Annotated in this window: 162 protein-coding genes and 11 pseudogenes (1 of these 173 running past the window's edge); 74 read left to right on the forward strand and 99 right to left on the reverse strand. The window is 72.0% G+C overall.

What is annotated here, in order from left to right:
* Positions 1-245, reverse strand: the start of a protein-coding gene (locus AB0O01_RS00210; protein WP_365309309.1) for a cytochrome P450. Its footprint begins 925 nt before the window's first position; 245 of the gene's 1,170 nt are visible here — the first part of the coding sequence; the start codon lies at positions 243-245; its stop codon lies beyond the left edge, outside the window.
* Positions 246-613: 368 nt separating this feature from the next.
* Between AB0O01_RS00210 and AB0O01_RS00215 the strand changes: the two genes are divergently transcribed.
* Positions 614-1,933 carry a helix-turn-helix transcriptional regulator gene (locus tag AB0O01_RS00215; protein ID WP_365309311.1) on the forward strand — a complete coding sequence of 440 codons (1,320 nt, stop codon included), beginning with the start codon at positions 614-616 and terminating at the stop codon, positions 1,931-1,933.
* 160 nt (positions 1,934-2,093) lie between these two features.
* On the forward strand, positions 2,094-2,561 hold the full coding sequence (locus AB0O01_RS00220) for a hypothetical protein (protein WP_365309313.1): 468 nt from the start codon (positions 2,094-2,096) through the stop codon (positions 2,559-2,561).
* On the opposite strand, the gene AB0O01_RS00225 is transcribed toward AB0O01_RS00220, so the two are convergent.
* The 5 genes and pseudogenes from AB0O01_RS00225 to AB0O01_RS00245 all read right to left on the reverse strand — a co-directional run bounded on the left by AB0O01_RS00225 (position 2,562) and on the right by AB0O01_RS00245 (position 6,222).
* A complete protein-coding gene (locus tag AB0O01_RS00225) occupies positions 2,562-3,455 on the reverse strand; it encodes an IS982 family transposase (protein ID WP_365309315.1) in 894 nt (297 codons plus the stop codon).
* A gap of 864 nt (positions 3,456-4,319) precedes the next feature.
* Positions 4,320-4,562 carry a hypothetical protein gene (locus tag AB0O01_RS00230; RefSeq protein ID WP_365309317.1) on the reverse strand — a complete coding sequence of 81 codons (243 nt, stop codon included), beginning with the start codon at positions 4,560-4,562 and terminating at the stop codon, positions 4,320-4,322.
* 14 nt (positions 4,563-4,576) lie between these two features.
* Positions 4,577-4,975 carry a hypothetical protein gene (locus AB0O01_RS00235; protein ID WP_365309319.1) on the reverse strand — a complete coding sequence of 133 codons (399 nt, stop codon included), beginning with the start codon at positions 4,973-4,975 and terminating at the stop codon, positions 4,577-4,579.
* Positions 4,976-5,105: 130 nt separating this feature from the next.
* Positions 5,106-5,575: pseudogene (locus tag AB0O01_RS00240) on the reverse strand (NUDIX domain-containing protein).
* A gap of 2 nt (positions 5,576-5,577) precedes the next feature.
* On the reverse strand, positions 5,578-6,222 hold the full coding sequence (locus AB0O01_RS00245) for an XRE family transcriptional regulator (protein WP_365309322.1): 645 nt from the start codon (positions 6,220-6,222) through the stop codon (positions 5,578-5,580).
* Positions 6,223-6,245: 23 nt separating this feature from the next.
* On the opposite strand from AB0O01_RS00245, the pseudogene AB0O01_RS00250 reads away from it, so the two are divergent.
* Positions 6,246-7,005: pseudogene (locus AB0O01_RS00250) on the forward strand (site-specific integrase); the annotation flags it as partial.
* Positions 7,006-7,101: 96 nt separating this feature from the next.
* Here the strand turns inward: AB0O01_RS00250 and AB0O01_RS00255 are convergent.
* The 3 genes and pseudogenes from AB0O01_RS00255 to AB0O01_RS00265 all read right to left on the reverse strand — a co-directional run.
* Positions 7,102-7,470, reverse strand: coding sequence for a hypothetical protein (locus AB0O01_RS00255; RefSeq protein ID WP_365309324.1), 369 nt, complete (start codon positions 7,468-7,470; stop codon positions 7,102-7,104).
* A 123-nt stretch (positions 7,471-7,593) separates the two neighbouring features.
* Entirely contained in the window at positions 7,594-14,745 is a 7,152-nt protein-coding gene (locus AB0O01_RS00260; protein WP_365309326.1) for a polymorphic toxin-type HINT domain-containing protein, read from the reverse strand.
* Between the two features lie 398 nt (positions 14,746-15,143).
* Positions 15,144-15,224: pseudogene (locus tag AB0O01_RS00265) on the reverse strand (FxLD family lantipeptide); the annotation flags it as partial.
* Positions 15,225-15,548: 324 nt separating this feature from the next.
* On the opposite strand from AB0O01_RS00265, the gene AB0O01_RS00270 reads away from it, so the two are divergent.
* The 3 genes from AB0O01_RS00270 (at position 15,549) to AB0O01_RS00280 (ending at position 16,726) form a co-directional block, all read left to right on the forward strand.
* Positions 15,549-15,698: a hypothetical protein gene (locus AB0O01_RS00270; protein ID WP_365309328.1), complete on the forward strand. Its 150-nt coding sequence runs from the start codon at positions 15,549-15,551 to the stop codon at positions 15,696-15,698.
* Between the two features lie 97 nt (positions 15,699-15,795).
* Positions 15,796-15,951, forward strand: coding sequence for a hypothetical protein (locus AB0O01_RS00275; protein ID WP_365309330.1), 156 nt, complete (start codon positions 15,796-15,798; stop codon positions 15,949-15,951).
* 436 nt (positions 15,952-16,387) lie between these two features.
* Positions 16,388-16,726 (forward strand): hypothetical protein, encoded by a 339-nt coding sequence (locus AB0O01_RS00280; protein ID WP_365309332.1) that lies wholly within the window; start codon positions 16,388-16,390, stop codon positions 16,724-16,726.
* A 260-nt stretch (positions 16,727-16,986) separates the two neighbouring features.
* On the opposite strand, the gene AB0O01_RS00285 is transcribed toward AB0O01_RS00280, so the two are convergent.
* The 8 genes from AB0O01_RS00285 to AB0O01_RS00320 form a co-directional block, all read right to left on the reverse strand.
* Complete coding sequence (locus AB0O01_RS00285; protein WP_365309334.1) at positions 16,987-17,187, reverse strand: hypothetical protein; 201 nt, start codon at positions 17,185-17,187, stop codon at positions 16,987-16,989.
* A gap of 487 nt (positions 17,188-17,674) precedes the next feature.
* Complete coding sequence (locus tag AB0O01_RS00290) at positions 17,675-18,235, reverse strand: SUKH-4 family immunity protein (RefSeq protein WP_365309336.1); 561 nt, start codon at positions 18,233-18,235, stop codon at positions 17,675-17,677.
* 32 nt (positions 18,236-18,267) lie between these two features.
* Positions 18,268-19,833: a nucleic acid/nucleotide deaminase domain-containing protein gene (locus AB0O01_RS00295; RefSeq protein WP_365310451.1), complete on the reverse strand. Its 1,566-nt coding sequence runs from the start codon at positions 19,831-19,833 to the stop codon at positions 18,268-18,270.
* Between the two features lie 63 nt (positions 19,834-19,896).
* A complete protein-coding gene (locus tag AB0O01_RS00300; protein ID WP_365309338.1) occupies positions 19,897-21,603 on the reverse strand; it encodes a hypothetical protein in 1,707 nt (568 codons plus the stop codon).
* The gene (locus AB0O01_RS00305; RefSeq protein WP_365309340.1) at positions 21,600-22,478 is read right to left on the reverse strand and encodes a nucleic acid/nucleotide deaminase domain-containing protein; all 879 of its coding nucleotides are present in this window, start codon (positions 22,476-22,478) and stop codon (positions 21,600-21,602) included. The genes AB0O01_RS00300 and AB0O01_RS00305 overlap by 4 nt, the downstream gene beginning before the upstream one ends.
* Before the next feature lie 877 nt (positions 22,479-23,355).
* Positions 23,356-24,801 (reverse strand): UvrD-helicase domain-containing protein, encoded by a 1,446-nt coding sequence (locus AB0O01_RS00310; RefSeq protein ID WP_365309342.1) that lies wholly within the window; start codon positions 24,799-24,801, stop codon positions 23,356-23,358.
* A 743-nt stretch (positions 24,802-25,544) separates the two neighbouring features.
* Positions 25,545-26,084, reverse strand: coding sequence for a DUF6083 domain-containing protein (locus tag AB0O01_RS00315; RefSeq protein ID WP_365309343.1), 540 nt, complete (start codon positions 26,082-26,084; stop codon positions 25,545-25,547).
* A 148-nt stretch (positions 26,085-26,232) separates the two neighbouring features.
* On the reverse strand, positions 26,233-26,496 hold the full coding sequence (locus tag AB0O01_RS00320; protein WP_365309345.1) for a helix-turn-helix transcriptional regulator: 264 nt from the start codon (positions 26,494-26,496) through the stop codon (positions 26,233-26,235).
* Between the two features lie 175 nt (positions 26,497-26,671).
* On the opposite strand from AB0O01_RS00320, the gene AB0O01_RS00325 reads away from it, so the two are divergent.
* Positions 26,672-27,673 (forward strand): hypothetical protein, encoded by a 1,002-nt coding sequence (locus AB0O01_RS00325; RefSeq protein ID WP_365309347.1) that lies wholly within the window; start codon positions 26,672-26,674, stop codon positions 27,671-27,673.
* Between the two features lie 83 nt (positions 27,674-27,756).
* Here the strand turns inward: AB0O01_RS00325 and AB0O01_RS00330 are convergent, their stop codons facing one another.
* Positions 27,757-28,878 carry a hypothetical protein gene (locus AB0O01_RS00330; protein WP_365309349.1) on the reverse strand — a complete coding sequence of 374 codons (1,122 nt, stop codon included), beginning with the start codon at positions 28,876-28,878 and terminating at the stop codon, positions 27,757-27,759.
* 769 nt (positions 28,879-29,647) lie between these two features.
* On the opposite strand from AB0O01_RS00330, the gene AB0O01_RS00335 reads away from it, so the two are divergent.
* From AB0O01_RS00335 to AB0O01_RS00345, 3 genes are all read left to right on the forward strand, one after another.
* Positions 29,648-29,818, forward strand: a complete 171-nt coding sequence (locus AB0O01_RS00335) for a hypothetical protein (protein WP_365309351.1) — start codon at positions 29,648-29,650, stop codon at positions 29,816-29,818.
* A gap of 295 nt (positions 29,819-30,113) precedes the next feature.
* A complete protein-coding gene (locus tag AB0O01_RS00340) occupies positions 30,114-30,938 on the forward strand; it encodes a hypothetical protein (protein WP_365309353.1) in 825 nt (274 codons plus the stop codon).
* A 232-nt stretch (positions 30,939-31,170) separates the two neighbouring features.
* Positions 31,171-31,986 (forward strand): SAM-dependent methyltransferase, encoded by an 816-nt coding sequence (locus AB0O01_RS00345; protein ID WP_365309355.1) that lies wholly within the window; start codon positions 31,171-31,173, stop codon positions 31,984-31,986.
* Positions 31,987-32,206: 220 nt separating this feature from the next.
* On the opposite strand, the gene AB0O01_RS00350 is transcribed toward AB0O01_RS00345, so the two are convergent.
* Positions 32,207-33,145: a helix-turn-helix transcriptional regulator gene (locus AB0O01_RS00350; protein WP_365309357.1), complete on the reverse strand. Its 939-nt coding sequence runs from the start codon at positions 33,143-33,145 to the stop codon at positions 32,207-32,209.
* 84 nt (positions 33,146-33,229) lie between these two features.
* Positions 33,230-33,466, reverse strand: a complete 237-nt coding sequence (locus AB0O01_RS00355) for a DUF397 domain-containing protein (protein WP_365309359.1) — start codon at positions 33,464-33,466, stop codon at positions 33,230-33,232.
* 592 nt (positions 33,467-34,058) lie between these two features.
* Here AB0O01_RS00355 and AB0O01_RS00360 point away from each other — a divergent pair.
* The 4 genes from AB0O01_RS00360 to AB0O01_RS00375 all read left to right on the forward strand — a co-directional run bounded on the left by AB0O01_RS00360 (position 34,059) and on the right by AB0O01_RS00375 (position 36,229).
* Positions 34,059-34,373 (forward strand): hypothetical protein, encoded by a 315-nt coding sequence (locus AB0O01_RS00360; RefSeq protein ID WP_365310503.1) that lies wholly within the window; start codon positions 34,059-34,061, stop codon positions 34,371-34,373.
* Positions 34,354-34,635, forward strand: coding sequence for a hypothetical protein (locus AB0O01_RS00365; protein WP_365310453.1), 282 nt, complete (start codon positions 34,354-34,356; stop codon positions 34,633-34,635). Before AB0O01_RS00360 ends, AB0O01_RS00365 begins: the two co-directional genes overlap by 20 nt.
* On the forward strand, positions 34,595-34,867 hold the full coding sequence (locus AB0O01_RS00370) for a hypothetical protein (RefSeq protein WP_365310455.1): 273 nt from the start codon (positions 34,595-34,597) through the stop codon (positions 34,865-34,867). The genes AB0O01_RS00365 and AB0O01_RS00370 overlap by 41 nt, the downstream gene beginning before the upstream one ends.
* Positions 34,868-35,722: 855 nt before the next feature.
* Positions 35,723-36,229, forward strand: a complete 507-nt coding sequence (locus AB0O01_RS00375) for a hypothetical protein (RefSeq protein ID WP_365309361.1) — start codon at positions 35,723-35,725, stop codon at positions 36,227-36,229.
* A gap of 106 nt (positions 36,230-36,335) precedes the next feature.
* Here AB0O01_RS00375 and AB0O01_RS00380 read toward each other — a convergent pair whose 3' ends face one another.
* The 11 genes and pseudogenes from AB0O01_RS00380 to AB0O01_RS00430 form a co-directional block, all read right to left on the reverse strand.
* Positions 36,336-37,361 (reverse strand): hypothetical protein, encoded by a 1,026-nt coding sequence (locus AB0O01_RS00380; protein WP_365309363.1) that lies wholly within the window; start codon positions 37,359-37,361, stop codon positions 36,336-36,338.
* A 372-nt stretch (positions 37,362-37,733) separates the two neighbouring features.
* Positions 37,734-37,813: pseudogene (locus AB0O01_RS00385) on the reverse strand (transposase); the annotation flags it as partial.
* Positions 37,814-38,506: 693 nt separating this feature from the next.
* The gene (locus AB0O01_RS00390; protein ID WP_365309365.1) at positions 38,507-39,331 is read right to left on the reverse strand and encodes an ATP-binding protein; all 825 of its coding nucleotides are present in this window, start codon (positions 39,329-39,331) and stop codon (positions 38,507-38,509) included.
* On the reverse strand, positions 39,328-40,914 hold the full coding sequence (locus AB0O01_RS00395) for a Mu transposase C-terminal domain-containing protein (RefSeq protein ID WP_365309367.1): 1,587 nt from the start codon (positions 40,912-40,914) through the stop codon (positions 39,328-39,330). Before AB0O01_RS00395 ends, AB0O01_RS00390 begins: the two co-directional genes overlap by 4 nt.
* Positions 40,915-40,957: 43 nt before the next feature.
* Positions 40,958-41,602 carry a type I-E CRISPR-associated protein Cas6/Cse3/CasE gene (locus tag AB0O01_RS00400; protein WP_365309369.1) on the reverse strand — a complete coding sequence of 215 codons (645 nt, stop codon included), beginning with the start codon at positions 41,600-41,602 and terminating at the stop codon, positions 40,958-40,960.
* Positions 41,593-42,387 (reverse strand): type I-E CRISPR-associated protein Cas5/CasD, encoded by a 795-nt coding sequence (cas5e, locus tag AB0O01_RS00405; protein ID WP_365309371.1) that lies wholly within the window; start codon positions 42,385-42,387, stop codon positions 41,593-41,595. Before cas5e ends, AB0O01_RS00400 begins: the two co-directional genes overlap by 10 nt.
* The gene (gene cas7e / locus AB0O01_RS00410; protein WP_365309373.1) at positions 42,384-43,565 is read right to left on the reverse strand and encodes a type I-E CRISPR-associated protein Cas7/Cse4/CasC; all 1,182 of its coding nucleotides are present in this window, start codon (positions 43,563-43,565) and stop codon (positions 42,384-42,386) included. Before cas7e ends, cas5e begins: the two co-directional genes overlap by 4 nt.
* A complete protein-coding gene (gene casB, locus AB0O01_RS00415; protein ID WP_365309375.1) occupies positions 43,562-44,266 on the reverse strand; it encodes a type I-E CRISPR-associated protein Cse2/CasB in 705 nt (234 codons plus the stop codon). Before casB ends, cas7e begins: the two co-directional genes overlap by 4 nt.
* A complete protein-coding gene (casA, locus tag AB0O01_RS00420) occupies positions 44,266-45,831 on the reverse strand; it encodes a type I-E CRISPR-associated protein Cse1/CasA (protein ID WP_365309377.1) in 1,566 nt (521 codons plus the stop codon). The genes casB and casA overlap by 1 nt, the downstream gene beginning before the upstream one ends.
* Positions 45,832-46,331: 500 nt before the next feature.
* The gene (locus AB0O01_RS00425; protein WP_365309379.1) at positions 46,332-49,268 is read right to left on the reverse strand and encodes an HD domain-containing protein; all 2,937 of its coding nucleotides are present in this window, start codon (positions 49,266-49,268) and stop codon (positions 46,332-46,334) included.
* Positions 49,269-50,748: 1,480 nt separating this feature from the next.
* The gene (locus AB0O01_RS00430) at positions 50,749-51,252 is read right to left on the reverse strand and encodes a hypothetical protein (protein ID WP_365309382.1); all 504 of its coding nucleotides are present in this window, start codon (positions 51,250-51,252) and stop codon (positions 50,749-50,751) included.
* A 116-nt stretch (positions 51,253-51,368) separates the two neighbouring features.
* Here AB0O01_RS00430 and AB0O01_RS00435 point away from each other — a divergent pair, with 116 nt between their 5' ends.
* Entirely contained in the window at positions 51,369-52,355 is a 987-nt protein-coding gene (locus AB0O01_RS00435) for an ATP-binding protein (protein WP_365309384.1), read from the forward strand.
* A gap of 103 nt (positions 52,356-52,458) precedes the next feature.
* A complete protein-coding gene (locus AB0O01_RS00440; protein WP_365309386.1) occupies positions 52,459-53,307 on the forward strand; it encodes a TniQ family protein in 849 nt (282 codons plus the stop codon).
* An 852-nt stretch (positions 53,308-54,159) separates the two neighbouring features.
* Here the strand turns inward: AB0O01_RS00440 and AB0O01_RS00445 are convergent.
* The 6 genes from AB0O01_RS00445 to AB0O01_RS00470 form a co-directional block, all read right to left on the reverse strand.
* A complete protein-coding gene (locus AB0O01_RS00445; protein WP_365309388.1) occupies positions 54,160-55,512 on the reverse strand; it encodes a hypothetical protein in 1,353 nt (450 codons plus the stop codon).
* A 383-nt stretch (positions 55,513-55,895) separates the two neighbouring features.
* Complete coding sequence (locus tag AB0O01_RS00450; protein ID WP_365309390.1) at positions 55,896-59,846, reverse strand: hypothetical protein; 3,951 nt, start codon at positions 59,844-59,846, stop codon at positions 55,896-55,898.
* Positions 59,847-59,861: 15 nt separating this feature from the next.
* On the reverse strand, positions 59,862-60,272 hold the full coding sequence (locus tag AB0O01_RS00455; protein WP_365309392.1) for a DUF6375 family protein: 411 nt from the start codon (positions 60,270-60,272) through the stop codon (positions 59,862-59,864).
* Positions 60,269-61,189, reverse strand: coding sequence for a radical SAM protein (locus AB0O01_RS00460; RefSeq protein ID WP_365309394.1), 921 nt, complete (start codon positions 61,187-61,189; stop codon positions 60,269-60,271). Before AB0O01_RS00460 ends, AB0O01_RS00455 begins: the two co-directional genes overlap by 4 nt.
* A 346-nt stretch (positions 61,190-61,535) precedes the next feature.
* Positions 61,536-61,859: a hypothetical protein gene (locus tag AB0O01_RS00465; protein ID WP_365309396.1), complete on the reverse strand. Its 324-nt coding sequence runs from the start codon at positions 61,857-61,859 to the stop codon at positions 61,536-61,538.
* Positions 61,860-62,871: 1,012 nt separating this feature from the next.
* The gene (locus AB0O01_RS00470) at positions 62,872-63,021 is read right to left on the reverse strand and encodes a hypothetical protein (RefSeq protein WP_365309398.1); all 150 of its coding nucleotides are present in this window, start codon (positions 63,019-63,021) and stop codon (positions 62,872-62,874) included.
* 546 nt (positions 63,022-63,567) lie between these two features.
* On the opposite strand from AB0O01_RS00470, the gene AB0O01_RS00475 reads away from it, so the two are divergent.
* From AB0O01_RS00475 to AB0O01_RS00495, 5 genes are all read left to right on the forward strand, one after another.
* Positions 63,568-65,148 (forward strand): carboxylesterase family protein, encoded by a 1,581-nt coding sequence (locus AB0O01_RS00475; RefSeq protein ID WP_365309400.1) that lies wholly within the window; start codon positions 63,568-63,570, stop codon positions 65,146-65,148.
* A 319-nt stretch (positions 65,149-65,467) separates the two neighbouring features.
* Positions 65,468-65,926: a histidinol dehydrogenase gene (locus tag AB0O01_RS00480; protein ID WP_365309402.1), complete on the forward strand. Its 459-nt coding sequence runs from the start codon at positions 65,468-65,470 to the stop codon at positions 65,924-65,926.
* A gap of 332 nt (positions 65,927-66,258) precedes the next feature.
* Complete coding sequence (locus tag AB0O01_RS00485) at positions 66,259-66,507, forward strand: transposase (RefSeq protein WP_365309403.1); 249 nt, start codon at positions 66,259-66,261, stop codon at positions 66,505-66,507.
* Complete coding sequence (locus tag AB0O01_RS00490) at positions 66,431-67,012, forward strand: transposase (RefSeq protein WP_365309405.1); 582 nt, start codon at positions 66,431-66,433, stop codon at positions 67,010-67,012. The genes AB0O01_RS00485 and AB0O01_RS00490 overlap by 77 nt, the downstream gene beginning before the upstream one ends.
* Positions 67,013-67,923: 911 nt before the next feature.
* Entirely contained in the window at positions 67,924-68,508 is a 585-nt protein-coding gene (locus AB0O01_RS00495) for a TetR/AcrR family transcriptional regulator (protein ID WP_365309407.1), read from the forward strand.
* Between the two features lie 216 nt (positions 68,509-68,724).
* Here the strand turns inward: AB0O01_RS00495 and AB0O01_RS00500 are convergent.
* Both AB0O01_RS00500 and AB0O01_RS00505 read right to left on the reverse strand, forming a co-directional pair.
* Positions 68,725-69,598: pseudogene (locus tag AB0O01_RS00500) on the reverse strand (IS5 family transposase).
* Between the two features lie 339 nt (positions 69,599-69,937).
* A complete protein-coding gene (locus AB0O01_RS00505) occupies positions 69,938-70,417 on the reverse strand; it encodes a MarR family transcriptional regulator (protein ID WP_365309409.1) in 480 nt (159 codons plus the stop codon).
* Positions 70,418-70,528: 111 nt separating this feature from the next.
* Between AB0O01_RS00505 and AB0O01_RS00510 the strand changes: the two genes are divergently transcribed.
* Together AB0O01_RS00510 and AB0O01_RS00515 are read left to right on the forward strand one after the other, a co-directional pair.
* Positions 70,529-70,921, forward strand: coding sequence for a nuclear transport factor 2 family protein (locus tag AB0O01_RS00510; protein ID WP_365309411.1), 393 nt, complete (start codon positions 70,529-70,531; stop codon positions 70,919-70,921).
* A 359-nt stretch (positions 70,922-71,280) separates the two neighbouring features.
* On the forward strand, positions 71,281-71,928 hold the full coding sequence (locus AB0O01_RS00515) for a transposase (protein ID WP_365310457.1): 648 nt from the start codon (positions 71,281-71,283) through the stop codon (positions 71,926-71,928).
* Between the two features lie 326 nt (positions 71,929-72,254).
* On the opposite strand, the pseudogene AB0O01_RS00520 reads toward AB0O01_RS00515, so the two are convergent.
* Positions 72,255-72,736, reverse strand: a pseudogene (locus AB0O01_RS00520) (hypothetical protein).
* Between the two features lie 279 nt (positions 72,737-73,015).
* Positions 73,016-73,406, reverse strand: a pseudogene (locus tag AB0O01_RS00525) (GNAT family N-acetyltransferase); the annotation flags it as partial.
* 780 nt (positions 73,407-74,186) lie between these two features.
* Between AB0O01_RS00525 and AB0O01_RS00530 the strand changes: the two are divergent.
* The 4 genes from AB0O01_RS00530 (at position 74,187) to AB0O01_RS00545 (ending at position 77,635) form a co-directional block, all read left to right on the forward strand.
* Complete coding sequence (locus AB0O01_RS00530) at positions 74,187-75,119, forward strand: hypothetical protein (protein WP_365309414.1); 933 nt, start codon at positions 74,187-74,189, stop codon at positions 75,117-75,119.
* Between the two features lie 765 nt (positions 75,120-75,884).
* Positions 75,885-76,565: a hypothetical protein gene (locus AB0O01_RS00535; RefSeq protein WP_365309415.1), complete on the forward strand. Its 681-nt coding sequence runs from the start codon at positions 75,885-75,887 to the stop codon at positions 76,563-76,565.
* A 2-nt stretch (positions 76,566-76,567) separates the two neighbouring features.
* Positions 76,568-76,741, forward strand: coding sequence for a hypothetical protein (locus AB0O01_RS00540; RefSeq protein ID WP_365309417.1), 174 nt, complete (start codon positions 76,568-76,570; stop codon positions 76,739-76,741).
* Between the two features lie 162 nt (positions 76,742-76,903).
* Complete coding sequence (locus tag AB0O01_RS00545) at positions 76,904-77,635, forward strand: methyltransferase domain-containing protein (RefSeq protein WP_365309419.1); 732 nt, start codon at positions 76,904-76,906, stop codon at positions 77,633-77,635.
* Between the two features lie 63 nt (positions 77,636-77,698).
* Here AB0O01_RS00545 and AB0O01_RS00550 read toward each other — a convergent pair whose 3' ends face one another.
* A complete protein-coding gene (locus AB0O01_RS00550) occupies positions 77,699-78,616 on the reverse strand; it encodes a hypothetical protein (RefSeq protein ID WP_365309422.1) in 918 nt (305 codons plus the stop codon).
* 160 nt (positions 78,617-78,776) lie between these two features.
* Here AB0O01_RS00550 and AB0O01_RS00555 point away from each other — a divergent pair, with 160 nt between their 5' ends.
* Complete coding sequence (locus AB0O01_RS00555) at positions 78,777-79,118, forward strand: hypothetical protein (protein WP_365309424.1); 342 nt, start codon at positions 78,777-78,779, stop codon at positions 79,116-79,118.
* Between the two features lie 119 nt (positions 79,119-79,237).
* Here AB0O01_RS00555 and AB0O01_RS00560 read toward each other — a convergent pair whose 3' ends face one another.
* Positions 79,238-80,266, reverse strand: a complete 1,029-nt coding sequence (locus AB0O01_RS00560; protein WP_365309426.1) for a methyltransferase — start codon at positions 80,264-80,266, stop codon at positions 79,238-79,240.
* A 946-nt stretch (positions 80,267-81,212) separates the two neighbouring features.
* Entirely contained in the window at positions 81,213-82,139 is a 927-nt protein-coding gene (locus AB0O01_RS00565; protein WP_365309428.1) for a hypothetical protein, read from the reverse strand.
* A gap of 268 nt (positions 82,140-82,407) precedes the next feature.
* On the opposite strand from AB0O01_RS00565, the gene AB0O01_RS00570 reads away from it, so the two are divergent.
* The 3 genes and pseudogenes from AB0O01_RS00570 to AB0O01_RS00580 form a co-directional block, all read left to right on the forward strand.
* A complete protein-coding gene (locus AB0O01_RS00570) occupies positions 82,408-83,055 on the forward strand; it encodes a papain-like cysteine protease family protein (RefSeq protein ID WP_365309430.1) in 648 nt (215 codons plus the stop codon).
* 5 nt (positions 83,056-83,060) lie between these two features.
* Positions 83,061-83,969 (forward strand): hypothetical protein, encoded by a 909-nt coding sequence (locus tag AB0O01_RS00575; protein ID WP_365309433.1) that lies wholly within the window; start codon positions 83,061-83,063, stop codon positions 83,967-83,969.
* 396 nt (positions 83,970-84,365) lie between these two features.
* A pseudogene (locus AB0O01_RS00580) lies at positions 84,366-84,545 on the forward strand (LysR family transcriptional regulator); the annotation flags it as partial.
* A gap of 221 nt (positions 84,546-84,766) precedes the next feature.
* On the opposite strand, the gene AB0O01_RS00585 reads toward AB0O01_RS00580, so the two are convergent.
* Together AB0O01_RS00585 and AB0O01_RS00590 are read right to left on the reverse strand one after the other, a co-directional pair.
* The gene (locus tag AB0O01_RS00585; protein ID WP_365309435.1) at positions 84,767-85,129 is read right to left on the reverse strand and encodes a DUF952 domain-containing protein; all 363 of its coding nucleotides are present in this window, start codon (positions 85,127-85,129) and stop codon (positions 84,767-84,769) included.
* 155 nt (positions 85,130-85,284) lie between these two features.
* Positions 85,285-86,256: an Lrp/AsnC family transcriptional regulator gene (locus tag AB0O01_RS00590; protein WP_365309437.1), complete on the reverse strand. Its 972-nt coding sequence runs from the start codon at positions 86,254-86,256 to the stop codon at positions 85,285-85,287.
* Between the two features lie 141 nt (positions 86,257-86,397).
* On the opposite strand from AB0O01_RS00590, the gene AB0O01_RS00595 reads away from it, so the two are divergent.
* Complete coding sequence (locus AB0O01_RS00595; protein ID WP_365309439.1) at positions 86,398-88,020, forward strand: amidohydrolase; 1,623 nt, start codon at positions 86,398-86,400, stop codon at positions 88,018-88,020.
* Positions 88,021-88,129: 109 nt separating this feature from the next.
* Here the strand turns inward: AB0O01_RS00595 and hypE are convergent, their stop codons facing one another.
* The 13 genes from hypE to AB0O01_RS00660 all read right to left on the reverse strand — a co-directional run bounded on the left by hypE (position 88,130) and on the right by AB0O01_RS00660 (position 101,962).
* The gene (gene hypE, locus AB0O01_RS00600) at positions 88,130-89,197 is read right to left on the reverse strand and encodes a hydrogenase expression/formation protein HypE (protein WP_365309441.1); all 1,068 of its coding nucleotides are present in this window, start codon (positions 89,195-89,197) and stop codon (positions 88,130-88,132) included.
* Positions 89,190-90,314: a hydrogenase formation protein HypD gene (gene hypD / locus AB0O01_RS00605; RefSeq protein WP_365309443.1), complete on the reverse strand. Its 1,125-nt coding sequence runs from the start codon at positions 90,312-90,314 to the stop codon at positions 89,190-89,192. Before hypD ends, hypE begins: the two co-directional genes overlap by 8 nt.
* The gene (locus AB0O01_RS00610) at positions 90,311-90,616 is read right to left on the reverse strand and encodes a HypC/HybG/HupF family hydrogenase formation chaperone (protein WP_365309445.1); all 306 of its coding nucleotides are present in this window, start codon (positions 90,614-90,616) and stop codon (positions 90,311-90,313) included. Before AB0O01_RS00610 ends, hypD begins: the two co-directional genes overlap by 4 nt.
* A gap of 84 nt (positions 90,617-90,700) precedes the next feature.
* Positions 90,701-93,211 (reverse strand): carbamoyltransferase HypF, encoded by a 2,511-nt coding sequence (gene hypF / locus AB0O01_RS00615; RefSeq protein WP_365309447.1) that lies wholly within the window; start codon positions 93,209-93,211, stop codon positions 90,701-90,703.
* Positions 93,208-94,044: a hydrogenase nickel incorporation protein HypB gene (hypB, locus tag AB0O01_RS00620; protein WP_365309449.1), complete on the reverse strand. Its 837-nt coding sequence runs from the start codon at positions 94,042-94,044 to the stop codon at positions 93,208-93,210. The genes hypF and hypB overlap by 4 nt, the downstream gene beginning before the upstream one ends.
* Before the next feature lie 2 nt (positions 94,045-94,046).
* On the reverse strand, positions 94,047-94,445 hold the full coding sequence (locus AB0O01_RS00625) for a hydrogenase maturation nickel metallochaperone HypA (protein ID WP_365309451.1): 399 nt from the start codon (positions 94,443-94,445) through the stop codon (positions 94,047-94,049).
* A 353-nt stretch (positions 94,446-94,798) separates the two neighbouring features.
* Complete coding sequence (locus AB0O01_RS00630; protein ID WP_365309453.1) at positions 94,799-95,371, reverse strand: hydrogenase maturation protease; 573 nt, start codon at positions 95,369-95,371, stop codon at positions 94,799-94,801.
* Positions 95,368-96,987, reverse strand: a complete 1,620-nt coding sequence (locus AB0O01_RS00635) for a hypothetical protein (RefSeq protein WP_365309455.1) — start codon at positions 96,985-96,987, stop codon at positions 95,368-95,370. The genes AB0O01_RS00630 and AB0O01_RS00635 overlap by 4 nt, the downstream gene beginning before the upstream one ends.
* Positions 96,984-97,661 (reverse strand): DUF6084 family protein, encoded by a 678-nt coding sequence (locus AB0O01_RS00640; protein WP_365309456.1) that lies wholly within the window; start codon positions 97,659-97,661, stop codon positions 96,984-96,986. Before AB0O01_RS00640 ends, AB0O01_RS00635 begins: the two co-directional genes overlap by 4 nt.
* A complete protein-coding gene (locus tag AB0O01_RS00645) occupies positions 97,658-98,386 on the reverse strand; it encodes a DUF5947 family protein (RefSeq protein ID WP_365309458.1) in 729 nt (242 codons plus the stop codon). The genes AB0O01_RS00640 and AB0O01_RS00645 overlap by 4 nt, the downstream gene beginning before the upstream one ends.
* Positions 98,383-98,922 (reverse strand): hypothetical protein, encoded by a 540-nt coding sequence (locus AB0O01_RS00650; RefSeq protein ID WP_365309460.1) that lies wholly within the window; start codon positions 98,920-98,922, stop codon positions 98,383-98,385. Before AB0O01_RS00650 ends, AB0O01_RS00645 begins: the two co-directional genes overlap by 4 nt.
* Positions 98,919-100,703 (reverse strand): nickel-dependent hydrogenase large subunit, encoded by a 1,785-nt coding sequence (locus AB0O01_RS00655; protein ID WP_365309462.1) that lies wholly within the window; start codon positions 100,701-100,703, stop codon positions 98,919-98,921. The genes AB0O01_RS00650 and AB0O01_RS00655 overlap by 4 nt, the downstream gene beginning before the upstream one ends.
* A gap of 74 nt (positions 100,704-100,777) precedes the next feature.
* Entirely contained in the window at positions 100,778-101,962 is a 1,185-nt protein-coding gene (locus tag AB0O01_RS00660; protein ID WP_365309464.1) for a hydrogenase expression protein HypE, read from the reverse strand.
* A 206-nt stretch (positions 101,963-102,168) separates the two neighbouring features.
* Between AB0O01_RS00660 and AB0O01_RS00665 the strand changes: the two are divergent.
* Positions 102,169-102,492: pseudogene (locus AB0O01_RS00665) on the forward strand (alpha/beta hydrolase); the annotation flags it as partial.
* A 101-nt stretch (positions 102,493-102,593) separates the two neighbouring features.
* On the opposite strand, the gene AB0O01_RS00670 reads toward AB0O01_RS00665, so the two are convergent.
* The gene (locus AB0O01_RS00670; protein ID WP_365309466.1) at positions 102,594-102,827 is read right to left on the reverse strand and encodes a hypothetical protein; all 234 of its coding nucleotides are present in this window, start codon (positions 102,825-102,827) and stop codon (positions 102,594-102,596) included.
* A 96-nt stretch (positions 102,828-102,923) separates the two neighbouring features.
* On the reverse strand, positions 102,924-103,862 hold the full coding sequence (locus tag AB0O01_RS00675; RefSeq protein ID WP_365309468.1) for a VOC family protein: 939 nt from the start codon (positions 103,860-103,862) through the stop codon (positions 102,924-102,926).
* Positions 103,863-104,442: 580 nt separating this feature from the next.
* On the opposite strand from AB0O01_RS00675, the gene AB0O01_RS00680 reads away from it, so the two are divergent.
* The 6 genes from AB0O01_RS00680 to AB0O01_RS00705 all read left to right on the forward strand — a co-directional run bounded on the left by AB0O01_RS00680 (position 104,443) and on the right by AB0O01_RS00705 (position 115,911).
* Complete coding sequence (locus AB0O01_RS00680; protein WP_365309470.1) at positions 104,443-105,243, forward strand: phytanoyl-CoA dioxygenase family protein; 801 nt, start codon at positions 104,443-104,445, stop codon at positions 105,241-105,243.
* A gap of 82 nt (positions 105,244-105,325) precedes the next feature.
* Positions 105,326-112,102, forward strand: a complete 6,777-nt coding sequence (locus AB0O01_RS00685) for an amino acid adenylation domain-containing protein (protein WP_365309472.1) — start codon at positions 105,326-105,328, stop codon at positions 112,100-112,102.
* A complete protein-coding gene (locus tag AB0O01_RS00690; RefSeq protein WP_365309474.1) occupies positions 112,102-112,893 on the forward strand; it encodes a class I SAM-dependent methyltransferase in 792 nt (263 codons plus the stop codon). Before AB0O01_RS00685 ends, AB0O01_RS00690 begins: the two co-directional genes overlap by 1 nt.
* Before the next feature lie 78 nt (positions 112,894-112,971).
* Positions 112,972-113,844 carry a methyltransferase domain-containing protein gene (locus tag AB0O01_RS00695; protein WP_365309476.1) on the forward strand — a complete coding sequence of 291 codons (873 nt, stop codon included), beginning with the start codon at positions 112,972-112,974 and terminating at the stop codon, positions 113,842-113,844.
* 167 nt (positions 113,845-114,011) lie between these two features.
* Positions 114,012-115,211 (forward strand): cytochrome P450, encoded by a 1,200-nt coding sequence (locus AB0O01_RS00700; protein WP_365309478.1) that lies wholly within the window; start codon positions 114,012-114,014, stop codon positions 115,209-115,211.
* A 139-nt stretch (positions 115,212-115,350) separates the two neighbouring features.
* Entirely contained in the window at positions 115,351-115,911 is a 561-nt protein-coding gene (locus tag AB0O01_RS00705; protein WP_365309480.1) for a pyridoxamine 5'-phosphate oxidase family protein, read from the forward strand.
* A 185-nt stretch (positions 115,912-116,096) separates the two neighbouring features.
* On the opposite strand, the gene AB0O01_RS00710 is transcribed toward AB0O01_RS00705, so the two are convergent.
* The 3 genes from AB0O01_RS00710 to AB0O01_RS00720 all read right to left on the reverse strand — a co-directional run bounded on the left by AB0O01_RS00710 (position 116,097) and on the right by AB0O01_RS00720 (position 118,375).
* Complete coding sequence (locus AB0O01_RS00710; protein WP_365309482.1) at positions 116,097-116,489, reverse strand: SgcJ/EcaC family oxidoreductase; 393 nt, start codon at positions 116,487-116,489, stop codon at positions 116,097-116,099.
* 124 nt (positions 116,490-116,613) lie between these two features.
* A complete protein-coding gene (gcvH, locus tag AB0O01_RS00715; RefSeq protein WP_365309484.1) occupies positions 116,614-116,994 on the reverse strand; it encodes a glycine cleavage system protein GcvH in 381 nt (126 codons plus the stop codon).
* 139 nt (positions 116,995-117,133) lie between these two features.
* Positions 117,134-118,375 (reverse strand): cytochrome P450, encoded by a 1,242-nt coding sequence (locus AB0O01_RS00720; RefSeq protein ID WP_365309486.1) that lies wholly within the window; start codon positions 118,373-118,375, stop codon positions 117,134-117,136.
* A 255-nt stretch (positions 118,376-118,630) separates the two neighbouring features.
* Between AB0O01_RS00720 and AB0O01_RS00725 the strand changes: the two genes are divergently transcribed.
* The 5 genes from AB0O01_RS00725 to AB0O01_RS00745 all read left to right on the forward strand — a co-directional run bounded on the left by AB0O01_RS00725 (position 118,631) and on the right by AB0O01_RS00745 (position 125,071).
* Positions 118,631-118,831 carry a hypothetical protein gene (locus AB0O01_RS00725; RefSeq protein ID WP_365309488.1) on the forward strand — a complete coding sequence of 67 codons (201 nt, stop codon included), beginning with the start codon at positions 118,631-118,633 and terminating at the stop codon, positions 118,829-118,831.
* Positions 118,832-118,985: 154 nt separating this feature from the next.
* Positions 118,986-120,182 (forward strand): radical SAM protein, encoded by a 1,197-nt coding sequence (locus tag AB0O01_RS00730; RefSeq protein WP_365309490.1) that lies wholly within the window; start codon positions 118,986-118,988, stop codon positions 120,180-120,182.
* Positions 120,179-121,570 (forward strand): MFS transporter, encoded by a 1,392-nt coding sequence (locus AB0O01_RS00735; protein WP_365309492.1) that lies wholly within the window; start codon positions 120,179-120,181, stop codon positions 121,568-121,570. Before AB0O01_RS00730 ends, AB0O01_RS00735 begins: the two co-directional genes overlap by 4 nt.
* Positions 121,571-121,808: 238 nt before the next feature.
* A complete protein-coding gene (locus tag AB0O01_RS00740) occupies positions 121,809-123,950 on the forward strand; it encodes a prolyl oligopeptidase family serine peptidase (protein ID WP_365309494.1) in 2,142 nt (713 codons plus the stop codon).
* Positions 123,947-125,071: a glycosyltransferase gene (locus tag AB0O01_RS00745; protein ID WP_365309496.1), complete on the forward strand. Its 1,125-nt coding sequence runs from the start codon at positions 123,947-123,949 to the stop codon at positions 125,069-125,071. The genes AB0O01_RS00740 and AB0O01_RS00745 overlap by 4 nt, the downstream gene beginning before the upstream one ends.
* A 115-nt stretch (positions 125,072-125,186) precedes the next feature.
* On the opposite strand, the gene AB0O01_RS00750 is transcribed toward AB0O01_RS00745, so the two are convergent.
* The 6 genes from AB0O01_RS00750 to AB0O01_RS00775 are packed head-to-tail and all read right to left on the reverse strand — an operon-like array spanning position 125,187 to position 132,255.
* Positions 125,187-125,789: a GAF domain-containing protein gene (locus AB0O01_RS00750; protein WP_365309498.1), complete on the reverse strand. Its 603-nt coding sequence runs from the start codon at positions 125,787-125,789 to the stop codon at positions 125,187-125,189.
* Complete coding sequence (locus AB0O01_RS00755; RefSeq protein WP_365309500.1) at positions 125,786-126,643, reverse strand: S8 family serine peptidase; 858 nt, start codon at positions 126,641-126,643, stop codon at positions 125,786-125,788. Before AB0O01_RS00755 ends, AB0O01_RS00750 begins: the two co-directional genes overlap by 4 nt.
* On the reverse strand, positions 126,640-130,026 hold the full coding sequence (locus tag AB0O01_RS00760) for an adenylate/guanylate cyclase domain-containing protein (protein WP_365309502.1): 3,387 nt from the start codon (positions 130,024-130,026) through the stop codon (positions 126,640-126,642). Before AB0O01_RS00760 ends, AB0O01_RS00755 begins: the two co-directional genes overlap by 4 nt.
* Complete coding sequence (locus AB0O01_RS00765; RefSeq protein WP_365309504.1) at positions 130,026-130,235, reverse strand: aroma-sacti cluster domain-containing protein; 210 nt, start codon at positions 130,233-130,235, stop codon at positions 130,026-130,028. The genes AB0O01_RS00760 and AB0O01_RS00765 overlap by 1 nt, the downstream gene beginning before the upstream one ends.
* Entirely contained in the window at positions 130,232-130,933 is a 702-nt protein-coding gene (locus AB0O01_RS00770; protein WP_365309506.1) for an iron-containing redox enzyme family protein, read from the reverse strand. Before AB0O01_RS00770 ends, AB0O01_RS00765 begins: the two co-directional genes overlap by 4 nt.
* A complete protein-coding gene (locus tag AB0O01_RS00775) occupies positions 130,930-132,255 on the reverse strand; it encodes a radical SAM protein (RefSeq protein WP_365309508.1) in 1,326 nt (441 codons plus the stop codon). Before AB0O01_RS00775 ends, AB0O01_RS00770 begins: the two co-directional genes overlap by 4 nt.
* Before the next feature lie 1,138 nt (positions 132,256-133,393).
* Here AB0O01_RS00775 and AB0O01_RS00780 point away from each other — a divergent pair.
* Entirely contained in the window at positions 133,394-135,220 is a 1,827-nt protein-coding gene (locus AB0O01_RS00780; protein ID WP_365309510.1) for a BTAD domain-containing putative transcriptional regulator, read from the forward strand.
* A 182-nt stretch (positions 135,221-135,402) separates the two neighbouring features.
* Here AB0O01_RS00780 and AB0O01_RS00785 read toward each other — a convergent pair whose 3' ends face one another.
* The gene (locus tag AB0O01_RS00785) at positions 135,403-136,470 is read right to left on the reverse strand and encodes a LuxR C-terminal-related transcriptional regulator (RefSeq protein ID WP_365309512.1); all 1,068 of its coding nucleotides are present in this window, start codon (positions 136,468-136,470) and stop codon (positions 135,403-135,405) included.
* 345 nt (positions 136,471-136,815) lie between these two features.
* Between AB0O01_RS00785 and AB0O01_RS00790 the strand changes: the two genes are divergently transcribed.
* Both AB0O01_RS00790 and AB0O01_RS00795 read left to right on the forward strand, forming a co-directional pair.
* Positions 136,816-136,998: a hypothetical protein gene (locus AB0O01_RS00790; protein WP_365309514.1), complete on the forward strand. Its 183-nt coding sequence runs from the start codon at positions 136,816-136,818 to the stop codon at positions 136,996-136,998.
* 172 nt (positions 136,999-137,170) lie between these two features.
* A complete protein-coding gene (locus AB0O01_RS00795; protein ID WP_365309516.1) occupies positions 137,171-137,773 on the forward strand; it encodes a GNAT family protein in 603 nt (200 codons plus the stop codon).
* 11 nt (positions 137,774-137,784) lie between these two features.
* Here the strand turns inward: AB0O01_RS00795 and AB0O01_RS00800 are convergent, their stop codons facing one another.
* A complete protein-coding gene (locus tag AB0O01_RS00800) occupies positions 137,785-138,738 on the reverse strand; it encodes a TIGR03619 family F420-dependent LLM class oxidoreductase (protein ID WP_365309518.1) in 954 nt (317 codons plus the stop codon).
* A 1,102-nt stretch (positions 138,739-139,840) separates the two neighbouring features.
* Between AB0O01_RS00800 and AB0O01_RS00805 the strand changes: the two genes are divergently transcribed.
* Both AB0O01_RS00805 and AB0O01_RS00810 read left to right on the forward strand, forming a co-directional pair.
* The gene (locus tag AB0O01_RS00805; protein WP_365309520.1) at positions 139,841-141,163 is read left to right on the forward strand and encodes a tetratricopeptide repeat protein; all 1,323 of its coding nucleotides are present in this window, start codon (positions 139,841-139,843) and stop codon (positions 141,161-141,163) included.
* Positions 141,164-141,340: 177 nt separating this feature from the next.
* On the forward strand, positions 141,341-142,966 hold the full coding sequence (locus AB0O01_RS00810; RefSeq protein ID WP_365309522.1) for a nuclear transport factor 2 family protein: 1,626 nt from the start codon (positions 141,341-141,343) through the stop codon (positions 142,964-142,966).
* 195 nt (positions 142,967-143,161) lie between these two features.
* Here the strand turns inward: AB0O01_RS00810 and AB0O01_RS00815 are convergent, their stop codons facing one another.
* A complete protein-coding gene (locus AB0O01_RS00815) occupies positions 143,162-144,121 on the reverse strand; it encodes a helix-turn-helix domain-containing protein (RefSeq protein ID WP_365309524.1) in 960 nt (319 codons plus the stop codon).
* Positions 144,122-144,415: 294 nt separating this feature from the next.
* Positions 144,416-145,276, reverse strand: coding sequence for a serine protease (locus AB0O01_RS00820; protein WP_365309526.1), 861 nt, complete (start codon positions 145,274-145,276; stop codon positions 144,416-144,418).
* A gap of 193 nt (positions 145,277-145,469) precedes the next feature.
* Between AB0O01_RS00820 and AB0O01_RS00825 the strand changes: the two genes are divergently transcribed.
* Positions 145,470-146,612, forward strand: coding sequence for a helix-turn-helix domain-containing protein (locus AB0O01_RS00825; protein ID WP_365309528.1), 1,143 nt, complete (start codon positions 145,470-145,472; stop codon positions 146,610-146,612).
* 184 nt (positions 146,613-146,796) lie between these two features.
* On the opposite strand, the gene AB0O01_RS00830 is transcribed toward AB0O01_RS00825, so the two are convergent.
* Positions 146,797-146,931, reverse strand: a complete 135-nt coding sequence (locus AB0O01_RS00830) for a hypothetical protein (RefSeq protein WP_365309530.1) — start codon at positions 146,929-146,931, stop codon at positions 146,797-146,799.
* Positions 146,932-147,411: 480 nt separating this feature from the next.
* Positions 147,412-148,404 (reverse strand): PP2C family protein-serine/threonine phosphatase, encoded by a 993-nt coding sequence (locus AB0O01_RS00835; RefSeq protein WP_365309532.1) that lies wholly within the window; start codon positions 148,402-148,404, stop codon positions 147,412-147,414.
* Positions 148,405-148,913: 509 nt separating this feature from the next.
* Between AB0O01_RS00835 and AB0O01_RS00840 the strand changes: the two genes are divergently transcribed.
* Positions 148,914-149,444, forward strand: a complete 531-nt coding sequence (locus AB0O01_RS00840) for a ricin-type beta-trefoil lectin domain protein (protein WP_365309534.1) — start codon at positions 148,914-148,916, stop codon at positions 149,442-149,444.
* Between the two features lie 539 nt (positions 149,445-149,983).
* Entirely contained in the window at positions 149,984-150,268 is a 285-nt protein-coding gene (locus AB0O01_RS00845) for a hypothetical protein (RefSeq protein ID WP_365309536.1), read from the forward strand.
* 37 nt (positions 150,269-150,305) lie between these two features.
* On the opposite strand, the gene AB0O01_RS00850 is transcribed toward AB0O01_RS00845, so the two are convergent.
* The 7 genes from AB0O01_RS00850 to AB0O01_RS00880 all read right to left on the reverse strand — a co-directional run bounded on the left by AB0O01_RS00850 (position 150,306) and on the right by AB0O01_RS00880 (position 156,646).
* On the reverse strand, positions 150,306-150,809 hold the full coding sequence (locus tag AB0O01_RS00850) for a YcxB family protein (protein WP_365309538.1): 504 nt from the start codon (positions 150,807-150,809) through the stop codon (positions 150,306-150,308).
* A gap of 261 nt (positions 150,810-151,070) precedes the next feature.
* On the reverse strand, positions 151,071-151,844 hold the full coding sequence (locus AB0O01_RS00855; RefSeq protein ID WP_365309540.1) for a CE1759 family FMN reductase: 774 nt from the start codon (positions 151,842-151,844) through the stop codon (positions 151,071-151,073).
* Positions 151,841-152,326 carry a MarR family winged helix-turn-helix transcriptional regulator gene (locus AB0O01_RS00860; protein ID WP_365309542.1) on the reverse strand — a complete coding sequence of 162 codons (486 nt, stop codon included), beginning with the start codon at positions 152,324-152,326 and terminating at the stop codon, positions 151,841-151,843. The genes AB0O01_RS00855 and AB0O01_RS00860 overlap by 4 nt, the downstream gene beginning before the upstream one ends.
* Positions 152,326-153,513, reverse strand: coding sequence for a CE1758 family FMN-dependent luciferase-like monooxygenase (locus AB0O01_RS00865; protein ID WP_365309544.1), 1,188 nt, complete (start codon positions 153,511-153,513; stop codon positions 152,326-152,328). The genes AB0O01_RS00860 and AB0O01_RS00865 overlap by 1 nt, the downstream gene beginning before the upstream one ends.
* A 255-nt stretch (positions 153,514-153,768) precedes the next feature.
* The gene (locus AB0O01_RS00870; protein WP_365309547.1) at positions 153,769-155,094 is read right to left on the reverse strand and encodes an amidohydrolase family protein; all 1,326 of its coding nucleotides are present in this window, start codon (positions 155,092-155,094) and stop codon (positions 153,769-153,771) included.
* Positions 155,095-155,794: 700 nt separating this feature from the next.
* The gene (locus AB0O01_RS00875) at positions 155,795-156,289 is read right to left on the reverse strand and encodes a hypothetical protein (protein ID WP_365309549.1); all 495 of its coding nucleotides are present in this window, start codon (positions 156,287-156,289) and stop codon (positions 155,795-155,797) included.
* A 129-nt stretch (positions 156,290-156,418) separates the two neighbouring features.
* Positions 156,419-156,646 (reverse strand): hypothetical protein, encoded by a 228-nt coding sequence (locus tag AB0O01_RS00880; RefSeq protein WP_365309551.1) that lies wholly within the window; start codon positions 156,644-156,646, stop codon positions 156,419-156,421.
* 712 nt (positions 156,647-157,358) lie between these two features.
* Here AB0O01_RS00880 and AB0O01_RS00885 point away from each other — a divergent pair.
* From AB0O01_RS00885 to AB0O01_RS00920, 8 genes are all read left to right on the forward strand, one after another.
* Complete coding sequence (locus AB0O01_RS00885) at positions 157,359-161,984, forward strand: beta-ketoacyl synthase N-terminal-like domain-containing protein (RefSeq protein WP_365309553.1); 4,626 nt, start codon at positions 157,359-157,361, stop codon at positions 161,982-161,984.
* Positions 161,981-165,823 carry an amino acid adenylation domain-containing protein gene (locus AB0O01_RS00890; protein ID WP_365309555.1) on the forward strand — a complete coding sequence of 1,281 codons (3,843 nt, stop codon included), beginning with the start codon at positions 161,981-161,983 and terminating at the stop codon, positions 165,821-165,823. The genes AB0O01_RS00885 and AB0O01_RS00890 overlap by 4 nt, the downstream gene beginning before the upstream one ends.
* Positions 165,816-166,865: a thioesterase domain-containing protein gene (locus tag AB0O01_RS00895; protein WP_365309557.1), complete on the forward strand. Its 1,050-nt coding sequence runs from the start codon at positions 165,816-165,818 to the stop codon at positions 166,863-166,865. Before AB0O01_RS00890 ends, AB0O01_RS00895 begins: the two co-directional genes overlap by 8 nt.
* Positions 166,862-168,118, forward strand: a complete 1,257-nt coding sequence (locus tag AB0O01_RS00900) for a cytochrome P450 (protein WP_365309559.1) — start codon at positions 166,862-166,864, stop codon at positions 168,116-168,118. Before AB0O01_RS00895 ends, AB0O01_RS00900 begins: the two co-directional genes overlap by 4 nt.
* Positions 168,115-170,139 (forward strand): NADH:flavin oxidoreductase, encoded by a 2,025-nt coding sequence (locus AB0O01_RS00905; RefSeq protein ID WP_365309561.1) that lies wholly within the window; start codon positions 168,115-168,117, stop codon positions 170,137-170,139. Before AB0O01_RS00900 ends, AB0O01_RS00905 begins: the two co-directional genes overlap by 4 nt.
* Before the next feature lie 99 nt (positions 170,140-170,238).
* Positions 170,239-170,400, forward strand: coding sequence for a hypothetical protein (locus AB0O01_RS00910; RefSeq protein ID WP_365309563.1), 162 nt, complete (start codon positions 170,239-170,241; stop codon positions 170,398-170,400).
* A 419-nt stretch (positions 170,401-170,819) separates the two neighbouring features.
* A complete protein-coding gene (locus AB0O01_RS00915) occupies positions 170,820-171,455 on the forward strand; it encodes a DNA-3-methyladenine glycosylase I (RefSeq protein ID WP_365309565.1) in 636 nt (211 codons plus the stop codon).
* A gap of 203 nt (positions 171,456-171,658) precedes the next feature.
* On the forward strand, positions 171,659-172,108 hold the full coding sequence (locus tag AB0O01_RS00920; RefSeq protein WP_365309567.1) for an ester cyclase: 450 nt from the start codon (positions 171,659-171,661) through the stop codon (positions 172,106-172,108).
* 563 nt (positions 172,109-172,671) lie between these two features.
* On the opposite strand, the gene proS is transcribed toward AB0O01_RS00920, so the two are convergent.
* Positions 172,672-174,084: a proline--tRNA ligase gene (gene proS / locus AB0O01_RS00925; RefSeq protein ID WP_365309569.1), complete on the reverse strand. Its 1,413-nt coding sequence runs from the start codon at positions 174,082-174,084 to the stop codon at positions 172,672-172,674.
* 76 nt (positions 174,085-174,160) lie between these two features.
* Positions 174,161-174,919, reverse strand: a complete 759-nt coding sequence (locus AB0O01_RS00930; protein ID WP_365309571.1) for a glucose 1-dehydrogenase — start codon at positions 174,917-174,919, stop codon at positions 174,161-174,163.
* Positions 174,920-175,062: 143 nt separating this feature from the next.
* On the opposite strand from AB0O01_RS00930, the gene AB0O01_RS00935 reads away from it, so the two are divergent.
* Positions 175,063-175,740 (forward strand): TetR family transcriptional regulator, encoded by a 678-nt coding sequence (locus tag AB0O01_RS00935; RefSeq protein WP_365309573.1) that lies wholly within the window; start codon positions 175,063-175,065, stop codon positions 175,738-175,740.
* A 421-nt stretch (positions 175,741-176,161) separates the two neighbouring features.
* Here the strand turns inward: AB0O01_RS00935 and AB0O01_RS00940 are convergent, their stop codons facing one another.
* Entirely contained in the window at positions 176,162-190,591 is a 14,430-nt protein-coding gene (locus AB0O01_RS00940) for a toxin glutamine deamidase domain-containing protein (protein ID WP_365309574.1), read from the reverse strand.
* A gap of 367 nt (positions 190,592-190,958) precedes the next feature.
* On the opposite strand from AB0O01_RS00940, the gene AB0O01_RS00945 reads away from it, so the two are divergent.
* From AB0O01_RS00945 to AB0O01_RS00960, 4 genes are all read left to right on the forward strand, one after another.
* Entirely contained in the window at positions 190,959-191,114 is a 156-nt protein-coding gene (locus tag AB0O01_RS00945) for a hypothetical protein (protein ID WP_365309576.1), read from the forward strand.
* A gap of 143 nt (positions 191,115-191,257) precedes the next feature.
* Entirely contained in the window at positions 191,258-192,553 is a 1,296-nt protein-coding gene (locus tag AB0O01_RS00950) for a hypothetical protein (RefSeq protein ID WP_365309578.1), read from the forward strand.
* 93 nt (positions 192,554-192,646) lie between these two features.
* Complete coding sequence (locus AB0O01_RS00955) at positions 192,647-193,159, forward strand: hypothetical protein (protein ID WP_365309581.1); 513 nt, start codon at positions 192,647-192,649, stop codon at positions 193,157-193,159.
* Between the two features lie 52 nt (positions 193,160-193,211).
* The gene (locus AB0O01_RS00960; protein ID WP_365309583.1) at positions 193,212-194,546 is read left to right on the forward strand and encodes an MFS transporter; all 1,335 of its coding nucleotides are present in this window, start codon (positions 193,212-193,214) and stop codon (positions 194,544-194,546) included.
* 54 nt (positions 194,547-194,600) lie between these two features.
* Here the strand turns inward: AB0O01_RS00960 and AB0O01_RS00965 are convergent, their stop codons facing one another.
* The 4 genes and pseudogenes from AB0O01_RS00965 to AB0O01_RS00980 form a co-directional block, all read right to left on the reverse strand.
* Positions 194,601-195,773: an acyl-CoA dehydrogenase family protein gene (locus AB0O01_RS00965; protein ID WP_365309585.1), complete on the reverse strand. Its 1,173-nt coding sequence runs from the start codon at positions 195,771-195,773 to the stop codon at positions 194,601-194,603.
* Positions 195,774-195,798: 25 nt separating this feature from the next.
* Complete coding sequence (locus AB0O01_RS00970; protein ID WP_365310459.1) at positions 195,799-199,650, reverse strand: SDR family NAD(P)-dependent oxidoreductase; 3,852 nt, start codon at positions 199,648-199,650, stop codon at positions 195,799-195,801.
* Positions 199,624-202,550 (reverse strand): annotated as a pseudogene (locus AB0O01_RS00975) (beta-ketoacyl synthase N-terminal-like domain-containing protein); the annotation flags it as partial. The pseudogene AB0O01_RS00975 and the gene AB0O01_RS00970, both read right to left, overlap by 27 nt.
* 50 nt (positions 202,551-202,600) lie before the next feature.
* Positions 202,601-204,616: a fatty acyl-AMP ligase gene (locus AB0O01_RS00980; protein ID WP_365309587.1), complete on the reverse strand. Its 2,016-nt coding sequence runs from the start codon at positions 204,614-204,616 to the stop codon at positions 202,601-202,603.
* A gap of 475 nt (positions 204,617-205,091) precedes the next feature.
* Between AB0O01_RS00980 and AB0O01_RS00985 the strand changes: the two genes are divergently transcribed.
* The 5 genes from AB0O01_RS00985 (at position 205,092) to AB0O01_RS01005 (ending at position 210,438) form a co-directional block, all read left to right on the forward strand.
* Entirely contained in the window at positions 205,092-206,324 is a 1,233-nt protein-coding gene (locus AB0O01_RS00985) for a cytochrome P450 (protein ID WP_365309590.1), read from the forward strand.
* Between the two features lie 264 nt (positions 206,325-206,588).
* Entirely contained in the window at positions 206,589-207,317 is a 729-nt protein-coding gene (locus AB0O01_RS00990) for a methyltransferase domain-containing protein (protein WP_365309592.1), read from the forward strand.
* Between the two features lie 143 nt (positions 207,318-207,460).
* On the forward strand, positions 207,461-207,601 hold the full coding sequence (locus tag AB0O01_RS00995; RefSeq protein WP_365309594.1) for a hypothetical protein: 141 nt from the start codon (positions 207,461-207,463) through the stop codon (positions 207,599-207,601).
* A gap of 162 nt (positions 207,602-207,763) precedes the next feature.
* The gene (locus AB0O01_RS01000; RefSeq protein WP_365309596.1) at positions 207,764-208,972 is read left to right on the forward strand and encodes a YcaO-like family protein; all 1,209 of its coding nucleotides are present in this window, start codon (positions 207,764-207,766) and stop codon (positions 208,970-208,972) included.
* Between the two features lie 65 nt (positions 208,973-209,037).
* Positions 209,038-210,438 (forward strand): TfuA-like protein, encoded by a 1,401-nt coding sequence (locus tag AB0O01_RS01005; protein ID WP_365309598.1) that lies wholly within the window; start codon positions 209,038-209,040, stop codon positions 210,436-210,438.
* A gap of 159 nt (positions 210,439-210,597) precedes the next feature.
* On the opposite strand, the gene AB0O01_RS01010 is transcribed toward AB0O01_RS01005, so the two are convergent.
* The 4 genes and pseudogenes from AB0O01_RS01010 to AB0O01_RS01025 all read right to left on the reverse strand — a co-directional run bounded on the left by AB0O01_RS01010 (position 210,598) and on the right by AB0O01_RS01025 (position 214,822).
* Entirely contained in the window at positions 210,598-211,653 is a 1,056-nt protein-coding gene (locus AB0O01_RS01010) for an iron-siderophore ABC transporter substrate-binding protein (protein WP_365309600.1), read from the reverse strand.
* Between the two features lie 130 nt (positions 211,654-211,783).
* Positions 211,784-212,599, reverse strand: coding sequence for an ABC transporter ATP-binding protein (locus tag AB0O01_RS01015; RefSeq protein ID WP_365309602.1), 816 nt, complete (start codon positions 212,597-212,599; stop codon positions 211,784-211,786).
* Positions 212,600-212,670: 71 nt separating this feature from the next.
* Positions 212,671-213,834, reverse strand: coding sequence for an iron chelate uptake ABC transporter family permease subunit (locus AB0O01_RS01020; RefSeq protein WP_365309604.1), 1,164 nt, complete (start codon positions 213,832-213,834; stop codon positions 212,671-212,673).
* Positions 213,831-214,822 (reverse strand): annotated as a pseudogene (locus AB0O01_RS01025) (iron chelate uptake ABC transporter family permease subunit). The gene AB0O01_RS01020 and the pseudogene AB0O01_RS01025 overlap by 4 nt, the downstream one beginning before the upstream one ends.
* Before the next feature lie 386 nt (positions 214,823-215,208).
* Between AB0O01_RS01025 and AB0O01_RS01030 the strand changes: the two are divergent.
* Together AB0O01_RS01030 and AB0O01_RS01035 are read left to right on the forward strand one after the other, a co-directional pair.
* Positions 215,209-215,730 carry an MSMEG_1061 family FMN-dependent PPOX-type flavoprotein gene (locus AB0O01_RS01030; RefSeq protein ID WP_365310461.1) on the forward strand — a complete coding sequence of 174 codons (522 nt, stop codon included), beginning with the start codon at positions 215,209-215,211 and terminating at the stop codon, positions 215,728-215,730.
* Between the two features lie 138 nt (positions 215,731-215,868).
* Positions 215,869-216,798: a hypothetical protein gene (locus AB0O01_RS01035; RefSeq protein WP_365309606.1), complete on the forward strand. Its 930-nt coding sequence runs from the start codon at positions 215,869-215,871 to the stop codon at positions 216,796-216,798.
* 29 nt (positions 216,799-216,827) lie between these two features.
* On the opposite strand, the gene AB0O01_RS01040 is transcribed toward AB0O01_RS01035, so the two are convergent.
* Positions 216,828-218,216 carry an ATP-binding protein gene (locus AB0O01_RS01040; protein WP_365309608.1) on the reverse strand — a complete coding sequence of 463 codons (1,389 nt, stop codon included), beginning with the start codon at positions 218,214-218,216 and terminating at the stop codon, positions 216,828-216,830.
* A 4-nt stretch (positions 218,217-218,220) separates the two neighbouring features.
* On the reverse strand, positions 218,221-218,898 hold the full coding sequence (locus tag AB0O01_RS01045; RefSeq protein ID WP_365309610.1) for a response regulator transcription factor: 678 nt from the start codon (positions 218,896-218,898) through the stop codon (positions 218,221-218,223).
* Positions 218,899-219,333: 435 nt separating this feature from the next.
* Between AB0O01_RS01045 and AB0O01_RS01050 the strand changes: the two genes are divergently transcribed.
* Both AB0O01_RS01050 and AB0O01_RS01055 read left to right on the forward strand, forming a co-directional pair.
* Complete coding sequence (locus AB0O01_RS01050) at positions 219,334-220,221, forward strand: hypothetical protein (RefSeq protein ID WP_365309612.1); 888 nt, start codon at positions 219,334-219,336, stop codon at positions 220,219-220,221.
* Between the two features lie 196 nt (positions 220,222-220,417).
* The gene (locus AB0O01_RS01055) at positions 220,418-228,649 is read left to right on the forward strand and encodes a protein-glutamine glutaminase family protein (protein WP_365309614.1); all 8,232 of its coding nucleotides are present in this window, start codon (positions 220,418-220,420) and stop codon (positions 228,647-228,649) included.
* Between the two features lie 102 nt (positions 228,650-228,751).
* Here the strand turns inward: AB0O01_RS01055 and AB0O01_RS01060 are convergent, their stop codons facing one another.
* The 3 genes from AB0O01_RS01060 to AB0O01_RS01070 form a co-directional block, all read right to left on the reverse strand.
* Entirely contained in the window at positions 228,752-229,180 is a 429-nt protein-coding gene (locus AB0O01_RS01060) for a cytochrome P450 (RefSeq protein WP_365309616.1), read from the reverse strand.
* A gap of 48 nt (positions 229,181-229,228) precedes the next feature.
* Positions 229,229-229,780 carry an AAA family ATPase gene (locus tag AB0O01_RS01065; RefSeq protein ID WP_365310463.1) on the reverse strand — a complete coding sequence of 184 codons (552 nt, stop codon included), beginning with the start codon at positions 229,778-229,780 and terminating at the stop codon, positions 229,229-229,231.
* A 100-nt stretch (positions 229,781-229,880) separates the two neighbouring features.
* A complete protein-coding gene (locus AB0O01_RS01070; RefSeq protein WP_365309618.1) occupies positions 229,881-230,501 on the reverse strand; it encodes a disulfide bond formation protein DsbA in 621 nt (206 codons plus the stop codon).
* Positions 230,502-230,686 lie beyond the last annotated feature (185 nt).

Consider the following 230,686-nt stretch of genomic DNA (forward strand, 5'->3'; position numbering starts at 1 on the left):
GGGTCGAGCGTCTGCACGCTCAAGGACGGCTCCGGCACCGTGCCCCCGGTACGCCGCGGATCGCGGGCGAACGTCTCGTGGTCGCGCAGCACCCGAACGCTGTCCGCGTACCGGGTCAGCGCCCACGAGTCCATGCCCGCGTGCCAGAACACCGGTGCGTGCTCACGCAGTTCGGCCAGCACCGGGTAGGGGTCGCGCAGAATCTCCGCGTCCAAGGGGTCGTAGCGGTCGGTCACAGACGGCATCGCGAGTCCTTCCGGGAGGGAAGGGCGGGCCCACCTCATCGGACGGGCCCGCCCCGGACTTCTCGGGCTCAGTGGTCGTACGACATGGCAGCACCTCCCTGTGCGTCGGTGACGGCGGGCGTACGGCGGCGGCGAAGGCTCCCGCCTGCCCTCGCCCAACGGACGGGACAGACGCAGCCCGTCGGGCGGGACAAGGCCATAGGGAACGGTCGTCGCCGCGCTCCGCCCGGTCACGCGGGGTGCCGGGCGGAACACGACGAGTACAGCGGGCACCGGCTGCGGTGCCCAGAGGAAATCCCTGTCCCCGCCCTATCCCCGGTCTCCCCGAACAGCTCTCCCGGGCGCGGAGCGGGTGGTGCAATGGGCGGGTGGACGACGAAATCCGCCACCCCCTCGCGCACGCCAGGAACGAGCGGGGGTGGTCGCAGGAGGAGCTGGCCCGCCGTATCCGGCAGGCCGCCGCGCGTCGTGGCCTGCGCTCGGGAACCAGAGGGTCACGGGTCTCCAAATGGGAGACCGGCCGCGCCGAGCCCGACGAGGACGAGTCCCAGCCGCTCATCGCCGAGGTCCTCGGCATCGACTACGCGGCCGTCGCCCATCTCGGCTGGCCCCACTGGCTCCCGGGCCAGGACAGACCGCTGCCGCTGGGCCCGCTCAAGGCCGTCCCCTCACTCCGAGAGGCCCTGATGTCCTCCCTGGACCGCCGGTCGTTCATCGCGTACACCAGCGGCTCACTGGCCGTTCTCGCCCACCAGTGGGCAGTCACCGAGCCCGGCCGGTTCGCACGCATCGCCGCACCTGGCGAAGTCGACGGCGAGATGCTCGACTGGCTGGAGGCCACCGGGACGGAGCTGATCCGCCTCGCCACCGAACGCAGGCGCCGCACCCGCCATCTGCTCGACGCGCACCTCACCACCGTCACCGAGTTCATCGGCGAGTCCCGCTACACCCCCGCCGCCGGGCAGCGGCTGCACACCCTGGCCGCTTCTCTCTCGCAGGCCATCGCCTGGCAGCACTTCGACGAACGCCGCCATGCCTCCGCCGGCCGCTTCTGGCACGCCGCCCTCCACAACGCTCACACCGCCCACCAGCGCGACCTCGGCGCGGGCATCCTCTCCGACCTCGCGTACCAACTGCTGTGGCTGGGGGACGCCCGCGCCGCGGCCGACATTCTCGAACACGCCATCCCCCGCACCCAGCACCCCACCGCGCGGTCCCTCCTCCACCTGCGCGAGGCCCGCGCCCTCGCCGCCCTCGACGAGGGCGGCCTGTGCCGCCGGGCCCTCACCGCCGCGGAGAAGGCGCTCGACATCCCGTCGTACGATCCGGCCCCCGCCTGGTGCTCGTGGATGTCCACCGCGGACCTCGCAGCAGACGGCGGCCGTTGTCTTGCGGATCTCGGCCAGCGCCGTCAGGCCCACCGGCTGATGGACGAGGGCATCGATCTGCTGACCGCCACCCGTTCCAAGACCAAATCCGTGTTCCTGACCTACCAGGCCGAGACCTACCTCCGGGACGGCGAACCGGAGATTGCCGCGGCGACCGCGACCCGTTCCCTCGACCTAGCCAGCCGGATCGACGCGCCCAGGTGCGTGACGATGGTGCGCGACCTCGAACCAGAGCTGTCGCGATACGCGCACACGGCCGGTGTCGGCGAAATCCTCGAACGGCTCCGAGCCGTCGGTTGAAGCCCTGCCACCGGCCGCCTCTGCTTGCGCACCTCGAACAGGTGGGCCACCAACGCGCCCGCCGCACACTGAGGATCTTCACCACGTGAACCTCACCGGACCCATGCCAGGGCGGATCCGCGCCCAGCTGCGCTCGGACCACGACCACGACACTCATCCCGTGCCCTACGACCCAGACCACCTCTTCGCCTGCGGCGTGACCAGCAACGGCGAGTACCTGTTCTGGACCACCGAGCCGGGGAACAAACCCACTCGATGGCAGATCGCGGTCAACGAAGCGCGGGGTCCGGTCTGGTTCACCCACGACGGAACCACCACCAACTTCCTCGCATCCGTCCTCACCGGCTGGATCCAGGTACCGCAGTTCTCCGCCGACCTGCTCCAGACTCCCCCGGCATTCACGCCGTCGAACCCCGTCCTGGTGAGGCCCGCACCCCTCGGCGACCTCGCTCCGGGCCCGGTCGACGCACTCGGGAAGACAAGCCGTCTCAGGTTGACACCCGCGGGCTGCTCGGCCCGGAACTACCGGGCGAGCAGAGCGCCGTTCGGGCTGGAGGAAGTCCGGTCCGGGTCCGCTCCGAGTCGCCTGGCCTTCGCAGATCGTCCTAGACGAGTCATTCCGATGTGATCAGTGGTCATAAGCGATCAAGGACCGGATGACGGGCTGGCGGGTCTTGTGGTTGTGCCAGATCGCGGCGGCCATCGCGAGGATGCGCTGGGCGACGCGGACGGCGACGCCTTCGAAGGTCCGGCCACCGTGCTGTTCCAGGTCGAGCTGGCCCTTGAGGGTGTCGTTGACCGACTCGATCAGCTGCCGCACCGACTTCAGGAGGCTCTCACCACTGCGCTTCTTCTCGCGCTTGAAGGAAGGACGCAGCAGCTCCGCACCCCGGAAGGCCAGATGGGCCTCGAGCTCCTTGGAGGCGAAGCCCTTGTCCACGATCACCAGCAGGCCCGGACGGTCCGTGGCCAGGTACGGTTCGCGGTCCAGCATCGCCGACAGCACCTCCCGCTCGTCCAGCTTCGGGTTCGCCAGCGCCCACAGGACGGGCATCCCCGTCGGGGTGCACACCAGGAACAGGCGCAGGCCCCAGAAGAACCGGGAGTGCGAGGCGCAGTACCCGTATCCGGCCCAGCCGGCCATGTCCGAACGCTTCACCGTCGGACGCGAGCGGCCGCACTCCACCGGTGTGGAGTCGATGATCCAGTGGTTGTCGAACCAGAAGTCCGTATCGACGGCGAGTAGCCGTATCGCCTTCTTGACCAGTGGCAACGCTGCCCGCAGTCGCTTGTTCCAGCCCGGCTGCCTGGGCACGTACGGGAACATCGCTCCCAGCCGGGAGTCCACGAACCGCAGCCAGCGCGACTCCGAGGTGAAGCCCAGCAGCGCCTGCGCGACGGCAAGGGTGACCAGTTCGGAATCCGTCAGCCGCGGCGGCCGGCCAAGCCATCGGGTACCTCCGATCTCGTCGTCGATCTTCACGTACAGTGCGGTCAGCAGGGCGTCCAGGTTGTTCGTCACACAACGATCTTGGACGCCCTGTCTGCGTTCCCGGACACACCGTCAGCATTCGGAATGACTCGTCTAGTACTGCAACCAGGAGGGTCAGGGCGGGCTATCGAGCGCTCCGCAAGGGCGGGGCACGGTCACACGAGCCCCCGGTGAGCATGCAGTCGGCGCCCTGCTGGGGCGGGGTGACGGCTTCGTCCAGGAGAACTTCGGCTTGCACCAGCGGGAGCCCTGATATCCAGGTGCGGCGTGCCAGTAGCCGGCGAGTAGGCAGAGGGTGTTCCACTCTTCACGGAGGCGCTCCAGCCGCTCCTCCCCACGTACCCGCCGTTCCTCCTCGGGGAGTGGCGGAGGCAGTGGAATCCCGACCGGGACGCGGGCACGGCCGGGCGTTCCGCCGCTGATGGCCCACTCCAAAGTGAGGACCAATGTGACTACCGCTTCGGCGAGTGCCGAGGCGGTGATGCCCTCCTCGCTGTCCACCGGGTGGGTACTTGCCGCTCGCTCCAGCCGGGGGAGCAGGAAGTCGCCGATCTCCCACACCATGTCGGTCGTCAGCTCATCGGCATACCGCAGACCGCTACGCAGGGTTGACACTGCTCGTCAAACTTCCCCCTCCAGTTTGGGCTTGGGCCGCAGAGAAAACCCTCGCCGGTGAGTCTCTCGCCCCGTCCCTTCTCAGGCAAGCCGCGTGAGCAGCACGGACGCGACGGAGACGAGACCGTCATCCTGCGAAGCCAATGCTCAAGATCGGCGTTCTTCAGCATCCTGTATCAGCGGGCGCAGTTCCTCGGGCAGATCGGGCGAGTCTCGCCACACAACCGCGATCGCGAGAATCACTTCCCACGCCGCCTCAGGAGGGCCTCGCTTCAACGGCTACGAGATTTCTGCCAGCCATTCCCAGTTGCCGGGCCGGGAACGCAACCGAGTGAACCCCTGCTCGAAGCAGTCGCTCAGGCTGGAGGATTCAGTGCGAATGAATCCCTCGGGCCCCAGCCCCGGACCCGACATCACCAAAGTCCAGGGCTCGGCACCTTCCGTCATCCTCTCATCGTCCACCTTAAGGATCACGGTGACGCCTGAGCGTCCCAACTTCTCCATGAGCTGCTCCATATTCATTTCTTGCGCTCCTATCAATAGCCCCTCAAGGCCGCTGAGATGTCACTGACATCGTGTAGCTGACCTTTACCTACCATGTCGATAACATTTCGGAGATCGTCAGAAGTGGGGCCACTTGTAACATTGTTTCGTTGCATCAACTTCTCTACAACAGATTGAGCGGTGCGCTTGTTTCCGTTGTTGAACATGTGACCACCAGCGATATCACGAATCACGACGGCAGACTTATCCCAGAAGCTGTTATAGCGACTGGCGTTGGCCATGGTATTCGCGGGTGAGCCACTCAGCAGGGTTTCACCGCCAAAGCTGCGATTGATATCGGCGATCTCGTCAGGAGTCACACCCACCTTGAAGCCGCCGGTCAGCGGGCAGTCCGAGTTGTGAACCAGTACCGGCGTCTCTCCGGCGAGCACATAGTACGTGTGCTACGCGGCTGCCTCTACCTGCTTTTTCGCAGGTCAAGCGCAGTTTGCTGGTCCGGTGAGGTGCGTGGGTGTCCGTGGTTGTGCGGGGTTGTTGCCGTCGCTACTGCCGTCAGGCGGTTCAGCCCAGGTACGGCTTCTCGCGCTGTTCCAGGAAGTGCTGGAGCCTGAGCCGTTGGGTGTGGTGCATCGGCAACTGCTCGATCTCTTCCGGCGGTACAAACCGGAGTTCGGTGGACTCGTCGGAGATAGCCAGCTGGCCGCCGGTGATGCGGGCGGTGAAGCAGGCGTTGAACTGGCGGCGGACCTCGCCATCGGTGTAGGCGATGATGTGTTTCGGATCGGTGTAGGTGCCGACCAGGCCGGTGATCTCGACGTCCAGGCCGTTTCTTCCTTGACTTCGCGGACGGCCGTGCCGGGCAGGGAGTCGGTGAGGTCCATGCCGCCGCCGAGCAGCGCCCACAGGTCGTTGTCGCGGCGGCGCTGGAGGAGGATGCGCCCGTGGACGTCGGTGACGACGGCGGAGGCGGCGACGACCATGCTGTTCGGCTTGGGCGCGTTCGGGTCGTCGTAGTACTCGGTGCGGGCCACGGTCAGCCTTCCTCTCTTACGGGGGTCGCCGTCGTCCACACGGCGTCGAAGCTCTCGGCATAGGTGTCGAACATGCCGCCTGTCTCGTGTCGGCGAAGATGCCATACGGGGGCGGCGTACGCGTTGACGCCCCAGACGTGGGCGTTGACGAGTTGCTGGTCGTCGGCGCGGTAGAGGGAGTTGTAGAGCGTGGTGCCGTGGGTGCGGACTTCGATGCCGGGGGTGGCGGCGAGCGGCTTGTAGTGCATGAGGGCGAGGCGGCAGCGGGATTCGATGCCGTGGCCGAACCGCTCTTCCTGGCCGCGGGCTTGGACGGTGTCGCTGTCGGGGTCCCCGATCGCGATGCGGACGGTGCAGCCTTCGGCGGCGCGTTCGGTGAGGAGTTCGTTCAGCCGCGGGTACGCCTCGTGGAGGAAGACGGCCGCGTAGACGAGGATGTCGATCCGTTGCCGGGCCTGGGCCATCAGGTCGGTGAACGTCGAGACGGGGATGTCGGCCCGCTGCTGGTAGAGCGCGACCAGTTCGGGGCTGATGGCGCGGGCGGGGCGGGCCTGGCGGAGCGCCGGCCAGAGTGCGTGCACGTCTTCTCCCAGGGCCTTGGCCGCCTGGAGGGCGGTGGCACGACGTGGGATACGCCCGAGGTTCACCCAGCGCTCGACCGACTTGGGGTCACGCCGTCCGCGAAGAGGAGATCCCGCGTAACATCGCCCGTAACGTCCGCACCGGCACCCCACGGCCCCGCCACTTCGAACCCCTCACCGCCGACGAAGCTCGGCAGTTCCTCACCACGGCCCAGGGTCATCGGCTGCACGCGTTGTTCGAACTCGCCCTCCACACCGGACTCCGCAAGGGCGAACTCCTCGGCCTCCGCTGGGAAGACCTCGACCTCGACGCGGGCACCGCCGCCGTCCGCCGCACCCTTCAGCGCACCGCCGCAGGCGGACTCACCGCGCTGCCCACCAAGACGCGGGCCTCCGAGCGCCGCATCGCCCTCCCCACCCGCTGCGTCCAGTTGCTGAAGCTCCACCACGAGCAGCAGAAGCGCGAGCGTGAGGCCGCGGGCACCACATGGCAGCACGGCGGGCACGTGTTCACCACCACGCAGGGCGGACCGATCGACCCAACCAACCTCACCCGCGCCTTCATCACGCTCCTCCGCAAGGCCGGCCTCCGCCGCATCCGCTTCCACGACCTCAGGCACTCGACTGCGACCTTGCTTCTGGAACAGGGAGTCGAACTCGTCGTGATCAAGGAACTCCTCGGCCACGCCCACATCGGCGTCACCGCCACCGTCTACGCCCACGTCCGACTCCGCCTCCAGCGAGACGCCATCGACACCCCTCAGCACCGCACTCAGCAGCCCGACGAACACCGAGACGGCACGCTCCGACGGCGACGAACCGCCACCCTGCGCCGCCCTCGTCCGCTGACGTTGCCGTCAACTACTGCCGTCACCCCACGCAGAAGCCCTGCCAGAACGCACCTGGCAGGGCTTCAGATTTGCATGCGCGCCGCGTCGAACGCGATCAACTTTCCGTTGATTCACTCCTGAACCAGAAGTGCGTCAGCTCACTTTGATGACTCACTCCCACCACAACAGGGCCGCAGCTTGCCTCGACAGCCGTCACAGCTCCACCGAGGGTTAGTAGTTCGCCTTCCGGAAGGCGAACATGCGACAGGTCGACGGTTTTTCTCACAATCCGAATAGCAGGGTCGACGTCTTCCCATTCCGAGATGTCGAATACTGGCACGACACCCCCGAGCAATTCCGGTTCGGGAACCGAGTCCAGGCCACCCCCTTCCGGGGGAAGGTCGATAACCGTCAAGCCCATCAGTTGACCACTTTCAGGGTGCACCCTGACCTCAAGATAGCCGCCAGAGCTGCCGGAAATCATCAGGTAAAGAGGTTGGCGATCCCTGTCGACTTCCCATGAGGCGTCCAGCGGGATCCACGGATCCTGCTCTACAACGGCACCGGGACAGGGAGCCCACCGAGTTACTTTTACCATCGGCTACTCCTAACCGACATAGAGAGCGTGAACGAGAGCGGGGAGCGGATCTTGCGGGCGCTGACTGAACTTAAGCTCCCAACCGCCGGAAGTAATCATCCTTCCTGTAGGAACGCCATTCCGAGTCGCCCCTGCAACGGCAGATTGCAAGCTGCGAAGCTGAACTTGGGTAGCCAGTCCGACTTGCTCTCGGCTCGCCATATTCGCCGCCTTATTCTGCGCATATTCGGCGATGTGCTTGGTTGCATTCCCGTGAACCCAAACACGCGCATCACCTGCCTGCATTTCGAACGACCGAGGCAAGTCAGAGCCAGGGTAATTCGGCTGTGTCCCCTTGATGTCATCCCAGACCGTACCGGTGCAGTCACTGTTGTGAACGAGTACCGGAGTCTCGCCCGCCAGCACATAGTACGTGTGCAGGTCGTCGACGGTCAGATTGTAGGTGGTGGCGCGTTTGGTGTAGCTCCTGTTGCCGGTGACGATGACGGTGGTGCCGTCGTCGGTGCGCAGGGTCATTCCCGCGGTGAGGTCGGCGGCTTCGATCCAGTCGTCTTCGGAGGGGGACCAGAAGGGGTGTTCGTGGGTGGCGGTGAGTTCTTCGATGCCGTCGTCGGTGGCGATGGAGAGTTCGTTGAAGTGCCTGTCGCGGTCGGTGACGATCAGGTGGGTGACGGTGCGTGGTCCGGTTTCGCCGGTTTCCGGGTCTGTAGCCTCGACCTGGTCTCCGACCTTGATGTCTTCGATGTTCTCGGTGGTGCCGTCGGCCATGAGTACACCGGTTCCGGCCAGGAAGCACTTGGTGCAACTGGTGGGGGCGTCGACGTCGTCCTTCTTCGCCGTGTCGCCGGCTTCGTCGACGAGTTCGTCCGTTTTCTTGAGGTCGCCGAGCTTGAGCAGTTTGAGGGCTTTGAGGAAGGGGACGTCGCCGGCTGTTGATGCGCATGCCATGGAGATGCCGAGATCCGCAGCGCAGTCCTTCCATTCCTGGGGGTCCGGGAGGAAGATCTTGATGACCTGGACCACGATGCCGCCGCTTTTCTGGGCGGGACCGGCCTGGGCGAGGACGCAGGCGTCCCTGACGTGGTAGCCGTACTGCTGGCAGCTGCTTGTGGCGGGGGTGCCGCTGTTTCCTCCGACGACCGAGGAGTCGCTGGATGTGTTTTCGTAGCCCGGGATGTCGTTGATGCTGTTGATGCCGCAGTTGTCGTCACCGCAGGGCATGCCCTCCGGCTCCCGGACCAGCCCGGTGGGGTCGGAGTAGTTGATGGGGTCGTTGTGGCTGTAGCTGTAGGCGGAGAGGTTCTGGGGGTCGTAGGGGAGGCTGAGCGGGTCGGGACTGAGGAAGCGGCCGAGGAGGGGGTCGTAGGCGCGGGCGCCGAGGAGGGAGAGGCCGCTGTGGGTGTCCTCGGGTTTGCCGAGGAAGCCCTTGGTGGAGCCGGTGGGGCGGATTCCGCTGCGTTCGTCGCCGAAGGGTGTGTAGCGGCGGCGGACGGTGGTTCCGTTGGCGACGTCGACGGCGAGCTGGGTCGATGCCTGGCGGTCGGCCATGAGGTAGCTGAGTTTGCCGCCGGTGGTGGTGTTGCCGGTGGTGGTGCGCATGGCGACGGTGGCGCTGCCGCAGGTGTAGTAGCGGGTGGCGGTGACGGTGCCGCCGCTGGAGCGCAGTTCCATGCCGGCCAGGTAGGCGAAGGTTCCCTCGGGTGCGAGGCGCAGCAGGAGGTTGCCGTCGGCGTCGTAGACGAAGCGGGTCTGCTGGGTGAGGGTGGGTTTGGTGGTCGTGGCTGAGGCGAGCTGGCCCTGTTTGGTCCAGGTGTAGTCGGTGGTGGTGTCCGCGGTGACGCGTTTGAGCATCTGGCCGGCGTCGTCGTAGGTGAGGGTTTCGGTGCCGGTGGTGGTGCCCGAGGTGATCTGGTTGATCTTGCGTACGCCGTGCGGCTGTTCGGTGTTGGGTGTGGTCCAGGCGCCGGTGTCGTCGTAGCCGGGGTAGAGGTAGTCGCGGGTGGTCGTGGTGCCGCCGGCGTCGGTGTCTGCGGCCGACTGGAGGTTTCCGAGGCGGTCGTAGGTGTAGGAGGTCTGGTAGGGGGCGGGGCCGGTGAAGTCGGAGGCGGTCGCGTTGGTGCAGGTGTCGGCGCGGGTGAGGGCTCTGGTCAGGCGGTTCTGGTCGTCGTAGGTGAAGCACTGCAGTTGCTGGGGCTGGCCGCTCGCGGCCTCCTTCACCGAGGTGATCTTGCCGGCGGCGTCGTAGCCGTAGGTGTCGTTCTGGGTGTTGGTGATGAGGTATCCGCCGGGCCCGGCCTTGGTGGTGGTGGCGATGGACTTGAGCCAGCGGGTGCCGTCGGTGTCGTTGTAGGTGTAGGTGCGCTGGGCGGTGGCGGGGGCCTGCAGGCCGGTGGTGGTCTGGCCGTAGAGGCGGTCGGTGACCCGCCCGTAGGCGTCGTAGACGGTGCCCTTGACGTAGGTGTCCTGTGCCGAGGTCAGGCTCTTGGGCAGGCCCTCGTTGTTGTAGGCGGTGGTGACGGTCTCGGCGGGCAGTCCGCCGGCGGCCGGGTAGGTGACGGAGGTGATGTGGTCGGCGGCGTCGTAGGCGAGGGTTGTCGTGTAGTCCCCGTTGAGGGGGGAGACGGCGGAGGGGAGGCTGACGGTGGTGCTGAGAGGTCTGCCGCGGCCGTCGAATTCGTTGACGCGGGTGATGTAGGAGTTGCCGGCGGCGGAGCGGCTGAGGCTCTGGGTGATCCGGCCCTTGCCGTTGGGTACGGCGCCGTCCCACTGCCAGGAGGACAGGACCGTGCCGCCGCTGGTGACGGAGGTCTTGCGGCCCAGCGCGTCGTAGGTGTAGTCGAGGACGGTCTGGCCGTTGTTGCCGGTGACCTTGGTGATGCGGCCGTTGCCGTCGTAGACGGTGCTGGACCGGCCGGCGTCGGGATCGTCGCTGGTCAGCCGCTGGCCGGCCCAGTTGTAGGTGTACTTCGTCTCATTGCCGCGGGGGTCGGTGATCTTCTGCAGGGCGCCGGTCGCGGTGTAGGCGTACTGGGTGGTGAAGGCCGAACTGCCGTTGTGTTCGACGACCTTGGCCGTGCGGCCGAACATGTCCGTGTGGGTGTCGGTGCTGCCGCCCGCGGCCGGGGTCACCCTGGTGTAGTCCCCGTGGTAGGCGGTCTGGATCCAGCCGCTGGGTGAGGCGGCGCTGGTCTGGCCGTCGCCGACGCGGATCGTGGAGCGGGTGGTGCGTCCGGCCCAGTCCAGGGTCAGTTCCGTGTAGGAGGGCAGGTCCACGACGCGGGGGGAGACGGGTGCGGAGGACCCGGCGGTGCCCTGGTTGCGGAACGGGGCCGACACACCGGTGATGTTGCCGGCGTTGTCGTAGCGGGTGGCCGTGACCTGCCGGTTGGGGACCTCCTGCCCGTTCTGGGGGTCGACGCCGTGGGGTATGGGCAGTTGGGTCTCGCGGGCGCGTCCGAGCCCGTCGAGGTAGCTGTACGAGGACAGGTAGGTGTCCCCGGACTGCAGGGTGTGGGTGGCGACCCTGGGGAAGCCGTTCACGGAGTCGGGTACGGCCCCGCCGGTGGTCGGGATCGTGTAGCTGAACTTCATGGACGGGGAGGTGCCGGTCTCCGTGGGCCGCCACACCTCGGTGGGCCGCCCTGCGGCGTCCAGGGTGATCTTCGTGATCTTCCCGTTGGCGTCCCGGGTCTGGTAGGGCACCCCCCACAGCCGCGACATCCACACGGTCGTCGCGAGAGGGCCCGCGGCGGAGAGGGAGCCGTCGGGATCGGGAGTCGTGGTGGTGATGCCGTCCACGGGCCAGGTGTGCTCGGGGCTGTAGGCGGTGGTCGTACGCTGCGCACCGGCGTCGTCCGCCCAGCGGACACGGCCCGCGCCGTCGTACCCGTACTTCACCGTCTGGTGCTCGCCGGGCGCGGTGTGGGTGCGGGCCTCCGTGGCGTTCCCGTCGCCCGGCTTGTTGGCGGCGACGCTGGTGGCACCGTCGTAGAGGGTCTCGGCGAAGCCGTCGAGGTTGGCCGTGCCGCGGTCGTCGCAGCCGGCCGCGTAGTGGCGGGTCTCGTCGATGAGGACCATCCACCGCTGGATGTCACTGCCGTCGAACTTGTCGGTGTTGTAGGCCCGGCCGTACGTGGTGCAGGCGTTGTCGGAGACACCCGTCTGGCCCCAGTCGTCCGTGCGGACCGGCAGACCGTACGTGGTGGAGGTGGAGGACGCCGGGTCGTATTCGTTCTGGACGACGCGGGTGCGCCAGCCGGCCGATGTCTTCTCCTCGGTGGTGGTCTGCTCCTCGCGCACGAAGCGGGCGTCCGGCAGCCCCTCGTACTGCGCGGTGTTGTGGGTCCAGTACTGGCGGACGACCCGTTTCTGCGAACTGCCCGTGTGGTCACGGCTGTCGGTCTCGATCACCCGGCCCGCCAGCCAGGCGGAGTCCGGGACCGTGGCGTTGTGCCCGTCGCCGACCATCACGACACGGGTCGGGGTGGAGCTGGTCTTGCTCGTGCGGTCGCCGTGCAGACCCCGGTGGAACGAATGGAGGGTCGAGCGTTTGACCGTGCCGGTGCCGGTCGTCACCGCCACCTTCTGGTAGCCGCGCCAGTCGGTCCACGACTCGTCCTCGTCCGGGACCAGGGGGTCAGCGCTGAACCGCCAGCCGGCCCCGCCCTGGTAGTCGTACGTGGTCGTCATCTCCGGCGCGCCGTCCTGGCCGCTGGTGACGGTCGGGTCGACGCTCACCTCCATGACCAGGAACTTCTTGAACCATCCGCTGCGCGCCGCGGTCTCGCCCTCGGGTGTCCACTTCGCCCAGAAGCAGTCCTTGCCGTTCGTGGCCTGCGGGGGCAGATCGTCCGCGCTGCACGCGTTCTGCGCGCCGTAGGTGACCTTCGTGGTGCCGCCGAGGTCGCCGTGGATCTCACTGACCCGGCGGAAGTTCAGTTCGGTCGAACCGACCTTGTTGTCCAGGTCCACGCCGTTGAAGTTGACCACCGGCAGGACGATGTCCGTGCCCGTCCCGTAGGTCTTGCGCTGGATGTAGTCCAGCCACAGCGTCTTGCCCACCGACCCCGCGGGATTGGGCAGGCCGTGCTTGGTCTGGTACTGCTGAACCGGGTCCCACCCGTCCATCGCGGTGTTCAGCACATACGTCTTGATGTCCCACAGCATGTCCTTGCTGAAGAACGTGGGGTAGTACGTCTTCCCGGCACAGTGGTAGTCCCCCGCGGTGCCGTCGCACATCAGGTCCACCGGCACGTCCGGGTACGACGAAGGGTTCGCCGCGATCGACGGGCACGCCCCCGGCTCGCTGCGCAGCGGGTCAGCGTCCGCCATCCGCTCCACGCACCGGCCCACATGACTCAGCTCGACCTTGGCGGTGGGCTTGGAGTTCGCGATCTGCCGCGGCCAGCCGTACTCGATCCGGCTCAGATAGCCGCCCGCGGTGTAGGAGCGGGCCTTGTCGGTGTTGGCGACGGAGCGGTAGTGGTTGGTCTCCCTGTCGTAGAAGTAGGTCGACTCGATCTCGTTGGCGTCGACCGTGCGGTCCAGGTTCCACCGGTACGCCTGCGTGCACGGCTCGGGGAACTGGCCGTGGCACGGCTCACCGGGGTTGTTGCCGACCACCGGAACCGTGTAGACCGACCCGGTCGCCGACCCCGAGCGCTCCGCGCGGCCCCAGCCGAAGTAGTGGCTCTGCCCGTCCTGCGTGGAGACGACCCAGTACTCGTCGTCCGCGCCGTGGCCGCCGGAAAGGTGCTGCACCCGCCAGCCCGGATCGTCCTGGAGATGGTAGGAACCGGTCCCGTTGTTGTCCTGCACCAGCGTCGAGGTCACACCGTTGAGGTTGATGACATACACCGCACCGCTGGGCTCCATCGCGGTGTTCGGTGAGTCCCAGCACAGGTCACCGATCGTCGCCAGCCCGTCCTGCGTGCAGTTGCGGTAACGGCGCTCGATGTAGCCGATGTTCAGCTCCCAGCCCATCCCCACCCACGACGCCTGGTTGTTCGTCGCGGAGGTACGGCCGTCCACCGACTGCGAGTTGTACGACAGGCCCAGCGCCGGAGCCTTGCCCATCGCCGGAGCGGGCAGGCTTACCGGGAAGTTGTAGGTGAACGCCCCGGACCCCGTCGCCACGTCCCACGACCCGGTCGTGGTCAGGGTGGAGGCGCGGTAGTCACCGCTGTCCGAGGACGAGCCCGTCGTCAGCGCGTAGACGGACGCACCGCCCGATACCGACTGCGCCGCCAGCCCCGTCGAACCGGGCTCGGCGGTCACCGTCGCTGTGAGCGTCCCCCGGACGGTGTCGTTCTCGACGGGCACCGGCTCCACCGCGGAGCACTCGGGTGCGGCAGGCGTCTGCAGCGCGCACGCCGGTAGACGGACCAACTGGAGCCGGGAGGCGAAATCCCCGCCGTAGGCGTACCGGAAACCCGAGTAGTCGATGGAGACGTCCACCTGCCCGGCCGCCGCCACGCCGTCGGTCCGCGTGACCTGCAGGCCCAGCCCGACACCTCCCACCGGGGCGATCTCCTGACGGTCCAGGACCCGCACGTCCACCTGCTCCGGAGAAACCGTGTCCGGGGACGGCGACGCACCGGGCGACGGTGCCTCACCGGGCACGGAGGACGGCGGCGGAGCGGAGGAGTTCCCGGGGTCGGGAACAGAGGTGTCTCCGCTCTGAGGAATCGTTTCTTCTGCGGCGTCGGGCAGGGTTCCCGTGGGTAGCCCGCCCTCCTCGGGGGAAGTCGCCGCCGGGCTCGGCCCGCCCGTCGCGGACCGCATGCCCTGCAACTGCGCCGTCTCGCCGGCGGCCTGGCCGCTCGGAAGCACCTCGACGACACCGGCGACCTGCTGGACCTCACCGCCAGGAGCGGACGGGCTCTCCGATGTCACCGTTCCCGGCTCACCGGGCGACGCCTGCGCCAGATCAACCGTCGCCTCGGCCGCCACGGGCCAGTCAGGCGCCGGGAGAGGCTTTCCCGGGGCCTCCTCCTGCTGCCCCGGAACAGAACCCACCCCCTGACCCGGCACCAGCGGCGTCGTATCCGACGACTCGGCCCTCGCCTCCGGCGGCGCCACCACGGCAACAGCGGACAACAGCCCCGCTAGCAAAGCCCCCGCCAGTGTCACGGACACCGAACGGGCATGCCGACGAGCCATCCGAACCCCCCCACAGCCATGGACTGCGGCCCGGAACGGTACGACGGGACAGCAGTCACGGCCGACCTGCGGCAATGCATCCCACGATGACGCCACACACGGCCTGTTGACACGAACACGATCAATGAAGCGGAACGGTAATTCACGTGAAGATCACGTGAACAGATCGTGGAGGTGATCATTCGCCTCGAATGTGTGTGATCTCAGTCACTCCAGGGGGTGAAGGGAAGCTCGTGCGGCGCCAGAAGGGCCATCGATGAACTGTTGGACCGAGAGACACACGAGAGAACTGCGATGCAGCCCGGCGCCCTGCCATCCGACCCCACAGCCCCTCCCCTCACCCCCAGCCGCGCCCAGGGGCCGGGCCTACCGCTCCCAGCCAGCCCTCCCCGGGGGACTCAGGCCGGGTCCTCGATAAACGACTCGCAGGCGCTCGCACCGTTCTGACAGGTAGTACCGCATCCGTCGTCCGTCGGGCAGTCACCGCCCTGCCCGGCTCAACCGGGATGGTGGGAAGCCGGAGACGGAGACGACCGACCCTTCGCCCCGGGCGGCGAAGATCGCCACGGTGCCGGCGGAGATCGCGATCGGCTGTACGAAGCCCGAGGCACTGGAACACGTCCTGCGGGCCCCGAACGTCAATGATCACCTGCGTGGCATCCAGCCCTACGACGAGGACGCGCGGCTGATCACCCTGTTCGCGACACTTGTTGACGCCTACGTCAGGGAGTCCCTCCTCACGGCCGCGCTCGCCGAGGCGTTCCCCGACGCACGCCGGGGCGGACCTTCTCGATCTGACGGGGGTGTGCGACGCGCTGACGGTCAACGGGCCGCTCGATCCGCTGGTCCCCGCGGGCGCCGACGTCTCCCCGGTCGTGCTGCGTGACATCGCGGTCCGGGCCATCACCGCGCTGGTGTTCCCCGGGATTCGCCCGAGGCGCCGCAGCAAGTAAAAGTGGCCGCCACACCGGCCGGTTCTGGCCGGTCGTCAGAGGGACGCTGCAGGAGCCGACGTGGAGCCAGATCCGGGCGAAGGCAGCCGAGGGACGCATGCGTCTGCAGTCCGCCGCCGTCGCGCAGTTGTCCGTGCACCGGGGCGACATCCTCTCCGTCCTCGGCCTCTTCGGCACCAGGGAAACCAAGAAGGGCGCCGGACAGGATCCAAGGCCACTCACGGAGTTACTCCTCGGGCCGGAGGGCCGGTGACGCGACCGCGTGGACCGCCCTGGTCCGGCGGATGGCCCCGGCGCTGATCCACGCTCCGCAGCCGTTCATCACCCCGGGCAGGGCAGCGAGGCCAGCGATGGGCGCAAGGGCGTGCGCCGCACCCCCAAGAGTGCCCTCGCCGCCCTGACATTGGCGTACACGGTGGGCGCGCCGGGTGTCAGTCGGCCCTTCTGGTCGTGTTCGCGAAGGCAGTGCTGGGTCACCCGGACGCGCCGCGGCCTCCCGAGCCGGACGATGGCACGCCCCTGATCTGTTACGGCGACCAGCACTGGGCCGAGGCGGACCGGACGGCGATCACGGCGGGGGTGGTGATCGCCCCTGACACCGAGGCCGACTCACCCGCTACGTCGCCGACAAGGCGTGGTTCGACGAGTTGTTCCCCCGTGAGCCTCGGTGCCCGTCGCCGACCGCGTCCGTGAACTCCGCCGACGCGCCTGCGGACGCCGGGAACACCGCGGACGCCGACGCCCCGCCCATCGCGCACGGCGAGGCGGCCGCCGACCCGCGCGACCAGCTCGCCAAGCTGCGCCGGGAGCTGCCGGCGCGGGTCGAACTCGCCGAAGGGAACTACCAGAAGGCGGTGGACGCCTCCCACGCCCTGATGACGGACTTCGAGGAGGCGCACCGCCTGCGCGTCCAGTTCAAGGAGGAGTGCCTCCCGCCCGAGCAGCGGATCGAGTGGATGAAGAAGCTGACGAGGCCCGGGCCGCGGCGCAAGCCAGCGTCACGACGCTCGAACAGACGGAAGCGCTGATCCTCAAGATTTGACCGGTCACATCGGCTACACGCGGGCCCTCGGCACGGTCGAGGGCCCACCGCCTCATTCCTGCTCCGCAACACCGTCCCGGACCGCCGCCGGCAGCGGGCCAGCGGTGCGCGGTGCTCCCGCGACGAAGACCTCGCCGATCTCGACACCCTGATGACCTTCCCTGCGGCGACCGTGCGCCCCAACGAGTACTACGCGGAGGTGCCCGTGCCCCGGACTTGGTGCCTGCCCTCGTGCTGGTCCCGGAGTCAGGACAGCAGGAGGAGGCAGTCCCATGGGTCGGCTGGCTGGGGTAGGAGGTCGGCCAGTACCAGCGCGGTCCCGGCCCGGCCGGTGAGGAAGCCGGACAGGTTGTCCGGTGGTGTGGCGAGCGTGGTGTGTGCGGCCTGTTCCGCCAGGGTGGGACAGGCCAGTCGGCGGGCGGTGTGAAGTACTCGCTCCCGTGGCACAGGGCGGTGCCATCGGTGTCCCGGGGTCACTCTGCCGGCGTTCGGCGAGTTCCCTCATGGCGTGGTCGGCGGTGCGGCGGTAGGCATCGCGGTCGGCGGCGTGGACCTGGGCGAGCCGGGCCTCGCGTTATCAATACGACGCGGGCTGTGGTCCGGCGTGGCACCGGCGGTGCTACTTCGGCCGAGGAAATGTCGCACCGCCTCCCGCTGGTCGAGGCCGAGTTTTCTGGCGAAGGCGGATGGGACGGCAGCGAAATCCAGCAGCGACAGGACGTGGCCGCCGGACCGCGTCGGTGCCGATGTCCTCTTTGCCACGCAGCAGGCAGAGCGTGGTGACCACGTCAGGGGAGGGACAGGATGGTGGCAATGCGTCACCTGGAGGACCTGGTCGCCGTGTGTGGCAGACGCATTTTTGCGCCTCTGGTGGCTGGCGGGTCTACGACGGAGTGGCGCATTGAGGCCCATGCCGTGCGAGTGGCTCAGGTGTTCAGGTCCACATGCCCATGGCGATTTCCTCGAAGGAGGCGACCCATTCACTGTCCTCACCGAAGGGGAGGGGGTCGTGCTGCTCGATGTCGTGCTGGACCCTCTGGAGTACGGCTTCGCGGCCGTCGAACGAGCTCTGGGCGGCGATCTCGGGCAGTGCGCGTTTCACGGCGTAGATGGTGTAGGCGAGTGAGGAGATGTCGGTGTGGAGGGAGACGGGGTCCTCGGCGCCTTCGTAGAACCCGTACACGGTGCCGGTGGCGGTGTCCAGGGCGAGGGTGGTGGCTGTGAGGTTGCCGATGATGATCCAGTTGCGGGCTTCCTCGGGGACCGTCCACTGCTGGCCGGTCATCTCGTCGGAGGCGCGCAGGCTGGTCTCCTTGCCGGGGGCGCCCACTTCGGCTTTGGGTGTGGAGGGAATGCCGACGGTGCAGAGGAATTCCAGGGTGGGTCCGGTGAATCCGAGGGCTTCCGCTTCGTTGCGCGGGGAGAGCTGGACGTTCTCGGTGCCGAACCAGCTGACCAGTTCGTCATGGGTCAGTTCAAATGCAAGGGTGCTCATGGTGCTCTCCATTTTACGGTGCGACTCGGAGGTCAGCGGAAGCCGCCGCTGACGCCGCCGGTTTTCTGGTCCTTCTCGAGCTGGTTGCGGTATTTCTCGTGTTCTGTGTCCCTGGTCTTCGCTTCCTCGGAGTTGAGGTATTTCGTGGAGTGGGTGACTTCGAGGTCTTCGCCGAAGTATTTTGCGGTCCATTTGTCACACCAGGAGGGTCTGCCCTGGCAGGGCTGGCGTTCGGTGTAGATCTCGGTGAGGTTGTCCTGTTTTCCTGCTTTGAGGATGGGGTAGCCGAGTGTGCGTTCGGAGTGCGGTCCTTCGCTGTTGGTGACCAGGATGATGTCGTTTCCGTCGTTGCCGATGTAGCGGCCGGCGGCGTAGTTGCCGCCGCCCCAGTCCTGGTTGTGGTAGCGGGCGATCTGGGTGGCGCGGGAGAGGTCGGTGGTGCCGGGGTCGACTTTCTGGGAGGTGACGGTTGCCTTGTCCTTGCTCGGGCTGACCGGGTAGGAGGGGCCCTTCTCGCCTTTCCGGGGCCGCCAGACGCGGCCTGCTTCGCCGGGTTTCTGGCCCGGTTCCGTCATGAGGTCCCGGATACCGGAGTTGTCGGTCTTCTTGACCGGTTCGGTGGTTCCGTCGGGGTTCAGGCGTTCGACCGTGCCGTCTGCGTTGAGCAGGTACATGGGGGTGTCGCTGTCGGTGGTGCACTGGTCGAGGTCGTCCTTGACCTTCGTGTCGCTCTTCTTGTGCTCCTTCTTGCTCTCGTCGATCTTGCCGCCGTGCTTCTCCAGGACGAGGACCGTCTCGTCGGCCTTCTTGTCGACGGCGTCATCGGCCTTGTCCATGACCGTGGCGAGTTTGTGGAACCGGCTGTCCTTCTTGACGGAGCTGCGCCGTTTGGTGCTGCCGGTCTGGTGTGTGCCCTTCTTCTTGTCGAAGTTGCGTCTGGTCTCGTCGTAGTCGCTGGATGCCTTGTCGAACTCGTCGAACTCGATGGCCAGGTCCTGGGCCATGTCGCCGCTGCCGGTGGCGTAGTCGGTGGTGGTGTCGTCGTCGGCGTCGAGCTGGTCGGTGAAGAGGTTCTCGATCTGTGCGAGGATCTTCGCTTCGATCTTGTCGGTGACGATGGCGGTGATCTCGCCGACCGCGTAGTCGATGGCCTCGTTCAGGGCGATCCGGCAGGCGGTGATCGCGGCTGCGCTGAGCAGCCCGCTGAGTCCGGCGGTGAAGAACATGCCGATGACACCGGCGGTGGCGGTGGCTGCCGTGGCGGTCAGTTCGGCGATGCAGGCGACCTTGCAGCCTTCGATGAAGCCGGCGCAGTTGTCCAGCGCACCGGCGAGGTCGTCGAGGGCGCTGCTGAACGTGGAGAGGTCTTTCGTGGTCAGCCGGCCCCACCGGCGGTCGATGGCCTGGACCGTTCTGCCCTTGCTTTTGCCGCCGACGATGTGGGAGCAGGCCCGGTTGCCCTCGGTGATGACGTCGCGGATTCCTTCGGCGAGCCGGCGGTAGTCCCTGGCGCTGTCGCGGATCTCGTCCTCGTCGATGGCGGGCCAGTCGACGCCGACGAGGTCCAGTACCTCGACCAGTCCGCCGGGCAGAGTCATCCCCACGTGCCGCTCCCCCGTGTGACGCCAACCGGGTCACTCTTCAGGTGAATTGAGTGGCCGTCAACCCGGAAGGGGGGCGGCCGTGTGTCGTTCGGCCACCTTCAGACAGGTCAGTGTCTCGTCGGTGCCCACCACCAGGTGGCCGTCGGCTGTGAGTGCCACGCACCGCACCGGCAGGCCGGGAAAGAAGCGGCGCAGCACGCCGGTGTCGAGTCCGTGGTGCTCGACCAGGCCGTCGGCCCAGCCGATGGCGAGGGCCAGCCCGGCGGATGTTCTCGCGGCGCTGAGGGCGGTCACCGCGCAGGGGCGGGAAGCGACTGGTGAGGTGAGTGGTTCGGTATCGGTGCGCCAGGCCCGTACGCGGCCGTCGGTGCCGCCGCTGTAGACCAGGAAGGCGGTGCCGTCTGCGGAGGCGGTTTCGACGGCGGTCAGTGCGCTGACCGCTCCGTCGTGGAGCCGGCCGGCCGTGTGCGCCATGGGCGTCTTTGCGCCGGGAGTGAAGGCGTGTACGGCTCCTTCGGTGTCGGCGACCGCGATCCCCTTGCCGGCTGCGGCCAGGGCGCTGCCCGGGCAGGCGCGCAGGCGGGCGTTCACCGCCCCGAGGAGGGTGTCCAGGTGGGAAGGGTGGTCTTCGAGAAGGGCCTGGAGGCCGGTCGGGGCTGCGGGACTGGCGGGTTTCGCGGCGTCGACGCGGCCGTGGGCGTCGAGGACGAGGACGGTGCCGTCGGGGCCGGCCGCCAGCGCGCGTGTCGGTGCCGCCTGGTGAGGTAACCGGCCGTGGGGCGTGGCGTCCGCTTCGTTCACCGCGCGGACCGTTCCCTGGTGGTCGGCCACCCAGAGGAGCTGCGGGGCCGGTGCGTGTCCGGTGGCCAGGGCGCGGGCGGGGCCGGGCCAGGGCGGCCGGATGTCGCCGCGTACCCGGGTCCAGAGCAGTTGCCAGGTTGATCCGGTGCTGTGCTGGTCGAGTTCCTGTGCCAGCCGCGGGTCGGCTTCGTCACCGAGGGCGGCCCGGAGCACCAGTGCCCGCTCACCGGGTGCCTGTTCACGGGTGAGGGACTGTGCTGCCCGCAGCCAGGCGGCCCGCAGCCCTCTGTGAGGGTTGCGGGACCTCTCGTACAGGGCGCAGACCGCCCACGGGTCCGCCGCGCACACAGCGCGCGGGTCGTCCGGATCGGGTCCGGGATCCGGCACGGTCGCCTGCGGGGCCCGCTGCCGGCTTTCCGCGTGCTCGGCGTTCCACAGTGCACGGCGCGTGGTGTCCGTCCATCGTTCTTCGTCGAGATCCATGAGCGCGGGCGCGCGCTCGAACAGGCTCTGTGCCCGGAGGTTTCCGGCGCGGATCTCGACGATCAGCCGGACCTGTTCCAGGTCGTGCAGTGCGGTGATCAGTTCCGTGACGGCGGGCACGTCGTCGGCCGCGTGCAGGTCGGGCAGGACGATCACCGTGGGGCGGGTGTCGGCCGCCAGCGCCTGGACGAGTTCTCCCGGCGTGCGGGCGGCGACGGAAAGATGCCCGGCGATCGCCCACCCCGTCGTGCGGGCGGTCTGCCCGCCGAGAGGGACAAAGCTGTGCACGCGGCGGGCCGCCGCCGTTGTCGGCCGTGTCCCGTGCCCGACCAGCCAGGCCAGCAACTGCGACTTCCCGCAGCCGGGGCTGCCGGTCACCAGGCACAGCCGCGGTGCCCCGGGGTCGGCGAGCCACGCCAGCAGTGCTGCGGCGGCGGGTTCCCTGCCCGCAGCCGGCCGCGCCCACGCCCTGCTGCTCACCGCCGGCCGGCCTGCTGTGCGGCGTAGGTGATGAGCTCTTTCATGCCCTGCTCGCGCGAGTCGGCGTCTGTGCCGTAGTCGAAGCTGTGGGTGAACTCCGCGTGCGGAAAGGCCGCCTGCATCCAGGCGGCGCAGTAGTGCCCGGGCATCATGCAGGGCTGCAGTTCGCAGTACACGCGCAGAACCTGCGCCGGTTCGACTCCGCCGGCGGACAGCTTCTGCCACACCAGCTCCTCCGGATGAGCGCGGCCGGGGCCGGTCGATTCCGTGGCAATGTGCTTCCGGCCCGTGCCGTCCCGGTACTCGAAGGAGGCGGAGAAAGGGAAGTTCAGTGTGTGCCGGACATCATCGAGGACACGCGGCCACCAGTTCTCCCGGCCGGCGAAGGCCACCGGGTCGATCTCACGCAGCTCTTCGTTGAGCTCGCGGAACGCGACAGCGGCCGACGGAAGGTCCGCGGCAGCAGCGATCACCCCCAGACTGCGGTCGAGAGCCGTGAGCGATTGATTGAACGCGTTCACACTCGAGCTGACGAACACGGCCGGTTCGCCGATGCCGAGGAAGACACCCTGCAGTGCACCGTCCGGGCGCACGCACATCTGGAGCGGGCCGTCGAACCCCACCCGCAGCCACCCGGCCGTCTCTTCCTGGGGCACCGCAATACGCTGATGTCCGGCAAACAGGCCGAGCCTGAGCCCATCGTACGGCTCGGCCGCCGTGAAGTATCGGGCCACCTGCAGGGGGACGCCGATCTCCTCGACCTGGCGGACAACCTCGGGCAGCAGGCTGCGGCGCTCAGCGTCCGCCATCACGAAACGACGCATCCCAGCATCGCCGAAGTGGGCGGTTGCCGAATCCGGCGCGGGCTCCGACATGAGCGACCTCTCTCCCGGTAGACACCGACGCCGACCCTAACAAGTCACCTCACACGGCCGGCCACCTCAACCGGCCGGTCCGTGGCAGGTGGGATTACAGGCGATCCGGATGAGGCAAGGAAGAGACTGCTTGGGCGTCCTCGATCCGAGCCGCAGGCCGGTATCTACCGAGAAGCACCCCGGTGTATCCGTGGCCCGGCCCAGAACCGAACGGTGGGCGGCGTCATCGAGGCACAGCCTGGCCCCGGCACCGCCGAGATGGTTCCACCTGGGGGCCAGGTCCCTCCAGCCAGCCGGTGACCGCTTCCTCCCACCACGCGGTGGCCGATATCTGGTGACTCAATCCGTACCGTGATCCGGCCGGGCGCGAACTCCACCCCGACGAGCGCGGCCCCGTCTCCGTCATTGCGCGCAGGATCCGTTGGTGCTCCTCCTCTTGGCCGGATTCGACGGCGGGCACCCCGGCCAGGCGTCCGGTCGGGTTCAGTGACACCTGACGCACCCGGCCACGGCGGCGGGCAGACGGTCACCGCAGCCGCCGAGTCCGGCGACGGAAGGGACTCGGGTAACTGGGGCTCATCCTGTCCGGGGGTGTGCGGAGTGTTCCACCACGAGACAACGGACACGCCGCTCTTCGGTACAGGAATCGACTCGTGGCACCGGCGGTGTCAGGTCGTCGGACGCAGGTCCTGTTCCAGGCCGTCGCTCCGAGTAGAGGCGGATACGGCAGACTTGGTAACGCCTCCAGAAGGCTGAAGCCCCTTGCGGGAGGGCCGCCGTTCCGGGACCGCCGCCGGGCGGATGCCCTGCGGCGGTTTGGATCAGTGGTTGCCAGGGCGTGGCAGTGGAAGCCGTGAGCCGTGGCCGCAGGTTGCTCTCACTCGCCCGCGCGTGCCCAAGCAAGTCCGCCGATGTCCAGTTGCCGCCGGGTGCGGGTTACAGCAACGTAGGCGAGCCGTGCCTCGCCGTCGTCAACGGGCCGGGGGTTTTGCTCTGCTGCTGTCCCGGGCCTGGGATCGTCGGCTGGGGTGAAGTCTTCAGCGATCTTGACACGGGGCCATTCTCGTCCTTTGGCCTTGTGTGCGGTGGTGACGGTGGTCTGGGCGTGCTGTTCGCCGACGAGTGCGGCCACAGCGGCCAGGATGGCGTCGGTGCCGTGGGTGTCGACGAGGCAGACGAACGGCTGGAGGTCGCAGCCGTCGGGGTCGTTGGCTGCGTAGTCCTGGAGTTCGCCCCAGGAGGGGAAGAGGAGAAGTTCGGGGTGGTGGGTGCGGCGTCCTTCTTTGAGGGAGCGGGCGGCCTGGGCAAGGGCGCGCAGGCTGTCGCCTCCACCGGCGAGAGCGACGCGGGTTCCTGCTGTCATGAGTCTCATGACCTGGGTCATGGCTCCCACGTTGGTGCGGCACACGACAGCGTCGGGAGAGGTGACAATGCGGAGTTCGGTGGGGACGGAAGGGGTCCCGGACAGGCGGATGGGGGAGTCGGCGAGGCGGAGCCAGCGGTTTGCCTCGTCGGCGAGTTCGGGTCCGAAGCGGAAGGACTGGGACAGGGTGAGCTGGGTGCCCTCGAAGCCGGTCATGACGTCTTTGGCGCCGCGCCATTGGTAGATGGCCTGGGCAGAGTCGCCGACCATGACGAGCTGGGCGTGGTCGCGCTGGCCGAGGAAGACCTGCTCGATGACGGGGTTGGTGTCCTGGGCCTCGTCCAGGAGCAGGAAGTCGGCGTCGATGCGGGGGCGGGTGAGGGCCCAGATCTTGAGGTAGTGGTCGTGGTCGAAGCGGACGGCGCCGTCGTCGGTGTTCTGCAGGTCGGCCCAGGCTCTGTGGGCGAAGGGAAGGACGTGGGCGGCGAGTTCGGTGTGGAGGCCGATGTCGTCCAGTCCGCGCAGAGTGGGGACGTGGTGGCCGGTGATCTTTGTGTCGCCGGTGTGGCAGAAGCGGGTGACGGTGCGCAGGACAGCGTTGGAGAGGGCTCTTTGTGTCACCTCGCGGTCGCCGATGCGGAGGGTGCCGGTGATGCCGAGGGCGCGTCCGGTCTGCCAGGCGGGACGGCGGGGTGCGCCCAGGCGGCGGGTGTAGCGGTGGCCGACTGCGGCGTAGGCGAGGGCATGGGCGGTCTTGCACTGGACGGTGGCGGGGAAGCAAGTTCGGGCGTGCTGGGCGATGGCGCGGTTGTAGGCGAGGTAGCGGCCGCGGCGTGGGGTGGCACGGGCGAGGAGGGTGAGGGTGGTGGTCTTTCCGGTGCCTGCTCCGGCCTGGAGCACGAGGTGGTCGCCGGCATGGAAGGCGTCGGCGGCTGCGGTCTGTTCGTCGGTTGGTTTCAACAGGTGCTTCTTTTCGCGGAGTCGGGGCGAGGGCGGAGATCAGGTGGGGTGGGGTGGTGCCGTCGGGGAGTTGGCGTACGGGCTGGTTGAGACGGTCTGCTTCCCTCGGCGTGCTGGGCGAGGCCCGGAGGAGGGCCTGTTCCAGGAGGTGTTCGGGGCTGCGGCCGGTGTTTGAGGGGCAGGGTGTTGAGGGCGGTACGGGTGCCGGGCGGGAGGGTGATGTTGATCTGGATCCGGCCGACCGGGTCGGGGTCGTGGGTGGTGATGATGTCGATGGTCGGGCTGGTGCCGGGGCGCCGGCGCGGCGGTGTGCGGCCTGGCAGGGGGGTGTCAGCGGCGGTGAGGGCTACCGGCCTCGCGCGGGGTCGCGGTTGCTGGCCGGCGGCCGCGGTCGGGTGGCGCGGTGCCGTTTGGCGGGGGTGTGGGATCTTGTCTGGCTGATTTCCAGGGCGTGGTGGGCATGAGCGGGATTCGTGCCGGGGCGGGCGGGGTGGCGGCGGGAGGTGAGGACCTGCCATCCGGTGTCGGAGCCGACGGCGGTTTCGGCGAGGGCGGGGGCATGGCCGGGGCAGCGCCATGCCATGACAGCGGTTCCTGCTCGGTGCGGGACAGGCGGCTGAGGTCGTAGATGTCATCCGTCGGCTGCCCGTGCGGCACGCGGGCACCCGGGCGGAACGCGGGCGGCGGGGCGGTCCAGTGTCCGGTGGGGCGGTGGCCGTGAGGACCGGCCTGCCGCAGGGGTGTCAGGCCGGAGTGCGGGCCAGGCAGGCCTGGGTCTCGAGAGGGCCGGAGGCGCGGTGGTCGACGAGGAGGATCCGCATGACGGGCCGGTCGGTGTGCGCGGCGTGGGCGTGTGGAGTGGCGGCGGGGGTGTGGGTCTGGGTGTCGATCATCCGGCGGGTGCGGACGGCGAGTTCGAGGCGGAGTTGCCCGAGGTGGGGCGGGAGGGGGGAGGCGGGGGTGCGGGATGGGCAGAGCAGGGCGTGGGTGATGCGGCAGTAGGCGGTGTGGTCTGGGTGGGGGTGGGCGATGCCGCTGCTGACGTGCCATCGGCAGGTGTCGGGGACGTGGGCGGTGAGCAGTTCGGCGGGGTGAAGGGCGACGGGGCAACGGTCGTCGCGTTCGAAGACGTCGACGCGGTGGCCGCAGTTCCGGCAGCGGCGGCTCTGCCCGGCGCGCAGGAGGCGGCTGGGGCTGGAGGGAGCGATCCGCAGGGTGCTCAGCGGGTGCGGGATGCGCGAGGTGCCGTCCCGGTGGCGGCGGGCGGAGGGGGCTGGGTGCATGGCGGGCACGGTGCCAGGCGACACGCGGCATGGTGCCGAGCAGCGCCATGAATGTCCCACGATCGGCCCAGTCACCTCGAATGCACAACCGGTGTTGCGGACGCACGTTCTACGCCTGGTCGCCTCTTCGGGTGATTCGCGGAGCGGGTCAGGGGGGCGGTGCGCCGGGCGGGGTGTGGTCGTCGCAGAGGGTGTCCAGCAGGTGGCCGACCGGTACGTCGAAGGTGTGGGCGAGGGTGTGCCAGGTGCCGATGCTGCCGGTGGTGCGGCCGTGTTCGAGGTCGATGAGGGTGCGCCGGGACAGTCCGCTGCGGTCGGCGAGTTCGTCGTACGTCCAGCCGCGCTCGCCCCGCAGCCGCGCCAGCTTTGTGCGGAGCGCCGCGTAGTCGGGGTCGGGGGGCAAGATCGTCACCCCACCATCCGAAGGTGCAGCACCCTGCCCTGTCAGTGCAGACTTCTGCACTATTTGGCGGTGCGGGAGTGACGTTCGCCCGGGGTGCCGGAACCGCACTACGGTGCGGCGGCACCCGGCATCGCGCCGCCGGACCATGCCCCCGCCGCCGGACCGACTGAAGGACGACCACCTGATGAGGCTTGCCGACCCGCACACAACGGTGCGGCGCGTCTGGACGGTGGAGCTGCGGCCACAGGAGGGCGGGCCACGACTGCTGTGTCCCGGCTGCCCCGACCGGGCCCTGCCTCTGCGGGTCTCCTCCGCGCGCTCGGCCGCCCTGGCCCATCTGGCCTGCCACGCCCGCGCCGACGCTCTCCCGGTGCATCTGCGTGTCTGCCAGTGCCGTGAGCGCGGGTGCTGCTGGCATCCGCGCCACCGCGGCTGCGCCGGACCCGTCCTGCTCGCACTCACCCGTAGCGGCAGCGGCCGCTCCTGGCGCCTGGCCGACGTCTGTGCGGCCTGCGCTGCGGCGACCGGCAGCACTGCCGTCGTGCCCGAAACCGCGCTCCGCCCCGCCCTCTCCCCCACCCGGCAGCAGGCTCCGGCTCACCGCTCCCCCGCTGCCGGTTCAGACGCACGGCTGCGGGTGCGGGAGATGCTCACCTATCTCGCCGCGGCGCTGCCGCGCTTCACCTCACCCGCCGCCCGCCTGGTGGCCCTGCAGTGCGCGCTGCGGGCTGACACCCGGGGCCGTGTCCGGCTGCCGGTGGGTCTGCTGCGCGGTATGCGCCTGCACGGCCGCCCCGAGCCGTGGCGGGAACTCACCCATACTCGCTGGCTCCAGCCTGCGGTTCCGGGATCGGCGGGCGTGGAGCTGAGGCTGCTCGACGCCGCGGTCCGGGACCAGGCCCCGGGCCGGCGTGCCCGTCGGCGGGCGGCCCACTGGGCGCTGCGCCCTCTGCCGGTACCTTCCGCCGCCCCGCCCGCCGTGCATCTGACGGCACTGGTGCTGGCCGCGCACTCCCCCAGCAGCGGCACACCGATGGAAGTGCTGTCCCGCTTGTCTGGGCATTCGCCCCAGCAGACGGCGGAACTCCTGGACCTGCTCGTGGCGGCCCGCACGATCGCCGCCTGGCGCCATGACCGCACCTGCGACGACGTGTTCTGGCAGCAGCAGGATCCTGCGCTGCCGTGACGCGCGGGGGGCAGGGGCAACCGCGGGCGGTGCACCAGAGCGGGTCGAACACTGCGGCAGTCCGGCGGGTCGGCGGGCCCTGCTCAGCGCAGTAGGTCGGCGGGACCGGCGAACTCCTCAATGAGACAGACGGCCTGAGATCCGGGCAGGTGGCGCAGCAGGACCGTCTGGGCCCAGGCCACGGGCGGTGCCGCGTCCGCCTGCGGTGCGGGAGGGCTGCCCTCGGCACGTACCTGCTGCTTGAAATGGCGTGCCAGGGCCCAGGCGTCCTGGGCTGCGGAAACGTGCCAGCGTGCCAGGCAGCGCCAGGCCCGGCGTGCCGGATGAAGGCGGGGCCGGCCCTGGTGGGCCACGCCCCAGCCCAGGACCTGGAGTTCGTCGTGGACCGCGAGATAGAGGTATCCGGGTTCGGCAGGGCTGATGTCCTGCTGTGCGCAGTAGGGGCAACCGCGGTGGTGACCGGGAAGTGCTCCCGGCACAGCCGTCATCTGGCTGTCACAGGTGACGCAGCGCGACTTCCACGGCGCGTCGGAGCGCCCGGGGTAGGGATCGAGGGGCTCGAGACCATTGGTGAGCATGCAGGCGACCGCCTGCTGCTCGTCGAGTCGGCGGCGGGTGGGGAAGGGCGTGGCCCGGCAGGCCCAGCACTGGTGGCCGCGCAGACGTACAGAGGCGAGGGTGGGCGTGCTCAGGTGGCCGCAGTTCAGGCAGCGGGCGAGCCAGGGCCGCAATTGCTGGCCAGGGTAGGGCGCGAGGGGGGTCAGCCCGGCGGAGGCCATGAGGGCGGCTGCCGTTTCGGGATCCATACCCCGTCCGGTGCAGCGGGTGCACCCGGCACGGCCGTTGCGCACGTGCGAGAACCGCTTCACCACAACCGCCGCGCACTGGGCACAGCGGCTGCGCCACGGCTTGGCGGCACCGGGGTAGGGGTCAAGGGGCAGCCAGCCGTTGGCCCTCATGGTCGCGGCGGCCCGGGTGGCGTCATGCCTGAGCCTGCCGGCGATCTTCCGTGAGCGGCAGGCACCTTTGCAGGCCCCGCCGCCCTTGCTGACGATGTCGTTGTAGCGGGGGGAATTGACCTGTCCGCAGCGCAGGCACTGGCTTCGCCAGGGGCGCTGGGTACCGGGGAACGGCTCCAGCGGGCGGGCGCCTCTCTCCAGCAGCACGCGGACGGCTTCGATTTCTGTGATCTTGCGTGGCGGCATGCACTCCCCCGGTTCGCGCCTGCGGCGCGCGGACGGAAGGGGCGCGCCCCGCCTGTGCCCGCGCGGCCACATTGCTGCCGTTCTCTCAAGCGGTACAGGCGAGAGTGCATCACCGGGCGGGCTGCCCGCTCTGGTTTTGCGTGAGCGTCACCAAGACGGGCGCGGCGTACGCCGGAGCGGGCCGGAGCAGGGGTTACCCCGGGAAAGGCCCGTACCGGATGCGGTCTTTGCGTGTCACAGAGCCTCCCTTTTTTGCATCTGCACGTGCACGCAGATGGATTCCTTGATTCCGCCGAGGGCTGCCTTCATTCTCCGGAGTGACGCATGCGGACGCGAGGCGACGCCCGACTGCCGGGGCACGTGCATGCTTCGACCGGTCCGTTCTTCTGCCTGAACGGAAAGAGCCTCAAACTGCTCAACCAAGGCCGGTGAAAGTTCCCGGATGGACAGATTTTCGTCAGGAATGACAACTCGCCGATATGGCGCAGGGTTCGCCGTTCTGATTCGCACGGGAGGCGCGCAACGGGATCTCTGGACTAACGTGACGCAGGGCGGGATGAGGGGGTAACTTCCTGCCCAGAAAAGAGCCGTGCGTCCAACACGGGCAGGCCCCGGGGTGTTGTAGGGACACCACCGGGGCCCAAGCCACGGACAATCAACCAGGAAAGGCTATAACCATATGACTATCCGGCTTTTCAGGGGGATGCTTCGCATGCCCCCGCGCCGCGAAAATACCATTCCGCGCTTCCGTCTTCCAGGAAACACCTGCGTGCTTGCCCTGGACGTGTGCCTGCGCCGGGCCGTCGCCGTGGCGGTAGTCGCAGTTGCGGTCTTCGTCGCCGTCGGCGTGTCCACGGCCTGCGGTACCGGCCTGTGGCTGCTGCCCGCGGCCGCAACGGCAGCGCTGGTCTCGTTCCGCCGTCTGCGTACCGGGTCCTGACAACCGGCAGTGTGCCGGGGCTCCTCCGGGCCCCGGCACACGCCTCGCGCTCCGCATCGCTCTGCGGTGCACGAGGCGTCCAGGGACCTGGGCCGACCATTCACGCAGAGGACGAGGAAGCGGCGTGCCACAACCACTTCAGTACAAGTTGTGCGGTTCTTGCGGAACAAAGTTCAAGACACGGAAGGGACGGGGCCGCCAGCCGGATTACTGCGGCACCGAGTGCCGTCGGGATGCCCGCCGCGAGCGCGACGCACGGCGGGGCCAGCCGCCCGTCGTGCCCAGCGGTATGCGGATGGCCGGGGATCTGGCTCTGCTGACCGGCCGACTGGTGGCCCTCGAGCGACTGCACATGCCGCTGCGTACCCGGCTGGACGTCATCGACAGCCTCCGGCAGCAGTCGAAACGCTGCACGGCGGCCATGGTGCACGAGGCCCGGCTTGCCGGTGCCGGGTGGGAGGATGTGGCTACGGCAGCTAACGTCACGGCCCAACAGGCAGCTACCCAGTGGGACACCCCCGCTCTCAGGAGACTGTTCCCGCCGAAGCCGGTGACCGAGAGCCGTCCCTCAGTGCAGCAGCTGGCCGGCGCCCTGGCTCACCTGCAGGCCGTCTCGGACGTCTCCGTGGACGAGGCGGCCGAGCGCTCAGGGCTCTCCCTTGCCTACGTAATGCAGGTACTGGAGGGCAGGGACATCCCGTCGTGGCCGGAGGTGTACACCTTGGCGAGCGTGTTCGCGGGCCGGGCCGAGGACCTGCGGATACTGTGGGAGAGCGCCACCGGCTCGGTCAGTGCGCCCCATCTGCCCGCCGACGGTGCGGCGGGCTACCTGTTCGCCGCGCTGCGGGGCCTGCACCTGGCTGCCGGCACGCCCGCGCCGCACCGGCTCAGCACACAGGCGCTGCTGCCTGCCGAATGCCTGGCCGGGATCCTCTCGGGGCAGCACATCCCGCCCTGGCAGGGCACTGCCCGCCTGGTCCGCGCGCTGGGCGGCCGGCCCGAGGACGTCCATCCGCTGTGGGAGGCGGCCCGTCAGGCAGCCGACAGCCTGATGGGCACCGGGTCATCGTGGCATCCGTCGTGCCCCGGCTGCCGGGCAGACCTCCAGGACACGCCGTAGCACCGCCTGCCCTGTAGGGGAAGACCCCCGTCCGGCTGAGCCGGACGGGGGTCTTCCCCTACAGGCCCCGGGGAACCCTGCCGCAGCACATGCCCGGGCCGTACCAGACAGCCTTTTCCGTCTCGGACAACAGGCTTTTCCCGGCAGCTCCGAAACCCCCGTTCATGCTTGGACTCAGTGATCTCCGGCTCTAGCATGGCCCTTTCAGCGAGGCGGACGGCTGGGGGACTGCGTGACGTACTGGGCAGGAAATAGAAAAACCAACGGAATCGACGTCAGCACGCCGAGCGTGGCGCGGATGTACGACTGGTTACTGGGCGGCGTCGAGAACTACGCGGCCGACCGCGAGGCATGTGAAGAACTTCTGCGTATCGTCCCCAGCAGCAGGCGGCTTGCGCGTGGCAACCGCGAGTTCCTCCAGCGGGTGGTCCGTGTCCTTGCACAGGAGTACGGCATCAGGCAGTTCATCGACCACGGATCCGGGCTGCCGACGCAGGACAACGTCCACCAGATCGCCCAGCGCGCCGACCCCGGCGCCCGTGTCGTCTACGTCGACAACGATCCCACTGTCCTCGCACACGGGCGGGCCGTGCTGGAGGAGGACGACAACACCGTCGTGGTCGCAGCCGATATACGCGACACGGACCGCATCTTCGCCCACCCCGAGGTGCGTGGCCTGATCGACTACAGCCAGCCCGTCGCAGCCCTGTTCGTGTCGGTGCTGCACTGCCTACCCGACGGCGACGATCCCTGGGCACTCGTGCGCCGGGTGGCGGGCCGACTCGCGCCCGGCAGCTACCTGGTGGTCTGCCAGCTCGTCAGCGACCGGGCCGGCGTCCGTACCGGGGTGACCGACCTGATGCTGGCAGCGACCCGCGGCCGATGGGGCCGGGTCCGGGAGAAGCACGAGGTGTCGGCCTTCTTCGAAGGGCTGCAGATACTCGAACCGGGGCTGGTCGACGTCACCGAGTGGCGGCCGGACACACCGCTTCCTGCGCAGGCCCAGGACGAGGAATGGGTGGAGTGGGGCGGGGTCGCCCTGCTGTGACACCGTCCACCATCTGATCCCCCAGTCGGCCTGGTCTGCCGGCAGGCCGGTATCCCTCCCCCGGGCTTCAGGACATGCGCAGCGGGCCAGAGTGCAGGCGCCTTCGGCCAGGTCGTAGAGGTGCTCGACTTCCTGGATCGCCGATGCGACGCACGGATTGGCCTGGTCATGCCATCAGTCGGCCGCTGTGCAGGGAAAGTACCGCAGGTGCCGGGACGCCTCAGTACCCGAGGGAGTCTGCGTCTGCTGCATAGCGCTCCCGTGCCGCCTCCAGCAGTTCCCGGCTCTCCTTCATCCGCGCCGCCGCGCCCATGAGGTTGAGCAGCACGTGTCGGTACTGCTCGATCTCCGCAGCCCGGCTGAGGTACATGGCGCTGTCGATGAGTTCCACGTAGACGAGTTCTGAGGGCCCTCCGTCACCGAAGGCCAGGTGGGTGATCGGGTAGCTGGGGGCGACGCTGGCACTGCGCGCGAAGGGGACGATGCGGATGTTGATCCCTCCGTTCTCGGAGAGGCTGAGCAGTCGGTCCAGTTGTCCGCACATCACGTCCGGGCCGCCCACGGGCCGCAGCAGGACGGCCTCTTCCAGCAAGGCGACGACTCTGGGGCGGTGGTGGGTGCGGCGCAGGATCCGCTGGCGTTCTACGCGCAGTTCCACCCGGCGCTTGATCTCCTGCGGGTCGGCTCCGGGCAGCCCGTTGGACACCAGTGCGTGGGAGTACTCGGGAGTCTGGAGAAGCCCGGGCACCACGTGGTTCTCGTAGCAGTAGATGCGGGTGGCGCCTGCCTCCAGGCCGATCAGGCGTCTGAGCCAGTTGGGTGTGACGTCGCTGTACTGGTGCCACCAGGCGTTGTCCTTGGCCTGCTGGAGCAGACCAAGGACCTCGTGGGCCTGTTCGCCGGGGAGCCGGTAGAAGGCCACCAGGTCGCGAACGTCGCGGTCCTGGGGGGGGCTCTCACCCCGTTCCAGACGGCTCAGTTTGGACGCTGATCCCCGGATGGCCGGGGCTGCAGCCTGCAGTGTGAGGCTACGCTCGCGGCGCGCCTGACGCAGGGCCTCCCCGAGCAGGCGTGCCGCAATCTCGGGCCGGGAGCCCTGTCCCGGTAACGGGGTCAGGGTCTCAGCGCCGGTCTCACGTGCCGCGGAACCGTCGGACATCCACGCTCCCCTGCGAAAACGGCCTAGACGGGCCAGTTTTGCAGACAAACGGCCCGCATGTCCGACGGTTCCGCACCCTTCCGGTCAGCCGGTCAGACCGTCGAACTCCCCGCGCTTGACACCCGCCAGGAACGCCTCGATCTCCTCAGGGGTATACACCAGCGCCGGCCCCTGGGGGTCACGGGAGTTACGCATCGCGACTCCCCCACCCGACAAGGACGCCACTTCTACGCAGTTTCCTCCCGTCGCGCTGCTCAGGCTGCTCCTGCGCCACTGCGCGCCGTGGATCTCATGGGCCAGAACTCCGTTGCCGTACTGCACTGCGGTCACCTTCCTGCTGCTCGCTCGACGACATCCCACCGGGCGAGGGCCGTTCGGGCTCCCGCACACGGACCCGCGCATTGCTCACCACTGGCTATGGGATCCCATTTGCAATTTCACGGGGGTGGGTTGCCAGGATCGTAGCCACCTCGGCGGGCAGAGCGGTGTCCCCCGAAAGAGGGCATCCGCAGAGCCGGAGGAATCGCCGCGAGCAGCACTGTTTCCCGTGAGAGCAGGGCGGGGCGACGGCCCGGCGCTAGGCAGGGCCGCTGTGTCGGCGGTCGCACGACGGGGACCACAGCTCGTTCAGTAGACGGGGGGCGCGTTCGCATACGCTGCGCGGCAGCGCACGGTGACAGCGGCGGGCGGGGACCCGCGTTCTCCAGGCATGCGGACGACGGTAGCGAGCAGCACTGACAATCACCTCTGACCTGGCGTTTCGGCTGCAATGGTGAAGTTCGGTGCAGCGGACTCTCCCTGCCCGCGAAACCTTGTCTCTCACCGCTCAGACCACCGCAGCCGAGGACCGGATCACTGCGCTGCGGGCAGCGCAGGAGACGGTCGCGACGATCGATGGCAGCAGGACCGTCTCGTGGCTGGCACTGGGCAGCATCATCCAGCCGGAACAGGCTGTCAGACCACAGCATTTGAAGCCGATGCCTTCGTCCGCGGAGACGTACTGGACGCCACCCACACGCACGGGGATCTGCTGCTGCAGATCACCGGGTCCACGTCCGGCGCTGTGCACGATGCCGCCGAGCAAACCCTGCCGAAGCTCGGGCAATGGCGGGTGCACTGGCGATGGTCCGGGCAGCGGCCCGAGAACCGGACCCAGGACGGCCGCCGGCTCTCGCAGAACCCGTTCCACTTCGAGGAGGGCCACGGCAATCCGGCCACCCGCATCTGAGCCCAGCGACCGGGCTGCCGTCCGTACAGAACAGGGCGAACCCGCCTGGGCTGTGGGCGGCAGCCGCCAGGTTGTCCGGATCATCCAGCTCGCCACCGACTTCCGGGACCGGGACACCGTGGCCGAGCAGGAGCGCATCATCGGCCGCCGCAGGGACGGACGCCGGCCTGACAACACCCCACGACGAACGGCCCGTCTTTGCGTCCGACCCGCAAGGCAAGATAACTCCGCTCGACGCGCATGCCCGCAGAGCCGCACCTGACCCGCGCAGCCCGCCCCCGATGATCCGGCGCAGCTACAACTACCGCCAGAACAACGGCACGAGCGGACTCATCCTGTCCTGCTGCCAGCGCGATCTGGAGAAGGGTTTCGAGGCCGCGCAGCGCCGGCTGTGCGGAGAGGCCACGGCCCAGTACATCCTCACCATCGTCGGCGGGAACCTCTTCGTCCCTCGGCCCGGCAACCCATGGCCCGAAGTCGTGGCCCAAGCGTGAATCCTCTCGGCAGGCCAGCACCCCAGTGAAGATGAACCGACCGTCGCCACGGCGTCCCCGGCGGGTGCAGGCCGGATTCGGCGCTTGAGATCAGAGCTCACGTCTGCAGACAGAACCGCGCAGGTCAGGGCTCGTAGTAGGTGAAGGCTCGCGCATTGAGTTCGAGGTGCGCGATCATGTCGATGGTGGCCAAGAGCTCGTGGTCGCATGGCTCCGGTCCTCGAGGAAGCGGTGACGGCTTGCGCAAGAGAAAGACAAGGGCGCACTCGTATCGAACATCTTGCCGAGTTCCCGGCCTCTGGCGGAGCCCATGAGGGACTTGGTGATCTCGGTGGTGTTTTCGAGGTAATGGGCCGGCCCGTCGTAGGCACGGGTCTCTACCGTGCCCAGACGCTGTCAGCGACGGCACTACCGTATTCGTGGGCGACGTCAACGAGTACTCGGCCAGTTTCAGGGCGTAGTCGCGCCAGGGGTTACGGCAGTCGTCGGAACGTCTGGGTGCCGATGGGCATGAGAATGCACACGATGGAGTGCACCAGCCCTATGTCGTTGATGCAGTGGTGCCTGAGCAAGTTGAAAGAGGGCTCCATTCGCTGCCACCGGAGCCGCTCAGCCGTGTGCCAGGACAGGGGCGTTGGGCCCGGACAGCCAAACGACAGTGCTCGACTTGCGGGCATCAGGGCCCGTCCAGGATGTTCACGGCCTACTGACGTGTTGTTCCGGCCAATGAGGGGTTGGGGCTGAAGGGGTAGCAGGAGCCCAGAACTCTGGGCGTCTTCCTTCGGTGCGCGCCGTGCGGCTCAATACTTGTCCTGGGGGTGTCGGCCTGAGGCCTGGCTGGGCATGATGCCCGGCATGGACGACATCCGGGATTCGCTGTGGAATAGCGCAATCGACCAGTCCGCCTACGGAGACACCGCGAGCTATCAGAACGCCGTGTTCGAGCAGTACAAGCTCTGCGTTGAGATGGCCGACCGGGTGAGCGCCCGACGAAACCTGTCGAACACCTTCTTCCTCGCCCTCAACAGCGCCATCGTCACAGTCCTGACGGCAGCGTTCCGGGAGGCGCACAGCCAGGTGTCCGTCTGGCTGCTGCTGCCCGGTCTCGTGATCATCGTCTCCGTCTGTGCCGCCTGGTTCGCGCTCGTCCGGTCGTACCGCCTTCTCAATGGGGCCAAGTTCACCGTGATCGGCGCTCTGGAGGAGAGGCTTCCCGCCTACGCCTACTCCCGTGCGGAGTGGAGAGCCCTGGGAGAAGGGCGTGATTGGCATCGCTATCTTCCCTTGACCCATATAGAACAGTGGATTCCTGTTATCTTTGCTGTCGCCTATCTTGTGGGGTTCTTTTCGGTCGTCTTGTGATTCGTGCTCCTGGAAGCTGGGATGTTTTCCAGATCTCAGCGTCCAGTGGACGCGTTATCACGCGGGAAATGTGTCGCCGGTCTGCGCTGCTGCCGTGCCGGTCAGTTCAATCGTCGTGGCCCGCACCTCCTTTTCGTGATCTGGGGTCCTTCTGGTCAGCAGCCAGCAGCGCCTCTTCGATCTTCTTGAGCGCCGGACGCAGAATATGTTGGTTCATTTGCCGCAACTGGGACATGCGACCCCGTGACCGCAGGGCAGTGGGGTCGAATCGCACGTACTCAGGGGTTCCGTCGCCAGCGAAGCGGACGAGACCGTCTATGCCGGGCAGCCACGTGAGCTTCTCGGGACGGGCCAGCGCCGGACAGTCAGGGAGGGGCGGGCCGGGCTGGGTCATTCCCCGCTCGGAGAATGCAGCCGGAAGCGCTCTACGGAAGGCCTCGTAGGCAGGGGGCGGCTCGGCGGGTGTCTGCACGGGCTCGTTCAGCACCAGCAGGACGAGCCGAATCGGCTCCGCCAGCCGCACCGCCTCGGTGAACTCCCACAATGTCCCAGGGCCCGGGCCTGCGATCAGGACGATCAGCCGGGCTTTCGCAATCAGGTCGCCCACCACCGGCTGCCAGTCATTCAACGGAAGATAGAGTTTTGCAGCACCTGGCAGAGGCAGCTTCTCCCCGGGTTGCCCTACGGCCACCACTTGGCCGACGGAACGGAAGAGCCGAACAATCCCTTCTTCGAAGGTCACAGACCGCGGGTCTTCCAGACCGAGTCGCAGGAACGAGCTCACCGAACTGTTCGGGTGGAATGCTGCTCCCTGTTGCATCGTCACGGCGTCGGCATGGAATGGGCGAAGATAGAGAACGAACGGCTGGCCCGCGAACTGGTCGAGAGAGCCGATGACCCGCTGGGTGTGGGACCGCCCGTACCGGGCGAGTCGTCTGCCTCCCGCCAGCAGGGCCCCACCGCCCAGAACGTAGAGGGCAGTCACCGCGTGCAGGGTGAGGAGGCTCGTCATCCACGGTTGCCCCGCGTATGAGGCTCGGTTCATGGCTGTTCCGGTGAAGAACAAGCGGTTGGCTGCGACGAGGATCAGGAGGCAGCCGAAGCAGATCGATACCGCTCCGATGATCCTCATCACCCAGCCCAGGAATACCCGTTGTCTCCCTCCGAGTGGCTGGAGTCCCCCGGTCCCCGACACCTCGCTGCGGTCATCCACTCCCCCATTGCGATACATGGGGCCGTCCTGGGCAAGTGACGAAACAGTCAACCTGCACCGCTCCTCTCCGCCCGCAATTCATCCCAGTAAAATGCATTTGACACCATTTCTGGATCGTGCCGGTCTTTTCCATGTCGCACCGGCACCGGTGCAACCCGTGTTGTCCGGGAGCGGTCGGCTGTCCGGACACCGCCCGACATCGTGGCGAAACTGGAGCCGGCACAAGCCCTGCCGGACCGGCGGTGATCAGGTCGTGAGGGCCGGCGGAGACGCGCGGTTGGCCGTGGTGATGCGCCGCAGTACCGACCACATGCTTCGACCGGGTTGAGGTCAGGTGCGTAGGGAGGAAGTTGGCATGCGGTGAGCCAGTCCGCTCGTCGGTGTAGCGGCGCATCCCGGCCGTCAGGTGGATGTACCACCGTCAGCAAGTCCCGCAGAGCGACCTGTGTCATCCTCATCCGTGGCGCATTCACCCATCCCGACGGCACCTGATGTCCCGTTGGGTAGCCACGATCGGCAACGTCCGTATGCCAGGCCCCACAACTCGACAGGGTGCGCCGTGAACCGCCCGGACTCTACCCCCTACTTCCCGCTGGCAGCGTTACCTGCCGCGCCTTGTCCAAGACCGGAGCGCGGGCCTGATGTCGGCCGGAGCGGCAGTCGTCGCCGGAGAGCCCGTGATATCGCCGTCAATGCCCGCGCCGCTGATGGAGAGCAGACTCCGGGGTTGAGCGGGAGAACGCCATCGAGCCGGCAGGGGAAGTGCTCGACGGCTCGCCAGGGTGCCGGCGCAGCGGTGGTGACCCGGGCCCGGCCTCTCGCTGCCCCGTCTCCCGCTCCAGGGGACAGGCTGCAACTGCCCCGAGGGAATGCAGGGCCGTCCCGCCGCTCTCCCGCCCGACTGCGCCCGGTTCTCAGGGTCCGGTGCTCCCTTGTCCGCGTCGCCACCGCCCGGCACCGGCACCCGTCTGAGTCTGCGTGCCCCCGCACAGCGTTACGAGCGGGCTTCCCCTACCGCCGTCCCACCTGTCCGGCGGGAGGCCGGGGAACGGCGCGGCGGCCGTTCAGCCGGGGGTGCCGGCTTGGCCCGGGAATCGGGTGGTGGGGTCGAGTTGGCTGAAGGCGCCTCGGACGAGGTCCTTGCTGAGGGTCAGTTCCGGGTTGTCGTGGAGGGTGTCCTGGAGAATGACGGTGAGGTTGGCCCAGGTGCGGAAGGAGCCGTGTCCGGCGCAGTCGTCGATCCAGAGCAGTGTTTCGTCGTCGACTCCGTTCCAGAGTGGGTGGTAGCCGGGGATGACGGTGAGGATTTCGGCCGGGGTGAGGGGGCTGAACTGCTGCCAGCGGTGGATGCGTGAGTGCAGGGCGTTGCAGCGCAGGATCTTCTGGCGTGTGTTGCCGCTGCCGACGAGGACGACGGTCAGGGTTCTGGCTGTTTTGGTGTTCTTGTCCCAGAGGTCCCGCAGGTAGTCGAGGACGGCGGGGCCCAGGTGCTGGACTTCGTCGATCAGGAGGAGGTGGAAGGTGCTGGCGAGTTTCTGCCCGATCTGCTCGTCGCAGGGGTGGGGGGTGTTGACGGGTGGCGGGCCGGGCAGGTCCAGGCTTTCCCAGAGGGCTGCGCGGATCTGTGCGACGCGAGGGGCCTGGGCGAACTGCAGCCATAGGGTGGTGTCGGGGGCTAGTGCGCGGCAGGCGGCGTTGACGGCGAAGGTCTTGCCCAGGCCGACGTGTCCGTGGATGCAGATCATGGCTGTGCGGGTGATGGCTGTGCTGACCAGGGCCTGGGTGAGCAGGGCAGCGTTGGTGGCCATGCGGGCGGCGTGTTCGAGGCCGAGGAAGTGGTCATGGGCTTCGTCGGGGAGCCGTCCGGTGATGTAGGTGGGGGTGGTCACCTGTCCTTGCCGTTCTGGGTGGTGTCGGCGGGGCGGGTGCGGGGCTGGGGCTGGGCCCAGCCGTCGTCGGTGGGTTGCGGTAGTGGCAGGATGCCGGGCAGGGCCTGGCTGTGCAGGTCGGGGCCGCCGAGGTTGCGGAGTTCCTGGACGGCTTGGTCTTCTGTGATGGCGTCCAGCCGCCGTGCTGGGCCTTTGTTGACCGCTTCGTAGCGGGCCTTGCGGTTCTTCTCAGCCTTCTCCATCCGGCGGCGCAGTCTGTCGGCTTCACGCCGCCGGGCGCGGTCCAGTTCACGGCGGACGGCGGGGGGCGCCTGGTTGGCCATGACGGCTGAGCCGAGGTACTGGCCGGTTGCCGGGTCGTAGAGTTCGACGTTGTGGTCGTGGTGGGGCATGTAGCGCAGGTGGACCTTCTCGCCGACTTTGCCGACCATCCAGGGGGCGAAGTAGTCGCGTTTGCGCCAGCGGACCCCGCTGTTGGTGATGGCCAGCGGTCTGCCGAGGCGTTCGAGGGTGAAGGTATGGATGTCCTGGGCTGTGACGGTCGTGATGGGGGTGGGGTCGGCGGCCCATGTCTGGGCGGGGGTCCTGTCGTCCAGGCCCCTGATGGTGTGTTCGGTGTTCCAGTGCCGTACCCAGTCCCGGAGCAGGATGACGAACGTCTCGAAGTGGAGGAGTTCCGGGTCGGGGTCGACGGGTTTTCCGCCGGGCAGGGTGGGGGCTTCGGTGTAGCCGGGCATGTCGGCGAAGAGGGTCTTCTTGACGGCGCCGTTGACCGCTTCGACGGTGGGTTTCAGGTCGGGGCGGCGGGGTGGCAGGACGATGAGTTCGGTGCCCAGCAGGTCCATCGCTTCACCGACGGTCTTGCACAGGAAGTCCTTGCCTCCGTCGACGCGCACGCGTTGGGGGCGGCCGCCGAAGGGGCCATGTTCGGAGGTGGTGAGCAGGGCGTCGCGCAGGGCGACGAGGATGCTTTCCCGGCCGGGGGTTTGCGGGGTGATGGCCAGGCCGCAGATGCCGTCGGTGGCGCAGTCGATGAACCATGTGATCCATGGTTTTCGGATGTGGCCGTCGATGATGACTTTCACGCTGGCTTCGACGTGGTCGGTCTCCCAGGCGTAGTTGCGGTGGTGGCGTGCGCGTTTGCCGAAGACGTCGAAGCGCCGGCGGGCGGCTTCTCCGCCGCGCAGGCCCGCGAGTTGGCCGCGGTTGAGCTGACGGTGCACGGCTCGGTGGAAGGTGGCCCGGGCGGGCACTTCGGGCAGCGTGGGATCTTCTTTGGCTTCTGCTTTCAGTTCCAGGTGGGCGCGTTTGACGTTGCCGTGCCGGCGCGCCAGTACGTCGAGCATGTGGTCGGTGAGTTCGAAGTGCGGCCGGCCTGCGGGGGTGTAGGTGCCTCCGGTGGTGAGGGCGCGCTCGATCCATCGGCGTACGGTGCGGGGGGTGACGCCGTGGGCGCGGGCGATGGCGGCGATGCGGCCGCTGGTGGGTTTGTGGTCGGCGGAGTCCTGCAGCAGGAGGCGTACGGCCAGGGCGCGCAGGTGGGTGGGGTCGGGTGGCGGGGGTGGTGGGGGTGTGTGCTTCACGGGTTCCTCGTGCAGTGTCGGGGTCCGGTGGGGGTTCGGGGGGTCAGGTTGCGGCGAGGGTGAGGAGGCCGGCGCCGTAGGGCTTGCCTTTGCCGATGCCGTCGCGCAGTGCGGCGGCCAGGAGGTCCTGGTCGGTGATGGTGGCGGTGCCGTCGAACTGGGTGAGTTCGTAGAAGGGGCCGGGCCGGCCGGGGCTGGGGAAGGGGCGGCGGAGGGTTTCGGCGGGGCTGGTCAGGTGGAGGCCGGCGCCGGCGGCCCGGCGCTGCCACCATGTCTGCGTGTCCTGGCCGTGCAGGGTGGTGATCTTGCCTCGGGGGCGGCGGCCGGTGGCCGGGTCGGGTGGTGTGCTGGTGGCGCGGTATGCGGTGGGGGCGGCGGTGATGCGGTAGCGGACGGGAAGGCCGGGGGTGAGCGTGCTCAGGATGGGGGTGAGGTCGCGGGTGTCGGTGGTGCCGTAGCCGGCGGGCAGTCCTGCCAGGTCGGGGGTGTCGGCGGTCTGTACCAGCAGGACGGGGTCCAGGCCGGGTTCGAGCCGGAACAGCAGGCCGCCGCTCTTGCGGGGTGTGGGGCCTGCGGGGTGGGTGAGGAGCCGCATGAGGGTTTTGTGCATTCCGGGCCGGTTGGCGAGGTCTGAGCGGGCCAGGCGGTGGTTGCGGTTGACGATGATGCGGGTCAGGGTCACGGGCATGAGGTGTCCTTGAGGATGTAGTCGGTGAGTGTGGTGATGGGCTGGGGTCCGGCGTACAGGGCGGCGGGCAGGTTTTCGGTGGTCTGCCACAGCGGCCGCAGTTGGTGTGTGCGGGAGCGGGGGGTGAAGTCGGCGGGCTGGGCGGGGCTTTCGCGGTGCGGGAGGTCGCCGGGGGCCGGGGGGTGTTCGTGGATGAAGGTGACCGGGATGTGGGTGGTGTCGGGGGCGGGCGGGCGCGGGAGGGTGAGGGGTACCGCGGTGCGCAGGGCGGTCACGGGGTCGGGGATGTCCGTGTGGATGATCAGGGGTTCGTCGGGCAGGCAGTTGCGTCTGCCGAGGTAGGGCGAGAAGCGTGGCTCGGCCAGGGTTTCGGCGATGTGCTGGAGCAGTGCCGGGGGGCCTTGCACCGCTGCGGTGAAGACGGCTCCGGCCAGGTAGTCGCGGTAGGTGACCATGGTCGACTTGTCCTGGCTGCGGTATCCGCCGGAGGCGGTGCGCAGGCCCGTGCCATGGGGGCGTCCGCCGCCTGCGGTCTGGAAGTCGCGGTGGGGGGTGCCGGGCCGGTCGAGGCGGAGGGTGACGACCAGGTCGTGGTGGCTGGGGGTGCCGGGCAGGTCGGGGTAGGGGTCCAGGGCCTGTTCCCGGGTGCGGCCCTGGGCTGCGGCGAACATGCCGATCAGCGCGGAGCGGGTGGGGAAGGCGGCGGTGTCGCGGTGGGGGAAGGCGGCGGTTTCTCCCCAGGACTGCAGCGGTCCGGCCAGGCGCAGGACCAGTCCGCGGCTCACTGGATGTCCCCGGTGTCACCGGTGCCCTGGGCGGGGCCGGTGGCGGGTTTCAGTACGGCGGTGGCGCAGGCCTCGGCCAGGTCCTCGAATCCCGGGTGGCAGGTGCCCAGGTGGTCGACGGGGTGGCCGCCGGCGGTGGCGTGGCCGTGTGCGATGCGGCGGCGGGTGCCGGTCAGGCGGTCGATGGTGGCGGCGTAGTCGGCGAGTGCCCGACGGGCGGGGGCGGTGTAGCCCTGTCCGCGGGCGGTCACGGGCTGTTCGAACGCGGGGCCGTAGGAGATCGGCCGGCGGTCGCGGACGGCGTAGTGGACCAGGTCGGGGACGCAGTGCGGGGCGGTGGAGGTCTGTTTGCCCCGGGGCATGGCCATGGTGAACGTCCAGGCGAACAGGCCGATCAGTTTCTGTGCGGCGGCGGTGTCGCCGTCGAGGTTGGCGATGAGCGCGGTGACGTTGACGGTGGCGAAGCGGTAGAACACGCCGGTGGTGAGGAACGCGGTCTCCAGGTGGGCGCTGCCGGGCTCGTTGGGGCGGGGCCAGTCCTCGACGGCGGTGAAGAAGTCCGGCTGGAGGCGGGTGTCGTGGACGGTGAAGGCGGGTGCCATCTGCACGGCGCCGTCCACGTGGCCGGTGGGGATCTCGGCGAGCATCCGTCCGAACAGGTTGATGGTGGTGGTGCGGCGGGTCAGTTCGGCGGCGATCTGTTTGGCGGGCAGGAGGGGCGGGGCCTGCTTGCCGGTGGTGTTCTGTTCGGCCAGTGCCTGTTCGAGTTCGGTGCGGTGGTCGGTGCAGATCTTCTGCAGGCGGCCAGTGGTGTCGGCGGGCAGGTAGAGCATGGCCTGGGTGCGGTGGCCTTGCTGCGGGTTGGTTTTGAGGCCGCCGGTCCTGGCGCTGAGGGCGACCTGGGAGGCGGTGAATTCGGCGAGGTCGTCGGGCCAGCCCTGTGCGCGCAGGGCTTCGGCGAGGACCGGGGGGACCATGCGGGTCCGGGCGGCGTGCTCGCCGAGTTCTTCCTCCATTTCCAGGCGGACGGGGCGTTTCCAGGCCGCGGAGGAGACCATGGCGCGTTCGGCGCCGCCCAGTGTGATCGTTTTGGGGTGTCCGCTCTCGCCGCGGTTGAGGTTGGAGGCGGTGACGGGCTGCAGGACGTGGAGGTCGAGGAAGCGGGAGCCGCTGGTCATGTCTGGTCCTTGACGGGGTTGAGGGTGAGGTAGAACGCGTCGAGCCAGCGGGTGGCGACCTGGTCCGGGTCGAAGACGCGGGAGGCGAGGTCGTCGAGGAGGACGGGCCAGTCCCAGGGGTGTCCTGCGCGCAGCAGGCGGCTGGTCAGGGACGGCAGCAGGTGCTGGTGCAGGTGGTCGTCGCCGACGCGGACGATGACGTGGAGGAGGTCGTCGGTGCGCTGTTCGTTGAAGTCGGCGCGGCGCACCGCGTGTGCGAGGGTCACGCCGAGGTTGGGGCGCTTGCGCCAGACTGCGGCCGTCCAGGGGTCGGGCGGAGGGCCGTCGGGGGTGGGTGCGGGGCCGTCGGGGGGTGTGCGGGAGGGGGTTGGGGGTGTGCTGCCGCCGGGCTGGTCGGGGGAGGGCTGGGGCGGGGCTGGGGCGGGGGACTCGTGGGCGGGGTGGGGGGTGTTGGCGGGGCGGGGGCGCAGTGCGTCGAGGGGGTCGGCCTGGGCGATGAGGGAGGCGACGGTGTAGTGGGCGCGGCGCTGGCCGTGGCCGGTGGTGCGCACGGTGAGGTACCTGTGCAGGCGCAGGCATTCCTTGACGGGGCGGCCGCGGCCGTCCTGGAGGTCTTTGCGGATGCCGGGGTCGGTGCACAGTTCGAGGATCTCGTCGGTGAAGTGCTGGTAGTGGCGGCGGCGTTCGGCGGCCGTGGGCATCAGCGGTCTTCCTGTCCGGGTCGGGCGCGCGGGGGCCGGTGGAGTTCGGCGACGGCTGCGGCGACCGCGCGGGCGGCGTGTCGCAGGCGGACGCGGTCGGCGGCGGTGGCGGCCCGCAGGGCCTGCTCCGCTGCGGTGGCGAAGGCGTGCCGGGCGCTGAGGTCCGGCTGGTCGATCAGGTGCCAGAACGCGTGCTCGGCAAGCGGCCAGTACGCCGCGCGGGCCGGTGCGGTCCAGGGGGATGAGGATTTCTTCCCGGGCGGGCCGTGGCCGGGGCCGTCGGTGGTGTCCTTCCATGCCTGGCCGGCCAGGTAGGTCAGCCGTCCGGCATGGTGTTCTGCCGCCGCGACGCATTCGGCGATCCGTTCGGCGCGCTGCGGGTCGTTTTCCTGGGCCCAGGCCAGGATCGGCGGGGTGATCGTGGTGTACCAGCGGCGGTTGTTGACCTTGCCGTCCTGGTCGAAGCCGTGGACGCGGACCCGGAGGCTGCTGCGCACGTCGTCGGGCAGGTCGTTGAGGGTGTCGAAGATCTCGGGGCGGCGGAAGGCCCGGTGTTCGTCGGGGGCCAGCAGCAGTGCGTCCAGTTCCCGCCACCATGCTCTGTCCGCGTCGGCTCTGCGCGGGTACCGGCGCGGTCCGGATTTCGTGTTCCCTGCGGTGTGGATGACCAGGTAGGGGTCGGTGGCGGGCAGGGGCGGGCGTTCGGTGGCCCAGGTGAGGTAGACGTCGCTGACGTGTGAGCCGCGGCCCGGGGCGGGAACCAGCAGCAGCGCGTGCTGGGAGCGGCCGGTCAGGATCCGGCCCGGCCAGGTCACGGGGGCGGGCGGGGCGTCGGGGGCGGGCGGGGCGGGGTCTTCCCAGGGGCACAGGTCGGTGCCGGTCTGTTCGCGGGTGAGTTTGGGAATCTGGGCCAGCAGCGTCTCGTGCAGGGTGCGGCCCAGCGGGTGGAAGGAGACCGTCGAGCGCAGGGGTCCGCTCCGTCCGCCGAGGTGGCGGGGTGCGCGGTGGCCGACGGTGCGCGGGGTGCCGCCGCCGCTGGCGCCGTAGTAGTGGTGGATGAGCAGGTGCTGGAGGGCCTGGGCGGTCGGTACGGGTACGGGGTCGAGGTCGTGGTGCGGGCTCATCCAGGCGAGGTTGTTGCCGGAGGGGCGGCCGAAGACGAGTTTGTTGATGCCCGAGGGGGCTTTGCACTGGGAGGCCAGCAGGGGGTCCTGGAGCCAGGGCCGCTGCGGATGGAACACCTCGAAGCAGTGGGCTTCGGTGTCGAAGTAAGCGTTCACCGCGGCGGGCTCGAAGCCGCCGGGTGACGAGAGCAGGGTGCGGCGGCGGTCGTTCCACTGGTCTGCGGACAATGCCGGGTCGTCCAGGGCGGTGATGCGGGCGGCGATGGCGGCGGTGATGCGCAGCAACCCGGACGCGGACGGTGCGGCCGGCATGGCGAGGTCGTCGATGGTGTGGGCGTCGAGGAACAGTTCCCGCAGGCCCACCTGGCGGTAGGCGGTGCCGGACCGGACATCGATCCAGGGATCGTCGGCGGCGCTGAACCGGGCGGGAGCGCAAGACATCAAGAGGGGGTCTCCGGGCGGGGCGGGGACATGGCTCCGGGAAGCCCGGGACAGCAGTCCGGGGCCGGAAGACCATGAGGGGGAAGAGAGGGGGCGGGCGCGCGGGCACCGCGAAGGGCGTGGGTGGGGGGAAGGGCTGGCCGGGGTGCGGGCTGCGGGCGGTGGGGGCCGGCGGCCGTGACGCGTGCGGCTCGGTCCGGTGAGCGGCCGCTCGTTCCCGCTGGCGTCCGCGGGGCAGGGCGGGCATACCGCAACTGATGCTTGTGGCCTGGCGGTTGCCTCTGAACGGCTCAGGGCCGCTCCGACACCGAGATAATCACACAGTAACCAGCCGTGTCCAACGCGTGAGAAAGTGTGATGAACAGGCAGACCTGACGCTGCGTCGTGCCGGGTGCGACGGTCGGCACTGCGCCTTCCGGCGGGTGTCTGCCGCATGTTGCCAGTGCACGCCGGCCGGCTGCTCCTGTGTCATGCCGTGCCGGTGCCGGTCAGGGTCAGGGTCAGTCCACTGTGCCGTGGACCAGGCCCAGTTCGTCATCCATGCGCAGACGGTGACGTCCGTACTCCTCGCTGTGGGCCAGGTCGCGGGCAGGGGCGGGGAGCAGCACCAGGTCCGCGAGCAGCGGATGCTTCTCCCAGCCCTCGGGGGGAGAGTGCTGCGGGCCGCGTCGGGCGACCCAGGCGGCCGGGACGGTCACCGTGTGCTGCAGGATACGGCGGGCCTGGTCGGAACTGGGATGTGTCCGGACGGGCAGCGGCCGTGTCCCCGCCCGGTCCAGGGCCAGTTCGCCGCCGGCGGTCAGGTAGCAGGGCAGAAGGCGCCTGGGCAGGGTGCCAAGACGGGTGGCGGCCTGGGCGGCGGTCAGGTACTGGCGGTGCAGGTCGGCCAGGGCCGACACCCGGTCATGGGGCGGGATCAGGTGCACGGCGCTGAGATGTTCCTCGGCCATGGTGCGTTCGAGGTGCCCGGCCAGCAGCCGGCGCAGGTTCGCCGTCTCCTCGGCGAACGGGCTGTGTTCGCCGTGGACCTCCTCGACCAGATCCTGCACGTCACCGGGCACGTCCAGGTGCAGGTCGTGGTTCCTGCCGCGCAGGAGGGCTGCGGTGGCGTGCAGCAGGAAAGCGGGCTCCACGGTGCGCCACCCGGCCGGTACGGCGATGGTCCCCGCGGCGCCGAGCGGCTCCAGGACCGTGAGGTGCGGCATATGGTCCGGGCCCCACCAGGCCGGGCGGCGGCTGGTGTCCTGCCACAGGCGGTGGAAGCGGCCGAGACGGCCCGCGCGCTGCAGGAGCCGGGCGATCGATGCCAGGTCGCTGACCATGAGGTCGACGTCGATGTCGAAGCTGGTGTCGAGCATGCTCGTGGTGACCACGACCAGCCGGTCCGGGCGGGGCCCGGCCGGCCCGAGAGCCCGGCGTACCCAGCCGGTGCGCTGTCCGCGCACCCAGCCGGGAAACCGTGAGTGCAGCAGTATCAGTTCCCCCGGATCGCCGGTCCAGGACCGGCGCAGATAGCGGTAAGTGTCCTGGCTGTCGGCGACCGTCGCGCACCCCACCGCTGCACAGCCGCCGTCCCGGACCACCTGTCGGATCGTCCGGCCGATCACGGCGAGCCGCTCGTCCGGTGCCACGGCCCGGCCCTCATCACCGAGCCGCCGGTAGGTCACCGGGCGCGTCGTCACCCGCAGCGGGCGGCTCTGGGCCCGGGAATGCCGGATCCGGGCTCCGTCCTGCATCCGGTGGGCGCTGCCGGTGGCGGCATCGGCGAACAGCCATCCCGGAAAGCCCGGCGCGTAGTCCGCGGCCCCGGACCGGCCCGGCTCATGTCCGGCACCGGCCAGATAGGCGGCCACCATCGCGCTGCCGGTCGAGGCGGGCATCGTTGCCGACAGCAGCACCACCGGCACGCGCAGGCCCCCCAGCCAGCCCAGCAGCCGCAGCAGCTGCAGGTGGCTGTACGGGGACAGGGCATGTGCTTCGTCGACGACCACCGTCTTGCCCGACAGTGCCAGCAACCGCAGCGCGCTGAACTGCACCGGCAGCACGGCCATCTGCGCCTGGTCGACCGTCGCCGCGCTGAACTGGGCCAGCAGCGCGGCTTCCTGGCCGCCCAGGAGGAACCCCTCAGGCGCGGTCGCCTCCCCCGCCTCAGCCGGCTCCCGCACAACGTCGTCCGGGCCCCCTGCACCGCCCCCGCCGCGCGCCGGGATGCCGGCCCTGTCCGTGCCGTCGGGCACCAGCGCGGCCGGAGCGACGACAGGACCAGCCTGCCCGCCGGCCGCCCCGGCGGTGGGCCATGCTCCGGCGTAGGCGGCATTCAGCCTGCTGTGACTGTGGACCAGCGTGACGGGCGCCCGCTCGGGACGGTGCGCCCGCACATACCCTTCCAGCATCTCCCACGCGGCATCCGTGGTCGCCGTGGTCGGCATCAGCCACGCCACACCGGCCGTACCGCACCCGCCGTTGCAGATCCGGGCGGCCTCCAGAGCGCCGACACTCTTGCCCGACCCCGTACCGTCGGCAATCACCGTGATACCGACCCCGTATTCGCCCACCAGGCCCGGCATCTGTGCCATCAGCGAGGCCTGCAGCGCGTTGGGTTCCCTCACATGCCGGTGAGCAGTGGCGAACGGCAGCGGCTCCAGCACGACGCGCTCCAGTCCCGCCTCGCCGACCGCCTCGACCGCCCGGGAGCGGGCGCCCGCGAAATGCTCGGCCGCACCGAACGCCGGCATGTCCGCCGCGTCCAGCCAGTGCCCGCGCCGCCCGGACAGCCGGCCCGCCAGCATCCCCACACCGGTGATCAGTACTGCCGCCTGCACCGAGAAACACTCCGGAACCGTCACCGCACCGGTCAGGTACCGCACCAGCGCCGCGTAACGATCCCGCAACTCCCGCCAGGCCGGCCCGCCCGCTGTAGCCGCGACCCTCCGCACGGCAGCGCCGCCACTCACATCGACCTGCAGGAACCGGCCTCCCATGCCCCCGACCACCTGCGCACCGCGCACCGCCGCACTGCTGTTGCCGCCGGCAGGGAAACCGAACGCGGCCAGCACGCCGAACGCCACATGCATCGAAGACCGGTCCACCTCCACCGGTACCGGCGGGATACGGCCCGCCCCGGCCACCAAATCCTCACCCAGCCGCGCCCACGCGCCACGCTCACCCCTCTGGAAGCCAGGCACCAGCTTGCCCAACTCCCGCAAGCCCGCCAGCAACGCCGTCAGCGACCGCGCCTGCTCATTGCCCATACCCAGGCCCTCGGAGATCACCGCACGCTGCGAAGAGCTCAAAAACCGGTCCCACAGCACCCCCGCAACCGCCGCATCATCCAACATCCGGAACAACAACGGATACGACAACCGAGTCTCCGCCTTAAACTCGGCCCACGCCACGAGATCAATACCGCCGAACCGCGCATCCTCAACCGCCCCCACCCGCAACCCCCTTCAACCCCGGCCCAGTCACACCGGTAACAATCAGCACAATAGACTTCACCACATGTCACCGATTCAGCAACACGATCCACCCAGCACACGCAGGGATGACTCAGCCACCCTCGTCGTCCCCGTCTACCCCATACCGCCCCAACACAGGCAGAGATGATTCACGCATGTAGCAGGCGTCATCAGAAGCTGCCCCTGGGCCCGTCCTGCCGAAGCAGGACGTCACTCCCCGATACCCAAAGGAATTCACCTACCACACCAAGCTCAATCACACGAACTCTTCTGCCACCGAACGAAAACCACAGTCAGCTCTGGTAACGTCCCAGCTCAACAAGCCTCAACCCCGCACACGCCGGGATGGCTCTCTCTCGGCCCACGTCTCGGGGCCGATCGACCGGCTCCACCCTGCACGCGGAGGGATGACTCCAGATCGCCGCTGTGAGCGATCAGGTCCGGATTCCCCCTGCACAAGCGGGGATGACTCCGCCTGAAAGCGGATGATGTGCATCCAGTCCGGCTCGCCCCGCACACGCAGGGGCTTCACCGGCGTAGCAGCGCCATCCGACGCTTCCCCAGGCCCATCCTGCCGGAGCACAACGTCACTCCCAACAGCCAGGGCCAATCACCCACCGCACCGCACCAGCCCAACCTGACCTGACCTGACTCAACCCCACGAACTCTTCTGCCACCGAACAAAAACCGCGGTTCGTGCTGAGATCGTCCCAGCTCAGACTGGCCTCCGCCCCGCACGCGCAGGGATGACTCCCGGCATATACGATCTTGGAACCGGTATCCGAACTCCGCCCCGCACGCGCCGGGATGACTCGAGGCTTCTCGGCCGTCGACGACGGCGAGATCCCTCCGCCCCGCACGCGCAGGGAAGACTCGCTGATCATCGTCGCGCCCACTCAACAGCAAGCTCACGCCTAACCCCCGCAGGGATGGCTCTCACGGTTTGAGGCCATGGGCGTGGATCTACCGCTCCGCTCTGCACATGCAGGGATGACTCCAGGGCGTTGATGGTGCCGAAGGCGCGCTCGACCTCCACCCTTCACGCGCAGGGATGACTCCTCGGCGCGGATGCCCCCCTCGATCGCCTCCGACTCCACCCCGCACAGCAGGGATGACTCGTGCCGCTGCCAGTCCGCCGGCCACGGGGAGTTCCGCCCCGCACCACGCAGGGCTGACTCCCGGCTTTCCCCGTAGCGGGCCACCAGGTCCGTCTCCACCCAGCACACGCAGGGATGACGTACTCGGAGACGTCACCGTTGAGCAACTGCGCCTCTGCCCCGCCACACGCGGGGAAGACCTCATCAGTCGTGCGCTCTAGCAGGTCAGGCGCCAGCCGCTATTGCACTTCTCACGAAAATGTCCTGCACTCTCTCACTTGACGTCCCACCAAATTCTCGCTGACTGTCACTCTTGGTTTCCCTGAGGACTGGCAAATCAGCACGTGAGAAGGGCTGTCGCTTCAGAGGAACATTGGGCATCGAAGTGAGAAATTTGCCGGACATCGAAGTGAGAACCAGCACTCACCGACGGCCAGCTCCACGAGGTCCCGTGGATCCATCGCGACCACGTCCACCAGCCCTTCAATGAAGCCATCTGGCGTCACGTCCAGGCCGAGGTCGAACAACGCGGAGACCGCGACCAGCACGAGGCCGACATCGCCGACGCCCTCGACCAGCTCCTGCGCCGCACCCGCCACCCCGCCGAGACCGATCAGAAAACCCGCCGTCGGAGAGCCTCCCGCTCCGGTACGGCAGCACAGTTGCCCGATCTTCCAGGCCAGCGGCGCCCACTCGACGCAGAGACCGCACCGGCCCCGGCACCGGACTGGGGCGAGAGCCTGGACGGCCTCGTCAGCGTCGACACGACGGCCGAGACCGGCACAAGCGAGCCAGAGGGCGTGCTGCCGGCCGAGGCAGGCGGGTACGGGCTGTGGGACGCCGAAGCGGAAGCCGAGCAATGGCAAACGCCTCACCGGGCACGAGCGATACGCCGACCGACGGGTCCCCGTCGACAGCGCACCGGCCTCCCAGTGCCGCGGCAAGCACCGCCGGCGACGCCCCTGATGCGCAGCCACAGGCGGTGGCCACCTGGGACGGCTTCCATGCCTTCGCCACCACGCCCGCGGCAGCCCCTCCCCCACCCGGCACGCCGCACCGCAGCCTTGAGGAACACCTGGCCTACCACTCGCGGTTCGTCACTGTGCGCACGCCGGCCATCGACGCGCTCGCCAAGAACGTGCGCACCCTGATGATCCTCGGCCGCCACCAGACGGTCACCGCACGGCCATCCCTCATCGTCACCGGCCCCGCCGGCGCCGGAAAGACCACCGCCCTGCTCCAGGTCGGACGCGCCTGCCACCTCGCCCACACCCGTCGCCACGGCGCCGCAGCGACGGCCGGTCAGTCCCCGGTCGCCTACGTCCTGGTCCCACCCGCCGCCAGCGCCAAGACCCTCGCCATCGAGTTCGCCCGCTACCTCGGCATCCCCGTCACCGCCGGCATGTCCCAGGCCCAGATCACCAACGCTGTTTGCCACACCTACACCGCCGCCCGGGTACAGCTGGTGATGATCGACGAGATCCACCGACTCAACCCCCGCACCACCACCGGCGCCCAGAGCGCCGACCTGATCAAAGACCTCACCGAACGCATCGGCGCCACCTTCGTCTACGCCGGCATCGACGTCACCACCACACCCCTGTTCACCGGGGTACGCGGAGCCCAGCTCGCCGGGCGCGCCTCCCTCATCGACTGCGCCGCCTTCCCCGCCCGCCTCGGCGACGAAGAGCCCTTCCGCGACCTCATCACCGCGATGGAAGGCGCGCTCGACCTGCATCACCACCGGCCCGGAACCCTCCCCAAGCTGGCTCCCTACCTGCACGAGCGCACCGCTGGCCGCATCGGCAGCCTCGCCCGCCTCATCCGCCAAGCCGCCATCACCGCCCTGGTCGACGGCACCGAACGCATCACCAAGACCACCCTCGACGCGATCCGCCTCGACCACCTCGCCGAACAGCACTACCAACCCCGCACCCGGCCCCGAAGCCGCGGCATCAGCACCCCGTGACCGGGACACACGTCACGGCCCGGATACGGTCCCAGCCGCTCCCGCGCAGCGCGGCGTCCCCACCACAGAGGCATGGCTGCGGACCCCGTCAGCAGCACCGGGCGTGCTTCGTGTACGGCCACTGCCCTTTGAGGCGACCGCCTCATATGGGCAACGGATCGCCGACACCTACCAGGTGACGCTGTCCCAGCTCCTTGACGGCGTCGGCATCACCCTCCCCGGCCACGGCACCCTGCCAGCAGCCGAACTCCACCTCAATCACAACGCGGCCCGGCGCCTGACCGCCCTCGCTCGATTCCCACTCCCCCACCTGACGCGCGCCCTGCCCCACCTCGCCCTGCCGGGCGATGCCCACGGCACCGAGGCCGCCGCGCACTGGAAGCGGCTCGAGGCCGAACAGCAGCCCGTCCGCGCCTGCACCCTGTGCACCCGCCACCGCAGCCACGACGCCACCGACACCGCCTGGGCCCACCCGGCGCCACAACGGCTGGTGTGCCCACGCCATCAGCAAGCAGCCCCCGACCCGCGGCTCACTTCCACCGTCCGCACCTGGGCCGTGCCGGAGCTTGTCGCCGCGCACCATGCACACCAGCGACTCCTACGGCACCCACGCGCCGCCACCGCTTGGACCACCGCGCGCGCTATCACCACCCGCTGGTACGACCACCAACGTCACCTCACCCACCGCTGGCACACCCGCCTGACCCAGCTCTGCGCGACCAACCCCCACCTGACCACCACGCACAGCGCCTCCCCCACCCTCCTGACCCGCGACCTGGTGACCTATCCAGAAACCGTTGCCCTCGTCGGCGCACTCGCCACCCTCCCGCGCTGGCCGCGCCACGACACCAACGACGCCCTCAACCTCATCGCCCACCGACTCGGACTGCCCCGCCTGCCCCTCAATGCGAGCGATCCCATCCGGGTCTTCCTCACCCACACACGCCACTGACCAGCACCATCCAGAACCCCACACCCCCAGAAAGCGCAGCCGCCCATAGACGTGCCACCACACCTACGAGAAAGCCAAGATCAATCCCCCACAACTACCGAACCGCAAGCCAAGCCCCCGAACAACCAAACCGAACACGCCCCAAGCCACACCCACCACACCCGAACGCAACCACTTCACCCCATCCCGAATCCCACCCCAAAAGACGAAACACCAGACCACAGCAGTCCAGCCCCCTGAAGATCACTGACCCGTCACAGCAGGTTCTCCCCGGTGACTGCGGACTCCTTCCACTAGTCAGCAGGGCGTACGAACCTCGGCGCCGACGCGTGTGTGGCAGCACAGCGGCACCTTGTCACGGGGGTCAGAGTGCCCTTGGCCCCCGTGAAGCTCTCCGCTCCCCCGGGGGCTGCCCGATCGGCATGCATGGTCGCTCTCTGACTGGACCGGGAGGCGGTGCAGCGTTCCGTTCCAGAGCGCACCCAACTGCAGCAGCAGGGCAGGGCAGGTGGAGAACAGCAAGCGGCCAGAAGGTCGACGTCGGGCCGATCAGGGAATGCCGCTGTTCAAGTCGGCGAGACGGCCCTGAGGATCATGTGCAGGCCGTCCCTTGCGTGTGCTCGATCTTGAGGATCGGGTCGTACAGCAGCGCCGTGTCCGACCCCATCGGGCTGTAGGACCTCGACCTGGTACTCCGCTTCCCACGCGAGGAGTTGGGGTGCGGCCGCAGCAGCAGGGGGCCAGCCTGGACCGACGGCACGCGGCCGGTCGGACAGTGCCCTTGCCCTCCAGCCCGCCGGGTCGGGACCACCGCGGGGTGATAACCCGTGGCCGGTTCCGTGATCTTTGCGATTAACGCGAGTGGCCGGCGAGGACAGTGAGGTAGTGGGTGTACTGGTCGGGCGTGAGGCGTTGGCCGGACCATCCATGGCAGAAGGAGCAGCTGGGGCCGTTCCATTCCCAGAAACTGGTCAGGTCGAGGAGGTCGGCCAGGGGCATTCGTTCGGTGTCCGGGGTGAAGGGGCGGGCGTACTGGCAACCCCTGCCCACGAGGTGGGAGCGGCCCTGGTAAAGGCCGCCGAGGTTGCTGCCGTAGATCCACAGATCGGCCAGCGGCCCGAGGGCGGCGGGGTTTTCCCGGAAAAGATGCACGTTGAAGTGGCAGCCGGGGAAAGTGAGGGCGTCGGTCCAGGCGTCGCGCAGGCCGAAGTGCATGTGCTTGACCTGGGCGGCCAGGTGACGCAGGTCGGTGTCGCGGGTGGCCTGTGCAGCGACGGCCAGGGCAGTGACGCGGTCGCTGCGGCTCCAGCCGGAGGACTCACACTCGCGCTGGAGGTCGGACAGGCTCGCGGCGGCCGCCAGTCCGTCACGGGGCTCCGCCTCTGCCTCCAGGGCGGGGGCGGGCCGCCGGCGGTTAGCGGCCGGCACGGGAGTCGCCGGCGGGGCGGGCGGGGTCACGGTCGGCTCCGGGAGAGCGGGCCGGCCCTCGAGGTGGGCCCGGTAAGCGGCGGAGAGGTCCTCCAGGTCCTTGCGGCGCGCACGGTGCAGGTCGATGGGCTCCTGCAGGCTGGTGTCGAGCAGCTGCACCCCACTGTGGAAAGCGTGGAAGCCGATCGACTCCCACAGGGCGGCGATCTTGACCTTCGCGGTAGCGCGGTCGACGTCACTCACCTCGTCCCGGTTCTCGGGCCATTCGGCCATGCCGGGCTCAGCCGCGACCGCGCAGCAGCCGCCGGACAGGCAGCGGATGGTCTCGGCGGCGAACACCGGGCCCAGGCCGAAGCCGCGCCAGGGACGGGCCAGGAAGACGCGGTCCAGGATGAGCAGATCCCCCACCGGGCAGTCGATGGTCTCCTGAAAGGCATCGGAATACTCGCCGTCGTCGAGGACAGTGGCCGCGATGCTCTCCAGGTCTCCCGACTGGGCGTCCGCGACCATCCAGCGGTCCGCACCGGTGTAGTCACGCAGCCGCCACAGGCGCAGCCAGCCGGCCTCGTTGCCGTTCTCGATGAGCTGCTGGCACCTATCGGTGCAGCCACCGGCGCATTCCTCCTCCTGATCGTGGTAGGCCCGGATGGAGACATGCCAGTGCTCGAGAGTGTCCTCGTCCTCATAGGGCACAGCAGGGTGCCCATGGCTGTAGACCAGCCGCAGCTGGGCCGGATCACTGGGAAGTTCGCTGGCCGGTCGGCGCGCAAGACTCATGAGGGTGGAGGCTAACCGCCGCCACTGACAATCGGTCCGCAGTCGTCGGCTGCGGCCTGGGCGCGGATCGGAGCGCACGGAACGACGTTACCGGTCGCGTGGCCCAACTGCTGAGACAGCGGGTCGGCCCAGGGCGTGAAGCCCGACCCGATATCCATCTGTCGGCGTAGGCAGGGCCGTAGACAGCATCGCGACCGTCCTGCGCGCGATCTTCCTGGGGCCCTTGTCTAAGGTCTGAGCCAGCGGCTATCGCGGGCCATGACACGGCCGCGCAGTCGGCAAGTGGTCAATTGCGCACAACTCCTGTCAGAGCCTCGGTGTGCAAGGGTGGAGAGGACAGGGGGACTGCCCCAGATGTGCATGCGCACCGAAGGGCGGCGCTTTCAGTGCTGTTTCGTCTGACGCCAGATGTTCTGATGAGCCCGGTAAAGATCGCGCAAGGCACCGGACGGTCTCTCGGGCCAGGCGGCCCTGATCTGCCTCTCCCCCCAGCAGAGGGTGACGATCGCACGGTCGGCCGCATACCGTCGAAGGAGGTCGGAACGTAGGTACAACAGTCCGCCCGAGAAGCCAGAGGGGGCTGCGAAAGACCGGGCGGCGAGTGCACCAGAGGGTTCGCACTGGTCGAAGCCCGCCGGGAGAGCACGCAGGTCGAAAGCCTGTGAGACCAGTCGGCTGGGGACGTAGGCGGTCGCCTGGTTCTGGCTGCTGTGGTGGGGCTCCCAGGTGAAGTGGTGGGCCAGCCTCTCGAAGCGGAGGTCGGGCCGGTCGTAGCGCGGTGTGCCGCTGTACAGGTCCTCGGTAGTCAGTCCCGGTTCGGGTGCAGCAAACCGGGTGTGCCATGGGATCTCGCCAGCGAAGACGTAGTACTCGGCGGGCAGGTCGATCATGTCTCGGCCCGGGTGGGGCAAGGCATCGAACACCTCTAGGAGGTCGGTCAGGTTCTCCTGGTCGATGAGGACGGTGTTGAACAGGCCGAAGGCGTCGCGTCCGGTGGCCACATCCTTGGTGTCGATCTCTGCGTGCACGAGTATCCATGGACCTTCGTCCTTATCGAGCAGGGCCGGCGCAAGGAAGTCGTCTGGCACGTCAACGATTCCGTGGCGCAGCCATTCGAGGTCGTCGGTTGGTGTCCGCGGCGTCCAGGTGCCGAGCGGGACCAGGACCGGCTGCGGGGGCTGGGGGAAGGTCGGGTCGATGTCTACTTCAAGGTCCTCGGGTGGCTGGCCGCGGTCGGCGAGCATGCCCGCCATGGTGTGGAAGCCGATCCAACCGTACTTCTTACCGTAGCGGTCGATCCGACCGCTGGGGGTGCGCCGCCGCCGGGACGCTGCCGAGGTGATGCGGCGTTCCACTTCGTCGAACGGGTCGTGGCGCCAGCCCAGTGCGTGCACTACGCCGAGGACGACGGCGGTGGCTTCCTGGTGGCCGGGGTGGGAGTCGTCGTAGTTATCGCGGTCCGAAAACAGGCGTCCGAGGGTGTAGTTGCCGAAGTCCATGCCGATCGTCGGGCCGACGTCATCCCGGCGCGGGTCGTCCTCGGGCAGCGGGGTGATTGCCGGTGCTGGGCTGAAGGTCAGGGGTAGTTCGGCTGCGGCTGGCACCGTGGCAGGATACGAGTGGTGGGCTAGGTCTAACGTTGAGGAGACGTAGTACCGGGTCAGGGCGTGGAAGGTGGGGTGGGTGGCTTCGGCTCCGGTGTAGGCGTTCAGTAGTCCTGCCAGGTAGTCGGGCAGGGCGGCTTCCAGGTCCGGGGTATGGAGCGGGTGGGTCGTCGCGACGCCGTAGCAGGCGGCGACCATGCGTTCGCCGACGTAGGCGTCGTTGATGGTGATCGCTTCCAGCGTGAGGGTGAACAGTCCGCTGATGTCGTACCGGCCGTACCAGTACAGGGCGGCCGTGGCGGCGTCGCGGAGGTCGCGGTCGGTGCTGGTCAGCGTCCACATCAGCCATCGGGCTCGCAGCCGGTCGGATTCCACGCGGTGCGGGTGGTCTCGCCAGCGTGTGGCCAGGGCGGTGGTGTCGGCGAGGAGGGGGCGGCTGTGGGCGCGCTGCCACTCGCTCCAGCGCAGGTCGCGGTCGGCGACGGAGCGGTCGCGCAGGATCCGGTCGAGGAAGACTGCGTTGAGGGGGTGCCCGGGGGCTGCGCGGGTGCTGTAGAGCCGTTGGAGGATGTCGTTTCTCCCGCGGAGGTCGTCGCAGTGGGTGACGAGGGCGTCCACGGTGGCGGAGTCGAGGTGGTCTGCTTCAAGCCGGGCAGCGTGCAGGAGGGCAGGCAGGCGGAGGGGTTCGGCAACGGCCTGCCACAATTGCGCTGCCCCGGCGCGGGGCAGAACACCTGCCAGGGCCTGGAAGATGTCGGTGGCGAGCGGATGGCGTTCGTCCGGCGTGCCGTTGAAGCGTGCCGTGGTGGTGTCTTCGTTCAGCAGCTGGGCGATGCCCCTGCCGTGGGTGTGCACCAGACTGGTGGCGATGACGTGACCGGCCATCAGGTCGTAGACGAACGACCAGGCCGCGCCGCCCGCGTCGTCGGGGTGACGCAGGAGGACGCCTTCGTGTTCGAGGGCGGCGAGAAGACTCTCCTGCCAGCGGCGATAGGTGTCCTGGCAGAGCTGCTTCGCCTGGGTGTCGGGAAGATCGCGGGCCTGCTTCTCCCACAGGGCGCTTCCCAGCGCGTCGAGGGCCTGGTTGACGTCGTTGGGGTGGATGGACAGAGTGAGTTCGTAGACGCGGCGGGTGGCGGAGGTGAGGAAATCGCTGAAGATTCCGGTGAGGGAGCTGGGCAGGCTCGCCGCACTGACGGGCTGCCTGCGGTCCCGATTGGCTGCGGTGCAGTAGATCTTCAGTGTCAGCGGGTGACTGAGGAGTTCGCGCGGTAGGTCGGCGCCACCTGGTTCGATTTTGTAGTGGGTGAAGTAGCGGGCGATGGCCTCATCGAGGTCTTCGTCGAATCCGTCGAGCTCGAGGATGTCGTTCACGCCGGGGGGGATGGTGTCGTCGAGGAAGGCCTCGCGTACCGTGCACACCACGAGCACGGACGGGTACCGCTTGAGGGTCACCTGCAGACTGCGCAGCAACGGCGGCCACATGGTGGGGGTTTCGGCCTCGTTGAGACCGTCGATGACGATGGGCAGCCGGCATCCGGCGCGTTGTGCGGCCGCGTCGACGGCGGCGAGGAGTTCCTCGAAGGAGGACAGGGGCTTGCCCGCCACGGTGATCTGACCGGCGAGGTCGTCGAGGGTCTGGCGGGCGCTCAGGCGCCTGCCGTAGAGCAGGACGCCAGCAGGACGTGCCACTGTCGGCGCGGTGAGCGTCGCAGACAGTTGTGTTTTGCCGAATCCAGCGTCGCCGGTGACGATCGCGAGTCGGGTCGATAGGTGATCGGTGACGTGGTGAGCGAGAGCGGCGGCGTCGCGGATGTGGGCAATCAGGTTGGTCAGCGGCAGCGTGGCGGCGTGCCGCAGGGCCCGCAGCCGCCGGAGCACGACGGGCTGCGCCAAGGGGGCCGGGGCCACGGTGCGGTCGGTGGCGCCCAGCAGCGGGGAGGGCTGACTGTTGCGGATCTGCTGGTGTGCCTCGTGCAGGAGTTCGGAGATGTCTCGTCCCGTGGCGATGATCGTCGCGGTCTGCTCGGCCAGCGGGGCCGGCAAGGTAATGGCCGCGTCGTCGAGGGCCGCTTCGAAGCGGGCGATGTTGTGGTGAGTGTCGCTCAGGTCGTCCCACGCGTCGGGTTCGGCGAGCATCCGCCGAAGCCGGTGCTCGGCAGCCGATGCCTGATGCACCTCGGGGATCCAGCGTTCGCCCGCCTCAGCGGCGGCCCGCTCATGCTGTTCGGCCAGACGCTGCGGGGTCAGGACGAGGGAACCGAAGTAGGACTCGCGCAGCAAGACGGCATCTCCGACGAGGAGATGGTCGAGCTCAACCTCCGTGGCCAGGTGCAGCTGCATCCTGGTGGGCAGACCACGGAACCACGTCTGGTCACCGGCGGTGAGAGGGTGCCGGGTCCACAGCACGAAGTCGGTGATACCCGGGAAGTGCTTCTCGGTCTTCCTAAGGGAGTCCTCGACATCGGCTCGGCGGCCGGCGCCGATGGCGCGGCCCGAGGGGATGTCCCACCACTTGGTCTGCCACCCGAAGCAGCGACCGGGCTCACCCAGCGGGCAGGCGGGCTGGTCGATGTCGAGGTGGAACTCGACTCCAGGCTGCTGGGCCAGGGCGATGAAGCGACCGTAACGAGCGTATGCGTGGGTGACGGCACCCCGGCACAGCAGCTCGAAGTTGTCCCGGCGGCTTCCTGGCAGCGCGGTGAACTTCTCCCAATCCAGCCCGGTCATCGGATTGTTCGCCCCCTATTCGCCCCGGCCGTGGCCGGTGCCGGGGTAGTCGTGCGCGGAATACACCTCGATGCGGGCCCCCTTGTCGAGGAAGACCTTCAGCAGCGCCTGGACATCGTTCTCATCGGTAGTCACCACGATGGAGTCGCCCTCGCGTCGCATGGTGAGGTCGTACAGGAACTGCTCAAGCTCACGCGGCCCGACGCTGTGAATGTTGAGGTCGCTCAGCAGTTTCAAGACCTCGTCGCTGAAGCGGTCGTCCGGCTCGCCGATGATCAGGCGGCCGGCTTCCTCCTCCGCTTGCAGAGCCTTGGTGAACTCTTTGATGACGGTGTGGGCTCGTTCGGCGGCAGTGGCGTCCTTGAACCGGCCGATCATGACAAGGTTCATGGAGTGCTCGGTGCCGTACCCGTACCAGACCTTCATGCGACACCCTTCTGCTGCAGGCGGTCGAGCGCGGCGAGAACGCCACGGTCGTCGACCGGTTCGCCGGCCGAGTGGTAGGAGGTGCGCCGCAGGGTTCCGGCGGCGTCGATGTGGGCGTAGGCGCGCAGTCCCGTCTCGCCTGGCAACGGCTGAGCGGTCGGCAATGCACCGCTGTCGCCCTCGCCGATGGTGAGGGCCACAGACCCGCGGTAGTTGGTAATCCATTGGTGCAGGGCGGCCACGGTGTGCGGGGTGGAGCCCGGGCGTCCGCGTGCCGGACGCTCGGGCAGCAGCAGGAGTTCCGCAGCCCCGGTCGAAGCCGCAAGGTCGGCGACCGCGTCGAGATCCGGCAACGTTTCAGCATTAACGACGCAGTTGAGCCCGAACCGGAAGGTCCGCCCGATCCGATTGAGCCGCTGCACAAGCTCGGCAAAAGGGCGGCCGCGCAGCTTCTCGTAGGTGGTGTCGACTCCGTCGACACTGACGCGGACGAAGTTGACCGCTCCGGCCAGCGCATCGATCAACTGAGGGGTGAAGCGGTGTGCGTGTGTCGTCATCGTCACCGCCAGGCCCGTGCGCTCAGCCGTGTGACGGCACACCTGCGGAAGGCGGCGGTAGAGGGTGGGTTCTCCGCCGCCGAACCCGATGCCGAGGCAGCCCTCTGTGTCCAGTTCGTCGATCCATGCGCACAGCCGTGCGGCCTCGAGCACCCCAGCGGACTTGGGCGCGTAGCAGAACGGACACGCCAGATCACAAGCATTGGTCAGGGCGATCGACACCTGGCGGGGCGCACGAGCCCACTGCGCTTCAGGGACATCGACCTCGTCGAAGAGCATATTCAGGCCCGTGCGGCGGTCGAAGAGGTGCATCCCGTCGGGACCGACACGACGTTTCACCCACAGCCCCGCATCACTCACGCATCTTCCTCCAGGTTCCGGCTCAAAGTATGGCAGACGCACCAGTCCCGGCTACCCGGTTCCTCACCAGTCACAGCAGTTTGGGATGGCATACGACAAGCCCTGGCCAGTTATGACCCAGGTCGTGCTGGCTGGTGGAGCCCGCCTCATTCCCCTCAACCCTGGCCGTCTGCGTCAGTCGGTACGCGACACTCCCTCGAGGAGGTGGCCAGGTGGCAGGCACGGTGTCCGCTGCCTTCGGGAACCGGACGTGATGTAGAAGGCGTGCAGGGGTTGCCGGCCATGAGCCCTGTCATCTGGGTCGGGGCAGGAGTCCAGGGCTCGCCAAGCCTGCTCGTGACCGCCTTCAGCTCTGCCTGAAGTCACGGGCCAGAAGCTTCATCTCCTCGCCCCAGACGGTTACGTTGTCGCCTTTTCGGCCGAACTCCTCGCGGGCCAGGCGGTAGAACCCCGCACCGGGCTCTCCCTTCTCCTTCAGCACCACCATGGCGGAGAGTATCGCCTTCGTGCCGTCCGGGCTCTCCTGGTGGGAGACGTCGGCCAAGAGATGATCCATCTCCACGCTGTGTCCCGGGACGGTGTGGCCCTCATCCTCCAAGAGCTTGCTCAACTTCTCGTACCGGATCGGCCAGCCCCCGTTACGGGCCCGCTCCAGCAGGATCTCCGCCATGGCCTCCTGGGCCGCCTCGTACTCCGATGCCCCTCTCCTCAAGATCTCCCCCTCAACATCAGCAGGGACACCAGAGTAGTGAGATCGAGCCGCGTGTTCACCTCCGCCTGCTCCTTACCTGATCGCAGCACGACAGCCATCTACGCCACCGAACACGCCGACAACCCATCGATGAACTCCCCAACGCTCCGAACTCAGGGACTATTGATGTGAAGACTCAACCTTCGCTGCAACAAGTCGAGCTGCGGCTCCCCGTCCGCTTCACCTCAGGGCTCAGTATTGCGGCATAGGACGTACCGTCGATCTGTCCAGCAGGATCGTCACTTGACACCACCGCCTGATGTCAGCAGCCGCCACCAAGGGCATCACCTTCAACTACAGGTCAGAGGGCCCATCTCGCATACCTGACACTGGCTCAGTGACGACATCCCCTCAGTGGCACTGCAACGGCACTTCACAGGAGGTCCGGGTTCCTCCGTGCGAGGACGGCGACGGCGAGGGCCTCGTGCGGGCCACGATGAAGGACGAGTTCGGCCCGGTCAGGCCCGGGGGTCGTGGAGCACGGCATGGGTGTCGCTCAACAGGTGCCCGCCGCGTCGCCGTCCTGATAGTGGTCGCCGGTGCCGGCGGACAGGGCCTGGGCCTGGGGCTTCCAGGGCGTGACAGGTACGGGAGTTAAGCGTCGGGCCGGGGCCCGGAAGGGCGTCGGGGAGGGGCTGGGGAGACGGGCGGTGGAGGTGCTCGTGCTCCGGCGGGGGACGGCCACCGTCCGCAGGACCGGCGAGGGCCGGTGTGCCGGGTCCAGCGGTACGGGAGCGAGCCGGTGGACGTACCCGGGTGATCGTCACGTTCCGGCGGGTGCTCCCGGAGGATCCGGCGGCCCCGCGCACGACGGAGCGGGGTCGGCAACGGCGGCCGCGGTGCAGAACCGGGCCGGAGCCGGGAGCCCTCCCTTCGGGGCCCGGACGGGTCCGGGGCCGTGCTGATCCACCGGCGCAGGGTGTCGAGGAGATCACGGGTACCGGGGGGCCGTGCCGCCGTCGCGCAGGGCGCGGGGGAACTGGTGGAGGACGGTCCGGACGCGGGTGGTGAACAGGCGGTGGCGGATGGGCTGGTCGCGGGCGCGGGCCCGGCGTGCGGCGGCCTCGTACAGGTCGGCCACCGCCGGTGGTCAGCCGCACACCCGAGGCACGGCCGGCGCGGTGTGCCCGTCGGCGCTCTTGCGCCGACGGGCGGTCACGGTGGGGCCGACCCGGGGCGCCGGAGCGAACGGGGCACCCATCACCCGTGCTCAGGGCGGACACCGTCGAGGTGACAACTTCCAACGCCGGTGTGCAGCGGTGGGCCGGGGGCGAGGAGAGGATACGGGTGGTGGAGGCGCAGCCGGTCTGTCCGTTGCCGGCGAGTGGGACCGCCGCCGGGCCGACTCCGGTTGCGGTCAGCTCCGCGTCGTCAGAAAGACGGCGCCGGACCTGCCGCCGAAGTCCGGTGTCACAGGCGTCAGCAGGCGCCCGCGGGTCCTGCCGGGCCGGCATCCCTCCTCGGTCCGCCCCGCCGTCCCGCCGCCTCGCTCACGGGCCGGTTCCTACGGGCCCGCCGTGCTTCGACATACGCCGACCCGTCAAGTAAGTTGACCAGTGACACTTTATTTGTCAGGGGGCCCGCGGGGCGGCCCGGTGGGTTCCCCGGTACTTGGTGGTGGTGTGCCTTGACCCGACTCTCGAAGACACTGGCCAGCCTCAGCGTGCTCGCCCTGGCTCTCGCCGGGTGCACGGCGGAATCCCCGTCACCCCCGGATTCCTCGGGGGCCTCGGGGGCCTCGGATTCCGGGGGTGACGGGGCGGTGGTGACGGTGGCCGGCGGCCCGGTCCGGGGCACCGTGCGACCGGACCACCGGGTGTTCAAGGCAATCCCCTACGCGGCCGCTCCGGTCGGCGACCTGCGCTGGCAGCCGCCCGAGCCCGCTCCGCCCTGGAGCGGCACGCGCGACGGCACCCGGGCGGGAGCGCAGTGCCCGCAGTCCGGTACGGTCCTGCCGGGGTTCGTCTCCCCGCTGCCGCAGAGCGAGGACTGTCTGTCCGTCAACGTATGGGCGCCCCCGGCCGGGGACGACGCCCGGCGGCCGGTGCTGGTGTGGATCCACGGCGGCGGCAACGTGGGCGGCAACGGCGATCTGTACGACGCGCAGCGCCTGGTGACCCGGGGCGACCTGGTTGTCGTCACCCTCAACTACCGGCTCGGCGCACTGGGATGGCTCGCCGACCCCGTACTCGCCGCCGGCGGGAAGGCGGGGAACTACGGAACCCTCGACCAGCAGGCGGCGCTGCGCTGGGTCCGCGACAACATCGCCGCGTTCGGAGGCGATCCGGCGCGGGTCACGGTCGGCGGTGAGTCCGCGGGCGGGAGCGCGGTCTGCAACCAGATGGCCGCGCCCGGCTCGGACAGCCTGTTCCGGGCCGGGATCCTCCAGAGCGCGCCCTGCTCGACGCAGTTGTCCACCACCGCGGAACGCAGCGAGGCGTACACGGCCGCCGTCGGCTGCACCGACCCCGCCACCGCCGCCGCCTGCCTGCGGGAGCTGCCGGTCAGCACCCTCCAGAAGACGGCCGGCGCGCCGAACGGCCCGGTCGCCGGCGGGCCGGGGCTGCCCGTGGCTCCCCCGCAGGCACTGGCCCACGGCGCAGGGGGCAAGCGGCCGGTACTGGTGGGCGGCAACACCGACGAGGGCACCTTCTTCACCGCGCTGGAACCTCCGACGACCGCCGGGGAGTACCCCGGCAGGCTGGCCGGGGCCCACCCCGCCATCGCGGACCGCGTCGAGCAGGCGTACCCGCTCTCCGAGTACGGCGGCGATCCGCACCTCGCCCTGTCCGCCGTGACCACCGATGCCATGCTCGCCTGCCCCACCGAGCGGACGATCGATTCACTGCGCGGCACCGGATCGGCGGTGTACCAGTACGAGTTCGCCGACACCACCGCACCCGCACCGCGGGACATGCCCGAGGTGTCCTTCCCCCTCGGCGCGTCGCACACCTTCGAACTGCGCTACCTCTTCGACATCAAGGGCTTCGGCCCGCTCACCGCGGCACAGCAGCGGCTGGCGGACCAGATGGTGGGCTACTGGGCGCGGTTCGTCCACACCGGCGACCCGGCGACGCCGCGGCAGCCCGCCTGGCCGGCCCGGCAGACGGACACCCCGACCCGGCTCGCCCTGCGCGCCGACGGCCCCCGGGCCGTCAGCGAACCCGACCGGGACCACCACTGCGACCTCTGGTCCGCGCCCCAGTGACTGGCCGCGCACCGGGGGGCACGGCGCCGGGTCCGCGCGGAGCGGAAGGAACCCGCCCGACCGGCCGCCGGGTGACGCGGACCGCCCCGCCCCCGCCGGACCCGGGCCCGACGTGAGCCCCGGCCCGGCACAGACCCGCACCCCGGCCGCGACCGTAGCCGCGACACACCCGGCCGGGGCCGACGAGATCCACCCCCTCGGCGGCCGGCCGGGGTGCAGGCGGTCACGGCGTCGGCGCGGGGCACCGAGACCACCGGCCCGTGCCGGCCCCCGTCGCCGGGCCGGGCAACACGTGTGCCGCCGGGAGGAAAAGGGGCAGTTGTTCGGCGAGGCGGGCACCGGCCCGTTCGCCGTCGCCGTCACGATCTGCTCGGCCGGGCCCAGCACCATCCGGGACTCCCCCGCCGTGCCGGTCGCCGCCTCGTGCGAGGTGGCGACGGCGGCGGTGGCCTACACCGGCGAGCCGGCGCCCCGCATACCGGCGCGTGACTCCGCCGGGGCGACCTGGCGGGACCACGGCCAGGTGCATGAGGCCCACACCCCCGACGCGGCCCACGCACCCGCCGACACCCCCGCCTCGGAGCATGCGCAGATCCTCACCGCGCGGCCCCGTCGGGCGCTCACCGCCACGCACCACCACGGGGCGCCGTTCCCGGGCGGGGCAACCTGCGTCAGCCACGGCGACAAGGCCATCGGCACCAACCGTGCGGCTCCCCGCCCGGGGGGGCGCCCGCTACACAGGGGCGTCTGCGGGTCGGCGAGCACCTCACGACGGTGACACACCGGGAGGTACTGGACGAGCGGAGCAGCGCGACACCCGGCAGGCCGTGCGGCCGGGCGGGCGGCGCCGTTCGGGCAGTTCGAGGGCCGGGCGCGCTCCGGCGACGTCCGTGACGCGGAGCACTCCGGCGCCCCGCCAACATGGAGCGGCCACCGCTTCGTCCGGCAGCCCGCCGCTCCGGCGGCCCGCCCACGGCCGCGCCGCCCGCCGGAACGGAACCTGCACAGGCCATCGGGCTCGTCCCTCCCGCCTCCCCGCACCCCATTAAATTGCCGCCCGCCCTTTTCATGCTCACGATCGGCGTACCACTGGCCGAGCCGTTGCTGCCTGTGCCGGGTCCGAAGCCGGCCGAGGGCAGGCCGCCGGTCCCGGACCGTCAGGCGCTGTGCGGGATTCTGTTCGTGCTGCGCACCGGTACCCAGTGGCAGTGCCTGCCCCAGGATCTGGGCTTCGGCTCCGGTACGACCCGCCGGCGCCGCCCGGCCGTGTGGAACGAGGCCGGTGTGTGGGACCAGTTGCACCTGGTGCTGCTGGGGAAGGTGCGGGCGGCGAGGAAACCCGCTGGTCGCGGCCGGTGACCGCCTCCTGCCACGTCCCGGCGGCCCGGCGCGGCCCGGAAGCGGGCCCGGCCCGGCCGGCCGCGCACGGCCCGGCAGCAAGCACCATGACATCACCGACGGACAGGTCACCCCGCTCGCGGTGTCGCTGACCGGGGGGAACCGCAACGACGTCACCCAGCTCCTGCCCCTGCTCGACAACATCCCGGACGTCGCCGGGACGGCCCGCCGGCCGCGACGGCGTCCCGACGCCCTGCCGACCGACCATGGCTACGACCACGACAAGTACCGGCGCCTGCTGCGACAACGCGGCATCCGCCCGGTCGTCGCCGGGCGGGGCCGGGCACATGGGTCCGGCCCGGGCTGTGATGCGGTCCGGACGATCGCCCGGCTCCATGGCTTCCGCCGCCCGCGCATCCGCCGGGAACGACGCGACGACATCCACGAAGCATTCCCCAGCCCCGCCACCCGTCCGATCACCCACCGACACGTCCCACGCCTTTGCTGGGACCTCCAAGCGATGTGACCGGTCACCCGCTGACCGGCGGGGGCATCCCCGACACCCCCGGACATGCCTGCCCCGAGGCGCCCCCCCCCCCGCCCGACAGGGCCTGCCGGGAGCCCTGGATGGCGAGAGGACGCTCCAGGCACCGTTCGGCGGCTTCCTCGCCCACCCGCCGGCAGGGCCACCGGGTGGTGTCCGGCCTCGGCGCCGGCCCCGCGCCCCGCGCTGCCGCCGGACGCCCCGCCGCCCGCCATCCGCGAACTCCCTCCGGCCCGCCCGGACGCACGGGGCCGCCCCCGGCACGATGGTGGCCGACCTGGTCCTCAGTTAAATCTCCACCCCGACCATGCCAACCGGGCGTCGGCGGACGTCGTGCCCGCCCTTCCCCGGGACCACCCGCCTCCGGGCCACAACCCCCGAAACGGGCGCGCCCGGCCGGCTGCTGCACACGGCGAACCGGGCCCCGTCCCCGCATCCGGCCGTGCCCGTGCCCCGCCGGGACCGCGCTCCCGACGGTGCGGCACACCGAAGGCCCCGGCGGCCCGGACGCCGCCGGCACCGGCCGATCCCGGCCCCCGCTCCGCCGGATCAACGATGCCCCGGCTGCGGTCTCCCGCCCGGAAAACGGTCTGCACGCACCCGCTCGGCGAGGGCTTGCCCCCGCAACCCGCATCCCCACGGGGCCGCCCGGGGCGAAGCTGCACGGAAAGGAGTTCACCACCGCACTCCTGCGGCGCGACGACACCCCGGCCGATCCGGAAACCGCCCCCCGGCCGCGGCCGAACGGTCGGAGCGGTTCCGCGCGCTCCCGGTCCCCTCGGAGAAGAGCGGACGCCCGCTAAACTCAGCACATGTCCGAGACTCCCCAACGCACGGCCCGCCCGCGTGGGCGTCCTCCGAAAGACGCTCAATTCGCCCCGGTCGACCAGGTGATGAGGACGGCGATCGAGGCGTTCTCGGTGCACGGGTACAACGGGGTCTCGCTGCGGACCGTGAATGACGAGCTGGGAGTCAGTCACAATCTCCTGAACCAGCGTTTCGGCTCGAAGGCGAACCTCTGGCGCACCGCCGCCGACTGGGCCTTCCGGCCGTTCATCGAGCATCTGGAATCCTCCGACGACCCGGCCGCCGACCCCATGGTGCGACTGCGGATGCTCATCCGCAATTTCATCGAGTACTCGGCGACCCGCCCCTATCTGGCCCGGCTCGTGACGGTCGAGGGCGCGGCGGCCACCGACCGCCTCGAATATCTCTACCACCAGTACATCGAACCCATAGAGTCCCGGTTCCTGCCCCTTTTCACGGAACTCCAGGACCAGGGCAGAATCAAGAACATCCCGCCGGAGGTCTTCTATTTCCTGCTGACCTCCGGCGGCTCGGCACCCTACGGCCAGACGGGACTCGCCGAACTGATGAGGTCGGAATTCATCTCGCCGGACGAAGCCCGGGTGAAGCTGTACGCCGAAAGCGTCGCCGAAGTACTGCTGAACGGACTCTCACTGACCAGACACACCTGACACACCCGAAACATCCGACACACCGGAACGGCCAACAGCGGCTGAACGAACGGACCGGCCCACCCGCCCGCGGCCGGCCGGGCAGACGGACCGCAGCAGAAGAACACCGCCCGCCCCGACGGACGCTCCCACACACACCCGTGACAACCCTCCCGACACCGCCCCACAAAAGGGTGTGTGTCGGAAGTACTCTAGGGCCTGTTGTGAAAGTGCTGGTCACAGCCATTCGTTGATGGCTGCGACCAGCACTGTTGCTTCGTAGCGCACGGCGAGTTTGTCGTACCGGGTAGCGACTGCCCTGTGTCTCTTCAGCCGGTTGATTCCGCACTCGACCGCGTGACGTGCCTTGTAGTCGTCTCTGCCGAATTTCGGCGGCCGTCCGCCGCGCGAGCCGCGTTTCCGCCGGTTGCGAATCCGGTCCGCAGGCACGGGGATGGTGGCCTTGATGCCACGTCTGCGCAGGTAGGAACGGTGCTGCGGGAGTCGTACGCCTTGTCTGCCCGTACCCGGTCCGGGCGCTTGCGCGGTCCGCCGAGTCCGAGCCGGGGCACCCGGACCGCCTCCAGCACGGCCTCGAACTGCGGGGAGTCCCCCCGCTGCCCTGCCGTGATCACGACGGACAGCGGTTTGTGACCCTGCTCGACGGCGAGGTGGACCTTGGTGGTCAGCCCGCCCCGGGACCGTCCGAGGCCGTGGTCCGCCGGCTCCGTGAAGATCCCTCCGGGTGGTTCCTTCCGGAGGTCCCCCTTTTCGCCGCCCCGGCCGCGTGCCGGTGGGCCCGGCAGACCGTCGAGTCGACGTTCACGTCCCAGGTGACCAGACCTTTCGCGTCAGCCCCGGCCTGGAGCCCGGTGACGATACGGGCCCAGGTGCCGTCCCGCTGCCGGCGCCGGAACAGGTCGTAGACCCGGTCCCACGGCCCATAGCGCTCGGGCACATCACGCCACGGGGCACCGGTCCGGGTCCGCCACCGTATGCCGTCCATCAACTGCCGCCGCGTCCACACCTGCGGACGGCCCGGCCTGATGCCCCGCGGCAGCAGCGGCTCAAGCCGGACCCACTGGCCATTCGTCAGATCTCCACGCCCCACGAGACGTGATCATGAACGAACAAGATCCACTTTCGCAACAGACCCTAGGTTGGCTCAAGTGAGTGCGCGGGGCGGAGTTACCAATACGTCGGACCGGTCGCGTTGAAGACAGTGTCTTGTCGCGGATACCGGAAGGCCCTGGGCGGTGGGTGCCGAGCTGTGGCCTGTCTTGCGGCCGGGGTCACGGTGGTTGCTGGGGGTGGGGGCAAAGGCCCCACCGGACGCTTCTCATCAACCCCTTGATGCCCCTGCTGCTGACCGGCCCAGCGGTGTGATCGTGGCATCCCGGCTGAGCACGCGGGGCCCGGCAGTCTGGCCCACCCGGGGCGACCTGGACGCTCACCCCGGGCCTGGCCCCTCGGACAGCTTCCGGGCGAAGCGCCCCTCCGTGACGAAGCGCCGCAGGTCGTGCGCGAAGGCCGCCGCCCGGCCCGGCGGCCACGACTCCAGGCTCTCGGCGATGTGATCGGCGAGGCGCTCACGCAGGCGCGCCACCGCGCGTTCCCCCTTCGGGGTGAGGACGAGCAGAGAAGCCCGCCCGTCTGCGGGGTCCGGTTCCCGGCGGATCAGCCCGGCGGCTTCCAGACGGGAGGCGCGGCGGGTGACGCCGGAGCGGTCGAGTCCCGCATCGGGGGCCAGTTCGGCCGCGCTGCACGGGCCCGACCGGGCGAGCCCGCTCAGGATCGGATACGTCAGCTCGTCCACTCCCTCCCCCATTCCCTCGGTGAGGGCTCTGTGCAACTGGGTCCGGGTGGTACGCCGCAGCAGCACACCCAGCGCGTCGGCGATCTCGTTTCCGGTCTCGTCCTCGTTCTTCACACCTCCGACAATAGCGTGCGCCACGCACACACTCGATGGTACGGTGCAGCAAATGTGCGTGCGCGCCGCACGCATCTGCGTGAAGTTCCCCCGTCCCGAGAGGTATCCCCCATGAACGGCACCAGCATGAGCGCCGCCCTCACCGACCTGATCTTCAACCCCCGCATCACCACCGCGGAGGCCGTCGACCGTCACTTCACCCCCGACTACCGGCAGCGCACGGACGGGCGGTGGGACGACCGCGCCGGGTTCGTCGCGCACATCGCCCACCTGCGCACGATCGTCGCCGACGGCTCCGTGGTCGTCCACGAGGAGTTGCGCGACGGCAGCAGGTACGCCGACCGGCACACCGTCCGCATCACGAAGAGGGACGGCTCGGAGGTGACAATGGAGGTCTACGCCTTCGGCGACCTGGCACCCGACGGCCGGTTCAGCCGCGTCGAGGAGGTCACGCTGATGCTCCACGGGTCCGACGCGGACCGGGGCATCGGCAGCGCCAGGTAGGAAAACCCGGGGATGCGCGCGCCCTCCACCCGGTCAGCAACGGCTTCACAGCCACAGCTCCGCCCCCCTCCAGCCTCCCGATACCGTTTTCGTGGCTCCGCAACCGGGCCTCCGGCCTTCGGGTCCGGCATGGCTTCCCCCCTTGGTGTTCGTGATCCGGAGGGTGGTACCACCTGGCCCGGAGGCATCGACGGACCGCTGATGAAGGGCTGGTCACCGGCTTCGCCCAGGCCGGAAGAGCTGTCCGTAGCGTGGATGTGGGAGCTCGGTCGGTGCCCTGGCAAGGCCGGACGAAAGCATGACGGAGGGGCCTGCACGTGATCGACACCGGCGACATCAGCGTCTTCCTCGGTTTGGACGTGGGCAAGGGAGAACATCACGCCACCACCGTCACCCGTATCGGGAAGAAGATGTTCGACAAGCGCCTGCCCCACACCGAACCCAAGCTCCGAGAACTGTTCGCCGACCTTCAGGTCAGACACGGGACGGTGTTGGTCGTGGTCGACCAGCCAGCCTCGATGAGCGCCCTGCCGCCCGCCATCGCTCGCGACACGGGCTGCCTGGTCGCCTACCTGTGTGAGGGGGCCGACGATGGGTCGCATCGCCGACCTCAATCCCGGCGAGGCCAAGACCGACACGAGGGACGTACTCATCGTCGCGACTCGCGCCTGTGCGCTGCTGTACACACTGCGGGCGGTCGACAACTAGGACGGGACGATCGCCGAGCTGGAGATGATCGTCGGGTTCGACGACATCCTCGCAGGCGAAGCCACCAGCGTCGCCAACCAACTTCACGGCCTGCTGACTCAGCTCCAACCCTCGCTGGAGCGAGCGTTGGACCCGCGGTTGCAACACCCGGCCGTCCTCACCGTGCTGGAGCCGTTCGGCTCCCCGGCCCGGATACTCAAGGCTGGCAGGCGCCGGCCGGTCATCCCGCTGCGGCCGAAGCCACCGAGGATGGCCGCGTGTGCCGGGAGTCTGCGTCAGGACCGGAGCCAAGGTTCTGATCGAAGGCGACGATGGCAGCACCACCATCCCGACCGCCCGTAACCTCGCCGCCCATGCGTGTCCCGCCCCGGCGACCCGCAGCCCGGAACCATCGATCTGCGGCGGACAGCCCTCCCGGAGAGAAACAAGCAGCTCAAACGTGCCTTCTTCCTCTTCGCATTCGCAGCCCTGGGCGACCCCGAGTCCCGGACCTGCTGCGACAGGAAGATCGCCCATGGCAGGCACCACACCCAAGCCCTGCTCTGCATCGGCAGACGCAGGGCCGACGTACTGTTCGCGATGCTCCGTGACGGGACATTCCACGAACCGCAGCCGTCGGCCTCAATCACCTGACCTGCGGCGCCGCGAGGAGAACAACTCGATCTGCCTCAACGTCGTAGCCGAGCACCGGATGACCGTAGTCGCCTTCCGGGTCCATCAGCACGGGCTTACCCAGCCGCCGCCCGATCTCCCGAAGGAAGCCGCAGAACACATCGAGCCGTTCCTGGCCCTGCAACTCGCGCAGGTCTACGTCGAAGTCGACTTCATCGTCGGCGCGAAATCGGAAGATCATCAGCGTGTCGGCGGTCGGCCAGACCCGCAGTTCCGGGCACTCGGCATCCTCCGGGCGGGACAACACAGCCTCCGCCCGGGGACCGGAAGCACCGCCTCTCCCTCTGAGTACTGGTACTTCCAGCCCATCTCCGCGACAAGATCGAGGACCGCCTGCCAGTCCTCCGCCGAAACATCCGGCACACGCACGTCCGGCAACGACCCCATCAAGTCCGGGTCGAACAACCACTTCACGTCCCACAGCAGATTAGCCATCCCACCATGCTGGCTGGCCCGCCGACCCAGCGCACTCCCGTTCCCATGGACCATGGACATACGGGCACGCCGCCTGGCCGTGTTGACCACCAGCCATCTGCCGGAACTGTGTTCCACACCGGCCGAACAGCCAGCAAGGAGAGGGGCCGGATCGATTGGATACTTCATCCCGAACCGGTTAGTGACGGGCAATCCCGAGTCGTCCGCTGGTGGGTGCCCGTTGGTCCCGCTTCTGGCGCCCTGTGCTTCCTGGACCAGAGCCTGGCCCATGGCCTGCGGGGCAATCAGACTGGTTGCCGTCTCCTTGGAGCCCCAGACATCGAAGTAGAACGACCGCAGGTTCTAATCGGAGTTGACGTGGAGCCTTTTGCACTTCGCGGCACGAGCCTCGTTGGCTGCTGCTGCGACCAGCGCGGCGCCAACGCTTCTTCTCCGGAGGTGCTGGGCGACCCACCGTGTCCAGCAGGAAGGCGTGTACTCCGCCGTCCCAGACCACCTTGACGAAGCCGACCAGCACGCAGTCTTCCCGAGCACAGACCCAGCCGAGGCTGTTGCGCTCGAGTCGTCCTCGCCAGTCAGACCCAGCGACCGGGCCTCCGATGCCGTCAGCGTGCAGCGTGTTGAGGGCTGCCTTGTCAAAGCCGCCCCGCCGCTCGTACTTGACCGTCACTCCTCGATCGTAGTGTCCGTGCCGAGTTCAGCAGTCGGATAGCGGAGCGAGGAGAACTCGCTCGCGGAGGAGTACGAAGCCGGCGCGACTGGAAGGACCAGGTTTACTGATTGGCGAGATTCACCTCTGCGGGCTGCCGATAATATCTCTCGAAAATAGAAGATATCTGGCATGGGGATGAGCCGCCCAATATCCTTCCGGATATCTCGATAATCACCATCGAGGTGCAACCTTAGCCTGGTGTTCTATATGCGCTCCGTTACATCTCCATGCTGACGATGCATCTTGGGGTGGTGAACTAATCGAAACATGTCACCAGCGACGGAAAAGGAGGCGACGCTTCGGGCGCTGCCGGCAGTACGGCTGCCACGTCAAGGACGCCTCTATCACCGCTCCGTGAAGGCCCAGTCGCCATTGTGTCCGTACGGAACCCGCGGGCTCGGTCGACTCCCGCTCGTTGAACAGCATGATGGCCAGAGGTCCGCGCGCTCTCCCAGAACGAGGTTCTGACCGACGTGCTGACCAGAGCAGCGACCGGTGCAGCCGCCCTGCTGGTATGCGATGGCGGGGCCACCCGTTCCAGACGGCGTGGAACGCGGTCCCCTACAGCCCCCGACCAACGGCATCGGGGACGACGGCATCTCGGCTACGCGGAACGGCGTTCGTGAGTTCACCGCGGGGCAGTCGGACGACGCGGGGCGGTGATCGGTTCTGACATCAATACACTCCTCTCATCAGTAGCTTCGTTCGGGTGCCGCATCTGAGAGCAGGGAGGATGTGATGTCGGCGGTCGACGTGCAGACGGTCTGGAAGCCGTCTGCGGCGGACCTCTGGGCGGGACGACGCCCTCTGTGGTGGACCGTCGGGCCGAAGGGGGAGCCAGCCGTTCTGCTCGTCCATCGGCGGCACCTGCGCCGGAGCCGCTATGTGAAGGGCTGGGTGGGACGGAGCCCGCAGGTTCCCTTCGATGCGGTGCTCGTGGTTCGCCAGGCTGACGGGGCACTCCAACGTCGACCGGTCAAGGACATCCCGGTCAGGCCGAGCCACATCGGGCTTCTCCCGGAGGCCCGACTTCTCGTCGCAGGCGGTCGAGCCGGCAAGGAGGAGTCGGGGGCATGGAGCCCGAACGCCGTGGTGTTCTCTCTGGAAAGCGGTGACCGGGAGGCCGTCTTCGGCATCGGCGACGACATCCCTGCTCTGGTGACCGATCGCGGGGGATCGATCTGGACGGCCTACGGAGACGAAGACATCTACGGAGGGCATCCGGAGTCTGCAGCCGGTCTTGCCTGCTGGAGTGCCGACGGCCGGGCAACCTGGGCTCCGGAAGGCCGCCTCCCTGCCGTGCCCTTGGAAGGATGCACCGCTGCCACCGAGGGGGACCGGGTCTGGCTGGTCTGGTGTTCCGGCAGCCGGCGGGGCGGCACGTTTCTGACGCGGATCACCCCGTCGACCGGTGAGGTGGCCAGTTGGCCCAGCCCCGTCCGTGTCCCGGACGGGTTCGCCGTGCACGGCCGTCGGGCAGTCCTGACCAAGCGCGATCACAACCAGCGGTCGACCGAAGTAGTGCGAGCCGAGTTGACTGGTGATACCTGGAATGTGACCGAGCGGCGCAGGATTAGAGTGCCCGGACGGGTGGTCACGCGCTGCGGTCAGGGCCGCGACGGTCTTCTGTGGCTTCGCGCCGGCGGCACCTGGCTTCGCATCGGAGCGTGAAAGCGGCCGAGGGCGGGCCCGTCAGGGATCGTCCCGTGGCCCCGGGCCCGCCGCCAAAAGTCCATCCCCGGCCGACCGGGCATTGAAGGTTCATTCCACGTGGCGTTCGTCGGCGGTTGCCCACCACACGCCGAGCGCGAAGGATTCGGCTCCGTGCCGGGTCAAGTGGGCGTTGGTCGTGGCAGATGTGTACGCACCGGTGCCGCGCAATGACCGGCGGGCCAGGGGCGACCGCTGTCCGCAGGAACCCAGGTCGGACAACCGTCGCAGATCCATCCAGGCGATGACAGGGCGGTGGCGGACGGCGGCGAGTGAAGAGGCGTCTTTCCACTGATCACCTGGCCGTCCATGACGGCATCGAGCGCTGGCCGGCCCGAGCACCTGAGCGGGCGGGCACCCCGCTCCGAGCGCCCCATCCCGCCCCCGCCGCCCACGCCCCCGCAGGCGACAGCCACGTCCACATGTGCCCGTGCGGCCACCACACCACCAGCAGGAGCATCTCTCGGCCGAGCACGAACTGCACGGCCCCACGGCCCTGTCCCGACCCGGCACCGATCGCACTCACCTCCCGGTGAAGCCGTGGGTCACGGATGGGCTGCCCATCGTCCGGGCCGGGGTGGCGCCGGTTGCCGCCGTGCCGGACAAGCCGCGGTCCACCGGTGGCCGTTCCTTGCGTTTCATGAGCCGCTGCCTGCGGCTGGATACCGATGGAGAACGGCGCAGGAGGACCTCACGGGTGTGCCTCGCCGTTGTCACCATGTCTCAATGAACGGCTCACCGGACACCGGCACACCATCACCCGGGCCCGACGACAGGGCCCGGTTCCACGCCGACACGAAAAGATGCCTCTGGGTGATGACACGTCCTTTCCTGGGACTGTATCTTCTGCTCCTCTTTTTCACCCTGCTCGGATACTTCAACAACTCCTCACTCTCCAATCCGGAGACGCTCGTCCCTGCGGGCGTTCTCGCATTCGTCGTCATGACTTTCCTTCCCGTCCTCCCCCGTTGGGCAGAGATGACTCTCGATCGAGAGGGCCTCACGCTTGCCTCGTGCCGACTCGCCAATGGGCATACCACCAGTCTGCACATCTCCTGGGATGACACGATCCACATAGGCTTCTTGCGACGCCACGGTCTCAGCGAGAAGCAGAGCAGCCGCCGACGGGAGCACATTCTGGTGGTGCGGATGCGGACGGAGGATTCCGTTCATGTTGCAGTCGACCCGGGCACGGTGACCGAGCGGGGCAGGGCAGTCGCACTCTCCCGGGGTCTGTCCCGGGGTCTCCACGGCCTCGGATACCGAAATCTCGGAAGTGTGATCCTGTTCCGCGAGAACAGAAGCGATTTCCTCGGGGCCCTCGACCGGTTCGCCGCACACCGTGTCCTGCACACGGAAGATGAATTCACTGCCCGCGACCCACGCATCACACGAGACATGTTCTGAGCTTGTCCCACCGCTTCCGGTTCCGCTTCCGGTTCCGGATGCACCTCGACGATGTCATCGACCGGCTCGACGGCGGCGACAAGGCCGGCATCAGGCCCACCAGCGCGGCCACCGGCGTCGAACGGCTCGCCCGCCCCGGCGTGTTCACCGGGACCGGGGCGACGGCGGTCCGCTGATCCGGCGCTCCGCACGGCGCGGACCGCCTCCCTGACCGACCCGGCGGCGGTGGCCCGCCCGCGCCGGGGAGCAGCGTCACCCCTGTCCGCCGCCCCCGCCCCCTGTCGCCTCGCCTCCGCGACCGATGGCCACACACCACCCCGCACACATAGTCTCGTCCCATGGCATACGTGTTCGACGAGATCCGGCTGCTCGGCCCGCCGGTGACCGATGGCGAGTACATCGCGCTCAACGACCGGGAGACCGTGCACCTGCACGCGTACACGCGGATCTACGCGGTGCCCGGCCTCTACGAGTACGTGGTCCAGCAGCGGCTGGGGTGTGTCTCGCCGCAGGTCGCGGCAGAGGGCTTCCTGCGTGCCCTCGACCGGCTCGGACTGGATCCGGGCTCGATGACGGTCCTGGACATCGGCGCCGGAACGGGGCTGGTCGGGGAGCTGTTGAGGAACGCCGGCACGGGGCGGGTCGTCGGCGTGGACGCGCTACCGGCGGCACGCGAGGCGGGTCTGCGCGACCGGCCCGGTGTCTACGCCGGCTATCTGGTCGGCGACTTCCACGACGACCGCACTCTTCGGGAGGCACTGCGCCCCTTCGCGCCCGGAGGACTGGTGGCGGCCGGGGCCTTCGGCGGCACGCACGCCACACCCCGGGCGCTCGGCAACGCCCTCGCCGTCCTGCCGCCCGGGGCGCCCGTCGCCTTCACGGTGGACGAGCGATGGCTGGATCCGGCGGACGCGGACGGATTCGGCGCGGCGGTCGAGCGGATGGCGGACGACGGGAGCCTCGTGGTGCTGGAACGCACCCGCTTCCGGCACCGGGTCACCACGACCGGGGAGCCGATCCACTACCAGCTCGTCGTGGGCCATGTCCCGGCGGACATCGGGGTCGGCTGAGGCCGGTCGCGGCGTCGCCCTCAGCCGGTGGCGGGCCGCCCGGGTCACATCGCCGCGCCGCCGTCAGCCGGCAGTACCCTCGCCGCCGGTCCCCGGCGGCGGCCAGTTCCGCAGCAGCGCATTGACAACCTCCCCGCTGCCCGCCACCCGGCCTCCCATCTCCACGCTGTCGTTGCGCCGCCGGAACGCCACATCGAGCGCGAGGACAGGGGCGGCAAGCACCTCCAATTGCCGCAGCAGTTCCAGGATCCGGGCCCGGGCGTGCTCACCACGCTCGGCGGCGGTCACCACCGCGCACCACTCCAGCACCGTCAGCTTCCGTCCCAGGCTGCCCCTGTCGACGCATCCGCCTTCGACGATCCCACGGGAGTGCTGGATCCCATGGCTCCCTCTCAGGAACCGCAGCGCCAGCCCGCCCTCCGGGGTCTCCAGATCCAGCAGGGTCACATAGGTGCGGTGCAACCGGCGCAGCGTCGCCGGTCCGGAGGTCAGACGCCGCACCTTCCTGCCGCGGTCGGGAACGGTGTCGTTCCACAGCGGCGCGCCCCCGAAGTGCCTTCGTTTGCCGGACCCCACCCGGTGGAGATGTGCCCACTGGTCGTAGGACAGCCCGGGATCGATCATCACCGGGTCCTCCTCCCCGATCCTGGCAAAGTCGTCTACGTAGCACTCCACCAGCTTGCCCAGCGGGGAGTTGGAGTCCGGAGCATCGGCCCTCACCGGCGGCACGGCGTCCTGTACCTCAGGTATCCCGGGCACCTCGGATGCTTCGCGCTTCCCCCCGGGTCCCGGCGAGTCCTCGACCGGCCGACCGTCCAGGCGCGCCAGCACCGCACCGGCCAGCTCGCCCGCGGCAGCGGACAAGGTACGGGCACGCCCGGGATCCGGATGGTCCGCCGCCGCCAGCAGCAGCTCCCCCGCCAACCGTCGCAACTCCCGGTTCAGCTCCTCCACTCGGGCATCGACATCCCGCTCACTCATGTGCCCCCTGGCTACGGTTGGGAAACAGTCTCCCAGGCAAAGCACAGCCCCCACCCACAACCCGCGGGCCCTCCGCCAACTGACCCGGATACGCGCCTCCCTCCTCGTCGGCCCCGGCATCGACGCCCTGGGACTCGCCCTCTACACCGTGCCCGTACAGATGTCCCGGCCCCTGGACGAGGACCACGGATACGACACCCCCGCCCGCGGCCTGGTCTTCTCCCTCCTCCGACTGCCCGTGCTCGCGGCGATGCTCCCGCGCGGACGGCGGTTCGACCGGCACTTCCCCACCCGACGCGAAACGACCGCGATCACCGCCGGGACGGCCATCCTCTCCGGCACCCACGGACCGAGAACCGCGAGCTGCGCCGCCGTGTCCCTGCCCGCCCTCACCTCCGGACTCCTGTTCCTGCGAGACCGGCACCATCTGCGCGGCCACCGCCGCACCAGAGCCGCGCCACCGCCGGTACTCCGCAACCCCTGCGCACCACAGCGCCGTTGACTCACGGCGGCCGGAGTGAAGCAGCGGGCCGCTCCGCAGGCGCACCGGTGCACGACCCGTGGCGCCCGCGCTGCGGCCGGACGGGGACGGAACGAGGGTCCGCCGGTTCTCGTCGCCGGTCAGGCCGCCGTGACTGGTACCGCCTCGACGATGTCGCTCATCGAACGGGTCGGTATCACGCGGGCCAGTGCGAAGCCCGCCGCCGACAGCAGTTCGCGGAACTCGGCGGCGGTGCGCTCGCGGCCACCGAGGAGAACCATCATGTTCAGGTCGAGCACCTTCCCGGGGGAGAACCCGTCCGTCTCCGTGATCACGGTGTCGACGATGAGCAGCCGTGCGTCGTCGGTCATCGCACGGCGGCAGGCCCTGAGGATCTCGACACTCGACGCGTCGTCCCAGTCGTGCAGCACCCACTTCATGGTGTACAGGTCGCCGCCGTCCGGGACCGTCTCGAAGAAGCTGCCGCCGACCGCGTCGCAGCGCTCCCCGAGACCCGCCTCACCGATCCAGGCACGGGCCGCGTCGGCGACGTGCGGCAGGTCGAACACCGTGCCCCGCGCCTCGGGGCTGGCGGACAGGATCGCGGCGAGCCATCCGCCCTCTCCCCCGCCCACGTCCACGATCTTCCGGTACGGACTGAAGTCGTAGGCGTCGAGCACCGCGTCGGCGACCATGCCCGTGAGCCCGGTCATCGACCTGTTGAGGTGGTCCGCCATGACACGGTCCTCCTCGCAGTACGCCCACAGGGTCTTGCCGTGGACCTGCTCGAAGACCGGGCGGCCGGTCCGTACGGCGTCCACGATCCGGCCCCACGCGCCGTGGTGGGCGTCGCTGAACTCCATGTGGAGGTAGGGGGCCATCGAACCGGGGACGTCGGTGCGGAGCATGTCACCGGCCTCGGTCGTCGTGTACCGCCCCTGTGCGTCCGTACGGCAGATCCCAGCCCCCGCCAAGGCCCGCAGCAGGCGTTTGAGCGCCTGGGGGTCCGTGTGCGTCGCCGCGGCGAGGTCGGTGACCCGCTTCGGCCCGTCCGCCATCCGGTCGGCCAGGCCCAGCACGGTGAAGGCGTACACCGCGCGGGCGGTCCAGAAGTTGACGACGACATCGAATATGTGCTCGGAAGGTGTGCGGGGCGAGGAGGAGTCCAACGAAGCTCCTGTGAGCGGGAGTGCGGAGAAGGACCGGGACAGGCGTCGTGCCGGGGTCGGTGTCCGCGACCGGACGGCGCGCGCGGGCAAGGGGCTGGGGCGGGCGGCGGTGAACAGCAAGCGGTGTACAGCGGTGAGCGGTGGCGGTGAGCGGTGGCCCGGGGCCGTGTGGCGGATGCCTCAGCCTTTCGACCGCGCCGCTCCATGGCACTGACATGGTGTTCGAACACCGCTGCGATCGGTGACGGGGCGGAACGTGCTTGTGCCGACTCGGACCGAAGTGCTGCCCGAAGGTGCTGAATCCGGGATGTCGCCGGACTCCCGCGCGCACGGTCGGTCCGGTAAAGCACGGATCAGGGCCGATCCCGGTCGCCGGCACCGGCGTTCCCGAGCGAGTGGAGGGCGGTGCGTATGGCGTCGAGCATGTTCCCGCTCCACCACACGCTGATGTCGGGTGGACAGGGAGAACGGGATGCGGTGGTCCCGGGCGCTGCTGGTGGGAGGGTAGCCCTGAGCGGCGTTGAGTTCGCTCGTGGCGGGGATGGAGATGTTGCCGCCGCTCAATGCGGACTTCTGATGCCACGCCCGCCACGAGGGTCGGGGGCAGGGCCGGCTGAGCCGCGCGTCTTCCCGGACGACGGGGCCCCTTCCTCATGGTGGCCAGTCCGGGGACGGCCGCAGCGCGACAGAGATACGGGGCGCGGCACGGCACGGGCCCTTCGGAGCCGGAGTCCGCAGGCGGGTAGCTCAGGAGCACTGCGCGCCGCCGACAGCCCCAGGGGCGGGACCCGCTCGCCGGCGCCGTCGCTCCTGGGCCCGGATCAGACCCGGAGGGCCGCGGCGGCGGACCGGCTCCGGGCCTGCGTGCCCGGCCGGGCGGTCCCATCGTGGCGCGGCACCGGCGTCGGCGCCGGCGCCGGCGCCGGCAGTGTTCCTCCTCCCGCGTTCACTCCCAGTCCCACTCGATCCCCAGGATCCCCGGCCGCACCCCCTGCTCCACGAGGTGGACCGTGCGGTGTCGGCCGCTGAGGGTGAGGTCGGTGCGGGCTCCTCGGGGGGCTCCCGTGGTCGCCTGGGCGAAGCGGCGGCAGCGTACCGGGAGGGCGTGGTCGTCGAAGCGGATCTGGAGGACGTACTGTCCGCCCGCGTAGGGGAAGCCCCGGACGTACTCGCCGCTCGCGCCGCCCGTGCCGTCCTCGAATCCGTAGCCGAAGACATGGGTCTCACCGGCGCGCAGCCGGGCGTCGAAGAGCAGTTCCGCCATGACCAGGCCGGATTCCCGGTGCCGGCGGACCCGCCCGGTGCGGCAGTTGTCGCGGGCCGTGACCCGGACGCGGGCGGGGTCGCAGCCCGGGTCGCCGTGGTGGATGGCGAGGTAGCGGTCGATGCCGTCGCGGTGGGCCCGTACGACGTGCCGGGAGTCGCGGCTCAGCAGTTCCCGGGCCGGACCGATGGTCACCCGCTCGTGGTGGCCGACGGTGTGCAGTCCGCCGTCCAGCGGGCTCTCCAGCCCGGCCAGCAGTTCCTCGACCGCGGCGGACACCTCCAGCAGGGCACGGTAGGAGCGGGCGGCGGGCCGGGCGGCGGTGGAGCGGGCGGCCTCCTCGCCGAGCAGCCTGATCAGTGAGTTCCCGGGGAGTTCCAGTACCTCCTCCAGGGCGCGGACGGCCCGCAGCGACTCGGGGCGCCGGGGACGGCGCAGTCCCTGCTGCCAGTAACTGAGGCTGGTGACACCGACCCTGATGCCTCGGTGCGCGAGATGGTGCTGGACCCGCTGGAGCGGCAGTCCGCGCACCGACAGCGCCGCGCGCAGCGCCAGATGGAACGGCCCGGTGTGCAGCATCTGCACCAGATCGGCCTCGGTGTGACCCATACGTACCTCCTGCGGCTTCGGGCGCGTCCGCGCGGGCTGTGGCACGGCGCCCGGTGAACGTTCACGACGGCGCCGGGCCGCGCGGACGGGTGTACGCCGCCGCCCAGGTGACACGGAGGAACGGTGTTCACGACCGGGCCGAGGCGTTCACAGCGCCGTGTCCACCGCATTGAAGCGCGTTGACCTGCTCCCGACAAGAACGGATGCTCAGACCGCAGCGTCCGGACGCGCTCCTCCGCCCCCACCGACCCCCTCAGGGAGGAACGCCATGCACAGGAACAGGAGACGGCTCAGGGCCGTCTCGGCGGAACTCACCACCGTCGCCGCCGCACTCGCCGCACTCATGACCGTGCCCCTGTCACCGGCCGTCGCGGCCCCCTCCGACGAGCGGGCCGCCACCCGCGCGGCCGGCGTCGCGGACGCGGCTCCCGCCCTCGCGGCGAAGCGGCTGAACATCACCATGCAGGCCCAGCTCCAGACGAACTGGTGCTGGGCCGCGGGCGGCAACACCATCGCCGCCTACTTCGGCCGGACCTACAGCCAGAACCAGTTCTGCAATGCCGCGTTCAACCGTGCCCAGAACACCCAGTGCCCCAACAACCAGGCGACCCTGGGCAACGTGCAGACCGGGCTGAGCTGGGCGGGCGTACGGCCCGGGTCGTACATCGCCAACTGGCTCCGCTACCCGGCCGTCCAGACCGACATCGACCAGAACCGCCCCATCGAGACCAGGATCCAGTGGTCCAGCGGCGGGGGCCACATGCATGTGATCTACGGCTATGACACCGCGAACAACTGGGTCTACTGGGCCGACCCCTGGCCGTCCAGCAGCCGCTACAACTGGGGTTCCCACGCCTGGTACGTGAACAACAGCTCCTTCTCCTGGACCCACTCCCTCTACCGGATAGGGGCGTGAACGCGATGAGGCGGACCTCGGACCGGTCATGGAAGTCGGTCACCGCCGCGTGCGCGGCCTCCCTCGCCCTCGGCGCGGGCGGCACCCTCGCGGGCGCGTCCACGGCCACCGCCGACGGCGGCTTCGGCGGCGGCGGTCCGGCGGTGCTCGCGGCCGGGAAACCGTCGGCAGCCGATCTGGCGGCGGCCCGGTCCGCCGCCACCGCTCCCGCCACACTGGAGACCCTCTCCCGCTTCTTCGCCCGGGACGGGGCGGCCACCGGGGAGGGGGCGGTCACCGGGGAAGGGGAGGGGGCGGTCGGCCGGTCCGCGGCCGGGCCCCGCGCCGAGGGCTCCACGGTGCCCGTCCTGACGCTGTCACCGGACTTCGTCGCCGGGAAGCCGGGCGCGGCCGTGGCCCGCACGGAGTTCCTGGCCACCCAGGCGGTCTCGGCGGACGGCCGACGGGCGTCCGTGTGGGCGGCGCCGCTGGACGGCGGGTGGCAGGTGGTGAACATCGCCACCGGTGACGACGAGTTCCGCTACGCCCGGCGCGGCGCGGACCTGCTCCCCGGCGGGACGGTGTTCCGCGAGCCCCAGATCGACGCCTGGTTCGTGCACAAGGGGGCGAAGGTGCTCCCGCTGGACGAGGACGCGGTCCGGGCGGTCGGCGGCGGGGGCACCACCCTCGATGCCTACCGCACCCGGGTCCGGGCCGCCTACGGCGACAAGCTCCCCGGCTCCGGGTACGCGAAGAAGGGCTACGCCGGCGGGTACTCCCGGGGCGGCACAGCCCAGGAGGCCGGGGTACGGGAGGGCGGCGGCGGCCCGGTGAACGCCGTCCCGGTGACCGCGGGGGCGGGGGCGGCCCTCGCGCTCGCGCTGGGCGGAGCGGGAGCCATGGCGGCCGGGGTGCGGCGGCGCCGCCGTGCCTGAGCGGACCGCGGCGCACCCGATCCGTCGCACCGTACCCGGGTGAATCGTGCGCCCGTCGCCCTCCCCGGCGGCGGGCGCGCCGGGCCGCGTGCACGTGAGTCCTTCGCCCGGGGTGCCGCCGAGCAGTCCGGGTGCCACCTCACGGTCGCCGGCCGGGGCGCGACGGGGCGGTCGAGGCTGCCTCGGAAGCCGCCGGGCCTCCGGTCGTCGCGTGCCCCATCGGCATTCCGGGATGACGCCGGGCCGGGCATACGGGCTGTCCCGTGTGCAACGGATGTACAGGCCGGGTGCGTACCGGTCCCGGGGCCGGGGGCGCGCCCGGTGCCGGAACGGCGGGTGCGACGACGTCCGTCCGCTCGGGGCGAGGGTCGCAGGGACATCCGTCAAGAGGACGGCCTCGGGCCGGAGCTGTGCCACCGGACCGGGCGGCGAGCCGTGCTCACCGAGGCGGGCCGGGCGCTGATCGGGCCGGCCCGCACGGCCGTCCGCGGTGTGGAGACCGCGCGGGCGGGCGTGGCGTCCGTCCGCGAACTGCGCACCGGACGCGTGGACATCGCCTCGATGCCGTCGCAGGCCGCGGCGGCGTTCCTGACGGCGGCGGGCCGGGACGCCACGGCGGGCCCGGGCACTGATGAGCCGCGCTCGGCAGGGGGCCGAGCGGGCCCGGGGCGCGTCGGCCCGCGGTGTCCGGGCCGCCGGAGCCGTGGCGGGCGGGGGTCGTGGCTGCCCGGCGCGCGATGAGTCGGCCTCGGTCACCGGGCGGCGGTACGGCGCCGTCGCCGTCGCCGTGCCTGACATCACCCCCAGGTCGCGAGCCCCGTCGCCCGGCCCTCCTCGTCCCGCACGATCTGCCTCACCTCTTCGACGGCGTCACGGTCGACCGGGCCGTAGAGGTGCGGGAACAAGGTGGCGGGCGGGACTCCGGGAGGCGGCTCGGGATCCGCCGCTTCCCATCGCACCGGGGCATCGAGCCTGCGCTCGTCGATGAGCAGGGCCAGGAGCGGCCCGGGGGTCTGCCCGTAGAAGGCGGTCGCGACGGCGAGGGTGGACTCCTCGTCCGGGGAGCAGTGGACGAAACCGTCCGCGGCCAGCGACGCGGGCGCGTACGACCGGCCGGACGCGGCCGACCAGTCCCTCAGCGGGACCACGTGATAGATCATGGGCCAACATACCCCGCGCATCACGGGTGCGGGTGTGACCCGGCGGGCGCGGGTCCAGCGCTTCGGGCTGCGCGCGCACCACGGGCGGAACGCCCCGGGGCACCTGCTGGATCCCGGTCACGGCGACCTCTTCACGCGGTCCGCCGCCGGTGCCGTCAGCGCCGGATCAGGCCCGTGCGTTTGACGGTCGACAGGAGGGGGGTGGTGTCGACGGCGGTGACCCCGTCGAGCGGGCCGACGGTGTCGGTGAGGAAGGTGTAGAGGGCGTCGAGGTCCGCGGCGGCGACCGCGACGAGCAGGTTGGCGGGGCCGGTGGTGGCGGCGCAGAACCGGATGTGCGGATGGGTGCTCAGGGTGTGCGCGGTCTCCTGGAGCGCACCGGGCCTGACGCTGATCCAGAGGAGCGCCTCGGTGTGTGCGCCGAGCAGGGCGAGGTCGAGTTCGGTGGCCAGTCGCAGGACCCGGCACCGCAGGAGGGTCTCCAGCCGTCGGCGGGCGCTGAGCGCGGTCGTGCCGGCGCGGCGGGCCAGGTCGCTGTAGGTGGCTCTGCCGTCCTCGGCCAGTGCGGTGATGAGCGGGGCGTCGAGGCCGAGGGGGGTGAACGGCCGGGTGCCGGTCGGGGGCGGGCCGGGGGTGAGGGCGGCCAGTTCCGGCGGGGAGAGGAGACCGGCGGTCCAGCGGAACGCCGTGGGGAAGACCCGTAGCAGGGTGTGGGTGGTCCAGGAGCCGACGGCGTCGGTGGCGGGCAGATCGCGCAGCAGGAGGGTGTTGCGGGCCGGTGCGCCCTCCAGGAAGAAGACGGCGCAGATCTCGTCGCCGCCGCCGAGGATGTCCACCCAGACGGTGTCGGTGCGGCGGGCCAGTGCCTGGGCGACCCGGCGGATCCGGCCGGGGCGGCAGCGGACGCGCAGCGCGAGCGGGACCAGGTGCGGGAAGCGGGCCGGGTTGCGCACGACGGTGGCGCGCAGGGTGCCGTCGGCGTAGAGCGGGGCGGCCCGGCGCACGACGGTGCGCTCCGACAGGCCCAGGCAGCGGGCCACCTCGCGCCAGGAGGCGCGCGGCGAGGCGACCAGGGCCGCCGCGATCCGCCGGTCGGTTTCGTCGAGCCGCTGTCGCACGATCCGCATTCTAGGCCGGTCGGGTGGCGGGTTTTCGGCGTGGATGCCGATTTCTTGGCGGTGGATGGGCGGGCGGCTTCTACAACGGTCTCGTCCCCGGGCGGCGCGAACCGTTCGGGATCCGGCAGTGGTGAGAGCGAGGAGCGGACGATGACCGATCATGGGGCCGAACTGCTGATGCGGGCCGGCGCGGTGCACACCCTGGTGCCCGGCCGGGGCCCGCAGCGGGCGCTGGCCGTGCGCGGCGACCGCATCATCGCCGTGTCGGCCGACCCCGGGGGCCTCGACCACCTGGTGGGCACCGGCACCGAGGTGCGCGATCTGCCCGGGGCCACCGTGCTGCCCGCCTTCGACGACACCCACACCCATCTGGTCCTCGCCGGGCTCGGCGCCCATGACGTACCGGTCCACCGGGCCCGGAACATCGCCGAGTTCCTCGATCTGATCCGGCGGCGGGCGGCCACCACCCCGCCGGGTGAGTGGATCCGCACCACCACCAACTGGCAGGAACTCCATCTGGCCGAGCGCCGGCTGCCCACCGCGGCCGAACTGGACCGGGCCACCGACCGGCATCCGGTCCTGGTCAAGCGCGGCGGCCACAACGATGTCGTCAACACCCGCGCGCTGCGCCTGGCCGGGATCACCGAGGACACCCCCGCACCGCCCGGGGGCAGTATCGGGCGGGACGCCGACGGCAGGCTGGACGGACGGCTGACGGACACCGCCCTGCACCTGGTGGAGCGCCTGGTCCCGGCCCAGGACCGGGCGGAGCGCATCGACGGACTGCGCCTGGCCAGTCACGCGTACGCGGCCACCGGCATCGGGACCGTACGGGACTGCGCGGTCACGCCCGAGGACCACGAGGTGCTGCTGGCCGCCCGTGCGGCGGGGGCGCTCGGCACCCGGGTGCGGACACTGATCTCGGCGCTCGGGCTGACCGGCGCGGCCCAGGTGGAGGACCTCCTCGACGTGATGGAGAAGTGGCGCGGCACCTTTGATCCGTGGCTGTCGGTGTGGGGGGTGAAGTTCGGCCTCGACGGCGGTCTGGAGGCCGGGGCCACCGAGGAGCCCTACGCGTGCGACCACTCCTTCTCCGGGACGCTGATGTGGGAACCGGACGCACTGGCCGAAGCGGTCGAAGCGGTCGTCCGGCGGGGCTGGCGGGTCGGCACCCACGCCTACGGCGACCGCGCGGTCCGGATCCTGCTGGATGTCTACGAGCGCGTCCTGGACCGCAATCCCGGGCTGCCCGCCGGCACGCTGGTGATGGAGCACGGCGGACTCGCCGGGCCCGAGCAGCGCGCCCGCGCCGTCGCCCTGGGCGTTCCCGTGACCATCCAGCAGCCTCTGCTGCACGACACCGCCGAGGTGGAGGAGGGCTACTGGGGGCCCGAGCGGGTCGCCCGGCTCTTCCCGGCCCGTGGGTGGATCGACCTGGGCGCGCAGGTCAGCGCCGGCTCCGACTTCCCCGTCGGCCGGTTCGGGGCCATGCGGTCGGTGTGGGGCATGACCACCCGGCGGACCGTCATCGGCGTCAGGGGCCCCGAGCACGCCATCACCTACGACGAGGCCGTCACCCTGCACACCGCCAACGCCGCCCGCCTCACCGGCGAGGAGCGGATCCGCGGCACCCTCGCCCCCGGCCGCCTCGCCGACTTCACCGTCTGGGAGCGGGACCCCGCCCTCTGCTCGGGCGACGTCCTGCGCGATCTGGTGCCCGCGCACACCTTCGTGGGTGGCGCTCCGGTCGGGGAGGGGGCCGGGACGGGGTGAGCGGGGATGGCCCCGGACGGCCGGTCGGTCGGTAACTCCGGGGAGCCCGGCGGGCCGCCTCTCGGTGCCGGTTCACCCGCCGGCCGGCCGGACCGGCCGGCGGGGCGGCTCAGCAGATGCGGGGGAGTTGCTCGCCCAGGGGCATGTCGACGACTCGGGTGCCGCCGAGGCCCGTGCGGGCCACCACCATGCCGGGGTGCCGGGCGACCACCTCGCCGATGACCGCGGCCCCGGCGCCCAGGGGGTGGGCCCGCAGGGCGGCGAGGGCGGCGTCGGCGTGGGCGCGCGGGACGAAGGCGACGAGCTTGCCCTCGTTGGCGACGTAGAACGGGTCGAGGCCGAGGACGGCGCAGGCGTTGGCCACGGCGGGCGGGACGGGGACATCGCGTTCGGTGAGCACGATGCCCGTGCCCGAGGCGGAGGCGATCTCGTTCAGGGAGGCCGCCAGTCCCCCGCGGGTGGGGTCGCGCAGCACCCGAACGTCCGGGGCGGCGTCGAGGAGGGCCGCCACGAGGCCCGCGAGGGGCGCGCAGTCGCTGACGATCTCGACACCGAACTCCAGGCCCTCGCGGACACTGAGAACGGCGACGCCGTGTTCGCCGATCGGGCCGCTGACGAGGACCATGTCGCCGGGGACGACTCGTGCGGGGCGCAGGTCGACGCCGGGCGGGACCAGGCCGATGCCGGAGGTGTTGAGGTAGATCCCGTCGCCGTGGCCGGACTCGACGACCTTGGTGTCGCCGGTGGCGATCTCCACGCCCGCGGCCCGCGCGGCGGCACCGACCGCGTCGGCGACCCGGGCGACGGTCTCGATCCCGACACCCTCCTCCAGGATGAACCCGCAGGACAGGTAGGCGGGGCGGGCGCCGCTCATGGCGAGGTCGTTGACGGTGCCGTTGACGGCGAGGTCACCGATGCTGCCGCCGGGGAAGAACAGCGGGCGCACCACGAAGGAGTCGGTGGTGAAGGCGAGCCGGGCGCCGCCGAGGGTCAGGACGGCGGCGTCGCCCTGCTCGGCGAGGGGCGGGGAGCCGAAGGCGGGGGTGAAGACATGCTCGACGAGTTCCGCGGTGAGGGTACCCCCGCCGCCGTGGCCCATCACCACCCGGGACTGGCCGCGCAGCGGCGCGGGGCAGGTCCAGTTGGTCACGTCCAGGATGTCACTGGTCTCAGGCAACGGGGCTCGCCTCCCGGGGCGCGGGCGCGGCGTCGAGACGCCGGTAGAGGTAATAGGCGGCGCAGGCTCCCTCACTGGAGACCATGGTCGCGCCGAGCGGGGTGCGCGGGGTGCAGCGCGTGCCGAACATCTCGCACCCGGTCGGCTTGAGCAGCCCCTGGAGCACCTCCCCGCTGCGGCACTCGGCGGGTTCGCGGGTGCCGGTGCCGCCGACGCCGAACCGGGTCTCGGCGTCGTAGTCGCGATACTTCTCGGACAGCCGCCAGCCGCTCGCGGGGATGACCCCGATGCCGCGCCAGGCACGGTCGGTGACCTCGAAGACATCGGTCAGCATGGCCTGGGCGGCGGGGTTGCCCTCGTCGCGGACGGCGCGCGGGTAGGCGTTCTCCACGGTGTGCTCACCGCGTTCGAGCTGCCGCACGGCACGGCGGACGCCTTCGAGGATGTCGAGGGGTTCGAAGCCGGTGACGACAAGGGGAACGCGGTGGCGGGCCGCGAGTCCAGGGTACTCGCCGGTGCCCATCACGGTGCAGACGTGCCCGGCGGCGAGGAACGCCTGGACCCGGCAGCCGGGCGATCCCATGATCGCCTCGATCGCCGGGGGCACCCGCACATGGGAGACCAGCAGGCTGAAGTTGCGGATACCGAGCCTGCGGGCCTGGTGGACGGTCATGGCGTTGGGCGGCGCGGTGGTCTCGAAGCCGATACCGAAGAACACCACCTCGCGGTCCGGGTTCTCCCGGGCGATCCGCAGAGCGTCCAGCGGCGAGTACACGACCCGGACGTCACCGCCCGCGCCCCGCACCTGGAACAGGTCGCGGCCGGTGCCGGGGACGCGCAGCATGTCACCGAACGAACAGAAGATCACACCGGGGCGGGACGCGATCTCCAGCGCCTTGTCGATCATCTCCAGCGGGGTGACACAGACCGGGCAGCCCGGCCCGTGGATCAACTCGACCTGCTCGGGGAGGAGTTGGTCGATGCCGTGGCGGATGATGGAGTGGGTCTGGCCGCCGCACACCTCCATCAAGGCCCAGGGCCTGGTGACCGTGGCGTGGATCTCGTCCAGCAGCCTGCGGGCCAGTGCGGGGTCCTGGAACTCGTCGATGTACTTCACCGGTGGGCCTCCTCACCGTCGTGCGGGACCGCGGACGGGTCCTCCGCGGTGTCCCAGGGATCGCCGAACTCCTCCTGGAGCACGCCCAGTTCGGCAAAGAGCTCCAGGGTCTGGAGGGCCGACTCCTCGTCCAGCCGTTGCAGGGCGAAGCCGACATGGACGATGGCGTACTCGCCGACCCGGAGGTCGGGCAGGTACTCCAGGCACACCTCCTTCACCACGCCGCCGAAGTCGACGCTGGCCACCCGGGTGCCGTCGCGTTCACCGATGTCCAGCACTCTGCCGGGTACCGCCAGGCACATGGGCCTCTCCTCGCTGTGGGGGTCTTCGTCAGGGGTGGTTCGGGGGTTGCTCGGGGGTCGTGCAGGGGGCTTCGGGGGGGTGTGTCAGGGGGCGGGCGCTGTGGGTGGGACGGGCGGGTGCGGTGGGCCGGTGCGGGCGGCCACCATCAATTGGCCCAGGGCCAGGCCGCCGTCACCCGGGGGGACCAGGTGGTGGCGCAGCACGGTGAAGCCGTCCGCGGCGAGGGCCGCGGCGCAGGCCGAGGACAGCAGGGTGTTGAGGAAGACCCCGCCGGTGAGGGCGACGGTGTCGACTCCGCTGCGGGCGCGGGCCAGCAGGCAGACGCGGTGGACGAGCGCGGCGACCGCGCGGTGGAAGCGTGCCGCGATCCACGCGGCGGGCACCCGCGCCCGGAGGTCGGCGACCACAGCGGCCAGTACCGGGGCGGGGTCCGCCCGCAGCGGGGCGCCGGGGGTGCCGCTCTCGTGCAGGGCGAAGGCGTAAGCGGTGGTGTCGTCGGCGGGGGCGGTCAGCGCGGCGGCCTCCAGTTCGACGGCCGCCCGGGCCTCGTAGTCCGAACGGTGACAGATACCGGTCAGGGACGACACCGCGTCGAAAAGGCGGCCCATGCTGGAGGTGGGCACACAGTTCACACCACGCACCAACTGACGCTCCAGCAGCGTGAGTTCGATGGTCGGGCAGGCGGTGGTGCAGGGCAGGCCGGGGCACCAGGCAAGGCCAGCGGCGCGCAGGTGGGACAGGGCCATGCGGTAGGGGCGGTGGACCGCGGCGTCGCCGCCGGGCAGGGGGACGTAGGCGAGGTGGGCCAGGCGGGTGAAGCCCGCGTAGTCGGCGAGGAGGAACTCGCCGCCCCACACCGCCCCGTCGTCCCCGTACCCGGTGCCGTCGAAGGCCACGCCGAGGACCGGGCTGCCGCCGTCGAGCCCGTGCTCGGCCATCGCGGCGGCGATGTGCGCGTGGTGGTGCTGGACGCGGACCACGGGGCGTCCGGCGGCACGCCGGTCGGCCCAGCGGGCGGAGCGGTAGCCGGGATGCCGGTCGGCGGCCAGCAGGGCGGGCCGTACCGGCGTGATGGTCTCCAGGTGGGCCACGGCGCGGGTGAAGGCGTGCTGGGTGGCGAGGTCGTCCATGTCGCCGATGTGCGCGGACAGCCAGGCGCGGCGGCCCGCGCCGAGGCAGAAGGTGTTCTTCAGGTCGCCGCCGACCGCGAGGGCGGGGCGCACCGGCACGGGCAGGTCCAGGGGCAGGGGCGCGTAGCCCCGGGCGCGGCGCACGACGAGGGGGCGTCCGTCGCAGATCCGGACGACGGAGTCGTCGCACGGCACCTGGATCGGCCGGTCGTGGACGAGCCAGGCGTCGGCGAGCGGGGCGAGGCGTTCGAGGGCCTCGGTGTCGTCGGTGACGATGGGCTCGCCGGAGAGGTTGCCGCTGGTCATCACCAGCAGCCGGGGCCCTTCGGGGTCCTGGGGCAGGCCCAGCAGGAGGTGGTGCAGGGGGGTGTAGGGGAGCATGACGCCGAGGTCGGGGCTGCCGGGGGCGACCCCGGGTGCCGGGGTCGGGCCCGCGGGCGCGGGGCCGCCGGTGCGGCGGCGCAGCAGGACGACGGGGCGGGCGGGCGAGGTGAGGAGGGCGTGCTCGGCCTCGTCGAGGGTGACCAGGTGGCTGATGTCCCGGGGGGTGCGGGCCATCAGCGCGAAGGGCTTGCCGCCCCGGGCCTTGCGCCGCCTCAGCTCGGCGACGGCGGCCGGGTCGGTGGCGTCGCAGGCGAGGTGGTAGCCGCCGAGTCCCTTCACCGCGACGATCGCGCCCTCGGCCAGCAGCCGGCGGGCCTCGGTCACCGGGTCGGCGGCGGAGGTCTCCTCGGGGGCGGTGCCTTCGGCTTGGTCAGGGGTGGCGCCCTCGGCTTGCTGGGGGTTGGCGGCGGCCGTCTCCTCGGGGCTGGCGCCGCCAGTGTCCTCGCGGGTGGTGCCGGGGCGGCGGGTGGGGCGTACCAGGAGGCGCAGGCGGGGGCCGCAGTCCGGGCAGGCGACGGGCTGGGCGTGGAAGCGCCGGTCGGTGGGGTCGGCGTACTCGTGGGCGCAGTCCGGGCAGAGGGGGAAGGCGGCCATGGTGGTGTGGGCGCGGTCGTAGGGCAGACCGGTGACGATCGTGTAGCGGGGGCCGCAGTAGGTGCAGTTGACGAAAGGGTGGCGGTGGCGGCGGTCGGCGGGGTCGGCGAGTTCGTCCAGACAGGCCGGGCAGGTGGCGGTGTCCGGGGGGATGAGGGCACCGGCCGGGTCGCCGGGGCGGGAGGCGAGGATGGTGAACCGGCCGTCGCCGGTGACGGGCAGATCGTGCTGGTCGATGCCGTCGACGCGGGCCAGCGGCGGGGCGTCGGGGGCGAGACGCCCGCAGAACCGGTCGAGGCCGGCGCGGTCGCCCTCGATCTCGACGACCACCCCGGCGGGGGTGTTGGTGACATGCCCGGCCAGGCCGAGCGAGGTGGCGAGGGCGTGGACGTACGGCCGGAAGCCGACGCCCTGGACGACGCCGCGCACGGTGACGCGGCGGCGCAGGACCGTGCCGTCGGCGGCGCCGGGTGCGGTGAGGGTCATGGGGTGACGGCGGCGGGGGTGGCGCCGGGTGCGGTGTGGGGGTGGGGGGCGGGGGCGTGCCCGGTGTGGGGGTGCGGCTCGCCGCCGTCGCCGTGGTGGCTGTGGGCGTGGCTGTGGCTGTGGCTGTGACCATGGCTGTGTGTCCGGCCGGACATGACCGGGGTGTGCGGCGCGTGGCCCGCCGCCGCAGCGGACAGGGCCCGGTCCAGGAGCGTGCCGAGGCCCGTGCCGTCGCGCACGGAGGTGAGCAGCACCTCGACACCCGGGTTGACCTGCTCGACATGGGCGCGGAACGCGGTCTCGTCGAAGTCGACGGCCGCGGCGATGTCAGTCTTGGTGACGACGACGAGGTGGGCGAGGCCGAAGGCCGTCGGGTACTTGAGGGGCTTGTCCTCGCCCTCGGTGACGGACGCGAGGACGACTCGCAGAGTCTCACCGAGGTCGTAGGTGGCCGGGCAGACGAGGTTGCCGACGTTCTCCACGAACAGCAGACGCGGCGGATCGGGCGGCCAGCCGTCGAGGTACCGGGCGAGCATGCCCGCCTCCAGGTGGCACAGCCCGTCGGTGTGGACCTGCCGGACGGGGGCGCCGGAGCGGGCGAGCCGGGCCGCGTCGTTGTCGGTGGCGAGGTCGGCGGTGAGCGCGGCGACGGGCACGGACCGTTCGCGGGCGAGGGTGAGTTCGTGCTCCAGCAGGGCGGTCTTGCCGCTGCCGGGGCTGGAGAGCAGGTTGACCATGGTGGTGCCGCCCGCCGTGAGCCGGGCGCGCAGACGCTGCGCGGACTCGTCGTTGCGGGCGAGCACGGACTGGTGCAGATCCACCGCACGGCACATGTTCAGCGCTCCTCGATGCTGGGTTCACGGATGCGTCCGGCGGGCGCGGGGTCCTCGTCCCAGCGCACTTCGGTGATGCGCAGTTCCCGGCCGGAGAGCAGGTCGGTGCCCGATCCCGAGCAGCGGGGGCAGGTCAGCCGCGGGGGCATGCCGACGGCCCAGGTGTGGTCGCAGGGGGCGCAGCGGGCGCGTCCCGGCACGGGCTCGGTGATGAGTTCGGCACCGTCCAGGAGGGTTCCCTCGCGGGCCAGTTCGAAGGAGAACGCCAGGGCGTCGGGCACGACTCCGGCCAGTTCGCCGACCTGGAGCCGGACCGAGCGGACCGCGGTGACCGCACCGGCCCGTCCGGCCGCCTCCTCCACCTGCTCGATCACCGCCAGCGCGATGGACATCTCGTGCATCTCTCTCCGTCCCGGCGCGAGCGGCGCGCGGTGTACGTGGGGCGCGGGGCCGGGTCCCATTAGAGGCGCGGGACGGCGGTGCCGGGTCCCGGCACGCCGCCGGGGCCGGGCGGGTACGTCGTTTGCCGCACCGGCCGCCGCCGGGCGGGTGTCACCTCCTGCGGATGCGCGGGCGGGGACGGATGGACGCCGGGCAGCGAGCGGGGCACATCCTGCGGATCCGCGGGCAGGGCCGGTCGTCGGGCACGGACGGGGTCACATCCTGCGGATGCGCAGATAGCGCCGGATGTCGGGCAGGGACAGGGCGGCGATCACGGCCAGTGCGGCGGCGAGCGCGCCGGCGACGGTCTTCTTCACGGGGTCTCTCCTCGTTTCGCGGCGTGGCCGGCCGGTGTCGGGTCCGGCGGTACGTCCGGGGCTGCCGTCAGCAGTTCCTCGACGAGCCGCACCGCGCGGGGCACGGCGCCGGAGACCGGTTCGCTCAGCTCCATCCCCTCGTCCAGGCAGGCGGGCTCGCAGCCCACGACGAGGATCCGGCGCGGGGGCCGTGAGCCGGTTCCGGCGCACAGGGCGGCGAGGTGGGCGAGGACGGCGTCGGGGGTCATGCGGTGGCCGTCCAGGGGTGCCCCGGCCGCTTCGGCGACGGCGGTGGCGTCGTCCTCGTGCTCGATGACGTAGAGGGTGCCGGGCGGTCCGCCACGGGCGGTGGCGTCGACGAGGACCAGGGTGTCGTAGCCGTCCAGCAGCCGGTAGGCGAGGTGGACTCCACGGACGCCGATGTCCGCGACCTCGACTTGGGCGGGCAGCGGGCGGTCGGCCAGAGCGCGGGCGGTGCGGACACCGAAGGCGTCGTCGCCGAGGAAGATGTTGCCCATTCCGGCGACGAGGGTGCGGGCGGTGGGGTCGATGGCGGGCGGGGCGCTCATGCGGGGTCCTCGGGCAGCGCGGGTTCCCTGGGCAGCTTCGGGGCCTCGGGCCGGGTGGGTGTCTCCGGCCGGGTGGGTGTCCCCGGCCGGGCGCGTTCGCCGGGCAGGGCGGCCTCGCCGGGCAAACGGGGGTCACCGGTCACCGCGGGGTTCCCGGTCACCGCGGGTTCCCCGGGCCGGGCGCGTTCCTCGGGCGAGGTGGGCTCGTCCGGCCAGGCGAGTTCGTCGGGCTGGAAGTACAGGTAGCGGCCCTGGGCGCGGCGGAGGTCGGCGCCGGGGTCGCCGTCCAGGACGACCGCGAGATGGACGGCTCCGTCCACGTCGTGCAGCACCGATTCGACGGTGGCGGTCCGGCCGTGCAGGAACAGGTCCTGGGCGTCGGTGCGGCGCGGTCCGGGGCGCAGCACGAGCCGGGTGCCCGCGCCTGCGGGGCGGCCCGCGACGAGGGCCCGGTCGCGCCCGGGGTCGAATCCGGCGTCGGCCGCCGGGTCCCACCAGGGCGTCTCGGGCTCGGACACGCCCCGCACGTCGGGGAGGCCGGTCCGGGTGCCGGGGGCGGTCGCCTCGCGCAGGCCGCGGATCGCGCCGTGGAGGCGTTCGAGCATCTCGGGCGGCAGGGAGTCGGCGAGGTCGATGACGGCGGCGGCCCGGTCGTCGGTGCCGCGGGCCTCGCGCTTCTCCTCGTCGGTGAGGGCGGCGGTGCGCAGGGCGAGGATCTCGTCGATCTCGGTGGCGTCGTAGAGCGCGCCGGGGCTCTCGGGGGCGATGGCGGGGTGGTCCTCCAGGATGATCGGTGAGGACAGCAGCAGGTCGGCGCGGCCGGGCTCACCGGCGAGGACGGGCCAGGTGTGCTCGTTGCGGCAGGCGGCGACCGCGGCCCTGGCCCACTGCGGCGGGTCGGTCATCGACAGGAACGCTCCCCGGTCCACCGCCATCAGCAGATGCGCGGCGACCAGGGAGCGCGGCAGAGCGGCGTCCCGGTCGTCCCCTCCGTCGGGAGAGGGAGTCCAGGGGTCGGTGTTCTCCACGACGGCGGTCAGGTGGACGACCCGGTAGGGGCCGTCGAGTTCGCGGGCGGTGAGCCGCAGGCGTCCGCTCAGGGGCTCGTGGCGGTGGACGGTGCGCCCGGCGGTGCGGCCGTCCGCGTCGAGGACGGGCCCGTGGACGGTGCCGGCGGGCCGCTCGACGGGGATCGTGACGCCGTCGCCGAGGAGGTCGGCGACCGGGACGACGGCGGTGACGCGGTCCTCCACCCCCTCGTCCCAGGGGACCAGGGTCCGGTCGGCGAGCCGGAGTTCGGGCACGGTCTCGAATCCGCCGTCCGGGCGGATCCGCTGGACGGTGCGGCGGCGGGCGCGCAGGAACCGCAGTTCGACGCAGAGGGTGGCGCCGGACCTGGGTTCCAGGAGGCATTCGGTGCGCTGGAAGGAGTGTTCGGCGCGGTCGGCGCCCCAGCCGGGCGGCACCAGGACGCCGAACTGCCAGCGCAGCCGGTTCTTCGCGGCGGAGGCCCGGTAGGGGTAGAGGACGTAGCCCTCGAAGAGGACGGCGTCGGCGACCTGCCGGGCGAGGGCGAGGCGGGCCTCGGTCTGCGGGGCGAACGCGGGCGCGCTCACGGGGCGGTCCTTCCCGGTGTGCCGGTGAGAGTGGCGGCGGGGCCGGTGGCGCGGGCCCGGTCGAGCAGATCGCGCACGGTCGCCTCCCAGGAGGGCAGGGCGCGGCGCGAGCGGTGGGCGAGCAGGGCGTCCATGGTGTCGCGGGGCAGCCTGATCCAGCCGCAGCCGGGGAAGTGCTGGTCGACCATCTCGCGCCAGGTCGCGACCGGCATCCGGAACGCGGCCTCGCGGTCCCAGGGCACCGGCCGGACCCGGAAGCCGCCCGCGCCGGTGAACGCCGTCCCGGAGAACAGCATCAGCAGCGGCACCTCCCCGCCGTCGAGGGCGGCGAGGTAGCGGGTGGCGGCGATGTCCAGGTCGTAGGTGCAGGGCACGACGAGGTCGGCCTCGGTCTCCCCGGTGAAGCCGGGGACCATCAGCGGGACCTGCGCGAACTGGAGCGGCTGGAGGGTGGTGCCCCACCGCGACGGCTCGCCGAACAGGTCGACCAGGCCGTCGGTCTCGGCCGGGCCGTAGCCGCGCCGGGCGGGTTCGACGCGGAGCTGGCAGTTCAGGGCGAGGGCGTGGACGGGTTCGTCGCCGCTGTGGGTGATTCTGAGCCGGAAGACCAGGGTCGGGCCGGCGGCGTAGCGGTCGGCGCGCACGCCGGTGCAGCCGAAGGTGAACTCGCTCATGTCCGGTCCTCCTCCCCCGTTGCCGGGCGGGCACGATCGGCCGGTCGGGGACTGTCGATCCGCCGGATACCGTCGACCCGCCGGGGACCGTCGACCGGGCGGGCCCGTTCGTCGGCGGCGGCGAAGAAGGCGGCCAGGGCGGCGCGTGCCTCGGCGCCGCCGTCGAAGCCCTGCCACAGCATCCGCATCCGGCCGACGAGTTCGTAGCAGGCGTCGATGGGCACCAGGTAGCTGCGGGTTCCGTCGCCGGTGCGGCGCAGCAGGAGTGCCTCCACGTCCGGTTCCAGGAGCCCGGCGAGGGGGGAGGCGCCGAGGACGTCGGTCCAGGCGTCGGGTTCCAGTTCGCTCTCGGTGGCCCCGGCGGGGCTGGGGTAGAGGGCGATGAGCCGGTCGAGTGCGGCGTTGTGGAAGAAGAACGCCACGCCGACGGGAATGCGCAGCCGGTCCCAGGCCCGGTCGTCCAGGCGGTGTGCGGGGTCGGTGAGCCAGCGGGCGGGTACCGGGCGGAAGCGGTGGCCGCCCGCGCCGGGCCGCTCCATCAGCAGGAAGCAGGCGGGGCAGGCGCAGACCAGGCTGCGCCGCTCGGTGTCGACGAGGTGCCGGTGGTCCGTGTCCGCCACGGGCGCCGCACACAGTCCGCAGCGCTCCTGCGGCGGCGGGCGGTCGGTGAGGAAGCGGCGCAGCCCCTGGCGGGGGCGGGCGGTGGCGGGCGGGGCGGGGCTCATGCGCCGGTTCCCGGGCGGACGCCGATCTGGAGCAGGGCGGGTTCGGCGCGGCGGGGCTCGCTGCTCACCTCTACGGTGGTGACCTCGGGCGCGAAGCAGGAGAGCGCCTCCTCGACCGTCCGGGCGGCGGCGTCCGGCGCGCCGGACGAGGAGCAGCCGCAGCCGGTGGCGGACGCCGTCGCGCGCAGCCGCAGGGTGCCGGTGGTCTCGTCGTGGTCCACGATGTCGTAGGCGGTGCCGTCGACGCGGTCCAGGGCGCGGCGGATGCGGGTGGTGAGGTCCTCGGGGTGCAGATCGTGCAGGAGCAGCAGGCTCGTCACGAGGTCGTCGCCGAGGAGGTCTCCGGTGCGGGCGCCGGGTGGCAGCAGGTCGAGGACGCGGGCGAGTCCGGCGCCGTAGAACTCCATGAGGGAGCCGACGAGTTCCTCGGCGGCGGCGGTCGCGGCCGGGTCGCCGGTGGCGGCGAGCCGGTCGAGGGCGGCCTCGACCCGGCGTCCGGCCCGTTCCGCGTGCGAGGGGGCGGGGGCGGCGCTCATCCGCCGAGCCCGCTCAGGCCGGTGGGGACATGCATCTTCTGCACGGTCCGGCCGCCGCCGACGTACATGTGGACGCCGCACGGCAGACAGGGGTCGAAGCTGCGGACGGCGCGCATGATGTCGATGCCCTTGAACTCGTCCGGCGGGTTCTCCTCGAAGATGGGGGTGTTCTGCACGGCGTCCTCGTAGGGCCCCGGGGTGCCGTAGGGGTCGCGGACGCTGGCGTTCCAGGGGGTGGGCGGGTAGGGGTGGTAGTTGGCGATCTTGCCGTCGCGGATCACCATGTGGTGGGAGAGGACACCGCGGACCGCCTCGGTGAAGCCGACGCCGACGCTCTCGTCGGGGACCTCGAACTTCTCCCAGGTGGAGGTGCGTCCGGCGCGGACCTCTTCGAGGCCCTTCTCGGCGAAGTGCAGGGCGAGGGCGGCGGCGTACGCCTGGAAGTAGCTGCGCGCCCGGTTGCGTTCCAGGGCGTTGCTCCACCGGGGGATCTTCCACTCGAAGGTGGTCTCGGGCCGGGTCATGGTGCGCGGCAGGTTGATGACGACGCTGTGCCCGGTGGCCTTCACCCCGCCGGTGTCGACCAGACCGGCCAGCGCGGTGGCCCACAGCCGGGCGATGGGGCCGCCGCCGGTGTCCAGGGCGAGGTGGTCCTTGCCGTCGAACCAGCGCGGCGACATGACCCAACTGTATTTGTCGTCGAAGGCGCGCTTCTGCGGGGCGGGGATGGTGTGCTGGTTCCAGGGGTGGCGCGGGTCGACCGGGTTGCCGAGCGGGTCGTGGGTGACGAACTGCTCCCGGCCCTGCCAGTCCTCGTAGTAGGAACTGCCCAGCAGGATGCGGATGCCGAGGTTGATCTCGGTGAGGTCGGTGGTGACGAGTTCGCCGTCGACGACGACGCCGGGGGTGATGAACATCCGCCGGCCCCAGTCGGTCATGTTGGCGTAGGTGAAGTCGCAGTGCTCGGGGTCGTTGAGGGCGCCCCAGCAGCCGAGCAGGACGCGGCGGCGGCCGACCTCCTCGTAGCCGGGCAGGGCCTCGTAGAAGAAGTCGAACAGGTCGTCGTGGAGCGGGACCACGCGCTTCATGAACTCGACGTAGCGCATCAGGCGGCTGAGGTAGTCCGTGAAGAGCTGGACGGAGGCGTTGGTGCCGACGCCGCCCGGGTAGAGCGTGGAGGGGTGCACATGGCGGCCCTCCATCAGGCAGAACATCTCCCGGGTGTAGCGGCTGACCTGGAGCGCCTCGCGGTAGAACTCGCCCTCCATGGGGTTGAGCGAGCGCATGATGTCGGCGATCGTGCGGTAGCCGTGGTCGGCGGCGTGCGGGGCCTCGGTGCGCTCGGCGAGTTCCAGGACGCCCGGGTTGGTCTCCTTGACCATTTTCTCGCAGTAGTCGACCCCGACCAGGTTCTCCTGGAAGATGTTGTGGTCGAACATGTACTCTGCGGCCTCGCCGAGGTTGATGACCCACTCCCCCAGGTGCGGCGGCTTGACCCCGTAGGCCATGTTCTGCGCGTACACCGAGCAGGTGGCGTGGTTGTCGCCGCAGATGCCGCAGATGCGGCTGGTGATGAAGTGGGCGTCACGCGGATCCTTGCCGCGCATGAAGACGCTGTAGCCGCGGAACACCGAGGAGGTGCTGTAGCACTCGGCGACCCGTTTCTGCTTGAAGTCGATTTTGGTGTGGATCCCCAGACTCCCGACGATCCGGGTGATCGGGTCCCAGGACATCTCCATGAGGCCGCTGCCGTCGCCGGCCGCCTTGGTCGTCGGTGCCATCGTTCAGTCGTGCCTTTCCGGAAGGGGGAGGTGGTCGGGGGTGCGGGCGGCGGGCGGACGGGAGCGGCCCGGGGTCACCAGGGGGGCCGGTAGCCGGTGGTGATCTTCGTGCCGGTGTGGCGCCACTTGGGTTCCCGGTCGACCGTGTGCTCGGTGACATGGCGCAGTCTGCGGATCACCGCGCCGTAGGCGCTGCTGGCCTTGGTCGACAGGGTGGCGCCGGGCGGCTCGTCCATGAACGGCATGAACTTGTCGGGGAAGCCCGGCATGGTGCAGGCAATGCAGATGCCGCCGACATTGGGGCAGCCGCCGATACCGTTCATCCAGCCGCGCTTGGGGACGTTGCACTTCACGACCGGCCCCCAGCAGCCCAGTTTCACCAGGCACTTGGGTGAGTCGTAGGTGCCCGCGAAGTCACCCTGCTCGTAGTATCCGGCCCGGTCGCAGCCCTCGTGGACGGTGGCGCCGAACAGCCAGGACGGGCGGAGCTTGTCGTCCAGCGGGATCATCGGGGCCGATCCGGCCGCCTGGTAGAGCAGGTAGGTGAGGGTCTCGGCGAAGTTGTCGGGCTGGATGGGGCAGCCCGGCACACACACGATCGGGATGCCCGCGTGCGACTTCCAGTCCCAGCCCAGGTAGTCCGGCACGCCCATGGCCCCGGTCGGGTTGCCCTCCATCGCGTGGATACCGCCGTACGTGGCACAGGTGCCGATGGCGACGACGGCGAGGGCCTTGGGCGCGAGCCGGTCGAGCCACTCACTGGTGGTGATGGGCTGACCGGTCTCCGGGTCGTCCCCGAAGCCGCACCAGTAGCCCTCCGGCTTGATCGCCTCGTTCGGTACGGATCCCTCGACGACCAGCACGAACGGGTCGATCTCGCCCCGCTCCCCCTTGAAGAACCACTCGATGAACGTGTCGGCGCCGCCGACCGGGCCGCACTCGAAGTCGATGAGCGGCCAGTGCACCTGCACCTTCGGCAGGCCCGGCAGCACACCCAGGGCGATCTGCTCGATACTCGGCTGCATGGCGGCGGTCAACGCGACCGAGTCGCCGTCGCAGCTCAGACCGGCGTTGATCCAGAGGATGTGGATGGTGGGGGGTTCGGCCGGGGCTTCGGTGGGGGTACTCGCGGACGTCTCGGTGGGGGTACCGGCGGACGTCCTGGTGCGGGTACCGACGGGGGTCTCGGTGGGGGTTGCGTCGGGGGACGCGTCCTTGCCGGGTTTCGCGCCGGAGCCGCGGGGTTTGGCCGGAGTCATGAGACCGCCTCCTCGGGGAGGTAGGGGACAAAGGCGGATATTCCGACTGCCGTATTTTCTTGTTACCAGAGGTCGGCCGGGGATGGGGGGTCGACACGGGCCATTCCGGTGATGTGGGTGCGTGGCGCGGGGTGGGAGGTTGGGGGGCGGAGTGTGGGCCGGGTGAGGGGAGAGTGCGGGCGGCGGCACGGCCCGTACCGAGGCGCCCGGCCACCCTGCCCGAGGAGATACGTGCCGAGTACCTGCGCGCGAGCGGCGCGGCGGTGACGGCGATCGTCGCGGACTACCGGGCCTCGGCGGGCATCGACGTCACCCACGACCGGGCGGACCTGGACGCCGGGTCGCAGCTCGCCATGCCCGTGACGGTCGTCCAGCAGGACTGGGGCGCGCGGCTCGGCTACGACGCCGCCGGGGTGTGGAGGGCGTGGGCGCCGGACCTGGACCACCGGCTGACCCGCGCCGGGCACTTCATGGCCGAAGAGGCACCCGACGAGATCACAGCCGCGATCCGGGGCCTGCTGGCCCGCTGAGTCTCCTGCTGTCGACTGGTCGGACGCGCCGCGGCCGGTCGGCGAGCGCCGGAACGTCCGCGATCGGCCCCGACCCGCAACGGCCGGGCCGGGGGGTGTCGTCAGTCCTCCGGCCGAAGCCGCTGCCGGGCCGCCTCGACCCGCTGGTCGTAGTCGGGCGCGAACAGCTCGGGAAGTGCCTTGTCCAGCGTTGCGGCGATCCGATGGATCGGCGCCCAGACCGCCGGATCATCGACAACGCGGCCCAGGTCCGTCATCTGGAGCTTGTGCAGCCAGTCCGACAGCACCAGTGCCTCGTCACCCGTGAGCTCGATCGTCACCTGACTGTCACTCATACCCACCCCTGCTCCTCGGCCCGCCCCCGACCCCACGAATCTACTCGCCCTGGCCCCGAGTCCGTGGCGGCCGGGGCGCCGAGTGGGGTCCCGTGATCACAGAGGCGGTGCGACGAACAGGCTCTCGTCGGGGTCGTTGAACTGGCGGGCCGCCAGGGTCTCGCTCCAGGGGTCGGCCGTTCCCCACTGGTCCACGATCTCCTCGTCGGTGGCGTCGAACAGGGTGGGGTGCCAGGTGTCCTCGTCCACCAGCGCCAGTTCGGTGGTGTACTCGACGGTGTTGCCCGCCGGGTCGATGAAGTAGCTGAAGGTGTTGTCGCCGGCCCCGTGCCGTCCCGGGCCCCACAGCTTCTCGACCCCGGCACGCAGGACACGCCCTGTACCGCGCAGGTACTCGTCGATGCCCCGCATCTCGAAGGAGGCGTGGTGCAGGGCCACGTGCGGGGCGCGGGAGACGGCGAAGCTGTGATGCCATGCGTTGCAGCGCAGGAACCACATGAGTTCCCCGGTGTCCGGCAACCCGATGGAGTCCGTGAGCCGGAACCCGAGGTGCCGGGTGTACCAGCGGACGGTGGCTTCGGGGGCGGGTGAGTTGACGACGAAGTGGGACAGGCGCACCGGGATCGGCTCCCGGGGTTCGATGACGCGGTGGGTACGGGGGACGACGTCCGCCGAGACCTCCACCACCCGGCCGTCGCCGTCGAAGAAGCGCACTCCGTAGCCCCCTCCGGGGGTGTCGAGGGCCCGGGGCTCATGGACGAGCCGCACACCGTCCGCGACCAGGCGCGAGGTGAGTTCGTCGACGTCGGCGGCGGTCGCGGCGCCGAACGCCATCAGGTCCAGTCGCTTCCGGGCGGCGCGGCGCAGGCGCAGGATGTAGCGCTCGGGCGATCCCTCGGCGGCGAGGAAGTGGACGCCCGTGTCGTTGGCGACCTCGGTCAGGCCCCACAGGTCACGGTAGAAGGTGAGCTGGCGGTCCAGGTCGGGCATGGCGATGCCGATGTGACGCAGGTGCGTGATGAGGTGCCGGGTCATGGGTGGGTCCTCTCCGCGGCCGTGAGGGCGAGATGTCCGCCCAGCCACTTGATGGTGCCCGCCGACGCGGTCGGTGTCAGGAGAGATGCGGTCGGCGTCAGGATGGGACGCGATCGGCGTCAGGTTGGACGCGGTTGGCGTCAGGAGAAACGCGATTGGCGTCGGAATGTATGACAGACATACTTGTATGAAGAATTGACCGTGTGGTCGGCCGTGATCCTCCGACGGCGGGAAATCGTCGACGGATGGCGAATGAACACGCAGGGCGGGATGCGATTTCGGCGTGGATGCGGTCTCGGTGTATTGGCGAATATCGCCCTTGCCGCTGTTCCCGTGAGCCATGAAACTACTGGGGTGGCTCGGATCGCCCCTGCCTCGGGGGAAATTTCGAGGCGGTTCGCTCGTCGGTCCGATCCCCTGGTGAAAGCCGCCGATGGACTCATCGGTATCCGGCGCCGGTCTCCTCAATTCGTCCGCCCATTGTCTTCTCCGCCTCGGGGGTGTCCCGGCCGGATACCTGGTCGAGGTGTGCGATACGACTGCCCGGCACCTCGTTGCTTCGTCGGATCCCGGAGTATTGATGAAACTGACAGAGGATGAGCTGACGCGATATCAGAGTGACGGATTCGTCGTGCTGATGAATCACTTCTCCGAGGACGAGATGGAGATCCTGCGTGCCGCGCTCGCGCAGGACTGCGAGGTCGGCGGGCCCTGTGTCGTCCGCGAGGCGGACGGCCGGAAGGTGCGCGCCCTGTACGCCTCCCACCTTCGGCATCCGGTCTTCCGGCGGCTGGTGCGGCTCGACCGGCTTCTGTCCCCGGCACGGGAGTTGGCGGGCGAGGCACTCTACGTGCATCAGTTGAAGGTCAATGTGAAGCAGCCGTTCGGCGGGGAGCGGTGGTCCTGGCATCAGGACTACGTCGTCTGGCGCGATGTCGACGGCATGCCCGGACCGCGAGCGGTGAACGTCGCGCTCTTCCTCGACGACATGACCGAGTTCAACGGCCCGGTGATCTTTCTCCGCGGGTCCCATCGCCTCGGCACACTGGAGAACCGCCCGGACGGGGGCGGCGGGCGGTCCGACGCCCATGTCGATCCGGACGAGTACGCCGTGGGCCCGGGGTCGCTGGCGGAGCTGATCGCGGAGCACGAGATGGTGAGCGCGAAGGGCCGCGCCGGTTCCGTCGTCCTCTTTCATCCGCAGATCGTCCATGGCTCGGCGGCGAACATGTCCCCCGGTCCCCGGCGACTCCTCATCGCGACCTACAACCCGCTCGACAACGCGCCCCGGCGCAGGCGCGATCCCCGGCCCGAGTATCTGGTGGGACGCCCTTCCGACGCACCGCTGACCATGCTCGGCGGGCTGTTGCAGGCGGGCTGACACCGTCTCCGTGTCCCCACGAGTGCCCACCGCGCCCGCGCCGTCCGGCCGGTGTGCCCCACCCTCGTGATTGGAGTGCTCCATGGCCCATCCGTCGTTCGACCGTCCGGTGACCGGGCACGCCACACTCCCGGAACTCTTCGAGGCGCGGGCCGCGCGCGCCTCGGCTCCGGCGGTGGCGGGGCCGATGGGGGAGCTGACGTACGGCGAGCTGAACAGCCGGGCCAACCGGCTGGCGAGGGCCCTGGTGGCCCTGGGTGCGGGCCCGGAGAGCATCGTCGCCGTCGGGCTGCGCCACTCGCCGGAGTGGGTGGTCGCGGCGCTCGCCGTGGTCAAGGCGGGGGCCGCCTATCTTCCGCTCGATCCGGAGTATCCGGCGGAGCGGATCGCCTTCGTGCTGCGTGACTCGGGGGCCACCGTACTCGTGTCCTCCCGGGCCGAGTCCGCGCTGATGCCCGCCGTCGGCCCGCCCCGGCTGCTCCTCGACGACCCCGCCACCGCACAGGACCTGGACAGCCGCCCCGGCCACGACCTGACCGACGGCGAGCGGCGGGCCGTGCTGTCGGCGGGGCACCCCGCCTACGTGATCTACACCTCCGGCTCCACCGGCCGCCCCAAGGGCGTCCTCGTCACGCACACCGGTGTCATCGCCCTGGCCCGCGACGGCCGGTACGCGGAGCCGGGACGCGGGCGGCTCCTCGCGCACTCCCCGCTCGCCGCCGACGCCTCCACCTTCGAACTGTGGGTGCCTCTCCTCAACGGCGGATGCGTGGTCATGGCCCCGCCGTGGCTGGCCGCCGAGGAACTGGAGGCCCTGGCCGGCCCCTACGACGTGTCCCTGCTGCTGGTCACCGCGCCGCTGTTCAACCTGATCGCGGAGGCCCGGCCCAAGGCGTTCGGCGCTCTGCGGGAGGTGCTGATGGGGGCCGATGTCTGCTCCCCGTCGGCGCTGGAACGCGTCCGGGACGCCTGCCCCGGCATCGTCCTGGCCAATGTGTACGGGCCGACCGAGTCGACCGTGATCGCGACGCACCACCGGGTGCCCGACGGGGAGCCGCTGCCGGACAACGTACCGATCGGGCGGGCCCTGGACCGCACCGCCGCGCATGTGCTCGACGACGCCCTGCGGCCGGTCCCCGCCCTCGCGAGCGGTGAACTCTATCTCTCGGGCCTCGGCGTCGCCCGTGGCTACCTCGACCGCCGCGCACTGACCGCGGAGCGCTTCGTGGCCTGTCCGTTCGGCCCGCCCGGGACACGCATGTTCCGTACCGGCGATCTGGCCCGGGTGAACGCCGGGGGCGAGCTGGAGTTCCTGGGGCGCGCGGACCAGCAGGTGAAGGTCAGCGGCTTCCGTATCGAGCCGGGTGAGGTGGAGGCGGCCCTGCTGCGCCGCCCCGGGATCTCCCAGGCCGTCGTCGTGGCGCACGGCGCGGCGGCCGAGGACAAGCGGCTGATCGGGTACGTGACCGCGCTCCCCGGCGCCGAGGTCGACGTGGCCGCTGTGCGCCGCGACCTGGCGGACACGCTGCCCGCGCACATGGTCCCCTCGGCGCTGGTGCTGCTCCCGGCGCTCCCCCTGGACCCGATCGGGAAGATCGACCGGGGCGAGCTGTCGGCCCGCGCTCCGCTGCCGACCGCCGAGCGGTCCCGCACCGCCCCGCGCGACGACCTGGAGCGACGGATCGCCGCCATCTGGGCCGACACCCTGGGCGTCGCGGATGTGGGCGCCGACGACGACTTCTTCGACTCCGGCGGCACCTCGCTGCTCGCCCTGCGCCTGGTGTTCCGGCTGCGCGAGGCCCTCGGGGTCGAGCTGGGCATCCGGACGCTCTACGAGTCGGCATCGGTGGCGGCCCTCGCCGGGGTCGTGCGCCGGGCGACCGGGACGGCCCCACCGCCGCCGCCCGGCGTCACCGTGCCCCGGCCCCGGCCGACCGTGCTGCCGCTGTCCGACGGTCAGGCCGGGCTGTGGCAGCTCGCCCGGGTGGGCGAGGACGGGGCGGGTTATCACGTCCCGATCGGGCTGGCCCTGCGCGGCGAGGTCGACGCGGAGGCCCTGGGCGGGGCCCTCGCCGATGTCGTGGCCCGCCACGAGAGCCTGCGCACGGTCTATCCCGAAGTGGGGGGCCGTCCCCGGCAGACCGTGCTTCCGGCCGACACCGCCCGGTGCCGGCTGCGGGTGAGCACCGTGCGCGGCACGGACCTCGACGCGCGCGTCGCGCGGTGCAAGGCCACCGCCTTCGACCTCACGCGCGACCCGCCGATCAGGGTCGACCTGTTCCGGACCGGGCCCGCGGAGTCGGTACTGCTGCTGGTGCTGCATCACATCGCCTGCGACGCCTGGTCGGTGACGGTCCTGCTCCGGGATCTGGCGCTCGCCTACCGGGCCCGCCGCGCCGGCCGGACCGTGACCTGGCGTCCGCTCCCCCTCCAGTACGTCGACCACGTCCTGCGCACGGCCGAGCGGCTCGGCGCGGCGGACGACCCCGGCAGTCCGGCCGCCCGCCAGCTCGCCCACTGGCGGGACACGCTGCGCGGCGCGCCCCCCGAACTGGCACTGCCCACGGACCACCCGCGTCCCGCCCGGCCGAGTGCCCGGGGCGCCGTCGTCGACGTGACCTGGCCGGCCGCGCTGCACCGACGGCTCCTCGGGCTCGGGCGCCGGGCCCGAGGGAGTCTGTTCACGGTTCTGCACGCCGGGCTGGCCGCGCTGCTCGCCCGCGAGGGCGCCGGGGACGACATCGTGCTGGGCTCGGTGGCGGCGGGGCGCGACGACCCGGCGCTGGACGACCTGGTCGGCTTCGTCGCGAACGCCCTGGTACTGCGTACCGATCTGTCCGGGGACCCCACGTTCGACGAGGTGCTCCGGCGGGCCCGCGCGGCGGCGTTCGGGGCGTTCGACCACCGGGAGGTGTCGTTCGAGCGGGTCGTCGCCGCCGTCAACCCGCCCCGGGTACCCGGACGGCACCCGCTGTTCCAGACGGCGCTCGCGCTCCAGAACGCCCCCTGGCCCACCGTCCACCTCACCGACGAACCGGCCCGAGTCTCACCGATGTCCACGGGGTCCGCCAAGCTGGATCTGTTGTTCGAGTTCTGGGAGGAAGGGGATGCCGGGGGCCCCGGGGAACCCGGGGACCTTGGGGGCCTTGGGGACCTTGGGGATCCTGGGAATACCGGGGGCTCCGGGGGCGACGGGGCCTCCGGGGGCGGGGACGCGGCGGGCAGCGGGGACGCCGGGGGCGGGGTGAGCGGTCTGCGCTGTGTGGTCGAGTACAGCGGCGCGCTGTTCGAACGGGCCACCGTCGAGCGCCTGGTCCGCGGACTCGAACGGCTGCTCAGCGCCGCGGCGGACGATCCCTCGCGCCGGATCGGCACCCTCGGCGGCCCGGATGGCGATGCCTTGTGGCCGACGCGCACCCCCGGCGGCTCGGAAGGCGATCCCTTGTGGCGGGCCCACACCCCAGGCAACCCAGACGGCGAACCCTTGTGGCCGCCCCACACCCCCGGCCGCTCGCAAGGCGATCCCTTGTGGCGGGCCCACACCCCCGGCGACCCAGACGGCGACACCCCGCCGCCGATCCCCACCCCCCGCGGCACGGACGACGACCCCCCGCCGCCGATCCGCACTCCAGCCACCCCGTCCGCGCGACCCCCCGGGGCGCACCTCCCGCAGACCGCCCCCGTACCCGTACCCGCCCACGTCACCGTCACCGTCACCCGCCCACCCTGTGCCCGCCCGCCCTGGACCCGGCTGTTCGAGGCCCAGGTGGCGAGGTCGCCCGGGGCGGTCGCGCTCGGCGGGGCGTGGGGTGAGCTGACCTACGCGGATCTCAACGGCCGGTCGAACCGGCTCGCGCGCACCCTGCTGGCGCGCGGGGTGGGTCCGGAGGACATCGTCGCCGTGGCCCTGCCGCGCTCCCCCGACTGGGTGGTGGCGGTGCTCGCGGTGATGAAGGCGGGCGCGGCCTACCTCTCCGTCGACCCGGACTATCCGGCCGAGCGGATCGCGTACATGCTCCGCGACGCGCGGGCCGCGGTGATCGTGACCTCGCCCGGGATGCGGGAGCGGACCACCGGCGCGGACGGCGTCCGGTATCTGCTGCCCGCCGACCCGGCCACCGCCCGGGAGATCGCGGCCCACCCCGCCGACGACCTGGAGGACGGCGCGGGCGGGGACCGTGCGGCATATGTGATCTACACCTCCGGCTCCACCGGTCTGCCCAAAAGTGTGGTCGTCACCCATGGTGGCGTCACCCATCTCGTACGCGCGCAGCGGGAGCGGCTCGGTGCCGGGCCGGGGTGCCGTGTGCTCCAGTTCGCCTCGCCGAGCTTCGACGCGTCGTTCTGGGAGCTGTGCATGGCGCTGCTGTGCGGTGCCCGGCTGGTGCTCGCGTCCGCCGAACGGCTCCTGCCCGGACCGTCCCTGGCGCGCACGGTCCAGGAGGAGGGGATCACCCATCTGACGCTGCCGCCGTCCGCTCTCGCGGCCCTGACCTCGTACGGCCTGCCCGAGGGTGTCACCCTCACGGTCGCCGGGGAGGCGTGTGCGCCGGACCTGGTCGACCGCTGGGCCCCCGGGCGCCGCATGCTCAACGCCTACGGGCCGACCGAGACCACGGTGTGCGCGACCATCAGCGACCCCCTGACCGGGGGCGGGCCCGCCCCCATCGGCACCGCCGTGCCCGGCGCGCGCTGCCTCGTCCTGGACGACGCCCTGCGCGAGGTGGCCGACGGCACCGTGGGCGAGCTGTATGTGACGGGCCCGCTGCTGGCCCGGGGCTATCTCGGGCGGGCGGGCCGCACCGCCGCGTCCTTCGTGGCCTGTCCGTTCGGGGCGGCCGGGGAGCGGATGTACCGCACCGGGGACCTCGTGACCCGGGACGCCGGGGGCCGCCTGCACTTCGTCGGCCGGGGCGACGACCAGATCAAGATCCGGGGGCACCGCGTCGAACCTGGGGAGGTGGAGGCGGTACTCGCCGGTCATCCCGCTGTCTCCCGCGCGGTCGTCGTCCGGCACGGGGAGCGGGCGGACGCGCGACTCGTCGGCTATCTGCTGCCCGTCCCGGGAACGGACCTCGATCCCGAACTCGATCCCGAACTCGGCCTCGACCTCGACGCCGTCCGCCGCCACGCCCGCACGATCCTCCCCGCCCACCAAGTACCCGACCTGCTGCTGCGCCTCGAAACCCTCCCGCTGCAACCGAACGGGAAGGCCGACCGCGCGGAACTGGCCGCCCGCCCCCTGCGCCGAGGCACCCCGGACCCGGACCCACCGGAGACCGCCCGAGCCCCCGTCGACCGCCGGGTGGCCGGACTGTGGGCCCGCGTCCTCGGTACGGACCCTCTGGGCGCCGAGGACGACTTCTTCGCCGCCGGAGGCACCTCGCTCCTCACGGCGAGGGCCGTCGCCGCGACCGTCCGCGAGTTCGGCCTGCCCACACGGCACAGCAGGCGGCTGTTGCAGACGCTGCTGCGGGAGCCGACCGTCGCGGCCACCGCCCGCGAACTGGACGCGATCAGCCGCGAGGACGACTCGTACCTCACCCGCGTGCCCGAGGCGCAGCGGACGGTCCCCGACTTCGCCGCCGAGGCCCTCCTGGACGAGGACATCTCCTTTCCGGGCCCGCCCGGTCCCGCACCCGAGCCCCGTCCGGCCGCGCCGCGGGAGATCCTGCTCACCGGCGCCACCGGATTCGTGGGCACCCATCTGCTCCGGGAGTTGCTGGCCAGGACCACGGCACGGGTGCACTGCCTGGTGCGGGCGCACGACGACACAGCGGCCCGGCAGCGGATCCTCACCGCCCTGGACCGCTACGGCATATCCCTCACCCCGGACCAGGCGTCCCGGGTGGTCGCGGTGCGCGGCGATCTCGGCGCCCTCCGCCTGGGTCTGACCCCGGCACGCTACGAGCGACTGGCCGCGACCGTGGACACGGTCCACCACAACGGCTCCCGGGTGAACTTCCTCTATCCCTACGCCGCCCTCCGGTCCGTGAACGTCGGCGGAACGCGCGAGATCATCCGCTTCGCCGCCCGGGACCGCGTCAAACCGGTCCACTACATCTCGACCCAGGCGGTGTTCTCCTCCCTCGGCCTGCACGGGGTGCGCAGCGTCGACGAGGACGACCCGCCGGCCCATCCCGAGCACCTGTTCATGGGGTACCCGGAGACCAAGTGGGTGTCCGAGGCGCTGCTCGGGGAAGCCGCGCGGCGCGGAATGCCGCTCAGTGTCTACCGGCCGCACGACGTGTCCGGGCACTCCCGCACCGGGGCCTGGAACACGGACGGGTTCCTCTGCTCCCTCCTCAAGGCGCTGGTCGATCTGGGGCACGCGCCCGACGCGCGCCTCCCGCTGGACTTCACGCCGGTCGACGTGGTGGCCGAGTCCGTCGTCCACCTGTCGCTGGAGCGCCCGGCCGTCGGCGAGGCGTTCCACCTCAACAATCCGCGTACCCGGCTCCTGGAGGAGTTCGTCCAGCACGTCAACACCGCCGGTTTCCCCGTCGGCACCCTGCCCCACGCCGAGTGGATCGAGCGGCTGGAGTCCTACGCGGCCCGGCATCCGGAGGCGCCCATCGCGCCGTTCGTGCCGATGCTCACCGAGCGGTGGACGAGCCGCCGCATCAGCATCCTCGATCTCTACACGGAGGACCTCATGCCGGTGCTCGGCTGCGACCGGACGTGGCGGCAGGTCACCGCCACGGGCGGACCCCCCTGCCCGCCGATGGCCGAACTCCTCCCCTTCTACGTCCGGCATCTGACGGCCACGGGATTCTTCACCGGGCGCCCGGCCCGCCAACGGGACCGGGACAGGGACCAGAACCGGGACAGGGATCGGAACCGGGACAGGGACCGCTGATGGGTGACACCGATCCGCTCATGGGCAGCACCGATCCGTTCGCCGCTCTCGGCGATGCCTACGAGGCGAGTTTCCGGCTGCCGCTCCGCCGCCATCTGGAGGTTCCCGGGGTGCTCGGCGCCGTGGGCGACCCGGCCGGGCTGTCCGTGCTCGACCTCGGCTGCGGGACCGGCGCCTACGCCCGCCTGTTCCGGCGCCTCGGTGCCGCACGGGTCGTCGGGCTCGACGCCTCGGACGCCATGATGACCGCCGCCCGGGAGATCGAACGGGCCGAGCGGTCGGGCATCGAGTACATCACCGGCGACCTCACCTCGGCCGGCCGCCTGGGCACGTTCGACCTGGTCACCGCCGTGCATGTGCTGTCGTACGCGGACAGCGGGGACCGTCTGGACGCCATGTGGCGGGCGATGCACGCCGCCGTCGCCCCCGGCGGGCGCTGCGTCTGCCTGGTGCTGAACCCGGACTTCTCCACCGACCCCGAGCACTACACCCCCTACGGCCTGTCCCTGCGCTGCGGGCCCCGGCCGGCCGAGGGGAGCCCGGTGGAGCTGCGGGTGCACGGGATGGGGGCCCCCTTCTCCGTCACGGTGTACTACCGGGGTCGCGCGGCGTGGCGGCGGGCGTTGCTCGGCGCGGGCTTCACCGCCCCGGCCTGGCACTCCCCCACACCGACCGACGCCGGGATCCGGGAACACGGGGAGAAGTTCTGGCACCGGTACGTCACCCGCCCGCACGCCCTCCTCCTCACCTGCCGCAGAGGCCCGGGGCCCACGGAGGGCCCACCCGGCTGAGCGGGCAACGCAGACCGTGTTCGGCACATTCCGGATGGAACATCCACCCCGCCGCACCGCCCACTGAAGGAGTCCCCCATGACGAACCCCTCCCATCCTCCCGCCGCCCCGACGCCCGAGGAGGTCGGGGCGATGTGGGACCGGTACGGCGAGCTGCTCGCCATGGCGCTGGGGGAGAGCGCCGTCCACATCGGCATGTTCACCTCCCTGGACGAGCCCCGGCCGGTGACGACCCTCCTCGGGCTGGCCGACCGGGCCCAGGAGCGGCAGACGGAGTTCCTGATCGACCAGCTCGCCCTGACACCGGGCGATCACCTCCTCGACATCGGCTGCGGCACCGGCGGCCCGGCGCTGCGCCTCGCGGAGCGGACCGGCGCCCGGGTCAGCGGCATCAACGTCAGCGCGGTGCAGCTCGAACGGTGCGAGGAGCGGCTGAAGAACTCCGGTCTGGCGGACCGGGTGAGCTTCGCCCACGGCGACGCCATGCGCCTCGCCCACCCGGACGAGTCCTTCGACGCCGCCTGGTCCATCGACTGCTTCCCGCATCTGTCGGACCGCCCGGCGGGACTGCGCGAGACGCGGCGCGTCCTGCGCCCCGGGGGACAGTTCCTGCTGACGGAGTTCGCCCTGCGCGGCGACCCGGCGCAGGAGGCTCTCCACGCCTTCACCGGGCTGTGGACGAGCCCGCCGCCCACCCGGCTGGCGACCCTGCTCGACCAGATCGCCGAGGCCGGACTCCGGGTCACCCGCCTCCTGGACATGAGCCCCAACATGGCGTTGCTCGGCGAGTTGCTCCAGGTCCTCTACCGGGACCGGCACGACGAGATCGAACGGCGCTACGGCGCCGGGACGACCGCGTTCACCGACCCGCTGGTGGAGCGGTTCCGCGCGTTCAGCCGCGACCATCTGGACTACTACCTGCTGCTGCTCACCAAGCCCGGGACGCGATGACGGGACCGCCGCGCGGGCGGCCCGCCGTCCGGGGCTGCCGTGCGCCGGTCCGCTCGTCCGCCCCCACCATCCGAGGCTGCCGTGGCGCCGCCCCACTCCCCCGCCCCCACCATCCGCGGCTGCCGTGACGCCACCCCACTCCCCCGCCCCCACCAGAGGAGCAGGACATGGAACCGCCCGCCGCACACCCCCGTTTCCCGCTCGTCGGGCCCGCCGAGTCGGGGCGTGACCTGGCCGGGGAACGGGCCCTCGGGCAGGGCGGGGTCACCCGCGCCAGACTTCCGGACGGGACGCCTGTCTGGGTCGCCGTCGGATACCGGCTGAGCCGCCAGGTCATGACGCACCCCGCCTTCAGCCGACGCGCGGCGGCCGAGGCGGACGCTCCCCGCTCAGCCGAGGGACTGGCCCTGCCCGCGATGCTGAGCAGCCTGGACGGCACGGAGCACGCCCGGACCCGGCGGCTCGTCATGGGCGCGCTGCCGCCCCGACGGGCGGACGGCATGCGCCCCTGGATCACGGGGGTCGTGGGTGAACTGCTCGACGCGGCGGCGGCCCTCCCGCAGCCGGTCGACCTGGTCCCGGCACTCACCGCGCCGCTCCCCGCCCGCGTGATGTGCCGGCTGTTCGGCGTCCCGTACGAGGACCAGGAACGCTTCGGCGTCTGGTCGGAGATGCTGGACTCGACCGAGAACCCCGAGGAGGTGCGGGAGGCGTTCGGCCACTTCCAGACGTACATGATCGAGCTGATCGGGCACAAACGGGCACGGCCCGGTCCCGACTTCACCTCCGATCTCGTCCTGCTCGCCGACACCTCGGGGGAGCTGGACACGGTCGAGATCGCCAACAATCTGCTGATGGTGCTGGGGGCCGGTATCGACACCACGGTCCAGCAGCTCGCCAACTCGATCATCACGCTGCTGGCGGAGCGCGATCAGTACGAACGGCTGTGCCGTCGGCCGGAGTTGGTGGACAACGCGGTGGAGGAGCTGCTCCGCTACCTGATCCTCATTCCCACGGGCACCATGATGAGGGTGGCGACCCGGGACACCGAGCTGGGCGGCTGGACGGTACGGGCCGGTGAGGGTGTGGTGGCGCTCCAGCATGTGGCCAACCGGGACCCGGACGTCTTCCCGGAGCCCGGCCGGCTCGACCTCGCCCGACCCGAGGCGGTCCGGCATCTGGCCTTCGGCACGGGGCGCCATGTCTGCGCGGGGGCCCAGCTCGCCCGTGTGGAGCTGCGCGCGGCACTCGGCGAGCTGGTCCGGCGCTTTCCCGCGGCGCGGCTGGCGATCCCCGTGGAGGAGCTGCGCTGGCGCACCGGGAGCCTGATGCGCGGGCCGGTGGCGCTTCCGGTGTTCCTGCACTGAGGAGGCGGAACCGGAGGGCGGCTTCAAGAGGCGGCGCCGAAGCGCGCACCCGGCGGACAGCGAGGGCGGCGCGAGGAGCCGCACCACCGGGGGACGCTCCGATGCACGGCACACCCACCCCCATGAGAGGCAGGACCGGATGGCCACACCACGGCCCGAACTCGTCCACCGCAGCAACGTCCTTCTCGACCGTGCCCGGTTCACGACCCTGGCCACGCACGGACCGCGGGGGACATGGGCCTCGACCGTCAACTACGTGGCACTGCGCGGGCCGCTCCGCCTGCTGTGGTGCTCCCTGCGCGAGGCCCGGCACTCGCGCGACATCGAGAACGCCCCGACGGCGCCGGTCGGCGGATCACTCTTCATGACCGGGCTCGACACCCCCCTCGGCCTGGACGGGGCGCAGTACACCGGCACGGCGGAACCGGTCGTCGGGACCCGGCTCCAAGAGCTGAGCGAGTACTTCTACCGGACCAACTTCCCCGACGAGGCGGTACGGCAGCGGCTTCGCCTGCCGCTGGAGGAGTTCGCGGGGCCGGGGCCGCGCCGTTTCTATCTGCTGACCGTGCGGGAGTGGTGGGTGCTGGACACGGACGGCTGGCTCAGGAGCGGGCGGGACGGCCGTGTCCAGGTCCCGCTGGAGGCGCTGCATGGTGCGAGCGCCGGCCACGGGGTGTCGTCCGACGTTCCGCCCCCATGAACGAGGTGCGGCGCTTGCCCTGGTGCGGTGCGGCGGTCCGGCTGACGGTCTTCTCCGGCAGCGCCGTGACCTCAATGGAGTCCGCCCGCTGCCCCGGTGCGACGGCCGGGGACAGCGGGCGGGGCAGCGGCCGTCCGCGCTCGCACGCGGCGTGCCGGTGAACCGGACACATGACCACTCGGGCGCTACCCGACATGCACCTGGGTGTTCTGGCACACGTGCAGCAGCCACCTCCCGTCGTCCTGTTTCGTCATCACATAGAGCGGAACGCCCACCGTGTCGCCCTTCGGCGAGTGATAGACCTGCCGGACCTTGACGGCCGCCACGTCGGGCCGCAGGAACTGCGTGTGCACCGCCTCGTAGGTGACCTCACCGTCCCAACTGGCCGTGGGCAGCACGGCGCGGGTGAACTCGGCGATCGCGTCGAAGCCGATGAGGACCTTGCCGTGGCCGGTCGTCCAGAGGGCGTCGGGGTGGAAGAGCGCCAGGAACCCTTCGGCGTCCTTGGCGCGCTGCGTGCGCTCGACCGTGGCGACGACCTCTTCGATGGCCTTGATTTCTGCGGTTTCGGTGTCCATGCAGACCACTCTCACACCTCAAGCGAACTTGAGGTCAAGGGCTGATCGCGAGATGGTCCGGGCGGATCCTGCCCGGCGGAAATCGACACCGCACGGGTGCACCGCTGTTGCGTATCGGCAGGGCTCAGCCGACCAGCTTCTTGTACGCGGCGGCGTCGAGCAGATCGCCGGTGGACGCGCCCCGCGCCGGCTTGATCTTGAACAGCCAGGAGTCGTAGGGGTCGCTGTTGACTTCCTCGGGTGTGTCGAGGGCGTCGGCGTTGACCTCGGTGACCTCGCCGGTCAGGGGGCTGTACAGGTCGGAGGCGGCCTTGACCGACTCCACGATGCCGATGGCGTCACCCGCCCTGACCTGCGTCCCCACCCGGGGCAACTCCAGGAACACGATGTCCCCGAGCGTGTTCTGGGCGTGATCGGTGATGCCGACCGACATCGTGCCATCGGCTTCGGTGCGTACCCACTCGTGCTCGTCGGTGTACTTGAGGTGGTCGGGGATGTACGGCACGGCGCGGCTCCTCTGGGGCATAGGGCGACGAATCTGCACAAGAATGTCATTCAATGGGCGCTATGGCATGAATTTAACGACATGTCATGCTGCTGTTCGCTCGCTCCGCCCCTCGGCGCGAGCCACCGCCCGACCGGCCCTACCGCAGACCCCCCGGCAACACCGGCAGCGCCGTGAGGCGGCGGTGGAGATAGCCGCCGCTCCAGGTCAGTTCGTCCAGGGGGATCGCGGCGGTCAGCCGGTTCCAGTGGGCGAGGACGGCGGTCAGGGCGACCGTCAGTTCCAGGCGGGCCAGGGCCGAGCCGGGGCAGTAGTGGGGGCCCAGGCCGAAGGTCAGATGGCGGCCCGCGGTGCGGCGGGCCGGGTCCAGGGTTTCGGGGTCGGCGTGGCAGCGGGGGTCGTGATTGGCCGCGGCCACCGAGAGGAGGACGCCGCTGCCGGCCGGGACGACGGTGTCGCCGAAGGGGATGTCCTCCAGCGCGACCCGCTTGGTGGCGAAGGGGCCCGGGGTGTCCCAGCGCAGCAGTTCGTCCACGGCGCGCGGGATGCGCGCGGGGTCCTCGCGAAGCTGCCGCTGGACGCGCGGGTGGGCCAGCAGGGCGACCGTGCTCATCCCGATCGCCTGCACCGTGCTGTCGAAGCCCGCCAGCAGCAGCATCGCCAGCAGCGAGGCCACCTCGTCCTCGGTGGCACCGCCCTGGGTGCGCCACTCGGCCAGGGTGCGGGAGACGAGGTCCTCGCCGGGCCCGGCGGCACGGCGGGTCATCTCGGCGCGGACGAAGGCGTCGATGCGGGCGACGCTGTCCTCGACCGCGCGGGGCGTGCAGGCGGCCTTGTCGGCGAGGCGGGCCACCGGCTCGTACAGCGCGGCGCGTTCCTCCTCGCGGACGCCGAACACCTCGCACAGGGACAGGAAGGCGAGGGGGCGGGCGAAGGCGTCCATCAGCTCGACGGGGCCGCCGTCGCGGGAGGCGTCGGCGGTGGCGAGGAGGTCGGCGGCGGCCCGCTCGATACGGCGGCGGTGGGCCGCCATACGGGCCGGGGTCAGGGCGGGGGTGGCCAGGCGGCGGATCCGGGTGTGGTCGGGCGGGTCGTAGTTGACCAGGGTCACCTCAAGGGCCCGGCGCCGCCGGGTCGGGTCGGGGACCCGGCCGCCGCTCAGGGAGAGCCGGGCGTCGAGGAAGCCCGCCCGCACGTCCTCCGCGCGGGTCACCAGCCAGGCGGGCCGCCCCGCGGGGGTCCTGACCCGGGCGACCGGGCAGGTCTCGCGGAAGTGGGCCAGCGTCTCCCCCGGCCGGGCCAGGAACGCGTCACCCAGCGGTTCCGGCAACGAGCGCGAGCCGGCCCGGGGGGCGGCCGGGGCGGTGGGTTCCGTGTCCATGCGCGGGCGTCCTCTCGCGGCGGCGGGGCGGGCGGCGCCACCGTAGGCGGGGCCGGTTGGGCGGCAGTTCGGCCGCGGTGGGTTTCCGGTATGCGGCCGTCCGGGGCGCCGCTTCCGCGCGCCGCGCCGACCTGGAGGGTTCACCGCCGGCCAACCGGCGGCGAACCGGTGCCGAACCCGGTGCTCCTAGCGTCCTGCCGGTCGGCGCAGTGCCGTCGCCCGTCGTCCCGATCGCCCGTCTCTTGGAGGACCAGCATGGCCGAGAACATCGAGCCCAACGAGGAGAGCACCGAGACCCCCGCGGAGGAGACCCCCGAGGTCGTCGCGCACTCCGCGTCGAACGTCGCCTGGTGCGGCGTGCATCAGGAGTCGGTCGACGAGCCCGAGGTGGTCGCCCACTCCGAGGAGGGCGAGGACACCCCGTGGTGTGGTGTCCACCAGGACCACAGCCTCTGACCTGCACCTGTACCCCTGCACGTGCACGCCGGTCCGGCAGGCGGGCCGTTCTCCCCGGTCGCGGTGTACGGATCCACCGCGGCCGGGGCGCCCGCCGTCCCGGCCCCCGTTCCTCCCGCGAGTCCCCCTCCCCTCCCCCGACCCGGAGGTCGCCGTGTCCGGTACCCAGTCCGTCAGCAGCCCCGCCGCCGGGGCCCGGCTGATCCGCGCCGACCGGGGGTGGTGGTTCCTGGGCGGCGGCGGGTACGCGCTGATGCGGCCCGGCCAGGTCGCCCCGGACGGCACCCTGCGGGCGTCCGCGGAACGCTATCTGCGGGAGGCGGGACTGTACGACGTACGGCCCTACACCTCGTACTCGCTCACCGTGCTCACCAGCACCGACTGCAATCTGGGGTGCGGTTACTGCTTCCAGAACACCGCGCAGGACCCGAAGGGCGGGAGCCGGCCGCCGCGGATCCGGCATGCCCGGCTGACCCCGGAGGCCGTCGGGCAGGTGGTGGACTTCACCCGGACACGGATGGCGGCGGCCGGGATGGACCGGCTGTCGCTGCTGCTGTTCGGCGGTGAGCCGCTGCTCAACCCGCGCGGCTGCCGCGACCTGCTGACCAGAGCGGGGGAACTGGGCGCCCTCACAGCCTCGATGACGTCCAACGGCACCCTGCTCACCCCGCTGATCGCCAAGGAACTCAACGCGGCGGGCCTCGGCTCCGTACAGGTCACCTTCGACGGTGACCGGGCGGAGCACGACACCATTCGTATCCGGCGCTCCGGCGGCGGCACCTTCGATGTCATCGTGGCCAACATCGCGCGCGCCATCGAGACCACGTCCCTGCGCTGGATGCTGCGGGTCAATGTCTCGCACCTGAACCGGCACGGCATGGACGAGCTGGTCGAACGGCTCGCGGACCGGCTCGACCCGGCGCGCTGCGGCATCCACTTCGCCCGGGTCGGCGACGTCGGGGTCGGCTACGCCAACAACCTGCTGCACGAGGACGGTCTCGTCGCGGACTTCGTGCGCTGGCACGCCCGCGCCCTGGAGCTGGGCTTCTCGGTGCCCCGGCCGCGCGCCCATGTCCCCTGCCAGGCGTGCTCGTTCGCCGACGGCCGCTATGGGGCGGTCGTCAACGCCGATGGGGTGCTGGCCAGTTGCTGGGAGACCGCCGGTAAGCCGGGCATGGAGGTCGGCACGGTCACCGACGGCTATCTCCCGGCGGAGCGCACCGAGGGCCGCTGGGTGAGCTGCCACGACCACTACCGGTACGACGAGGGGGCGGAGGTGCGCGCCTCGTTCCAGGACCGGGTGGACGCCGGGGTGCTGGACTGCCTGGCCACGACCGGACGGCTCGGATGACGGCCCCGGACACACCGCCCGCCGCACCGCGCACCGCCAAGGGCTCCGGTGTGCTGCGCGGCAACGCCGACTTCCGCCGCTACTGGCTCAGCACGACCCTGTCCACCTTCGGCAGCCAGTTGTCGCTGCTGGCCTTCCCGCTGCTGGTGCTGTCGATCGGCGGGAGCGCCGCGCAGGCGGGCACGGTCGCCACCTGCTCGCTGGTGACCCGGACGCTGCTGCGGCTGCCCGCGGGGCATCTGGCCGACCGGCTGGACCGGCGGCTGATCATGGTCGGCTGCGATCTGGTGCGGCTGGTGGCGCTGGTCAGCATCCCGGTCGTGGCGGGGCTCGGGCATCTCGGTCAGCCGCAGTTGCTGCTGGTGGCGGCGGTGGAGGGCGCGGCGAGCGCCCTGTTCGCGCCCGCGGCCACGATCGCGGTGCGGGACGTGGTGCCGGAGCGGGATCTGACGGAGGCGCTGAGCCGCAGCCAGGCAGCGGTGGCGTCGAGTTCGCTGATCGGCCCGTTCGTCGGCGGCTGGCTGTTCACGGTGGACCCGATCCTGCCGTTCGCGGTCGACGCGGGCTCCTACGGGGTGTCCGCCCTGTTGCTGCTGCGGATCGCGAGCCGCCCCGCGCCCGAGGGGGCCGGTGCCGGGCGCGACAACCGGCTCACCGCCGGGCTGCGGTGGCTGACCGGGCAGCGGGCGCTGCTGGCGGCGCTGTTCTTCGCCGCGGGCATCAATGTGGTGTCCGCCGCCGCGCAGACGACGATGGTGGTCTCCCTGCGCCAGAGCGGCGCGGGCGGGACGGCGATCGGGGCGGTGATGGCGTGCGCGGGCGTCGGCGCGCTCCTCGGCGCGGCGGCTGCTGCCCGGCTGATCAAGGCGATCCCGGCGTCCCGGCTGTTCCTGCTCATCGGGACGGTGTGGGCGCTGGGGCTCGCGGTGTTCTCCACCACGTCCGATCCGTGGACGATCGGTCCGGTGCTGGTCGTGGTCGTGTTCTTCAGCCCGCCGGCCGGGATCGTGGTCGCGCGGGCGGTACTGGTGCTCGCACCGCGTGACCTGCTGGGCCGGGTCAGTACGGCGACCGGTCTGCTGATGGCGGGGCTCGCCTCGCTCGGGCCGGTGCTGGCCGGTCTGTTCGTCGACTCCCTGGGGGCCGGCAGCACCTGGCTCGCGCTGGCGGGGACCGCGGCGGCGGTGACGGTGCTGTCGTCGGTGCCGCTGCTGCGCGAGACCGCCCTCGACATGAAGACGGACGGCGACGGCGACGCTGACGGGGATGGCGACGGTGACGACAGCGGGGGCACGGCGGCGCACCCCGGCCCGGCCTCCCCGCAGCGCGCCGCCGACGGTCCGGCGGGGCTGGTCCGCGCCCCCGGCGAGAAGACCGGCGGCCCCTGACCGCGCACGCCGTCGTCCGCCGTCGTCCGCCCCGGTCCGCCCCATCCGCCGTCGTCCGCCCCGGTCCGCCCCATCCGCCGTCGTCCGCCCCCGTCCGACCCGTCCGGCTCCCCCCGGCTCCCTCCGGCTCGCTCCGGCTCCCGTCGGCTCCGCCCGGCTCCATCCACCGCCTCCGACTCCCCCCCGGCCCCGTCCGACCCCCCGTCCTCGCGGACGTGTCCGTCCCCTGGAGTGCCGTATGACGATGTCCCCGTCCCGCGACGCCGGGCCGTCCCCCGAGGGGCCGCCGCAGGCCCCCCGCAGCGGGCCGGCGGAGCGCATCCACGGGCTCCCGGTGGCGGACCCGTACCGCTGGCTGGAGGACGCGGAGGATCCCGCCACCGTGCGCTGGGGCGAGGCCCAGGACCGGCACTACGGGCGGGAGCGGGACCGCTGGCCGCACCGGGAGGCGCTGCTGGCGCGGATGACGGAGCTGCTGGCGGGCGGGGGCGCGGCGGTGCCGGTGCCGCGCGGGCGGCGGGAGTTCCATCTGCGCCGGGAGCCGGGGCAGGAGGTCGCGGTGCTCGCGGTGCGGGAGGGCGACCGGGTCGGGGTGCTGCTCGATCCGCGCGAGGGCGACCCGTCCGGCACGACGGTGATCGACGCGTTCGCACCGTCGTGGGAGGGCGATCTGGTCGCCGTCCAGGTGTCCTCCGGCGGCACCGAGCAGTCCGTGCTGCGCGTCCTCGACGCGACGACCGGCGAGGTGGTGGACGGCCCGCTGGACCGGGTGCGGCGCTCCCCCGTGGCGTGGCTGCCCGGCGGCCGGCGCTTCTACTACGTCCGCAGACTGCCCGGGGGCCGGGACCGGCGGGTGTATCTGCACGAGATCGGCACCCCGGCGGACACCGACACGGAGATCTTCGGCGCCGGGCGGCCGGACACCCAGTACTACACGGTGGCGACCGCTCCGGACGGCGGGCTGCTGGTCGTCGGCGCCAGCGACGGCACCGCGCCCCGCACCGACCTGTGGACCGCCGATCTCACCACCGGCCTCGCCCCGGGGCCCGTCCGGCTGCGCCCCTTCCAGCAGGGCGCCGACGCCCGTACCGTGCCCCGGCTGCGGGCGGGCGGCGGGCCGCTGCTGCTCAGGACGACCGCGGGTGCCGAACGCGGCCGGATCGCCGCCGCGCCCCGCGACGGCGGTCCGGCCGCGTCCCCGGACCGGTGGCCGACGCTCGTCGCCGAACAGCCGGACACCGTCCTGGAGGACTTCGCGGTCCTGGACGGCCCGGCGCTGGCGCGCCCCCTGCTGATGGTGGTGCGGACCCGGCACGCGGTCGCCGAGGTCACCCTCCACGACGCCCGGACCGGCGACCCGGCGGGCGGGGTGGCGCTGCCCGGCCGGGGCACGGTGACCGGTCTGACGGTACGTCCGGAACCCGGTCACGAGGCGTGGTTCGCCTACACCGACCACCTCACCCGGACCACCGTGCTGCACTACGACGCCGTCACCGGCCGCCTCGGCACCTGGCCGGGCGGGCCGCCCGCCGGGTCGTACGCCGAGGGCGTGACCGTCACCCAGGAGGTGCTGCGGTCGCGGGACGGCACCGAGGTGCGCATGTTCGTGCTGTCCCCCACGGGCCGCGCGGACCGGCCGCGTCCCGCCGTGCTCACCGGGTACGGCGGCTTCGGCGCGTCGATGACCCCCGGGTTCACCCCGCAGGCGGTGCCGTGGGTGCGGGCGGGCGGCGTCTACGCGGTGGCCTGTGTGCGCGGCGGCGGGGAGGAGGGCGCGGCCTGGCACCGGGCCGGGCGCCGGGAGCACAAGCCCAACACCTTCGACGACTTCGACGCGGCGGCCGACCATCTGCTCGCCGGGGGATGGACGGGGCCCGGCCTGCTCGGGGTCCTCGGCAGCTCCAACGGCGGGCTGCTCGCCGGTGCCGCGCTGACCCGGCGGCCGGAGACCTACGCGGCCGTGGTGTGCGCGGCGCCGCTGCTGGACATGGTGCGCTACGAGCGGTCGGGGATGGGGGCGAGCTGGCGCGACGAGTACGGCAGCGCGGACGATCCCACCGACTTCGCGCGGCTGCTGTCGTACTCCCCCTACCACCGGGTCCGTGCGGGGGTGCGCTATCCCGCGGTGCTGCTGGCCGTGTTCGACGGCGACTCGCGGGTGGATCCGGCGCACGCGCGGAAGATGTGCGCGGCCCTCCAGTGGGCCGATCCCGGCGGCGGTCCGGTGCTGCTGCGCACCGAGCGCGGTGTGGGCCACGGCACCCGGGGGGTGTCGCGCAGCGCGGGGCTGTACGCGGACGTCATGGCGTTCTTCGGCCACCGTCTGGGGCTCGATCTGGGAGTGGACTCGCGGCTCGATCCGGGGGGCGGGCCGCGATGAAGGTGCTGCTGTGCCCGCTGAGCGACCCGGGGTACCTGTATCCGGCCCTGGCGCTCGGCCGGGAGCTGCGCCGCCGCGCCCACCGGGTCGAGGTCCTCGCGGCGACGCGGACGGCGGCGGTGGTCGGGGAGGCGGGGCTCGCGATGACGGCCGTCCCGGACGCGACCGCGCTGTCGGTGGGCCACTGGACGGTCCGCGGCCTTGAGCAGTACACCCTGGTGGCGCGGGAGATCCGGCGGCTGCGGCCCGACGTGCTGGTGACGTCCGTCCTGTGCCACGGGGCGCTGCTGGCCGCCGAGGCGGCGGATCTGCCGGTGGTGGTGCTCGGGCTGACGGCCCATCTGTGGCCGTACCGCGCCGGGGCGGTACCGTCCGACGCGCACGACCGGTCGTGGCGGCTGGCCGGCACGCTGGAGCACTACACGGCGCTGCGGAGCGCGGCCGGACTGCCCCCGCGCCGCGACCGCTTCTCCGACACGCCGCTGCTGGGGACCGCGTTCCTGCTGCGCGGGCATCCCGTCCTCGAGGTGCCCGGCACCGAACTGCCCGCGCCGGTACGGCATGTCGGCCCCTGCTGGTGGGAGCCGGAGCCGGAGCCGGGCGCCGTACAGGTGCACCCGGGCGCGGGGCCGCTGGTGTACGTACATCTCGGCCGTACCTTCGGCGGCGGCAGCCTGTGGCCCCGGCTGAACGCGGCGTTCGCCGGGGGCGGGCGCAGGGCCGTGGTGGAGCTGGGCCGGTCGGGTCCGTCCGAGGCCGCCCCGGGCGCCGCCGTGGTGACGGGGCGCCGGCCGTGGATGGCGCCGCTGGTGGAGCGGGCCGACCTGGTGCTCACCAACGCGACCTCCGCCCCCGTGCTGGGCGCGCTCCTGCACGGCAGGCCGCTGCTGGTCGCCCCGAACGGGTCCGAGCAGCAGGTGCTGGCGGCGGCGTGTCTGCGGGCCGGTGTCGCCCGGAGTCTCCCGGCGCAAGGGGCTCGCGCCGCGACCCTGCGGGCCGCCCTTGACGACGCCGCCCGGGACCCGGGGCTGCGGGCCCGCGCGGTCGAGGTGGGGGGTCTGCTGGCGGGGAGCAAGAGCGAGAGCCGTGCGGCCGACGCGGTGGAGTCGGCGGCACGCTGAGCCCGGGACGGCCCGGGGAGGGTGCCCGATGCCGGGCCCGTAGCCCGTCGGTTCCCTCCCCCGCCTCGCGCGCCTCGCGCCGCGCCGTTCCTCAGGTCGTTCCCCGGGCCGTTCCTCAGACTGGGCGCGGTGTCTCCGCGTCGAGCAGGACGTCCCGCAAGGCGGCGACCAGTTCCAGGCTCCGGGCGCGGACCGCCGCCGACGGCTCCTCCCGGCGCCGCTCGGTGACGACGGCGAGCGCGGCGGCGGCCTGCCGGGCGAACAGGGCGAGCAGATCGAGTTCGGACAGGCTGGAGCGGGACTGCGCGACGGGGTCGAGGACCTCCAGCACCCCGAGGACCCGGTCGCGGTGGGCGAGCGGGGCCGCCATCAGCGCGTCCGGCACATAGCCCGTGGACTCGGCGACATCCCGGGCGAACATGCCCTGCTCCCGCAGATCGTCCGCGACCATCGGCTCGCCGGAGACCAGCACCCAGCCCGCCAGCCCCCGCCCCGCCGGGAACCGGGACCCCACGAGGGACTCCTCGCCCTCGCCCGACACGGCCTGGAAGACCAGTTCACCGGCGTCCCGGTCGTGGAGCAGCACGGAACTCGCCGCGGCGCCGAAGATGGCGCGTGCCGTCTCCACGACGGACTGGAGCAGATCGTGCTCGGCGCTGCCGACCCGCGTCGCGGGGCCCGTGGCCGGGCCGGGGACGAGGCCGTGGGACTGGGTCATGATGCACCTCGGGTTCCTGTGGCGCCGATACGGACGTTCGCGGCGGAGAGATAGAGGGCGTGCTTGATCTGGAACGGGGTGAGCCGGGGGCGGCTGCCGAGCAGCCGGGCGCACAGGCCGCTGACGAAGGGGGTGGCGAAGCTGTTGCCCGTGGTCCTGATGGTCCTGCCGCCCGCCCAGGCCACCTGGACGTTCTGCCCGGGGGCGAAGAACTCCACGGGCGGCTCGGGGTTGTAGAGGAACAGGGCGGGGTCGTCCTCGCGGTGGGTGCCGACGGAGATGACCGACGAGAACCGCCAGGGGAAGCTCTCCACGGGCGTGTTGTGCGCCGACGCCACCAGGAGGGTCCCGGTGAAGAACGCCTGGTCGGCCAGGGCGCGCAGGGCGTCGAGGAACTGGGGGCGGGTGGTGGACAGGCTGAGGTTGACGACGTCGAAGCCCTGGTCGACGGCCCAGCGCAGCCCGGTGAGCAGGGCGTCGCCGGTTCCGGTGAAGCCCTCCCCCAGTACCCGCACGCTGTAGAGCGCGCAGCCCGGTGCGACGCGCCGGACGATCCCGGCGCAGGCGGTGCCGTGTCCGCATCCGTCGCCCGTGCCGTCGGCCTGGGGGCCGGTGTCGGTGACCCGCGGGGTGCCGTCGGGTCCGGACGTGACCTCGAAGGAGCCCTGGACGGCGCCCACCAGGGGGTGCCCCCGCTCGACCCCGGTGTCGACCACGCAGACCCGGACGCCGGTGCCGTCCGACCAGGTCCAGGGGTCGGCGGGCAGGTCGGGCACGGTGTCGGCGTCGAGGGCGAGGTCCTCGGGGGTGCGGTCGCGCAGGCTCCAGGTGAGTCCGGCCGTGGCGCGGTTCATCGGGCCCCGCCTTCCCGCCCGGCGGGGCGTCGCGTGGTGCGGTCGGGGGGCGGGGCCGTGCGGTCGACGGTTGCGGCGGGTTCGGAGGGTTCGGACCTTCCGGTGGGTTCGGAGGGTCCGGGTGTTCCGGTGGGTCCGGGTGTTCCGGCGGCTTCGGCGGGCCCCGACCCGGACCCGGTATCGGGCTCACCGGCCCGACCGCCGTCATCGGACCCCCCGGCCGCTCGGCTCGCGGACTGCGTCTCCTCCGCGAACCGGGCCGCGCGGTCCTGTCCCGGCCGGTGCCCCTTGGCGGTGAACAGCCGTTGCGCCTCCCGCGCGTGGCGGGCCGCCTCGCCGGGGTGGCCGAGCGCGCGCAGCACCTGGGCGAGGTCGAGGGCGGCGGTGCCTCGGACGAGGGGGGAGTCGCTGTCACCGGCCGCGGTGGTGGCCCGTTCGGCGTCGTCGCGGGCGGCGTCCGGACGTCCGGTCAGGGCGTGGGCCCTGGCCCGCAGCCCGTACGCGTCGGCCGACTCCGCCGGTCCGAGACCGGCGCCGTGCGGGTCGGGCAGGGCGAGGGCGTCGGCCGGGTCCCCGCCGTCCAGCAGCAGGCGCGCCCGTTCGCGGGCGATGCCGGGCAGTGCTCCGGTGACGCCGAGGGCGCGGCCCGCCCGTACGGCCTCGTCGAGCAGCGCGAGCGCGCGGTCGGGTGCCCCGGTGAGCGAAGCGACCTCGGCGGCGAACAGCGGGACGAACAGGGCGCTCTCCGCGTAGCCGAGACTGCGGGCGAGGCGTCCGGCCTCGTCCAGCCGCTCGTGGGCCTCGGCGTCCCGGCCGTGCAGGGCGAGCAGCACGGCCAGCGGGCAGCCGAGGGTGGCCCGGACGGTGGGGCGGCCGGCGCCGTGCGTGGTGAGGAGTTCCTCACAGCGGGCGAGGGCCTCGGCCACGGGGGTGGGTCCCCGCCACAGGGTGATGCCGGTGGCGCCGAGCGCGAGGGCCCGTTCGGGTTCGGCCCCGGCCCGGTCGGCGTGGTGCAGGGCGCGCCGCAGGAGGGTGCCGGCCTCGCCGTGCCGGCCGCGCCGCTGGCGGTCCTGGGCGATCCGAACGCAGGCGCGGGCGATGCCCTGGTCGTCGTCGGCCTGGGTGAACAGCGGGAGGGCGGTCTCGGCGACCTCGGCCGCGCGGCCGTGCCGGGGGTCGAGGGCGGTCAGGGCGAGCTGGGCGTGGGCGGCGCCGAGTGCGTCGCCCCGGCGGGCCGCGGTGTCGTGGGCGTCGGCGAGCAGTTCCCGGCCGCGCCGGGGTTCGCCGCGGGCGACCTTGGTCTCGCCGAGGCGGCGGGCGGCCTCGACGGCGGTGGGCTCGCCGGGTGCGGCGAGGGCGAGGGCCTGGGTGAGGAGGTCGTCGGCCCAGGGCAGGTCGGAGCGGGCCAGGGCGGCGGTTCCGGCGCGGGCCAGGAGGAGGGCGGCGCGGGCGCGCAGCGCGTCGGTGTCCTCGTCGCGCAGGCCGAGTTCGGTGAGCAGCCGGTGGGCGCGGGCGAGGTGGGTGCCGGCCGCGGCGTCGCCCGCGGCGTGCCGGGCGAGGACCTCGGCGGCCCGGCGGTGGCGGCGGGCGCGGACCTTCTTCGCCATGCCCTGATAGGCGATCTCCTGGACCAGGGCGCTGCCGAACCGGAACACGGTGCTCGCGGTGAGGGTACGGCCGCCGGCCTCGATGAGGCGCCGCCGGGCGAGGCCGCGCAACAGCCCGGCGGCGGCTGCCGTACCGTCCCCGGTCGGCGCGGAGGAGGTCTCCGGCGGCGGGCTCGCGGGGTCACGGGCGGCGGCCAGTTCGGCGAGGTCGGCGCGGTGGAACTCGCGTCCCAGGACCGCGGCCAGTTGCAGCAGGGTTCGCTCCCCGGACGGCAGGGCGTCGATCCGGGCCCCGAGCAGGGCGTGCACGGTGGGCGGCAGTTCGTCGCCCTCGGCGGCCATCGCGGTGAGGTGCTCCAGGAACAGCGGATTCCCCTCCGCCCGCGCGAGCACACCGTCCAGGACGTCCTGCCGGTGGGCGGTCACCTCGACCAGTTCACCGGCCAGCGCGGTCGCCTCCGCGCGGGAGAGGGGGGCCAGGGTCAGCGAGGCGGAGCGCATGCGTCCGCTGCCCCAGCCGGGCCGGGTCTCCAGCAGTTCGGGGCGGGCGGCGCACACCAGGGCGACGGGGGCACGGTCGAGTTCGTCCAGCAGCCGGGCCGTCAGGTCGAGGAGCGGTTCGGCCGCCCAGTGGCAGTCGTCCAGGACGAGGACGACGGGCCGTTCGCGGGACAGTCCGTCCAGGAGCGCGGCCAGGGCCATGACGGTGTCGTCGGCCGAGGGGCTGGGGGTGCCGTCGCGGAGCAGGCCCGCCCTCAGCAGGCGCAGCGCCTGCCGTGCCTCGGTGCGCTCGGGCTCGGGCAGCCCGTCGAGCCCGGCGTCCTCGCCGACGGCGGCCAGGAGGTGGCGTACGGCCTCGGCGAGCGCGGCGAGGGTGCCGCTCTCGCCGTAGGGGCGACAGCGGCCCTCGCCGTAGGCGGGGCAGTCGCGCAGCCATTCGCGCAGCAGGCGGGTCTTGCCGAGTCCGGCCTCGCCGTAGACCGTGACCAGGTGCGAGGCGGGGTCGGCGGCGAGTTTGCGCAGCAGGAGGCGGAGTTCGGCCAGTTCCGGGCCGCGGCCGATGAAGGGGGTGTCGAAGCGGCGGACCCGTTCCGGGTCGTCCTCGTGCAGGGCCAGCAGGCGGCGGGCGGGCAGGGGCGTGGCGACGCCCTTGAGCGCGAGGGCCCCGGCGGGTTCGGTGACGACGGAGGGTCCGGCGGCGTCGACCGTCGCCGGTCCGGCCAGGATCTCCCCGGCGCCCGCGTGCTGTTCCAGGCGGGCGGCGATGTTGACGACCTCGCCGGAGACCAGGGTCTGGCGGGCGGCCGGGTCGACGGAGGCGACGACCTCGCCGGTGTTGACCCCGATCCGGACGGCGAGCCGGACGCCGTGGCACTCTTCGAGATCGGCGTTGAGTCCGTGGAGGGCGGTGATCATGCCGTGGGCGGCGGCCAGGGCGCGGCGGGCGTCGTCCTCGTGGCGGGCGGGGATGCCGAAGACGGCCATCACGGCGTCGCCGATGAACTTCTCCACCGTGCCGCCGTGCTCCTCGATCCGGGCGCGCATCAGGGCGAAGTAGCGCAGGGTGACGGTGCGCAGGGTCTCCGGGTCGAGTCTGCCGGACAGGGCGGTGGAGCCGACCAGGTCGCAGAAGAGGACGGTGACGACGCGGCGCTCCTCGGCCGCGGCGGTGTCGGCGGCGGCCACGCAGGCGGTGCCGCAGCGGGGGCAGAAGGCCGAGCCGTCGGGGGGCGGGTCCGGGCACCGGGGGCACCTGACCGGTGCGGGGGCGGGCATCAGAACAGCGCTCCGCCCGCGATCTCGCTGTGTGCCTGCACCTCCGGTTCGGCGGCGTCCAGCCGCTCCTTCAGTCCGAGCAGCAGGGTCAGTTCCTCCTCGTCGAGGGCCTGGAGCACCTCCCGCTGCTCGGGCGAGAGGCTGTGCAGCGGGAACCCGGCGTCCTCCAGCGCGCGGAGGGGGTCGTGGGGGTGCGGGCGGTCGGTCATCGGGGCTCTCCTGACGGGCGGTGCGGTGCGGCGGGTGCCTCGGCGATGCGGTCGAAGAGTTCGGCGAGGGCGGCGACCGTGTAGAGGGCGCTGACGGAGACCGCCGAGCGCTGCGCCTCGTCCAGCGGCAGCCCGTCGAGCAGGCGGTCGAGGTCGTCGCTGTGCCCGCCGTCGAGCCCGGCGTGCAGCCGTACGGTGCCGAAGGCGGACCCCGGCAGTCCGGTCTCCCGCGCCAGCCGCCCGGCGAGCCCCGGCGCGGGGGCGTTGCCCTCCAGGACGGCGATGTAGCCGAGGAGGGCCACCGGGTGACCGTGCTCGATCCAGTAGTACTGGGCGCCCACCAGCGCGGCGACATGGGCCGGGGGGCCGGGGCCGGTCAGGTCGCCCGGCGCCATCCCGGTCACGGCGGCGTCGGTGAGGAGCCAGTCGTCGTGGCCGCGTTCCTCCTCGGCGTGGGCGCGCAGATAGCGGGCGAGGGGTGTCACGACGGGGTCCGGGGGGAGCGCCTCGCAGCGCTGGGCGGCCCGTTCCATGAGCGGTACGGAGGCCCGGATCACCTGGTGCATGGTGCGCAGATAGCGCCGGTAACGGTCGCCCAGTCCGGCGTCCGACCGCCACATGCCGGCCGCGGCGGTCCGCAGCACGGGCTGGACGAGGGCGAGTTCGAGGCGCAGGCCGGTGGCGGCCGAGGGCGTCACGCGTGCCCCTCCGCCCCGCCGTCGGAGGGCTCGCCGAGAAGCACCAGGGGCGCGTACCGCGCACTGCCGTAGCGCTTGACGAGTGCCTCGGGCCCGGCCTCGCGCTGGAGCCGGGCGGCGAGCGCGTCGACGGCCCCGGCGGCGGGGCGGGCGCCGCTGCGCCGGGCCGCTTCCAGGGCGGCGGGCCGCCGGGCGAGACCGCGGCAGGTGGCGCAGGAGCCGACTCCGGCGGTCCGCACGGTCCGCAGTACCGGCGACTCCTGGCAGCGGCTCCGTATCCGCGCCCAGTCGTCCTCGGCGATGTGTCCCAGCCGCAGATGCTCCGGCACCGGGCGGGCGTCCACCACGCGCTGGTTGCAGCAGGCCACCACCGTCCCGTCGAAGGCGACGACGGGCCAGGCGGCCATGGGGCAGGGGTGCGCCTCCGACGGTACGGGATGCGTCCCCGGCGGGGCGGGGTGCGCCTCCGGCGGGGCGGAGGGGCGTTGGTGCTGCGGTCCGGCGGGGTGTGCCTCCGGCGGTCGGGCGGGGTGGTCGTCCCAGGTGTCGGGGGAGCGTGCCTCCGGCGGTCGGGCGGGGCGCCCGTCCAGGGGTCCGGAGGGGCGCCCGTCCAGGGGTCCGGAGGGGCGGGCCTCACGTGGTCCGGCCGAGCGCCCGTCCAACGGTCCGGGGGAACGTTCGCCCAGCGGTCCGGCCGAGCGCCCATCCAGCAGTCTGGCGGAGCGCGCGGCGGCCCAGCCGGCCGCGCGGCCCACCGGGCGGACGTGGTTGACGAGCATGGCCGCCCGGTCTCGGAATTCGGTCCGAATGGCTCCGGTGACGTCCTCTGTATAGGGATCGTCGGGCGTCTCGCCCACGACGTGGAAACTCACGTCGATTCCGCTGTCCATGATGCGGTGCACGGCGCGGAACACGGCGGCGCGCGGCACCTCGCGTTCGTGGAAGGCGTCGATGCTCGCCGAGAAGTGGTCGACGTTGCGCAGCGCGCGCATGATCTGCCGGGGCACCTCTCCGCCCCGGGCGAAGAACATGCCGCTCAGTACCGCGACCCGGGTTCCGGCGGCTTGGGCGAGGGCGGCCAGGTCACCCACCAGGGCGGGCCGCAGCAGGGGTTCGCCGCCGGTGAGCATGAGGACCTCGGGGCGGTCGCGCGCGGTGAACCCGCCGACGAAGGCGCGCAGTTCCCCGGCCGGGCCGTCCTCGCCGCGCGGCCCCGAGGAGGTGGAGCAGTGGGCGCAGCTCAGGGGGCAGCGTCTGGTGAGGGTGACGAACAGTCCGGCGGCCGGTACCGGCCGCAGCCCGATGATCTCGGCGAGCCTCATCCGGTCACCTCCGCCACTCCCCTGGACCTGCGGTACCACCCTGCCGGGGGGTGGTTCGGGGACGGTTGGAGGTGGGTTGGGGAACGGTAGGTGCGCTGCGCCGGCGGGGGAGGGCTGGATCGGCGGGGCGGGGTTGTGCCGAGGGCGGGGGACGGGGCGGGGGCGCCGGAACTGCCGGGGTGGGGGCTCTGCCGGGGGGCCGGACCGGCGGGACAGGGAGGGGCGGAACTGCCCGGGTGGGGCTCTGGCGGAGGTGCAGGACCGACGGGGCGGGGGCTTGCCGCGGGCGGCGAATCGGCGGGGCAGGGCCTTGCCCGGGGCACCGGACGGGCCGGGACGGGGACCTACCCGGGTACGCCGGTTCGGCCGCGACGAAGACCCGCCCTGGGGCACCGGACCAGCCGCGACGAAGACCTGCCCTGGGGCACCGTACGGGCCGGAGCGGGCCGCAAGGCACCAGCACACGGCGAAGGGCCCCTACCGGTGGCGCCGGACGGCCCGGACAGAGACCTGCCCTGGGCCACCGGACCGGCCGGGACAGAGACCTGCCGTGCGACGCCGGACCAACCGGGACAGACCGCAAGGCTCCGCCGCAAGCCCCGGGGCAGCCCGCACGGCCCACCGGAATCTCTGGGGCAGCCCGCACGGCCCCACCGGAAACCCTGCGGGAACCCGCACGGCCCCACCGGAAACCCTGCGGCAGCCCGCACGGCCCCACCACCGGCCGTGGGACGGCCCCCGCAGCTCCACCGAAAGGCCGCCTGTCACCCCATCCCCCTGCCCGCCCGGCAGGGCATTCGCCACCGGCATACCGATAACTCCCCTTCACCCACCTCCACGGCATTTCTCCCGGCGGGTGCGTTGCTGCATGCATCTTGATCCACCCACGCGGCCATGGCCCCGCCCCTCGCGGCTGGGCATGCTGAGCGAACTCAAAGGAATTCCGCGCGGAATCCCCTCTGCATTTCAAGAAAGCTCGCAGATTCTCCCCAACCCCCCCTCACGGAGGCTCTCGTGCACAGAATTCCCGCCCTTTCCCCGAACTCCGACGACACGGGCTGGGGAAAGGGCTGATGAAACAATGTCCGACACCCTCACCGAGAGATCCGCGCAAGCATTCCCACCGGATCCGAACAGCATGGAGAAAAACCGCCCCACCGCGCCGCTGCGTCTCTCCCTCCTCGGCCCGCTGCTGGCCCACCGCGACGGTCTGCCGCTGGCCCTCGGCCCGCTGAAGCAGCGGCTCGTCCTCGCCGCGCTGCTCACCCGCCCCAACGCACCGGTCTCCTTCGCCGAACTGACCGACGCCGTCTGGCCCGACGCCCCGCCGAGGACCGCCCGCAAGAACCTCCAGGTCTACGTCTCGGCCCTGCGACGCGTGCTCGACCCCGGCGATCCCGGCAGGCTGGACCACGGCCCCGGCGGCTACGTCCTGCACATCACCGCGGCCGAGTGCGACACCCTGCGCTTCGAGGAGCTGGCCCGCGCCGGCGACACCGAGGCACACGGCGGCGCCCCGAGCCGCGCCGCCCGGCTGTACCGGCAGGCGCTCGACCTGTGGCGGCACGACCCGCTCAGCGACCTCGCCGCCCGGGCCGGGATGCTGCGCGCCGCAGCCGACCGGCTGCACACCCGGCGGCTGACGGTGTACGAGGCATGGGCGGAGGCCCAGTTGGAGTCCGGCGAGCCGGCCCCGGTGGCGGACACCGTCGGCGAGATGGTGAGCCGGCATCCGCTGCGCGAACGGCTGCGCGCCGCCCAGCTCACCGCGCTGCACCGGGTGGGCCGCAGGTCGGAGGCGCTGGCCGTGTACGACGACTGCCGCCAGCAGCTCTCCCGCGAGCTGGGCATGGAACCCGGCGCCGCCCTCCAGCGCCTGTACCGCTCCCTGCTCGAAGAGGTGGCACCCGCCCGGCCACCCCGCACCCCCGCGGCGACGCGTCTGCTCCCGCCGGACCTGGCCGACTTCACCGGCCGCGAGCGGGAACAGGAAGCCCTCGGATCCCGGCTCGCCCAGGAGGGCGGCCCCCCGGTGCTCCTCAGCGGCCCGGCCGGGACCGGCAAGACCGCGCTCGCGATCCATCTCGCCCACCGGTACGCCGCGCGCCACCCCGACGGGGTGGTCCTCACCCGGCTGCGCACCGAGGACGGCTCCCCCCGCCCCTGGTCGTCGGTGCTGGCGGAACTGGCCCGCTCCCTGGGCTGCGGCGAGCGGCTGCCCACCGACCGGGAGGAGGCCGCCGCCGTCTGGCGCTCCTGGCTCTCCGGGCGCCGGGTCCTGCTGCTCCTGGACGACGCGAGCGACGCGGGAACCCTGGGCCCGCTGCTGCCGCCCGCGGGCCCCGCCGCCGTCCTGGTGACCTCCCGCAGCCGACTGTCCTGGCTGGATCCGGCTCACCGCACCGAACTCCCGCCGCTGTCACCCGACGAGGCCCTGCGTCTGCTGGGCCGCATCATCGGGCCGGACCGGGTCGCGGTGGACCGCCCCGCGGCCCTGCGGATCGCCGCCGCGACCGGACTGCTGCCGTTCGCGCTGCGCGCGGCCGGGAACCGGCTGTCCGTGCTGCGCCACATGCCGCTCGGCCCGTACGCGGACCGGCTCGAAGACCCCGGTCAGGCCCTGGACGAACTCGCGTCCGGCGGCCACGGGGTACGCGCCCGTCTGCGCGACGCCTGGATCCGGCTCCCCTCCCCCGCCCGCACCGCCCTGCGCGGCCTGTCGACCCTGCCGGACCCGTCGTTCGCCCTGCCCGAAGCCGCCCGCGCCCTGGGCGTGGGCCACCGCGACGCCCGGCGGGCCGTGGAGCATCTCATCGACACCGGCGTCCTGGCCCCGCCGCCCCCGCCCGAGGTGACGGCCCACAGCGCGACCGACGAGGAGACCACACGCTACGCACTCCCCTGGCTGACCCTGCTGTTCGCCCGGGAGCAGCAGGCCGGGCAGGCGGCGGAGCGGCCGTGCTGAGGCGTGCGACCACGGCGGTCCCCCCGCCTCCCCGGGCCCCGGCCCACGCGTCCCCCCACCGTCCCGGAGGCGAGCACGAGCACCGGCCGCACCCGGACCGCCGTCCGCCACGGCCAGAGCCCCACCCGCCGGACACCACCCCGCAACCGGGCCTCCCCGCCCACACCCCGACGGCCCGTGACTCAGCTCCCGCCGGAGACGGGCGCGGCCGGTGCCGGTCCGGAGGACTGCACCCGGGCCAGGTACCCGGCCTGGAAGCGGCTGGCCGCGCCCAGTTGCTCCATGATCTCCGCGATGTGCTTGCGGCACGTCCGCAGCGACATGCCCAGCCGCCGGGCCACCATCTCGTCCTTCATCCCCTCCGCGAGCAGCCGCACGATGGCCTGCTTGACCTCCTCACGGGCCGAACTCTCCGTCCAGGCCGGCTGATAGGGCTCGGCGAGCGACCAGGCGTGGTCGAACGCCGCGCACAGATACGCCACCGTGGACGGCTCGTGGATGACGATGGCCGCGTCGGGGTCGCCCTGGTGCGGGATGAACACGGTCTCCGCGTCGAAGGCGATCATCCGGCCGAACAGTTCGCTCAATGTCCGGATCTCGGCGCCCTCACCGGTCATCCGCCGGGCGTACTCCTGCGTGGGCAGGTGGTAGCGGGCGGTGTGCTGGTACAGGGTGCGCATCCGCACCCCCCGGCGCAGCATGTCCCGGTCACGGATGTACGCCTGCTCCAGCAGACTCGGGGACCGGCCCCCGCCCGGGTGACACGTGCGCACATCGTGGCGGCAGTGAACGGTCGCGTCGGTGATCATCCCGACGACGGTGTCCAGATCCGTCACCTCGGTGAGCGGCGGACGTCCCTGCCGACGGCGCTGCGCCTCGGTGTAGAACGGCGTCAGGAGCGCGAGTTCGCCGCGCAGTTGCTCGATCTCGGCGAGCCGGCGGCGCAGCCCGGCCTCGGTCGGCGCGACCAGGGCGGCGATGGCGGCTTCCGGCGCCACGGCCACGATGAGATCGGGGTCCTCCGGCAGCGGCCGGACCAGCAGCAGTTCGGTCAACCGGGCCAGCGCCGCCGCCGTCCGCTGCTCGGGGAGGTCCAGGGTGGCGCCCAGGGTCCGCGCGTCGCAGGGGCCCCGGTCGCTCACCCAGCGGAACAGCCGTACGGCTTCCTCCGACAGCCGGGTGACCGGCACGGTCCGCCCCGCCGTCTCCTGCACCCCCGGCAGTTGGCCGCCCTCACCCGTGCCGCCCACCCGGCTCCCCCCATCACCTGGATGACCCCGCCCGCACCCGGACGCTCGTGCATTGTGCAGTCATGTGCCGGAGATGCCCAGCCCGCCTCGGACGGGAGATCGATTTTCGGCTTGGGCGGGGCACGGGGCCGGGGTCAGGGGCCGCTGCGCGCACGGGCGGGGGCTCGCTGCCGCCGGGAGGCTCACCGCCAGGCACCGCATGCGCCCTCGCCCCGGGCGCCGCCCCGGTGCTCCGGCCTCCGCCCCACTGCACGGCAAGCCTCCCCTCCCGCTCGTCGACAGCAACCGTCCTCAGCCGCAGCCGGCCGTCCGGCCCGGCCCGGCCCACCCACACGGGGAATCACCATGAAAAGGGTCATGGATCCGCTCGCCCGGCTGGTGGCGATCGGCAGGTCCCTGGTCACCGGCTCCCGCCGCACCGACGTCCACGCGCGCCGGGCACGCGAGGCCCTCAACCGCCCGCCGGCCCCGATCCGCCCACCGCTCGACACCGACGACTCCCCACCGCCACCGGCACCACGGTGGTGAGACAAGGCCGTCCGTGCGGCTCGGGACCCCCTGCTCCTCCGCAACGAGGTCAACCCCGGCCACCACATGAGGTGCACCCCCGGAACCGACCCCGACCACCGCCGCCGTACACACCGCCGACCCCCCGAAAACGGCTGGCCGGGGACGGACGCCAGACGGCAGGATGCCCCGCATGCCCTTGCCCACCCCTGAACTCCACACCGCCCGCCTGCGGCTGCGCCCCTTCACCGACGCCGACGCCGCGCCCCTCTACGCCCTGCACAGCAGCGCCCACGTCCTTCGCTACTGGGACTCCCCGCCCTGGACCGACCCGGCCCGCGCCCAGCGCTTCCTCTCCACCTGCCGGACGATCGAGGCGGAGGGCACGGGAGCCCGGGTGGCCGTCGACCGCGCCGCCGACGGAGCGTTCCTCGGCTGGTGCGGCCTGACGAACTGGAACCCTGACTTCCGCAGCGCGTCCCTGGGATATGTCCTCGACGCCGCCGCATGGGGGCAGGGCTACGCCACGGAGACCGCGCACGCCGTCCTGCGGTGGGCGTTCGACACCCTGGACCTCAACCGCGTCCAGGCCGAGGCCGACACCCGCAACACGGCGTCCGCCCGGGTCCTGGAGAAGCTCGGCTTCGTCCACGAAGGGACCCTCCGCGAGGACTGCGTCGTCAACGGCGAGGTCTCCGACTCCTGGGTCTTCGGCCTCCTGCGCCGCGAGTGGCACCCGACGACCCCGCCGAAGGCCGACCGCCGGGACCGGGATCTGCCCGCCGACGACTCGTAGCGCCCGCCGGTCTACGGGGAGGGTGGCACCGGCGGAGGGACGGCCGACCCGGGTGGGACCGGGGTGAGGTCCATCAGCTCGCCCGCGACCGCCTCCAGTAGCGCGGTGTCATGGCGGGGACCGCTCCCCGGTGGCACAAGGCCCAGGTACTCGGTGAGATAGGTGTCGAAGACGACGCAGGGGACGCCGAGTTCGGACAGCGCCTCCAGGTCGTCCCGGACCTGACCGAGTGTGCCGTAGCCCGCGATCCGCCGGGGACCGGTCACGGGCCGGTCGGTGAGGTGCAGGGCGATGCGCGGGGTGACTGCCGGGGTGGGGCGGCCGATGTGCCGGGCCGCGGCGGCGAGACGGGGCAGCCGCTCCCGCACTTCGGGGGCGCCGAACCCGAACGGATGCCAGGCGTCACCGAAGCGGGCCGTGCGGCGCAGGGCGGCGTCGCCGAGTCCGCCGACCCACACCGGGGGGCGCCGGAGCGGTGACGGTCCGGTGGTGATGTCGGTGTAGCGGGCGTGCGGGCCGGTGGCGGCGACGGTGTCCTGGGCCCAGTGGGCCAGGATGGCGGCGAGGTACTCGTCGGTGATCTCACCTCGGCGGCCGAAGGCGATGCCGAGTGCGTCGAACTCCTGCCGGGACCATCCCACTCCGGCACCGAACACCAGGCGCCCGCCGCTGAGCCGGTCGAGGTTGGCGGCGACACGGGCGGTGTGGAGGGGGTGCCGGTAAGGGATGACGGTGACGGTGGTACCGAGCCCGATGGTGCGGGTCTGACCCGCGAGCCAGGCGAGTGTGGTGAACGGGTCGTAGAAGGGGGCGGGGAACTTCGCGGCCACCTCGGGCGGCAGGGTGACATGGTCGGAGATCATGGCCAGGTGGAAGCCGAGTTCCTCGGCTCCGGCGACCCAGGCGAGCAGGGAATCGGGAGTGGTTCCGGGTCCGTAGTTCAGCACATTGACTCCGGCCTTCATGTGCGCCTTCCTCGTGTTCAGACCTGCGGTGCGGACCACGCAGACCACCGAGTATCACGGTCGCACCATGCACTCCCAGTACACCGTGCGCACGGAGCGTCTCCCGCCCACGACACGGGGGCACGCACCCGCCACCTCCCCATACTCCCCGTCCCGGGCAGGACCGGAAACGCCGATCGGGGGGCGGCTGTCCGCGGGACCATGACCGCCCACGCGACAGCGGCGTCGTCCCCGTCTCCGGTCCTGGCGCGCACATGGGTTCGGACCGGGCTCCCGCGTCCCCAGGAGGACACACGGACGTCATGGCGTCGTTGCCGCTCGGCCCGGCCGACGGGCCACCTGCTCGCGCAGGCCGGGGAGCAACGCGTACGGCCTCCCGCCCGGATAGGCTGTCACCGTCACCTCCCGGTGGCTGGAGACGACCGGTACGTCGAGCACCGTGCCCTTCGGGTGCCCGACGCGTGACCACCGAGAAGCCCACGCCTTCGGGACCGTGCACATCACCCTCGGAGAGCGTCATCGCCGGACGTCCCTGGCCGCAGGGCTCGTCCTCACCGTGTGGCGCGCCTGGTTCCTGATCACATGGATCGGTATGCCGAACTCCTATCCCGACCCGTTGTGCCCGGGTAATGTCCCGCCCTGGTGGCCGAGCTTCCTCCCGGCATGACTTCGGCCGAACCGCACACGACCACGGCAGCGGCAAGCTGACGTCGTCCGGCGTTTCCGGACTCGGCCCGCGCAGTCAGGGGATAACGGCTCACCGCCCAGGCGCCGACGAGTGGCGGCGGCCAGGTCCGGAAGTCGGTACTCAACCCATTCCGCAACCCATTCTGTACCTCACCCATGAATTCACGGATACCCACTTCTGAGATGTGACCCACCCCCTTCTGCGATAGCATGGCAATGTCCTGTCCTTCGGGACGAGCAGATTTTCCCCTGCCACCCGATAGTGAAAGGTGACGCCATGAAGGTGATTCCGTACCGCACACTCACGCCCTCCCGTCCGGCCCGCGAGGCATTCTAGGCGGACGCCGTCCGGAGCGGATCAGGGGCGCGGTCAGGTAGCGACTGCGCCCCTCCAGCGCTGAGGAGAGAGGGAGCGATGCAGCGCGTTGATGTGCCGTCGACTTTTATCGGCTGGCTGTATCGCCCCTATTTCGACTTCGGTGACTGGGAGGGGGACGGGAACGCCGCCGTCGAGGGGTTGGCGCTGGCCGTCCGGTCGTTGGTCGAGGAAAGCGACGACTATCCCCGGCTGCACGGATTCTCTCCGTCGTCGGTGCGGCGTGAGATCGTGCGGCACGCGATGCTCCCTGAGTATCTGCTCGACGACCCCGCCGAACTCGCTCCGGATCTGCGCACACCCGCCTGGCGATTCCTCTGCGAGCAGTTGGCCCGCTACTCCGCTCTCGGCGGCCGGGCCCGTATGCGGGTGCTGTGGGCGCTGCACCGGGCGGGGCTCCACGCATCCGTCCTGCGCCATGAGCGCGGCCCCACCGCACCGACCGGCCCCCGACTGGACGACGACACCGCCGCGCTCGCCTTCATGCGAGGTCAGGCGCTGTACGCGCAAGCCATGGACGGCGCCCCCGCGGACGCTGCGGCAGTGGAGTTGCGAGCGGTCCGGGAGCGGGCCAGACCGGGCTCCTGGGCTCATGTGGAGACGACCTACCTACTCGCCAGCATCTGCGTGAAAATGCTGGACGACGTACCCGGTTTCCTGCGTTGCCTTGAGCAGCACGCTCAATCCATCGAGGCGTCCGAATCAATCGGCCACGAGCAGAACAAACTCCTCAGTCGCTATCACCGGATCGCGGCGCTGGCACCGCAGTTGGCAGGCGATCACGGGGCGATGTCCCGGGAGATGAACCAGGCCGAATACTTCTGTGCCCTCATGCAGCGGGACACGCCTCTGACCCGCGCGGAATGGGCTCCCCTGCGATACGCCCTGCTGGAGAGCCGAATCAAGGAAATGTTCGTTCTGGGAGACTTCGAACGCGCTGAGCAATACGCGGTCAGCCTCACCGAACACATGCCGTCCGAGCCGCGCGCCCTGCTCACCCTCGGGCAGGCATATGTGGAGCGGGACAAGATCCCGGAGGCGGTGAACGCCTACCGAAGAGCGACACTCATCGGCCCTCAGGTTACCCATATGGCGCAATTCATGATGGGTCAGTGCCTGGAACATCTCGGCGATATGGAAGCGGCCCGCTCCGCCTACGTCCGGGCCGCCGCGTCCGACCCCCTCGGAACCTCCACCCTCCAATTGCTGGACCGCGACGGGATCGCCGGGACGGAGGGCCCGCTGCGCCGCTGGGTCGACGCGCGCAGTGCGTCTCTCCGCGAGGAACAGGGCACGGTCGGCGAGTTGCACGGATACCAGAAATACGACGGCAAGATGGGCGCAGCCGCACGCCGCCCATGACTTCCCTACCGTCGGCGCATTGCTGACCATGCTCTGGCATCGTGTGTTCGGACGCATCTCCTCACGCCGTCCCGGTCCCGGTGAAGGCCCTCCCCATCCGGACCCCTCCCGGCCGCACATCCTCCTGTCCCCTTCCCGATCGATCCCTCGACACCACCAGCGAGAGAACGGGTTCGCATGACGGAAGAAGTACGCACCTCCGCGGCGGCTGCGGAACCTTCGCCGTACGAGCTGTACATCGGCCTCGACACCTTCCGGGAGACATGGGCGGGATGCGATTCCCGGCCCGGTGCTGTCGTCTGGGCGGCGGCGCTGCAAGCGGCCGAGCTATGTCTGCGGCTGGCGGACGACGCACTCCACGATCGGCGGCCCGCCGCCTTCGCGCCCCGCCGCCTGGAACGGTACGTGGATCTCCTCGCCGAGGGCCTCGCTCTCACCCTGGACCTGTCCCGCACCGCTCCTCCCCCGCCCCCGCGCACCCTCCGGCACCACCCGGGTGGGGCCCCCGTGTCCCCGGGAATGAAGATCCTGCGCGCTCTGCCCGCGCGGCATCTCGCCCGTCTGACGGCCCTCTTCCACGACCCCTGCCCGCCCTTCGCCCTGGGAGTCGAGGAAGCCCTCGCCGCGGCCTGCCGGGCCCCGGGCGTCACCGGGCCGCGCATCACCCCCGGCACCCCCCGCCTCGACCACCGGCGCGTGGTGCGACCCGACCGGGTCTACGCGCTGCGCACCAGCGACGGCCCCGAGGACCACCTGTTCTCCACCGCGCACCAGATCACCGAATGCTGGCTGCGGGTCGCGCACCACTATCTGGACCTCGCCGTGCCCGCCGCCACCGCCGGCCGGTGGGAGAGCGCCGCCGACAGTCTCGACGACGCCTGCCGGGCCGCCCGCCTCGCGTCCCGGGCCGGTCAGCTCCTGGATCTGATGAACCTCGCCGACTACCACCCTCTGCGCGTGAAGCTCCGCGACGGCAGCGGCGCGCAGTCCGCCTCGGCGCACCGGTTCACGTCCGCACCCCGGCGCGCGGCCCGCCCCCTGCTGGACTCACTCACCGGCGACCGGATCCTCCTCCAGGACCTGCTGGACCGGCCCGAACGCTCCCTGGAGCGCTACCGGTATCTGTGCGCGGTCAAGCAACTGTCCAAGACGGTCCAGGGCTTCCTCTTCTCCCACTACCTCCTGGTCCTCGACGTCCTGGGCACCCACACCCGCGGCTCCCTCGGCCACGAGGTGAGCAGGCTCGCCGAGCACGCCGTCCGCCCGGCGGTCGCGGAGATCGACCAGGCCCACCACGACCTCGCCATGGTCACCAACCTCCGTTACGCGCACACCGCGGGATCGACCGTCCTCGCCCATGAGACCAACGCCGGCTGGAACCCGTACACTCCCCGCCCCGTCGGGCGGCCGTGCCCGCCCGCGGTGATGGGTGAGCAGGTCGCACGGTACTTCCGGTACATCGCCGAACGCGACACCGAAGCCTGGGTCGGGCTGTTCCATCCCCGGACCGGGCAGATCCGTGACAACCCCGGGACACGGCCCTTCCGGGGGCGCGCCCGGCTCCGCGTCTTCCTGGACGCCACCTTCGCCGCCTTCAGCGAGATGAAGCCCCGGTACCGGAACCTGCGCCTGGAACACGACACCGCCCGCGTCGACTGGCATATCGACGCGGTCTCCTATCTCGGCGCCCCCCTCGCCTACCAGGGCAGCGAGACCTTCCGGTTCGCCCCCGACGGAACCATCCTGAGCGCCGACGCCCACTGGCACCCCCACACCATCTCCGAACACCTCCGCCCGAGCTGAGTGGGAGGGCGGGGCGGGGTCGAGGAGTGGTCGTCGATCCGTCGTGGATGTGCCGGTTGCCCATGCAGTGCCGTATCGGTGCCCGAGTGGATGGGGCAGTTCCTTGCGGTGGCCCACCCGTGCCCGAGTGGATGTGGCTGCCCTATGCGGTGGCGTATCCATGCCCGGCGCGGGGTCGTCGGGCCGCCCTGTGTCTCAGGGGCTTCCGTTGTTCCTGTGCGCCGTGCGGTAGGCCCTCGGTGTGGTGCCCGTGAGGTGGTGGAAGTGGCGGCGGAAGGCCGCTGGGGAGCCGAAGCCGGCGGTGGCCGCGATCCGTTCGATCGGGTCGTCGCCGTCCTCCAGCAGCCGACGGGCCCGTTCCAGCCGGACCCGCAGCAGGTACTGGTGCGGGGTGAGCCCGGTCCGCTCACGGAAGCGGCGGCGGACCGCGCCCGCGCTGATTCCGGCGTGGGCGGCGATCTCGGCGAGAGTGGGGGTGCGGTCGAGGTCCGCCGACTCCAGCAGGCGCAGGGCGGGTTCCAGCCCGGCGCTCCCGGCCAGTTCCCGTTCGATCGCGTCCCGGGTGGCCCCGGCCCGCTCGTACATGGGGGAAATGAGCCTGCGGGCGGTCCGCGCGGCCACTGCCGGGCCGTGGTCGCGGGCGACGAGATGGAGCAGGAGGTCCACTCCCCCGAAGACACCGGCCGCTGTGGGGTACGGCCCGTCCCCGGCCAGGGTCCCGGACGGATCGACCGTCACGCGGGGGTGGCGCCGGTCCAGTTCGGCGAGGTGGGCCCATTCGGTGGTGGCGCGGTGCCCGTCGAGGAGTCCGGTGGCGGCCAGGGTGAAGGTGCCGGTCCCTACGGCCGCGATGCGTGCGCCCCGGGAGGCCGCCGCCCGCAGGGCGCCGACGATCTCCGGCGGGGGTTCCGCGAGGAAACCGTCGTGACCGGTCAGGAGCACGGTCCCGGCCTCGGCCAGGGCGTCGGTCCCCCAGGGCACGGTCACGGCGACGGGGAGCGGCCCGGCTGTGGTGATCCGTCCCGACGGGCCGCAGATCCGCAGGTCGTAGCGGGCGGCGGGATGGCTCTGGGAGGCGGCCTCCAGCACCATCGCGGGGGTGGTGAGCTGGTGTCCGGGAACACCGTCCCGGACGAGCAGGGCGATCAGCGGCACGGGCTCGCTCCGGGGCGGACGGCGGGCGCGGGGTGCCCCCGGGGACAGCGTGGGCGTGGGGGTGGGGGCGAGGGGGCGAGGGCGGGGGTGTCTGGCCCGGACCGTGGACGAGACACCGGTCCGCGCCGGGGCTCGGACTTCCCGCGCACCGCCCGGAGCCGACGGGCTCGGGCTCGGGCTCGGATGCGTGCGGGGGGGCGGGCACGGGTCCAACCTATCCACGTCCGTGTCCAGAACCCTGGCCAGGGCCCGGCGCGGGTTGTGCGCCGAGCCCGTCGGCTCCGGGCGGTACGGTCAGCGGTGCTCGGCGATCGTCCCGCTGATCCAGCCCTTGTACGCGGGCACTGAGGTGTAGACACCGGGGCCGTCGCCGCACTTCTTGCCGGTCGCGTAGTTGCCGTCGCCGGAGGTGGTCCCGACGAGCTGCCAGCGTCCCCCGACCCGCTGGATCTGGGGGCCGCCCGAGTCCCCGGAGCACGCCATCGCCCCGGGGGCGGGTGAACCGGTGCACAGTTCGGCGCCGGGCTTGAAGGGCGAGCAGGCGGTGTCGGCGAGCCGGTGGGTGTCGAGCTGCTGGAGCCGCTCAGGGAACTCCCAGGAGGGGCCGTCGTCCGTCTTGCCGAACCCGAGGATCCGGGTCCGGTCACCGACCCGGGGAGCCCGGTCGGCTATCCCGACGGGCTTGTGGAAGGCCGGGCGGTCCAACTTGAGCAGCGCCAGATCGTGATGCCCGCGCGGCGCTCCGGCGTCGGGGGCGTAGCCCGGGTGGAGGACCTTCTTCACGATGGTGCGCACGCTCCCCCCGGAGCTGCGGTCCTCGCTGCCGATCCGGACGGTCCCGTCCGGCTGGGCGGGGTTGCCCGACCAGCCCGCGCAGTGCGCGGCGGTGAGCACCCACTGCGGGTGGATCAGCGTTCCGCCGCAGACTCCGTCGAAGGACTGATCCGACGATGTCACGGTCATCGGAATCGAGACCATGAACCCGTAGGGGCGTGTGGAGTCCTCCCCGTTGACGATGGCCCCGGCTCCGCCGGCCGTTCCGGCGACGGCGAGCGCCGTCGCGGCACCGGTCACCGCGGCGCGTACGGCGGCTCTCCGGAGCGGGCGGACCGCCCTGTGGTCGCTGTGCCGGGAGGCCTGGTGGGCGTGCGTCATGACGGAGTTCCCCTTTGTGCAGATGGTTGTGCAAGTGGTTGGGCAAGTCGCTGTGCAAGTCGTTGTGCCGGTGGTCGGGCCGTACTGCACGGGACCGGGGTTCGCTCGCCTCCCGGCCGGTGCGCTCCCATCCTGTGGGCCCCGAACGGCCGGAAACAGCGGCCATATGCCCGCTCTTGGTTAAATTCTGGCCATGGCTGCGGCGATTCTTCTCGTACTCGACGGTGCTCCCGGGCACCAGATCACCACTCCCGCGCTGCTGCTGGGCGCCGCCTCGGCCGCCTGCCGCCGGGACTGCTGCACCCTGCGGATCTGCGCCGCACCCGGTTTCCGGGGCACGGGCGGCGGCCCGGGGACCTTCGGACTCGCCGGGCCAGCCGACTCCGGCGGGCGCGCCACCTCGGGCGCAGGCGACGCCCTGTGCGCCCCCGACGACGGGGACGCCCTCGGCCCGCTGGGTTCCCTCGGCAGGGCGGACGCCCTTGTCGTGGCCGGGTACCGGGACTTCCTCCGGCAGCCGCCACCCGCCGCGGTGTGCGAGGCGCTGCGGGCGGCCACCGCGCGCGGCTGCCGGATGGGCGCGGTCGGGACCGGTACTTTCGCGCTCGCGGCGGCCGGTCTGCTCGGCGGCCGACGGGCGACCACGGACTGGCGGCACACCGCCGAACTGGCCGCCCGCTACCCGGAGGTCGAGGTGACCGACGGGACGGAGGTCGTCACGGACGGCCCCTTCGTCACCTCCTCAGGGGTGCTCGGCGGCAAGGATCTGTGGCTGCGCCTGATCGAGGAGCGGCACGGCCCGGTGGTGGGGCGGGAAGCGGACCGCCACCTGTTCCTGCGACTCCCCGGTTCGGGCGGCGTGATCCGGGCAGGCGCCACGGCACCGGACGGGGACCGAGGGCTCGCCCCGGTGCTGCGCCGTCTGGAGGAGGAACTCCACCGCCCACTCACCCTCACCGACCTCGCCGGATTCGCGCAGGTCAGCGTCCGTACACTCAATCGCCGGTTCCGGGCCGAGACCGGGCTCAGCCCGCTCCAGTACCTGCTGCGGGCCCGGGTGGAACGGGCCCAGACGCTCCTGGAGCGCGGGGACACGCCGGTGGCGCAGATCGCGTCCCTGACCGGACTCGGCACCCCCGCCAACCTGCGCCACCAGTTCCTCCGCCTCAACGGCACCACCCCGGGCGCCTATCGGGCGGCGTTCCGCTCGATGGTGGCGATGTTCACCGGGTCGGGGAAACCACAGACGACGACCCGGCGCACGGGCGGCACGGACGGCGGAGGTACGGCGACGGGCGAAGGTACGGGTACGGGTACGGGTGGGTACGGGCGGTGAGACGGCTACTGGCGGGGGCGCGGGAAGTCGCCGCGGGCAGCGGGGCGGCCGTCGCCGGGCATGAGAGGCCGTCCATGACGTGCGGCATCCGTCCGGAGAGGGGACGGTGTCGCCCCGGAACTCGTCCGGTCGACCATGTTCGGAGCCAGATGACGACCGCTGCGGCGGCTGCCGCCGGTATCGGTCAGGCGGGCTGGCAGGAGAAATCGCCGGCGTTGGGGTTCGGTACGGAACCGCAGGCGTGGCTCACGCCCGCCGAGCCCATGGTGACCAGGACGGTGAGGGCGAGAGCGGTCAGGGCCCTGCGCGGTGTGGTCATCGTGAGTCCTCCTGCCGATTGACGTGCGGGACGGCTCCGGGGCCGTCCCGACAGCCCATGTAGAGCCGGAATCCGGGCCGCTGAAGGCGCAGTACGGTCGCTGCGGCGAGGCGCGACCAAAGCATGTCCGGGCGATCTCTGCACAGCCACGGCCCGACATCGGCTGACTCGCCGCGAGATCGGCTGGGGCATCTCGGTCGACTCCACTGTCATGTGGGCTCATCACCATGCCGCCGACTCCCCCACCGATCCGGAGCCGCTCCCGGGTTAAAGGGGCCGGGACGGGGCGGGACGGGACGGAGCGGGGCGGGGCTGCGCCGACTCAAGCACGCACGAGCCGGCGCCACCGGATACGACTGTGCGGATGTGCGGGTGCCGCCTCCGTAGGTCGATCCGGCCTCCCTGGGCTGATCCGGGCCTCCGTAGGTTGATCCGGCCTCCATGTCATGGCCGGTTGACTCGGCTCGGGGTTTCGCGAGGTCAGGGGGAAGTGAACGTTGCCGGAAGCGGGCAGTCGGGTACGGCACAGATGTCGCAGCCCAGGTCGGCGGGCAGGTACGGCGCGGCAGGGGTGGCAAGGCGAGGGGCGGGGGCCGAGTCGCCGGGATCGGCCCGGTAGGGGCCCGGGTAGTGGAGCAGCAGGAGGGCCGAGTCGTCGTGCGCGTGGTCGGCGGCGCTGTGGCGTCGTGCATCGGTGCGCAGGCGGGCGAGGGCGGTGGCGGGCGGGCCGGTGCGCAGGAGGGCGGAGCGGGTGGTCAGCGGGTAGAGGCGGCCGGTGCGGTCGCGGGTCTCGGTGAGGCCGTCGGTGTGGAACAGGACGCGGTCGCCGGGCGACAGCCGGCCGTCGTGGCGTCCGGGCCGTCCGTCGGTGAGCGCGGCCAGCCCCAGCGGTACCCCGGGGCGAACGGGCGCGGCCTCGGTCGCGGGTGCCCGTTCGGGGACGATGAGCGGAGCGGGGTGTCCGTGGCTGAGGACGGTCAGGCGGCCGTCCCAGGTGAGTTCGGCGAGCACGGCGGTGACGAGGCGTTCGTCGTCGCGGCGGGCCAGGGCGCAGGACAGTCGCAGGGCGACTTCCTCCAGGCGGGCGCTGACCGGGGCGCTCTCCCGGAACGCGCCGACAACGGCCGCAGCCGGCCCGACCGCTCCCAGCCCTTTGCCCTCGACGTCCCCGATCAGCACCCGCAGCCCGGCCCGTATCCGGACCACCTCGTAGAAGTCGCCGCCGATCCGCGCCGCCTCGGCCGCCGACTCGTAGGAGGCCGCGATCCCCACCGGCCCCGCGCGTTCGGGCAGGGGCGGCACGATCGTCTCCTGGGCGGCACGGGCCACCTCGCGCACCGCGGCGAGTCGGAGCCGCTGACGGCGCCGCGCGCGGGCCGCGTACACCATCCCTGCGGCGAGGGCGGCGACAGCGGCCGGGGTCGTGCGACCGCCTGGACGTGCTGCGGGAGGTGTGGTGCGGGGTGAGGTCATGGGGACCGAGCCTGCGTCGGCATGGTTGCCGCTTCCGGCACCGGACGGTTGTCCAACGGTTGCGGCCCACCAGCGGGCAGGGCTGGGGAAACCCGGCCCCGGCCGTAGGGCCCGGCCTCGGACGGGACCTTCGCCCCGGTAAGCGGCATACGCCCCGCACGGCCCTGCCCTGCCCTGCCCTGCCCGCCGAACGTGCGGCCGGCACGGGATCGCCCCCGGCGGTCACCCCGATGCCCTCCCGTCCCGGTGGGAGTGGCTGGGGCCGGATCACCGGCCGCTCCCGCCCAGTCGGCTCCACTCGGCTCGCCAACCCCTCCGACGAACTGGCCGTCACATCGTGACGGTGCCGCGCCGCCGTCCGAGGTATCTCCATCCGAAAGGCTGAAGTGGGTGACTCGATCGTTTCCGCGCGTTGCCGCGGGCAAGTCTCAGCTTGCCCGCAGGGCGGGCGCGTCATGGCGCGCCCGCCCCGAAGAGCCGAAGAATCGAAGAACCGAGGTGTTGTTGTCATGCGTACCCATCACAAGGCGCTGACCGTCCTGGCCGTCCTGGCCGCCGCCGTGGGTGTCATCACCGGTCCGGCGGCCCTGGCTTCGCCGGACGCCGAACCGGTGGCCGATCCGCCGGGCACCCAGATCACTGCCGAGACCTTCGCCGGCAAGTGCCTCGACGTACGCACCGGGGACAGCGGTGCCCCGCTCGTACAGGCCGACTGCGACGCCAACTCCCGCACCCAGCGGTTCTGGTTGAACACCGTGTCCGGTGGCGTGGAGATCCGCACCTCCGCGAACCTGTGTCTCGATCTGGAGGCCGCGAGGCCCGGCAACGGGACGCGGATCATCCAGTACCCGTGCGGAACGCTCCCCCGGTTCACCCAGACCTTCCTCACCTTCCCGGCCGGTGACGGGCTGTCCACGATCCACACCGTCGACCTCGGGTGCTTCGACGTGGAGAACGGCGACGAAGCGGCCGGGGCGGGCATCATCCAGTACAACTGCACCGGAGGCTCCAACGAGAGCTTCCGGTTCCGGGAGGTCTAGCACCGACCGCCGTACTCCGAGCCGCAGGGAAGGCCCCGTTCCCATTCCTCCGCGGCTCGTGGGCACGGGATCCGGTCCGGTGATCCCCGTCATGAGCGCCCTCGGCGGATGGGATGCGGTGCCCGGCCCTCTCGGGCCGGGGAGGTGCGCCGACCGCGGGCACCGGTGGTGTGCCGGTGCCCGGGGCGACTGTCCCCGGGTGGGGTGTCGTGCGGCCCGGTCCGTCGATGGTGATTCCGAAGACGCGGCGGAGGCGGGCGCGCCGTGCAGGGGCCTCGCCGGGCTCATGCCTTCGCCGGGCCGGAGAGGGCGGTCTCCGCTCATGCTGTCGCGGATGGAATGGGGACCAGACCGGATGGAGGGAGGTGGGGGTGGCCCATGCGGTCGGACGGGGGCCGCGGTGCTCCTGCCGGCCCTCTCGCCCGACGCGGCTGCCGATGCCGATGCCGCATCGGACAGCGTTCGCTCTGTTGTGGTGCTCCGCCACGGTCGGGTCGGGGATCATTGGCAGGGCGCAGCTCTGGCAGGGGAGGCTGGTGATGGCTCTCAACCGACGGTACTCACGGCTCATCACGGTGGACGGCATCGACTACCGGTGGCAGGTGCGGAGGAACTCCCCGTGCGGGTTCTGCGGCGGCGGGCTGGGGGCGTCCTTCGTGGTCCAGCAGGTGGATCCGCAGGGCTCTCTTCTGGTGGTGGGAGCGTCGCACGCCATGTCCCCGATCGCGTCGGCAGTGGTGCGGGCCCGTGTCCGCAGTGCCCTGGGTCAGGGGTGGATGCCCGCGCATCCCGGCGCGCCGTTCCATCTTGCCGTCGACGGCTGACCGGTGGTACGGCGGGAGGCGGCCCGGGACGGGACCGTCAACGCCCCTTGAGACTCCGCTCCAGAATCCCCCGGACCCGCGCAACATCCGCCTCGCTCCGCGCCCCCCTCTTGGGCAGCACAGCAAGCCCGACCGCCCCGTCACCGCCCAGCAGCACGAAGAGCCCAGGCGTCTCCACATACTCCCGGAACATCGACCACTCACAACTGCTGGACGCCCGCTCACCCGTGGACACAGCTCCACGCTCATCCACCAGGGTCCGGCACAGCCCGTACGGTTCGACGAAACCGGCGGTCCGACGCGCCGCGGTCCGCAACTGCCGCGCAACCCCCCAGCAGACGATCCCGAGCGCCACCACCGCCGACACACCCAGCGCCAACGGCCGGACATCGGTGCCCACAGCGAGGACGATCATCGCGACAACCGTCATCAACGGCGCGATGAGCACCTCAACCAGCCCGGTCGGTGTGCGAAACGCCCGCACACGAAGCGCCTCCTCGAAATCCACAACGGTCAGCCGGTAGCGGAGCTCGACCGCCACGTCGGATCCGGTACCCGACTCCGACGAACCCTCATCATTTTGTATGTACACGACAGGGAATCGTACCCGGAAGGACTCCCTCGATGACGGCTTCCGCGACGCCTGCCCCGCGCTCGCCGCGAGCGTAGCGACCGGTCCCCCGCTCCCGGAGATCACTATCAGGCCCCGCAAGCGCGCGACTGGGCCTCAGCGCTCGCGCCGCCGCCTGAGACGAGCGGCGTCCGCGCCAGGGGCCGCACCACAACCCGTCCCACCGGGAGGTCAGGCCGCTGATCCGCCGGTGGCCAGGCGCATGAGGTCGGTCGTGAAGTCGACGTCCGCCGCGGTGTGCGCGGCACGGTTGGCCTGACCGGCGAACTGGTGTTGGTAGCCGGTCCAGTTGTCGTCGGCCATGCGGCGGGGGGCGTCGGTGCGCAGCAGTGCGGCGAGTTCACCGGCCGCCCGAGCGATCCGCCTGCCCAGTTCCGGGGAGCCCCAGTCCTCCGGGGCCGCGTACAGCGACGTGGGGACCGGCAGCGCCCGGAGGAAGGCGAAGAGCGGGCGGAGCTGGTCGTCGGCGACCATCGCGTGGCGGGCCGTGCCGCCGGTGGCCGCGAGGATCACCGGCACCGCGATGAGCAGGTCGTTGTCGATGAGATCGGCGAACGACTTGAACAGGCCGCTGATCCCCGCCTTGTAGACCGGCGTGGCCGCGATGACCGCGTCGGCGTCCGCGAGCGCGGCCATCGCCTGGCTGACCGCCTCCGTGGGGAAGCCGGAGACGAGTGAACGCGTGGTCTCGATGGCCAGCGGGCCGAGGTCGAGCATGGTCACGGTGGCGGGGATCCCGGCGGCGCCGAGGGCGTCGACGCTGTGCTGCGCGATGCGGGCGGCGAGCCGTCGGGTGGACGATTCCTCGCTGACGCCGGCGTTGATGACGACGATCTTCCGCGCTCCGTCACGCAGGACGGTAGTCATATCCACCGCCTTGTCCCTGTCCCTGTCCTTGTCCTTGTCCTTGTCTACGGCCTTGTCCGTTGTCTTGTCCGTGGTCATGTCGGCTTCCTTCGCTGTGAGCGGGTGGGGGCCTGGGCAGGGGCGGGATCGGGGGCGATCAGGGCCTGGGTCAGCTCGCGCAGGGTTTCCAGTGCCTGTGCGTCCAGCGAGCGCGTCATCACCTCGCGTACGTGCCGTGCGTGGACGCGGCCCAGCCTGAGGTAGGTCTCGCGGCCCTCGGCGGTGAGGGCCACGCGGCACGCGCGGGCGTCCGTGGGGTCGTCGCGGCGTTCGACGTACCCCTTCTTCTCCAGCCGGGCCACGAGGCGTGACACTCCCGCCTGCGTCAGCAGGGCGTCCTCGATCAGTTCGGTGATGCGGCGGCCGTCGTCCGAGGCGGACAGGGCGTGCAGGACGGCGTACTCGCGTGGCAGTACGTCGGTCCAGTCGCCCGTGCGCTCGAACCCCCGGGCGATCGTGGCCTGGGCCCGCAGCAGGGACTCCCAGGCCGCGACGGCGATCTGTGTGGTGGTGGCGTCCATCAGCGGACCGCGGGGAACGTGGCCCGGACGGTGGGGTCGCTGTCCTGGTAGGGCATCGTGCCGGACAGGTTGTCACCGCGGTTGGGGTTGGGCCGCGGCTGGCGCGGCTCGGCGCCCTTGTACTTGGCGGTGACGAGCGAGGCGTGCGTCGGCGCGTCCGGCACACCTTCCGCCCGTCGGGAACTCAGCTCCTTGCGCAGCACCGGCACCACCTCGGTGCCGAGCAGTTCGACCTGCTCCAGGGCGGTCTCCACCGGCAGCGCGAGCCCGTCGATGGCGAAGAGCTGCCGCTGGTAGTCGCCGAAGCCCTCCTGGAAGGTGAGGACTTTGTCGATGACCTGCTGCGGGCTGCCCACCGTCAGTGGGGTGGCCGCCATGTGATCTTCGAGGCGGGACCCCTGGAACATCGGGTAGTTCTCGAAGTACGGGCGGAAGCGCTCCACCGCGTCCTGCGAGCGGGCGGCGATGAAGGACATCCCGCCGAGGCCGACGATGGCCTGCTCGGGGGTGCCGTGCCCGTAGTGCGCGTAGCGCTGCCGGTAGAGGTCGACGAGCCGCTTGAAGTGGAGGTTCGGCGCCAGGATGTGGTTGGCGAAGAACCCGTTCCCGTAGTAGGCGGCCTGCTCGGCGATCTCCGGGGAGCGGATGGAGCCGTGCCACACGAACGGCGGTACGTCGTCCAGCGGGCGGGGGGTGGCCGTGAACCCCTGGAGCGGCGTACGGAACGTGCCCTCCCAGTCGACGACGTCCTCGCGCCACAGGCGGTGCAGCAGGTTGTAGTTCTCCAGCGCCAGTGCGACGCCCTCGCGGATGTCCTTGCCGAACCACGGATAGACCGGAACGGTGTTGCCGCGCCCCACCATCAGGTCCAGCCGTCCCTTGGCCACGTGCTGGAGCATGGCGTAGTCCTCGGCGATCTTCACCGGGTCGTTCGTGGTCATCAGCGTGACCGAGGTGCTGAGTGTGATGCGCCGCGTCTGTGCGGCGATGTACGCCAGGAGGGTCGGCGGCGAGGAGGGGATGAAGGGGGGATTGTGGTGCTCGCCCAGCGCGAACACGTCCAGCCCCACCTCATCGGCCCGCCGCGCGACCCGGACGATGTTGTCGATGCGCTCGGCCTCACTGTAGGTGTGGCCGGTCGTCGGGTCCGGGGCGATGTCACCGACGCTGAAGATCCCGAACTGCATGGCGTTCTCCTCTCCGCTCTGTGCGTCCACCGGGGCGCACACTCCGCTCAACAACATGACTGCTCATATATTCCATGCGGGCCGACTGTGCCGTGACACGGTCGGCCGGACGCTGTCATCCGGTGCCGGAAGCCCCCGCCCCCGTGCCTGCCGTGCCTGCCCTGCCGTCGGTGGCATCCGAGGAGCGGGCAGCCTTCGGACGCCGGGCTCGGGGAACCGGCCGAGGCGTGCCCGCCGCGCGGTGAGGGAGGGATGTCACCAGCCCTTCGGCTCCGGGTGCCAGGTGCCGTCCAGCGGAACTCCGGCGGCTGCGGCGATCCGGTCGCGGGAGGCGCGCAGCCGGGCCATGAGCGGTGCCGGTTCGACGTCGACCAGCCTGCCGTCCCGTTTCACCGTGCGGCCGGCCACGAGCACGGTGTCGACCAGTCCGGGGTGCCCGGCGCTGACGACGGTGGCGGCGGGGTCGGTGACCGGGAACACGGTGAGATCGTCGGTGCGCAGGAGGATGAGGTCGGCGTCCTTGCCGGGCGTGATACTGCCCGTCCGGGTACCGAGCCCGCACGACCCGGCCGCGTCGACGGTGGCGGACGCCAGCAGATCGCGGGAGCGCAGGCCGCCGTCCAGGCCGCGTTGCACGGCGAATGCGGTACGCATGGCGGAGAACAGGTCACCGGCGGCGGACGGCACGTCGTCGACGGAGAGCGTGGGACGCAGACCGGCGGCCAGTGCGCGTCCGGTCACGGGCCAGCCGAAGCCCATTCTCAGCTCGACGTCCGGGCTGACCGACACCGAACTCCCCGCGTCCGCGAGCATCCGCAACTCCTCGTCACTCACCCCGTTGGCGTGCACGAACGTGGTGGTGTCCCGCAGCAGACCGTGCTCGTGCAGGGTGGCGATCGGACGCCGTATGCCGTCGGAGACGGTGTGCAGGCTGGTGCGCAGCCCGAGTTCGGCCGCCAGGTCCAGCTCGCGGGCGAGACCTTCGACGCCGGTGTCCTGGGGTCCGCGCAGCCCGTACGCCATGGTGAGCAGGCCGTCACCGGCCGCGCCGTCCCCGGCCAGGCCGCCGCGGACGCGCCGGATCTCGGCCTCGACCGGGTCGGGAGTACCCCAGCCCGCCCCGTAGCAGAAGATCGACCGCCCCGGCGCGTCCCGAAGCGCCGCGACGGCGGCGTCCGCGTGCGCCGGGCTCAGTGTGCAGTGGAACCAGTCCAGCATCGTGGTGACGCCGGAGTGCAGCGCTTCGAGACGGCCGAGCAGAACGGCCCAGTAGACGTCGTCGGGGCGGTAGTGGGACTTCACCGTGCCGTGGATGGCCGCGTCCCACTCGGCGAAGGTCCAGTCCGCCCCGATGCCCCGGAACGTGGTCTGCCAGGTGTGGCGGTGGTTGTCCACGAAGCCGGGCATGACGATGCGGTCGGTGGCGTCGATCACCTCGGTACCGGCACCGGCACCGGCCGCGTCGATCTGCGCGGCCACCTGGACGATCACGCCGTCCTCGATGAGCACGTCGCCGCGGGCGAGATCGCCGACGGCCGGGTCCATGCTGAGTACGGTGCCGCCGGTGAGCAGGGTCTTCATCGGGTGGGCTCCTGTGTGGTTCCGAAGGGTGCGCGGGGGTGGGCGGGGCGAGGTGAGTGGGGTGGGGTGGCGCGGTGCTCGTGGTGGGGCGCCTCGGCGGTGCCGTCCTCCACCCGCATCCGGGTGGGCGTGAGCGGGTCGGGTGGGCGCGCAAGGGCCGGTTGAACGGCCCGGGTTGTGTCCGGTGCGTGCCGTGTGGAGCGTTCGGGCTATCGGCGCGGCACGCCGGGGCGGGGCAGAGGCGGGCGTTCGCTCAGCTATCTGTCCGTCGGGTCGAGGGGCACGAGCCGGTCGTCGTCGCCCGTGCCGTGGGCGATGGGCACCGGCCCGCCTCTCGGGGCCGACCCACCCTCGCCGTGGTCGTCGCCGGGCAGGAGGCGGCACAGGTCAGGTAGACACCCGGTCCGGTCCCGGCGAGCCGGGAACCTGCCGGGTTCGGGCCCGGCGCCGGACGTGGAGGAGTGGGACCGCGAGTGTTCTCAGGCACGAGGGCCGCCTTCCCTTCGACTGGGGCGGCCGAGTCGGTGCCGGATCCGCTGGAACGAGTCTCGGGAACATCCCGCCCCGTCACATCTGTCAGTCGACCGGTGAACTGGGCCCGGCCACCGGGCAGTCGTTTGACTGCGCGCAATCGGAAGGCATGAATCTGACGGGACAGCGCGGGGCCGGCCTGGTCAGCGGCGGGCCCGGTGGACCGGGATCAGCGGGCCCGGACTTCCGCTCCGTACAGATCACCCAGCTTGTGGCAGGTCTCGGGTGCCGGGGGAGCCGGCCATGCCGCGACGAGATGCTCTTCCACGGGGCTGCCCGGTACGTTCCTCTGCGCCGAACCCCGGTCCCGCCCGCGGGCGTGGAACCGCACCCGGTAGGAACCCGGGGCGAGCTGCGGGAAGCCTCTGCCGTCTTCGTCCCTCGGGCCGGACAGTGCGCCGGGCTCCTCCTCGAAAACCATGCTCACGTCGACCACCGATTCCCAGGCGGTCAGGTCCAGGGGTGGTTCTTCCGCACGCCAGTCGGCGGTCAGCGAGACGTGTCCGGACTCGGTGCCGGTCATCACGATGGCGAGGCAGGTGTGCGCCGACACCAGGCCGTTGAATCCGCGGTACATGTCATTGTCGATCATGTCCAGGGCGCACAGTTCGGCGAGGTAGAACTGGGCATGGGTGACGAGAATGTCGACGTGTGTCCGGGGCATGCGAGGGATCCTAGACCGCGACCCGGTACCTGCCAGCGACGGTGGGGCCGTTGCGGACGGCCCTGGGCGTGAGCGGCCCTGGGCATGGGCGACCTTGGCGGCGGGCGGCCCTGGGCGGGCGGTGAGCCATCAGCCGTTCTTCGCCCGCCCGGCCCCGGCGCGCCGCCCGCCCCCGCCGAAGTCCTTCTCGGCCTGTATGTCGAGCGCGGCCTCGATCTCCTCCACGCGCAGCGCCCTGAAAGCCTCGACGGCATCCCCGGTCTCCCCGAGAACGTCCTTGATCCGCTGCACCAGCAGACCCTCCGCGCCCCGGAGGGTGTCGACGCCGTGCCGGGTGATCGAGAAGGCCCCCCGCACGGAACCGGCCCCCGGCCCCGACCGACACCCCAGCCCCGGCCCCACCTCCACCCCCGGCTCCGGCTCCGGCTCCGGTCCGAAGCCGCCCGCGTACCGGCCGCACCAGCCTCATCGGAACCCCTCCGCCCGGGACTGCGGCGCGCCCGCGACCGCAATCTCTCCGACCTGTCCGCCCCTCGGCCCGCCACATCTGCCTCTTCGGGCAGGTCTGTTGCGCCATTGGGCCCATATCCCAGGAGGGTGCTGCGCGTGGTTTCAGTAGCGGGTGGGTGCTGGGGCGCGGTGGACGCGCGTGCCGGGTGGGGGTCGGCCGGGCTCGGTGTCGTCCCCGTCGTCCCCGCAGATGTCAGTGGCGTCTTCCTCTCGCGCTACCTGGGGATTCGCTGTGTATCCGCTTAAGTGGCGCCGCCGCTGCGGGCCCGGGCTGACCGTCGCTTCCGGGGACTTCGAAGTGGGCGGGCAGGGGATGGTGTTCCGCGTCGAACGGCCTCAACTGCCCTGCGCCGTCATGCGATCCATAACACGAGGGATGAGCAAACGCAGCCAGTGCATATCACTTGACGGGATATCGCACTCTCTGCGAGGTTCCCTCTCCAGATCGAGGACAGCGGTTGAGGTGCAGGGTCGGCCCGGCCTTCATCACCGTCGCAGACCTTGTCGACGGCCCGGCTGAGTTACTCCGCCGCCCTTTTCGACGGTGAAGGAACCCCTCATGACAGCAACTGGACCCCCGCTGCGCGGAGCCGGTCCGTCGGCGGCGCGACCGGAAGGACCCGGCGACCGGTCGGTGACCGGCGCGGCGGAGCTGGAGACCTGGCTCGTCGGACGCGTGGCGGAGCTGGCCGGGCTGTCACGGGACCAGGTGCGGTCCGGGGACCGGTTCCATCGACTCGGCCTCACTTCGCTCCAGTTGACGCGTCTGACCACGGAGCTGTCCCGGTTCCTCGGCAGGACGCTGCCGCCCACGTCGGCCTGGACCTGGCCGACGCCCTGCGAGTTGGCCCAGGCGCTGAGCAGGGGTGAGGTGCCGCCCGCTGCCGTGCCCGTCGCCGGGGGCGAGGGCGGGGGCGGGGGCGGGGGCGGGGAGGAACGGGACTCCTGGGCAGCCGCCGTCCGTTCCGACCTCGGCTCCGAGCCCATCGCCGTCGTGGGGATGGCCGGCCGCTTCCCGGGTGCGGCCGGGGTCGAGGAACTGTGGCGGCTGCTCGCCGACGGCGGTGACGCGATACGCGAGATCCCCGCCGACCGCTGGGACGCGGACGCCTGGTACGCGCCGCCCGCCGGCACCCCGGGCCGAATGTCCACCCGGTGGGGCGGGTTCCTCGACGACATCGCCGGCTTCGACCCGCTGTTCTTCGGGATCTCCCCGGCCGAGGCACGGCACATGGACCCCCAGCAGCGGCTCGCCCTGGAACTGGCCTGGGAGACGCTGGAGGACTCGGGTACCGTGCCCCGCGCTCTGCGGGGACGCCGGATCGGCGTGTTCATGGGCGCGATGTGGACGACCTACGCGGCGCTGACGGCGGCCGACCCGGCGAGGATCACGTCCTACTCGGCGCCCGGCGGGGATCTCAGCATCATCTCGGCCCGGATCGCCTACACCCTCGGCCTGCGCGGACCGGCGATCACCGTGAACACGGCCTGTTCCTCCTCGCTGGTCGCGCTGCACCAGGCATGCCGGAGCATTCGGTCCGGCGAGTGCGAGGCGGCCCTCGCGGGAGGTGTCGATCTCCTCTGCGGGCCGCAGGAGACGGTCGCGATGTCGCATTTCGGGGCGATGGCCCCGGACGGGCGGTGCAAGCCGTTCGACGCGGCGGCGAACGGCTATGTGCGGGGCGAGGGCGGCGGCATGGTGCTGCTCAAGCCGTTGAGCCGGGCCCTCGCGGACGGGGACGAGGTGCTGTGCACGGTACTCGGCAGCGCCGTCAACAACGACGGGTTCAGCAACGGACTCACCGCGCCGAGCCCGCAGGCCCAGGAGGACGTCATCCGGCGGGCCTGCGAGGACGCCGGGATCGCCCCCGGCGACGTGGCCTATGTCGAGACCCACGGTACGGGCACCAGCCTGGGCGACCCGATCGAGGCCGGTGCCCTCGGCGCGGTGTACGGGACGGGCCGCCCCAGGGGGGACCGGCTGCTGCTCGGCGCCGTCAAGGGCAATCTGGGCCATCTTGAGGCAGCCGCCGGAATCACCGGACTGATCAAGGCCGCGTGCGCCCTGCACCGCCGTGAGATACCGGGGAACCTCCACTTCCACCGGCCGAGCCCGCACATCGACTTCGAGGGCTGGGGCCTGGAGGTCCCGGTCCGCCCGCGGCCATGGCCCGGGCCGCCCGGCGCTCCCGCGCTGGCCGGCGTCAGCTCGTTCGGCTTCGGCGGGACGAACTGCCATGTGATCCTGTCCGGGCACGGCACACGGGGCGCGGACGCCTCCACCGGCCCGGCCCGGTCCGCCCCCGGCCGGGCCGGCGACATCGACACCCACACCGGTGTCGGTACCGGTACCGGTACTGGTACCGGCAGCATCGACGACGCCGGGTCCATCAGTTCCGCCGGTTCGACCAGTTCCCTCACCTCCGCCGCCTTCGTCGGCCGCGCGGCACCGCTCCGTCCCCCGGGCCGTCCCCGCCGCGCGGCGGCGAAGGGCTCCGCCGTCCCCCGGACGCGGGGCCCGGTGTTCGTCTTCGGCGGTCAGGGTTCCCAGTGGCCCGGTATGGCTGCCTCGCTGGCCGGTGATCCGGCGGCGGCCCGTGTGCTGCGGAACTGCGACCGCGCCTTCGCTCCGCACCTCGGCGGATCACTCGCGGACGCACTGCTCGGCGGGACCCGGCCGCTCACCGACACACGCTGGATCCAGGCGGCCGTCTTCACCCTCCAGGTCGCGCTCGCCGAGCGGTGGGCGTCGTACGGAGTGCTCCCCTCGGTGGTGGTCGGTCAGAGCATGGGGGAGGTGGCGGCGGCCCATGTGTCCGGTGCGATCGGTCTGGACGACGCGGCCCGTGTCCTCTCGGAGCGGACCCGGCTGATCACCCCCGCCCGGGGCCGGGGCGGCATGGCGCTGGTCCGCCTCGACCGGGCGGCCCTCGCCGCCCTCATCGACGGACTCGGCCCGACGGACCTCGCGATCGCGGTGATCGGCGGCGAGGACCGTACCGTCGTCGCCGGTGGCGACCGCCCTCTGCGGACCCTGGCCGGGCGGGTCGCCGAGGCGGGGGCGGACTTCCACCGTGTCGACGTGGACTACGCGTCCCACAGCAGCCACATGGACCCGTTCCTGCCCGATCTGGAGGCGGCCCTGTCCCGGATGTCGACGGGTCCGGCGCACGCCGTGTTCTGGTCGACGGTGACCGGCGGTCCGCTGGACGGCACCGCGCTGGGCGCCAGCTACTGGGCGCGCAACCTCCGTGAGACGGTGCGCTTCGGCCCCGCCCTGGCCCGGCTGGGCGAGGCCGGACACCGTGTGTTCATCGAGGTGAACCCGCACCCGATCTGCCAGGACGACATCCGCTCCTGCGCGCCCGACGCGCTCGCGGTGCCCTCGCTCAGCCGGCATGCGGATCCGGACGAGGTGTGGGAGAACGCCGTCGAGGCGGTGCGCTCGGCCCGCGCGTCCGCGGGCGGGACGGCATCGCCCCGGCCCGTCGCACTGGGCACGGGGCAGCCGGAGCACACCGACCCGGCCGGGGGACGACCACGGCTGCTGGTGCTGACCGGTCACACACCCCGGGCCCTCACCGCGGCGGCGGCCCTTATGGCGCGTCACCTGTCGGCGGTGTCCGGGGGGTCGGACGCCGCCGTCCTCGACGCCGTGTGCCGCACGGCGGGCCGCGACCGGCAGCACCACCGTCACCGTCTGGCGGTCGTCGCCGACTCGGCGCGCTCCGCGCGGCGGCATCTGGACACGGTGGCCGACGCCCCGGGGAAGGGGGCGGCGCCCGCCGAGGGACGGGACTGGTATCGCGGTGAGGTGTCCGCTCCGGTCGCCGGGGTCGCCCTGGTGCTGCCCGGCGCCGGGACAGCGGACCCCTCCGCGGCCCCGGCCCTGTGCGCCCGGTTCCCGGCCTTCCGCCGGGCCGCCCACGCGTGCGCGGACGCGCTCGGCGCCCACGGCGGCCCCGACCTGGGCGACTGGCTGACCGGTGCCGCCCCCAAGGCCCCCGGCACGGCGGCCGACGCGACCACGTTCACCTGGGGCGTGGGCCTTGCCGCACTGCTGATGTCGTGGGGACTGCCGGTGTCGGCGGTGACGGGCGAGGGGATCGGCGCGGTGGCGGCAGCCGCGGTGACCGGGGCACTCACCCTGCCCGACGCGGTACGGACCGTGCTGGCCCACCGGGACGGGCAGGGCGGGGGCCGAACCGGAACCGGTGCGGCGGGCCGTCCCGGACCTCCGGTCGTCGACGCCCGCGCCCTCGTGGCGCTGCGACCGCAGGAGCCGCGGATCCCGTTCCTGGAGCCGTCGACGCTGGCCCCCTATCCCGGGCGTGCGCTCAACGCCGAGTACTGGAGCCGCCTCGCCGCGTCGGACCGGCCCTGCGCCCCGGCGGCCGGGAGGATCACGGTCGGGGGCAGCGCCCTGTGTGTCCTGGACCTGCGGACACGGGACCCTGAGGGCCCGGGAATCCCAGGAATCCCGGGGAGCCCAGGGGGACCAAAAGACCCAGAAGGCCCAGAGGGCCCAGAAGGCTCGGGCGGGCCTGCGCACGGGACACCCACCCCCGCACCCGATGCCGCCGCCCCGCCCCCCGGCGTCGTACGGCTGCGCCGCGCGGGACCGCCGCTGGACGTCCTGCTGCACGCGGTGGCCGCGCTGTTCGTGGCGGGCGTGGACCTGGACTGGGACCGCCTTCCGGTCCCGGCCGGGGGCCGGGCACGGCTGCCCGCGTACCCCTGGCAGCGCACCCGCCACTGGATCACCGACGAACCCCCGAGGGCACCCGGGGAGCCCCCGAAGGCACCCGGGCAGGCCCTCGCCCCCGCCGCCCCGGAGACCTCACGCCCGGACACCGGGCCCGGAGGCGACACGGGGCCGTCGGCGCCGGACGACCTGGATTCCGTACAGGAGCACCTCGCCACCGTCGTGGGCGGACTCCTGGGCATTCCCTCCACGGAGGTGGCCCCGGACCGGACCCTGCGGAGCCTGGGCGCGGACTCGCTGGCCGCCATGCAACTCCGCAATACGACGATGAAACGATTCGGCGTCGAGCTGCCCGTATCGCGCTGGCTGGCGGACACGGACCTGCTGGGCCTGGCCGCGGAGATCCACGCCCGCGCGGGCGACGACGGCGCGGAAGCGGCGGGACGGGACGACGCGTCGTACGAGGAGATTCTGCTGTGAACGCACCCTCCGCCCACCCGGTCGGCGACCCGTCCGTGACGGCCGCCCTGGTGGCCGATCTGCTCGGCCGGGACGTGGCGCTTCAGGCGCAGGACGGCCGACTCCGCCTGCGGGCCCCCGGCGGAGCGCTGGAGCCGCGCCTCGTCGAGGCGGTACGCGCGCACAAGGACGCCCTCCTCGCGGAGTTGGGCGGCGGGACGCTGCTGCCGCTCTCGGACGTCCAGCGCCGGCTCTGGTTCCTCCAGCAACTCGACCCGAGCGGCACCGGTTATGTCTTCGCGCAGGTCACCCGGCTGACCGGCCCGCTCGCCCCGGACACGCTGCTCGCGGCGGCCGAGGAGGTCCTCGCCGCGCACCCCGGGCTGCGGGCCGGTTTCCACGACCTCGACGGCACACCGGTCCAGCGCGTGCCGCTCCGCGTCCCCCCGGAGGGTGCCGTGCCGGACGGGCGGGGGCGCGGTATCGCCCCGGAGAGCGCCGTACCGGACGGGCGAGGGCGCGGTATCGCCCCGGAGAGCGCCGTACCGGACGGGCGAGGGCGCGGTATCGCCCCGGAGAGCGCCGTACCGGACCGGCAGGGACCCGGTATCGCCCCGGAAGGTCCCATACCCGACTGGCGCGGAGCCGATGAGCCGACAGCGCTCGCCCGGCTGCGCGCCCGGCTGATACGCCCCTTCGACCTGTCGGCCCCGCCGCTGCTGCGCACCCTGCTCGCCCGGACCGGCGACACCACCTGGCTGTGGGGCGTCGCCTTCCACCACCTGGTCGCCGACGGCTGGACCCACGCCCTGTTCCAGCGTGAACTCGCCGCCGCCTACCGGCGTCTGCTGTCGCCCTCCGCCGGCGCCCCGCACCCGGCCCCGGACACACCTCCGACCCCGGCCCCGCACCCGACCCCGGCCCCCGCACGTACCGACTACGCCGACTTCGTGCTCGCGGACGCCGAACGACGCGACCACCCGGACCGCGACACCGCCCTCACCCACTGGACGGAGCGGCTGCGCACCCGCGGCGACGGCGAGATCGCACCCGACGCCGACCGTCCCGCCCTGCGCACCCACACCGGCGCACGGGTCGATCTCGATCTGTCCGCCGAGGTGACGCGGCGACTGCGGCGGATCGCCGACGACGCCGGCGGAACCCTCTTCGCCGCACTGCTCGCGGTGCACGGCACCTTCCTCCACCGACACACGGGCAGCGACCGCAACACCGTCGGCACCCCGCACGCGAACCGGCCCGAGGAACGCTTCCACGACGTCATGGGCTGTTTCGTCAGCACCCTCCCGCTCACGGCGGACGTGTCGGGCGACCCGACCTTCCGGGAACTGACGGCCCGTACCGCCGCCCATTGCCTCACCGCCTGGGACCACGCCGACTTCTCGTACGCGCGCCTGGTCGACCGGCTGTCCCCGGAGCGGGACACCAGCCGCAACCCGCTGTTCCAGACCTTCCTCGCCCTCCAGGACATTCCCGGCTCCCTCGAACTGCCCGGCGTCGGGGCCGCACCGGTCGCGTTCGACACGGGCGTCAGCCAGTTCGAGCTGGAGGTCCATCTGACGCCCCGGCCGGACGGCACCCTGCGGCTGACCCTGCTGCACAACCGGGACCTGTTCACCCCGGGCACCGCCCGCCGCCTGGCCGCACGCTGGGCCGCCCTCGCGGGTGCCGCCGCGCACACCCCCGACGTGCCGCTGCGGGACCTCACCGGCCTCACCCCGGACGACACCGCCCGCCTGGGGCGATGGGAGAGGGGCCCGGCCGCGCCCGGCCACCCCCGGCACACCACCGTCGACGACCTGTTCACGGCGCAGGCCGCCCGCACCCCGGGGCGGACCGCCGTGACCGGCGAGGGCGGCACCCTCACCTACGCCGAGCTGGACACCGCCGTCGACCGGCTGGCCGCGCTGCTGCGCACCCACGACCCCGACCGTGCCCCGGTCGGCGTGCTCCTGCCGCGCACCGTCGACCTCCCCGCCGCGCTCCTGGCCTGCGTCCGGGCGGGCGCCCCCTTCCTGCCCATCCCGCTGGACGCCCCACCGGCCCAGGTCGACACCCTCGTACGCCGCAACGGGATCCGCGTGGCCTGGGCCGTCGAGGACACGGCGGCGGCCCTCCCGCCGGGCGTCCACCCCCTCGACCCGCGCGCCACCGCCGCCCCGGCACCCGCCGCCGCGGCGCCGGAACGGCGACCTCTCGCACGCGGCACGAACGACCCGGGCAACACGGGCGACGACACGGCGTACATCCTGCACACCTCCGGGTCCACCGGCGAACCCAAGGGGGTCGCCGTCGGGCATCCCGCCCTCCTCAACCTCCTGACCACGATGGCCGAGGCACCGGGCATCAGCGAGGACGACACCCTTCTCGCCGTCACCGCCCCGTTCTTCGACATCGCGCTCCTCGAACTCTTCCTGCCGCTGATCACCGGCGCCCGCCTGGCCGTGGCCACCGACGCGGAGGCCCGCGACCCCGGAGCCCTCGCCGCCGCGATCGGCTCGGCCGGCGCGACCGTCATGCAGGCCACACCGTCCACCTGGCGCATGCTCACCGACACCGGCTGGCGGGGCGACCCGGACCTCTCCGTGTGGAGCGGCGGCGAACCCCTCGCCCGTGACCTCGCGGAGCGTCTGCTCCGGGGCTGCCGCGCCCTGTGGAACCTCTACGGACCGACCGAGACGACGATCTGGTCGACCCGGCACCGGGTGGAGAGCGGGACCGGGCCGGTTCCCATCGGCGGACCGGTCGCGGGCACAGGACTGCATCTGCTCGACGGGGACGGCCGTCCGGTGCCCCCCGGGGTGCCCGGTGAACTGTTCATCTCCGGCCGGGGCCTGGCGCGCGGTTACGTCGGCAGACCCGATCTGACGGCCGAACGCTTCGTACCGGTGACGACCGTCTCGGGCGGCCGGACCCGCGCCTACCGCACGGGCGATGTCGCCCGGTTCACCGCCGACGGCGACCTCGTGTGCCTCGGCCGCACCGACGACCAGCTCAGGGTGAGGGGGCAGCGGGTGGAACCCGGTGAGATCGAGGCCGCGCTCGTCCGGCATCCGGCGGTACGGGAAGCCGTCGTCGTCACCACGGACGACGGTCTGCTCGTCGCACACCTGCGCGTGGGCCGCGCCACGGACGCCGTCGCGGGAGGGGGCGGCGGCGGCCCGGACACGGCAGCGGGACCGGACCGGGTGGACGGCCCGGACACAGCGAACGAGCCAGGTACAGCGAACGAGCCGGACACGGCGGACGGTGCGCGGGAGCCGGACGGTTCGCGGGAGCCGGACGGTTCGCGGGAGCCGGACGAGGCCGCCCTGGCCGCCTTCCTCGCCGGGCGGCTGCGCGCCGCCCTCGTCCCGCAGCGCTTCGTCGTCCACACGGCGCTGCCCCGCACCGCGAACGGCAAGGTCGACCGCGCGTCCCTGCGGGCCCGGTCCCTCCCCGCGCCGGGCGACGGCGACGACCGCCCCCGGACCGCCACCGAGGAACTCGTGGTCTCCCTGTACTCCACCGCGCTCGGCGGCGTCCCCGTCGGACGCGCCGACGACTTCTTCCGGCTGGGCGGCCACTCCCTGTCCGCCGTACGGCTCCTGCACCGACTGGCGGAACACAGCTCCGTACGGGTTCCGCTGCACGACTTCCTGGCCGACGGCAGGGCCAGCGCCGTCGCCGCCCTCGTCGACCGGCAGACCCTGCGGGCCACCGAGGACCTGGACGACATCGCCCTCGCGCTCGCGATGCTGGAGGGCATGACCGACGACGAGGCGGACGCCCTGCTCACCGCGTCCCTCTCCGAACCGGATTCGACCACCGCACCCCACGCACCAGGGAACCCCCATGACTGACACCACCGCCCCCACCACCGCCCCCGCCGCGACGGCCGGGTCCCTCGAAGACCGCGTCCGGGCGTTGTCCGACACCAAGCGCCTGGCGCTGAGACGGCTGATAGCCGACCGTGACGCCGAGGCCCGGCTGCTCGCGCTCGACGGATCGGCCCTGAAACTGCTGCGCGGCGGCCCGGGACCCAACCTCTTCGTCTTCCCGGCCACCGAAGGCAGCGTCGGCTACATGACCGGCTATCTGCCGCACATCCCCGACGACTGGAGCGTGTACGGCTGCCAGACGCCGGGCCTGGAGGGGGAACGGGAGCCGTACACGACCGTCGAGGACATCGCCGCGCACAATGTCCGGCAGATCCGCCGCGTCCAGCCGCACGGCCCCTACTATCTCGCGGGCAACTGCATGGGCGGGCTCCCCGCCTTCGAAACGGCCCGGCAACTGCACCTGGAGGGGGCCGGGATCGGACTCGTCCTGCATCTGATGCCGACCTTCCGCCGCCAGTGGAACGACCTGCCCGCCCTCGACTCGCTGGACACCCGCGCCCTCATCGACTACGGGTTCATCATCGAACGCCTGGTCGGCGAACCCGTCCGTCTGCCCCTCGACGAGATCGCCGGGCTGCCGGAGGCCGAACGCACCGACAGGGTCGTGGACTTCCTGGCCCGGCATCCCAGTCTCAAGGGCGTCGACACCGCCGTCGTGCGCCATCGCATCGGTGTCTACCGGGCCAACCTCGGTGCCATGTTCGCCTACCGGCCCGGCGGTGGCTTCGACGGCGGCCTCACCGTCGTGGCGGTGGGCCAGGACGAGCAGGACGAGGGTGTCGTGGACCCCGACTCCCCCTACGCGTCCGCCATCAACGCGATGGCCGAGGACCGCGTCCGCGTGCTCCGCGTCGACGCCGACGCCAGCGCCCTGTTCGACTGCGCGGAACCGCACATCACCCGCGTCGGGAAGGTCCTGCGCACGGTCCTGACCGAAGCCGGGGCCGACCGCACTTCCCGAGCCGGAACCGGAGCCGGAACCCCCGCCGGGGCCGAAGCATGACCATCTCACCCGAGGGCTGCCCGGTCCGGCACGACTTCGACCCGCTCGAAGCCGGATTCACCGCCGACCCGTTCACTCAGCTCGCCGATCTGCGCGCCCAGTCACCGGTGTGCTACGCGCCCGCGATCAAGATGTGGGTCGTCACCCGCTACCGGGACGTCGAACGCATCCTCAAGGACCATGAGCGCTTCAGCGGAGCCAACACCCAGCAGCCCGTCTTCCCGCTGAGCGAAGAGGCCGCGGCCGTCATGGCCGACGGATTCGGCGCCACCCCCACCCTCTCCAACGGTCCCGAACCCCGCCACGGCCGCGTCCGCGCCCACTGCCTCAAAGCGTTCTCCGCCCGCCGCCTGGCCGTCCTCGCCCCCACGATCCGGACCAGGGCCGCCGAACTCATCGACGCGATGCTGACCCGCGACCGCTTCGAGGTCGTCTCCTCGCTCACCTACCCGCTGCCCGCCTCCGTGGTGTTCGCCCTCATCGGCTTCCCGCCCCGGGACGCGATCCGCCTCAAGGGCCTCGCCGCCGAACGCATGCTGTTCACCTGGGGCCGCCCCAGCGAGGCCCAGCAACTCGACGTCGCCCGTTTCATGGTCGACTACTGGGCCTACTGCGAGGACTTCGTCGCCCGGCGACTGGAGGACCCCGACGACTCCTTCACCGGCGACCTCGTCCGCATCCACCGCGACGACCCGGACGCCCTCACCCCGGACGAGATCGTCAACGTCATCCACGCCATCAGCTTCGCGGGCCACGAGACCACCACCAACGTCGCCACCAGCGCCCTGCTGCGCCTCCTGCGCCACCGCGACCAGTGGGAGGCGATCTGCGCGCACCCCGAACTGATCCCCGGCGCGGTCGAGGAGGCACTGCGCTACGACCCCAGCCTGTTCACCTGGCGGCGCGTCACCACCACCGCCGTCGACATCGACGGGGTCCGTCTCCCGGCCGGAACGCCCCTGCTCCTCGCCATCGGGTCCGCCAACCACGACGAGCGGAAGTTCCCCGGCCCCGACGCCTTCGACATCCGCCGGCCGGGCAACCAGCAGCACCTCACCTTCGGCAAGGGCGGCCACTACTGCTTCGGTGCACCCCTGGCCCGGATGGAGCTGAGGGCCCTGCTGGAACTGCTCTCCGCCCGCGCCCCGAGCCTGCGTCTCGCACCCGGCCAGGACATCACCTTCCACACCAATGTCGTCTTCCACGGCCCCCGGGAACTGGTGCTGGAGTGGGACGGGCCGGTGACCGCGTGACGGGGACAGGGCTCCGGACCCCGCTGACGATCCGCGGCAGCACGCTCAAGAACCGGCTGGTCTTCCCGCCGTTCGTCAACGGCTTCGCCGACGGGCACCGCATCTCGCCCACCACCGTGAACTGGTACCGGCGCCTCGCCCGCGGCGGGGTCGGCACCGTCATCACCGAAGCGCTGTTCGTCCACCCCTCCAGCGAACCCCAGCCCAACATGATCACCGCCTACCACCCCGACAACCGGAACCGCTGGGCGCGTCTCGCAGCGGCGGTGGAGGACGCCGACTGCCGTCTCATCGGCCAGCTCGTCCACGCCGGACGCAGCCGCATGCTCACCGGCACCCGCTACCAGGGCCTCGCGCCCTCCGCCGTCGCCGACCCCTACAGCGGCCATGTCCCGCGGGCCCTGACCGGGGCGGAGATCACCGAACTCGTCGACACCTACGCGCGCACCGCCGCCACCCTCGCCGCCGCGGGCTTCTCCGGCGTGGAGATCCACGCCGCCCACGGCCATCTGCTGTCCCTGTTCCTGTCACCGCGCTGGAACCGCCGCGACGACGCCTACGGGGGAGACCCCGAACGCCGCGTCCGGATCATCGCCGACATCGTCACCGCCGTCCGCGCGTCCTGCCCCGCCGGGTTCCTGGTCTCCCTCGCCCTCACCGCCGAGGAGGGAACCGGCGGCGGACCGACCGCCGACGAGGCCGCCGCCATGTTCCGCCATCTGACCGCGACCGCACCCGTCGACGTCGTCACCTACCGGGCGGGCACCATCGGCCCCACCCTCGCCGACCACATCCCGGACCTGACCTATCCGCCCGCACCCATGCTGGACATGCAGCGCCGGATGCGCGCGGCCAACCCGGGCACCCCCTCCATAGCCGTCGGCCGCATCACCGACGGCGCCGCCGCGGCCCGGGTGCTCGACAGCGGCGCGGGTGACCTGGTGGCGCTCGGCCGGCCCCTGGTCGTCGACCCCGGCCTGCCCCGCCGCCTCCTCGCCGGGGACCTCCCCCTGCGGCGGTGCGCCTACTGCAACATCTGCTGGACCGAGGTCCAGTCCGGCAACCCGGGCCGCTGCCCCGTCGCCCCGGACTGGGGACGGCGGCCCCCAGAAGAACCAGCGGGACAGCGGGTCACGGAGGACCGTACGGCGACGGTCCGTGGGACACCGCCCCGCCGCCCCCGCCGCCCGCGGGTCACCGTCGTCGGCGGCGGCGCCGCCGGTCTGACGGCCGCGGCTGCGTTCGCCGAACGAGGGCACCAGGTCACCCACTTCGCCGGCGCCACCCCCGGAGGCCGGCTCGCCCGCCAGTCCCTGCTCCCCGCACTGCGCGAACTGACCGCGCTGGTGGACGCCCCACGCCTGCGCGGCCGGGCCGCCGGAGTCCGCCACCTGGCCCGGCGGGCCGAGCCGCCGTCCCTGCTGGCCACCGCCCCGGACCTCGTCGTCCTGGCCACCGGCGCCACGGGGCCGGTCCCGGACTACGTCCGGTCCGCCCCCACCGGCGCGGCCGAGATCACCGCCCTGCGCGCCTGGGACGCGGACCGTCTGCGGACACTGCGCCGCTCGCCCGCCCCGGGCGGCACCGCCGTCGTCGTCGCGGACGACGACGACCCCGCCGCCTACGCGCTGGCCTGCCTGCTCGCGCCGCTGCACCGCCGGACGGTCGTCCTCACCACCGCAGCCGAGCCACTCCCCCACCTGTCCTGGATCTACCGCAGGGGCCTGGACCGGATGCTGCGCCGGGCGGGCGTCCACCACCGCACGGACCGCGTCCCCATCGCCCTGCGGCCCGGCGAACTGGAGATCACCGGCGGCGCGGCCACGGAGACCCTCACCGATGTCACCCGGCTCGTCTGGTCGTCGCCCCGAGTCCCCGGCACCACCCTGACCGGACCTCTCCAGGACGCCGGTGTCCCCCATCTCCTCCTCGGCGACGCCGCCCGCCCGACCACCCTCCCGGACATCCTGCGCGAACTGCCCGGCGCCCTGCGAGCCGTCCACCTCGCCCCCACGAGCTGAGCCGACCGGAGACGGCCACGCAGCGACCGGCGAGTTCCGGAACCCGGCGGACGCGCCACGCCAAACGACCGGGACCCGCCGCATTCTGCGACCGGGGTGGTGGCCGCGGGGAATGCGGTGGCCATCGGCTGGGACGGCACGGTCAGCGACGGGGCCGCCACCCTCATCGCCGAGCACCTGTCCCAGCAGCGCAGCCGCCGTACCGTCGTGGCGGAGGCCGTCGCCCGCGCCCACCGGCACCTGCCCGGCCCGTTCGGATGAGCCGCTGCGGGCGGACCGGCACCTGGCGGGGCGGCGCAGGGACTTCGTTCCTCCACTGGACGCCGAGGGCGACGCGGTCCGACCGGGAATCTCACGTTTGCCGCCGCACGTACGTCTTCTTCCATGAGATGGACATGCAGCAACCGTTCGAGAGCGTCGTTGCGCGACACGGCGCGACCGTGCCGCGCGTCCGCCGGGTTCGACGTGCCGTCGGACCTGTCCCTGTCGCACGGGTTCCGGCGCCCGGTGCAGGCGCGCCCGCCCGGGACCGGGGCTTCCTGGTGGCGCCACGCGTCACGGTTCGCCGACGCCGACCCCGACCTGTGGGTGCACCCGGACACCGCCCCCCTCGGGGTGCGGCATCGGCAACGGCCGGATCGACATCACGATGCGCATGACAGGGCTCGAAGGGTGACCGCATGACACAGGACACACGCCACACCACCACCCCTGCCGACGCCGCCCCCGGCGTCGTCGTCGGGCAGGACGGACTCGCCCGGCCCGCGTGGGCGGCCGTGGACCCCCTGCTGCGCGACTACTACGACAGCGAATGGGGCATGCCGGTCACGGACGAGCGCGGTGTCTTTGAGCGCGTCAGCCTGGAGGGGTTCCAGGCGGGCCTGTCCTGGGCGACGATCCTGCGCAAACGGCCCGCGTTCCGGGCGGCATTCGACGGCTTCGATCCGGATGTGATCGCCGCCTACACCGAGGCGGATGTCGAACGGCTGATGACCGACGCCGGCATCGTACGCAACCGGCGCAAGATCCAGGCGGCCGTCACCAACGCCCGGGCCACCATCAGGCTGCGCGAGGAGATGGGCCTGGCCGGCCTGGTGTGGTCGTTCCGGCCCGCGACCACGCCCCGCCCCCGGACCTTCGCGGAGATCCCCACGAGGTCGGACGAGTCCCTCGCGCTGTCGAAGGAACTGAGGCGCCGGGGCTTCGCGTTCGTCGGCCCGACCACCATGTACGCGCTCATGGAGGCGATCGGCATCGTCGACACCCATCTGCTGGACTCGCACCGGCGCGGCAGCTCCGGGATCTGGCCCTCGTGACCCCGCTCCCCCTCGCCCCCCAGAGCCCGGCCGACCGCGAGGCCGCGCTGCGGTCGCCGATCGCCCGCGCAGCGCCGGAAGGAGAAGATCCCGTGGGTGCCGAGAATCCTCGCTGCCGATCTCACGTTTCGCACCCGGTGAACGTCTTCGAGATGTCATCACGTCACAGGCGAACCGATGACAACAACGGAAAGGACAAACCCATGCCGCTCGAAGAGAACAAGGCGATCGTCGGCCGCTGGTTCACCGAGTTCTGGGGCAACCCCTTCAACCCCGGCATCATCGATGAACTCGCCGCTCCGGACATCCGGTTCGAGTACTCGCTGCACAAGCCCATGCGCGGCCGGGACGAGGTGCGTGCCTTCGCGACCAACTTCCGCACCGCGTTCCCGGACCTCAACTTCTGGGGCACCGCGGACCTCATCGCCGAAGGCGACTACGTCGTCGGACAGTGGGAGGGCGGCGGCACCCACACAGGGCCGGTCGTCTTCGACGACCTCCCCATCGGCTCCGCCCCTGCGGCGTCCGGCAAGACGCTCCGCTTCACCGGCAAGACGGTCCTCAAGGTCCAGAACGGCCTCATCGTCGAGGAACTCGGACTCGACGACGGCGTGAAGGTCCTCCAGCAGCTCGGCATCATCCCGACCGCCTGACCCGACCGCCGGTATCCGGCATCACACCGGAGGGGCCTGCCCTCGCAAAAAGGCGGGCCCCTCCGGCAGTCCCAGAAAGCTCACCCGGCCCGCCCAACCCCCGTGCCAGGCCCGCCCGCACGGGTTCCCAGGTCAGGCGTGGTGTCCGTGCGCGGAGCCCCGGCGACGTCGCGGACGGGGTCGAGGGTGGGGGTCCGAGCGGTGTTCGCCTCGTCGGGTCCAGCGGCGGGGGTGCAGCCCGCCGCGGCCGGAAGGTGTCGGCGGGGTCCGCGTCCGCGCGTGATCGAGTGCCCCTCGGCGCACTCCGGTACGGTCTGCGGCCGGTTGGGCCAGAGCCTGGCCGTCGTCCGGCCAGGGTCAATCGACTCACCAGGGCCTGTCGTTTGGATCATCCAGGCGCGTCGCAGGCCCTGGCACGCGCATCTGCCGCGTTGTCGTCACTCGCCGACGCTCCGCGTCGACTCCCTCCTCCGCCTTGCAGCTACACGCACCAGACCCCGCTCGGGTCGGCCGGAAAGGCGCCGAGCCGCATCGCCCGGATGATCCAAACGACAGGCCCTAGGTCAGTAGGCGCGTGCCATCACGGCGACGTTGCCCGGCTGGTCGTCGCTCTCGGGGACCGAACCATCCGCGGCGACCAGGCACCGCACGGACACACCCCGCTCGGCGAGCCTCGCCTCGCCCTCCGGGCCCAGCGTGGCCCAGGGGATGCGCGCCCAGCCGCTGTGCGCGGCCTCCTCGGCCTCCTCGATGGTGGTCACCTCGGCGGTGCGGTCCTTGCGACGCCGGCGGGACTGGGTCAGCAGCAGCGCTTGGTCCTCCTCCAGCACCCTGGGCAGCAGGGCGGACAGCGCGTCGATCGCCGTCGACTCCTTGCTCCCCGCGATGCGGCGGACCAGCACGGCGGTCCCGTTCTCCAGGTCGCGAGGCCCCACCTCGATCCGTACGGGCACGCCTTTCAGCTCCCAGTCGACCGCGCGGCGCCCGAACGGCGTGTCAGTGCGGTCGTCGACACGGACGCGTACACCCGCTGCCTTCAACCGGTCGCCGATCTCGCGGACCTTGGCCAGAACCTCGTCGCCGCCCTTGATGGCGACGACCACTGCCTGGATCGGGGCCAACCGGGGCGGGATGCGTAGACCGTTGTCGTCTCCGTGCGTCATCACCAGCGCGCCGATCAGGCGCGTGGTGGAGCCCCAGGAGGTCTGCCAGACGTGTTCTTGCCGGCCGTCCTTCGACAGGTACCGCGTGTTGAACGCCTTGGCGAAGTTCTGGCCGAGTTCGTGGCTGGTGCCCAGTTGCAGGGCCTTGCCGTCGCCCATCATGCCCTCCAGGGTGAGCGTGTTGATGGCGCCGGCGAACCGTTCCCTGGCTGTCTTGCGTCCCGGCACGGCGTCCATGGCGAGGACGTTCTCCATGAAGTCGGCGTACACGTTCCGGTGGATGTGCGCGGCGTAGTCCCGGGCGTCCTCGTAGGTGGCGTGCGCGGTATGGCCCTCCTGCCACAGGAACTCCGTTGTACGGAGGAACACGCGCGGGCGCAGTTCCCAGCGCACCACGTTGGCCCACTGATTGATGAGCAGGGGCAGGTCGCGGTAGCTGTTCACCCACTTGGAGAAGTAGTCGTTGATGATCGTCTCGGAGGTGGGGCGGACGACGACGGGCTCCTCCAGCTCTTTGCCGCCCGCGTGCGTGACAACGGCGAGCTCGGGCGCGAAACCCTCGACGTGCTCGGCCTCCTTCGTCAGATATGACTGCGGAATGAAGAGCGGGAAGTACGCGTTGGAGGCGCCCGCGTCCTTGATCCGGGTGTCCATGTCCTGCTGCATCCGCTCCCACAGTCCGTACCCGTACGGCCGGATGACCATGGTGCCGCGGACCGGCCCGTTGTCGGCCAGTTCGGCCTTGGTGATGAGGTCCTGGTACCAGCGGGGGAAGTCGTCCGCCCGCGACGTGAGAACGTGTGCCCTTGCCATGGCGTGCACGGTAACGCTGGGGCTCGCCCGTGCGCGAATGAGTTACTAACCATTCCGAAGGGTCGCGCTCGGTGGGTTACTTGGCCTGGAACCCGCCGTCGATGTTGAGGATGGCGCCGGCGACGAAGGACGACGTGTCGGACAGGAGCCAGTGGATGCCCTGGGCGATCTCCGTGGGCTGCCCCATGCGGCCGATGGGGTGCATCGCGGTGATGGTCTCCTCGTCGTACTGGCCGAGGGTGATGGCGCGGGCGATGATGTCGGTCTTGATCGCGCCGGGGGCCACCCCGTTGACGCGCACGCCCTGGGACGAGTACTCGATCCCGGCGGTCTTGGTCAGTCCGACGACCGCGTGCTTGGTGGCGGCGTAGGGGCCGCTCCAGGGCATGCCGTTGAGTCCGGCGATGGAGGCGAGGTTGACGATGGCGCCCCCGCGTCCACCGGCGAGCATCTCCTTTATCTCGCGTTGCAGACACAGGAACAGGCCCATCACGTTCGTCGACAGCATCTCCTGGAACTTCACCGGGTCGGCGTCGGCGATCGCCGCGGTCTCGTGGGCGAGGCCGGCGTTGTTGACGGCGTAGTCCAGGCGGCCGTGGTCGGACAGGACGGAGTCGAACAGGGCGGTGATGCTGTCCTGCGAGTCCATGTCCGCGACCACGAAGGAGGCGCTGCCGCCGTCCTGGGTGAGTTCTTCGACGGCCTGCTTGCCGACGTTCTCGCGCCGTCCGCTGAGGACGACGTGCACGCCGTCCGCGACCAGCAGCCGCGCGGTCTCCTTGCCGATACCGGTGGCGCCGCCGGTGATGACCGCGACCTTCTTGTCGTTGCTCATGGTGGATCTCTCCCTGGGGGATCGGTGATCGCGCGCTGCTGCGCCTGCCCTTCGATCCATAAAAGACCGGCGGGCTCTTGTGTTGAAAACGTAAGGCACCGGCGGTCTGATGTCAACAGACCAGGAGTCTGTAGTCTGGGGTCATGTCTACCTTTCAACGTGCGCGCAGCGAGGAGCAGCGTGAGCTGCGGAGGCGAGCGATCCTCGACACCACCGCCGCGATGCTCGACGAGATGCCCGTCGGCGAGGTCAGCCTCAATGAGCTGAGCCGACGCGTCGGCCTGGCCAAGTCCAACGTCCTGCGCTACTTCGAATCGCGTGAAGCGATCCTGCTGGAGCTCCTCGGCCGCGCCTGGAACCAGTGGGTCGACGCGTTGCCCGAACTGCTGGCCGCCGAGGTCGACCCGGACGGCTCCGCGGCGCAGCGCGGTGAGCAGGTCGCCGCCGTCCTGACCCGGTCACTGGCAGGGCGTCGAGTCATGTGCGACCTGTTCAGCGCGCACGCCGCGGTCCTGGAGCGCAACATCTCCGTCGACGTGGCCGGTTACTGGAAGCGGACCGCGATCGGCAACGTCGACGCCATGGCCGGCCTGGTCCGCCGCCATCTGCCCGAACTGGGCGACGACGCGACCCCGCTGTGCGCCCAGGCCATCATGGTCGTCGGCCCGGTCTGGACACACGCCCGCCCGTCGGTCGCCATGCTCGCCGCCTACGACTCCGATCCCGCACTCACCGTGCTGCGCGTGGACTTCATCCCCACCTTGCAGGCCATGCTGGCGACCCTGATCGCCGGGACCCTGGCCCGCGGCGCCGTGGGATGAACGCGGCTTCCGGGTCGAACACCCAGGCATGGACCAGGGCTGACGGTGGCTCCGTGGGCGGCGGGCACGCCGGGGTGACGGGATCGGGAGGAGTGCGGGGACGGAGGCGGCCGGTCCGTTGCGCAAGCGCTTCAGCCGGTCCGTTGCTCGTGGGGGGCTGGGGAGATGGCGCAGGCTGTTGTCGACGACCCCGCGGATGCTGTCGGGGCGGCTGTTGAGGCCGAGGCCCTGCGCGGTGTGCTCGACGCCGGACTTGGTGGCCAGGACGATCTCGTCGCGGAAGTCCTTGACCGCCCGGCCGGGCAGGGCCTCGTTGGTGCGGGCCTCCCAGCCGTGGGCGTAGGCGCGGGACCGCGCGTACCGTGCGTGCCCGGTGACTGTCACCCCGTCACCGGGCCACTGCCGTGCCGGTCTCCGTACCTCAGCGCCCGTTGTCCGTACCGGTGTCCGGGTCCGGTGCGAGCACGGCGAAGAGGCGGTCGGCGGCGCCGGGCCCCGTCCCGGGGCGCTGCGTCCGGCTGGTGCCGGTCCCCCGACCGGCATCCCGGCCCGTGGCGTCGCGGGAGGACTGCGGGTCGCGGACGGAGTCCGTCTCCGGGCGCGGCCTGTGGCGTTCCGATCGGGAGGGGCCCGCGGGTCCGCGCGAGGTGAAGGACGACGACGCGGCCGGGGTGTCGCTCACCGGGTCCGGCCGGGTGCCGTCACGGGAGTGGGTACGGGTGTGGTCGCGGACGTGGAACGCGTCGCGGAGCCGGCGGACATGGTGGCGGGCCTCGCTCAGGGCCTCCGGCCGGCCCTGGCCCCGTAGCAGGATGACGGCCACGGACGCGGCCATCCTGTCGTACAGGTGCGCGTACCGGGCCGCGTCGGGTGACGGGTCGCCCGCGAGGGGTCGGGCGGTCACCCGGGCCTCACTCATCAGGTCCCGGGCACGGTTCAGGTGCTTCGTCCGGGTCTCGCTCAGTTGTCCCTCCAGCAGCCGCATCGCCTCGCCGAAGTCGGCGCGCCACGAGGCCAGTACGGCGGGGTCCACCACGGGATGGCGTCCGGCGGGTCCGGTGTCGTGGGGCTGCCGGTCGGACGGGGGGCGCGTCCCGGTGGCCGGCCGCTCGGGGGGCGGCGGGAGGGGGGAGAGGGTGACCGACCGCCCGGCGGAACCGGGCCGCGTCGGCATCGGAGGGTGCTCCCTTTGCGGGGAGGGGCGCTCCCCCCGCGTAGAGGGGCGCTCCGCCTGGATCGGAGGGCGCTCCCCCCGCGTAGAGGGACGCTCCCCCTGGACCGGAAGGCGCTCCCCCCGCGTCGAAGGACGCTCCCGCTGCGTAGAGGGGCGCTCCCGCTGGGGGGACGACGGGCCGGGCTGGGGACCACGGGGCACGGGCGCGGGCACGGGCGCGGGACCCTGGGTCGTACGGGGCCGGGGCGCCTGGCCGGGCTGCTGGATCGCGCCGAGGGCCGACCGTATCTCCTCAAGGCCCGTCTCGGCGCGTTCCCGGAACTCGGACGGCCCCGGGGAGGGCGTGAGATGCGGCTGAAGGGCCAGGGTCAGCTTCTGCTTAAGCTGCTGGAGCCGCGCGCCGATCAGAATCCCTTGGGAGGCCGCGTTGCCACCGGACGCCAGGAGGGCCAGGCTGCTCGCCTCGTAAGATCCCAGGACCGGGCCCTGGCCCGGCGCGGCCAGCCCGGCCAGGGCGTCGAGGACCCGTCCGACATGGTGGGTCAGCGGCTGGCCGAAGAGGGCACGGGCGGTCCCGGCGGCCTGCTGCGGGGCGCCGTCGCGGGCCAGCCGGAGGGCGTTCTGGTAGAGGTCGTCCGACGTGGTGCGGATCTCGTTGAAGGCGGCACGGATCTGCTGGTTGATCATGTGCCCGTCGTGCCAGGGCCGGGACGGATTGCGGTCCGCCCGGAACTGGCGCAGTTCGAGCAGGACGAGTGGCAGTTCCAGGGTGCCGCGGCCGTCGTCGAGGGCGTAGTCCCGCATACCGACGGTGTCCTGCTGAAGGACCTGGCGGTTGTCGGCCGTGCGGCCGAGGAGTGCCGTGCTCAGATAGTCCCGTACCCGCACCCCCGACGGCTGCATGCGTTCGTCCAGGATGCCTTCGGTGCGCTCGGCGCCGGGGACGGTCATCTTCCATCGGGTGCCGATGTGCCGCACCAGGTCACGCAGCCCGGCCTCGAACAGGGCCACCACGGCCTTCTCGTCTTGCGCCAGGAACTCCCGGACCGAGCGATTGAGGGTGCTGTGGACGGGGCCGAAGGGGACCCTGGACGCCGCCGCGACCATGTTCTTCGCCACCCCGCCCACTTCGAGCCGCCACTGGACGGGGTGGGCCGCGATGTGGTTGAAGGCCAGCCACGCGAGCCCGTGCGTCTCGGCCACGAGGGGCAGGTACGGGAGGAACGGCCGCTGGTGGACGGCGACCCGCTGCCCGAGCACGTTCTCGGCGAACAGGGTCGCGACCTGGTCCGCGACCGTGCGGCCCTGGTCCATGATGGCGGCCAGCAGCCGGTCATGGAGCTGACGGCGGACGAGATCCAGCAGGGGCGTCAGTCCGGCGACGGGGACGCCGACCGTGAACTGGGTGTAGATCGGGTGCCTGGCCCCCAGCGGGGACTGGAGGACCGTGATCTCGGGCAGGTCCGGAGGCAGGGTCCAGCCGTCCTTGCCGTCCAGGAGTTCCCGGAGGGTGAAGGAGCGGTTGTGCCGGTCGGTTCGCTCCAGGAGCGCGCGGGTCCGGACGAACACGTCCATCCCGGCTTCGGCGTCCCGCCGTGAACCCTCCTGCCGCAGGGCCGGCAGGGGCGGCGTGACCAGTTCCAGGATCTTCTTCACGGCCGGTGTGGATTCTTGGCCCGTCTCCTGCCTCGCCGTCTGCCGCGACATGTACAGCTTGTTGTCGGCGCCGAGGTGGAGCACCCGCTGATCGACGGTGAGGACGGCGCCGGAGGTGTGGCGGGCCAGGTCCTTCCAGAACGAGAAGTCCGACGGGGACTCCAGCACATAGACGAGCTCCCCCTCGACGCCCAGCCTCCCGTAGGGAAGCGGTCGCGCCGGGTCGAGCAGCGCGTTCGCGGCGGTCAGGTCGGGTTCGTAGGTGAGGGCGTGCGGGGCGATCGTGCCGTAGGGGTCGACGATGACGGCGCGGGTGCGGCCGGGCGGGGTCGGGGTGGGGGGTGCGAGGCTGAGCAGGTCCTCGGGCCGCGGGGCCTGCATCTCGATCCAGCGGATGCCGTCGGTGGTGTGGTGGGCGGCGTAGGCGTGGCCGTCGCGGTTCTCGTGGGCGGTGAGGATCAGCGCGGTCGAGCCGGTCCCGGCGGCGGCCAGGGCCTGGCGCAGGTCCTCCCACTCCGTCACGGGCGCCCAGCCCGGCCCCTCGGCGAGCCGCTGGTCCGCGCGGTGCGGACGGCCCTGGCGGAAGCCGAGGTCGAGGTCGTCCCGGGAGTAGGTGGTCCGCAGACCGCTGCCCGCCGGGGACGGGCGGTCCGGGTTCCAGAACGCGGCCGGGGTGTTGTCCCGGTACAGCCTGCGGAGCAGGTTCTCCAGCAGGATCACGCAGTTGACGACGGACAGTGGGGTGTCGCCGCCGTCCCGGGGCGGCGGCACGCTCGCACGGGCGGACTCGACGGCGGTGCGTGCCCGTGTCTCAAGCCCGGCCGGCCCGAGTGCGAGGGCCCGGACGGGAGCGGTGGCCAGGGGGGCGCCGGACGCGTCCGGGCCCTGGGTGTGCAGGCGCCGGGTGGCCTCCGCGACACGGTGGGCGGACTGGACGGCGGCCCACTCGCCCGCCTGGGCGCGCAGGGGGCGGGCGGTCACCGAGGGGGGTGGCTCGACATCGCGGGTGCCGGGGCGGGCCAGGTCGGTCAGTTGCCGGGAGCGGGCCAGGAGGGGGTCGTTGGCCAGCCCGTCGATCGGGGGCGGCGCGGACGACATGAGCCGCGGGCCGCCGGTCTGCCAGCGGTAGCGATTGCCGCTGCGGCCCTCGCTGCGCGCGTACACGACGGTGTCCACCGTGCCGTCGCCGGTGAGGACGAAGAAGAACGCGACGCCGTCGTTGCCGCCGTTCAGATGGGCGTGCAGCGGCCGGTTGACGGCACGCGTGCCCGGGGACTCGCGCACGGCCTGCACCGTGGCGGCCACACTGTCGATGATCTTCCGGTCGGCGTCGTCGAAGTCGTCGTACCTGGCGTCGCCCGCGTAGTGGACCCGGCCGCTGAGCGCCCAGGTGGTGGTGATGGTCGCCCGGAACGCGGTGAAGCGGTCGAGCCGTTCGCGCCAGGCGTCGGCCAGCAGGCCCCGCCGCTCCTCCAGGACCGCCCGCCAGGTGTGCTGGACCGCGCTCCGGAGGAGTGTGCGCTGCTCGGCGTCGGGCCCGATGTCGAGGGAGGCCAGATACTCCGCGAAGTACCGCTCCAGGCCCGCTGTGCGGGCCGGGTCGCCCCCGGGTGCGTCGAGGTCGGTGGCGGGCAGGGCCTGCTGGAGGAAGGCGCGGAAGGTGAGGTCGTCCAGGCGTTCGGGGTGGGCGTCGATCTCGTCCGCCCGTGCCGGGACGGCGGTGAACAGGGGCAGCAGTTCGGGGTGCTGGTCCAGCGCGGTGGCGATGCCGGGGCCCCGGGGGCCGGTCAGCAGGTCGGCCAGTTCGGGGGGCAGGTGGGAGAGCACCGTGCCGGGTGGGTTGCCGGGGTCTGCCGCGAGGGGGTCGGGGGCCGGTTCGGGGCCGGGGTTCTGACTCTGGGCGGTCCCGTCATGGGTCGTGGTGCCGGTCCGGGAGGGGGCGGCTTCCTGGGGCCCGGTCCGCGCGTCCTGCTGCGGGGGCTCGGTCTGCCCGTCCTTCGGCGGGGCTCCGGTCCGCCCGTCCTTCGGCGGGGGTCCGGTCGGCCCGTCCCGCTGCGGGGGCTCGGAGGTCGGCGCGGTCCGGTTGCCGGCTGCGCGGTCCGGCCGGGCCGGGGGGTTCAGGGCGTCGAGCAGCCGCCGGGAGTCCTCGGCGCGGACCAGTTCCCCGAAGTCGGCCGGGCGCTCCTCGGCCAGTCGCCGTACGGACTCGGCGAAACCACGGTCCCGTCCGGCCGCGGCCCGCCAGTCGGCCCGGGTCAGGAACGCCCCGGCGAATTCCGGCTGCGCGGCCAGCAGCCCGGCGAGACCGCGGCTGCGCCGCAGGGCCAGGTAGAGGCTCTCCACCAGGTCGGCGGTGACCTGCTCCTGGTCCAGGCGAAAGAGGGTCATGACCAGACCGCGGTTGCCCAGGGCGCCCCGGACCGCGGTGGTCAGGCCCGTGCCGAAGGCGGGGTGCCGTTTGACGAGCAGCCACACGGCCTTGCGCTCCGGCGTCTCGTCGGTGAGCCAAGGCGCGGCGCGGACCACGGCGGCCAGTTCCTCGCGGTCCATCAGATCGCGCAGCAGATCGGGCCGCGTCTCCAGCAGGGCGGTGAGGGCACGGTGACCCGCGAGGAGGGCGCGCAGATGCCGGGAGGTGACCAGGGCGGGCGCCAGCCCGCTGTGGGTGGTGACGAGGCGGAGCACCTCCGGCGTGGTCAGCCCGGCCCACGATCCGTTCTCCATCAGGGACATGGCCACCACCAGGTCGGGTGCCGCCGCGGCCACGGGCAGGACGTCCGGGCGGACGACCCGGGCGACCAGTTCGGGGCCCGCGGCGGCGAGCGCCTTCACCAGCGGGAGGTTGTCGAGGAGCCGGTTCCAGGAGTCGGCGGAGGAGACGAGGTCCGGGCGCCCGGCCAGCAGTTCGGCGAGGCCGGGTATCCGTCCGAGCTCCTTCACCAGCCGGGGGGCCGCCGCCGCCGACTCGACCCGCTCCGTCGAGGCCAGCACGACCCGGATCACGGGCTCGCTGTTCTGCCGTGCCAGCTCCGCGACCAGGCCGGGGGCGGCGGCGAGCAGATCGAAGGAGATGCGCTTGCTGCTGCCCAGTGCCTCGGCCGCCGCGGGGCTCACCCGGATCAACTCGGCCAGGTCCGTCAAGGTCGGTGAGAACAACTTGAAGCTGTAGCCGTGGAGGTGGAACACCTCCGCGTAGTGGGGGTTGGCGTCGAGGTCGGCGAGGAATTCGGGGTCGCGCAGATAGGTGCGGACCGCCTTGTTCACGAGGAAGACGCGGAACACCGGGTCGTGGGTGGTCAGCAGCCGGATCAGGTCCGGCGAGCGCCGCACCTGGTCCAGCAGGTCGGGACGGCGCAGCAGGGTGAGCAGTGAGGGCCGGGTGCGCAGGAGGCGCAGGAAGGCCGGGTCGAACAGCAGCCCCTCCGCGAGGTAGCGGTTGCCGGTCGCCGCCGGGCGCAGGACGTCGTCGGCGAGGACGGTCCCGTACGCGTCCAGCACACCCGGGCCGGGGTCCCCCGCCGAGCGGACGTGCGCGGGGTCGCGTTCGTGCGTCAGGTCGTCGACCAGTCGTTCGAGCACCGGCAGCCGGGAGGCGTCCAGGATGAAGCCCTCCGGGGTCAGTGTGGCCTGACCGGCCGCCTCGATCTCGTCCCGCAGTCGGGCCACGTCCGCGCGGCCCCGGTGCTCGGAGTCCTTGCCGTGCGGGGCCGGGGCGGTGAGCGCGGCCACGGCCGGGACGGCCAGTTCGTCCAGTCGCGTCTGCTGCGCGTCCCAGACATCGAGGAACGCGGGGCGGGCCAGGACCTCCCGCAGGAGACCCGCGTCGGCGGCCACGGCCCTGGTGAAGGGCTGCCCGCGGCGCTCCTGGAACCGGCGCAGCAGCCCGTCGTCGGTCAGCAGCCGCAGCCAGTGGGCCACGGGCAGACGGCCGAAGAGCCCCGCGAGATCACCCAGCACGTCCGGTGCCGCGTCGACCCGTTCGGCCACGGCACGCCACTCGGCCGCGCCGCCCACCTGGTACTGGAGGGTCTCGTAGCGGGACGCCAGCCGCAGCAGGGCGGCGTCCGACCGCATCGCGGCGGTGTCGATCACCGGGTCGCGGTGCATGAGGTCCGGGAGCAGCCCGATCCGGGACAGCGCGGCGGGCAGCCACGGGTCGGTCAGCAGCCGCTCCAGGGGCCAGGTGTCCAGGGCGATGACGCGGCGGATGGTGAGTGAGGCGAGGGCCGGTGACCGGTACAGCGCGGTCGGCCACGGGGCCGGCGCCCCCAGTTTCTCCCCCAGCCCGGCCCGCAGCTCCCGCAGTTCCGGGAAGGTGAACACATCGCGCAGCGGCGCGTGCCGGGTCAGCGCGAGCAGTGCGCGCAGCCGCGCGGGAGCCTCGGGGGGCAGGTCGTACGTCCGGTCGGAGGTCCGTGCGAGCAGCCGGCGGAGCTGATGGGGCAGCAGGGTGCCGTCCGGGTGGAGCGCGAGGGTGGTCAGCACCAGGCCGTGCCCGGACAGCGCGGTCGTGGCGGCCCGGTTGGCGGGGCCGTCGTTGTCCGGGTCGAAGAGGGCCGCGACCGCCGGATGGGTCGCCCTGAGGTGGTCCCGTACGAGCCCTCGCGCGGGCGCGCTCGTCGCCGCGCGCTCGATCTGTGCCGGGGTCGGCGCGGTGGCCGTCCGCCGCCCGGTCGTGGGCTGCGGCGGTCCGGTCCCGCGCAGTGCCTCGGCCAGGGCGCCGTCGTCGGTGAGGTGGTCGTAGCGTTCCGGGTGGTGCGACAGCGCGGTGGCGACGTGCGGATTGCCGGCGGCGGCCTTGATGAGCGCCCGGTTCTCCAGCAGCCGGGCGGTCAGGCCGGGGAGGTCCTCCAGGACGTCCGTCAGTTCGGCGGAGTCCCGCAGCAGTCCCAGCACTTCGGGGTCCGCCTTGACGGCGGCCAGCACCCGGCGGGACGACAGGGCCAGGTTCAGTTGCTCGGGGAAGGGGCGCAGGCGGTCCTGGAGGGCCGCGTCCCCGAGCACGTCGGCGTAGAGGCCGGGGTCGGTGCCGGCTTCCCGCCAGGCGCCCGCGGACCGCAGTGCCGCGTACAGTCCGGCGTCGGCGCCGAGCCGCCAGAGCGCCTCCACGGGATCGTCCAGGGTCCGCAGGGCCGCGCCGAACGCGGGCAGGTCGTCCGCCAGGCTGAACACGTCGATGCCGATGGTCGAGATCGCGCTCAGCGCCGCGACGTCCCCGTCCAGGTTCGCCAGCAGCCTCGGGTACATGACGGACTGCGCCAGCACCTCGGGCTCGGCCTCCAACGCGGGCACGGTCCCCTCGCGTACGAGGACCGCCGCCAGCCGTGCGCCGTGCACCGTGTGCCACCGCTCCTTCTTGGCCGCGAGCAGGTCGAGCAGCTCGGGGGAGTCGCGCAGGACCGCCACCAGCAGCGGTTCGGCCTTCAGTGTCGTGCCGAGCCCGCTGTCCGGCCGGGCCAGGGCGTACGTCACGTCGGGGGCCCGCTTCAGCCGCTCGCGCAGGGCGCTGTCGCCCGCCCCGGAGAAGCGCCGCAGGGCGGCCACCACGTCGGGCACGGTCAGGTCGCGGGGGAGGGACTGCCGCTGGAGCAGCCCGATCACCGTCTCGCGGAGCGCCGCCCGCTCACGGTCGGGTACGGCGCTCAGCGCGTTCTTCAGGGCGATTCTGATGCCCGGGGCGATGGGCAGGGGGTCGTCCCGGTCCTCCGGGGCGGGGGTCGGGTCCGGTTGCCCGGAGGGGTGGGGGGTCGTTCCGGTGTCCTGGGTGGTGGTGCCGGTTCCCAGGGTGGTTGTGGTGGTTGTGCTGGTGCCTGGAGTGGTGATCCCGGTGCCCGGGGTGGTTGCGCTGGTGCCCGGGGTGCCCGGGGCGTGCTGGGTGCCCGGGGGGTGCGAGGTGTCCGGGGTGTGCGGGATGTCCCGGGACGTGCCGGGGGCGGGACGGGACGCGGTCCCGGAGCCAGAGCCGGAGCCGGACTGCGTGGCCGTCTGCTGCGCGCCCGTGCCCGCGCCGCCCTTGGGCTTCTTCTTGCCCTTCTTCGCCCCGCCGGGTGTCTCCCGGCCGGAGCCGCCCGTCCCGAACGCGTCCCGCAGTTCCCGCGACTTGTGCTGGGCGGCGGCCAGCGCCCGGCGGCTGGGCTCGTCGCCGGGCCGGTCGATACGGCTGCCCTGGAGCAGGGTGTGGGCCACCACCGCCCTGATGTTCTCGAACAGCAGCCGGTACTGCCCCGCGCGCCCGGCGGAGTCGTGTCCGGTGGTGGGCCGGACGTGGTCCCACGCCATGACGTCCTGCGCGTGGACCAGCAACTCGGTGTGGAGGACGGGTCCCATCGCGGCCAGCGCCTCGTGGGCGCCGTCGAACTCGTGCTGCCAGGCAGCCACCTTGCCGGTGTCCACGACGGGGAGGTCTCGTGTGCGGGTGGGGGTGCCGCCTGTTGTGGGGGGCGGGTCGGCGGGTGTGGTGGATGGGTCGGCGCTTCGGGGGGTTCTGGTGGGTGAGGGGTCGGTGGACAGGTCGGTGGAGGTGTGGGAGGTGGTATCGGTCGAGGTGCGCATAGAGGTGCCGGAGGTGGTATCGGTCGAGGTGCCCGCCCACGTACCGGCCGAGGTGCTGATCGGGGTGCTGGTCGAGGTGTCGTTCGAGGTGTCGGTCCGGGTGGCTGTGGTCCATGGGGTGTTCCGGAGGCCCTGCCCTCCGTCACCCCAGGTGTCGGCCGCCATTCGGGCCAGACCCGCCGCCATGGCGTCCTCGGTGTCCACCCGCAGGGCATAGGGCTGGTGGATGCCGCTGCTCTGCCGGGTGTGCCGGGACGGCCGGGTGCGGGACGGGCCGCCCGCACCCGGCCCGGACTCGGCGGCGCCCCACCCCTGCCCGGCGACGCCCCGCAGCGCGGAACGGATCTCCTCCAGCGCCCGCTGGTACCGCTCCCGGTTCTCCGGGGACGGTCCGTGGCGCTGCGACGGGTCCACGGCGAGCCGCTGCTCAAGACGCCGGTACAGCGCGTCGAGCCGGGATTCGACGTCGCTCGCGCGATCGGTGCCCCCGGCGTGGTCGACCACCGCCCCGGCGAGCGCGGCGCTGTCCGTCACGGGGAGCGCGCGCCAGACGCTCTCGGCACCGTCGGGGTCCAAGACCTCCTGGAGGATCTTGAAGACCTTCCCGACCTGCACCACCAGCGGGTCGGCGAGCCGCCGCCGGACGGGGACGGCGAGTTCGGAGCTGTTCCTCGGGGCGAAGCTGCGGGCGTTCGCGTGGGACCGGGTGGCGACCTGCCTGATCTCCTCGAAGGAGGCTTCGAGCGCCTCGGTGGTCATACCCCAGGGCGAGGGATCCCGGCGCAGTTCGGGGCGCGGGAAGTAGTGGCGCAGTTCCAGCAGTGCCAAGGGCAGTTCGGCGTTGCCGGCCGAGGTGTCCAGGGCGTAGTCCTCCATGCCGGACATCTGCCACTGGGTGAGCGGGGTGCCCCCCGCCGAGGTGCCCCGTATCACGGTCTCCAGGCGTTCCCCCGTGGTGAACGACTCGGGCACGACCTGGAACAGCTCGTCCAGCAGGTCCACCAGGTCCTCGTCCTCCGTGGCCGGGGCGATCTCCCGCAGGAGGTCCACCAGATGGACCTCGAACAAGGCGGTCGCTTCCGCGGCTCTGCGGTCGAGGAAGTCGCGGATGCCGGGCGCGAGTGCCCCGCGCAGCGTGGCGAAGGGTGTCCGGGACGCGGCCGGGAGCATGTTCTTCATGAGCGAGTTCGGCCGTTCGACATCCTGGAACGGGGGTGCGGCGACATGCTGGAACCCCAGCCAGGCGTAGCCGTGCAGCTCGGCCAGACCCGGCAGGTGGGACAGGAAGGGGTACTCGTGCGGCTCCGGTTGCCGTCCGAGGACCTCCGCGGCGTGCATCGCGGTGAGCATGTCGGCGAAGATCCGTCCCGCGTCCACGAGCGGCAGCAGCCAGGGGCGTTCCAGATGGGCCCGTGCCAGATCCAGTACGGGTGTGAGCCCGGCCGGGGGGACGCCGACCGTGAGCTGGGTGTACGCGGAGTGACCGGCTCCGGCCGGGGACCGGGCCACCCCCACGACATGCATGCCGGGCGCCACGGTCCACCCCGGGACGGTACGGAGCAGCTCCGCCAGTTCGGTCGTCCCCTGGGCGGGGTCGTCGGTGCGCTCCAGGGCCTCCCGGACGGCCCGGTTCAGCGCGAGTCCGGCCGCCGCCGACATCCGCTGCTCCCCCGGCAGGACCTGCAAGGGCGGTGACACCAGCTCGGGGATCGGGAGTTTGTCCGCCTTGGCTCCGGGGCCTGCGGCCTGCTCGGTCAGATGCCGCCGGCCATCGGTGTCGATGAAGAACGTGCGCCGGTCGACCACGATCGTCGCACCCGAATCGTGCTTGGCCAGCAGGTCTCCGAGGTGCAGTGCGAAGCCCGCGCTCGGGCCCAGTTCCAGCGGGTACAGCAGTTCCGCCTCGTAGCCGATCGCGCCGACCTCGTGGCTCCGGGGCGGGTCGACCAGGGAGTCGACGAGCGCCGACCCCTTGGCCATGGCCTCGGCGGAGTCGGTGTGCAGGGGGTGGTCGGAGATCGTGCCGTCCGCGCCGGTCAAGGGCCGCGCGGGGTCGGTGATCCGCCCGTCCGGGCCGATCAGGACGGCACGGGTCTGGAAGGGCTCGTCCAGCGGCAGTGTGTCGCGCACCTGCTTTCCGGGGTGCTCGGCCTGCATCTCGATCCAGCGCATGCCCTGTTCGCTCTGGTGCATCGCGAAGGCGTGCCCCACCCCGGTCCGGTGCTGGGTGATGATCAACGCGGTCGCGCCGGGGCCGAGGTGACCGAGGCCGCTGGCCAGGGCGGGCCAGGAGGTGACGGGGCCCCAGCCGGGCCCGGGGGCCAGCCGGTCCTCCGCCCGACGGCTGCCGACGGCGCTGTCGTCGAGGGCGACGGCGGCACGCACCGCCCTCGGCAGGGGGGTGTCGGACGCGTCCCGGTAGAGCTGGCTCCGGAAGCTGTCCAGCAGGACGACGCAGTTCAGGACGCGCAAGGGTACGGGGGCGTTGCGGGGAGTGCCGGGCGCGGTCGGGGTCGTGGTCGTGCGGTACTCGTCGCGGGCGGCGGTGATCGCGATGTCGACGGCGGTGCGCAGACGGGTGTCGTCGAAGGCGGAGGGGGATGGGTGGGGGGAGGTGGAGGGCGTCGGACCGGTGACGGGGTCGGGGTCGGGATCGGGGTGGGAGGCAGGGTCGGGGTCGGTCAGGACGGTGCTCGGGCTGGTGCTGGTGTCCGAGTGGTCGGAGTAGTCGGAGTGGTCGGAGTCCGTGGAGTAGAGGCTGTCGGTGTCCGAGCCCGCGTCCGAAAGCGTGTCGGTGTCCGTGTCGGGGTGAGCGGTGGCCGCGTAGGCGGCCGAGTCCGTGTCCGTCGGGAGCGTCAGAGGGTCGTGCACGGTCGCGGTGGGGGTGCGCGGGTCGCTGGGGGCGTCCATACTGCTCGCCGTCACGCTGGTGGTGGGTGAGAGCACGTCGAAGAGACGGTCGGCGGTCCTGGTCACGGGCCTGGTCACGGGTCGTTCCGTTTCGGGCACCGGCCCGGGTGCTTCGTCGGGCGACCGTTCCCCGCTGCCGCCTGCGGGGTCCGCCTCGCGGCGCGGTCGGTCGGCCGGGGGACGTGACTCACCGGCCCTCGGGTCCGCTGTTCTGAGGTCACCGGCCCTGGACCCGTCCGCACCGGAACGCGGAGTGCCGACCGTCTCCGGCAGTCGGGAGGTGCCGACGGGTTCGCCGCCCGGCCCGGGTACGGGCCTCGGCGCGGACACCGGCGGGGACGCCGGGACCGGCCCTTCGTCCCGGGCCAGCGGATCCAACCCGCCCTCCCCCCTCGTGGCCGGCACATCGGCGGCCCGGCTGGGAGTGGCCACCGGGACATCCGTGTCGAGTCTCGGGCCGCCGTGCACCACCTCCGCCGCGCTGACCCGCCCGTCGGCACTGTCGACCGGGACCGGGACCGGAGACGAGATGGACGGCACGGGGACGTCGAAGAGCGGCACCGGGACATCGATGAGCGGCCCGCCGGGAGTGAGCGCCGGAGCACCGACCGGATCACCCTCGCTCAGCCGACTGTGCACGGCCACGGTCTCGCCGCCGCTGCCCGAGTCGTCGGTCCCTCCGGCGCCGACGGGCGGGACGGGTTCCGGCAGGGGGACAACCGTCGGGGTGGGATCCACGACCGGCGTGCCGGGAAGACGAAGGGGCTCGGTGCCGGTCAGAAGGTCGTCCGCGACCGGCGCGGGCGCCGGACCGAACCCGTTCCCCATGCCGATGACACCGGATGCCGGCATGACACCGGATCCCGGCATGATGCCGGAGCGCCCGCCACCATCGCCCCCGGCGGTGGTGAGGGTGCTGGTGTCGATCCCGCCGACGTTCCCGCCCCCCGAGTTCACCGGGCCCCGCACCACGCCCGTCGTCCCGTCGGCGGTGCTCACCGTCGGGGGCAGACCCGCCCGTTCCGGGTTGCCGGTGCCCAGGTCCAGGCCCAGGCCCGTGGGCAACTGCGGCCGGAGCTTGGAGGCCAGCCAGGTCGCGCTGCCGTTGGAGAGTTCCACGGCGCGTTCGCTCGTGATCGAGGTCAGGAATCCGCCGCCGCTGACGCTGAGCTGCTTGAACGCGATCCCGTTGTAGACCAGCTCCGAGACCACACCGATGACTCCGTCACCGATCCCCTGCACCACGAAGTCCAGGAACTTGCCGCCGCCGCTGCCGGGCCCGAAGAGTTCCCCCACCGTGCCGGACATGGCCCGCACCACACCGTCACCGAACGAGCCGGGCAGCCGCCCGTCGAGCAGCACCGACCGCAGCGCGTCCCCCAGATCCCTGCTGGTGACGTTCGCGAGGAACGTCTCCGCCCAGTCGCGCCCCAGCCCCCGGGCAGGACCGTCGCCCGTCTCGCCCCCGAACCGGGTGGCGAAGATCTCCCCCATGTCGTCGATGAACGACCCGCCCACGGTCTGCGGGTCCGTGTTCCTGGCCAGCAGGTCGGCCACGTCCGACACCCGGTCCGCGAAGTCCCGCGCGAACACCGGATCCGGGCCCGAACCCCGAGGCGGTGCGAACACCGGATCCGGACCGGCACTCCCCCCGGGTGCGGACAGCGGATCCCGGCCCGTACCCCCCGCCGGGAGCGGACCGCCCCCCGCGAACCCGTCCACGTCGTTCCCCGGTCGTGGCGCGGCCACCGGCCTCACCACCGCCCCGCCCCCCGTGTCGTCCCCGGCATCCTTCACCACGCTCGGTCGCGGGCGGTTGTCCAGCGCGTTCCTGAGGCTGTTGAAGAGGTTGTCGCGTACGCCGCCCGTCAGTGTCTTCGTCAGGTTCTGCGCCAGCCAGGACGCGGCGAACTGCACGGGCACCGCCACGAACCCCGCTACCGCGCCGAAGCCGACCGCCTGCGTCAGATAGGTGTTCCCCTTCGACGACACCTTCCCGTCCCGGGCCAGCATCCACTGCGCCAGCCGGTCCAGCGCCACCGCGAGCCCGATCTGGAGCACCTGCTGCATCGCGATCGACGCCAGCAGCCGGGCGACCAGGCTGTTCAGCACCATCCGGTAGAACGCCCGCAGGAACGACTGCCGTACCATCGCCTCCGCCGGATTGAAGATCGCCATGATGAGGGTGATGGCGAACTCCACCACGAACATGGCCAGTTGCAGCAGGATCATCAGGTTCGTGTATTCCACCTGATAGGCCGACTCGTCCGCGAAGTCCGCCAGCTCCCGTGCCGCCTCCCGCAGCCCCTCCAGTACCGACGTTCCCTCCGGCGACGACAGACTCAGCATCGCCTCGTAGTACGCCTCCGAGAACTGCCCGTTCGACGTCCCCGACACCGACCGGGCCACCTCCACCAGCAGTTCCTGCAACTGCCCGAGCTGCGCGTCCAGCTCCCGCTGCGGATCGGACAGGTACTCGCGCAGCAACTTCGGGTCCAGGTTCGGCATCTGCGAGCCCGTCAACGCGAGGAACAGACCGTTTAGTTCATCCGAGGCCATGTGCGAAGACTAGTTCGCGTCGGGTACGAAGATCTTCCTGACCGCGCAGCACGATACGGACGAACATCAACGCCGCACGAAGAGGAAGCGCCCGGGGCGGGAGGGCACCGCCGGGGCCGGGCGCGCCGCCCGTGAGGCGCCACCGGGGCAGGGGCGCGCCGGCCGCGAACCCGGCATCGGTATGGCCATTCGGCAGCGGCCTCCCTCGTGGCTTCCCTCGCGGCTTCCCTCGCGGCGTTGTTCATGGAGGCGTTCATCATGAGCGTTCTCTCATTCAAGATCCATTGACGTGCCCCGGCGGTTACTTCTAGCTTCCGTCATCGGAAGAGTGGCTGCCGCCGCCACTCCGGATCGCTGGAGGTCGGAAATGGAAAAGCTCATCGAGAAGCTGACTCAGGAGAGCAACTGGCAGGCGTGGATCGCCGCCAACTCGGCCCAGGGCGCCGACAAGTCGGGCTGTATCAGCACCGCGCCGAAGTCCGGCTGCATCAGCGCCACCCCGAAGTCGGGCTGTATCTCCTGACCCGCCGTTGACCGGCACCGGAATATCCGGCCGGGCGGGGGATCCTCACCGCCGCCCGGCCGTCCGGGAATCCACCCACCACCCGATTCACGCCCCCTCCCCTCCCCAGCCCAGTGAGCCCAGTGAGCCCAGAGAAGGTCACGGTGAACGGTCAAGCCAGTGCCAGTCCGCTCAGTACGGCCGGTCCGTCCGTCGGGTCCGGTCAGCCCAGCGCTGAGATCATCGATCAGATCCGGGACATTCCCCTCTACCGGACATCGATCGAGCGCGGCTTCTTCCCCATTCTGGAGAAACCGGAAATAGCCCGGGGATTCCCGGACAACTGGATGACTCCACGGCTCGCCGCGGCGCTGGAGGCGGGTGAGGCGGAGTTCGTGCTCTCCACCGGCACCCACCATGCCCGGATGCAGATCATCCGCCCCCCGTACTTCCTGCTCTCGTCGTACTACAAGCTCTGGAGCGAGCACCCCGATCTCGCGGAGACCTGGCGGCAGGGGTGCCGACGGGTGTCCCTCACCACCGTGCTGGCGACCGAGCACGTGGCCCGGGTCAACGCGAAGAGGCGCGGCACGGCACCCGCCCCCACGCCCTCCCCGGAGGACCGGCGGCTCGACGCGCGCACGCTCTATCTCAACCTCACGCTCGATCCGGGACTGTGGGAACGCGGCGATGTGGAGCGCATGATCGGGGAGATACGGAGGGAGCGGGACGCCCATCCGCAGGGGCGGTACCTCCTCGACTGCTCCGGCCACCATCTGGCACACCTGGTCCGCAAGGCGGTCGAGTGGGGTCTGTGGGACGACTTCCCGCAGCCCGCCGGTGTCGTCACCGCCTATGAGTACACCCCGGCCAATGTCCGCCTCCACCTGGAGCGGCGACTGCGCTGCCCGGTGATCGATCTGTTCGGCAGCACCGAACTGGGCTACCTCTACTACAGCGACCGCGACGGCCGTTACCACCCGTATCTCGACCGGATGAGCGTCGAACTGATCCCGGTCGCACCTGGTAGCCGCATCCACAGCCTCATCGTGACGAGTGTGCGCAACCCCTATATGCCACTGATCCGCTACCGCTCCGGCGATTGTGTGCGCACCCTGGACGGATCACCCGACCCCCACAAGGTCACCCGGTTCTGCGGCCGGGAGAAGGAACTCCTGCCGACGCCCCGCGGCCCGCTCTCCCACGGCGACCTCGACGACCGGGTGCGCGTCGCGTCGCCCCGCGTCTTCCTCAGTCGGCTGCACGCGCCCGGAGGCGGCGGCGGTCCGGTCCGGCTCCTGTACACGACGTTCGACGGGGGCCCGCTGGAGCGGCGGGAAAGGACGGCACTGGAGAAGCTCATCGGCGACCTCACCGGTCTGCGCTGCGAGACCGAGCACCGCACGCACATTCCGATCGGGGTCTCCGGAAAATACCCCTGGCTTGTGACCGAATACTGACGGGGCGCGCTTTCGGGGGCCCGTCGGTGACCACACATGAAGGGGCTGTCGAACCCTTTACCGGCCTGATCCTGGCCGACTCCGGGAGATTCGTTGACAACACAGCAGAAGATATCGGTGGCCGATCTCAGGCAACTGCTCGGCGAGGGAATGCACGCCGAAGTGGTGGAGCACTTCGTCAAACAGACCGGCGAGACCCACGACGGTGTCGATCGCCAGGTCACCGAATGTCTCCGCCATCTGTATCTGATCTCGGCCCACCGTGATGAACTCGCCGGCCTGTTCCTGCCGGTGGAACAGCACATCGACGAGATCTGGCACTATCTCATTCTCCAGACCCGTGAATACCGGGATTTGTGCGAACAGCGGCTCCCCGGGGGGTTCTTCATCCACCACCGCGGCATCGCCTACGAGGAGTACCGGCAGGAGCCCGCCCGGGAACAGTCGATCGCGGAGGCACTGCGCTGGATTCCCCTGTACTGCCGGGAATTCGGCCCGTTCGACGAGGGCGCGCTCCCGCACTGGACCATCGTCCGGTTCCTCCATGAGCGCATGGGGATGTCCCTGGCGGACATCTCCGCGCTCCGGCCGGAGGAGTCGGCGTAGGCCCCCTCCCCCGGGCCCTCGATCATCCGCATCAGACGTGAGGAGCGGGCGCATGGGAACCGGCACCGCGGTACCGGCGGCAGCGCCGGACCGGGAGGAACACCCCGCTCAGCGGCGGGTCCTCGTCGTCCTGGTGGTGGCCCAGGCGCTCAGCGGAGCGGCCCTCGCCGCCGGGATCACCGTCGGGGCCCTGCTCGCCGAGGAGATGTTCGGGTCGACCGGGCTCGCGGGGGTGCCCAGCGCGCTGTTCGCGGTCGGCGCCGTCATCGGCGCGGCGGTGATCGGCCGTGCCTGTGAGCGCCGGGGCCGCAGAACCGGACTCGCCCTCGGGCACGGCGCCGGTGCCTTCGGCAGCCTCGGCGTCGTCGGGGCCACCGTGCTCGACAGTGTGCCGGTCCTGCTCGCCGCCCTGCTGCTGTACGGCGTCGGGACGGCGACCGTCATGCTCGCCCGCTATGCCGGCGCGGACCTGGCCGCTCCCGCGCGGCGGGCCCGTGCCGTGAGTACGGTGCTGTTCGCCACCGCTCTCGGGGCCCTCGCCGGTCCCCACCTGGCCGGTGTCACGGGTGACCTGGCCCTTGCCTGGCACCTGCCCCGGTCGGCGGGGCCCTTCCTGCTGGCCTTCGCCGCCTTCGGGTCGGCGGCGGTGTTCCTGGTTCTCTTCCTGCGCCCCGATCCGCTGCTGCTGGCCCGCTCGGTGCCCCCGGCATCCGGCCCGCGCGCCGCCACGGCCTGCGAGCCGCCGCCCGCGGCGGCCGAAGCGGCACCGGCCGAGGAGGGCTTCACCACCGCCGGGACCGGGGACCGGCGCGCGGTGGTCACCGGGGTGGCCGTCATGGTCCTCAGCCAGTCCGTGATGATCGCGATCATGACCATGACGCCGATCCACATGACGGACCACGGCCACAGCACCCGGACCGCCGGAGTCGTCATCGGACTGCACCTGGGCGCGATGTACCTGGCGTCCCCGCTCTCCGGCGCGCTGGCCGACCGGCTCGGCAGGCGGGCCACCGCCGCCCTGTCCGCGCCGACCCTGTGCGCCGCGGGCATGCTGGCCGCCTTCGCGCCGCCGCACTCCGCCCCCGCCCTGTCCCTGGCCCTCGTCCTCCTCGGCGTCGGCTGGAACCTCGGATTCGTCAGCGGTACGGCACTGATCGCCGACGCCCTGCCCGCCGCCCACCGCGCCTCGGCGCAGGGAACGGCCGACCTCGTCGTCCTCGCCGCCGCGGCGGCCGGAGGCATCGGCTCGGGCCTGGTGGTCGTGGTCGGCGGGTACGGCCTGCTGGCGTTCGCGGGAGGGGTCGTCGTCCTCGGTCTCCTGCCCCTGTTCGCACTCCCGGCAGCCGCGACCGGCACCGGCACCGGCGCCGCCGACGCACGACAGTGAGGCACACGGGACGCCCCGGTGCCGGGGCGGCGAGCGTGCTGTCCCGGGTGCCGCTCACACCCCCTCCCCGCGCACCACCGCCCTGCGCAGTTCCCGGAACACGGTCAGGAGCTGTATCTCGCTGGACCCCTCGTAGATGGTCAGGGCCCGCGCGTCGCGCCAGCGCTTCTCCACGCCGTAGTCGGCGGCGATGCCGCGCCATCCGTAGAGCTGGAGGATCTCGTTGGAGGCACGTACGGCGAGGTCCGTGGCGTAGTACTTCGCCATCGCGCTCTCCCGGCCGAACGGCAGGCCCCGGTCCGCGAGCCGCGCCGCGTCCCGCAGGAGCGCGCGGGCGGCGGACAGTTCGACATGGAGCCTGCCCAGGGTCAGTTGGACATGGCTGAGGGTGTCCATCCGCTCGTCGGGATAGACCCGGCGCTCACCGACCCACCCCACGGCGTTGCGGAGCAGCGCGGTCACCAGGCCCGTGCCGCAGGCGGCGCCGCCGAGGCGGATGGTGGCGAGCAGACGGCCGAGGAGGTGTTCGCCGTCGCCCACCTCGCCGATCAGGGACACCGGTTCGAGGGGGACGTCCCGGAAGGTGACCGGGGGTGTGGGCAGGCAGCGGAAGGCGGTCTTCGCCAGGTTCTCGCCCACCGTCACGCCGGGCGTGTCGCGCGGGACGGCGAAGAACGACAGGCCGCGCCGGCGGGCGTTGACGACGGTGTCGGCGAGGACCACGAACACCTCGGCGACCGTGCCGTTGCCCGTCATGCACTTGGCGCCGTTGAGCAGCCAGCCCGAGTCGGTGCGTACCGCGCGGGTGCGGGCGGCGAGAAGGTTGGAGCCGTTGTCGGGTTCGGTCAGGGCCAGGGCCGCGTAGCCGCCGCGCCGCAGGAGGCCGGTGACGAAGCGTTCCCGCTGTTCGGGGGTCCCGTCGTCCAGCACCGGGTGCAGGGCGCCCCGGCTGAACACCATCGTCCAGGTCATCGGCGCGCAGGCCGCGGCCAGTTCGCCGACCCCGTCGGTGAATTCCTCGCTCGTCAGTCCGGCGCCTCCCACCTCCCGCGGGAACGGTGCGGTGAGCAGGCCCTCGGCCGCCGCACGCTCATGGACGGCGAAGGGGAACTCCGCCGCCTCGTCGAGCGCGCGGGCCTGCGGCTCCATGACCTCCCGCGCGAACGTACGGCACGTCCGCCACCACTCCGGCCGGTCCGTGCGGGCCCTCGCCGCCCCGTCCCCCATGCCACTCCCCCTCCGGCCGTCCGGTTCATCGGACACGGACGACGTACTTGCCGATGTTGGCGCGGTTGCGGAGCCGGGTGAGGGCCTCCGGGAGGTCCTCGAAGGGGAGCACGTCGGCGATCGCCGGGCGCAGCACCCGGGCCGCCACCAGCGTGTCGAGCCGGTCCAGCAGCGGGCCCAGGACGGCGGGGTCGCGTGCCAGGGCGCCGAGATTGACCGTCGAGAAGGAGCGGCTGGAGAGGAACAACCGAGCGGCGTCCAGGGGCAGTTCGAGGATTCCGGCGGCGCCGATCTCGATGAACCTGCCGCCGGGTCGCAGCAGGTCCAGGCCGCGGGGCACCGCGTCGCCGGACAGTGAGTCCACGATCACGTCCAGGCCCCGCTCCGGGGCGACCTCCCGTACCGCGTCGGCGAAGTCCCGTGCGGTGTAGTCGATCGGGTGCCGTACCCCGAGGGCGCGCAGGCGGCTGAGCTTGGCCTCGGTGCCGGCCGTGCCGTACACGACGGCCCCGTGGTGCCGGGCGAGTTGTACGCAGGCGGTGCCGGTCGCTCCGGCCGCCGCCTGGATCAGCACCTGGTCGCCCTCGCGAAGCCGCGCCTCCCGCTCCAGGCAGGCGATGGCGGTCAGTCCGCTGATCAGCAGCGATGCCGCCTCCGTGAACGGGAGACCGGCCGGGACCGGGCGTACCGTGAACGCCGGGGTGGTCACCCGGGCCGCGAAGCCGCCTCGCGGTGTGAGGGCGACGACCGCGTCTCCGGGGCGTATCCCGGTGACCTCCGCGCCGACCTCGTGGACGACGCCCGCCACCTCGTGGCCCGGGACGAAGGACGGGCCGCCGGACAGGAACGGATGCAGGCCCGAGGACGCCAGCACGTCGATGAAGTTGACCCCCACGGCGTGGACGTCCACGACCACCTCGCCGGGTCCGGGCGCCGGGACGGTCACCTCCGTCAGGCTCGGTCCGGGGGCGGGGCCGGTGACGGTGACCGTGTAGCCGGGGACGGTGCTGTGCGGGGGTGCGTCCGGTGTCCGCGACGGTTCGGCGGGTGGCGGGGCCGCCGGGTGCGGCGCCGGGCCGGGCGCCGACAGGCCGCCGCCGGGGTCCGGCACGGTGTCCGTGGCCAGCAGGCCGTCCAGGTGGAGGACCAGGTCGTCCAGTGTCTGGTGGGTGAACATCAGGGTGGCCGGGAGGTCCAGGCCGAAGTGCCCCGCGATGGCCCGGGTCACGGCGACGGCGAGGAGCGAGTCGACACCCAGGCGGTCGAGACGGGCCGCGCCGTCGATCGCGTCCACGGGGACGCGCAGGGCACGGGCCAGTTCCGCCCGGACGAAGGGGGCCGTCGAGCCGCCGTCGGGGGCCGACGCGGCGGCGCGGGGCCCCCCGGGACGAGCCGGGACGGCGGCGCGGGGGCCTCCGGGGGCGCCCGGTTCCACGGGCCCGGGGCCGGGGCCGCCGGGGATCCGGTTGAACCCGGCGAGGAGTCCGTCCACGGCACTGTCCTCGACGTCCACGACCGCGAGCTGCCGCCGTGTGCCGCCGAGGAGGCGGAGGAAGGCGCGGACGCCCGCGTCCGGGTCGATCGGATGGATGCCGGAGGCCAGGAACCGGCGCCGGTACTCCTCGCCCGCGACCATGCCGACCCGGGCCCAGGGGCCCCAGTTCACCGTGCGGACCGGGGTGCGCCGGCCGGGGCCGGTGGTGGCGAGGGCGTCCAGCGCCGCGTTGGCGGCGGCGTAGCAGCCCTGGCCCGGGGTGACGAACAGGGCCGCCAGGGACGAGAACAGCACCACGAAGTCGAGGTCCTCCGCCGCGACGGTGTCGAGCAGGACGCGGGCGCCGGTCTCCTTGGGCCGCACGACGGTCCGCAGATCGTCGGCGGTGGCCGACCGCAGCAGGCTGTCCTTGAGCACCCCGGCCGTGTGGACGACGCCGTGCAGCGCGCCGAAGCGCCGCAGGATCTCGTTCAGGGCCCGCCGCATGTCCCCGGCGTCGGCGGCGTCGGCCCGCAGGTACAGCAGCCGTCCGCCCGCCGCCTCGACGGACTCGCGCAGCGCCTCGTCCGGTTCCGCCCGGCGCCCGGTGACCACGACGCGTGCCCCCGCCTCCCGCGCCAGCGCCACCGCGAGCGCGGCACCGAGCCCGCCCTGCCCGCCGGTGATCCAGTAGACCCCGCCGGGGCGCAGCCCGGACTCCGCGCCGGGCCCCTCCCCCACGGGGTCGGCGGGCTCCGGCGCGAGCGGGGTCAGCGTGGGCACCAGGCGCTCCCCGTTCCGGAAGCGCACGCTGAACGGCGCTTCCTCCAGGGCGAGTTCGGCGGCGAGGTCGCGTGCCAGCGCGCGGGTGGGGGTGGTGTCCGTGTCGGTCAGCAGGGCCCGGCCGGTCCATCGCCCGGTCTCCTCGGCGAGCGCCCGCAGCAGCGGGGGGAGCGCCGGGTCGGGGGTGACGACGGAGAGTTCGCGGCGTCCGGCGGGCAGTACGTCCGCGGCGGCCCGGACCAGCGACAGGAACGCCTCCCGCTCGGGGGCGACGCACACCAGCCGGGTGGACGCGGGCCGGGACCGCAGGAAGTCCGCGGCGTCCGCCGCGTCGGGGTACGGCCGCGCGGCGCAGTCGGCGCCCGTGCTCCGCACCTCCTCCAGCAGGGCGGCACACCCCTCGGGATCGTCGGTGAGCAGCAGGAGGTCACCGGCCGGAGCGGGCTGCCCGGCGCGCCGGGACCGCGGGGTGAGTCCGACGGCGAACCGGCGCAGGGAGTGCGGCTCCCTCTCACGCAGCCGTTTGAGGGCGGCCCCCGTGAGCCGGGCCAGGATCCTGCCGTCCGGGTCGATGATCCGCACATCGGCCTCGAAGCTGCCGGTGCTGTCGGTGCTGCGGGTGCTGCCGGTGCTGCGGGTGCTGTGGGTGCTGCCGATACCGTCGGTGCTTTCGATGCCGTCGGTGGGGGCGGCGGCATCGGTGGTGTCGGGCACCGACCCCGCCGCCCCGCGCAGTCGGACGTGGGCGTACACGGGACCGGTCCACCTCCCGAAGACCTCGACCCGCCGGTACGCGAATCCGACGAAGGTGCCCGGGATGGGGGTGTCCAGGGTGAGCGCGCCGATCGTCTGCATCGCCCCGTCGACGGCATCGGCGGGCAGCGGGCGCCCCCGGGTCCCCGCCGAGGGCGCCCCGAGCAGCGCCAGCGCCTCCCCGTCGCCCCGCCACAGACGGGTGACGGTGCGCAGGACATCCCCGTACTCCAGGCCGGACGCGGCGAGATGGGCGTACAGCACGGCGGGTTCCACCGTGTGCGGGCAGCGGGCCCGCAGAGCGGTCAGGTCGGCCGGGAGCGGCGGTGGCTGCGGCGACGCGGACCAGGCGGCCCGCAGATGTTCCTCCCACAGGCCGTCCGGTGCGTCGGCGGCGCGGCTCTCGACGCTCAGCACGGGCGGGCCGCCGGGCCGGGACCGCCGGGAGACCCGTACGAGGCGTGCGCCCCCGTCGTCGACGGCGAGCGGGGCGGTGACGAGGACGTCGTCCAGCCCGTGCGGGGCGACGGCGGCACCCGCGCCTCCGTCTCTCCCCGGCCCGTCCGGTTCCGCCGGGTCGCCGCCCAGGGCGTGCAGCGCCGCGTCGAGCATCCAGGCCGCCGGTGCCGTGGCACGGCCGCGCACCCGGTGGTCCCGCAGGACCGGCAGCGACCCGGTGACCACCGTCTCCCCGGCCCCGCGCGGGCGGGCGGCGGCGGCAGGCGTGCGCCGCTGCCAGGGATACGACGGCAGCCGCGGCCCGCCCGCCACCCGCTCCCCCGCCCCACCGCGCCAGTCGATGGCACACCCGGCCTCGAACAGCGTGCCCAGCGCCTCCTGGACGGCCCGCTCGTCGTCGCGCCGCATCCCGGGCACCGCGAGGATCCGCCGGTCACCCGGCGCCACCAGGCACTCCGTCACCGACACCGACAGCGCCGGGTGCGGACCCAGTTCCAGGAACACATGACTCCCCGCCGGGCCCGTGGCCCGCACCGCGTCCGCGAACAGCACCGGTTCACGCAGATTGCGCCACCAGTACCCGGCGTCCAGCCCGCCCGTGGCGAGGAGACCTCCGGTGACGGACGAATGGAACGGCACGTCCGTCGCGCGCGGCGACAGCCCGGCGAGATCGGCGAGCAGTTGCTCACGCAGGCCGTCCAGGACCGGCGAGTGCGAGGCGACATCCACCTCCACCCGCCGGCAGAACACTCCCTCGGCGACCCGCGCCGCCACGAACTCCGTCACCGCGTCCGTCCGCCCCGAGACGACGGTGGTGCGCGGGCCGTTGTGCGCGGCGCAGGACAGACGGTCCCCGAACGGTTCCAGCAACCGGCGCACCTCGTCCGCCGGGAGCGCGACGAGGGCCATGGCGCCCTCGCCCCGGTGCCGTGCCAGCAGCGCGCTGCGACGGCAGATGACCCGTGCCGCGTCCTCCAGCCGCAGCGCCCCCGAGACATACGCGGCGGCGACCTCGCCCATGCTGTGCCCGAGCACCCCGGCGGGCCGCACCCCCCGGGACCGGAACACCGCCGCCAGTCCGGCCTGGAGCGCGAACAGAGCGGGCTGGACGACGTCGACGGACTCCAGCGGCACCTCGCCCTCGCCCCTGAGGACCTCGCGCAACGACCACGGCACATGGGGCGCGAAGGCGTGTTCGCAGCGGCTGACGGCGAGTTCGAAGGCCGGTTCCCGCTCCAGCAGCGCGCGGCCCATGCCCGTCCACTGGGCCCCCTGGCCGGGGAAGACGAAGACGACGCCGGGTGCGGTCTCCGGCGCGGGGGGCGCCGGGGTGAGCGGGCCGCGCAGTCCGGCCAGCAGTTCGTCCCTGCCGCCGAAGGTGATCGCGGCACGCACACGGCGGCTGCGGACCCCGGTTCCGCCGCGCAGCCGCGCCGTCGCCGCGAGGCCGGGGGCGAGGTCGGCGTCGGAACGGGACTCGGCCCAGTCGGCCCAGTCGGCGGCCTGCGCGCGCAGGGCGTCCTCGGTGGCGGCGGACAGGGTCAGCAGGCGTACGGGGCGGTCGGGTGGGGCCGGGGACGGGGCCGGGGTCAGTCCCGGAGTCGGGCCCGAGGCCAGTGCCGTATCGGGCCGCTCCAACCCAGCACCCCCCACCGCCACTTCCTCCGCCCCCACCCCCGCGTCAGGACCGGCGGTCAGCACCACATGGGCGTTCGTCCCCCCGAAGCCGAACGAACTCACCCCCGCCACCAGCCCCGCCCCACCCGGCTGATCCGGCTGATCCGGCTCGGTCCACGGCGTCAGCGCGGTCTGCACGCGCAGCCCCAGTCCGGGGAAGTCGATGTCCGGGCTGGGCCGTTCGCAGTGCAGGCTCGGCGGCAGCGCCCGGTGTTCGAGGCTCAGGGCGACCTTGATCAGGCCCGCCACGCCCGCCGCCGCCTCCAGGTGCCCGAGGTTCGACTTGACCGACCCGATGGCGCACGGCCGGGCGGGGTCGCGGTCGGCGCCGAGCACCCCGCCGAGGGCCAGCGCCTCGATCCGGTCGCCGAGGGCCGTCCCGGTGCCGTGCGTCTCGACGTAGCCGACCCGCCGGGGCTCGATCCCGGCGCGCAGCAGCGCCCCTCGTACGGCCTCCTCCTGGGCGGCGCGGCCGGGGGCCAGGAGGCCGTTCGTACGGCCGTTGGAGGTGACGGCGGTGCCGCGGATCACCGCGGAGATCCGGTCGCCGTCCCGTACCGCGTCCCGCAGGGGCTTCAGGACGACCACGCCCGCGCCCTCGCTGCGGACATAGCCGTCGGCGCGGTCGGAGAAGGGCTTGCAGCGGCCGTCGGGAGCCATCACACCGGACGCGTCGAACGCCTCGGTGATCACCGGCGACAGGATGGCATTCACCCCGCCCACCACCGCCACCCCGCACTCACCCCGCCGCAGCGCCTCGGCCGCGAGATGCACGGCGACCAGGGAGGAGGAGCAGGCGGTGTCCACGGCCAGGCTGGGGCCGCGCAGGTCGAGCAGATAGGACAGCCGGTTGGCGGCCACGCTGGAGGCCGAGCCGAGCAGGGTGTACGCGTCGGGGGCGCGCGTGGCGGCCTGCGCCTCCCGGTGGTCGGAGCTGGAGATGCCGATGAACACCCCGGTGGCCGAGCCCGCCAGCGTGTCGGGGGCGATACCCGCGTCCTCCAGGGCCTCCCAGGCGACCTCCAGCACCAGCGCTGCGGGTCCAGCGCGGCGGCCTCGTGCTCGCCGATGCCGAAGAAGTCGGTGTCGAGAGCGCCGACGCCGGCGAGGAACCCGCCGAGCCGGGCGCGTGCCGTACCGCCGTCCCCGCGCCGGTCGTGGTGGGCGAACCGGTCGTCGGGGACCGTGCCGATGGCGTCGCGCCCCTCGGCGAGCAGTTCCCAGAACGCGTCGGGGCCGTCGGCGCCGGGGAAGCGGCAGCCGAGTCCGACGACGGCGATGGGCTCGGACGCCGGGCGGCCGGGCGGGACGGTGCCCGGGGCCGGCCCCTGGGTGTCCGTGCCGGGGCGGGCGGCCGGGGCTTGGGCGGAGGGTTCCGCACCCGCACGGGTCGCAGGCGCACGGTCCTGGAGGTGGCCGACGATCTCCCCCAGCGTCGGATACTCGTACGCCAGGGTCGGCGGGACCGCCCGGCCCAGCAGCGCACTCAGATCACCGGCCAGCGCGACGGCGTCGGCCGACGACAGTCCGTAGGAGATGAGCGGTTCGTGCGGTGAGATCTCGCCCGGTGCGCGGCCGGCGAGTTCGGCGACCCGGCGGCGCAGCCAGGATTCGAGCCCGGTGTCCGTCATGCGTTCCCCCTGTTGGAAGGCCGCCGCCGGCGCGGCGGCGGTCCACTGCGTCAATCGGCCCGCTTGCCGGGCGAGGTGACCCGCGCCCTCGCCGCGCCGCGCTGGAGCTTCCCGCTCGATGTCTTGGGCAGCGATCCGGCGGCCAGCACCACGACCTCCCGCACGGAGATCAGATGCTCGCGCAGCACCGCGCGCCGCACGGCGTCCGCCACCGCGGCGGCCAGGGCGGCATCCCGCCCCTCACCCGCCGCTCCCCGCCCTTCACCTGCCGCTCCCCGCTCCTCACCCGCCGCTCCCGGCCCGGCGCCCGTTGCTCCCGGCCCGGCGCCCGTTGCTCCCGGCCCGGTGCCCGTCGCTGCTGGCCCGTCACCCGTCGCTCCCCGGATCTCGACGGCCACGACGACGGCCTCGTGCGGATCCGACGGCCCACCGCCCCCCGCCCCGGGCGCATCCGCCCCCTCCTCCGGTCCGTCCGCACGCACACCGAACGCGGCCACGCAGCCGGGCCGGACCGCCGGGTGGGCGGTCTCGGCGGTGCGCTCGATGTCCTGCGGGTAGTGGTTGCGCCCGCCGAGGATGATGAGGTCCTTGATCCGCCCGGTCACGAACAGCTCACCGTCGTCGGCACTGCGGAAGCCGAGATCCCCGGTCCGCAGATACGTTCCGGCACGGCCGTCCACCGTCGCGCCGAAGGTCTCCTCGCTCAGCGCCGGGCGCTGCCAGTAGCCCGCCGCCACACTGGTGCCCGAGACCCAGATCTCGCCCACCCGGCCCGGCGGGCACGGCAGCCGCCGCTCCGGGTCCACGATCAGCACCTCCAGATGCCGGCTGACACCGCATCCCACCAGGGGACGCCCCGCCGGGTCGTCCGCCTCGACGGCCCGCGCGGTGCCCTGCTCCAGGGCGGCACCGTCGAAGGCGCGCACCGTCGGGGGCCGGCCGGACGCCTGCCCGCTCACCAGCAGCGTCGCCTCGGCGAGCCCGTAGACGGGGACGAGCGCCTCGGGCCGGAAGCCGTACGGTCCGAACGCCTCGCTGAACCGGCGCAGCGCCCCCTCGTGGACCGGCTCGCCGCCGTTGGCGACCGCCGCCAGCGCCGACAGGTCCAGCCCCGCCCGTTCCTCCTCGGGGATCTTGCGCACACACAGGTCGAACGCGAAGTGGGGTGCGGCGGACGCCGTTCCGCGATACCGGGTCAGCGCCCGCAGCCAGCGCACCGGCCGCTGGAGGAACGCCACCGGGGACATCAGTACCGACCGCGCGCCCACCACGGCGGGCAGCACGATCATCGAGATGAGCCCCATGTCGTGATACGGCGGCAGCCAGCCCACGATCACCGGCGGGCCGTCCGCGCACAGCAGGGAACGGTCGATCGCCCCGGCGTTGTGCAGCAGATTGGCATGGGTGACGACCACGCCCTTCGGGGCGCCGGTCGAACCCGAGGTGTACTGGAGGAACGCCACCGAGCCGGGCTCCGGTCCGGGCCGCGACCAGCCCGCCGCCGCGTCGAGGCCGGTGCCGGTCACCGTGCCGGTCACGGTGGCGGCGGTGATGGTGGCGGTGATGGTGTCGACCGCCAGCCAGGCCGCGTCCTGGACCTCGGGCACGCCCTCCATCGCGGACCGTACGAAGGCGAGGAGTCCGGAGGTGGTGAGCACGGCCTCGGGCCGGCAGTCCTCCGCGATCCCCGCCAGCCGCAGCGCTCCGTTGGTGCGCTGTCCCGGCAGCGGCAGATAGGTCGGCACCGCGATGACACCCGCGTACAGACAGCCGAAGAACGCGACGACGAAGTCCTCCCCCGGCATCAGCAGGAGCAGGGCTCGCGATCCGGGTGCCAGGTGGGTGCGCAGGCGGACGGCGAGAGCGCGGGCCCGGCCGTCCAACTGCGCGTAGGTGAGCACGGTTTCGTCGGCCGTTCCGCCGGGTTCCTCCGACAGAAAGGTGAACACCTCGTGACCGGGGCGACGGGCGGCCTGCGCCCGGACGGCGGCCACCACATTCGTATGGCCGAATCCCTCGGGCAGAAGGAGCTTTTCCGGGCCGGGGACGGGTAATTCGTCAGTCATTCGTCACCTCACGGGAGAGTGGGGAGCCAACGACCAGGCGAAGAAAGGCACGTCCCCGCCGTGACGGAGAGCGTCGCAGCCGGTGCGGGAGGGTGTCCAGAACTGCAAGGAGGAGAGGGGAACTTACTTCACTTTGGGGCGAGACAGGCGGTCGGAACGAACATGGTGGCCGGGGAATGGTGTCTTCAACAAACGGCTGCATCAGACCGCCGCATCAGGCACCTGCACCGGGCGACGACCGCATCGGGCGTCTGCGTGTGCGTGGGGGGCTGCGTGAGGAGGGCTGTGCCGGACGGCTGCATGAACGGGCAGCCGGGAGGGCGGTTCGGGCAGCGGGGCGGCACGGACTCTGTGTGAAGCGAGTGATCACGCTGTGTACTGGCCCGATGGTGAGTCCGGGCAGCGCGTCCGGCCCTCCGCAGGGCCGGGCCCCGCCCGCTCCAGCCCACTCAGAGGAACCCTCCGGAGGACTGCCGTGACCACTGTCGACCGCGTCGTCATCGACCCCATCGGTACGGACATCCCCGCCGAAGCCGCCCGTCTGCGCGCCCTCGGCCCCCTCGTCCCCGTGGAACTGCCCGGTGGTGTCCCGGCCTGGGCCCCCACCGGCTACGACACCGTCAGATCACTCGTCCTCGACCCGAACGTCAGCAGAGACGCCCGGCTGCACTGGAACCTCTGGCCCCGGTTCGCCGACCACCCGGCCTGGGGCTGGATACTGCCCTGGTCGGCCATGGACAACATGCTCGCGACCTACGGCCCCCAGCACGCGCGGCTGCGCCGCCTGGCCGCCCCGAGCTTCACCGGCCGACGCACCGACGCGCTGCGCCCCCATGTGGAGACGGCCGTCACCGAACTGCTGGACTCCCTTGCCGCCCGGGACGAGGACGACGGCGAGCCGATCGACCTCATCGAGAGCCTCGCCTACCCCCTGCCCATGCGGCTGATCTGTGACCTGGTCGGAGTGCCCGAGGAGTTGAAGGACGCGACGCGGCGCCTGATGACCGCGACCCTCAACCCCGCGCCCACCCCCGAGCACACCGCGTTCCTGCACGAGCAGATCGTCGCCGTACCGACGGCCCTGGTGAAGTACCGGGCCGAGCACCCCGGCGACGACCTGACCACCGAACTCCTCAGGGCCCAGGACGAGGAAGGACAGTCGCTCACCCCCGAGGAGTTGATGTACACCCTGATGCTGGTCGTCGGCGCGGGCTTCGAGACGACGGCGAACCTGATCGGCAACGCGGTCGTGGCCCTGCTGCGCGACCCGGCCCAACTCGCCGCCGTCCGCGCCGGGGAGATCGGCTGGGACGCGGTGATAGAGGAGACACTGCGCGTCCATCCGCCCATCGCCGCGATGCCCCTGCGGTTCGCCATCACGGACCTGGAGATCGAGGGCGTCACCATCCCCGCCGGGGACGCCATCCTCACCACCTACGGCGCGGCGGGCTGGGACCCGGACCGGTACGGGGCGGACGCCGGGGTGTTCGACGCGGCCCGGGGCAGGGACGACCATCTCGCGTTCGGCGTCGGCGTCCACCGCTGCATCGGCGCTCCGCTGGCCCGGATGGAGGCGCGCACGGTCCTGCCCGCCCTCTTCGACCGCTTCCCGAAGATGCGGCTGGCCGTCGAGCCGGAGGAACTGAGGCAGACGGCGTCGTTCATCGCGTTCGGCTGGCAGGAAATCCCGATACGCCTGCACGGCTGACGCGCACCCCGGCCGCGCGGGAGGGGTCCGGCGCGTGCGGGCGGGCAGGCACCCGTACCCCGGCGGCGGTGAACGGCCGAAAAGGGAAGCCCGCCCTCATGGAATTCACATACAACTCCCAGGGATTTCCCTCAAACCGGACGAAAACGCAGCCGTTTCCCTTAAGGCGATTCTTATGTGCCCGTCCGTACGGTTCTTTTCAGCCGTCCATCGGAAAGGAATTGACGGGGCATTACCGATCTCGTCCGAGGAGTGGTGCGATTCATGCAGTTACTGGATGAGTGCCTGGCAGCGGGAGACGCGGGGGCGGCGCTGGTGCTGGAGATCCGGCACAGTGACCTCCCTCCGAGCCCTCAGCCCCTCGACTGGTGGCTGCGGGACCCCGGCGCCCGTCCGCCCGTCGACCTGAGGGCGCTGGACTGGATTCCCGACGGCGCCCGGGTGCTGGACGTGGGCTGCTGCACCGGGCGTGAACTGGAGCTGCTGGCCCGGCGCGGGGTGCGCGGACACGGCATCGATGTCCTGCCGGCCGCCATCGCGCTCGCCACCGGGAACGGAGTCTCCGCCAGTCTCGACGATGTGCGCTCCTTCCGTCCCCGGGAGCCGTTCGACGCGGTGACCCTGCTCGGCGGGAACGGCGGGATCATGGGAACGCTCGACGCCCTGGAGGACGGGCTGCGGCGGCTGACGGGGTGGCTGGCGCCCGGCGGCTTCCTCCTCTTCTCCAGCTTCGACCGGCGCAGGCTGCCGACCGCGCTGCACGACACCGCCGCCTATCCCCCGCACGAGTCCCGCTCCCCCGGGGAACTCCTCATGAGGCTGCGGCTCGACGACCGCACCGGCGACTGGTTCCCCTGGCTGATGGTCACCACCGACGAACTGGCGACCGCCTGCGAGAACACCGGCCTGGCGCGGGAGGGGACCACCTTCTGGTCCGGGTCACCCATCTACTCCACGGTGATCCGGCCCGCCGACTCCCGCGCCGCCCGCTGAGGACACCCCGCGCACGGAAGAGGTCCCCGCACACGGACCCCGGCGCCCACCCCTCGCGGGCCACAGACGTCCACCGTGCGCCCCGTCGTCACGTACGGGCCACGGTGGCGGATCCCCGCACCATCACATCGAAGGAGAACGTCATGACCCACACCCTCACCCTGCCCTCGCCGACCGAGCTGGACGAGATGTTCCGGGACGCCGACGTCCTGGAGCCGCAGGCGTTCCAGCCCGTCATCACCACCGAGGACATCAACGAGGACGACGAGACCAGCGAGGTCTGAGCTGTCGTCGCACGCACCAGGACATGACACGCACCATCCCGTCCGGGCCGCGCCAAGGCCCGGACGGGCTCCACCACGGGCCGGTCCGGCGGTCACCCCCGGGACACCATCACCGGCCCCCCGCCCCCTCTCCCCTGCCCCGTGGACGGAGTGTCAGCCGCCATGCCCGCTCAGGCGCTTCCCCCGCCGCCCGTACCGACCGCACCGCCCCCGCACCCCGGCCCCTCCCCCACCGGCAAGGTCGTCTCGGCCGGTACCCACCGGGTGCGGCCCGCCGAGGAGACCTGGGAGTGGATCCGTCCGCTGCTGCCCGAATGCGGTGTCACCCGGGTCGCGGACGTCACCTGGCTGGACGAGATCGGGATACCGGTCTTCCAGGCGGTCCGGCCCAACGCCCGCTCCCTGTCCGTGTCCCAGGGCAAGGGCGTCACGCCGATGCTGGCCCGGGTGTCCGCGGCCATGGAGGCGGTCGAGCTGTGGCACGCGGAGCACCCCGCGGTACCGGTCGTGCCGGCCGCCGTCGAGGAGATGACGGACCGCCTCGGCTACCGCCTGGACACCCTGCCTATGACACCCCGTCACTTCATCGGCCCGGACTGCCGCTTCGGCTGGTACCCCGCCGCCCGCGTCGACGGCGCGGGCGGGCCGTCGTACGTGCCCGTTCCCCTGCTGTATCTCGACACCTGTGTCACCGGGCGATGGACGCCCGCCGCGTTCCGGGCCACCAGCAACGGTCTGGCCAGCGGCAACGTGCTGGAGGAGGCGCTGCTGCACGGGATGTACGAGGTGGTCGAGCGCGATGCCGGCGCCCGTGCCCGGCGCTACGGCACGGCCCGCCCGGTCGACCTGGAGTCCGTGGACGATCCGTCCGCCCGTCCGCTGCTGGAGCGGCTGTGGGGCGCGGGGGTGGAGGTCTCGGTGCGGTATCTGCCGAGCCCGTTCGGCGTGCCGACCTTCGACACCGTGATCACGGGGTCGCTGTTCCCGTTCCCCTTCGGCGGGATCGGTACGCATCTGGACGCGGGCGTGGCGCTGTGCCGGGCGCTGACCGAGGCGGCGCAGTCCCGGGCGACGGCCATCGCGGGCGCGCGCGACGACATCGGGCGGTCGCTGTACCGGGAGGCCGGTCTCTTCTCGGTGGACCGCGCCCCGGCCGCCCCCTCGGCGGACCCGGCGGACCCGGTCGTGGACTTCGCCTCCGTCACCTCGGCCGCCCTGCCGGACGTACGCGACGAGACAACCCACATGGCGCGGCGGATCGCGTCCGTGACGGGCAGTCCGCCTCTCTACGTCGATCTGACCCGGCCCGAGCTGGGCGTTCCCGTCGTCCATGTGGTCTGTCCGGGCGCCCTGCTCGACACCGGCCACTGAGCCGCCCGCCGACCCGCCACGCACGACCACCGGCATCCGTGCCAGAACCGAGGGGTGAACCGCCCATGCCGAGGACGTACTGCTTCGTGGGTCCCAGTGTCCCCGACGCCGCCGGGCTGACCGCCGGTAGCGGTGTCCGGCTCATGCCGCCGGTCGCCGCGGGGGACCTGCTGCGGCTCGGCGCCCGCGCGGGTGACACGGTGGGCATCGTCGACGGGTACTTCCACCAGACGGGCTCCGTGCGGCACAAGGAGATCCTGGCGCTGCTGGGCTCCGGGGTGCGGGTCCTGGGCGCGGCCAGCATGGGCGCGCTGCGGGCCGCCGAGCTGGACCGCTTCGGGATGGCCGGCGTCGGCGGCGTCTACGCCGACTACCGCGACGGCAAGCTGGAGGCCGACGACGAGGTCACCCTTCTGCACAGCCCCGGGACCGAGGGCTACCGGGCGCTCTCGGAGCCCCTGGTGTGCATGCGGGCGACCTTCGCCGCGGCCGTCCGGGACGGGGTGTGCGCCGCCGCGACGGCCGACCGGCTGGTCGGTGTCCTGGCCGGGTGGCCCTTCGGACGGCGTTCCTACGGCGCCCTTCCCGAGGCGGGTGCGGAGGCGGGTCTCGACCCGTCGGCGACCGGGGCGCTCCAGCGCTACTGCCTCGCCCACCGCCGCGACCCCAAGCGCGAGGACGCCCTGCTGCTGATCGACCACCTGCGCACCGGCGGCGGCCCCACCTCCCCCGCACCTGGGCGGGTGCACCGGACGGCCCATCTGTACGCCTGGCAGCTCGCCGCGCAGGCCGTCTCGCACGAGAGTCCGCTCGCCCTGCTGCGGGCCTGCCGGCTGTTCGCGGACGACTATCCCCGGCGCCACCGGGCGGCGGTGCTGCGGACCCTGGCCGCCCACTGCGACCGGGAGTGCGGGCGGGACGCGACGGGCGCGACGGACGCGGAGCGGGCACTGCGGCACGGGGCGCACCACGGGCTGTACCGGCTGCCCGCCGACCCCGCACGGCTGGGTTTCCTGCCCTTGTGGCTGACCGCCGCCGAGGCCGCGCTGCCCGTCACCGAACAGCTCCTCACCGCGCTGGTCCGCTCCTGCCGCCACACCCTGCGCCTGCCCTGGGACGAGGAAGCCCTCACACTGCTCGACGAGCCGTCCGTGCGGGACCCGGCGCTGCGGTTCGTCCGGCTGGCCCGGGAGGTCAACGACCGTGCCCTGTCGGGCCGTCGGGGCCCCGGTGGCGTCGAGGCCATACCCCGCCGACGCATCCTCGACCTGCTCGCCGAGCGCTGGCACACCCCGCACGACGATCTCGGACTCGCCGCCCTGGACCGGGGTTTCCCCTCCCTGGACAGCGCCGTGACCGCGACCCGGCCGCTCTATCTCTTCGCCCGGTACAACGAGGGCCTCGCACACCTGCGGACGACGGTGAGCGAGGAGCGCGGGCAGGCGGACGCCCTCGGCGCCGGGTGAGGAACAGAGGCCGACGCCGGGCGGGGCGGGTGTCCCGGCCCCGCGCCGGGAGCGCGCGAGGCGACGTGGGTGGGGGTCCCGTAGAGGTCGCGGCCCGGCCCGCGCACGAAGCGCGCGGGCCGGGACACCGCCGTACGGGCCCTCCAGGAGATCCCCCCGCTAGCGCAGCGCCTCCGCGAACAGCGGTACGACGTTCTCCAGGGCGTAGCCCACGGACAGCACGGAGTTGGTGGCGAACGCCTGGCTCACGTCCCGGTCGTCGAAGATCACCGACCGTCCGGCCTCGACCGCCGGGAGGGACATGAACAGCGGGTCGGTGCTGATCTCGGTGGCCTCGACGCCGATCGGTGCCATCACGACCAGGTCGGCGTCCAGCATCTCCAGGTTCTCGTCCGAGACCGACACGGAGAACGCGGTGCCCGCCTCCTCCTGCACCCGCGGGTTGTTGGTGAAGCCCAGCGACTCCATGAAGTCGACCCGGCCGGTGCCCCGGACGTAGGCGCCCCAGCCGCTGGAGGTGCGGGAGCCGATGGTGACGGAGCGGCCGTCGAACTCGGGGTGCTCCTCGGCCGCCGCGGCGGCGGCGCCCTCCGTCTCGGTGATCAGGCGCTCGCCCTCGGCGCCGAGTCCCAGCGCCGTGGCGATCATCGTGGTCTGCTCCTGCCAGGTGATCTGGTACTGGTCGCCGCCCTCGGGCACGCCGATGGTCGGCGCGATCTGGCTGAGGGTGTCGTAGCGGGTCTGGTCGCCGCTGGACTTCACATCGAGGATCAGATCGGGGTCGAGGGCGGCGATCCGCTCGAACTCGGGCTCCAGGGTGCCGATCTTCTCGGGGCTCTCGTCGTAGCGGCCCTCCGCCCAGGGGCCGACGCCGTCCCCGCCGAAGGCGAGCCAGTCGCTCTGGCCCACCGGCTGGACCCCGAGGGCGAGGGCCGTCTCGGCGTCGCCCCAGCCGAGCGCCACGACGCGCTGGGGACGGGAGTCCACGGTGACCGTGCCGAACTTGGTGTCGACCTCCGCCGGGAACGCGGCGGCGGGCGACCCGGACGCCGACGCGGAGGCGCTGCTCCCGCTGCCGCCGTCGTCGTCGGAGGACGAGGAGCAGGCCGTGCCGAGCAGGGCGAGGAGGAGGGTGCCGGTCAGGACGCGCAGGGCCCGGCGGGGTCGTATGCGGGTCCCTGGGCGGGAGGAGCGGGAGGGGGTGTTGGCGGACATGGTGTTTCGGTTCCTTTCATGGGGGTGCCGGTCGGTCTGTGGGCCGTGCTGGCCTGCTCGTGCCCGTCGGTCGGCTCGTGGCTTCCGCCCGGTCACTGGGGGGGGCGCCCGGTCTCCGGGGTGCACGCGGTCAGTCGGGTACCGCGATGTGGTGGCGGCCGAGCGGGACGACCATCGGGGTGGCCGACGCCGGGTCGGGGATGACCGTCGAGCGCAGGCCGAAGACCTCCTGGACCAGGGACTCGGTGACGATGTCGCCGGGCGGGCCCGCGGCGACGATCCGGCCGTCCTTCATCGCGATCAGGTGATCGGCGTAGCGGCAGGCGAGGTTGAGGTCGTGCAGGACGAGGGCGAGGGTGACGCCCCGGTCGCGGTTGAGGTCGGTCAGGAGGTCGAGCACTTCGAGCTGGTGGGTGATGTCGAGGTAGGTGGTCGGCTCGTCGAGGAGCAGGACGCCGGTCTCCTGGGCGAGGGCCATGGCGATCCAGACGCGCTGGCGCTGGCCGCCGGAGAGTTCGTCCACCGACCGGGCGGCCAGGTCCAGCACGCCGGTGGCGAGCATGGCGGCGGCGACCGCCTCGTCGTCGGCCGTGGTCCAGCGGCGGAACCAGCCCTGGTGCGGGTAGCGGCCCCGTCCGACGAGATCGGCCACCACCACCCCGTCGGGCGCGACGGGTGACTGCGGGAGGACACCTAGGGTGGCCGCGACCTGTTTCGTGGGGGTGTGCCGGATGTCCCGGCCGTCGAGCAGGACCGCGCCCGCGAGCGGCGGCAGCAGCCTGGCCATGGCCCGCAGCAGGGTGGACTTGCCGCAGGCGTTGGGGCCGACGACGACCGTGATCCGGCCGGGCGGCAGGGTCACGTCCAGACCGGAGATGATCTCGCGCTCGCCGTAGCCGAGGCTCAGTTGCCTGGCCTGGAGCGTGTGGGAGGGGGACGGGGTCATGGTGGTGTGTCCGGTTCCTCTGGGACGGATGGGGGCGAGAATGGGCGGGGCCATGGGGTCGGGGGTGGCGCTCAACCGCCCTGGCCGACCCGGTTGGCGCGCGCCAGCAGCACCAGCAGATACGGCGCTCCGACGATGCTGGTGACCACCCCGACCGGTACCTGGGTCTGGGGAATCGCGTGCTGGCCGACCAGGTCGGCGACCGCGACCAGCGCGGCCCCGGTGAGGGCGGCCGGGAGCAGCGCGGCCCCGTGTCCGGGCAGGAGCCGGCGGGCGATGGGCGCGCTGACGAAGGCGACGAAGCCGACCGGTCCGGCGGCGGCCGTGGCCACCCCGGCGAGGCCGGTCGCGCAGGCCAGCAGCGCCAGCCGGTCGCGCTCGACGCGGGAGCCGAGCCCGGCCGCCGTGTCGTCGCCCAGCCGCAGCACGGACAGGGAGCGGGAGGCCAGGAAGGTGAGCGGCAGCAGGACGCAGACCCCGGTGACGAGGGGCCACACGTACGGCCAGGAGCGGCCGTTGAGGCTGCCCGCGAGCCAGACGAACGCGGCCTGCGCCTCGGTGACCTCGGAGCGGGTCATCAGATAGGAGACGACGCTGGACAGCCCGGCGCCCGCCCCCACCCCGATGAGCACCAGCCGCTGGCCGCCCACGCCCCTGCGCCAGGCCAGCGCGTAGACGGCGGCGCCCGTCGCCAGTGCCCCGGCGAGTGCCACACCGGAGAGGGCGAGTCCGCTCACGCTGTAGACCATCGAGGCGAGGACCGCCGCGACGCCCGCCCCGGAGCTGATGCCGATGATGTCGGGGCTGGCGAGCGGGTTGCGCAGCAGGGACTGGAAGATCGCGCCGGACAGCCCGAAGCAGGCGCCGACGAGGACGGCCAGCAGAGCGCGTGGCAGGCGCAGTTCCCTGACCACGAAGCGGCTGCCCGCGTCGCCGCCGCCGAGGAGGGTGTCCCACACCTGCCCGATCGGCAGCGCGATGTCGCCGAAGGACAGGGCGACCGTGAAGGCTCCGGCGACGAGGAGGGCGAGGGCGGCGGAGACGGCGGCGAAGCGGGCGGTGCGGTGGCGGCGCGAGCGGCGCAGCCGGAGGGCGGCGGGCGGGATCCGCGGGGTGGGGATCCCCGGGGCGGGGTCCTTCGTCCCGGCCAGTTGCATCCCGCCGTTCCGGATGCCGTCGTCCGGGGGCGCGGTGGCTCCGCCGGGGGTCCGGCCGGTCACCGGTTCCCCGCTCACAGCTCGCCCCGTGCGGAGCGGCGGACGAGCACGATGAAGGGCACGCACCCGAGGGCCGCGGTGACCACGCCGACCTGGACCTCGCCGGGGCGGGCGACGACCCGTCCGGCCACGTCGGCGAGGAGCAGCAGGGCCGGGGCGAGCAGCGCGCTGCACGCCAGGATCCAGCGGTAGTCGGGGCCGGTGAGCAGCCGCGCGACATGCGGGACGGCGAGTCCGACGAAGCCGAGCGGACCGGCCACGGCGGTCGCCGCGCCGCACAGCAGAACGACGCTCACGGCGCTCCAGATCCGGGTGACGGACAGCCGCTGGCCGAGCCCGCGGGCCACGTCGTCGCCGAGGGCGAGTCCATTGAGGCGGGGGCCGAGGCCGAGGGCGACGAGGGCTCCGGCGGCGATGAAGGGCAGGGCCTGGCCGAGGACCTCCATGTCCCGGGTGTCGAGCGCGCCGACCTGCCAGAACCGGAACTGGTCGAAGGCCTGACCGTCCGCCAGCAGCATCACGCTGGTGACCGAGCCGAGCGCGGCCGTGGTGGCGGCGCCGGCGAGGGCGAGTTTGACCGGGGTGGCCCCTTCCCGGCCAGGCTGCCGATGCCGTAGACGAGGACGGCGGCGAGGCAGGCGCCGAGGAAGCCGAACCAGATGTAGTGGGCGGGGTCGGTCAGCGCGAGGACGCTCATGGCGAAGACCACGAAGACGGCCGCGCCCGCGTTGACGCCGAGCAGACCGGGGTCGGCGAGCGGGTTGCGGGTCAGGCCCTGGATGACGGCGCCCGCGAGGCCGAGCGCCACGCCCGCCAGCAGCCCGGCCAGGGTGCGGGGCAGCCGCACCTCGTGCACGACGAGTTCCGCCCGGACGGAGCGGTCGGGGCTGAAGACCCCGTCCCAGACGGCTCCCAGCGGCACATGGCCGGAACCGATCGTCAGACTCAGCACCGTGGCGGCCAGCGTCACGGCGGTGAGGAGGGCGAGGACGGCGCCGATGCGCAGGGGGCCCCGGGAGCGCGGGCGGGTCGGCGGGCCGCCGGGGGTGGCGTCACCGCCCTTGCCGGGGGCGGGGAGTGCGGTGTCGGGGGCGGAATCGATGCTGGTCACGGGAGGGTGTGCGGGATCGTTCACCGGGAGGTGCGCACCGCTGTTCAAGGACGGCCTGACCGGTGAGGGGCTGCGGCGGCATCGGTCGGTGGGCGCATGGGCATATCCTCGGCACGGTGATATGGAGAAACCATCTCCAGTAGGTAAGGTGAGGCAAACCTAACACCAGATAGAGTAAGGACGGCAATCATCAACCCGAGGGGGCACATTTGAGCCAGACGCTCTACCCGAACGGGCACGATCCGGCCCCCGGCGGGCAGACCGCGGCCCCGGAGCGGAACATCCCGGAGGGCTGTACGGAGATCGGCTCGCCCGCCGAACTGCGCGCCCTGCTCGGGGAACCGTTCCCCCTCGTCATCGAGAAGGTGCACGACCGGCTCACCGACGCGGACCGGGACCTGCTCATCCGCTCGCCGTTCTGTCTGCTGGCCACCTCGGACAGCCGGGGCAACTGCGATGTCTCACCGCGCGGCGACGGCCCCGGCTTCACCCATGTCCTCGACGCCTCGACGATCGCCCTGCCGGACCGCCCCGGCAACCGCCGGGCCGACAGCTTCCTGAACATCCTGGACAACCCGCACGCGGGCCTGCTCTATCTCGTCCCCGGCACCACGGACGTGCTGCGCGTCAACGGCCGCGCCCGGATCCTCACCGACGCCCCGTTCTTCGACACCATGACCGTGAACGGCAGACGCCCCACGCTGGCGCTGCTGCTGGACATCGACGAGATCTTCCTGCACTGCCCCCAGTCCCTGCGCCGCTCCGGCCTCTGGGACCCGGCCTCCTGGGAGCAGCGCGCCTGACATCCGCCCCGGGGCCCATGGCCCGACCGTGCCGCACCGCCGCCCGGCCAACACCTCGCCGAACGGCTCCCCTTGGGTGACTGACACACTGTCCCCGGTCACGCGCTGCGGCACCGCAGCATTCGGGGAGGAATCAGCATGGGCACGAACAGGCGCAGGGCGGGGCGCGCGGTCTCGGCGGCCGTGGTGTCGGCGGTCCTCGTGGCGGTCACGGCGGCCTGCGGGGGCGACTCCGAGGACACCGCCCCGGCGGGCGGGCTCACCGCCGCGCTCGGCGGCATCCCCCAGGACCGGGGCGGCCAGCCCCTCGTCTACACGGACGTCCCCGAGGTCCGCCGCCTCACCGAGCGGGACCCGGAGTTGTACGCCGTCCTGTCCGGCTTCGGCATCCCCGAGTTGGCGCAGGCCGACTACGCGGGCGAACCGGCGCGGGCGGCGCTCGGCTTCGACGAGACGGTGGTCGACAGCTCCGTCCAGATCGGGGCGGACGCCGTCCGTCTGACCGGCCGTTTCGATGTCGACGCCGTCACCGGGGCGATGAAGGAACGCGGCTGGACCGAGACGGAGAGCAAGGGCGCGCCGCTCCTCACCCAGGACGGCACCCGGATCACGGTGTCACCGTCGGTCCGCTCCCTCGCCCACACCCGCGACGCGGCCCTGCCGCCCCTCACCGACCCCGAGACCTCCATCGCTTCGGACACGGCCTTCCGCGCGGTGGCCGACTGCCTGGGCGACGACACCTACCACGCCACGCTCTACGGCAAGGACCGCGAGGGCCACTTGCCCGGACTGACGCTCTTCGGCATCGGCGCCCGCGCCGGGGACGACGGGACCTCGACGGAACGGCTGTGTGCCGTGACCCGGTCGGCCGAGGCCGCCCGCACGGTCGCCGACGCCCTGCGCCCGGCGACCGCCGCCGGGGAGCGGTTCGCCGGGGTGCGTATCGAGGTCGGCGAGGGTGCCGCGCCGGTGGTCACGATGGAGTGGGACAACTCCGTGGCGGAGCTGAGGCCGGGTTCCCAGAACCAGACCGGCCAACTGCCCCAGTTGCTGATCACCCTCCGCTGAGCCGCACCCCACCAGGGGTGCGGGACGCGTCAGTCGCTCCCGGCGGGTAGGCGGACGACGAAGCGGGCCCCGGGAGCGTCGCCCTCGATGCCGATGCTCCCGTGATGGGCGGTGATGATGTCGCGGACGATGGCCAGTCCCAGTCCGCTGCCGCCGGTGTCCCGGGCACGGGCGTCGTCCAGGCGGGTGAAGCGGTCGAAGACCCGGTCCCGGTCGGGCCCGGGGATGCCGGGACCGTCGTCGGCGACGACCAGTTCCGCGGTGCCGCCGCCGCACCGCAGGCTCACCGTGATCCGCCGGACGGCGTGCCGCAGGGCGTTGTCCAGCAGGTTGCGCACGACGCGGGCGAGGGCGTCGGCGTCGCCGTCCACGCGGGCGGCGCCGACGGCGTGCTGGTCGATGGTCACCCGGGTGCGCCCGCGGGCGAGTCGGACCTCGGCGAAGACGATCTCGTCCAGGTCCAGGGGGCGTCTGCGGATGCGGGGGCGGGCGTCGAGGCGGGCCAGCCACACCAGGTCGTCGACGAGGCGGGAGAGCCGTTCGCAGTCCTCCACCAGGCTGGGGGCCAGGGCGTCCCAGTCGGCGGAGTCGGGGTGCCGGGCGGCGACCTGGAGGCGGGTGTGCAGACTGCTCAGGGGGCTGCGCAGTTCGTGGGCGGCGTCCGCGATGAACTGGCGCTGCTTCTGCGTGGCACCCTCCAGCCGGGCGAGGAGATCGTTGAGGGTGGTGGCGAGGCGGCCCAGCGCGTCCGCCGAGGAGGGGACGTCGAGGCGGCGGCTGAGGTCGGAGGCGGTGATCTCCGCGGTCTGCGCGCGCAGCGCCTCCACGGGGCGCAACGCACGTCCGGTGAGCATCCACACGACGCTGGTGAGCGCGGTGACGGCCAGTGGCACGCCGATGGCGAGACCGCCGGTGAGCTGGTTCAGACTGGTGTCGACGTCCTCGGTGGGCACGGCGGCGTACACGGTCACCGGGTCGGCCCGGGGGCCGGCGGGGACGGCCACGGCACGCCAGCCCGTGGTGTCACCCTCGGGAAGCCGGCTCAGGCCGTGGGCGTGCGGGACGTCGGAGGTGCTCGGCGGGAAGAAGAACACCCTCCCGTGCCCCTGGAGATTGGGGGAGGCCGCCCGGACCGTCCCGTGCCGGTCGACGACCTGGACGGTGATGTCACGATCGCCGGGGGCGGGCAGGGTGGCGGGCAGCCGCCCCGAGTCGACGATCTCCGCGACGGACTGAGCCCGCTGCCAGGCGGCCTGGTCGAGGCCGCTGATGAGGCTGCCGCGCAGCCAGGCCACCAGCATCACGGCGGCCCCCACGAGCCCCGCCGTGATGACCAGCGCCGCCGCGGTCGTCAGCCGCAGCCGCAGTGACCGGCGCGACCACCAGTCCCGCAGAGGGGCCGGGAAGGGGATGCGCACCGCGTCACCTGCCGACGCTGCGCAGCCGGTAGCCGGCCCCGCGGACGGTGTCGATCAGCCGGCGTTCGAACGGTACGTCGATCTTGCGCCGCAGGTAACCGACGTACACCTCGACGATGTTGAGGTCGCCGTCGAAGTTCTCGTCCCACACATGGGTGAGGATGTCACTCTTGCTCACCACCTCGTCGCGATGGCGGAGCAGGAACTCCAGCAGTCCGAACTCCCGTGCCGTCAGCGTCAGTTCACGCCCCGCGCGGCGGCACCGGCGGGAGGCGGGGTCCAGGGTGAGGTCGTCGGCCGCGAGCACCGCGGGCCGGGCGGGCGCCCCGCGCCGCAGCAGCGCGCGCAGATGCGCGACGAGGACGACGAAGGAGAACGGCTTGCTCAGATAGTCGTCGGCGCCGAGGTCCAGGGCGTCCGCCTCGTCGTACTCGCCGTCCTTGGCGGTGAGCATCAGCACCGGGGTCCACACCCCGGCGGCCCGCATCCGCTTGAGGATCTCGTACCCGGACAGGGCGGGCAGCATGATGTCCAGGACGATGACGTCCTGCTGCCGGTGGACGGCACGCCAGAGCCCGTCCATGCCGTCATGGGCGACATCGGCGACGAAGCCCTCCGCGGCCAGTCCCTCGGCGATTCCCTCGGCGAGACCGCGTTCGTCCTCGATGACCAGCACCCGCATGACCGCCTCCTACCGCCGGGCGCCGCGCCTCGGGGACCGGCGGGCCCGCTGAGAGCCGCCTGAGAGCCGGAGCGGTCCTCAGCGCCCTCTCAGGAGCCTCGTCGCAGGGTGGGGACGTCACTGCACGGTCGCCCCCTCCCGGGACGAGAACAGACACCATGACCAACGATCTCACCACCCACCCATTCATGCCCGTCGCGGCAGCACCGACGGGCACCGCATTGTCACCGTCCCGTACGCACCGACCGGCCCTCACCAACGCGATCCGACACCACTGAACACGGCCACACCGAAAGAAGAAAAGAAGGAGAAAAGAGAAAGAAGACCCGAAGGAAATTCCGAAGAAAAGGAGCCCTCACCATGACGGCCACCGCTCCCTCCCAACCCTCCACAGCCGCCCGACCGGCGCCCTATGTACTGCGGAAGCTACCGCACGTGACAGCGTTGTTCTGGGCGCTCAAAATCATCGCCGTCACCCTCGGGGAAACCGCGAGCGACCAATTCGCGATCGAACTCAAAATTGGCTACGCAACCTGCGCGGTCGCCTTCTTCATTTTCTTCGCGACCGTGGCCTTCTTCCAGATGCGAGCCAAACGATTCCATCCGAGCCTCTTCTGGACGGTCATCTTCAGCACCAGTATCGTCGGCACCTCGATATCGGACCTCATGGACCGCGGCATCGGCTACTCCGGCACCGTGACCCACAACGGGATCGGCTACGGGGCCGGCGCGATCATCCTCACCAGCCTGCTGGCGATCATCTTTGTGGCGTGGTGGCGAACCGGCCAGACCTACGACGTCGAGAAGATCGCCACCCGCAAGGGCGAGGGCCTCTACTGGATGGCGATCCTGGTGTCCAACACCCTCGGCACGGCCAGCGGCGACTGGCTGGCCCACAGCACCGGACTGGGATTCCGCAACGCCTTCTTCGTCATCGCCGGAGTCATGCTGCTGCTCCTCGCCGCCCACTATCTGACCCGCATCAACAGCATGGTGCTGTTCTGGCTGGCCTTCGTGCTGACCCGCCCGCTGAGCGCCGCGGCCGGTGACTCGATCACCAAGCCCGTCAGCCAGGGCGGCCTGGGGCTGGGCACGCTGTGGGGTTCGGTCACACTGGCGGCACTGCTCGTCGTGCTGATCGCCTACCAGACCTGGAAGATCCGGCGCCACCCGCTCGACCTGCTGCCGGCCCCGGCCCACCGTCTCACCGGCGAGCCGCAGCGGCCCAACGGCCAGGTCGTCCTGGCCTACGGCCCGCACCCCGACCAGATCCTGCGGCCCCACCACGCCGGGGCAGCCGCTCGGCGGCCCGCGTCGACGTAGGGGGGCGGCCGGGCCTCGTCCGACAGGTGAGGGTCACCATCGGCATCCGGTGACCGCTCGGGCGAGGCCGACCCGCCGTACCGCGTACGGCCCGGCCCTCGTGCCGGGATTCCTGATCGGGCGGGATGTGGGGACGTTCGGTCACCCGGCGGCCGGGGCGGCCCGGTTTGTATCACGTCGGAACTAACCTCGGGCCGTGGCTTCCGAAGAGCTCAACCATCTGTTCCTGGTGTTGACCGGCCAGGAGATGCCGGATCTCGACCCGGTGTTGATGCATGACCATCTGGTGCTTCCGCAACGGGAACTGGAGCAGCAGCTCGCCCAGCTCCAGGAGCTGCTGGTGCGCGTGGCCCAGTCGGTGTCGGCGCAGTCGACCGGGGAATTCAGTGAGGCGTACTACGAGGCGATGCTGACACTGGCGTCACCGGAGGGCACGGCGATCCTGGCAGGGCTGCGGGACGCGACGAAGCAGCTCGGTGACTTCGCGGAGGAGTCGGTGTACCAGGTCGAGTACACGAACCTGATGATCCGGCTCCAACTGGGCCTGTTCCTGGTCGAGTTCGCGGTCACCCTCGTCATGTCGATCTGGAACCCCTGGGGTGCGATGCTCCGCCAGGCGTTCCTGCGCGCGCTCTACCGGAACATTCTGAACAGCCTGGTGTTCAAGCTGACCTCCGCGATCGTGTCGCAGCAGATCCTCCAGATCGGTCTCGCGGCGGCGATGGACCGGCTGGCTCAGTGGAGTCTGGCGAGACAGGGGAAGGTCTCGGCGAACGGGAGCACGTATCTGAAGCAGTCCGTCATCTTCGGCTCGATCTCGGGGTTCGTGGCGGTGCCTGTTCAGTTCGGGGCGTCGGCGCTGGCCCAGAGCGTGATCAAGCGAATGCACAAGGGGGGCGGGGACAGCCTGTTCAACAGCCTCAGCGACGCCCTGACGAACCGGCCGGACCCCAAGAGCCTCAACGGCCTCAGGAACCTCGCCGGGGACACGGCCGGCGATGTCGCGGACGACACGTCCGACAACGGGGTGGGCGGCGCCCCCAAGCCGGTGGCGCGGCCCGGGAACGACCTGGGCGGGTTCACGGGGGACAGCCTTCCGGCCTTCGGCGGCGGGGCCGCAGGCGGTCCGGACCGGGTGTTCGCGCGGGACTTCACGGACCGGGTCACCGATGTGGCGAACCGGATCTCCCGCGACCACGATCCCCTGCGGACGGATCAGCGGTTCGTCGATGACATGGGCGACCTCTTCGCCCGTCGCTTCGGGGACGACCTGGGCGGCGAGGATGCCGCGCGGACCCTGGGCCGGGACTGGGCCGGTACCTTCCTGGGCAACGTCCACCGGGACGACCTGGGCCGCTCCCTGCGCTCGGTGCTGGACGGGCGGCTGCCTGCCTCCTTGGGGGACGGTGTCCTGCGGGCCCTGTCGAGGTCGGTGCAGGATCTCTTCGGAGCGGAGAACCTCAGCGGCAGGTTCCTGAGCTTCACCCTGCACGGCATCGGTGACGGCGTCATCGGCCTCGGCTCCGAGATGATCTTCAACGGGATCACGCAGAAGACCTTCAGCGTCAGCGGTGGCGGGTTCCTGACCTCCATCACGAGTGAGCGGGCCGCGGACATCTTCAACTCCGGCGCCGACTGGCTGGCGAGCAAGTTCAAGCCGGGGAACCTCGGTCTCGGTGTCGATGTCAAGACCTGGGCCGATGTGAACAAGGTCCCGCTCGGCTCCGGTCCGGGCGCCCCTGAGGGCACGGGCACAGGGACCGGCGCCCCCGCGCCGACCCGGCCCCACCCGGGCGGCGGCGACGCCGGCCCCGTCCGTCCGGGCGCCGTGAACACGGTCGGGGCCGGTGGCGGCCCCGGTGCCGGTGTGTTCGTCCCGGGAGACAGCCCCGGGACGCCGGCCATGCCGGTCATGCCGACGGCCGACGGCCTTCGGATCAGCGGCCAGCCCATCGGCATCCCGGACCTGCCGGTCCTGATCCCCCAGGTGCTCGACGCTCCCGCGATCGACACCGGGCCCCCGACTCCTCAACCGGTCACCAACCCCGGCGACATGGGACCGCGCGGCGCCGGGCCGGGCGACTCCCCGGGCCGCGAGGACCTGTACGGCGCTCCGCCCCGGTCCGGTGACCTCCGGGTGACGACGCCGGGGGAGAGTGGCCGGGACCTGCCCGAGCAGGGCTCCTGGCCGACGTCACCGGCTCCGTGGAACCCGGCGGAACCGAGGCCCAGCGCCTCCCGGCCCGCCGACACCGCCTCCCCCGGCACCCCATCCCGCCCCGACGGCAGCAGCGCCCAACCCCACCCGACCAGCACCGCCGAACACCTCTTCAGCACGCTCCTGCCGGACACGGACACGGGCATGGGCACGGACCCTGGCCCGGGCCCGGACCCGTCCGACGACGCCTCCGACGCCATCTCCCTCACCTCCGACAGCTCCCTCGTCTCCGACGATTCCTTCGACTCCATCACCTCCTTCGCCTCCAACGGTTCCTTCACCTCCATCACCTCCTTCGCCTCCGACGATTCGTTCACCTCCATCACCTCCTTCGACTCCACACTCACCAACAGCACAGCCCGCACGGACCCCGACCCCGACTCCGACCCCGACACCACCGGCACCGGCACCGGCACCGGCACCGCCACCGACCCCAAGCCCGAACCCACCCCCCTGATCCCCTCCCCCACCCCCGAAGCCCTCCCCCAAGCGCCCCACCCTGCCCCCCACCCAGCAGCCCCCTTCCCCCACACCGCCCTCACGCCGGACCAGCTCAGGACGACCGTGCGGGACGCCATCGCCGCCACCCTCGCCCAGAACCCCGCGCACCTCGACGAATGCGTGATCCTGCTGGAGCAGCTCGCCCGCCTGCTGTATCCGCACAACACACCCGAGGCGTTCCGGGAGCCCCATCGTCCCGCCCCGGCCGGGAGTGGTATCCGTCCCGCCCAGACCGTCGACGACCTCGACATCGGCACCCAGCGCGCCGCCCGCCGCCTCGCCGCCGGGCCCGGCTGGGCCCCGGTCACCGACTGGACCGTTCTCGACGAGGCCCTCGAAGCCGCGGGAACCGGCTCCACCGCGCTCATCCTCACCCAGTCCACCACCGGCCCCGGCCACGCCTACGCGGCCCACCGCACCACCGAAGGCACCCGCTGGACCGAACTCCAGGCGAAGTCGGCGGACGAGCAGGTCACCCGGCGTCCCCCCGCCCCGGCCCCGCATGACACCCACGCCGTCGTCATCACCCCGGCGGGCCGCGTCGCCCGCGAGAGCGAGGGCGCCCTCCCCCACGCCCCCGACCACACCACGTCCACCGCCCTCACCGACCCACCCCTCACCACCGCCTACAAGGGCTTCGGCTTCGAGGCCGAACTCAAGTACACGCTCGGGTCGCCCAGCGCGCTCGCCTACGGAGACATCCTCGCCGTCCACTCCACCGGCCTCAAGATCGTCGTGGACAAGGACACCTTCTACCTCGGCAGCGACGGCTACCACTACCACACCGAGGAGGCCGCGCTCGCGGCCACCGGGATGAGGCCCCAGCCGGTGACGGCCTTCATTCCCGAGGTGGTGTCGCCCGCCACCTCGACCCTGCCCGGCGAGCAGAAGAGACCGGGACACGAGGTGCTCCAGGCGTACTTCGCCACGCGCGGTCACCTGGACGGGGCGTACGCCGGGCCGTCCGGGGACCGGCTCGACCACCTGTTGTCCGCCGACTCACGATGGTTCGTCCAGCCGGCCGGGAGTTCCGTCACGGTGATGCCCACCTCCGCAGGACCCGGTCATGCCGCCTACGCGCAGTTCACGGTGGGAGTGCCGCTCGCCGGACTCACCCCCGTGCTGGACCTCACGCGGCTGCGTCTGGAGTCGCCGCCGATCGGCAGTGTGTCCGACGCGGGACGCACCTTCGCCGACTGGGTCACCGCGCGGTACGCACACGGTCTCCTCGGCATCGCGGTACCGCCGCAGCGCGTGCCCTTCCTGTCCTACCTCCCGGTCCTGGCCGAACTGCACGGTTACATCTGGCTGGCCTTCAACCATGTGGTGACGCCGCTCGTCGTCCAGGAGACCAATCTGGGCGCGCTGGTGAAGTCGTTCCTGGCCGCCGCCTCCCGCACCCCTTTCGCGACCCTCCTCGGCTCGCTCAACCCGTCGGCCCGATCCTTCCTCGCGCACGATCAGCAGGCCATCGCCACCCGCTTCGAACAGGGGCTGCGCCACCTGGTCCGGCGGGCCCAGCGCCGCCCCGACACCGACCCGGCTCCCGATCTGGACGACGTCCTGGACCGGGTCTTCGCCACCGACCGGCACGGCAGAGAGCTGACCACGAGGGACTATCTGCTGACCGCACTGCGCGGCAGGTCGTCGTTCGGCGCCCCGCTCGACCAGGAGCAGACGGTCGGGATGCGCGGCTACACCCGGATGGACAACGACGGAGGCAATCTGCGTCTGCCGCTGGCCCTGCTCGAACTGCGCCACTACTCCCCCGAACCCCCGCTGCGCACCCCGGGCCGGGATTCCAGGCTGATGACCGATCAGGCGTTCAACGCGGCGTCCATGGAGATCGTGAACACCTCCCGGCTCGCCTATCAGCGGGCCGAGCGGATGCTGGACTGGGATCCCGCCCAGCCCGGCCAGGCACTCACCGCGCTCTTCCAGCACCCGACGGCGCAACGGGTGGCGGATGTCTTCGCGGCTGTCCAGGACCTGGGGCTGACCGACAGGACGCCCGTGCTGCCCCCTGTCGAACGGGCCTCACTCGCCCGGCTCACCACCGACATCGCCACCGTCCGAGGGGTGCCGCCCCAGGTCGTCCAGCAGGTCGGCGGACTCCTCTCCGGGCTCGGCCAGCGGATCGTGCTCGGACTGACCAACCCCGCGCTCGCCCCCGAACTCAGGCCGCGTTTCCAGCAGGCCCAGGCAGCCGTGCAGAGCGCGCTCCAGACCCTCGGACCGCCCCCCGCACAGCACCAACAGCCGCACCAGCCACAGCACACCACGGCCGGCCCCTCGCGTACCCGTGCCGATCAGCGGCGGTCCGGGCCGTACAGCCGACGGCCCGACGGCCGGCCCCAGCTCGACCACCGGGCGTCCCTCGCGTTACCCAGGGCCCAGGTGCGGAAGTACCCACCGCCGCCGCGGACGCACCGCGCGCCGGACCGGGACCTGCCGGAGCGCGCGGCCCTGCGGAGTTCGGGCGAGGTGGTGTCGGACCACTGGATCCCCTTCCGCGCGGCCGGCGGGGGCCGGACCGGTGGTGACGCCTTCGAGTTCACCCGTACCCGGCCGGGGCGGACGCCGTTCCAGGTCCGCCGGGGCGAGGAGTCCGGCGAGCGCATCGAGGTCGGATACACCTGGACCTGGGACCGGGCCACCCTCACCGACCCCGGAACCCTGACCCTGACACGGCGCATCCATCTCGACGACACCCATGTCACGGCCGAGGACGCCGCCCGTGTCCGCTCCGGGATCCGTACCGCGCTCGACGCCCTGATCAACACCGCCGGGTACCGGCTGCCCGCACTCCAGCCCGATGTCACCGCCCCGGCGAAGCAGGCCGCCGCACCGGAGCCCCCGGGACCGGCCCTCAGGGTCGACGTCGTCTTCGTCGCCGAGGCGGCGGCCCATGACACCGTCGTGCTCCACCCCGGGCCGCCCCGCGACGGACAGCCCATGACGCAGAACGAGTGGCACACCGACGTGCCCCCCGACGCCTACGTCCACGAGATCGTGCACGGCCTCGGCGTCCGCGACAGCCACCCCGCGGGCGAGCCCGGCGGACGCTCCCTGCTCACCCCCGTCCACCCACCGCAGGAACCGGACCTCGGCCCGGGTGACTCCGATCTCATGGGCCCGTTCACCGACACCCCCGGGCCGCCCCGCCGTGTCCTCACCCCGGACGCCCTCCGGCAGATCGCCGACACCCTCACCCCTTATCTGCACCAGGGCGCCCCGACGCCGTCCGCCCGGCATCCGAGGCACAACGGCCTCCGCGAGAACCCCGTCACGCACCCCGCCGCCACCCCCGTCCCCGCGCTCGACGACCATGCCCCGAACCGGCGGACGGGCTCGCCGCACCCGGTCGTCGCCGGTCCACCGCCACGCCCGTCTCTCGGCCCCGGACACGCGAGCCCCCGCCGTCAGCGGCACACGCCCGCCGATCCGCCGACGCCCGACGCCCCGCCTCCCGGCACCGATCACCGGAGTTCCCGGAGCCTGGCCGACGATGTCTTCGACACCCTGATGCCGAGTGTCCCGGAGTCGGAGGGGCTGTCCCCGCGGCCGACGGCCACCGAGTCGCCCACCCGCCCGGGACCTCCCGGAACCAGCAAGCACGATCAGCGGTTCCCCCTGCCCCTGCTGCGCAATGAGGTCAACCTCCTGCTGCCCAAGCTGGGCTGGGCGCGCGGGGCCGTCGACGAGGCGACCGTCCGGGAGGCTCTCCATACGGTGCGCGGGCCCGCGCGGGGCGTCAATCTGCGGGATCTGGCGGAGGAGATCGCGGGCCGGATCATCGCGGGCCGGGCGGTCAGGATGCGCGCGGGTGCGAGGGGCGGTGAGGACGCTCCGCCGGGAAGCGCCGATACGGCGGCCGGGCCCTCCGGCGACCCGGCGGCGGCACAGGACACCGCCGACCAGCAGGCGGGCCCGTCAAGCCTCACCCGCCGGACACCGCCCGCCCCGGACAACGGCCCGGACGACGGGACCGCCGACGGGACCGCCGACGGGACGGACACCGCTGCGGAACCCGGCCGCGATGCCGGTACGGACACCGGCCCGGACGACGACGGGGCCGCCGGGCGGTCGGACGCACCCGAGGTGTTCTACTCCCGGGAGATCGCACGCCATCTGGAGACCGAACCCCTGGACACCCGGGCCCTGCTGGCCCTGCTGCAACGCTGGTCCTCCAGTCCCCGGCTGCTCGACTCCTCCCTCTTGCAGACCGCGTACCGGGACCTGACCGGTACCGAGCTGGCCACCGACCTCAACAGGGCGGCGGAGCAGGGACGGCTGGGCCTCGTGGACCTTCCGGCGGTGACGCGCCGCCTCGGTCTCAGCGTCGACACCCGGCCCGCCGGGGAGGTGCTGCCGCACATGGCGGCCAAGAGCCCGTCCGCCGAGCCGAACCTGCCCGCGGTGGTCGAGTACGCGACACGGGTGCGCCTCGCCTACGAGGACAACAACCCGCAGAGGGCCCTGGCCCTGCTGGACGCCCTGGACCGCGATCTGCGCAAGGTGTGGACGGTCGAGGCCGCCTGGCGCAGACAGTACGGGGACGCCATGGGGCCCGCGCTCGCGACGCTGTGGCCGTCCTACGGCTTCCGGATCGCCGACGCGCTGGGGTACGCCGACCGCGCCGTCGTCCCGGTGGCACAGGTCGGCGCGTGGTACCGGCAGTTGGCCGATGTGACCTTCGAGCACCACCGGCACGGCACTGTCCCGGTCACCACCGGCCATCCGGAGGACGGCTGCTTCTACCGCTCGCACCTGTGGGCACTGCAACTGCTGCGCTGGGGCGTGATGCCCCAGAAGGTGTACGCGGCGCGGGGCGGCGGGACCAAGCTGACCGTGACCACCCCCACCGCCCTCAACTCCACCAGGGACACCCCCGGGCAGGTGTTCTGGTCGTTCCATGTGGCTCCGGTGGTCCACGCGGTGGTCGCCGACGGAAGCGTCGTACCCCTCGTCCTCGACCCCACCCTGCAACGCGGGCTTCTGACGATCCCCCAGTGGATGCAGACCCTGGGCCTGTCGTCCCAGCCCGGCACCTACCGCTTCCACCAGGGCCCCCTGGCCCAGGTGCACCATCACATGGTCGTCGACCGGCAGCAGCGCCCCGGTGCCTGGACCACGTCGGGGCCGCCGCTGCCGCTGGAACCCACACTGCTGCTCACCGACGCCCACTCCCACAGCTTCCCCTACCCCAGCAATCCGCCGATCGGGTCCTGGCAGGAGAGCAACGCCAGGGTTTTGGAGAACTCCAACCGGCTGTACCGCCACCATGTACGGGCCGTGCGCAGGGAGCTGGCGCGCACCCTGGACCGCATCCTCGCCGACGCGCCCGCCGGGCACCCGTCCGGGCAACTGCTGGAGCGTCTGCGGACCGAGGTCGAACGCCATCGGCCGATGCCCGGATTCCTCCAGGAGCGGCCCGACTTCGACTCCGAGGCCCACCGGCTCCTGACCTCCACCGACTACGACCTCTTCGCGTCACTGTTCCCGCCCCCGAAGCCGGGCCACCACACGGTCGAGGAATCGTCGGACGGCGAGACCAGCGAGGAAGAGGAGCCGGACCCGGACGACAGGTCCAGCCACGAGGACTCCTCCGGCTCGGATCATGAGGAGGTGACCGGAGACCAGGAGGCCGGGGACGGAGAGGGTGACGAGGAACAGGCCGGTTCAGGAGAGGGCGAGCCGTCTTCGTAGCAGAGACGAGAGGTCGGGGCGGTGCGTACAGGACACGCACCCCCGTGTACCGGTCCGCTGGTCAGGGCCGGTCGGCCAAGGCGCGACGCCCAGGCCCCGGCGTCACCCCGGCGGGGTGAGCCGCGTCCCACCGCCGGGCGGAGCCGGAAGCGTGCGCCGCTGGTCGTTCGTCAGTCGCCGCCAGCGCGAGGGAAGGAACTCCAGCGGCCTGTCCCACACAGTCGCCGACTGGTGCATCGCGTGCGTGCCAATCAGGGCATGCTCGCCCTCGTGCACCCGAACACCGGCCACCTCGTGGTCGGCGGTGGCCACCCTCATCAGCCGCCACGCGGGCGGATACAGGCGCGGCGTCTCCGGCACCGACTCCCGCACTTCCTCCGACGGCACCGCCGGGGTGTTGCAGCCGTGCCGGATGCCGAGCAGCACGAGCCGTTCGAGGGTCACACCGGTGAAGCCGACGGTGGACAGGACGAGGCGTTGCAGCAACTGGGCCCGATCGGCGGTGGACAGTTCTCCGGGCAGCCTCGGCAAAGGCGGCGATGACTTCGGTCGACGCGAGGGGGCGGGACGACGCTGACATCACGGGTGGCCGGGTGTTTTCGTGGTCACCCGGGCCAGCACCTGATCGGCCAGCTCCTGCGGGGACAGCTCGCCGTCCAGGAACACCGTGTCGCCGGGCAGGGTGCCGACCGCGGTCGTGCACGGCTCGATCCTCTCCCGGCACCAGCGCCGGACCTTCTCGTCCTGCTCGGGGTTGTCCGGGGTGAAGCTGCGGCCGTCGATCCGCTTCTCCAGGACCTCTCGGGGGACGTTGAGGAAGAAGTGGTGGGTGTCGATGCCCGCGCTCTTCAGCATGCCGAAGATCTCAGCGAGATAGCGCGGATCGACCAGGGTCATGGGGACCAGGACCGGACGGCGGTACTCCTCGACGAGGCTCACGGCCAGGTCGCCGACCTGGCGTCGCCACAGCCGGAGGTCCTGGAAGTCGCCGGTCGGCACCTCGACGATCTCCCGCAGTACATAGCCGACCAGTTCAGGGTCGTAGACCAGTGCCTCGGGCCAACGCGGACGCAAGGCGTCCACCAGCGTGGTCTTACCGCTGCCGAAAGCACCATTCACCCAGACGATCAACGTGGTCTCCCCGTCTCGTTGTTGCCGCGGGCCCGTGCCGGGCTCGGCGTACCGGAGCAGTATGCCGACCGGAACAAGCCCCACCGGGCACTCCGTGCTGTCACCCCGCCATGTCGAACCGGGGCTCCCCGGTCCGGGTGCGTTTGACCTCGTAGAAGCCCGGGACCGTGGCCATGAGGACAAAGCCGTCCCACAGTTGGCCCGCCATCTCCCCGGCGGGGGCGGGAGAGACGACCGGTCCGAAGAAGCCGACCCGTTCGCCGTCCGGCGCGGGGAGCGCGATCACGGGGGTGCCGATGTCGCCGCCGGCCAGGGCGACGGCCTGGGCGTGGGAGGAGCGGATCGCCTCGTCGTGGGCGGTGGACTCGGCGGCCTCCGCCAGTTCCTCGGGGAGCCCGGCGTCCGTCAGGGCCGCGGTGAGGTTTCCCCAGTCGCCCTGGAGGTGGAAGCGGGTGCCCATCGCGGTGAAGAGATCACCCAGCGCCCGCTGTCCGAACCGCTCCTCGACCGCGGCGCACACGCGGACCGGCGCCCACATGTACTCCTCCCACTCCCCCTCGGGATGGTCGTCCCGGTGCTCGTTGAGCACCGACAGACTCATCACCCGCCAGCGGACGGTCACCGGGCGCACCTTGGTGACTTCCACCAGCCACCGCGAGGTGATCCAGGTGTAGGGGCACACCGGATCGAACCAGAAGTCCACACTCCGCTGTTCGGCCATACGACCGGCTCCTTTCGCTCACCCTCGCCGCCGTCATCTCGTCACCGTAGTCCCCCCCCGCCCCCCTGGACAGATCGACTTAGGTTAGGCTTACCTATGCCTTCTGGTAGTGGTAGCGCCTCCGCCCCGGCGAGGCGCGTCCCGTGGTGCCCGCACGTCCCCCGCGTTCCCCCCCGGTTCCCCGC

The organism is Streptomyces sp. NPDC093252 (genome assembly GCF_040683675.1).
In the GTDB taxonomy this organism is placed as follows: domain Bacteria; phylum Actinomycetota; class Actinomycetes; order Streptomycetales; family Streptomycetaceae; genus Streptomyces.

Bases quoted from the DNA above. Each gene is read 5' to 3' on its own strand.
- AB0O01_RS00230 (WP_365309317.1), bottom strand. From the start codon at position 4,562: ATGAATATGGAGCAGCTCATGGAGAAGTTGGGACGCTCAGGCGTCACC.
- AB0O01_RS00255 (WP_365309324.1), bottom strand. From the start codon at position 7,470: ATGATTTCCGGCAGCTCTGGCGGCTATCTTGAGGTCAGGGTGCACCCT.
- AB0O01_RS00260 (WP_365309326.1), bottom strand. From the start codon at position 14,745: ATGGCTCGTCGGCATGCCCGTTCGGTGTCCGTGACACTGGCGGGGGCT.
- AB0O01_RS00275 (WP_365309330.1), top strand. From the start codon at position 15,796: ATGCGTCTGCAGTCCGCCGCCGTCGCGCAGTTGTCCGTGCACCGGGGC.
- AB0O01_RS00290 (WP_365309336.1), bottom strand. From the start codon at position 18,235: ATGAGCACCCTTGCATTTGAACTGACCCATGACGAACTGGTCAGCTGG.
- AB0O01_RS00295 (WP_365310451.1), bottom strand. From the start codon at position 19,833: ATGACTCTGCCCGGCGGACTGGTCGAGGTACTGGACCTCGTCGGCGTC.
- AB0O01_RS00305 (WP_365309340.1), bottom strand. From the start codon at position 22,478: ATGTCGGAGCCCGCGCCGGATTCGGCAACCGCCCACTTCGGCGATGCT.
- AB0O01_RS00315 (WP_365309343.1), bottom strand. From the start codon at position 26,084: ATGCACCCAGCCCCCTCCGCCCGCCGCCACCGGGACGGCACCTCGCGC.
- AB0O01_RS00325 (WP_365309347.1), top strand. From the start codon at position 26,672: ATGAGGCTTGCCGACCCGCACACAACGGTGCGGCGCGTCTGGACGGTG.
- AB0O01_RS00330 (WP_365309349.1), bottom strand. From the start codon at position 28,878: ATGCCGCCACGCAAGATCACAGAAATCGAAGCCGTCCGCGTGCTGCTG.
- AB0O01_RS00340 (WP_365309353.1), top strand. From the start codon at position 30,114: ATGGCCGGGGATCTGGCTCTGCTGACCGGCCGACTGGTGGCCCTCGAG.
- AB0O01_RS00350 (WP_365309357.1), bottom strand. From the start codon at position 33,145: ATGTCCGACGGTTCCGCGGCACGTGAGACCGGCGCTGAGACCCTGACC.
- AB0O01_RS00375 (WP_365309361.1), top strand. From the start codon at position 35,723: ATGGACGACATCCGGGATTCGCTGTGGAATAGCGCAATCGACCAGTCC.
- AB0O01_RS00380 (WP_365309363.1), bottom strand. From the start codon at position 37,361: ATGAGGATCATCGGAGCGGTATCGATCTGCTTCGGCTGCCTCCTGATC.
- AB0O01_RS00400 (WP_365309369.1), bottom strand. From the start codon at position 41,602: ATGCCCGTGACCCTGACCCGCATCATCGTCAACCGCAACCACCGCCTG.
- cas7e (WP_365309373.1), bottom strand. From the start codon at position 43,565: ATGACCAGCGGCTCCCGCTTCCTCGACCTCCACGTCCTGCAGCCCGTC.
- casB (WP_365309375.1), bottom strand. From the start codon at position 44,266: ATGCCCACGGCCGCCGAACGCCGCCGCCACTACCAGCACTTCACCGAC.
- casA (WP_365309377.1), bottom strand. From the start codon at position 45,831: ATGTCTTGCGCTCCCGCCCGGTTCAGCGCCGCCGACGATCCCTGGATC.
- AB0O01_RS00445 (WP_365309388.1), bottom strand. From the start codon at position 55,512: ATGAGTCTTGCGCGCCGACCGGCCAGCGAACTTCCCAGTGATCCGGCC.
- AB0O01_RS00450 (WP_365309390.1), bottom strand. From the start codon at position 59,846: ATGACCGGGCTGGATTGGGAGAAGTTCACCGCGCTGCCAGGAAGCCGC.
- AB0O01_RS00455 (WP_365309392.1), bottom strand. From the start codon at position 60,272: ATGAAGGTCTGGTACGGGTACGGCACCGAGCACTCCATGAACCTTGTC.
- AB0O01_RS00465 (WP_365309396.1), bottom strand. From the start codon at position 61,859: ATGGCGGAGATCCTGCTGGAGCGGGCCCGTAACGGGGGCTGGCCGATC.
- AB0O01_RS00495 (WP_365309407.1), top strand. From the start codon at position 67,924: ATGAGGACGGCGATCGAGGCGTTCTCGGTGCACGGGTACAACGGGGTC.
- AB0O01_RS00510 (WP_365309411.1), top strand. From the start codon at position 70,529: ATGAACGGCACCAGCATGAGCGCCGCCCTCACCGACCTGATCTTCAAC.
- AB0O01_RS00530 (WP_365309414.1), top strand. From the start codon at position 74,187: ATGTCGGCGGTCGACGTGCAGACGGTCTGGAAGCCGTCTGCGGCGGAC.
- AB0O01_RS00535 (WP_365309415.1), top strand. From the start codon at position 75,885: ATGAACGGCTCACCGGACACCGGCACACCATCACCCGGGCCCGACGAC.
- AB0O01_RS00545 (WP_365309419.1), top strand. From the start codon at position 76,904: ATGGCATACGTGTTCGACGAGATCCGGCTGCTCGGCCCGCCGGTGACC.
- AB0O01_RS00550 (WP_365309422.1), bottom strand. From the start codon at position 78,616: ATGAGTGAGCGGGATGTCGATGCCCGAGTGGAGGAGCTGAACCGGGAG.
- AB0O01_RS00555 (WP_365309424.1), top strand. From the start codon at position 78,777: ATGTCCCGGCCCCTGGACGAGGACCACGGATACGACACCCCCGCCCGC.
- AB0O01_RS00565 (WP_365309428.1), bottom strand. From the start codon at position 82,139: ATGGGTCACACCGAGGCCGATCTGGTGCAGATGCTGCACACCGGGCCG.
- AB0O01_RS00570 (WP_365309430.1), top strand. From the start codon at position 82,408: ATGCACAGGAACAGGAGACGGCTCAGGGCCGTCTCGGCGGAACTCACC.
- AB0O01_RS00575 (WP_365309433.1), top strand. From the start codon at position 83,061: ATGAGGCGGACCTCGGACCGGTCATGGAAGTCGGTCACCGCCGCGTGC.
- AB0O01_RS00585 (WP_365309435.1), bottom strand. From the start codon at position 85,129: ATGATCTATCACGTGGTCCCGCTGAGGGACTGGTCGGCCGCGTCCGGC.
- AB0O01_RS00590 (WP_365309437.1), bottom strand. From the start codon at position 86,256: ATGCGGATCGTGCGACAGCGGCTCGACGAAACCGACCGGCGGATCGCG.
- AB0O01_RS00595 (WP_365309439.1), top strand. From the start codon at position 86,398: ATGACCGATCATGGGGCCGAACTGCTGATGCGGGCCGGCGCGGTGCAC.
- AB0O01_RS00610 (WP_365309445.1), bottom strand. From the start codon at position 90,616: ATGTGCCTGGCGGTACCCGGCAGAGTGCTGGACATCGGTGAACGCGAC.
- hypF (WP_365309447.1), bottom strand. From the start codon at position 93,211: ATGACCCTCACCGCACCCGGCGCCGCCGACGGCACGGTCCTGCGCCGC.
- hypB (WP_365309449.1), bottom strand. From the start codon at position 94,044: ATGTGCCGTGCGGTGGATCTGCACCAGTCCGTGCTCGCCCGCAACGAC.
- AB0O01_RS00625 (WP_365309451.1), bottom strand. From the start codon at position 94,445: ATGCACGAGATGTCCATCGCGCTGGCGGTGATCGAGCAGGTGGAGGAG.
- AB0O01_RS00630 (WP_365309453.1), bottom strand. From the start codon at position 95,371: ATGAGCGCCCCGCCCGCCATCGACCCCACCGCCCGCACCCTCGTCGCC.
- AB0O01_RS00640 (WP_365309456.1), bottom strand. From the start codon at position 97,661: ATGAGCGAGTTCACCTTCGGCTGCACCGGCGTGCGCGCCGACCGCTAC.
- AB0O01_RS00645 (WP_365309458.1), bottom strand. From the start codon at position 98,386: ATGAGCCCCGCCCCGCCCGCCACCGCCCGCCCCCGCCAGGGGCTGCGC.
- AB0O01_RS00650 (WP_365309460.1), bottom strand. From the start codon at position 98,922: ATGAGCGCCGCCCCCGCCCCCTCGCACGCGGAACGGGCCGGACGCCGG.
- AB0O01_RS00655 (WP_365309462.1), bottom strand. From the start codon at position 100,703: ATGGCACCGACGACCAAGGCGGCCGGCGACGGCAGCGGCCTCATGGAG.
- AB0O01_RS00660 (WP_365309464.1), bottom strand. From the start codon at position 101,962: ATGACTCCGGCCAAACCCCGCGGCTCCGGCGCGAAACCCGGCAAGGAC.
- AB0O01_RS00670 (WP_365309466.1), bottom strand. From the start codon at position 102,827: ATGAGTGACAGTCAGGTGACGATCGAGCTCACGGGTGACGAGGCACTG.
- AB0O01_RS00675 (WP_365309468.1), bottom strand. From the start codon at position 103,862: ATGACCCGGCACCTCATCACGCACCTGCGTCACATCGGCATCGCCATG.
- AB0O01_RS00680 (WP_365309470.1), top strand. From the start codon at position 104,443: ATGAAACTGACAGAGGATGAGCTGACGCGATATCAGAGTGACGGATTC.
- AB0O01_RS00685 (WP_365309472.1), top strand. From the start codon at position 105,326: ATGGCCCATCCGTCGTTCGACCGTCCGGTGACCGGGCACGCCACACTC.
- AB0O01_RS00690 (WP_365309474.1), top strand. From the start codon at position 112,102: ATGGGTGACACCGATCCGCTCATGGGCAGCACCGATCCGTTCGCCGCT.
- AB0O01_RS00695 (WP_365309476.1), top strand. From the start codon at position 112,972: ATGACGAACCCCTCCCATCCTCCCGCCGCCCCGACGCCCGAGGAGGTC.
- AB0O01_RS00700 (WP_365309478.1), top strand. From the start codon at position 114,012: ATGGAACCGCCCGCCGCACACCCCCGTTTCCCGCTCGTCGGGCCCGCC.
- AB0O01_RS00705 (WP_365309480.1), top strand. From the start codon at position 115,351: ATGGCCACACCACGGCCCGAACTCGTCCACCGCAGCAACGTCCTTCTC.
- AB0O01_RS00710 (WP_365309482.1), bottom strand. From the start codon at position 116,489: ATGGACACCGAAACCGCAGAAATCAAGGCCATCGAAGAGGTCGTCGCC.
- AB0O01_RS00720 (WP_365309486.1), bottom strand. From the start codon at position 118,375: ATGGACACGGAACCCACCGCCCCGGCCGCCCCCCGGGCCGGCTCGCGC.
- AB0O01_RS00725 (WP_365309488.1), top strand. From the start codon at position 118,631: ATGGCCGAGAACATCGAGCCCAACGAGGAGAGCACCGAGACCCCCGCG.
- AB0O01_RS00735 (WP_365309492.1), top strand. From the start codon at position 120,179: ATGACGGCCCCGGACACACCGCCCGCCGCACCGCGCACCGCCAAGGGC.
- AB0O01_RS00740 (WP_365309494.1), top strand. From the start codon at position 121,809: ATGACGATGTCCCCGTCCCGCGACGCCGGGCCGTCCCCCGAGGGGCCG.
- AB0O01_RS00745 (WP_365309496.1), top strand. From the start codon at position 123,947: ATGAAGGTGCTGCTGTGCCCGCTGAGCGACCCGGGGTACCTGTATCCG.
- AB0O01_RS00750 (WP_365309498.1), bottom strand. From the start codon at position 125,789: ATGACCCAGTCCCACGGCCTCGTCCCCGGCCCGGCCACGGGCCCCGCG.
- AB0O01_RS00755 (WP_365309500.1), bottom strand. From the start codon at position 126,643: ATGAACCGCGCCACGGCCGGACTCACCTGGAGCCTGCGCGACCGCACC.
- AB0O01_RS00760 (WP_365309502.1), bottom strand. From the start codon at position 130,026: ATGCCCGCCCCCGCACCGGTCAGGTGCCCCCGGTGCCCGGACCCGCCC.
- AB0O01_RS00765 (WP_365309504.1), bottom strand. From the start codon at position 130,235: ATGACCGACCGCCCGCACCCCCACGACCCCCTCCGCGCGCTGGAGGAC.
- AB0O01_RS00775 (WP_365309508.1), bottom strand. From the start codon at position 132,255: ATGAGGCTCGCCGAGATCATCGGGCTGCGGCCGGTACCGGCCGCCGGA.
- AB0O01_RS00780 (WP_365309510.1), top strand. From the start codon at position 133,394: ATGGAGAAAAACCGCCCCACCGCGCCGCTGCGTCTCTCCCTCCTCGGC.
- AB0O01_RS00790 (WP_365309514.1), top strand. From the start codon at position 136,816: ATGAAAAGGGTCATGGATCCGCTCGCCCGGCTGGTGGCGATCGGCAGG.
- AB0O01_RS00795 (WP_365309516.1), top strand. From the start codon at position 137,171: ATGCCCTTGCCCACCCCTGAACTCCACACCGCCCGCCTGCGGCTGCGC.
- AB0O01_RS00800 (WP_365309518.1), bottom strand. From the start codon at position 138,738: ATGAAGGCCGGAGTCAATGTGCTGAACTACGGACCCGGAACCACTCCC.
- AB0O01_RS00805 (WP_365309520.1), top strand. From the start codon at position 139,841: ATGCAGCGCGTTGATGTGCCGTCGACTTTTATCGGCTGGCTGTATCGC.
- AB0O01_RS00810 (WP_365309522.1), top strand. From the start codon at position 141,341: ATGACGGAAGAAGTACGCACCTCCGCGGCGGCTGCGGAACCTTCGCCG.
- AB0O01_RS00820 (WP_365309526.1), bottom strand. From the start codon at position 145,276: ATGACGCACGCCCACCAGGCCTCCCGGCACAGCGACCACAGGGCGGTC.
- AB0O01_RS00825 (WP_365309528.1), top strand. From the start codon at position 145,470: ATGGCTGCGGCGATTCTTCTCGTACTCGACGGTGCTCCCGGGCACCAG.
- AB0O01_RS00830 (WP_365309530.1), bottom strand. From the start codon at position 146,931: ATGACCACACCGCGCAGGGCCCTGACCGCTCTCGCCCTCACCGTCCTG.
- AB0O01_RS00835 (WP_365309532.1), bottom strand. From the start codon at position 148,404: ATGACCTCACCCCGCACCACACCTCCCGCAGCACGTCCAGGCGGTCGC.
- AB0O01_RS00840 (WP_365309534.1), top strand. From the start codon at position 148,914: ATGCGTACCCATCACAAGGCGCTGACCGTCCTGGCCGTCCTGGCCGCC.
- AB0O01_RS00845 (WP_365309536.1), top strand. From the start codon at position 149,984: ATGGCTCTCAACCGACGGTACTCACGGCTCATCACGGTGGACGGCATC.
- AB0O01_RS00855 (WP_365309540.1), bottom strand. From the start codon at position 151,844: ATGACCACGGACAAGACAACGGACAAGGCCGTAGACAAGGACAAGGAC.
- AB0O01_RS00860 (WP_365309542.1), bottom strand. From the start codon at position 152,326: ATGGACGCCACCACCACACAGATCGCCGTCGCGGCCTGGGAGTCCCTG.
- AB0O01_RS00865 (WP_365309544.1), bottom strand. From the start codon at position 153,513: ATGCAGTTCGGGATCTTCAGCGTCGGTGACATCGCCCCGGACCCGACG.
- AB0O01_RS00870 (WP_365309547.1), bottom strand. From the start codon at position 155,094: ATGAAGACCCTGCTCACCGGCGGCACCGTACTCAGCATGGACCCGGCC.
- AB0O01_RS00875 (WP_365309549.1), bottom strand. From the start codon at position 156,289: ATGCCCCGGACACACGTCGACATTCTCGTCACCCATGCCCAGTTCTAC.
- AB0O01_RS00885 (WP_365309553.1), top strand. From the start codon at position 157,359: ATGACAGCAACTGGACCCCCGCTGCGCGGAGCCGGTCCGTCGGCGGCG.
- AB0O01_RS00895 (WP_365309557.1), top strand. From the start codon at position 165,816: ATGACTGACACCACCGCCCCCACCACCGCCCCCGCCGCGACGGCCGGG.
- AB0O01_RS00900 (WP_365309559.1), top strand. From the start codon at position 166,862: ATGACCATCTCACCCGAGGGCTGCCCGGTCCGGCACGACTTCGACCCG.
- AB0O01_RS00915 (WP_365309565.1), top strand. From the start codon at position 170,820: ATGACACAGGACACACGCCACACCACCACCCCTGCCGACGCCGCCCCC.
- AB0O01_RS00920 (WP_365309567.1), top strand. From the start codon at position 171,659: ATGCCGCTCGAAGAGAACAAGGCGATCGTCGGCCGCTGGTTCACCGAG.
- proS (WP_365309569.1), bottom strand. From the start codon at position 174,084: ATGGCAAGGGCACACGTTCTCACGTCGCGGGCGGACGACTTCCCCCGC.
- AB0O01_RS00930 (WP_365309571.1), bottom strand. From the start codon at position 174,919: ATGAGCAACGACAAGAAGGTCGCGGTCATCACCGGCGGCGCCACCGGT.
- AB0O01_RS00935 (WP_365309573.1), top strand. From the start codon at position 175,063: ATGTCTACCTTTCAACGTGCGCGCAGCGAGGAGCAGCGTGAGCTGCGG.
- AB0O01_RS00940 (WP_365309574.1), bottom strand. From the start codon at position 190,591: ATGGCCTCGGATGAACTAAACGGTCTGTTCCTCGCGTTGACGGGCTCG.
- AB0O01_RS00945 (WP_365309576.1), top strand. From the start codon at position 190,959: ATGGAAAAGCTCATCGAGAAGCTGACTCAGGAGAGCAACTGGCAGGCG.
- AB0O01_RS00960 (WP_365309583.1), top strand. From the start codon at position 193,212: ATGGGAACCGGCACCGCGGTACCGGCGGCAGCGCCGGACCGGGAGGAA.
- AB0O01_RS00965 (WP_365309585.1), bottom strand. From the start codon at position 195,773: ATGGGGGACGGGGCGGCGAGGGCCCGCACGGACCGGCCGGAGTGGTGG.
- AB0O01_RS00970 (WP_365310459.1), bottom strand. From the start codon at position 199,650: ATGCGGCGCGACGACGAGCGGGCCGTCCAGGAGGCGCTGGGCACGCTG.
- AB0O01_RS00980 (WP_365309587.1), bottom strand. From the start codon at position 204,616: ATGACTGACGAATTACCCGTCCCCGGCCCGGAAAAGCTCCTTCTGCCC.
- AB0O01_RS00990 (WP_365309592.1), top strand. From the start codon at position 206,589: ATGCAGTTACTGGATGAGTGCCTGGCAGCGGGAGACGCGGGGGCGGCG.
- AB0O01_RS00995 (WP_365309594.1), top strand. From the start codon at position 207,461: ATGACCCACACCCTCACCCTGCCCTCGCCGACCGAGCTGGACGAGATG.
- AB0O01_RS01000 (WP_365309596.1), top strand. From the start codon at position 207,764: ATGCCCGCTCAGGCGCTTCCCCCGCCGCCCGTACCGACCGCACCGCCC.
- AB0O01_RS01005 (WP_365309598.1), top strand. From the start codon at position 209,038: ATGCCGAGGACGTACTGCTTCGTGGGTCCCAGTGTCCCCGACGCCGCC.
- AB0O01_RS01010 (WP_365309600.1), bottom strand. From the start codon at position 211,653: ATGTCCGCCAACACCCCCTCCCGCTCCTCCCGCCCAGGGACCCGCATA.
- AB0O01_RS01015 (WP_365309602.1), bottom strand. From the start codon at position 212,599: ATGACCCCGTCCCCCTCCCACACGCTCCAGGCCAGGCAACTGAGCCTC.
- AB0O01_RS01035 (WP_365309606.1), top strand. From the start codon at position 215,869: ATGGGCACGAACAGGCGCAGGGCGGGGCGCGCGGTCTCGGCGGCCGTG.
- AB0O01_RS01045 (WP_365309610.1), bottom strand. From the start codon at position 218,898: ATGCGGGTGCTGGTCATCGAGGACGAACGCGGTCTCGCCGAGGGAATC.
- AB0O01_RS01070 (WP_365309618.1), bottom strand. From the start codon at position 230,501: ATGGCCGAACAGCGGAGTGTGGACTTCTGGTTCGATCCGGTGTGCCCC.